Source organism: Brevundimonas sp. EU05-FHT14B11 (genome assembly GCF_058790835.1).
Genome location: NZ_JBYTCY010000001.1, coordinates 1,279,848 through 1,501,941 on the forward strand (window position 1 = coordinate 1,279,848; position 222,094 = coordinate 1,501,941).

The window sequence follows — 222,094 nt, forward strand, 5'->3', positions numbered from 1 at the left end:
CGCAAACACCGTCGCAGGACACCGCGACCCAGATCGACGACGTCATCGTCACCGCGACCAAGCGGGAAGAGCGGCTCATCGATGTGCCCGTGGCCGTCACCGCCATCGGCGCGCAGCAGCTTCAGAACTCCGGCGTCTCGGACATCCGCGAACTGACCGGCCTGGCGCCGAGCGTGCAGTTCCAGACCCCGGGCGGCGGCGCCGACTCGTCGATCCGCATCCGCGGCATCGGCACCACCTCCACCAACCCGGGCCTGGAGTCCTCGGTCGGCGTGGTGATCGACGGGGTGACCCGCGCCCGCACCGGCGTGGCCCTGTCCGAGCTCGGCGACCTGGAACGGATCGAGGTCCTCCGCGGACCGCAGGGCACCCTGTTCGGCCGCAACACCTCCTCGGGCCTGATCAACATCGTCACCCGGACGCCCAGCTTCACCGGCGTCGAGGGCCGCCTTGAAGGCACCTACGGCGACTTCTCCAACATGCGCGTGGCCGGGGCCGTCAATCTGCCCCTGTCGGACAACGCCGCCCTGCGGGTGGAGGCCAGTTCGGAAACCCGCGACGGCTTCTATCCGGACGCCAACAGCCAGGAGACCCTGGACAACCTGGATCGCCAGTTCATCCGCGCCAAGCTGCGCTACGAGCCGACCGACAGCCTGCGCTGGATGTTCAGCGCCGACTACACCAACCGCGAAGAGAACTGCTGCGTCGCGGTGCTGGCCATCGCCGGCCCGACCTACGGCCTGGTGAACAGCCTGTCCGCCGCGCGGGGCCAGATCGGCTACACCAGCACCAACCCCTTCGACCGGCAGGCGTCCAAGACCGCCGGGCGCGTGAACTCCGAGAACATCGTCGACTGGGGCCTGTCGGCCCAGGCCGACTGGGACCTCGGCTGGGCCAACCTGACCTCGGTCACGGCCTACCGCAGCTGGGAAGCCTCGCGCTCGCAGGACTTCGACCACTCGGGCGCCGACCTGGGCTTCTTCGCCCCGGACGGCCTGCACCAGAACTTCGACGTTTTCACCCAGGAACTGCGCCTGCAGGGCACGGCCGGCATGGTCGACTGGCTGGTCGGGGCCTATTATTCGGATGAGGATGTCCGCAACGACTCCGCCTACCGGATGGGCGCCGACTATCCGCTGATCTACGGCGGCGCGGCCACCTTCCAGGCCACGACCCTGGCCGCCTTCACGCCCGGCGACGGCGCGCGGGGCGTGGGCGAGCAGAACGGCCGGGACATCTCGGTCTTCACGCACAACATCTTCAACATCACCGACCAGCTCAGCGTCACCGCCGGCCTGCGCTACACCAACAACAAGAAGTCGATCGACTTCTGGGGCCAGAACTTCAACCCCGCCTGCGACAGCGCCGTGGCGACCGGCGATGCGCCGGGCATCACCCGCTTCTGCGCCCCCTTCTGGGACACGCGGATGAACCCGGCGGGCGACACGGACTCGCGCAGCGAGGACGCCGTCACCGGCACCTTCAACGTGGCCTATGAGTTCGCTCCGAACGTGAACGGCTATGTCTCCTATTCGCGGGGCTACAAGTCGGGCGGCTACAATTTCGACCGCGCCGGCTTCACCACTCCGGCGACGCCGAACGCGCGCGACCTGGCCTTCTCGGAAGAGACGGTGGACGCCTATGAGGTCGGCCTGAAGACCGAGTTCTTCGACCGCCGCCTGATCGCCAACATGGCGGTCTTCCACCAGACCTTCTCGGGCTTCCAGCTGATCGAGTACACGGGCGTCAACTTCGTCGTCCGCAGCCTGGAAGAGGCGGTGTCCAAGGGCGCCGAGATCGAGGTGACCTGGCGGCCGATGGACGGCCTGACGATCACCAACGGCCTGAGCTACACGGACGCCTACTATCCGGTCAGCCCCGGCAACTCGACCTATTCGGGCCGGGAGATGGAGCAGTCGCCGGACTGGGTGAACGTGACCTCGGTCACCTACGAGTTCCCGATCTCGGGCGACCTGACCGGCGTGGCCTACATGGACAACCGCTACAGCTCCGAGTTCTTCACCGGCGGCTTCGATCCGAACCGGGTGCAGGAAGCCTTCTCGGTGGCCAACGCCCGCTTCTCGCTGCGGCATGAGGGCGGCGACTGGGCGGTGGACCTGTGGGCCCGCAACGTCTTCGACAAGGATTATTATCGCCGCATCATTCCGGCCACGTTCCAGGCCGGTTCGTACTCGGCCTTCCTCGGCGATCCCCGCACCTACGGGATCACCCTGCGCCGGAACTTCTGAGACTTCCGAAGCGACTGCGTTTTCCTGAAAACTGGGCCCCGCCGATCTGTCGGCGGGGCCTCTTCTTGTTCAGAACCCCATCTGCTTGGCGGCGAGGTCGCGCAGGATCTCTTCCGAGCCGCCGCCGATGACGAAGATGCGGGCCTCGCGGTAGATGCGCTCGACGCGGTTGTCGCCGGTGTAGGCGCGGCCGCCGAGGACCTGCAGGCTCTCGCGGGCGCAGTGCTCCAAGGTGGTGGTGGCCTGGACCTTCAGCAGGGCCAGGTCGGCCACCGGCGCCTCGCCGCGCTGGAAGCGCCAGACCAGGATGTCGAGGAAGGCGTAGGCCGCCTTCAGACGCTGGATCATCTCCACGATCTTGTGGCGCATCGACTGGTGGTCGATCAGCCGCTTGCCGAAGGTCTGGCGCTCGCGGGCGAAGGCGATGGCTTCGGCGATGCAGGTGCGGGCCATCGCGAGGGTGGCCGAGATGCCGCTGAAGCGCTCGATGTTGAACTGGCTCGCCAGGCCGGCGAAGCCGCGGTTCTCGACGCCGATCAGGTTGCTGACCGGCACCTCGACGTTCTCGAACTGAAGCCAGCCGTTGTTGCGGTTGTACCACTGAAGGCCGGGGACCGGGCCGCGGGTCACGCCGGGCCGGTCGGTCTCGATCAGCAGCATGGACAGGCCGCCCATGCCGGGGCCGCCGGTGCGCACGGCGGTCAGCAGGAAGTCGGCCTTCATGGCGCCCGAGATCAGGGTCTTGCCGCCGTTGACGACGAAGACGTCGCCGCGGCGTTCGGCCGTGGTGGTGAAGCCCGAGACGTCGGAGCCGCCGCCGGGCTCGGTGACCGCGAAGGCGATCTTCTTCTGACCCGCCAGCACCGGCCGGGCGACGCGGTCCAGCATCTCGGGCGTTCCGCCGTTGATGATCGGCGGCAGGGCGATCCAGGGGGTGGCGAGGTCGGCGAAGACGACGCCGGAGCCGAGCCGGAAGAACTCCTCGGCGTAGATGATGCGGTGGTAGAGGTCGACGTCCTCGCCGGTGCCGCCCAGATCCTCGCGGAAGCCCATGCCGGAGATACCGGCCCTGGCCGCCTCGACATAGAGGCTGTCGGGGAAGTCGGAGGCGGCGTCCCAGTCCTTCAGGTGGGGCGCGATATGGCCGTCCACGAAGCCGCGCAGCTGGGCCCGCCAGGCGTCGTGCTCGGGCGTCAGGAAGGGGCTGGGCGGCCGCAGGCCGTCAAAGTCCAGCGCCGGAAACACGTGATCCGCCATAGTCCTGTTCTCCCTGTCCGCGCCATTCGCGGCGTCGCTTTCGAATTGATACTAAAAGCCCTCGCCAACGACGACAAGGATGGTATTCTAACGCAACCCACTATGTTCCGGGCGAGCGCCCGCAAGGAGTGATCGATGGGCTTTGAACCGTTCAAGGCGACGCTGCAGCCGAACGAGCATCCCTACATGACCGGCGCCTGGACGCCGCAGCATGAGGAGTTCACGGCCGAGGACATGCCGGTGATCGGGACCATCCCCACCGACATCGACGGCGTCTATGTGCGCAACACCGAGAACCCGGTGCATGACCCGATCGGCCGCTATCACCCGTTCGACGGCGACGGGATGATCCACACCATGGTGCTGCGGGACGGCAAGGCCGCCTATCGCAACCGCTTCGTGCGCACCAAGGGCTTCCTGGCCGAACAGGCGGCGGGACGGGCGCTGTGGGCCGGACTGGCCGAGCATCCGTCGCTGTCGGAATTGCCGGGCTGGGGCGCCCACGGGGGGCTGAAGGATTCGTCCTCGACCGACGTGATCATTCACGCCGGGGCGATCCTTTCGACCTTCTACCAGTGCGGCGAGGGTTATCGCCTTGATCCCTATACGATGGAGCAGCTGCCCAGCGCCGACTGGTGTCCGCCCGAGGGCATTTCGGCCCACCCCAAGGTGGACGAGAAGACCGGCGAGCTGCTGTTCTTCAACTACTCCAAGGCCGCGCCGCACATGCACTACGGCGTGGTCGGGCCGGACAACAAGCTGAAGCATTTCACGCCCGTGCCGCTGCCGGGCGCGCGCCTGCCGCACGACATGGCGTTCACGACCAACTATTCGATCCTCAACGACTTCCCGCTGTTCTGGGAAGAGGACCTGCTGCCCAAGGGCATCCACGCGGCGCGGTTCCACGCCGACATGAAGTCGCGCTTCGGCATCATTCCGCGCTTCGGCGGGGCCGAGGACGTGCGCTGGTTCGAGGCCGACGCGACCTATGTGCTGCACTTCCTGAACGCCTGGGAAGACGGCGACGAGATCGTCATGGACGGCTATTTCCAGGACAATCCGGTGCCGAAAACCAGCCCGGACGCCTGGCCGGGTCATGAGCGGATCATGACCTTCCTGGACCAGAACATGCTGCAGCCGAAACTGCACCGCTGGCGCTTCAACCTGAAGACCGGCGCGACGACCGAGCAGCGGCTGGACGACCGGGTGCTGGAGTTCGGCGTCATCAACAACCAGTTCGCCGGCGTGAAGTACAAATACGCCTACAGCGCCGTGTCCAAGCCCGGCTGGTTCCTGTTCACCGGCCTGGTGAAGCACGACATGGACACGGGCGAGAGCTGGACCGTCGATTTCGGCCCGGAGCGCTACGGCTCGGAGCCCGGCTTCGCCCCGCGCATCGGCGCGACGGAAGAGGACGACGGCTATCTGATCACCTATGTCACCGACATGATCGAGAACCGGTCGGAGTGCGTGATCTATGATGCGCGCAAGCCGGCCGAGGGGCCGGTGGCGCGGATCATGCTGCCCGGCCGGATGTCCAGCGGGACCCACGCGACCTGGTCGCAGGGCGAAACCATCCGCGCCTCTCAGGCGGCGGCGTAAGGGAGCGAAGCCATGACCTACATCCTGGGCGGCTGGCAGTCGGACTTCGCGCGCAACTACGCCCGCGAGGGGCTGGAGATCGGCGACGGCTTCGCGGAGGCCGTGCACGGGGCCCTGGCGGAGACGGGGCTGGATCCGGAAGACATCGAGGTCGGCCACGTCGGCAATTTCGTCGGCGATCTGTTCACCGGCCAGGGCATGCTGGGCGGCTTCTTCGCCATGGCGGACGAGCGGTTCACCGGCATGCCCGCGTCGCGCCATGAAGCGGCCTGCGCCTCGGGCAGCCTGGCCGTGCTGGCCGCCGCCGCCGACATCGAGTCGGGCCGCTACGGCACGGCGATGGTGCTGGGCATGGAGATGATGCGGAATGTGCCGGGCGTGACGGCGGCCGAGCACCTGGGCGCCGCCGCCTGGGCCGGGCACGAGTATCTGGACGCCACCTATCCGTGGCCGCGCGCCTTCTCGGACCTGACCGAGGAATACGATCGCCGCTACGGCATCGACGAACAGCATCTGCGCCGGATCGCGCAGGTCAATTTCGCCAACGCCAAGAACAACAAAAACGCCCAAACCAGAAAATACGAATTCACCGCCGCCAGCTTCTCGAACGACGACGAGGCCAATCCGGTGATCGAGGGGCGGGTGCGCAAGACCGACTGCGGTCAGGTGACGGACGGCGCCGCCGCCATCATCCTGGCCTCGCCGGAACGGGCCGCCGAATATGCGAAGGCGCGGGGCATTCCGCTGGAGAGCCTGCCGCGCATCAAGGGCTGGGGCCACCGCTGCGCGCCGATCGACTATGGCCGCAAGATCAGGGCCAGCGAGGGGCAGCCCTATGTCTTCCCGCAGGTGAAGCGGGCCATCGACGACGCCCGCGCCCGGGCCGGTCTGGACCTGTCGGGCATCGATGCGGTGGAGACCCACGACTGCTTCTCGATGACCGAGTACATGGCCATCGACCATCTGGGCCTGACCGCGCCGGGCGAGAGCTGGAAGGCGATCGAGGCGGGCGACATCGAGATGGGCGGCCGGCTGCCGATCAACCCGTCCGGCGGCCTGATCGGCTGCGGTCACCCGGTCGGGGCGACCGGGGTGCGAATGGCGCTGGACGCCTTCAAGCAGACGACCGGAACCGCGGGCGACATGCAGGTCGAGGGCGCGCGCAATGTGCAGACGCTGAACATCGGCGGCTCGACCACGACGACGGTGAGCCTGGTGATCGGGACCTGACGGCCGGACGGTCGTAAACACCGTCCGAAGCGTCCGAAGCGTCCGGATAGAGCTGTGCGTCGGGATGAGCATCGGCGCATCCTGGCACGCGCCTGCGTCAGGAACGGACGGATGGCTCGACTACGTCAGAATCGTCCTGGTCCGCCGGCAGACGGCGGCAAAGGACGCCTGATGCTGCTGCTCAGGCCCAGCAGTCCCGACGTTGGAGCCGCCCCGACGATCACGAGAGGAACGCCACCGAGGTCCATTACCGTCTCACCGATCTCGGCGCTTGGCGGATAAAGAACGGACGGTCCCACGATCCACGGAGAATGGGCCACATCCATCACCATGTCGCGCGTGGCCGTCCTCATCCGCACGGCATGGGGCTGGGCCGGCAGGAAACGGCATATCGCCGGGCCGAGATCGGGACGGGGCAACACCACGCTGAGCAGGTTCTCGCCGACGCTGGGAACGCACATCGACGTCTCGCGGATCGTTTCGGCAAAGCGAATTTCGACCTCTTCGATGGTGCAGTTCAAACCTCCCTCGCCGCGCAATGACGCGAAGCGCGCACGGAACGCCTCGGTCGAGAGGCGCGCCCCAATGCTGTGAAGCCGGAACTCCTGTCCCTTGGGCGGGCGGCGAGGCGAACGCCGCACCGTCGTGACGCCGTCCCGACGTTCGATCTCCATGACGATAGGCCGTGCGCCATGTCGCTGCCCCTGCCATCCGGCGAGGGTGAGGTATAGGCCGTGCTTATCGACCGCCGCGGAAGCCAACCCCTTGATCGCGTGTTCAAGACGGGCCGCGGCCTGGCCGATATCGCGAAGAACAGGCGCCGGGCCGAAGCTCTTCGCGGGCCGCTTCCCGTCGGGGCCGCGAGGTATGGGGCCGCCCCATAGAGTCCCGGCGATCCAGTCATCCATCGGCACATCACCGACATAGGCGACGCCGGAATAGCCGATCGACACCAGCGCATCCCTGGCGCGGTAGACGATGGTCTTGTTGGACATGGCGTCGTGGGGGGCAGGCCCCGCCGTAACGAGACGGTCGCTGACCTGGACTACATAGATCGGGCACATGGCTGTGAGGACAAGCGTCATGGCGTTCGCCCCTTCAGCGACGACAGCGTCTCACTCCAGATAGTGACCCCGATGACGCTCCGCCTCCCCAGCCAGGGGAATAGACGCCTGTTTTGATTTTGGCGGCGCAATCAGCGCCCGCGCGCGCGGCGCCGTCATAGGACGATCAGCGGGGAGAGCGGATCGACACCCCGACCGTGCCTTGCGCGATGACGAGGCCGTCGGGGGTGCTGATGGTCGCCTCGACCACGGCCTTGCGGGCGTCGTGGAAGGTCACCCGGCCGACCGTCTCCAGCCGGGCGCAGTCCATCGGGGCGGCGTTGAGGAAACGCATCGACAGGTCGGTGGTCAGCAGGGTCTGGCCGGGCTCGAGAATGGTCATGACGGCGCTGCCGCCCGCGACGTCCACCAGCGAGGCCAGGACCCCGCCGTGAACCAGACCCACGAAATTGGCGTGGCCGGGATCGAGGTCGCAGACGATGCGGACCAGCCGTTCTTCGAACTCGACCGGCCAGGCGCCGAGCCGCTGCGGATAGCCGCCCACCGTGTCCGCCTTGCGCGCCCAGCGGCGCAGCAGTTCGAGGCCGGAAACGGTCGGGTCGAGCTCGAAGTCGACAGGCGCGACGACTCTGGCCGGAGCGGAGGTCACGCCGCGGCCCCCTGTATCCGGCGGGCGCCCGTGCGGGTCTGGAAGCGGGCGATGGCGGCGTCGTATTCGCCGGACAGCTGGTCGACGATCTTGCTGACCGGCTCGACGGCGCGGACGGCCTCAAGCCCCTGGCCGGCGGCCCAGATATCGCGCCAGCGCTTGGTCGAGCCGCCCGAGGTGTAGTTGCGGTCCGGGGCGGCGCCGAGGTTGTCGGGATCCTGGCCGGCGGCCAGCAGGCTGGGGCGCAGCCACGAGGCCGGGGTGCCGGTGACCGAGGCGGAGACGACCAGATCGTCGGGACCCGCGTCCACGACCATCTGCTTGTACTCCGGCTGGGCCATGCTCTCTTCGGAGGCCAGGAAGCGCGTCCCCATGTAGACGAAGTCCGCGCCCGCCGCGACGGCGCCGGCCACGCCCGCCCCGTCGCCGATCCCGCCGCCGACGGCTATGTATCCGTCGAAGAAGTCACGCACCGCCGAGATGAAGGCGAAGGGCGACAGGTGGCCGGTGTGGCCGCCGGCGCCCGCGCTGACGCAGGCCAGGCCGTCGACGCCGGCTTCAGCGGCCTTCTTGGCCAGCTTCATCGAGACGACGTCGGCGAAGACCAGGCCGCCGTAGCTCTTGACCGTCTCCATGACCGGCTTGGGCGAACCCAGGGCGGTGATCACGACCGGCGGCTTGTATTCGGCGATCAGGCGCAGGTCTTCGGGCAGGCGCGCGTTGGTCGAGTGGGTGATCATGTTGGCGATCCACGGAGCGTCGCCCGGCTTCAGCGCATCGGTGATCGTGCCCATCCAGACATCCAGGTCCTCGACCGTGCGGCAGTTGGGGGTGGGGAAGGCCCCGCCCACGCCGGCCCTGCAGGCGGCGATGACCAGTTCCGGCCCGCTGATCAGGAACATGGGCGCCGCGAACACGGGCAGGCGCAGGGTGTCGAAGGGAGAGGTCATGCGGACAGGGTCTCGGTGGCGACGCGTTGGCGCAGATCCCGCTTGAGGATCTTGCCGACTGGATTGCGGGGGAGGGCCTCGATGGTCTCGAGGCGTTCGATCTGCTTGTAGACGGCGATCTGGCGGTCGCCGGTCAGGAAGGCGTTGATCTCGGCCAGGCTGGCTTGCTGGCCGGGACGGAAGACGACGAAGGCCGCGAGGCGCTCGCCCAGATTGGGATCCGGGGCGCCGACGACGGCGGCCTCGGCGACGGCGGGGTGGGCCATCAGGTGGTTCTCGATCTCCTCGGAGGAGATGTTCATGCCGCCGCGGATGATGATGTCCTTCAGCCGGCCGACGAATTTCAGGTGCTGCCTGCGGTCGCCGGCCAGCTCGAACAGGTCGCCGGTGCGGAACCAGCCGTCGGCGTCGAAGGCGCGGGCGTTGATCTCGGGCGCGCGCCAGTAGCCGGAGAAGATGGTGGCGCCCTTGACCCGCAGCTCGCCGGGCAGGCCGGCGTCGGTGATCTCCTGTTCGGTCTCGGGATCGACCAGGCGGGTGAAGATGCGGTCGTGCAGCTTGCAGGCCCATGTGAAGCCCTCGCCGAGGCGGGGGAACAGGCTGGCGCGGTCGGCGGCCTCGGGCAGGTCCTTCAGCGCCGAGGGGAAGGAGGCCCCCTCGTTGGAGCCGAAATAGTTGACGATCTGGACCCCGTATTTTTCGTGGAAGGTCCGCACCATCCACTCCGACAGGGGCGCCGAGCCCGAGCCGATGGACTTCAGCCGGTTGAAGTCGATGCCCTCCAGCAGGGCCTCGTTCTGGAGGAGCAGGTTCAGCACGGCCGGCGGGGCGACGGTGTAGTCGATCCTCTCGTCGCGCATCTGCTTGAGCAGGACCTGAAGGTCGAACGGATGGTGCTGGATCAGGGCTCCGCCCAGCAGCAGCCAGCCGATGAAGGCGGTGGAGATGCCGCCCATGTTGACCATCGGGAAGGGGTTCAGCAGGCGCGCGCCGGGGGCCAGGTCGGCGGCGTCGATCACGCCGTCGCCCATGATGATCCATTCGTTATGGCTGCGCGGCACGCCCTTGGGCTGGGCCTCGGTGCCGGAGGTCCAGCAGATGGTGACGATGTCATCGGCGGTGATGGCCGCAGCCTTCGCCGCCTTCTGCGCGGCCTTGTGCTGGTCGCGGGTGACGCCGTCCATCAGGGGCTCGAGGTCGAGGCCGCCCTCGGGGCAGGTCTGGCCCAGGACGAAGACGGTCTTCAGGGTCGGGCAGGTCGCCTTGAGGCCGACGATCATCTCGCCGTGCATCTGCTTGCCGATGCGGTCGTTGGTGATGGCGGCGACGGCGTCGGTCTGGCCGATGATGTAGCCCAGCTCGTGCTCGCGGTACTGGACCGGGGCGGGGCTGACGATGATCCCCAGCCGCAGGCAGGCCAGGTAGCTGATGGTCAGTTCGGTGATGTTGGGCAGCTGGACCACGACCACGTCGTCCTTGCGGATCCCGTGGGCGGTCAGGACGGCGCAGAGGCGATCGACCGCGTCGGCCGTCTGGCGCCAGGTCAGGCGCTCGGCGGTCCCGCCGACGAAGTCCGGGGCGTTGAACGGATCGACCAGGGCCTCCGTGTCCGGATGGGCCTTCACATGCTTCTGGAACAGGTCGTCCAGGGTGACGTCGCCCCACCAGCCGCGAGCCTTCATCTCGCGGATGCGGTGTTCGGGAATGACGATCATGGGCGGACCTCCACGGCGATGCTGGCGTCGGGATAGAGCAGGCTGCGGACCTCGCCGCGCACCACCTTGCCGACCGGGTTGCGGGGCAGGGCGGGCATGAGGTGCAGGCGTTTGGGCGTGCGGACGGGGCCGATGGCCTCGCGGACGAAGGCGCGGATGGCGGCGTCGTCGACGAAGCGGGCGTCGACGGCCACGGCGGCCTCCAGGCGCTCGCCCCAGACGTCGTCGGGCAGGCCGAAGGCGCAGGCCTCGCGCACGGCGGGATGGGCGTTCAGCGCGGCCTCGACCTCACCGGGATAGACGTTGTAGCCGCCGGTGATGATCAGCTCCTTGGAGCGGCCGATCAGGGTCAGGCGGCCGTCGGGGCCGATGCGGCCGATGTCGCCGGTCTTCAGCCAGCCGTCGTGCCGGGTCGCCGCGGTCAGCTCGGGCGCGTCCAGGTATTCGGTGCAGGCCAGGTCGCCGCCGACCACCACCTCGCCTTCGCCGCGTGACAGCACCTGGCCCTCGCGGGTCAGCAGGCCGACGGGGGTGCCGGGGAAGGGGCGGCCGACGGAGCCGCGCAGGTCGGGGTCGGCCATGTCGGCGGGGCTCTGGCCGGTGATGGCCATCGGCGCTTCGGTCTGGCCGTACAGGGCCGACAGCACCGGGCCGAAGCGGCAGACCGCCTGGGCGATGCGGCCCGGCGACATGGGGGCGGCGGAATAGGTCAGGTGGCGCAGGCGCGGGAAGTCTTCGGGCCGGAAGTCGGTTTCGCCCATCAGCAGGGCGATCAGGGTGGGCGGCATGAAGACGACGGTGGTCCGGCGCTTCAGCTCATCGAGGATGGCGGCGCGGTCCGGCGCGGCCAGCAGGACGTGGGACCCGCCCGCCGCCAGCACCGGCAGGATGTAGTGGGACGAGCCGTGGGTCAGGGGCGCGACGGCCAGGTTCACGTCGTCGGGGGTGAATTCGTAGAAGCCCTGCAGCGAACGGAGAGCCGCCGCGCCGCTGGCCTGGGACTGGACCACGCCCTTGGGCACGCCGGTCGAGCCGCCGGTGAACTTCAGGGCGAAGGGGGCGTCGGGCTCGTCGAGGATCGCGGGCGGGGCGGCGTCGGGCAGGCTGTCCAGCCAGGCCTCGAGCGGCAGGGGGCGGGCGGTGGAGCCCAGCGCGCCGACGGAGCCGACATCATGCAGGGTGAGAGCCAGGCTCGCGCGGCGCTGGAAGTCGCCGTTCAGGCCTGCGCCGTTGCGGGGATTGAGCGGGGTCCACACCGCATTGGCGCGCAGGATGGCGAGGTAGGCGACGACATGGCGCCAGGTGTTGGCGGCGCACAGGCCGACACGGTCGCCGGGCTGGATCCCGCGCGCGGTCAGGTCGGCGGCGGCGCGCTCGACCAGGGAGATCAGTTCGCCGTGGGTCAGGACCGTGTCGCCGTCGAACAGGGCGGAGCGACCGGCCTTGGCGGCGGCGTTTTCGTAGAGGGCGCGGATCGGATGGGTCATGCGGCCCGGCCTTCCAGGACGGTGACGACGGTGGCCGCCTCCTCGACGCCGAGGAAGCCGCCGCCGTTCTCGGCCACGGCGATGCGGGCGTCTCCGACCTGCCGGGGGCCGGCCTCGCCGCGCAGCTGGGTGGTCAGTTCGAACAACTGGGCGAGGCCCGTGGCGCCGACGGGATGGCCCTTGGCGACGAGACCGCCGGAGGGGTTCACGGGTGTTCTGCCGCCCAGCGCGAAGTCGCCGACGGCCGCGCGGGCGCCGACCGTGCCGGGCTCGGCAAGGCCGAGGTTCTCGATCTGCTGGAGCTCGGCGTAGCTGGTGGCGTCGTGGACTTCGGCCAGATCGATGTCCTGGGGGGCGACGCCCGCCTGTTCGTAGGCCGCCAGGGCGGCGCGGCGGCCGATGTGGTTGTCGAAGTCGCGGGCGTCGCGAGCCCCGGCGCCGGCCAGGACGCAGCCGCGGATGCGGACCGCGCGGGCCTCGCCGCCCAGCCGCTTGAGACCGCGCGCGGAGCAGACGATGGCGGCGGCGGCGCCGTCGCTGACCGGCGCGCACATGGCGCGGGTGAAGGGGAAGACGATGGGCTTGTCGGCCAGCACCTGCTCGGTCGTCATCGGCGTGCGGTACTGGGAGCGGGGATTGTGCTGCGCCGCCGTGTGGTTCTTGGCCGCCAGCTGGGCGAGGTCGAGCTGGGTCGAGCCGAAGCGGGCCATGTGGGCGCGGGCCTGGGCGGCGTAGAGGTCCATGAACAGGCTGCGGCCGTCCGTGGGGGCTTCGCCGCCCATGCGCTCGATATAGGCCAACACGCCCGCGCGATCGTGGATGTCCGTGCCGCCGGCGAAGGCGGCGGCGACCCGGTCCGGGCGGTCGGGGAAGACCATCTTTTCGACCCCGACGACGAGGGCGATGTCGCCCGCCCCGGCGCGGAGCCAGTGGACGGCCTGGAGCAGGGCGGTCGAGCCGGAGGCGCAGGCGTTCTCGACGTTGACGACGGGGATGCCGGTCAGACCGAGCGGACGCAGGGCGATCTGGCCGCGCACCGTGTTCTGACCCTCCAGCATGGGCTGGCGGGTGTTGGAGAACCAGGCGGCCTCAATGTCGGCGACGGTCGCGCCCGCGTCGGTCAGGGCCTCGGCGACGGCCTCGGCGGTCAGCGACTTGACGCTGTCGTCCGGCCGCTTGCCGAAGGCGGTCATGGAGACGCCGGCGAGGAAGACGTCGTCGCTCATGCGATCGGCCGCCGTCGCTGGACGATGCGGAAGCGCGAGGCGACGAAGGCCAGGTCGGCCAGGCAGGCGTTGCCCGCCGGGTTCAGGCCGGTGACGTGATAGTCGCTGTAGGCGGCGGCGAAATTGATCCACATCGCGCCGGTCAGATTGATCGACAGATTGGCCCCGGCGGCCTCGTAGGCGGGCGTGGCGCGGTCGATGAAGGCCTCGTCGATCGAATAGAGGTAGGAGCTGATCGAGCCCTTCGTCTTCGCCAGCCAAGTCGCCTCCATCACCGCTTCATCGGCGGGGCGGGAAACCAGGAACAGGACCGGGCCGAAGCGTTCCTCGGCGTAGATCTCGAGATCGCCCGCGCCTTCGACGGCGATGACCAGCGGGGTCAGGGTGCGGGCGTCGGGGAACTGAGGGTGGGCGTAAGCGCCGGCCTCGCGCAGGACGCGGGCGCCCGGCGTGGCGTCGGCGGCGCGGCGGGCCTCGGCGACCACGTCGAGGCTGACCTGGCCTTGGATGGCGCCCATGATTCCGGCGGCCTGGGCCGGGTCGGCGGCGATGGCGTCAATCTGATCCACGATGGCCGAAGACATGGCCTCGAACAGGTCGGGCGCGATGTAGATCACCTGCGGGCTGGTGCACATCTGGGCCGAGAACAGGCTGGAGGAGCGGGCGACGGCGCGGGCCACGGCGTCCAGGTCGGCGACGCTGTCGATGACCACGGTGTTGACGCCTGCCGTCTCGGTGAACAGCAGCTTGCCGGTCACCGTCCGCTCCAGATGGCCGCCGTATCGGGGGCTTCCGGTGAAGTCGATGATCTGGACGTCCGGGTGATCGATGAAGCGGCCCGCGACGGGCTCGGCCAGGGTGTCCACGGCCAGGGTCACCAGGTTCGGATCGAAGCCGAAGTCGGCCAGGACCTGACGGCAGGTCTCGACCACCAGGGCCATGGGCAGGACGGCGATGGGGTGCGGCTTGACGATGACCGGATTGCCCGTGGCCAGGCTGGCGAACATCGCCGGATAGGCGTTCCAGGTCGGGAAGGAGGCGCAGCAGATGACCAGGCCGACGCCGCGCGGGACCAGGGCGTAGGTCTTCCTCAGCGCCACCTGATCGGCGCCGAAGGGGCGGTGGTAGTCGGCGGTCGGCGTCACGTCGCGCATGGCCTTGGCGGCGTAGGCCAGGGCCTCGACGCCGCGGTCGAGCGCATTGGGACCCGAGCCGCTGAAGGCCTGGGTGTAGCTTTGACCCGCCACATGCATGACCGCGTGGGCCATCTCGAAATTGCGGTCGTAGAGCCGCTGCGCCATCTCCAGGCACAGGGCGAGGCGGAGCTCGAAATCGACCTCGCGCCACTGCGCCATGGCGGTGACGGCGGACGCCACCAGCGCGTCCGGGTCGCTGACCGGATAGCGGATGTCGAGGGGCTGCTGCGTATAGGGCGAGACCTCCTCGCCGACGGTGGCGCCGGTCGCGCCGGGCTGATCCAGGTCGAAGGTCGTTCCCAGCCGCGCCTCGAAGGCGGCCTTGCCGGCGGGCGGCTTGTCCTGGCCGTGGATCTTCGTCGAGGGCGAGTCGCTGAACGGGCTCCAGGCCTGACGCGTGCGCACGGCCTGGATGGCGGCGTCCAGCGTCGCGGCGTGGCGCGCGATCAGTTCGGCGTGACGATCAAGCGGGCCCCCGTCCATGGTCAGCCGATCCGTTCGACGATCATGGCCGCGCCGACGCCCTGGGCGCCCGCCGCGACGACCAGGCCGTAGCGGCCCTCGGCGACGTCCAGCGCATCGAGCAGGGACGACAGCAGGATGGCGCCGGTCGCGCCCATCGGGTGCCCCTTGGCGAGGTGGCCGCCGCCGACGTTGACCCGGTCGACGTCCACGTCCCGCTCGCGCAGGAATTTGACGATGGTGACGGCGAAGGCCTCCATGAACTCGATGCGGTCCATGTCGCCCAGCGTCAGTCCGGCCTTGGCGAGGGCCCGGTCCATGGCGGTGAAGCCGGCGGTCAGCGAGGCCTCGGGATCGCCCCCGGCCTCGGCGTAGGCGACGATCCGCGCGCGCGCGCCGTCGGCGGCGGCGCTGACCAGGGCCAGGCCGGCGCCGTCGCACATGGGCGGGGCGTGGGCGACGGTGTGGCGGTGGTCGATGGTCCGGCCGCCCAGGGCCTCGGCGTACTGCTCGCCCAGCGGGGCGAAGGCGGCGGGCATGGCCGCCAGGCTTTCGGCGGTGGTCGAGGCGCGGGCGGGCTCTTCCCTGTCGAGACCGTTCAGGGGAATGCGCGACTTGGTCAGGGCCGTGCCCTCGGCGGCGGCGGTGCGTTGCTGCGAGCGCAGGGCGGCGTCGTCCATCTCCTGACGCGACACGCCGATGTCCTCGGCCAGGCGGTCGGCGGCGACCACGACGGGGATGTAGCGGGTGCGCAGGGGGAAGCTGGCGTCCTCGTAGTAGTCGGCCTTGTCGCCCATGAAGGGGACGCGGCTCATCATCTCGACCCCGCCCGCCAGCGCGGTCTTCGCATCCCCGGCGGCGATCATGTTGGCGGCCTGGCCGATCGCGGTCAGGCCCGAGACGCAGTAGTTGTTCAGGCTGAAGGCGTAGGCGTCGTCGGGCAGGCCCGCGTGCATCTTGGTCACGAGGGCGACGTTGGCGCCCTGGGCCCCGACCTGGCCCACGGCGCCCAGGATCAGGGCGTCGGCCCTGTGCGCCGCGCCGCCGTTGCGGGCGTCGAGCGCATCGATCAGACCGGCGACCAGTTCATGCGGTTTGAGGGACGCGAGGCCGCCGTCGGGGCGGGCCTTGGCGCGGGGCGTGCGGACGGCGTCGACGATGTAAGCGGTCATACTGATCCTCAGGCGGCGACTTGTGCGCCGGGCGCCCAGGTGCCGTGGAAGCCGGCGGGGACGCGGGCGGGCAGGGGGATGCGGGCGATGGGGCCGGCCTCGAAATCCTTGGCCGCGATGACCTGGACCTCGGACTGGCCCGTGGCCTCGTCGGTGGTGAAGACGATGACGTAGCCGTCGTCCTCGTCGACCGCGCCGACGCGGGGGGCGAAGGCGGGCTCGGAGCCGCCGACGCCGGGCGCGAAGTCGTGCGTCTTCGCCGCGCCGGTGTTGAGGTCGTATTTGATCAGGCCCGAGAAGCGCTGCAGTTCCTGCTTCGCCATCGAGACATGGTAGGACCAGTTCGTCTTGCGGCCGGTGTAGTCGAGGTTGACCACCGGGAACTCGCCGATGCGGTCGTCCAGCCGGCGTTTCTTCACCTCGCCCGTGACCATGTTCATGCGCCACTCGACCGGCACGGCGTTCAGCGCCAGCACATTGACCATCGAGGCGTAGGGGCCATAGGCCGGGTTCGGCGGATAGCCGTTCGGCGTCATCATGCAGGCGGTCATGACGACCTCGTCGCCGTCCTCCCAGGCGTTGACGACGTGGTAGATGTAGCAGGTCTCGGTTTCGAACCAGCGGACCTGATCGCCCTTGCCGTTCTTGGGGACGACGCCGAAGCGGGCGGGCTGGTCGGCGACCTTGATCTGCCACATCGAGTTGCGCAGTCCGGCCTCGGTGAAGACGACCGGCAGGTCGTGCAGGATGATGTAGTTCTCGGTCAGGCCCATGTCGTGCGGCAGGCGCGGTCCGGGCAGGTCGACCTTCTGGAAATTGGTCAGGTTGTTCTGGGCGTCGACGACGCCGAAGGTCATCCACGGCTCGTAGAGCGAATAGTCGAAGAAGCAGAACTCGCCGGTCTTGGGATCGACCTTGCCGTGGGCCGAGACGTGGCGGGGCAGGGCGCCGCCGAAGGTCTCGTTGCCGATCGTCTCCAGGGTGTGGGCGTGGACCCGCACCGGCTTGCCCGAGATGTACCAGAGGGCCATCAGCGAGCCGTTGTGGAAGACCAGATCGGTGTTGGCCGTGTCCTTGTAGACGAGATCGCCGCGCTGCGACCCCGGACGGGTCCGCGCCGAGGGGGCCATGACCCCGCCGGCGTGGATGTCGAGGCCGGCCTTTTCGGCGCGGTAGTCGTCGGTTCCGAGATAGCGGTTGCGGTATTCGGCCTTGCCGTTCTCGAACCAGATGGCGTGGACCATGCCGTCGCCGTCGAACCAGTGATGCAGGCCCGCGGGGGCCTGGGCCGGGTTGGGACCATTGCGCACGAAGGCGCCGTACAGGTCTTTGGGAATCTCGCCGATGACGGGCAGGTCGAGCGCCGTCGTCTCGGTCGCCACAGGCTCGTAGAGGCCCTGCAGATAGGGGTTCAACTGGTTCAGCGGGGTGAGTTCACCGGTCTCGATCCGGCGCGCCGCGGTCGCGTCATCGGCCATGGTTCGGCTCCTTGGGTCTTGAAATGCAATCTGCTCTTGCCGGTCCGTTTGTGCAAGTCATGATAGGCGCACGGCGGTCGCCGGACGGGCTTTCAGGAAGGCCTCGAAGGCGGCGTTTCCGTCGGTCGGCAGGGTCCAGTCCTCGAGCGACATCAGCGGGCCCATGGCCGCGGTCAGGTCGTCAGGAGAGACTTCGCCCGGCGGATCGAACTGGACGCCGGGACCCTCGATCCGCGCGGCGCGGCGCACCTTGCCGGCGCCCGCCACCAGGGTCTCGCCGTTCAGCGGGCAGGCCTCGGTCATCAGCCAGCTGACCACCGGGGCGACATACTCGGGCGGCATGGCCTGGCCGACCTCGTCGGTGACATAGGCCTCGGTCATGCCGGTCAGCGCATAGGGCGCGACGGCGTTGGCGTGCACGCCCCTGGAGGCGCCTTCCAGGGCGATGACCCGCATCAGGCCGATCAGGGCCGCCTTGGACGAGGAATAGGCGGCCATGCCGTGCACCCCGTGCAGGCCGGCCGCGGAGGTGGTGATGACGATCCGCCCCGCGCCCTGGTCGCGCATGTGGCGGTAGATCGGCAGGGTGGCGCTGACCGTGCCGAAGAAGTTGATGTCGAAGACGGCCCGCAGCTCGGCCAGGGTCTGTTTGTGCAGGCTTCTGGCTTCGGGAGCGCCGGCGTTGTTCACCAGCCCGTCGATGCGGCCGAAGGCGGTGAGAGCGGCCTCCAGCAGGCGGTCGCCGGCGTCATCCTGTTCGACCCCGAGCGCGCAGGCGACGGCCTGGCCGCCGGCGGCCCGGATTCGCTCGACCACGGCCTCGGCCGAGGCCAGCTGGCCCGACGGGCGGGGCCGGGTGTTGACCACCACCTTCGCCCCGCGGGACGCCAGATCCAGCGCATAGGCCAGGCCCAGGCCGCGCCCGGCGCCCGTGACCACGATGACCCGGTCCTTCAACGACCGCTGTTCCATCCGCCCCTCCATGCTTGCGTAAAAAGACTTGCAAACTTGGTCCGTTGGCGCAAGTTACTATTCCTGTCGAGCTTTCGATCAACGAGAGCCGCTGCCCTGGGGAGGGAAACGCCAATGAAGTTCGTTCACGCCACAACCGCCTCCGTCGCCGCCCTGATGCTGGGCGCCGCGCTCGCCGCGCCCGCCGCCGCGCAGGAGGCGCCGCCGCAGGACGCCGCCACCCTCGACGAGGTGATCGTCACGGCGCAGCGCCGCGAGCAGAGCCTGCAGGACGTGCCGATCGCCATCACCGCCTTCAACGCCGAGACGCTGGAGCGCACGGCGGCGACAGGCATCCAGGACATCGCGGCCAAGGCGCCGGGCGTGACCCTGACCCAGTTCAACATCGGCGAGCCGCAGCTCTACATCCGCGGCGTCGGGTCCTCGAGCGACTCGGCGGCCAGCGATCCCTCGATCGGCGTCTCCATCGACGAGGTGTCGATCGGCCGGTCGGGCGCCAGCGCCCTGGCCTTCCTCGACATCGAGCGGGTCGAGGTCCTGCGCGGGCCGCAGGGGACGCTGTACGGCCGTAACGCCTCGGGCGGGGCGCTGAACATCTACACCCGCAAGCCGGTCTTCCAGAACACCGGCAGCCTGACGGCCCGGATCGGCAGCTTCGACGAGTACGGGCTCGAAGGGGTGGTGAACCGCCAGCTGGACGACGAGACCGCGATCCGCTTCGCCGCCCGCTACAACACCAACGACGGCTATGCCGAGAACGTCCCGACCGGCCAGGGGCTGGAGGGCGGAACGTCCTGGGGCGCGCGCGTGTCGGTGCTGAAGGAGGCGGGCGACTGGAGCCTCCTGCTGAGCGGCGACTATTCGAAGGACGACATGGACGGGCACGCTCGCATCCCGGTCACGACCTCGGCCACCGCGCCGGCCTTCGTCACCCTGATCAATACCCTGCGGACAGGTCTGGACCGGCGGCAGAGCTTCTCGTCGCCGGACAACTATCAGGACCGCACCAATTTCGGCGTGACGGCGCGGGTCGAGCATTCCGGCCAGGCGTTCGACTTCGTCTCCCTGACCTCGTTCCGGGACAACGACTACAGCTGGCGGGACAATCTGGGCGGCCTGCCGTTCCCGGCCTTCCCGCTGGAGGTGGACGACCGGGCCTCGGAGAAGGCGCGCCAGTTCAGCCAGGAGTTCCGGCTGGCGTCGAAGCCGGGATCGGACATCAACTGGGTCGCCGGCGCCTATGTGTTCCAGGAAGACATCCTGCGGAGCGAGCGCTTCATCGTGAACACGGCGCTGCCCATTGCGCCGCCGTCGTTCGGCGGCGACACCACCTTCATCCAGGACGCGACCAACCGCAGCTTCGCGGTCTTCGGCCAGGCCAACATCCCGTTCGCGGACATCTGGGAACTGACGCTGGGCGCCCGGTGGACGCATGACAAGCGCGAGATCCACCAGATCGCGATCGACAACGAGGGCGGCGCCAATCCGCCCCCGGGCATTCCGCTGGGGCCGGGCGGCGCGCCGTACAACGTGACCGGCGACGAGAGCTTCAGCGAGCCGAGCTGGAAGATCGCCCTGGCGGTCGAGCCGGTCGACAACGTGCGCCTCTACGCCAGCTATGACCGGGGCTACAAGGCGGGGGCCTTCCCGTCGACGGCCCAGTCCGGCGCCCAGGCGCTGACGCCGCTCGCGTCGGAACTGCTCGACAACTACGAGATCGGGGTGAAGTCGACCCTGATGGGCCGGCTGCGCTTCAACGCGGCGGCGTTCAAGCTCGAGTACACCGACCTGCAGGTCTATGAGCTGCTGGGACTGGCGCTGGTCACCTCCAACGCCCAGGCCGAGGTGGATGGGTTCGAGATCGAGACCGCCCTGGCGATCACCAACAACCTGACCATCGGCGGCTCGTACACCAGCCTGGATGCGAAGTTCACGTCGAACGCCGCATCGGGCGCGCTGGTCCTGCCCTACAACGGCAACACCCTGCCGCGGTCGCCGGACAGCCAGTACACCCTGTACATCGACAGCGAATGGGATGTGGCCGGCGGCGTGCTGGCGGCGCGGGCCGACTATCAGTGGACCGACGCCTTCTACTTCGATCCGTCGAACAACCCCGAAGTCCTGTCGCCGGAGCACGAGCTGGTCAGCGCCTTCCTGTCGTGGGAGTCGCCGTCGGGCCTGAAGATTTCGGCCTATGGCAAGAACCTGACGGACACCGAGTACCAGACCCACATCATCAAGAACGTGGGCGTGGGCTTCAGCGTCTTCGGGGCGCCGCGCTCGTTCGGCGTGGCCCTGAGCCAGAGCTTCTAGGGAAGAGGCTGGGCGGCGCCGGGGGTTCCCGGCGCCGCCTCGACTTCCCAGCGGATGTTGCGCGGGTCCAGCAGGCGGCCCGTCGCCAGGTCGCAGACGACCGGATGGATCGCCTCGCCGGTGCGGGTGTCGACCAGTTTCAGCGGCGGCCCGTCGGGGCAGAGCCAGCGCTCGCTCCAGCCGTGCATGGCCATGATCATCGGGAACAGGTCCAGCCCGGCCTGGGTCAGCCGGTACTCGAAGCGCGGCGGCGCCTTCTGGTAGAGCTTCTTCTCAAGCACCCCGTGCAGGACCATGCGGTTCAAGCGGTCGGCCAGGATGTTGGTGGCGACGCCCAGCGCCTCGTGGATTTCGTCGAACCGGCGCATGCGGAAGAAGGCGGCGGCCAGCACCGCCCAGCTCCAGTAATCGCCCATGATGTCGGTCGAGCGGTCGATGATCGCCCGGTCCGTCTCCATCGGCTGGGTCCGGCGCCGGCGCGACGTCGGGGGCGCGATCGGGACCAGCCCCTCGCCGACCTCGCCGCGGACGAAGTGCGGATCGACCGGCTGACCGCCTTCATGATTGAAGATGGCCGGTGTCACCGGCTCGCCGGTGTGGCGGTCGTAGAAGGCGAGGGCGTAGCGCTCCTGCAGGGGCGAGCGCGCCCACTTCCGCTCCCACTGGCCCTGCATGACGGCGGTGCCGAACATGTCGAGCCCCATTTCCGTCAGCCGGTACTCCAGGCGCGTCGGCGACTCCTTCGCCGGGCGCTGCTCGAACAGGCCGGCGGCGACGAGGCGGTTGAGCCGGTCGGTCAGGACGCTGCGCGGCATGCCGAGCCGGTCGCGCCACTGCGAGAACCGCCGCGCGCCGTAGAAGGCCTCGCGCAGGATCAGTTGCGTCCAGGCGTCGCCCGTCACCGCGAACGCGCGGGCGACGGGGTTCCCCATGATCAGATCGCGTGTGGAAATCTGGTCCACGAGCCCTCGTTTCAATCCTGCTTCGGACCCTGTCTAGCACTCCGGACACTGAATCGCAGGTCCGGTGACGCAAGGGCGTGATCAGGGCGATAAATCCTGTTTTGCAAGTCAGTCCGGAACGCTAGGATGAAGGCCGATCCGGAATACCGGACGTGTATGGGAGAGTGGCGTGCTGGATCTGGTCGAGGACTTCCATCGGGCGCCGTGCCGGCCCATCCGCTTCGGCGACGTGGGGCTGGAGATCGAGCGCCGGGACGACGGAACCCTGATCCTGTCGGCCCGCGCGCCGCTGGCGCCGTATGAGCGGAATCTGCTGCGCCGGTTCTGGTCGCACGGCGAGACGCAGGCGCAGAAGACCTGGATCGCCGAGCGGGACGGCGAGGGCTGGCGGCGGCTCTCCTACGGCCAGGCGCGAACCGACGTTTCGGCCGTGGCGACCTGGCTGAAGGCGCAGGGCGTTGCGCCTGGCCGCTCGATCCTGGTCCTGTCCGGCAACACCCTGGCCCATGCCTTGTGGATGTTCGGGGCCATGGCCGCAGGCGTGCCGATCTGTTCGGTCAGCACCAACTATTCCCTGCTGAGCGCCGACTTCGAGCGGCTGCGGCATGTGGTCGATCTGGTGAAGCCGGCGGTGATCTTCGCCGAGACCGCCGACTATGCGCGCGCCGCCGAGGCCATCGCGCCGGACGATGCGATCATCGTCACCGGCGCCCCCGACGCCTTCGCGGGCGAAGCGGTCGATATGGCCGAGGTGCTGTGGGCGCCGGACGTGGCGGGCGTCGGCCGCGCGGTCGAGGCGCTGGATCCGACGGCGCCCGCCCGCTACCTGCTGACCTCCGGCTCGACCGGGCGGCCCAAGGCGGTGATCCACACCCAGGCCATGATGACCGGCAATACGGCCAGCGGGGCGCAGGCCATGGGCGACGCCTTCGACTGGGGCGGGGTCATGCTGGACTGGCTGCCGTGGAGCCATATCGCCGGCTCGTCCCTGCTGACCAACATCACCTGGCTGGGCGGGACGCTGCACATCGACGACGGCCGTCCGACGCCAGCGCAGTTCGCGGCGACGCTGAGGAACCTGCGCGAGGTCCCGGTGCGCTTCTACGGCACCATGCCTTCGGGCTACGCCATGCTGGCCGATGCGCTGGAGGCGGACGAGGCGCTGCGCCGGACCTTCTTCAGCGAGCTCAGGGTCATGCTGTTCGGCGGGGCGGGGCTGCCCCAGCCCCTGCACGACCGGCTGCAGCGGCTGGCGGTCGCCACGACGGGGCAGCGGTTCATGTTCGTGTCCGGCTACGGCTCGACCGAGACCGGCTCTGCGATCAGCTACACCTGGTGGGAGAGCACCCGCGTCGGCATAGGCTTGCCGGTGCCCGGCGCGTCGCTGAAGCTGGTGCCGGCCGACGGCGCCTATGAGGTGCGGGTCAAGGCGCCCAGCGTGACGCCCGGCTATTTCGGCGACGACGACCGGACGCGCGAGGTCTTCGACGAGGACGGCTTCCTGCGCATGGACGACATGGCCGACTTCCACGACCGGGACGACCCCGAGCTGGGCCTGTTCTTCGCCGGGCGGCGGGTGGAGCAGTTCAAGCTGGCCAACGGCACCTTCGTGGCGGCGGGCCGGCTGCGCAGCGACCTGCTGGAGGCCCTGCCGGGTGTGTTCCGTGACGTGGTGATCTGCGGCGAGGGGCAGACGGCGTTGAAGGTCCTGGCCTGGGCCGATCCGGAAGGCGTGCGCCGGCTGGGAGATGCCGCCGCCGTGCGCGCCGCCGTGGCCGAGGGCCTGCGCCGCTACAACGCGACCCACACCGGCCAGAGCGAGCGGCTGGCCGGCCTGCTGTTCCTCGACACGCCGCCGGACGTGGAAGGCCACGAGGTCTCGGACAAGGGGTCGATCAATCGCAACATGGTCCTGCGCAACCGCGCCGGGGATGTGGCGCGGCTGTATGCCGACGATGCTGAGGTGATCGTTCCCTAACGCGCGCGTTGCGCCTGTTCCCACGCCAGCCGCGCCAGTTCGGGGAACTCGTCCGCGCGCTTGCGGGCCTTGGGCGAGACGGCGTTGCCGCGGATCACCCGGCCCCGGATGCCGTGGATGATGGCGGCGAAGCGGAACATGTTGAAGGCCACGAAGACATCAAGATCGGGCAGGGCGCTGCGCCCCGTCCGCCGGGCGTAGGCCTCGACGTAGTCCGCTTCTTCCGGGATTCCCAGGGCCTGGAGGTCGCGTCCGGCCAGACCGCCCAGATGCGGCGGCATGCGGTACATCATCAGGTGATAGGCGAAGTCGGCCAGCGGATGGCCGAGCGTCGACAGCTCCCAGTCGATCACCGCCGCCACCTCGGGCCGGTCGGGCCGCAGGATCAGGTTGTCGATGCGGAAGTCGCCGTGGATGACCGAGGTCTCGTCGGACAGGTCCCGTTCGGCCAGCCAGTCGATCAGGGCGTCCATGTTCGGGTCGCGCCCGGCGTCCACGTCCTCGCGGTACTGGCGGGTCCACAGCGCCGTCTGCCGCGCCACGAACCCGCCGCGCCGGCCGTAGTCGCCCAGGCCCAGGGCGTCGATGTCGAGGGCATGCAGGCCGGCCAGGGTGGCGTTCATGGCGTCGAACGTCGCGGCGCGTTCCTGCGGGGAGGCGATGTCCGTAGTGGGGTCCCAGACGATCCGGCCCTCGACATGGTCCATCAGATAGAAGGCCGTGCCCAGCACCTGCGGGTCCTCGCAGACGCCGAGGATGCGCGGCACGGGAAAGCCCGCCTGGCCCAGCGCGCCCATGACCCGGGCTTCCCGCAGCACGTCGTGGGCGCCCTTGAGCAGGGGGCCGGGCGGCTTGCGGCGCAGGACGAAGCTGCGGTCGCCCGCCTGGACGCGATAGGTGGGGTTGGACTGGCCGCCCGAGAACTGGCTGATCCGCAGGGGGCCGGGCGGCAGGTCCATTTGGGCCCGCATCCAGTCCGCCAGCGCGGCCGCGTCCAGTTCGAACCCGGCGCGCACGCCGCCGTCAGCACTTACAGGGCCGTCGCTCACAGGGACTGGCCGTCGTCGATGATGAAGACCCCGCCGGTGATCGGGGCGGCCTCGTCCGAGCCCAGCAGGATCAGGGTCGGATCCAGTCCGTCGCCCGGCATCAGCCGACGGCGCGGGAAGCCCCGGATCTGTTTCTCGCCGCCCGGGCTGGAGAACCAGTCCGAGTTCATTTCGGTCTCCAGATAGCCGGGGCAGACCGAGTTGACGTTGATCCCCTCGCGCGCCCATTCGCGGGCCAGCGACTTGCCCAGGGAGACGACGGCCGCCTTGGAGGCGCAATAGCCGCTGAGGCCGGGAAGCTGCTGTTGCGCGCCGATGGAGGCGATCAGCACGATGCGGCCGCGACCGGCCCCGGCCGCGCCGTTGGCCTTCATCGCCCGGGCCGCCTCGCGGGCGGTCAGGAAGGCGCCGCGCACATTGACGGCGAACATCTGGTCGAACTCGGCGACGGGGGCGTCCAGCGCCAGTCCCGGCAGCCCGATCCCGGCGTTGGCGTAGGCGGTGTGCAGCGGGCCGAGGGCGGCCTCCGCCGCCGCGACCCCGGCCACGACCGAGGCCTCGTCGGCGACGTCCATGGCCACGGCGAAGGCGTCCCCGCCTTCGGCCCGGATGGCGTCGACCACGGCGGCGAGGCGGTCGGTGCGGCGGGCGGCGACGGTGACCCTGGCTCCCTCGCGCGCGGCGACCCGGGCCAGGTGTTCGCCGATGCCGGACGAGGCGCCGGTGATCAGGACGTGGCGGTCGGAAAGGCGACCCGAGGGGTGGGCGTCAGCGGGCATGACGCAGCCTCGCCGAGCGATCCACCGTGGCGACGGAGGCGGGCGAGGTCCCCGACCCCAGGCCCTCCAGCCCGCCGGCCTCCAGTTCGTCAATGGCGGCGCGCAGGTCCCGAAGGCGCGCCTCGGCGGCGGCGATCTCCGACGACAGGAAGCGGGTGACGATCTGATCGCCCGAGGCTGCCGTCAGGGCGGCGTCGATGTCGGGCGTCGGCATGCCCAGGCGGCGCAGCCGGGCGATCAGCGCCGCCCGGCGCCGCTGCTCCGAATCGTAGCACCGCGCGCCGGAGGGGCGGCGTCCGGCGGTCAGAAGGCCGATGTCCTCATAGTGCCGCAGCGCCCGAAGAGTCGTTCCTGTCCGCGCCGCCAGTTCCCGAATGCTGATCGCCGGGCTCGCCGCCGCGGTTCTGGCGGGTCTCGGGGGCAGGGGCACGACCGTCATGGCTCTTTCTCCGTCACTTGCGTAACCGAACCTGCAATGATCAGTCCGGATTTGCAAGCCACATGGGCGCGCGTCTGTCACCCTCTGTGGAGGGTCGGGCGGCCGAAGGCGAACGCCTGCGGGCGGTCACTCCGCCTGGGCGGGCTTCAGCAGGAAGTGCGGCAGGAGGCCGGCGATGACGCGGCGGCTCGAGTCTTCGTCCTGATCGAGCATATCGCGCAGGGGCGGGCCGATCAGGGCTTCGCCGAAGGCGCTGAGCGCGATGAACAGGACGGCGCCCGAGATGCGGGCGTGGGCCTGTCCGTCGGGATCGCCGAGCTTCTCCTGGATGGCGTGCACCAGGCCGGTCACCGCGTCCCGAACGGGCTCCAGCTGGGAAAGGTCGCCCTTCAGAACGATCCAGGCCGCAAGCTTGCCCGCGCCGCCTTCCGCGAAGGCGTCGAACACGGCGTTGACCAGCTCCAGCGGCGCGCCCTCGTCGGTGCGCAGGCGCACGATGGCGGTGTCGAGCGCCTGGGCGAGGTCCGCGACCATCGAGCCCATCAGCGCCGACTGCAGGCCGGCGGCCGAGCCGAAATGGTGGATCAGGTTGGTGTGCGTCACCCCGATGTCGTCCGCCACGGCCTTGAGCGTGACCGCATCCGGCCCGCCCGAAAGCAGGCGCGCGCGCGCGCACATGATCGCCTCTAGGCGCGCTTCTTCAGGCGTGCGGCGGCGGCGGCGTGGAGATGGTATTGACATCTATGTAAGTTACATCCATGTAGATAAGCGGCTTGGTTAAGCCCAGCATGCGGAGAGAGCAAGTGACTGCCGAATCAATGGTTGGGGAAATGGCGTTCGATCGCAACGTGAGCCCCCCGACGCGGCTGAAGCCCCGCCGTGTCCAACCGGTCCGCGCCTGGCGCGCCCTGCGCCGGCTGATCGCGGACAAGGAAGACACCACCCAGGTCTTCGAGATCATGAACGCCCTGGCGGGCGGCTCGGTCCGCCGCGGCTACCAGCAGATGCTGGACCAGGCCGACGGCGGACGCCAGGCCTTCCTGATGACGGAGCTGGCCGACCGGTTGCAGGACAAGGACTGGCTGCGCGCCTTCCCGGAAGGCAGCGTTGGACGGGCCTATCTGGCGTTCATCGAGGAGCGCAATTTTTCCGCCTACGGACTGGCCGACGAGAGCCGCAAGGTGGCCGATACCGATATCGAGGCGGCCCACCCCCACGCCTGGTACGCGCGGCGTCTGCGCGACGTGCACGACATCTGGCATGTGCTGACCGGATACAGGACCGACGCCCTGGGCGAAGCCTGCGTGGTGGCGTTCTCGCTGCCGCAGACCCGCAGCCCCGGCTTCGGCGTGATCGCGGCGGGCGTGGCGGTGGAGTTCGTGAGGGCCAAGACCGGCTATCCCTGCGCCCGCGCCATTCTGCAGGCCTGGGTCCGCGGACGCCGGGCGGCCTGGTTGCCGGGCCTGGATTACGAGGCCCTGTTCGCCGAACCGCTGGAGAGCGCCCGCGCGCGGCTGAACCTGACGGCGCCGACCGTGTATGAGCGCGTGCCGGTCGAGGCCCGCAACGCCTACGGGAGGATGGGGTGATCCGGGCGGCCGTCGTCGGCGCCCTGATACTGGTTGGGGCGACATCGCCGGCGGTCTCGCAGGAGGCTTCGATCCTCGGGCGCTGGCGTACGCCCGCCGAGGGCGGGGTGGTCGAAATCCAGCGCTGCGGCGCGACCCTGTGCGGACGGCTGGTCGACGCCGCGCCGCTGCGGCGCGATCCGAACCAGAGGGACGTCCGCAATCGCGACGCCGCGCTTCGGGACCGGCCCCTGCGGGGACTGGCGGTGCTGCAGAACCTCACCGGCGGCCCGACCGAGTGGCGGGCCGGCCCGCTGTACGACCCGAACAGCGGGCAGAGCGCCGCGACCGGCACGGTGACCCTGGCTGGCGACTCCCTGGCCGTGCGGGGGTGTATCGCGCGCCTGCTGTGCCGCACCCAGACGTGGCGCAGGGTCCGGTGACGCTGGAGCTCCTGGAAACGACGACCGTCGCCGGGGACGCCGCCGCCGATGCCCTGTGGAGGGGCCGGTTCTGGACGGCGGCCTATCGGCCCGGCGTGCCCGCCTGCATCGAGGACGACCTGGCGCGCTGGTCGAGCGTCCATCAGCTGTTCGAGGCGGATTCGCGCCGTTTCGCCGACCGCGTCGGGTTCGTCAGCCTGGGGGCGGAGGTGACCTACAGCCGCGCCCTGGCGGACGCGAAGGCCTTCGCGGGCTGGCTGCAGTCGGTGGGCGTGGAGCCCGGCGACCGGGTCGCCCTGATGATGCCGAACTGCCTGCAGTATCCGGTGGCCCTGTTCGGGGTCCTGTTCGCCGGGGGCGTGGTGGTCAATGTGAACCCGCTCTACACGGCCCGGGAGCTGAGGCATCAGCTGGCCGACAGCGGGGCGGTGGTCCTGGTGGCCATGGACCTGTTCGCCGCGACGCTGGAAGAGGGGGTGCGCGACACCGCCGTCCGTCAGGTCCTGCTGACCGGCATGGGCGACATGATGCCGGCGCCCAGGCGCTGGGCGGTGAACGCCATGACGGCGCGCGCGCCGGGCCGGAAGACGACCGGCGTGCTGAAGGCCGAGCGCTGGGGACGGGCGATGGCGCAGGGACGGCGGACGGGGTTCCAGCCGGTCGAGCGCCGCCCGGACGACCTGGCCTTCCTGCAATATACCGGGGGCACGTCAGGCGTCGCCAAGGGCGCGATGCTGAGCCACCGCAACGTCCTGGCCAATGTGCTGCAGGGGCGGGCGTGGGTGATGAGCCAGATCCCGCCGGAGCAGGCGGTGGGCAACGTCACCATGCTGCCGCTCTACCATATCTTCTCCCTGACGGCGAACCTGCTGATGTTCGTCGGGGTCGGCGGCCGCAACATCCTGATCGCCAATCCGCGCGACGCCAAAGGGGTGGAATGGGTGCTGCGCAAGGAGCGGTTCACGGGCATGGCCGGGCTGAACACCCTGTTCGCCGGCCTGCTGAGCACGCCGGGCTTCCGCACCCGGGACTTCTCCGACCTGAAGCTGACCATCGCCGGCGGCATGGCGACCCAGCGCGTGATCGCCGAGGCGTGGCAGACGGCCACCGGGGCGCCGCTGATCGAGGGCTACGGCCTGACGGAATGCTCGCCGGTTGTGTGCATCGGCTATGTCGATCTGGACCAGCCCGAGAGCATGGGGTTCGACGGGACCGTCGGCCTGCCCGTGCCGTCGACCGAGGTGCGGATGCGCCGGGAAGACGGCGGCTGGTGCGGCCTGGAGGAGCCGGGCGAACTGTGCGTGCGCGGGCCGCAGGTCATGCGGGGCTACTGGAACCGACCGGAGGAGACGGCGAAGGTGCTGTCGCCGGACGGATGGCTGGGCACCGGCGACATCGGCGTGATGCAGGCCGACGGCCGGGTCCGCCTGGTCGACCGGATCAAGGACATGATCCTGGTGTCGGGCTTCAACGTCTATCCGAGCGAGATCGAGGACGTCGTGGCCGCCCACCCGATGGTCGAGGAGGTCGCCGCGATCGGCGTGCCGGACGCCGTCCAGGGCGAGCGGGTCAAGATCATCGTCGTGCCGCGCTCCGACGCCCTGACGCAGGAGGCCCTGATCGCCCACTGCCGGGAGCACCTGACCGGCTACAAGGTCCCCCGGCTGGTCGAGTTCCGCAGCGAGCCCCTGCCCAAATCGGCGGTCGGCAAGGTGCTGCGGCGCGACCTACGCGGCTGAGGCGGCCCGCCGCCGGGTGATCCACAGTCCGAACAGCGCCGCCACCGGGAACATCAGCACCCCGTAGACCGCAGCCGGCAGCGACATGTCCGGCCGCCCCAGCACCGCCTGGGCGACGACGATGGCGAGGGTGGCGTTGTGAATGCCGACCTCGAAGGCGCTGGCGACGGCCTGCGGCTGTTCGATCCGCAGCAGGCGGGGCACGACGTAGCCGACCGCCAGGCTGAGACCGCAGAAGGCGACCGAGATCCCGCCCAGCAGGGCGAAATTGGACGCCAGCAGGTCGAAACTGTTCACCGCCGCTCCGGCGATCACCAGGGCGAGGATCGCCACCGAGGCGATCCGCACGGGCTTGTCCATGGCCTTGGCGAAGGCCGGCTTCAGCGCCCGCACGGTCATGCCCAGCGCCACCGGCGCCAGGACGATCAGGAAGACCTCCAGCGTCTTCTTGAACTGCAGGCCGACGGACAGGTCGCCGGGCTGGAAGAAGGCGATGGCCAGGTTGGTGATGACCGGCAGGGTCACCACGGCGATGACGGAGTTGATCGCCGTGAGCGAGATGTTCAGCGCCACGTCGCCCCGGAACAGGTGGCTGTAGAGGTTCGCCGTCGTTCCGCCGGGCGAGGCCGCCAGCAGCATCATCCCCACCGCCAGGATCGGCGGCAGGCGGAACAGCAGCACCAGGGCGAAGCAGAGCGCGGGCAGCAGCAGCTGGCAGGCGAGGGCGACGCCGGCCGCCTTGGGCTGTCTGGCGACGCGGGCGAAGTCGCCGGGCGTGAGGTCCAGCCCCAGGCCGAACATGATCACCCCGAGGGCCAGGGGCAGTGCGACGGCGGCGAATTCCATTCAGGGATCCCTCAGACGATAGCGGCCATGGCCCGGCCCGCGGCCCGACCGGAGAAGATGCAGCCCCCCAGGAAGGAGCCCTCCAGAGCGTTGTAGCCATGCAGGCCGCCGCCGCCAAAGCCGGCCGCCTCGCCGGCGGCGTAGAGGCCTTCGAAGACAGCGCCGTCCGGGCGCAGGACCCGGCTGTCGAGGTCGGTCTGCAGGCCGCCCAGGCTCTTGCGCGTCAGGACATGCAGCCTGACCCCGATCAGGGGACCGGCGGCAGGGTCGAGGATCCTGTGCGGCTCAGCGACCCGCGCCAGACGGTCGCCGGGATAGCGGCGCGCGTTGTGGATGCCCTGGATCTGGACGTCCTTGGCGTAGGGGTTGGCCATCTGGGCGTCGCGGGCCTCGATCTGGCGGCGTACCAGGTCGGGGTCCAGCAGCGACGTCGGCGTCAGCGCATTCATGCGCGCGACCAGGGTCTCGAGATCGTCCGCGACCACGAAGTCGGCGCCCCGGGTCTTGAAGGCCTCGACCTCGGGCGACGCGCCCTTGCCCAGGCGGGTCTTCAGCACGCGCAGCCAGCTGCCCGAGGTGATGTCGCCGTTCTGTTCGGAGCCCGAGAGGGCGAACTCCTTCTCAATGATCTTCTGGGTGAGGATGAACCAGGAATGGTCGTGCCCGGTCAGGTCGGGCGTGGTGCGCAGATGGCGCAGCGTCGAGACGGTGTCGTAGCCTGGCAGGGCGGGGAAGGGCAGGCGCCGTCCCAGCGCATCCAGCCAGATCGACGACGGCCCGGGCAGGATCCGGATGGCGTGCCGGGGCCAGACCGGGTTCCAGTTCCGGACGCCCTCGACGTAGTGCCACATGCGGTCTCGGTTCACGAGGCGGGCGCCGGCCTGTTCGGCGATATCGAGCAGCCGCCCGTCGACATAGGCCGGCACGCCGGTGAGCATCTCGCCCGGCGGGGGCCCGAGCCGGTCGGGCCAGAAGCGCCGCACCTGATCATGGTCTCCGCCGATGCCGCCCGTGGCGATCAGCACGACAGGCGCGCGCAGGGCGAAGGCCTCGACCTCTGTCCGGTTTGACGGCGCGCCCCGCGGCGCATCGTCCGGCTCAAGCCGCGCGCCCGAGACCCCGGTGACGCGTCCCGCCTCCACGATCAGCGCATCGACGCGGCAGCGATGGTGGAAGGTCAGAAGGCCGCGCTTCGCCGCCTTGAGCGCGCGCCGGGCGAAGGGTTCGGACACGCCGGTGCCGGTGCCCCAGGCCACGTGGAACCGCGGGACGGAATTGCCGTGGCCGTCCGCCCGGCCGTCGCCCCGCTCGGCCCAGCCGACCATGGGGGTCAGCCGGATGCCATGGCGGCGCAGCCAGTCGCGCTTTTCGCCCGCCGCGAACTCGACATAGGCGCGGCCCCAGCGCGCGGCCCACTCGTCTTCGGCGAGAGGGCCGTCCAGCCGGTCCCATTGGGCGCTGCCCCGCCAGTCCGACCAGGCCAGGTCGACGCTGTCGCGGACGCCCAGCCGCCGCTGCTCGGGACTGTCGACCAGGAACAGGCCGCCGAAGGACCAGTAGGCCTGACCGCCCAGGTTGGCGGGGTTCTCCTGATCCACCACGGCCACGCGGCGGCCCGCCTGGACCAGTTCGTTGGCCGCGACCAGGCCGGCCAGGCCCGCGCCCACGATGATGGCGTCATAGTTCATCCGATCCTCCCCCGTCGGTAGACCATCGTCAAGATTTACATTGATGTAAATAGTATGCGGGAAGTTGCCGTAAGGTCAACGCACATCGCTGTCAGTAGGTATTGACATATGAGTTAGTAGTGCGAAGTTGCAGGCAACCGCTGATGGTCCCGTCCCATCACGCGGAAAAGACCAGACGGGAGGAAACGTACATTAGCGCGCTGTTGGGGAATGGCGCGTTTCGGGAGGGACACCATGGCTTCATCGGCCTGTATTCGCGCGCGTCTGGCTATCACCGCCTCGGCTACCGCCTTGTTCATGGCGGCGGGGCCGGCCCTGGCCCAGACCGCCGAACCGCAAGCCGATCCGGGAGCCGCCACCCTCGATGAGATCATCGTCACGGCCCAGAAGCGCGAGCAGGCGATCCAGGACGTGCCGATCGCGGTGTCGGCCTTTTCGGCCGAGGTTCTGGACGATCTGCGGATTGAAGGGGGTTCGGAACTGCTGCGCGCCGTCCCGAACGTCAGCTTCTCCAAGAACAACTTCAGCATGTACAATTTCTCGATCCGGGGGATCGGGACCAAGGCCATTTCGGCCGCTTCCGACCCGGCCGTGGCGGTCAGCTTCAACAACAGCCCCCTGATCCGGAACCGCCTGTTCGAGCAGGAATACCTGGACGTCAGCCGGGTCGAGGTGCTGCGCGGACCGCAAGGCACGCTGTATGGACGAAACGCCACGGCCGGCGTGGTCAATATGATCCCTAATCTGCCGGGGCCGAATTTCGACGCCATGGCCCGGTTCGAGCTGGGCAACTACGTCTCGACCCGCGGCCAGGCGATGATCAACATCCCCGTGTCGGACACCTTCTGGATCCGCGCCGCCGGGTCGTTCACCGAACGCGACGGCTTCGACCACAACACTTTCCTGGACACGGACGTGAACGGCCGCAGTCTGTGGGCGACCCGGGTGTCCGCAGCGTGGGAGCCCAACGAACGCTTCAACGCCAACCTGATCTGGGAGCATTTCGAGGAGGACGACAACCGCTCGCGCACGGGCAAGCAGCTGTGTACGCGCGACCCGGGCCCGACCCAGGTCGGGGCGCAGTCGGTCACCAACGTTTCGCTTCGGGGCCGGATGAGCCAGGGCTGCCAGGCGGGCTCCCTGTATGACGACGCCGCCTATGGCGTGCCGAACGGGGCCGGTCTGGCGCAGATGTTCCTGGCCAGCGCCTTCGGCGTCTCGAGCGGCTTCACGACCCCGGTGGCCGCCACGCGCAGGTCCTTCACCTTCGTCAATGCGAACCAGGACCCCTACGAGGGGCTTTCGCAGAGCCGGAACCTGAGGGAGATCTCGACGTCCTACGATCCGGTGTTCCGCGCCGAGAACGACGTGTTCCAGCTGAACATGGAGTTCAACCCGACCGACACAATCCAGATCGTGTCCCAGACCGCCTACACCAAGGACAATTACTACTCATCGCAGGACTACAACCGGTACGTCACGAATCCGATCTTCAATGACAGCTCGATGATCTACAATCGTCAGGGCGTCCTGATCCCGAACCCGGCGACGCCGGGCGGCATCTACACCGATCCGCAGCTCGGCCCGTCGAACCGGATGCTGTCGGTGGATCTCAGCCGGTCCGAGAACAACCAGTTCTATCAGGAGCTCCGGCTGCAGACGAATTTCGACTCGGGCGTCAACTTCAATATCGGCGCGAACTACCTGAAGTTCGAGACGAAGGACGACTACTTCGTCTTCAACAACCTGTTCAGCTTCCTAGCCGAGTATTTCTACAACGGCGCGCTGTCCAACCGCATTCCGGTCACCTGCGACGACAGCGTCACCAACTTCGAATGCATCTATGTGGATCCCAATCCCCTCGGGAACATCAACGGCGAGGGGCACAACTATTTCCGCAGCAAGAACGAGGTCGAGACCGAGTCCTGGGCGATCTTCGGCGAGTCCTACATCGATCTGAGGGACGATCTGAAGCTGACGCTGGGCCTGCGCTACACCAGCGACACGAAGACGACGACGCCCTATCCGAGCCAGCTTCTGCTGGGGACCTGGACCCAGCTGGGCTTCGGTCCGTCGTCGGGCGGCACGGTGCGGCGCGGCTTCGTCGCCGGGGATCCGATCGAACAGAGCTGGGACGCGGTCACCGGACGGGTGGTCCTGGACTGGCACGTCAACGAAGACGTCATGGTCTACGGGTCCTACGCCCGCGGCTACAAGGGCGGCGGCACCAACCCGCCCCGCGCCGACATCAACCCGGCGGTGATCCAGTACCAGCCCCTGGCCGAGGTCTTCGATCCGGAATACGTCGACGCGCTCGAGATCGGTGTGAAGGGCGATTATTTCGACGGGCGGGTGCGGCTCAACGCGACCGCATTCTACTATAAATACAAAGACTACCAGGTCTCGCAGATCGTCGACCGGATCTCCCTGAACGAGAATTTCGACGCCACCTCCATGGGGCTGGAGCTCGAAGGCATCTTCCAGGTCACCGAGAATTTCCGCATCGACGGCAACCTCGGCTTCCTGAAGACCCGGGTCGGGGACGGGGAGCAGTCCATCGACGTGATGAACCGGACGCAGGGCAATGCGGACTGGACCCTGCTGCGGCCGTGGATCCAGGTGCCGTCGAACTGCGTCGCGCCGACCCGGCACGTGGAAACCATCCTGAGGATGCAGCCCGATCCGAGCCAGGCGTGGAACGCCCTGGCCGCCCTGTGCGCGGGCTCGTCGCGGTTCGGCACCTTTACGCCGGCGATCCAGAGCAGCTTCCGCTTCTATGAGACCTACGGCTTCACCTACAATCCGCTGACGGACGCCCCGAACGGCGGGCGCGGCTTCTACGACGACCTGAGCGGCAATGAGCTGCCGAACGCGCCGCGCTGGACCGCCAACATCGGCGCCCAATACACCTGGTTCATGGGGGATTGGGAAACGACGCTGCGCGGCGACTACTACCGCCAGGCCGAGAGCTATTTCCGCGTCTACAACACCGAGTACGACCGGATCAAAGGTTGGGACAACCTGAACCTCTCGATCTCTGTCGAGAACGTCCAGAACTCTCTGGTCCTGAGCGCCTACGTCAAGAACGTGCTCGATAACGAGTCCATCGTGGATGCATTCACGAATAGTGATGACTCGATGCTGACGACGAACGTGTTCATCAACGACCCTCGCATCTTTGGATTCAACGTAACGAAAAGATTCTAGACCTCTGTTCAGAAATCGATGTCGCCTCGCAGGGTTTATTCTCTGCGAGGCGATGAATCGTGCAACGAATACTTTATAGCTAAGGTTGTAAAGATAGTTAAAATGCCGATTTCTGGTTGAATACTTTCATGGGTGTTGATAGCGTTCTGTATCCGCACTCAACGCGGAGACAAGGGAGGTTCTGATGATTATTCGTACCGCTTCAGCCGTTTCCTGTTTCGTGGCCGTCATGGCGGCCGCCTCGTTCGCTAACGCCCAGTCGTTCAGCCCCGCCGGCGCCTTCGAAATCGTGGACTCCGAGTTCATCGTCCAACAGACCCAGGAACTGACCTGCCATATCGATGGCTTCGCGGGTTCGGTGCCGAGCGGCGGCGCCAACGCGGTGATCGACGTCAGCCCGCCCAACACCCTGCTCGACGGCGACAGCCTGTGTGACAACGTCGGCCTGAACAACTCCAACTGGACGATCACCCCGACCGGCGGCACCAACGTCACCGTCACGGGCATCTCCGCAGTCTCGCTGCTGGGCACCTGCGCCGGCACCGTCACCGGCACCTATGTCGGCAACACCCTGACCATCCCCCGTCAGGGCATTGCGGGCACGGTCTTCGGCTTCCCGATGACCTGCTACATCGAGGGCTTCGCCACGACCGGAAACTCCGCGATCACGCTGTCGTAATCCGACAGTCCTATCGCTGATAGTTCGCCAGGCCTTCCACACGCGCCGCCTTGGGGTTGTGCGGGAGGTCTGGCGACGCTTTTTGGGATCATGTTGCGGCCTGGACGGTATTCCGGTCTTCTCGGAGGCGTTTCGCCCGGGACCGGCGGCGTCTTGGCCAAGGATGGATAGTATATGGCGCCCTGGCTTTCCGTCCTCCGCCCGCTCCATCATCGACGAATGCGCCCGCAGCCCGGCGCCGATCCGGCGCGACGCCGCTAGGTCGTCGGCATGGCCGTGCTGCCGCTGATCTGTGTTGTATCCAGCGTGCTGGGCGCGCCCCAGGCCGCCGCGCCCCAATCCGCCGCACCGCCTTCCGGCGCGACCGCGCCTGACGTGCTTCCCCGAGCCCCCGTCAGCGAAGAGCCGCGGGCCGCCGTCCAGGATCCCGGCGTCATCGACATCGAGGGCATGGTGGTCGTGGGCCCGCGCCGCGGCGCGGCGGCCCTGGCCCCCGAGATGGAGCTGGATGCGACCGAGATCGACAACCTGGGCGCCTACGACATCGGAGAGGCGCTGGGGCGGCTGAGCCAGTCCCTGGGCTTCGACGAAACGCCGGCGATCATCGTCAACGGCCGCCGGGTCGTGAACGCGCGCGACTTCCTGCGCTTTCCCACCGACGCCCTGGTGCGGGTCGAGGTTCTGCCGCAGCAGGCCGCGTCGCTGTACGGGGAGGCGCCGACCCGCCGGGTTCTGAACATCGTCCTGCAACCGCGATTCACCAGCCGCGACAGCTTCGTCAGGGCCTCGGCGCCGACGCAGGGGGGGAACTCGTCCCTGGGCCTGGACGTCCGCCAGTCCGAGATCGTGGAAAGCGACACCCGCCAGTTCGGCGTCCAGCTGACCCGGGACACCTCTCTTCGCGCCGACGAGCGCCCGGACTATCTGCGCGACCATCCCGAAAGCGCCGGCGTCACCCTTCGGCCGGCGACGGACGCGGTCAACGCCAATTTCTCGATGACGAAGGCGTTCGGCGACTGGTCCAGTTCCCTCAGCGGGGACGCCCGGGTCCAACGCGACCGCTTCACCTCCCGGGCCGGGACCGAGACCGTCGAGACCCGGCGAAGCGTCGACAGCCTGGGCCTGTCCGGCGGGGTGACCGGCGACGCCGCGGGATGGTCGGTTCAGGTCGGCCTGAGCGGGGCGATATCGGACGCCGAGCAGGAGGGGATCGCGAACTCCCGCTCGCGCAACCTGTCCATGGGCGCGGACGTGAAGGCCAACCGTCCCCTGATCGAGCTTCCGGCCGGCCCGGTCGTCACCACCCTGGCGGCGCGATACGGCCGATCCCGCGTGACCCGCGACGCGGCCGACGCCCGCTCGACCCAGTCCCTGGATCTGAGGGGCAATCTGGCGATCCCCCTGTTCAAGGCCGCGTCGCCGGAGGAAGACGGCGGCCTGTCCCTGGGAGACCTGTCGCTGACGCTCGGGGTCACGGCGGACGGCTTCTATGACGACGCCGGAAGGGGCGACGGGGTGAACGTCGGCCTGGCCTGGGCGCCCGTCCGCAAGCTGAGGTTCAACGGCCTGTGGTCCCGGTCCACCGACAATCCCTCGTCGTCCCAGAGGTTCGACCCGGTCTATTTCGGCCCGCCCCGGGTGGTGTTCGACTTCCAGACCGGCGAGTCCGTGGAGGTGCTGCCGATCCTGGGCGGCAATCCCGATCTGCGGGGCCAGACGCTGGAGCGGTTCTCCCTGTCCGCGTCGGCGGGTCCCTTCACCTCATGGGGCGTGCGCGGCCGTGTCGGGTTCCAGCGGAACCGTTCGACCGACGGCATCGGACCGGTTCCCGATCTCACCCCGGCGGTGGAGGCGGCCTTCCCGGAGCTCTTCATCCGGGAGCCGGGCGGTCGGCTGGTCAACATCGACCAGAGGCCGATCAACCTCGGCTCGACGCTGTCGGAAACCCTGACCTCGGGCCTGAACTTCAGTGTTCCCTTCGGAGGCGGGAGGCGGCGGTCGGGCGCGCCCTCCCTGCAGTTCGGGATCAACCACACCTGGCAGCTGGCCAGCACCGCCATCCTGCATCCGGGCCTGCCGGAGCTGGACCGCCTGGCCGGCGACGGCGGCGGGGCGCCGCGGCAGCAGGTCAACCTGCAGGTCGACGGCCGTCGGGGGAACTGGGGCCTGAACGCGAGCGCGCGCTGGCAGAGCGCGTCACGCATCCGGCGCGACATCGGGGTGGACGGGCCGAACGACATCGAGCGGTCCGCCTTCGCGGCGATCGATCTCAAGATCAGCTATCTTCTGGAGCGCGCCGCCCCGGCCGCCCAGGACGGCGCCAGGCCGCGGCGGGACGGCGGCGTGCGCATCGAGCTGCAGATCGACAATCTGTTCGACGCGCGGCCCGAGGCCACGCGCGGCGACGGCCGACCGGTTCCGGGATACGGCCGCGACGATCAGGACCCGCTGGGGCGCACGGTCCGCCTCAGTCTAAGCCGACGCTTCTGAGCCTCGTCGCCGTCGGCTTCGGTCGATCCGGCGCGCGCAGGGCCCGGGCGTAGGCCGAAGGGGTCGTGCCGGTCAGACGGCGAAACAGCCGGTACAGGTGCGACGGACTCAGCCCCACGGCCCGGGCCAGATCGCGCGAGGGCGGGGCGGCGCCTCTGATCTCGATCAGCCTACAGGCGGCCTGGATCAGGTCCCGGTGGTGGTCGCCCAGCGAGGGGGCTTCGGGACGGCAGCGCAGACAGGGGCGGAAGCCGGTCGCGCGGGCCTCGTCGAGGGTGTCGTGCAGCCGGATGTTCTCGGGCCGCGCATGCCGGGACGGACAGGTCGGGCGGCAATAGACGCCGGTGGTGACGACCGAATACCAGAACCGGCCCTCGGCGCGCGGGTCGCGCCGATAGAGTTGGTCAAGGCGGCTCCGGCGCGGCGCGTGCGCGCCGACGGTGTTTGAAGCGTGTTCCATGATGTGGGGGAGGATGGGCGCGCCAATCGGGGGCTATGCAGCGCGCCCATCCCTTCATTCAGAAGCGGCGAAGATCGCCGGTGGGGCCTTGGGGGGCTGGGGTGACCCGCGACCCGCCGGTTCTGAAGAAGTCTGTGATCCCACGGTCGGCGGTGACGAGCGCCGAGGCCGCGATGACGGTCTTGATCATGAAATACTCGCACTGAAGTCGCCGCCCTGTTCTAAGGACGCCGCGTCGCGCGGGACGCCTTACGGCGTCGGTCCGAATTTCTTCAGAAGGCGGCGTCGAAGGTCAGCCGGAGCGTCAGCGGCCGGACCGGGACGGCCTGCGGCTCGGACAGCTGATAGGGCGAACCGATGCCGTAGCGGATGCCGGTGGTGTCGAAGGGGTTGGACAGGCGCACGGTGACGGCCCGGCGTTCGTCGCCCAGCCGCGCCGTCAGCTCGGAGCGCAGGTAGCCGCCCTGGGGCACGTCCAGCATCGGGCCGACGCCGAGCCGCGAATGGCCGATGTAGCGGAAGTCGGCGCCCAGCCGCAGCGGCAGGGTCGCGATCCACCCCGCCTCCCAGTCGACGCTCATCTGGGCGCCCACCGGGGCGACGTTGGGGATGTCGGTCGTGCCGCCGCCGATGGTGCTGAAGCGGGTCCGGGTCAGGCTGCTTTCGTTGAGGAACACGCCGCCGGACACCTCGAAATTCGAGGCCGGTCGCCAGGCCGCCTTCAACGAGATGAAGTGGATCACCCCGTCGCCGACATTGTCGGTGACCAGGTCGCCGCCCTCGGTGACGATGTCGGCCTGCACGTCGCGCCAGTCCATCCAGCCCACGGACACCTCACCCGACAGGCCGTTCCAGTCGTCGCGGGTGCGCGCGCCCAGCTCCAGCAGCGTCACCCGGTCGCCCTGGTAGCGGGCGAAGGCCCCGCCTGCCTCGTTGACCCCGGCGGGGCGCACGGCCTGTTCGAACCGGCCGAAAACGGTGACGGCGGGCGACACGTCCCAGCGCGCCGACAGGCTGGGGGTCAGGCGGTAGGTGACGCCCCGGTGATCGCTTCCGACCCGCAGATTGACGACGACGTCGTGAATGTCGCTGTCGATGCGGACGGCGGACAGACGGGCGCCGAGGGCGACACGCCAGTAGGGCGTGGGCGCGAGCGCCGCCTCGCCGAAGGCCGCGACCTCCGCGAAACTGCGCTTCAGGTCCGCGCCGCCGGCCTTGGCGTCGGTCGGCGACAGCGTGAGCCGCCGGCGCTCGACCAGGGTTTCGCCCAGGGCGACGGTGCCGCCGCCGGTCAGGGTCCAGCCGTCGCTGGACGTGATCTCGACCCGCGCCTCGGAAGCGAGGGCCGTGATGGTCTGGCGTCGGTCGACCGCGCTGGGGAAGGGATCGCCCGGCTGGCTGGCGTCGAACCGTTCGATCAATTCCTGCCGCGACACGCTGGTGGCTGAGGTCAGGGTGGCGCCGCCCAGCCGGCGGCGGGCGGTCAGTCCGGCGATGGCGATGGTGCTTTCGTACGGTTCGAGCACCCGGCTGGAGCGACTGAAGCTGTTGTCGTCGACGGCGACGATCTGGGCGTCGTCGGCCGAGACGCGCTGGGCCAGGCCGACCAGGTCGATGGTCCAGGTCTCGTCGGTCCAGCGCAGGGCGACGCGGCCGCCGATGGTGTCGACCCCGTCCATCTGGCGGCCCCGGCCGGGGTTGTCGAGGAAGCCGCCGTCGTGGCGGACGTAGGCGACCAGCCGCGCGGCGGTCTGATCGCCGAGGGTCTGGTTGACCACCAGCGACGCCTCGCCGCTGTTCGACCCGCCCGAGGTCGCGCCCACGCCGGTGGTGAGGCGGGCCGAGGTTTCGTACAGGGCCGGGGATTCAGGCTGGATGCGCAGCACGCCGCCGATGGAGCCGGCCCCGAAGCGGGTGCCCTGCGGGCCTTCGAACACCTCGATCCGGCGAACGTCGATCAGGGCCAGGTCGGGGTCGGGGGAGCCGTAGCTCAGCCGCAGGTCGCCCAGATACTGGCCGACCGTCGCCTGCAGCGGTCCGTTCATGGCCGAATCCGACAGGCCCCGCACGAATAGCTTGTTGCGGCCGAGGCCCTGGCGCGTGGAGTCCACCGTCGCGGACAGATCGGCCACGGCCTCGCTGGCGGCCGCGCCCGCGACCCGGTCCAGCGCGCCCGGCGCCAGCAGGCTGCGTCCGGCGCCGTCGCGAAGCCCGACCGGCGGAACCGCGGTGACCACGACCTCGCTCAGCGTCGTCGGTCCGGCGGGCACGGGTTGGAGCGGGGGCGGGGAGGCGGGGCGCAGCGGCGCGCGTGGGGCGGTTTCGATCCGGTAGACGCCGTCGCCGATCCGTACGGCGCGGGCGCCCAGCGGACGCAGCAGGCGTTCAAGCGCCGCTTCCGTCGTCATCCGCCCGCGCAGCTCCGGCGTCCGCCGGGCGGACAGGTCCGCGGCGATGACCACGTCGATCCCGGCCTGGGAGGCCAGACGGTTGATGGCGGGGACGGCGGGGCCGGCCCGCACGTCGAACGTCTGTGGCGCGCCTGACTGAGCCGTCAGCAGCCCGACCGCCAGCCAAGCGGCGACCGTCACGGCGCCCGACGCGGCTCCAGCCGCCAGCCCTCGCCCGCCTCCGTGATGGTGACGCCGAGCAGCAGTTCCAGCCGCGACTTCTGGTCGGCGGTCGGGGCGGTGGTGGTCAGACTGCCGCTGAAGCGGCGGTCGGCCAGCCCCGGGGCGACGGTGACCGGCCGGTTCAGGGCGCGGCCCAGGTCCTGGGCCACCACGGTCATGCGCTCGTCGTTCCACGACAGACGACCCTCGCGCCAGCTGTCCACGTCTTCCGGCGCCACCGAGCCGCGCTCAAGACCCCGAAGGCTGGAGACCACGCTGTCGCCGGGATTGAGGACCGTCCGGGCGGATCCGGCGTCGACCTGGACGCTGCCTTCGGACACCGAGACGCGCGCGCCGTCCTGCAGTCGGGTCACGTCGAAGACGGTGCCGAGGTCGGTCAGGGTCGTGTCGCCGACCGCGACGAGGAAGGGGTGGGCGTCGTCGTGCTCGACCTCGAACAGGGCGCGTCCGGCCTCCAGCGACACCTGGCGCGGCTTGCGGCGATCCAGCGCCAGCCGGGTCGCGCCGTCCAGCACGACCTGGGAGCCGTCGGCCAGGGTGACGGTGCGCTGCTCGCCGGGCGCGGTCTCGATCAGCCACGGCTGCGGGCGGGCGCTCCAGCCGATCCACGCCACGCCGAGGGCCAGCACGCCGACCGCCGCCGCGATCACGGCCCGGCGGGGGAAGACGAAACCGCGGCCGGCCCGCATCGTCGGCAGGGTCCGCGCGGGAGCCGTCTTCAGCGCCTCGACCGCGTCGCCCTCGGCCTCGGCCAGCCGCCAATAGACCTCGGCGTGGCGCGCGTCAGCGGCCAGCCAGGCCTCCCAGGCGTCCCACTGATCGAAGTCGGGATCGTTGACCCGGACCAGCCAGTCCAGGGCGTCACGTTCGATAATTCTGGTCGTGGCGCTCATCCCCATGCCCCCGGGACGCCGCCGAAGCCGATTCGCCTCATGCCCCGTCCCCCTCAAGATCCAGAAGCGCTGCATAGACCTTGCGCAGATGCTTCTCGATGGTGCTCAGGCCCATGCCGAATTCCTCGGCCAGCCGGCGCTGGGTGACGCCGTCGATGCGGTGCCGGCGGAAAATGGCCGCGGCCGGATCGCCGACGGCGGCCAGGCGCGCCTCGACCGCCGCCAAGGCCTGGACCGCGATCAGGCGGCGTTCCGCGTCCGCCGGTTCGACGGCGTCCTCGGGCAGGTTGGCCGGGCTGGCCCAGGCCGCATCCCGCGCCGCCGTCCGCCGCGCGCCGCGGCGCCGGTCCAGCACGGCGGTGTAGACCATGCGCAGCAGATAGGCCTGGGGGTTGGCGACCGGCCCGTCGGCGTTGCCGATCTTGAGCCAGACATCCTGGACCACGTCCTCGGCGTCGCCGCCCGCGCCCATGGCCGACGCCCGCCGGATCAGCGCCGGGCGCATCTCGGTGAACACCGCTTCGAGGCCTGCGGCCGGGATGTCGGGCGACGCGTTCATGCGCGCGGGCCATAGCCTTTCAATAGGGACGAAATCTGGACAAAACCGCCGTTGCGCCAGTCGAGCCTTTCCTCGCTTCCGCGAGCGCCTATTTCAAGACGGAAGCCGCGCCGCGAGGGCGCGCGAAGAAAGGACCGATCATGGGCAGCGAGACGACCGAGCGCGCCGTTCTGGCGGGAGGCTGCTTCTGGGGCATGCAGGATTTGCTGCGACGCTACAAGGGCGTGATTTCGACCCGCGTCGGCTACAGCGGCGGCGACGTGCCCAACGCCACCTACCGCAATCATGGAACCCACGCCGAAGCGATCGAGATCGTCTTCGACCCGAAGGAGATCAGCTATCGGCAGCTGCTGGAGTTCTTCTTCCAGATCCACGATCCCACGACGCTGAACCGGCAGGGCAACGACCGGGGCCTCAGCTACCGCTCGGCCATCTATTACGCCGACGAGGATCAGAAGCGCATCGCCGAGGAGACCATCGCCGATGTGGAGGCGTCCGGACAGTGGCCGGGCAAGGTGGTCACCGAGGTCGAGCCGGTCGGGCCCTTCTGGGAGGCCGAACCTGAACATCAGGACTATCTGGAGCGCTATCCGGAAGGCTACACCTGCCACTTCGTGCGCCCGGACTGGACGCTGAAGCCGGCGGCCTGAGGCGCGGTCGGCGGATGCGGTCCCGATGGGGCCGCGTCCGTCCGACCGACTTCTGCAGGGAACGCCTTCCATGACCGACACGCTCGACCTTTCGCACTGGATCAACGGCGAGCGGACGAGCGGCGATCGGCCCGCCGAGAGCATCAATCCGTCGGACACCCGCGAGGTCGTGGCCCGCACACCCGACGGCTCGGCTTCGGACGTCGATGACGCGGTCGCGGCGGCCAAAGCGGCCTTTCCCAGTTGGGCGGACGCCTCGCCCGAGGTGCGCTCGGACATCCTGGACCGCGCCGGCAGCCTGTTGATGGAGCGCCGCGAAAGCGTCGGCCGACTGCTGTCGCGCGAGGAGGGCAAGACGCTGGCGGAAGGCGTCGGCGAAACCGCCCGCGCCGCCCGCATCCTGAAGTATTTCGCCGGCGAGGCCCTGCGCCTGCACGGCCAGAACCTGGCCTCGACCCGGCCGGGCGTGGAGATCCAGACCTATCGCCAGCCGGTCGGCGTCTACGGCCTGATCACGCCGTGGAACTTCCCCATCGCCATCCCCGCCTGGAAGGCCGCGCCCGCCCTGGCCTTCGGCAATACGGTGGTGCTGAAGCCCGCCGGTCCGACCCCGGCCACCGCCGAAGCGCTGGTCGCCATCCTGCACGAGGCGGGCCTGCCCAAGGGCGTCATGAACATGGTCATCGGCCGTGGCCGTGTGGGTCAGGCCATCGTGGATCACAAGGATGTCGTCGGGGTCTCCTTCACCGGCTCGCAGGGCGTCGGCGCGGGCGTGGCGGCCGGGACGGTCGCGCGCCAGGCCCGGGTGCAGCTGGAGATGGGCGGCAAGAACCCGCTGATCGTGCTGGACGACGCCGATCTGGAGCGGGCGGTGAACATCGCCCTGGACGGCTCCTTCTTCGCGACCGGCCAACGCTGCACCGCCTCCAGCCGCCTGATCGTGCAGGACGGAATTCACGACCGGTTCGTGGCCCTGCTGGCCGAGAAGGTCGCCGCCCTGCGGGTCGGCGACGCGCTGGACCCGAACACCCAGATGGGCCCGGCGGTCAGCGAGGCCCAGATGGAGACCGCCTACAGCTACGTCGAGGTCGCCCGCGGCGAGGGCGCCCGGATCGTCACCGGCGGCGACCGTCTGAAGCTGGACAAGCCGGGCTGGTACGTCCAGCCGACCCTGATCGCCGACACCCTGGCGGACATGCGGATCAATAATGAGGAGGTCTTCGGACCCGTCGCCTCGACCATCCGCGTGAAGAGCTACGAAGAGGCGCTGGAGATCGCCAACGGGGTCGAGTTCGGCCTGTCGGCGGGCATCGTCACCAGCTCGCTGAAGCACGCGCGCGACTTCCAGCGTCGGGCGAAGGCGGGAATGACCATGGTCAACCTGCCGACGGCGGGGGTCGACTATCACGTGCCGTTCGGCGGGACGAAGTCGTCCAGCTACGGCGCGCGCGAGCAGGGCTTCGCGGCGGCGGAGTTCTTCACCCAGACCAAGACCAGCTACAGCGCGGGCTGACCGGCGGACCGTCGGGGCTAGCCGAAGGCGGCGTCTCACGGTAGCGGTCCGCCGCTGTCGCAGAGCTGTCGCGCGGACAGGCTAGGCGGCGGCATCGCAGGAGACGCCCGAGTGAACCGAGTTCGAACCGCCCTCGCCGCCGTGAGCCTTCTGGCGCTGGGCGCCTGCAGCACCGTTCAGGGCTGGTGGCCGGCGGACGCCGCTGCGCCGTCGGAGCCCGCGACCGTCGCCGCGCCGGTCGCCGAATCGACCGCCCGGCCGACGCTGGTGGTGACCATCGTCATCGACCAGTTCAGCGCCAATCTGTTCAACCAGTACCGCGACGACTTCACCGGCGGCCTGGCCGTGCTGGCGCAGCAGGGCCGGGTCCACGCCAACGGCTTCCAGCAGCACGGCCTGACCGAGACCTGCCCCGGCCACTCGACCGTGCTGACGGGCATGAACCCGGCCCGCACCGGCATTCCGGCCAACGACTGGGTCGATCCGGCCACGGGGAAAGAGGTCTACTGCCTGGCCGCGCCGGCCAACCATCTGGCCCATGGCGACGACACCAGCGACAACGGTCCGGTCGGCCCCGGACAGCTGGAGGTCACGACCCTGGCCGACTGGCTGAAGACGGCCAGCCCGCAGAGCCGCGTCTATGCGGTGTCGGGCAAGGATCGCGGCGCCATCAACCTGAACGGCCACCTCGGCGACGGGGCCTTCTGGTATACCGACGGCTTCGGCTTCACGACCTATGTCGAGCCGGGCCAGACGCCCACGGCGCGGCTGGCGCCCGTGGCGGCGCTGAACGCCCGCATCGCCGAGCGGCTGCGCGTTACGCCCGCCGCCTGGACCTACACCCACGACGTCTGCCGCCGCCTGATCGGCGACTGGCGGATCAACGGCCGCACCTTCCATTCCGACCTGCCGCCCCAGAATTTCGCGCTCGACACCTCGCCCATGCTCGACGAGCTGACGCTGGAGGCCGCGACCGAACTGCTGGAGACGAAGCAGCTGGGCCGCCGCGGCGTGGTCGACATGCTGGGCGTCAGCCTGTCGGGGACCGACCGCATCGGCCACAGCTTCGGCACCCAAGGACCGGAGATGTGCGAGCAGATGTACCGCCTCGACGCGGCGCTGGGCCGTTTCCTGCAGCGCCTGCCGCAGGGCAGCATCGTCGTCCTGACCGCGGACCACGGCGGCTCGGACTTCGTCGAGCGGCTGGCCGTGCGCGGCTATCCGCACGCCCATCGCGCCGATCCGCAGCGGCTGGCGAACATCAACGGCGCGCTGAAGGCCCGCTTCGGCCTGGATTACGACCCCCTGTCCTCGGGCGGCAGCGGGCTGATGGTCGGCGACAAGGATCACAAGGGCCTGCCGGAGCCGCTGCGCACTCGCATCATCGAGGCGGCTCTGCCGCTGCTGCGGGCCAATGCGGACGTGGCCTTCGCCGAGAGCCGCGACGTGCTGCTGGCCGAGCCCCTGCCGCCGGCTACCCTGACGCCGGACCTGATGACCGTGCGCCAGCGGATGCGGCTGTCGACCGTGGCCGAGCGCTCGCCGGACCTGATCATCGCCCTGGCCGAGAACGTGGTCTCGGGCGGCCGGGTCGGCGGCACCATCGCCAATCACGGAACGCCCTGGGACTATGACCGCCGCGTGCCGATCATCTTCTGGTGGCCGGGCGCGCAGGGGCAGGAGCGCTTCCTGCCCATCCGCACCATCGACATCGCCCCGACCCTGGCGCCGATCGTCGGGGTGCAGACCCCGGCCGGCCTGGACGGCCGCTGCATCGATCTGCAGGCGCCCGGCGGCGCGACCTGTCCGCTCCGATAGAGCTCAGGTTCCCATGGCCGCAAGCGCCGCCATCAGCTGCGCGACGGAAGAGATCAAGCCCAGCACCGCGACCAGATTCGTCAGGTCCGCCAAGGCCGTCTGCAGTTTCGTGTTCGCGTCTTTCAGCGCCTTGAGCGTGTTCCTGACGAAGCCGTCGCCCTGGTCGAAGGCCTTGCTCAGGGCGAGATAATAAGCGTCGCGCGCGCCGTCCCGGTCGTCGAGCAATCGCATCCGCGCCTCGGCCGTCGGGGCCATCATGCTGAGATCGTCGAACCGCGCCCGGATGATGAACCAGGCGGATTCGATCTCCTTGAACTCCGGCGTGGCGCTTCTCATTCCTCTGCCTCCTCAGGTCCCAGAAGGGTGGCGATGGCCGTCAGTCTGTCGATCAGGGCGTCCATGTGGGCGATGGACATGCCGTCGCCCTTCTCGAACCGGTCGTGAAGGCCGATGAGGGCGTCCACCACGTCGATCTGGCTTTGATAGTCGTTCGCCGCGGCGTCGATCCGCTGGAGCTTCTCGGTGTCCAGGTAGGTCTGGATGGTCCGGCAGGTCCCCTCATCCGCGGCGTTGAACCGAAGATCGGGCGAGGCCGGCAGCACGGTCAGTTCGCCCGCCAGCCCGAGGTTGGCGACCAGGGTGTTGGCGTCGAGATAGCCGCGCCGCCACAGAGCCACCGTCAGGTCGTAGCGCTGACCGACCTGATTGCTCATGACCGAGACCGTCGGGCCCGCGCCGACGGCCAGGGCCTCGCGGTATCCCTTCAGCGCCGCGCTGATGTCCCGCGACGAGCTCAGCAGGCGCTCCGCCTGGTGGTCGCTGGCCCAGGCGCCGGCCAAGCCGCTGGCGATCGCGCCCGCGCCCTTGGAGATCGGTTGCAGGTTCCATTGCGCCCGCAAGGTGTTGGCGGCGCTCACCACGCCATCGACGCCGGCCTGGACCTGGCCGTAGGCGTCGTAGTCCGCCAGGCTGTTCCAGCTGGCGTAGGTCTGGACCAGCGACCTGGCCAGGTTCGTCCTCGCCCTGAGCGAGGCCGCGACGCGATCGACAGCGGGATCCGGGCTGGAGGCGGGGACGGCGGTGATCACCGGCGGGCCCGGCGGAATGTAGCAGGGCGGCGTCTGGCCGGGTGCGAGCCGTACGAACGGCGTCTGGGTCTGCAGGGCCCGAAGGAAGCGATCCTGTCGCAGGGACTCCTGGAACCCGCTTTCGACGCTGGTGGCCGAGGTCAGCAGGCCGGCGCTGGCCTCCACGCCCGCGACGCCCAGCTTCTGCGCCGCCGCGATCTTGGGTGAGACGCAGCCGCTGACGGCCAACGCGCCGATGGACAAGCCGACGATCAGGACCCTGGTTTTCATGAACGCCTCCCGTGCAGATAACATTGATATCCATTTTTGGTTGAAATCAAGCCCCGAGATTCACTCATAACTTCGTGTTTCGGGAACCGGAGCGGCCTTACCCGCTCCGCGTTTCATAGGCACAAGGGGCGCTTGATCCTCTCACAGGCCGGAACCACACGATGAACAGAGCCCGGCGCGCGCGCATTGTCGCCACCCTTGGACCGGCCAGCCGGGCGCCCGGTACGGTGAAGGCCCTCGCCCAGGCGGGGGTGGACGTGTTCCGCCTCAACTTCAGCCACGGCTCGCACGAGGACCACGCCGCCGCCCTGAAGGCCGTGCGCGGCGCCGAACTGGCGCTGAAGCGTCCGCTGGGCGTGCTGGCCGACCTGCAGGGGCCCAAGCTGCGCCTGGGCCGCTTCGCCGAGGTCGAGATCGACGTGAAGCCGGGCCACAAGATGCGCTTCGACCTGGACCCGACGCCCGGCGACGAGACGCGGGTTCAGATGCCCCACCCCGAAATCTTCAAGGCGCTGCGCACCGGCATGCTGCTGCTGCTGGACGACGGGCGGGTGCGGCTGCGCGTCGGCGAGCGCCATGACACCTGGGCCGACGTCACGGTCGAGAGCGGCTCCAAGCTGTCGGACCGCAAAGGCGTCGCGGTGCCCGAGGCGGTGATCCCGGTCTCGGCCCTGACCCCCAAGGATCGCGAGGACCTGGCCTTCGCCCTGCGCATCGGCGTGGACTGGGTCGCCCTCAGCTTCGTCCAGAAGGCCGAAGACATGGCCGAGCTGAAGCAACTGGTGAAGGGCCGGGCCGCCTGCCTGGCCAAGATCGAGAAGCCGCAGGCCCTGGCCCAGCTAGAGAGCATCCTGGACTACTGCGACGGCGTCATGGTCGCCCGCGGCGACCTGGGGGTCGAGCTGGAGCCGGAGGAGGTCCCGGTGGCGCAGAAGCAGATCATCCGAGCCGCCCGCCAGCGCGGCGTGCCGGTGATCGTGGCGACGCAGATGCTGGAATCGATGACCTCATCGCCGGCGCCGACCCGCGCCGAGGCGTCCGATGTCGCCAACGCCGTCTATGAGGGCGCGGACGCCATGATGCTGTCGGCCGAGACCGCCTCGGGCCAGTATCCGCTGGAAGCCGTGGGCATCATGAGCCGTATCATCGAGCGGGTGGAACAGGATCCCCTGTGGCCCAGCCTGATGGACGCCGAGCACGCGGGCATGGAGGAGCATGACGTCGACGCCCTGGTCGCCGCCGCCCGCAAGGCCGCGGACTCGCAGGCGACGGCCTGTATCGTGGTCTTCACGACCCTGGGCGGGACCGCGCGGCGCATGGCCCGCGAACGGCCGCTGCAGCCGATCCTGACCCTGACGCCCAATCCCGACACCGCGCGCCGTCTTGCGCTGGTCTGGGGACTGGAGACCCGGCTGGGCAAGGAGCCGACCTCGCTGGAGGACGTCACCGAGGACGCGGTGAACAGCGCGATGACCTACGGCCTGGCCGAGCCCGGCCAGCGCATCCTGATCCTGGCGGGCACGCCCTTCGGCGCGCCGGGGGCTGCGAATCTGCTGCGTCTGGCGCATGCTCCGACCAAGAAGGGCGGCAAGGGCCGCGCCTGATCCCTCGCGAAGGGGGCGTCTTGATCAAATACATCGGCTCCAAGCGCGCCTTGCTGGGCCAGGTGACAGCGACGGTCGCGACCCTGCTGCCGCAGGGCGGGACGGTCTGCGACCTGTTTTCCGGCTCGGCCCGGGTGGGGCACGCGCTGAAGGGACAGGGCTTCCGGGTCTGGTCCAACGATCACAACGCCTACGCCCACACCCTGGCCACCGCCTATGTGCAGGCCGACCGCGAGCGCTGGCTGGAGCGGGCCGAGGCCGTGCTGGCCGAGCTGCGCACGGTCACGCCGGCGCGCGGCTGGTTCACCAAGGCCTTCTGCGAGGACGCCCGCTTCTTCCATCCCGACAACGGCGCGGTGGTGGACGCCATGCGCGACCGGATCACCGCTCTGGCGCTTGAGCCGGAGTTGGAGGCCATCGCCCTGGTCGCCCTGATGGAGGCGGCGGACCGGGTGGATTCCACGGCGGGCCTGCAGATGGCCTATATGAAGACCTGGGCCCCGAGGGCGCTGAAGCCGCTGGAATTGCGCATGCCGGACATCCTGCCGGGTGTCGCGGGCGGAACCTGCCGAGCGACCCATGCGGATGCGGTGGTCCTCGCGCCGGAGATCGAGGCCGACCTCGTTTACCTGGATCCGCCCTACAACCAGCATTCCTATCTGGGGAACTATCACTGCTGGGAAAGCCTGGTGCTTTGGGACAAGCCCGAGACCTATGGCGTCGCCAACAAGCGGATCGACGTGAAGACCCGCAAGAGCGCCTTCAACAGCCGCCCCGGCATCGGCCCCGCGCTGGAGGCGGTGATCGGCGGCCTGAAGGCGCCGAACCTGGTCGTGTCCTTCAACGACGAGGGCTATCTGAGCCGCGAGCAGCTGGTGGCCATGCTGTCCACGCGCGGCGAGGTGCAGGTGATCGAGATCGCCCGGCCCCGCTACGTCGGCGCCCGCATCGGCATCCACAGCCCCAAGGGTGAGAAGGTCGGGACGGTCGGACGGTTGCGCAACGTCGAATACCTGTTCGTGGTCGGCGAGCGCCGGCTGGACCTCGCCGACGCCGCTTAAGGGAACGGTCGGAGTCCGGGGCCGTTGTGTCCGCCATGGAACCGTTGTCGATGACCCCTTCGCACCGGCTGCACGGCGCCCGCGCCTATGGCCGGGCCGCTGACGCCTTCGAGGCGGTGGCGTGGAAACCGCCCACCGCCGCCCGCTTCCGCACCGAGATCGCCAACGACGCGCCGGTCGTACCCGAGCCGACGGTCGGCGACATGGTTCGCGCCATCCCCGGCTGGGCCGTGATCGTCGGCGGCGGAGTCGTGGCGGCGCTGATGGGCGCCCTGCTGGGCGGGGCGCTGCAGATCTAGAGTTTAGCTTCCCAGCAGAGCCTTCACCGGACCCCAGCTGCGCCGGTGTTCGGGGCAGGGGCCGTGGGTCTGCAGCGCTTCAGAGTGGATCGGCGCGTTGTAGCCCTTGTGCCGGGCGAAGCCGTAGGCCGGATAAAGCGTATCAAGCTCGATCATCACCCGATCCCGCGCCGTCTTGGCCAGGATTGACGCGGCCGCGATGGACAGGCTGAGGCCGTCGCCGCCGACGACCGTCTGGATCGGGCAAGGCAGCTTGAAGCGGTAGTTGCCGTCGACCAGCGCCGCGACCGGCGGGATCGCCATGGCCTCGATGGCCCGGCACATGGCCAGGCCGGTGGCGCCGATGATGTTCAGCTCCTCGATCTCGCGCGCCGAGGCGAAGCCGACGCCCCAGGCCAGCGCCCGGGCCTTGATCTGGGGCTCCAGCGCCGCGCGGCGCTTTTCAGTCAGGACCTTGGAGTCGTCCATGCCCTCGGGGAGGTCGTCGGGGTTCAGGATCACCGCCGCCGCCGAGACGGGACCGGCCCAGGGTCCGCGCCCGGCCTCGTCCACGCCGCAAACCAGGCCGCCGCTGGATTGGGCCAGCAGGGTCTCGAGCGCCAGGGTCGGGAAGGTGCGGTCAGAACTCACGGGCGGGGCATCGCACGAACCTGGGCGTGACGGAAGCAGGTCGTCTGGTGATCGTTGACCATGCCCACGGCCTGCATGAAGGCATAGACGATCACCGGGCCGCAGAAGTTGAAGCCGCGCTTCTTCAGCGCCTTGGCCATGGCGACGGACGCTTCGGTCTGGGTCGGGGCGTCGCGGAAATCGGCCCACTCGTTCTGGATCGGCGCCCCGCCGACGAAGGACCAGAGCCAGGCGGAGAAGTCTTCGCCATTGTCGCGCATCTCCAGCCAGATCTGCGCGCCGCGGATGGCGGCGTTGATCTTGGCGCGCGAGCGGATGATGCGGGCGTCGCCCAGCAGGCGCTGGATGTCGTCCTCGCCGTAGCGGGCGACGATCTCGGGATCGAAGCCGTGGAAGGCGTCGCGCAGGCCTTCGCGCTTCCTCAGGATGGTGATCCACGCCAGCCCGGCCTGGAAGCCGTCCAGCACCAGCTTCTCCCACAGGGCGCGGGCGTCGTACTCGGGCACGCCCCATTCCTCGTCGTGATAGGCGATGTAGAGCGGGTCGGCGGTTCCGCACCAGCCGCAGCGGCCGTCGGCGTGTGAGTCGGTCATGGCGCGGAGGATGCCTCCGACGCCGCGTCAGTGAAAGGCGGCGGCCGTCAGGCCGCCTCGTCCTTGGCGGGCATGACCTCGCCGACGGTCATGCGGCTGCGGTCGTGGATCAGCTGGATGTCGCGGGGGCGCACGATCTCGTTGCAGTGGCCGCAGGCGATGCGGGGCGACAGGTCGTGGCCGCATTCCTTGTGGACCATGGTCAGGCCGGCGTTCTCCTCGCCGTAGACATGCTTGGCGCCCCAGGCGTGCAGGGTGACCAGCACGCCGTACAGGTCCTTGCCCTTGGCGGTCAGGACGTACTCGTTGCGCGGCGGGCGTTCGGAATAGAGGCGGGGCTCCAGCACGCCGTGCTGCACCAGGGTCTTGAGCCGCGCGGCCAGCACATTGCGGGCGACGCCGAGACGCTCCTGCCACTGTTCGAAGCGGCTGACGCCGTTGAAGGCGTCGCGGATGACCAGCATCGTCCACGGGTCGCCGATCACCTCGAGGGTGGCGGCGACGGTGCAGCTCTGGCGAGAGTAGTCGGCTGTGCGTCCCATGACGCAAAGGTGACGCCGCGTCAGGCGATTTGCAAGAGGGTTGCCAATCTGAACCCACTAGGTCAGTCTTGTTTGGCTACGGACACGTTCCGGCGCATGCCCGACGTATCCTTATCCCTCGACTTCCGGGCGGAAGATTCCAGTCTTCCGCCCGCTCTTTCCTGCCGATAGACCGATCGCATGACGCACCAGACCCTCGACGAAGCCCTGACCCTGACCGAGGATGGACAGGGCGGCCTGATCGCGCCGATGACCGGCTCCTTCTCCAATGCGCCGACGGCGTGGCCGGCCGAGAAGGGCTCGCCCTTCGGCGGGCTGATGGCGGCGCTGGCGGCCAAGGCGGCGCGCGAGACGCTGGGGATCACGGCGCCGCTGCGCACCGTGGCGACCCAGTTCCTGATCGGGGCCAGGTTCGAGCCGCTGACCATCACCAGCGAGCTGCTGCGCGGCGGCCGTTCGGCGGCTTACGCTTCGGTGCGGGCGGGGCAGGGCGACCGGCTGGCGATGAGCGGCCTGATCACCTTCGGCCAGCCCGGCGACGGGCCGGAGCTGCGCGCCGCCTCCATCACCCCGCCGCCGCTGCTGGAGCAGCCGCTGACGCCGATGGACCCGCAGTTCGGACCGCACTTCATTCGCCATGTGGAGCACCGCTTCGTCGGCGGCATCCAGCTGTTCGGCAAGAACGAGACCGACCGGATGGGGGTGTGGATGCGCACCGTCGACGGCAAGCCGCTGGACGAGGCCCGGCTGGCTTTCCTGCTGGACGCCACCTTCCCGGTCTATTGGACCATGCTGCCGCCGCCGCCCGCGGTCTCGGCCACCGCCGACCTGCGCTACGACTTCTTCGGCCCGGTGCCGGAGGACGCGGCGCCGGACGGCTGGACCTATTTCGAGTTCGTCTCGCGCGACAGTCACGGCGGCTGGACGGTCGAGGACGCGACGGCCTGGGCCCAGGACGGGCGGCCGCTGGCGGTCGGGCGTCAGCTTCGCAAGGTGCTGGCCTCGCGGGCGCCGAGAGCCTGAACGACGAAAGCCGGCCGCGCTTGCGCACGACCGGCCTCCGTCATCCCTTCACGCACACCACTTGCCGCAGGGTGTGCACGACTTCGATCAGCTCGGACTGGGCCGCGATCACGGCGTCGATGTCCTTGTAGGCCATCGGCGTTTCGTCGATCACGTCCGCGTCCTTGCGGCACTCGACGCCCTGGGTGGCGCGGACGTGGTCCTCGACCGTGAAGCGGCGCTTGGCCTCGGTCCGGCTCATGGCCCGACCGGCGCCGTGCGAGCAGGTGCAGAAGCTTTCCGCATTGCCCTTGCCGCGCACGATGAAGGACTTGGCCCCCATCGAGCCGGGGATGATGCCCAGTTCGTCCAGCTTGGCCGACACCGCGCCCTTCCGGGTCAGGAACACGTCCTTGCCGAAGTGGCGCTCCTTCGAGACGTAGTTGTGGTGGCAGTTCACCGCTTCCTGCGTCGTCTCCAGATCCGGCCAGAACGCGCGCAGCACGCCCAGCACCTGATCCATCATCACCTCGCGGTTGGCGCGGGCGTACTTCTGCGCCCACGACACCGCCCGGACGTAGTCGATGAAGCCCTCCGACCCTTCCGGGAAGTAGGCCAGGTCCTGATCCGGCAGGTTCAGGAACCAGCGACGCGCTTCATGCTTGGCCCGCTCGATGAAGTAGGTCCCGAAGCGGTTGCCCACGCCCCGAGAGCCGGAGTGCAGCATCACCCAGACGTCCCCCGCCTCGTCGAGGCAGAGCTCGATGAAGTGGTTGCCCGTGCCCAGCGTGCCCAGGTGGCCGAAGCCCCGGTGGTGCGCCGCCTTGGGGTGCTTCTCCACCACGGCGTCGTAGCCGGCCTTGAGGTCGGTCCAGCGGGTGACGGCCGAGGCCGGGGGCTCGCTCGCCCAGGCGCCCTTGTCGTTGCGCCCGCCGTTGTCGGTGCGGCCGTGCGGGACGGCCGCCTCGATGGCGGAGCGGATGCCCGACAGGTCGTCCGGCAGGTGTTCGGCGCGGATCGAGGTCCGCACCGCCATCATGCCGCAGCCGATGTCCACGCCCACGGCGGCCGGGATGATGGCCCCCACGGTCGGGATCACCGATCCCACCGTCGCGCCCATCCCCCAGTGCACGTCGGGCATCACCGCGACGTGTTTGTGAATGAACGGCAGCGACGCCACGTTCTTCAGCTGCTTGAGCGCGGCGTCCTCGATCGGCACGCCGCGGGTCCACGCCTTGATGGGCGCGCCCGGGCTGTCGATCACGTCATAGTCGCGCATGGGTCTCTCCTTTCCTTGTTGTCCTTCCGGACCGGCGGGAGAGCTCTTGCGGATACAAGAAACCCCTCCGGCCGGTTGGCGGGAGGGGTTGCTTGAAAACCGAAGCCGATCTGGCCCTGTCGTTCTCCTAGACACCCTCCGCGCACACGCCCTTGCCCTCGACCGTGTGGCGGTCGAGCTGCATGGGCAGCTGCGAGGTGGCGTAACAGGCGAACATGGGTCGTCTCGTTTTCGGGAGGGCGCTGATATCCGAAGCTTCGCCGGAAGGCCAGCCCGAAAAACTCAGTGCGGCAGGCCGCGCAGCTGGATCAGAGGGATGACGATGTCCTCCTCGTCCTCCAGATGGCGCAGCAGGGACGGGGCGACCGCGTCGATGGCGTCGCCCAGCCGCGCGGCCCGGTCGGCGGCGTCGGCGGCGTTGGACGAGACCGCCTGATGGAAGGCGAGGCCCGACTGGAACAGGGTTTCGAGCTGGCCGTGGATGACGTCGTGATCGCGGTCCAGCAGGTCGATGCCGTGGCCGATCTTCGGCTCGATCTCGCGCATCATCGGGAAATACTGGCCGCTTTCGATCCGGTGGTGGCCGTCCAGGTGCTGCAGGAAGGATTGCAGCGCCGGGATCAGCTGACGGTGCAGCACGCGAATGTCGCCGCCCGCACGCCACTGGCTGACCAGGCCGTCCATATGACCCTGATGGCCCCGGAAGGAGCCGTGCATCTGCAGCCAGAAGGCGGCGGTCTGGTCGAGGCCCGGTTCGGCCCAGCGGTCGCGGGGGTATTCCTCTCGCAGGTACAGCATCTCGACCGGCAGGCCGTGGCGGCGGGCCAGGGCGAGGGCGTCGTCCGAAGGGTCAGACAACGGCGGCGGTCGTCTTGATGAAGCCGCCGCCCAGCAGCCGGTCGGGATCGGCCGGATCGTACAGGGCGCAGGCCTGGCCGGGGGCGACGCCTTCCTCGCCCGCGGCGAACACCAGCGAGACGACGCCGTCGATCAGCGCCAGGCGGGCAGGCGAGGGCGGGCGGGTCGAGCGGACGCGGGCCAGCACCGGCGCGCCGGCCTCGGCCGCCGCCTCGATGGAGGCCTCGTCGCCCAGCCAGTTGGTCTCGTCCAGCGTCAGGGAGGCGGTCAGCAGGGCCTCGCGCGGGCCGACGATGACGTGGCGCTTGGCCGGATCCAGCTTGGTCACGAACAGGGGCTCGCCCACGGCGACGTTCAGGCCGCGGCGTTGACCGATGGTGTAGTCGGTGATGCCCGAGTGGTTCCCCAGCACGCGGCCGTCCATGTGCACGATCTCGCCGGCCTCGCGGCCCTGCGGACGCAGCTTGTCGATGAGGGTGCGGTAGTCGCCGTTGGGGACGAAGCAGATGTCCTGGCTGTCCGGCTTGGCGGCGATGCGCAGGCCCAGCTCCAGGGCGACGCCCCGGACCTGCGGCTTCTCCAGATCGGCCAGCGGGAAGCGCAGGAAGTCCAGCTGCTGCGCCGTGGTGGCGAACAGGAAGTAGGACTGGTCGCGCGAGTGGTCGATAGCCTTGCGCATCTGGGCGCGGCCGTCGGCGCCGACGGCGCGGCGGACATAGTGGCCGGTGGCCATGGCCTCGGCGCCTAGGTCGCGGGCGACGTCCAGCAGGTCGCGGAACTTGACCGTCTGATTGCAGCGGATGCACGGCACCGGCGTCTGGCCCGCCAGATAGGAGTCAGCGAACTGGTCGATCACGGCGTCGCGGAAACGGCTCTCGTAGTCGAGGACATAGTGGGGGATGCCCAGCGTCTCGGCGGCCAGCCGGGCGTCGTGGATGTCCTGACCCGCGCAGCAGGCGCCCTTCTTCTTCAGGGCCGCGCCGTGGTCGTAGAGCTGCAGCGTCACGCCGACGACGTCATAGCCCGCCTTGTGCAGGAGGCCCGCGACGACGGTGGAATCCACGCCGCCCGACATGGCCGCCACCACGCGCGATCCGACCGGCAGGCCGACCGCCAGGCGTGCGCTCTCGATCGCCGCGTCCATGTCCTGCGGCGAGGCCATGGGGGCGATGTTCGGAACGGGGCAGATGTCCTCGGCGAAACTCATGGGCGCCAGATAGTACATGAGGGGTGCAATTTCGAGGCCGGGGCCTGAAACGACAACGACCGCCCCGTTTCCGGGGCGGCCGCTGCAGGCGTTACGCGGGGAGACGTCTTATCCGCGATAGTGCTGGATGCGCGTGGTCCGCAGACCTTGCATGCCCCATTTGTCGATCGCCTTCTGCCAGGCGATGAACTCTTCCGCCGTGAGACGATAGCGGGCCAGCGCGTCCTCAAGGCTGATTAGACCCCCGCGTACGGCGGCGACGACCTCGGCCTTGCGACGGATCACCCAGCGATCCGTATTGGCCGGCGGCAGGTCACGCAGCGTAAGCGGCGTGCCGGTCGGTCCGACCACATATTGTTCGCCTCGATTATTAAGGCGTCGCTCTTGCAACATGGGCTTATGCCTCATTCACCACCACCATTGAGCGTGCAAGGTAGCGCGCGGCCGCTAAGGGCCGTTTAAGCGTCGTGGTGAAGGAAAGGATAAAATCCCTTCCGCCCACCCCCCCAATATTCAACGAAGTCTTCATTGAGACTAACCGTCAGTTACCTGCGTATCAGCGTTTGATGTTGATCAACTCGGCGAGCATCTCATCCGCGGTCGTGATGATCTTGGACGAGGCGGAGTAGGCGCGCTGGGTGGTGATCAGGCCGGTGAACTCGGCCGACAGATCGACGGTCGAGGATTCCAGCTGCTGGGACGCCAGGGTGCCCGCGCCGCCCGTGCCCGCGGCCTTCAGGTTGAAGGTGCCGGACTCCAGGCTGACGGAGTAGGCGTTACCGCTGACTTCCTTCAGGCTGTCGGGGCTCGGGAAGGTGGCGACCGCGACCTGGGCGATCCGGCGCATGACGCCGTTGTCGAAGATGGCGGTGACGAAGCCGCCTTCATCGATGGTGATCTCGCTCAGATTGCCGAAGGCCGTGCCGTTGGTGACGGTCGACTGCACCACCGAGGCGGTGTTCAGCTGGCTGAGGCCGCCGGCCGAGGTGTTCAGGTCCAGGGTCACCGTCTGGGCGGCGATGCCCAGGCCGTCGGCCCATTTGACCTTGCCGTTGTCCAGCGGGTCGTTCGGATCGATCGTGTTGTTCGGGTCAGATTCCAGGAAGCTGAGCGAGGCCTGGGTCGGGTCGTCGAACAGACCCTTGCCCGCCGGCCAGCCCTGCATCGTCTCGACGTCGAGGCGGCCCGAGGGGGTGAAGGCGATCAGGCCGGTCTTGATCTGACCGTTCGAGAAGGGGGCGCCGGTGACGACGTCGCCGGCCGGGACCGAGACGACTTCGGCGTACCATTGGTTCGGCTCGGCGCTCTTCAGGAAGCGGATTTCCAGATTGCGCTGGCCGCCCTTGGAGTCCGAAACCGGGATGTTCATCTTGAAGTCGGGCTTCACGCCGACGGGGTTGTCGTCGTCCGCGTTGTACATCGCCATCGAGTTGACGGACGGGTCGTACTTGGTCTTGGCGATGCCGTCGTTGGCCATGCCGATGTCGGCGAAGTTGATGGCGAAGGGCGTGCCGGCGACCGGAGGCGTGCCGCTGGTCGGGGTGATGGTCAGCGCCGTGGCGCTGGCGGTGGCCGAGCCGTTGGCGCCGGCCGTCGGCGTGAAGCCGGTCAGGACGCCCGCGGCGTTATAGGTCGCCGTGCCGGTGATGTTGGTGATGCCGGTCTTGATGGTCACATCATAGGTGCCGGCGCCGGTCCGCTTGTAGGAGACCGACATGTTGTGGCCGACCGGCGGCACCGCGGCGTCCTGGACGTTGGGGTAGGCGTTGGCGCCGGCGGCCGACGACACGTCCTGGGTCGAACGCAGGTTGGCGTTGATCTGGACGCGGGTGGTCGGCTCGGCCGTGCCGCCGACCGAACCGATGTTGATCGAGCGCAGGCGCGACAGGTCCGAAGGATCGGTGGCGATCTCGCCGTTCGAATCCACCGGCCAGCCTTGCAGGTACAGGCCGGCGCTGTTCTTCAGGTAGCCCATGTTGTCGACGCGGAAGGCGCCGGCGCGGGTGAACAGGCGGGTGTCGGTGGCGCCGACGCCCTCGGCCTGGGTGGTGGTGACGAAGAAGCCCTGGCCGTTGATGGACAGGTCGGTCGCCTCGGTCGTGCGTTGCAGCTGACCTTCTTGGCTGATGAACGAACGGGCGTTGGCCATCACGCCGCCGGCCGAATAGCTGCCGCCGGCGCGGGTCTGGCTGTTGACCAGGGTCTGGAACTCGGCGTTCGTCCGCTTGTAGCCGACGGTGTTGACGTTCGCGATGTTCTGGGAAATCGCGGCCAGGGCGGTGGAGTTGGCGGCGAGGCCGGACACGCCGGCCAGCATAGCGCTGTTCAGGCTCATGGATTACGCTCCTTGAAGGGAAGTTTTCGGGAAGGCGGCGGAGCGCGTCATGCGGCCACCTCCTCGTCAGGGACGGGCGGATTCTCCGCATCGTCGTTGTCAGCTTGTGCGCGGATCTCGTTCAGCGAGATCACGGTCGAAAGCGGAAGGATGGAGTCGCCGATCACCAGGTACGGCGCGCCGTCGTACATCTCGACGCCGGTGACGCGGCCGCGGATCAGGGTCTGGCTGTCGACCTTGCCGCCGTTGGCGTTGGTGGCGGTGACCTTCAGCGTGTAGACGCCGCCGTTTTCGGCGGTGTCGCCGCCGGTCATCTTGCCGTCCCAGGTGAAGTCGTGGACGCCGATGCCCTTCTCGGGCGCCTTGCCTTCCCAGACGACCTTGCCGTTCTTGTCGAGCACCTGCAGCTTCACGTCCGCGGCCGTGCCGCCCAGCTCGTAGGACCAGGTCGCCTTGCCGTCTTCCAGCGAAGTGGCGGACCAGGCGGCGGTGACCTGCTTGCCGATGTAGTTGGAGGCGTTGTCCAGGCCGCCCGCGGACTGGGCCTTCAGCAGGCTGGTCAGCAGGTCGTTGGTCAGCAGTTGCTGCTCCACCCCGGCCATCTGCGTCAGCTGGGCGGTGAACTCGTTGGAATCGACCGGCGACAGCGGGTCCTGATTGCGCAGCTGCGTGGTCAGCAGGGTCAGGAAGGTCTCGAAGTTCGAGGCCAGGCTCTTCGAGCCGGAGTTGATCCGGCCGGAGGCGTCGGGTGCGGAGACGGAGTCAACCATCGATTAGACCTTCATATCCACGCCCGCGGGCGTGAGAGACAGCGCCTGCCAGCGAGGGGGCTGGGCGACGGCGTCGGCTTCGGTGTTCAGGCGGGCGGCGGCGGCGAAGGCGCGGGATTGACCCCGGTCCTGGCCCTGGGAGGCATCCTGTCCGCGATCAAAGAAGCTGGAGCCGCTGTCGCGCTGGGTGAACTCAAAGGCGTCGTCCGCCAGGTGGAAGCCCTGCTGCTCCAGCTGACGGCGCAGGTCGTCGACCCGGCCCCTCAGGTCCGTGGCGGCGGCCGGGTTGTCGAAGGCCAGACGCGCGGCCAGACGGCCCTCGGCGTCGATGTCCAGCTTGATGTCGACCCGGCCCAGCTCATCGGGCGTCAGCGACATCTCGAAACGGGTCGAACGTCCGTCCAGTTTCCTCTGAATCTGGGCGGCGATCTGGGCGGTGGCTTCGATCGCCACGCGTGACAGGCTCGACCCCAGGGCCTCGCGGGCGGCATGGGCGGTCTGGGCCGACGGCGCGGCTTCGGGAGCGGTCGCATCGACCGGAACCTCGGCGGCGGCGTCGCCTTCGGCCTTCTCGATCGCGGGCGCTTCGATCGTCTTCGACGCGGCCGAGGCGGACGCCGGCGCGACGGCCGGGTTCGGCGTGGTCGCGGCGGAGGCCTGCGGCGTGGTCGTCACAGGCGTGGACGGAGCGGCGGTGTCCACGGCGGCGTTGGTTTCCACCGACCGCGAAGCTCGCTCGGTCTGCGGACGCGGGGACGGCGTCTCGACCGGGCGCGGCGTCTCGGCGCTCTTGGGCTCGGCGTCCGGAACCGGCGGCTGCGCGACGTCAGCCGCATCCGTGGCGCCGGACGGCTTCGCGGTTTCGGCGGGCGCCGCGACCTCATCCTGGGTCGAGGCTGAGGCGGAGGCCACAGGCTGCGTCAGCGGCTCCGGGGTCGCCTTGCCGGCTGCCGTCGGCGCGGGCTGCGAGACGTCCGGTGTCGGCGTGGCGGAGATCGTGCGGGACGGCGTCTCGCCCTGCGGGCGGGCGACCTCGACCATCGCGCTGTCGTCCAGCCGGGCCTGTTCCATGTCGCTGACCGGGCGACGGACCGGCGTCATGACCGACGGCGTCTGACCGGCCGTGACCGGCGGCGCCGGAGGCTGGGTCAGCGGTTGCGTCGTCGCCGTCTTGGTTTCCGGCTGGGCCGGAGCGGGCGGCAGGACCTCAGGCGCGTCGGATTGATCGGCCTTCACCGCGGGACGGACCTGCGGACCGGCCTCGGCCGCCTTGGTGGTCGGGGTCTTTTCGACAGGCAGGGGCGTGGTCGCCGGCGAAGCCTCGGCCTTCGGCGCCGGCGCGGCGGGAGCGAGCGGCGCGACGGGATCTGCGACAGGCTCGGCAACGGGCGGGGCCTCGACCGCGATCGGCTGAGCGGCGGCCTGAGCCGGGATCGGAGCCGGAGCCGGGATCGGGGCCGCCTCGGCGTCCGGAGACGCGTCAACCACGGGCGCCGGCATGGCCGGAGCGGGGAGCGGGGCCGCGATGACGGAAGCGTCCGTCGTGGGGGCGTCCGCCGCGGGCGCCTCGAGGGCCGGTTCGGCGGACACGGGTTCGACCGCCGGGAGGGCGTCTTCAGTGGCGACGGGGGCGGGCGCGGCGGGAGCCGTGTCGCCTTCAGCCGCCTCGATCGCGGGCTCGCCCGCGACGACCGACAAGGCCGCTGCATTGATCTGCAGCAGGGGTTGCGGGGCCGAGGGTATCGGAACACCCGACAAGCCCGCCAAGGACGAAGCCGCGGGATCGGGTTGTTCGGGCGTCGGCGTCGGCGTCGTCTCGGCCAGACCTTCATCCACGTCCCCGCCCAGCATCGACGCCAGCAGGCCCTCGAACGCCGACGCGTCGACGACCGCCGACCCTTGCGAGGTCGTCGGCGCGGCGGGCGCGATCATGGACAGCAGTGCGGATGCAGTCGACATGGGGTCCGGGGGCGGCGGTGGCCGAGGTGGATGGCGGGGCGCCTGCTGCGCCGAACATTCGAAACCTCAGGCGCAAATCGCGGGCCATCGTGAAATCGGCAATAAGTAGCTGATTTTATTGAACTGTGATCACGCCGCCCTGCGTCGACGGCGCCGTGAGAGCGGTCCAAACTTGCCGCGTGCCGACCAATCTTGCCCAGCGCCGCCGGCCGCTCCCGGAGTTGGATCGCGATGGCCCGCTGTTTGCGCCTCCCGAACGTCATGACACAGACGCGAAACGCGATGCTGCGTAAATTCAATGAGTTGGCCGGGGTGCGCGAATGCGCTGCCGGGCAAAAAGGGCGCGGCGGCTGGCAGACCTTGCCGGGCGCCCGTTCGATGGAGGTCCGCGCATGTCGGTGACCAGCATCCTGAACAACGCCAATTCGGGTCTGATCGCCGCCCAGACCCAGCTGCGGGTGGTCTCGGACAACGTTTCGAACGTCAACACGCCCGGCTATGTCCGCAAGATCGCCGACCAGGTCTCCCGGTCCAGCCAGGGCGTCGGCAGCGGCGTGGAAGTCACGCGCATCCGCCTGGCCACCGACCGCTTCCTGCAGGCGGCCAGCCTCAGCGCCGGCGCCGAGGCGGCGCGTCAGGGCGTGAAGTACGAACTGTACGACCGCATCCAGTCGATGTTCGGCGACCCGGGCGGGAAGAGCAGCTTCTTCGGCCAGGTGGACGGCGTCTTCGCCGCCTTCGCGTCCAGCGCCGAGGATCCGACCTCCTCGCCCCGCCGCCAGGACGCCCTGTTCAAGACCCAGGCGCTGTTCGATGAGGCCACGCGGATCGCCAAGCAGATCCAGGCGGTCCGGGAAGACGCGGACGGCCGCATCCAGAGCGCGGTCGAGAACGCCAACAACCTGCTCCAGCAGATCGAGGCGCTGAACGTCGAGATCACCCGGGCGAAGGTCGTCAACGGCGACGCCTCGGGCGCGGAGACCGCGCAGGCGGCCCTGATCGGCCAGCTGGCCGAGGTCATGGACGTTCGCGTCACGGCCCGCACCATCGGCGGCGTGTCGATCCGGACCGGCAGCGGCGCCATGCTGGCCGGGGAGGGCGCGGCGACCCTTTCCTACACGCGCGCGGGCACTGTGACCGGCGAGACCAATTTCAACGACATCTGGATCACCGAGCCGGGCGGAAGCAAACAGTCCCTGCTGGACAATGTGACCTCTGGCGAGATCAAGGGCCTGGTCGAACTGCGCGACGTCGAGGCGCCCGCCGCCGCCAGTCGGCTGGCCGAGCTGATCACCCATGTCGCCGACGAGCTGAACCGCGCCCACAACGCCAATACGGCCATGCCGCCGCCGAACCGGCTGGACGGCCGCAATGTGGGCCAGTCGCTCGAAAGCGCCATCGCCGGCTTCAACGGGCGGACGACCATCGCTGTCACCAACGCCGCCGGAGTGATCCAGCAGCGGGTCGACATCGTCTTCAGCGGCGCGACCATGACGGTGAACGGCGTCGCCGCCGATCCGACGACCTTCCTGGCGACCCTGAACACCCAGCTGGGCGGCGCCGCCTCAGCCCAGTTCATCGACGGCAAGCTGTCGATCGTGGCCGGCAACGCCGCCAACGGCGTCGCCATCGCCGATGATCCGACGACGCCGTCGAGCAAGGCCGGCCGGGGCTTCTCCCACTACTTCGGCCTGAACGACCTGATCTCGGCGGATCGTCCGGCCCTGTACGACACCGGCATGACCGCGGCCTCGCCGCACGGCTTCACCGCCGGCGAAACGATGACCTTCCGGTTCGCCAACGAGGCCGGCGCCCGGATCCGGGACATCCAGGTGGCGGTGCCGCCCGGCGGCACGGTCGGCGACCTGATCAATGCGCTCAACGATCCCGCGACGGGCGTGGGCGCCTACGGCAAGTTCTCGCTCGGCGCGGACGGCGCGATGAGCTTCACGCCCGTCGGCAATCCGCCGCTGAAGATGAGCGTGCTGAACGACAACACCAGCCAGGTTCCGTCCGGGATTACGGCGACCGAGATGTTCGGCATCGGCGCCGGCGTGCGCACCTCGCGCGCCGACAGCTTCTCCCTGCGGTCGGACATCCGGCAGGGGCCCGCCAAGCTGGCGCTGGGGCAGCTGAACCTGTCCGCGGCGGCCGGGACGCCGGCGCTCAGCGCGGGCGACGGCCGCGGCGCGCTGCTGCTGGCCGACGCCGGCGAGCGGACCGCCAACTTCCAGCCGGCGGGCGGCTCCTCGGGCGGCCAGGTCTCGGTCTCGCGCTACGCCTCGGAGCTGGCCGGCGATATCGGCGGCAAGGCCACGGCCGCCAAGAACCGCAAGGATTCTTCAGGGGCGCTCTACGCCGAGGCCGTCGGACGCCAGACGGCCCACGAGGGGGTCAATCTGGATGAGGAGCTGGTGCTGATGACGACCTACCAGCAGGCCTTCAACGCTTCGGCCCGCCTGATCCAGGCGGCCAAGGACATGTACGATACGCTTCTGGGGATGATCTGATGACCCGCGTCGCCACCTTCGGAAACTACCAGTCGGCCCTTCTGAACCTGATGACGGCCCAGACTCGGTCCGCCGAGGCCCAGGAGCGGGTTTCGACCCAGAAGAACGCCACCGACCTGACCGGCTTTGGCCGCCAGTCCGAGACCCTGACGGCGCTCAAGGGCGCCCAGAGCCGCATCCAGGGCTTCATGGACACGGCCGAGGCGGTGACGGCCCGCCTGACGACCCAGGATCTCGCCCTGACCCAGATCGGCGACGGCGTCGACGCCTTGCGCACGGCGATCGGCAACGCTCTGTCGTCGGACTCGTCGACCTCGCTGATGCTGGAGATGGAGGGCCAGTTCCAGACCATCCGCGGCGGGCTGAACATGCGCCACCAGGGCGGCTATCTGTTCGCCGGGACGCAGGTGAACACCCCGCCGGTGGACGTATCGAATCTGTCGGAATTGGCCGCGGCGCCCAGCGTGGCCTCGATCTTCCACAACGACAGCCTGAAGACCGCCAGCCGCGTCGCCGAGGGCACGACCCTGGAGACCGGCTTCCTGGCCAATGAGGTCGGGACCGACGCCATGAGCATCCTGCGCGACATCCAGAACTATCACACCAGCGCCGCCGGACCGCTGACGGGCAAGCTGACCGAGCCGCAGAAGACCTTCCTGACGACCCAGCTGGCGCGGCTTGAGCAGGCCAGCAAGGGCGTGATCGACAAGACCGCGACAACCGGTTCGCTGGCCAATCAGGTCGAGAACGTCGAGAAGAGCCACAAGGCCCAGCTGGACTCGCTGGACGAGCTGGTCTCGAACCGCACCGACGCCGACATGGCCAAGGCGGTGACCGACCTGCAGCTGTCGCAGATCGCCATCCAGGCCTCGGCCCAGGTGATCAGCCAGCTGCGGCAGGTCTCACTGCTCAACTATCTGAGCTGACGCGGAAAATTACGCAACGGCGACGCTGGACAGGTGTTCACTCTATGGAACATAGAGTGAACAAATGGCTCAACTTGATCTCCGTAAGAAGCTCTCCATCCTCGCCGACGCGGCCAAGTATGACGCCAGTTGCGCGTCCTCGGGCACGTCGAAGCGCGACTCCGTCGGCGGCAAGGGGATCGGCTCGACCGAGGGCATGGGCATCTGTCACGCCTACACGCCGGACGGGCGGTGCGTGTCCCTGCTCAAGATCCTGCTGACCAATTTCTGCATCTACGACTGCGCCTACTGCATCAACCGGGCGAGCTCGAACGTGCCCCGGGCGCGCTTCGATGTGCGGGAGGTCGTGGACCTGACGCTGAGCTTCTACCGGCGGAACTACATCGAGGGTCTGTTCCTGTCGTCCGGCATCATCCGGTCGGGCGACTATACGATGGAGCAACTGGTCCTGGTGGCGAAGACGCTGAGGGAGGAGCATGACTTCCGCGGCTACATCCACCTGAAGCTGATCCCCGAGGCGGACGAGCGGCTGATCGCCGAGGCGGCGCTGTACGCCGACCGGCTGTCGGCCAATATCGAACTGCCGCGCGACGAGGCCCTGCGGCGGCTGGCGCCCCAGAAGGACGTCGGCGTCATCAAGAAGGCGATGGGGCAGGTGCGGCTGGGCGTGGAAGCCGCCAAGCCAAGCCGGCGCGAGCGGGTCAAGGCGCCGAAGTTCGCGCCGGCGGGCCAGTCGACCCAGCTGATCGTTGGGGCCGACGGCGCGCCGGACACGGAGATCATCGACCGGTCGGCGTCGCTCTACGGCGGCTACGGCCTGCGCCGGGTCTACTATTCCGCCTTCAGCCCGATTCCGGACGCGTCTTCCAGCCTGCCGCTGTCGAAGCCGCCGTTAATGCGGGAACACCGGCTGTATCAGGCCGACTGGCTGATGCGGTTCTACGGCTTCTCGCCGCCTGAAATCGGAGAGGCGACGACGGACGGGATGCTGGACCTGGCCATCGATCCGAAACTGGCCTGGGCCCTGAACCGGCGTGAGCAGTTCCCGGTCGATGTGAACACCGCTCCCCGCGAGAGCCTGCTGCGCGTGCCGGGGCTGGGGGTGAAGTCGGTGGACCGAATGATCTCGGTACGGCGCTACCGGACCCTGCGGCTGGAAGACGTGGCGCGCCTCTGTCGAGGCATCGACAAGGTGCGGCCCTTTATCGTGACCCTGGACTGGACGCCGGGCGGGCTGACCGACGCCGCCGACCTGCGCGCCCGGATCGCGCCGGATCGGAAGCCCGTGCAGATGAGCCTGTTCTGATGCGCGTCGCGGCCCTGGCGGGCGAAACGGACTTTGACGGCTGGCGCAAGGCGGCGCGGGCCTTCCGCGCGGCGGGCGTGCGGCCCGAGGATGCGCGGTTCGAGGTGGCCGGGGCGGCGCAGGCTGATCTTTTTGCTCCCGCTTATCCCGGCTTTCTCAGGGATGAGCGGGAATTTGTGGTCCCTCGGGCCTTCGTCGATCTGGCCGGGAACGTCATCCTGCATCGGTCCGCCGACCGGTTCGATCTGCTGTACCGGCTGCTGTGGCGGCTGCAGCGCGAACCGGACCTGATGAAGGTCGTCAGCGACCGCGACGTCGCCGACGCCTTCGAGCGGGCCAAGAACGTCAGCCGCGCCAGCCACAAGATGAAGGCCTTCGTCCGCTTCCGGCTGGCCGAGGACGACCGGGGAGAGGCCTGGGTCGCCTGGTTCGAGCCGGCGCATCGGGTGGTGGAGAAGACCGCGCCCTTCTTCGCCCGGCGCTTCTCGTCCATGCGCTGGTCGATACTGACGCCCGACGGCTCGGCCTTCTGGGATACGCAGGCCATGACCTATGGTCCGCCCGCCACCCGGGACATGGCGCCGGCCGAGGACGAGGTCGAGGAGTTCTGGAAGACCTACTACGCCTCGACCTTCAATCCGGCGCGGCTGAAGACCAGGACCATGCAGGGGGAGATGCCCAAGCGGTACTGGGCCAATCTGCCGGAGGCGGCGCTGATCCCGGAACTGGTGGCCGCGGCGTCGGTTCGGACAGACGCCATGGTCGCCGCGCCCGCTCCCGAACCCAATGTCCGCCTGGCCAAGACGCTGTCGCGGATGAACCGGGACCATGCCTTCGAGGAGGGCTTCGTCCCGTCCGATCTCGAAGAGCTGGGTCATGCGGTGCAGGCCTGCCGCCGTTGTCCGCTGTGGCGGGATGCGACGCAGGGGGTCTGCGGGCAGGGGCCGAACCGGGCGAAGCTGATGATCGTGGGTGAACAGCCTGGGGATCAGGAGGACCTGGCCGGGCGGCCCTTCGTCGGCCCGGCGGGGCAGGTGCTGGACGCCGCGCTGGAGGAGGCGGGGATTGATCGCGACGACGTCTTCGTCACCAACGCCGTGAAGCATTTCAAGCACGAGCCCCGCGGCAAGCGGCGCATCCACAAGACGCCGGCGGTCAGCGAGGTGAGCGCCTGCCGGTGGTGGCTGGACGCCGAGCGGCGGCTGGTGAGGCCCAGGGTGATCCTGACGCTGGGCGGGACGGCGGCGCTGGGCGTGCTGGGCCGCAAGGTGGCCGTGACCACGGAGCGGGGGCGGCCCATGCCGCTGCACGACGCGACGGCTCTTCTGACGGTCCACCCTTCCTATCTGCTGCGGATTCCCGACCGTGAGGCGGCGGCGAAGGAGCGGGAGCGCTTCGTGGCCGACCTGAAAAAGGTCCGCGGCCTGCTCTGAGGCGTAAACGTTTGAAAGCGTGGCTGAACGAATACGGCCGCGTGGCGTTATGATGGGCGCCGCAGCTTTGCCGTAGAGCAGGCATAGGCAAGCGCCACAGGGCGATTTAGGTAGGGGCATGGCCGCAGCGGATTTCCAGATCGACGACGGCGGACCGGGTCTGACCCTGCGTCTGACCGGCGACTGGACGGCGACCGAGCTGGGCCGCATCTCGCGCCGGCTGGACGACGGGCTGAAGGGCCGCGAGATCACGTCGGTGGACCTGACGGATCTGGGCCGGTTCGACACCGCCGGGGCGCTGGCGATCATTCAGGCCGGGCATGCCCAACTGCCCGCATCGGCCTGGGCCGAGCGTCCGGAGGTCGGGCGCACCTACGCCATGGTCGAGAAGCTGGAGCGCGACAGCGCCGGGCCGCCGAAGCGGTCGCCGGGCTGGATCCGGACCTTCGCCAAGATCGGGCGCGGGATGCACGACATCCTGGCCGAGGCGACCCTTTCGATGGCCTTCCTCGGACGGCTGGTCACGGCCACGGGTTCGACGGCCAAGCACTGGGACAAGATCCGCTGGCCCGCCTGGTTCAGCCAGGGCGAGCGCGCCGGGCTGGACGCCATCCCGATCGTGGCGGTCACCAACTTCTTCATCGGCGCCGTCATCGCCTTCCTCGGTGCCAACCTGCTGACCCAGTTCGGGGCCGGGGTGTTCACGGTCCAGCTGGTCGCGGTGGCGACCCTGCGCGAACTGGCGGTGCTGATCACGGCCATCCTGCTGGCGGGCCGCTCCGCCTCCTCCTTCGCGGCCGAGATTGGCTCGATGCGGATGAACCAGGAGGTCGACGCCATGCAGGTGATGGGGGTGAACCCCTTCCAGGCGCTGGTCATTCCGCGTCTGGCCTCGATGATCGTGATGCTGCCCATCCTGACCTTCGTCGGCATGCTCGCGGGCCTCCTGGGCGGCCTGCTGGTGACGTGGAGCCAGCTCAGCTACGGCCCGGCCTTCTTCGTCCAGCGCATCAGCGAGGATCCGATGATGGGCACCCATCTGATGGTCGGCATGGTCAAGGCGCCGGTCTTCGCCATCGTCATCGCGGCCATCGGCTGCCGGCAGGGCATGGCCGTGGCGGGCGATGTCGAAAGCCTCGGCCGCCGGGTCACCGCGGCGGTGGTGCAGGCGATCTTCGCCATCATCTCGCTGGACGCCGTCTTCGCCCTGATCTTCCTGGAGCTGAACCTGTGACGGCTTCCCAGACCGGCGCGCCGGAAAAGCTCATCGAGGTGCGCGGACTGCTGAGCCAGTTCGGCGACCGCACGATCCACGAGAACCTCGACCTCGACGTGGAGCGGGGCGAGGTCCTGGGCGTGGTCGGCGGCTCGGGCACCGGCAAGACGGTGCTGCTGAACACCATCATCGGCCTGAAGGAGCCCGAGGGCGGCACGGTCAGCATCCTGGGCCACGACCGCGCGACGCTGACCAAGGCGCAGGAGGCCGACGTTGAGCGGCGCACCGGCATCCTGTTTCAGCAGGGGGCCCTGTTCTCGTCGCTCAGCGTGCTGGACAACGTGGCCTCGCCCCTGGTCGAGCACACCCACCTGTCGCGCGAGGTGATCCGCGAACTGGCCGAGATGAAGATCGCCATGGTCGGGCTGGGGCCGGAATCGCACCATCTGAAGCCTGCCGAGCTGTCAGGCGGCATGCGCAAGCGGGTCGGCCTGGCCCGCGCGCTGGCGCTGGACCCGGAGCTGCTGTTCCTAGACGAGCCGACGGCCGGGCTGGACCCCATCGGCGCCGCCGCCTTCGACGACCTGATCCGACAGCTGTCGAACGATCTGGGGCTGACGGTGTTCATGATCACCCACGACCTCGACAGCCTCTACGCCATCACCGACAAGGTTGCGGTGCTCGCCGACAAACATGTGGTCGCCAAGGCCACGGTCCAGGAGTTGGAGAAATCCGACCATCCCTGGATCAGGGAATACTTCCTGGGGCCGCGCGGTCGCGCTGCCGACAGGGCCGCTTGAGGAGAGCGGGAATATGGAAAGAGACGCTCACTACGCCGCCGTCGGCATCGCCACCATCGCCCTTCTGGCGGCGCTGGCCGTGTTCACGATCTGGCTGGCCCGCCTGCAGTTCAACAGCGACTATGATCTCTATGACATCGTCTTCTACGGCCCCGTGCGTGGGCTGTCGGAGGGCGGCGAGGTGCATTTCAACGGCATCCGCGTCGGCGAGGTCACCGACCTGAAGCTGGACCCGAACAAGGGCGACCAGGTCATCGCCCGCATCCGGGTGGACGCCACCACCCCGGTGCGCGTGACCAGCCGCGCCCAGCTGGAGCCACAGGGCATCACCGGGCTGAACTATATCCAGATCACGGCGGGCGACCCCAACAGCGCCAAGCTGAAGGAACAGTACGCGGCCAATTCGGTGCCGGTGATCCAGAGCCAGCCGTCGCCGATCGCCGAGCTGCTGAGCGGCTCGGGCACGGTGCTGGCCCAGACGGTGGACGCACTGAACCGGATCAACCGCGTGCTGTCCGACGACAATGTGCGCAGCTTCTCGACCAGCCTGAAGAACATCGAGTCCCTGACCACCGAACTGGAAGCCCGCAAGGGCATGCTGGAGCAGCTGGAGCAGGCGCTGACCCGCGCCAACGCCGCCGTCGGCGAGTACGAACAGCTGGCCATCAGCACCCGCCGGGTCGTCGAGGGCGATGGGGCGAAGGCCGTGGCCAACGTCAACGCCGCCGCCGAGGAGGCCCGCGAGGCCGTGGCTTCGATCAACCGTTCCGCGACCAGCCTGGAACGGCCGCTGGGCGACTTCGCCACCACCGGCCTGCCGCAACTGCAGCAGTCGATCCAGCAGCTCGACGAGGCGACCCGCTCGCTTCAGGCCCTGATCGACGACGTGCGGGCCAGCCCGCGCGAGTTCATCTCGCGTCCGCAATCCCGTGAACTGGAGGTTCAGCCGTGATCCGTCTCCTGAAAGGCGCCGCCGCCCTGGCCGCCGTCGCCACGCTGGGCGGCTGCTCCCTGCTGTCGACGCCGGAACCGGCCCAGCTGTACCGCTTCGGCAATCTGCCCTCGGGCGTGAACGAGCAGGAAAGCCCGGCCTCGGCCGTGCAGGTGGCCATGCGCCGGCCCGAGTTCGCCCAGGCGGTGCGCGAGGACCGCATCCTCGGCGTCACCGGCACCGAGGCGGCCTACATCAAGGGCGCGCGCTGGGTCAGCTCAGCCGACATCCTGTTCAGCGACTCGCTGGAGAGCGCCTTCGCGGCGCAGGCCACGCGGGTGCGGCTGGTCGGGCCGCGTGAACTGACCCGCGCCTCGCAGGCGCTGGACATCGACGTGCGCACCTTCGAGGCCCGCTATCACACGCCCGGCGCCGCGCCTGTGGTGACCATCATCGCGCGGGTGCGCCTGCTGAACACCCAGGAGCGGACCGTGGCGGCGGAGCGTGTCTTCACCATCGAGCAGCCGGCCGGAGAGAACCGCATCGGCGCCATCGTCGCCGCGTTCGATACGGCGGCGCGGGACTTCAACACCCAGGTCGTCGAGTGGACGGACCAGAACGCGCGGGCGGCGGCCTAACGCCCGAGAAGCCGGCGGGCGAGCATCTCCGACGAGCAGGCGACCTCACCCGCCAGCCACATCCGCAGCATGGCCAGCGCGCCGGCGGCCGCCCCCATGGCGACCAGCGCCCGGGGCGGCGCATCCGCGTCGTCGCCCGGCAGGCGGGCCTCGATCATGGCGGCCAGCTTGCGCTGCAGCTTGATCGCCAGCGGCGGCTCGAACAGCATCCGGCCCGCCGCGCGCTGTTCCCAGACATGGTCCAGCATAAAGCGGACGGAGCCCAGGTTGCCACGGCCTGTCGCTGCGTCGGCTAGCGGATTGAACAGGGGTTCGATGACCGCGACGAGGACCTCGTCCTTGTTGCGGAAATGCTCATAGAAGGTCGAGCGGCCGACGCCGGCCGCCTCGATGACGTCGGCGGTGCGGATCGCGCCGTAGCGGCGGCTGAACAGCAGGCCGACGAAGGCGTCGGAGATCGCCTTGCGGGTCCGCTGGATGCGGCGGTCGAGATCGCGGGGCGACGGCTGATCCATGACCGGACGATAGCCACGGACGGACCCCGGGTCACGGCGGCGATGGCGGACAATCCGGCCTGATCGTCCGGAAGCGGACATCGGGGCGGGTTCGTCTCTCGCCTTCCCGGATCGCCTTGCCCAGACCTGAGGCGTCGAACGGGAGGGCGGAATGGATATGAAACGCGAGGCGCGGCAGGCGGGGACGCTGATGCTGGCGGGGACGGGGGCGTCGGTGATGCTGATGCTGCACCACCCGACATCGCTGCGAGGTCCCGATGACGGCCTGCTGCTGGGGGACTGGAGCAACGCCGGGGTGCATGGGGGGATGATCGTCTGCCTGATGCTGATCGGCCTGGGCGGATCGACCGTGCCGCGCTGGTTGGGCGAGACGCATCTGTCGACGCGGGCGGGGCGGATGGCGTTCACGGGCGGGATCTCGGCCCTGATCGCCGCGGCCCTGGTCAACGGCTTCGCGGCGGAGCGGCTGGCGGGGCAGGCGGCGTCGGGCATCCAGTTTCCGGTGCTGGCCGCGCTGAACCAGACGTTGGCGGTGTTCGGCATGCTGATGGTCGCGGCGGCGATGGCGCTGTGGGCCGTCAGGATGCTGCGGCTGGACCTGATCGCGAAGGTCGCCGGAGGCGTCGGACTGGCGGCGGCGGGGCTGGCGGCCGGCTGGCTGGTCCATGGCGGCGGGGCCTTCGGCCTGCTTCCGGCGACTGTCGCGGCGGGGGTGTTTGCGGCATGGTCGGCGCTGACCGCCGCCTGCCTGCTGCGCGGTCCTTCGGAGCCGAACGCATGACCGACGAGCACCATGTGGCGGCCATCGTGCCGTGCCGCGACCTGGAGGCCAGCACGGCCTTCTACCGGCGGCTCGGGCTGGAGGTCGTCAGCGACTACGGCGACTACCGGCTGCTGTCGGACGGCAGGGGCTGGCGCCTGCACCTGAACGAGACGCCGGGGTGGCCGGCGCGGGTCGAGGACAACGCCCTGGGGCTGTATCTGTACGTCGAGGACGTGGACGCGGTGGCCGAGCGGGTGCGCGAGCTGATCCTGAACGACGACCAGCCCCGGCTGAAGCCGTGGGGGACCTATGAGTTCGCGGTCAGCGACCCGAGCGGGACCCTGGTCCGGATCGGACGCGTGGCGGACTAGAGCCCCTGCCTTAGTCCCGCCAACCGGACTTCCACCTCGGCGCGACGGGCGCGGGCGGCGGTGATGCCGGAGAGGGCGCGGTCGATGCGGGCCAGCAGGTCGTCGCGGGGCCGCAGCAGGCTGTCGCGGTCGGGGCGGACCTTCTTCGGGCGGCGGCCGGACAGGCCCAGGGCCTCCTTCCAGTCATCGCGCCAGGCGGCGGCGCCCTCGGCGCAGGGCTTCAGAAGGTCGGCGAAGCGGGCGTCGGCGTTCTGGGCGTTGCGGAGCAGGGGCAGGGCGGCGACGGCGGCGCCCCGGCAGGCGTCCAGCGCGGCCTTGCGTTCGGCCAGCGGATGGGCGGCGTCGCCCTCCACCGGCGCCTGGCCGGTCAGGCGGCGGGCGGCGGCGGCGAGGTGGACGTCCAGGTCCACGACCGCGTCCCGCACGTCGGCCCAGACGCCGTCCAGGGCGCTGGAGCGACGGCCGACGCCCTCGATCCAGCCGGTCAGGTCGCGGGCCACGTCGTCGACGGAGGCGGCGGTGCGGGCGTAGGCGGCGCGGAAGCGCTTCAGGCGGCCGCCCCGGCTATCGAACAGGCCGGCCAGTCCGCGGCGCGGCTCCAGCGCCTCGGGCCGCAGGTCCGCCAGCACCGAGCGGGCGTGGGTCAGCCGGGCGTGGGCCTCGGTCAGGTCGCCGGTGCGGGCGGCGGCCAGGGCGCGCTCGATCTTCTCGACGGCTCCGGCGCGGACCGGCTCGGCGAAGGCGTGGGCCTGTGCGTCGTCGAAGGCGTCGTGGATCGCATCCACCCGCGCGGCGTCCGGCGCGGGCGCATTGCCCAGCCAGCGATAGGCCCCGTCCGCCATAAGCTTACTCCCACCCCAAGCGGTTCTGTGTCCGCCTGGGTGAAAGGTTAACTACGACTTCAGGCCCGCGGCAACGGTGTAGCCGGCCTCGGTCTTCGACGCGACTTCCTCGAGGGTGACGCCGTCGGCCAGTTCGATCAGTTCGAGGCCCTTGCCCTCCGGCTTGACGTCGAAGACGCACAGGTCGGTGATGATGCGGCTGACCACGCCCGTGCCCGTGAGCGGCAGGGTGCAGGCCTTCAGGACCTTGGACTGGCCGTGCTTGTTGGCGTGATCCATGACCACGACCACCCGCTTGACGCCCGCGACCAGGTCCATGGCGCCGCCCATGCCCTTCACCAGCTTGCCCGGGATCATCCAGTTGGCGATGTCGCCGTTCTCGGCCACTTCCATGGCGCCGAGGATGGACAGGTTGATGTGGCCGCCGCGGATCATGGCGAAGCTGTCCGAGGAGCTGAAATAGCTGCTCTCGGGGATCTCGGTGATGGTCTGCTTGCCGGCGTTGATGAGGTCGGCGTCGACCTCGTCATCATAGGGGAAGGGACCCATGCCGAGCATGCCGTTCTCGGACTGCAGGGTCACTTCCATGCCGTCCGGAATGTAGTTGGCGACCAGGGTCGGGATGCCGATGCCCAGGTTGACGTAGAAGCCGTCCTGGAGCTCAAGCGCGGCGCGTTCGGCGAGTTGTTCGCGGGTGCGGGCCATGATTATGCAGTCTCCCGCTGACGAATGGTGCGCTGTTCGATGCGCTTCTCGGACACGGTCTGGACGATGCGGTCGACGTAGATGCCCGGGGTGTGGATGTGGTCCGGGTCGATCGAGCCGACGGGGACGATTTCCTCGACCTCGACGACCGTGACCTTGCCCGCCGTGGCCATCATCGGGTTGAAGTTGCGGGCCGTCTTGCGGAAGACGAGGTTGCCGCGCTCGTCCGCCTTCCACGCCTTGACGATGGCCAGGTCGGCGACGAGGCCGGTTTCCATGACGTAGTCACGGCCGTCGAAATTGCGGACCTCCTTGCCTTCGGCGACCAGGGTGCCGACGCCGGTGGCGGTGAAGAAGGCCGGGATGCCCGCGCCGCCCGCGCGGATGCGCTCGGCCAGGGTGCCCTGCGGGTTGAACTCCAGCTGGAGCTCGCCGGCGAGGTACTGGCGCTCGAACTCCTTGTTCTCGCCGACGTAGGACGAGATCATCTTGGCGATCTGCTTGGTCTCGAGCAGCTGGCCCAGGCCGAAGCCGTCGACGCCGGCGTTGTTGGAGATGACGGTGATCCCCTTCACGCCGCTGTCGCGCAGGCCGGCGATCAGCTTCTCGGGAATACCGCACAGGCCGAAGCCGCCGGACATGACGGTCATGCCGTCGAACGTCAGGCCCTCAAGCGCGGCGTTGGCGTCGGGGAAGATCTTCCGCATCGCTTCCTCATGTTTTCACTGTCTGATGAATATCGACAGCCTTTGATCGTCCCTAACGCGGGGGGAGGAGCGGAGCAAGGGCGCCGAACCGCGCGGCGCGAGACGCGAGCCCGTGGGACCCGGAGCTCGCTGCGCGCCCCGGGATGACGATAGCCATGAGAATGCCGGGCCAGACGCCGCTTCATCGTCGCCTTCGGCCCTCGCGGAGGGTCCGGCGGCGGTCGGAATCGCGCGCGGAGGTCGGCGCGGCCGGTGCGAGAACTTTTTCCGCCGGTTCAGAAAAAGTCGAGTGCGAAGAGTGCGGACAGTCCGGGCGCACGCTGTCGTCCAAGACCCAGTTCCGGACCGTCCCGGCCCTGATGCGCGCGGCGAATCTGAGCGCCCGCAAGGCGCGCTTCACGGCCCGGCCCCAACGGACGGCGTCCCGAACACGGCCGCCGCGGACGGCGGTGGAGACCCGGGCCGCGGCGACGCGATGGATCGTGCGCAGGTCCCGGGGGCCGTCGTCGGGGAGGAGATCGTGGATCATGGCCCGCAGGATGACACGGCCATGCGTCAAGGATGGACGTACCCTCCGCACCCGCATCCAAACTTCGCCGACCGGCGTATCCCGTGCATGAACATCGCCAACGCCGCCATTCGTCACCTGCAGGACGCGCCGTTTCCGGACTTCGTGACGCGGCCGGCCATCGACAGCCTGGTCAGCGAGGCGCGCCGGCGACTGGATCGGGAGGGACCGCATGACGAGGCGGCGTTCGCGCGCGACATGGCCGCCCGCGCCATCGCCGAGCACGCGGACGCGGCCAACGATCAGCACTATGAGCTGCCGCCGGAGTTCTTTCAGATATGTCTGGGCAAGCGGCTGAAATACTCGTGCTGCCTGTATCCGGACGCAACGACCACGCTGGATCAGGCCGAGGAACTGGCGCTGTCGCAAACCTGCGCGCACGCCGGGCTGGAGGACGGGCAGGCGGTGCTGGAGCTGGGCTGCGGCTGGGGCTCGCTGAGCCTGTGGATGGCCGAGCGCTATCCGAACAGCCGGATCACGGCGGTGTCGAACAGTCACGGCCAGCGCGGCCACATCGAGGCGCAGGCTAAGGCGCGCGGGCTGACCAATCTGACGGTCATCACCTGCGACATGAACGACTTCCAGACCGACGGCCTGGTCGACCGGATCGTGTCGGTGGAGATGTTCGAGCACATGGCCAACTGGCGGGCGCTGCTGACGCGGGCGAGGGGGTGGCTGAAGCCGGACGGGCGGATGTTCGTGCACATCTTCACCCATCGCGACGCGCCTTACCGGTTCGACCACACCGACAGCGGCGACTTCATCGCCCAGCATTTCTTCACCGGCGGGGTTATGCCCAGCCGGGGCCTGATGCGGCAGTTCCCGGACCTGTTCGAGGTCGAGCAGGAGTGGACCTGGAACGGGGCGAACTACCAGCGCACCGCCGACGACTGGCTGAAGAACATGGACGCTCAGCCCGAGCGGGTGATGGCGCTGATGCGCGAGACCTATGGCGCGGACGCCGCGCTGTGGAAGCGGCGTTGGCGGCGGTTCTACATGGCCACGGCGGGCCTGTTCGGAAACGACGGCGGCGAGACCTGGGCGGTCAGCCATTACCGCCTGAAGCCGGCCTGATTGGAGAGATGCGATGCTGAAATATGTGTTCGCCTATCTGGGCGCGGGGCTGACGTTCGCGGCGATCGACGCGGTCTGGCTGACGACGATGACGGACCGGCTTTACAAGCCCGTTCTGGGGCCGATCCTGGCCGACAAGCCGGACATGAAGGCGGCGGTGGCCTTCTATCTGATCTCCATCGGCGCGACGGTGTTCCTGGCCATCGCCCCGGCGCTGAAGGAGGGGAACTGGACGCGGGCCCTGATCAACGGCGCCGTGCTGGGCTTCGTCTGCTACGCCACCTACGACCTGACCAATCAGGCGACGCTGGCCAACTGGTCGATGAAGCTGACCCTGATCGACCTGGCCTGGGGGACGGTGCTGACGGCGACCTGCGCCACGGTCGGCTATTTCGTGGCGCGGTGGGCGGAGGGGCGCTGGGGCTGAGTTCGGGGCGCCGGTTAACCTTTTTCTTCGCGCCACGCGGGCGCGTGGTGGCGGGCCGCCGCCGATAGGGTAAAAGGCTGGCGAAACGGAGTTCCGGGGGACGACGCGTTGAAGGTCGGCATCAATGCACTGACGGCGGTGTTCGTGGTCGGCGTGGTCGCCGGCCTGGCGCTGACGCCTGACGGCCGCGAATGGATGCGCCGTCCGACCCTGCTGCTGGGCGGACAGGCGTCGGCCTCGGCGCCGCCGTCGGCCGAGGCCGAGACCGCCTCCGTCGTCGCGCCGCCCGCACCCGCGCCCGCCGCCGTGGCGTTGACGCCGCTGAGCGCCCGCCTGGCCCAGGGGGCGCTGCGGATCGGGGTGTTCGGCGACTCCATGGCCGACGGCCTGTACGCGGGCCTGTACCGGGACCTGCAGCACACGCCGAATGTCTCGGTGACCAAATTCTCGCAGGTCTCGACCGGGCTGAGCCGCTACGACTTCGTGGACATCCAGGCCAAGACGCGCGGCCAGCTGGACGCCCAGCCGATCGACGCGGCCGTGATCCTGTTCGGCACCAACGACGCCCAGGGCATCGAACTGGACGGCCAGATCCACGCCTTCGGCACGGACGGATGGAAGGCGGCGTACGCCAAGCGGGTCGACGACCTGGTGGCCCTGCTGCGCAGCCGCGATGTGGCGGTCTACTGGGTCGGCCTGCCGCGCATGAAGCGCGAGAGCTTCGACGGACGGATGGCCCTGATCAACGGCGTCGTGTCCGAGCGGATGCGGGCGCTGGGCGTGCCCTATATCGAGACGACGGCCCTGACCTCGAACACAAACGGCGGCTATGAGGCCTATCTGCCGAACGCCGCGGGCAAGCGCACCCTGATGCGGGCCAACGACGGCATCCACATGTCGATGGCCGGATACCTGCGGATGAGCGCGCCGGTGGCCGAGCGGCTGAAGCGCGACGCGGGTCTGACCGCGCCCTCGCCCGCGGCCTGACCGTGAGAGCGGCGCTCGGCGCGCTGATCGCAATCCTTCTGACCGCCGCGCCCGCCGCGGCCCAGACCGCCTATGTGGCGACGCCGTCGCTGGAGCCCGGCGCGGGCGTCTGTCCGGGCGGGCTGTGCCAGGCCGAGGCGCTGGTCCCGGTGTTCGAGGCACTGAGGGCGCCCGAGATCGGCGACGACGGCGCGCCGGTCCATATCCTCCAGATCGGCGACAGCCACACCGCGGGCGACCGCATCACCGGCAAGCTGCGTGCGGACCTGCAGGCGCGGTTCGGCGCCGGGGGGCGGGGTGTTCTGCCGCCCGGCCTGCCCTATGCCGGCTATGGGCCCTATCAGGTTCAGGTGGCGGCCGAGGGCTGGACCACCGAGGTCGCGCCGCTGGCCGCTTCGGGCGCGACCGCCTTCGGTCCGTTCGGCGCGTCGGGCATGCGGGGCCGGGTGGCGGCGGGCGATGTTCTGGAGCTGCGCTTTGATCCGGCGGCCGAGCCCGCCTGGCTGGAGGTCTGCGGCTGGCCGCGAGGGCCGGGCGCGGGTCTGATGGTCGAACTGGACGCCGAGGCCCGGACGGTGGACCTCAATACGGCCGGGGACGGGGGCGCGGCCTGCGTGTCCCTGCCGCAGTTCGAGCGCGCCGTGAGCACGGTCCGGCTGCGGGGGATCGGGGCCGGGGTGACGCTGAGCAGCGTGCTGACGGCGCGGGACGGCTCGGACCTGAAGGTCAGCGAGGCGTGGACGGCGCGGGTGCGGCCGGGGGTGGTGGTCTCCAACCTGGGCGTCATCGGATCGACGCTGGCCGACTTCGCATCGCGGGACGAGGCGATGGTCGCCGCGGAACTGGCCGCATGGGCGCCGAAGCTGATCGTCCTGGCCTATGGAACCAACGAGGGTTTCGACGACGCCCTGGATGGCACGGCCTACGAGGCCCTGCTGCGCGGCCAGATCGCGCGGATGCGGCGGCTGGCGCCGGGGGCGTCGCTGATGCTGCTGGGGGCGCCGGATGCGCAGCGGAGCGGGGCGACGAACGGGTGCAGCGCCGACGGGACGCGGGCGCCGCCGCCCCAGCTGGCGGTGGTCCGGGACGTGCAACGCCGGGTCGCCGCCGATCTGGGCGTCGCGTTCTGGGACTGGCACGGACGAATGGGGGGAGACTGTTCGGCCGATCGTCTGGCGCTGAGGGCCGAGCCCTTGATGCGCGGCGACCGGGTCCATTTCACGAGCGCGGGGGCCGACTGGATCGGCGGCGTCCTGTCCGGCGACCTGATGGGCGCCTATGACCGCTGGAAGGCGGAACAGGGGAGCGCGCGGTAGTGCTGTTCCCCACGCTGGCCTTCGGCGTCTTCTTCCTGTTCGTCTATTTCACCACCTGGTCGCTGGATCGCGAGAACGGGCGGCGCAAGCTGTTCCTGCTGCTGGCCAGCTGGTTCTTCTACGCCCAGTGGGACTGGCGCTTCGTCGGCCTGCTGATCCTGTCGGCCGTGCTGAACTGGGGCGTGGCGGCGCTGATCGCGCGCCGGATGGAGCGGGACGGGCCGGAGGCGCGGCGGGCCTGGCTGGTGGGCCTAGGCGTCGCGGTCAATCTGATCATCCTGGGCTTCTTCAAATACTACGGCTTCTTCGTCGAACAGGCCGGCGACCTCTTGGCCCGGTTCGGCTGGGAGCGGGACCTGCCGCTGCTGCAGATCGTGCTGCCGGTGGGGATTTCCTTCTTCACCTTCCAGGGCATCAGCTACGTCGTGGACGTGCATCGCGGGAAGACGCCGCCGGCGAAATCGCTGCTCGACGTCATGCTGCTGATGAGCTTCTTCCCGCATCTGGTGGCGGGGCCCATCGTGCGGGCGTCGGACCTGCTGCCCCAGTTCGAACGGGCGCCGCGGCTGACGCGGGAGATGGCGACCCACGGCCTGCTGCTGATCTGCTGGGGCCTGTTCAAGAAGACGGTGATCGCGTCCGAGCTGTCGGTGAACCTGGTCGATCCGGTGTTCTTCGACCCGTCGGCGCATTCGGCCATCGACATCGCGGCGGCGGTCTACGGCTATGCGGTGCAGATCTACTGCGACTTCTCGGCCTATTCGGACATGGCGATCGGGATCGCGGCCCTGCTGGGCTATTCCTTCCCGCGCAATTTCGACCAGCCGTACCGGGCCAACTCGATGCAGAGCTTCTGGCGGCGGTGGCACATCAGCCTGTCCAGCTGGCTGCGCGACTATCTGTATGTGCCGCTGGGGGGCGGCCGGAAGGGACTGGCCTCGTCCTGCATCAACGTCTTCATCACCATGGTGCTGGGCGGGCTGTGGCACGGGGCGGCGTGGACCTTCCTGGCGTGGGGGGCGCTGCATGGCGGGGTGCAGATGGTCGAGCGGCTGGGCCGGGCGGTGCTCGGCGACCGCAAGGTGATGCCGACGGTGCTGGGCGTGCTGATCACCTTCCACATCGTCTGCCTGGGCTGGATCCTGTTCCGGGCCGAGACCTTCGAGCTGGCCATGGCCATGCTGGCGGGGCTGGGCCGGGTCGGGCCGGTGACGATGCTGACGCCGCTGCTGCTGACGCTGATCGTGGGCGGACTGGCCATGCACTGGCTGCCGCCGCGCGCCATCGAGGGCGTGGCCGAGCGGCTGAAGACGGCGCCGTCGATCACCCTGGGCCTGCTGATCGGGATCGCCATCCTGCTGGTCGAGGCGGTGCGGCCCGAGGGCGTGGCGCCCTTCATCTATTTCCAGTTCTGAGGCGTTGAAGCGACAATGACCGACGACAGGGACAAGACGGGAGAGGGCGGGGTTCCGCTGGAGCCCTTCCCGACACACCGGCCGGAATCGCCCTTCCCGCCGCTGTACGAGAGCCTGCCCGCGCAGACCCCGGCCGATCCGCCCAGCGACTGGATCCAGAGCGCCGACGCCCACGACCTGCCGACCCGCGAGAACCGGCTGGCGGCGCTGGGCCGGTTCGCGTTTCCGCCCGCCCCGCCGCTGGACGACGAGGGCGTGGCCGCGCGCGACATGCGCTGGACCAGCCGGACGCTGGTGATCGCGACGGCCTTCCTGCTGGTCTTCAACGCCGTCTCGCCGCTGAACTGGTCGCACCAGCAGGCGCCGGGCTGGGTGTCCGAGACTGTGGAGAAGGTGTCCGAGGCCTGGGTCGGGCAACTGGCCCTGCTGGGCGTGGACATGCCGCGCCAGGGGCTGCGCGACGCCTGGTTCACGGCCAAGGACGCGCGCTTCGTGGGGCAGGACCCGGTGCCGCCTCGATCCGATACACTGTAACAGTAGCTTGACCGAAGCCTCGCCGCGCCCCTAGCGTGCGGCCGCCCGCATGTGGCGGGGGCTTAGGGGCTATCTCATGCGTCATCGTCTGCTTGGCCGGGCCCTGCCCGCCTTCGTGCTTCTGGCCGCCCTCGCGGGACCGGTGGCGGCGCAAGAACCGCTAGCCTACCAGCAGCCGCCGTCGCCGATCGCGGAGATTCTCGACACCAAGCCGACGCCGAGCTCGAGCCTGTCGCCCGACCGGACGACGCTGGCGCTGTACGACCGCTCGAACCTGCCGCCGATCGCCGAACTGGCCGAGCCGATGCTGCGGCTGGGCGGCTACCGCATCAATCCGCGCAACAACGGCCAGGCCAACAGCCGCACGACCTGGCTGACGGGCCTGAGCTTCCAGCCGGTCGCGGGCGGCGCGGCGCGGACGGTGCAGCTGCCCGCCGGCGCCCGCTTCGTGTCGCCGTCGTGGGCGCCGGACGGCAAGTCGGTGGCCCTGCTGATGGACGCGCCGACGGGCCTGGAGCTGTGGGTCGTGGACGTGGCCTCGGGCCGGTCGCGCAAGCTGACCGAGCCGCGGGTCAACGCCGCCGCGGGCGCCGCCTTCGACTGGACGCCGGACAGCGCCGGCCTGGTGGTGCGGCTGACGCCCGAGGGCCGCGGCGCGGCGCCGGACGTGACCCGTCCGCCCGCCGGCCCCATCGTGGCCGAGAGCATGGGCCGGGTGGCCCCGGCGCGGACCTATCAGGACCTGCTGACCGACGCGGGCGACGAGGCCCTGTTCGATCACTACTTCACGTCGCAGCTGACCTATGTGCCCCTGAACGGACGGGGGACGCGCGCCCTGGGCGAGCCGGCGGTCTATCTGGGCGCCAGCACCTCGCCGGACGGACGCTATGTGCTGACCACGACGGTCAAGCGGCCCTACAGCTATGTGGTGCCGGCCAATCTGTTCCCGTCGCAGACCCGGGTCATCGACCTGCAGGGCCGCACGGTGCATCAGGTCTCGGACCTGCCGCTGCGCGACAACATCCCGACCCCTTTCGACGCCGTGGCTCCGGGTCCGCGCTCGGTGCAGTGGCGCGCCGACGCGCCGTCGACCCTGGTGTGGGTCGAGGCCCAGGACGGGGGCGATCCCCGCACCGCCGCCGAGATCCGCGACCGGGTCTTCATGCTGGCCGCGCCGTTCAGCGCCCAGCCGACGACCCTGATCGACCTGAAGGAGCGCTACGGCGGCGTCACCTGGGGCGATGCGGACACGGCGCTGGTCAACAGCCGCTGGTTCAACACCCGGCACGAGACCCGCTATGTCGTCGATCCCTCGCGTCCGGGGACCGGCCGGGTGCTGCTGGAGCGGAACTATCAGGCGCGTTACGACGATCCGGGTTCGCCCCTGACCGAGCCCAACGCCCAGGGCTTCAACGTGGCCCGCTTCACCGCCGACGGTCGCCTGCTGATGACCGGCGCGGGCGCGACGCGGGAAGGGGAGTATCCCTTCCTGGCGGCGATGGACCTGAACACGGGCCGGTCCGAGCGGCTGTGGACCTCGGCCAGCGGCGAGTTCGAGAGCGTCGTGGGCGTGCTGGATGACGGCGCGCGGCGGCTGGTGACGCGGCGCGAGACCCGCAACGATCCGCCGAACCTGTATGTCCGCAACCTGGACGGCGCCGCGCCGGACGCCCTGACGACCTTCCCCGACCCGGCTCCGCAACTGGCGGGCGTGTCGCGCCAGACCATCACCTACGCCCGCGCGGACGGGGTGCAACTGTCCGGCACGCTGTATCTGCCCGCGGGCTATGACAAGGATCGCGACGGCCCGCTGCCGCTGGTGATGTGGGCCTATCCGGCCGAGTTCACCGACGCCGCCGTGGCCGGTCAGGTGGTGGACACCGCCAACCGCTTCGTGCGCCCGGGCGGGTCCAGCCACCTGTTCCTGCTGACCCAGGGCTATGCGGTGCTGGACGATCCGTCCTTCCCGATCATCGGCAAGGACGGGGCCGAGCCGAACGACACCTATATCGCCCAACTGACCGCCGACGCGCAGGCGGCGGTGGACGCGGTGGTGGCGCTGGGCGTGGCGGACCGGGACCGGATCGCCGTCGGCGGGCACAGCTACGGCGCCTTCATGACCGCAAACCTGTTGGCCCACACCGACCTGTTCCGGACCGGCATCGCGCGCTCGGGCGCCTATAACCGGACCTTGACGCCGTTCGGCTTCCAGTCCGAGCAGCGGACCTATTGGGAGGCGCCGGAGACCTACAACGCGATGTCGCCCTTCGCCTATGCCGACAAGGTCAATGAGCCGATCCTGCTGATCCACGGCGAGGCGGACGACAACTCGGGCACCTTCCCGGTCCAGTCGGAGCGGTACTACGCCGCGCTGAAGGGCAATGGGGCGCAGGTGCGGTACGTCGTCCTGCCGCTGGAGGCCCACGGCTACCGGGCGCGGGAGTCGGTCGGCCATACGCTGTGGGAGATGACCCGCTGGCTGGACCAGTATGTGAAGAACGCGGGGCCGCGAGCGGCGGGCGGCCAGTAGCTCCGTTCTCCCTCCCCTCCTGGGGAGGGTGGACCGCGTAGCGGTACGGGTGGGGAGCGGCGCGCTCGGATACGAACCCCACCCTGTCGGCGCTGCGCGCCGACATCCCTCCCCATGAAGGGGAGGGAGAAGGTCTGCGATCAGTCCTGCCGGGCGAGAGCCACCGCGTCCGGACCGGCGGGATAGCTGAGGCGATCCGAACCGTCGGTGGCGGCCTGCCAGACGGCGCTCGCCACGTCCGCCGGGACGGTCACGATGGCCGGCCGGAAGCCCGCGAAGACCGTCTCGGCGAACGGGGCGTAGGCCGGCGGGATCAGGCCGTTCATTCGGTCGCCCGAGTTGTCGGTGAAGCGCGTCGAGGGGCCGTAGCCCGGTTCGACCAGCTTCACGCGCACGCCGAAGCCCTCAAGTTCATGGGCGAGGGAGGCGGTGAAGCCCTGGACCGCGGTCTTGCTGGCCGTATAGCCCGCCACCAGCGGCATGGGGGCCAGGGTCACGCTGGACGTCACATTGACGATCACCCCAGAACCGCGCTCACGCATGTCGGGCAGGAAGGCCTGGGTCACGGCCATGGTTCCGAAGGTGTTGGTCTCGAACACCTCGCGGACGGTCGCCATCGGCGTGGCCTCGAAGGCGCCGAGCAGGCCGATGCCCGCATTGTTGACCAGCACGTCGATCGGTCCGGCGGCCTGGACCAGGGCGGCGATGCTGTCGGGGCGGGTCACGTCGAGCGGCAGCAGGCGCAGGCGGTCCGAGGCGGGGAAGAGATCCGGGCGCGGGGTGCGCATGGTGGCGATGACGGTCCAGCCCCGGTCGAGGAAGTGGAGCGCGGTTTCGAGGCCGTAGCCGCTGGAGCAGCCGGTGATGAGCACGGTCTTCATGGGGGTGATCCTTGTGTTTGACCTCATCAGGCTAGCGGGCCGTATCAGGACGTTATACGATCTGTAGTCCGGATTTTATTTGTAATCGTCCAGAATGAGCGACCCCCTCTCTGAAATCATCGGCCTGCTGAGGCCCCGGACGGTGTTCGCCAAGGGCATCAGCGGGGCCGGGCGGTGGGCGGTTCGCTACGCCGAGTTCGGCCATCCGAGTTTCTGCACCGTGCTGGAGGGCCGGTGCCGGCTGGAGGTCGCGGGGCAGGAGCCGGTCGTGCTGGAGGCGGGGGACTTCATCCTGCTGCCCGCGACACCCGGCTTCGTGCTGTCGGGGTTTGAGCCGGCGACGCCCCGGCTGATGGATCCGGACGAGGCCGCGCCGGGCGGGGAGTTGCGGCATGGGACGCCGGACGGACCGGCCGACGTGCGGCTGCTGGGCGGCTATTTCGCGTTCGACGCGCCCGACGCCGCCCTGCTGGTGTCGCTGCTGCCGGCGCTGATCCATGTGCGGGGGCCGGGGCGGCTGTCGGCCCTGGTCGAGCTGGTCGCCGACGAGGCCCGCGCCGACCGGCCCGGGCGGGAGCTGATCCTGGCCCGACTGGTGGAGGTGCTGCTGGTCGAGTCGCTGCGGTCGGCGCCGGGGGAGGGGACGCCGCCGGGCCTGCTGCGCGGACTGGCGGACGCCCGTCTGGCGGCGGCGATGCGCGGGATGCACGGCGAACCGTCGCGGGCCTGGACCGTGGAGCAGCTGGCGCGGACGGCGGCGCTGTCGCGATCCGCCTTCTTCGACCGGTTCACCCGCGCCGTGGGCATGGCCCCGATGGAGTATCTGCTGGCGTGGCGGATGGCGCTGGCCAAGACCCTGCTGCGCGCCCGAGACCTGGCCTTGGACGAGGTGGCGCAGCGCGTCGGCTACGGCTCGGCCAGCACCTTCAGCACCGCCTTCAGCCGCTACGTCGGCCAGCCGCCCGGACGCTATGCGCGGGCGGCGGGCTGACGGATCAGGCCTCGACCAGCGGACCCAGGCCCGTCGCCGTCTTCGCCACGGTGAAGGTCTTCAGCGTCCGTTCGCGATAGGGCTTGGCCACGATGGTGGAGACGGTGCGCAACTCGGCCTTGGCCGCCTGCGGCGTCAGGGTCAGCAGGACGTAGCCCTTGGCCGTCTGGTCGCAGAGGACGACCTCGGGGTTGGCGGCGTTCAGGGCGGCGCCGAGGGGCACGCCGGGGACGTGGTCGCCGGGGGAGGGGCTGGAGATGGAGCTGGTCCCGAACTCGACCGCGCGGCGCGTGCCGCCGGCGTCCTTCAGGTCGTTGACCCAGAAGGCGTGGCTGTCGCCGGCCAGGACGATGGGCTCGACCCCGGCCTCGGCGAAGGCCGCGTAGAGGCGCTCGCGGCCGGCGGGATAGCCGTCCCAGCTGTCGAGGTTGAAGGGCACGCCAAGGCTGAACAGCTGCTGGGCCTGCTGCACCTGGGCCCGGATCTCGGGCTTGAGGCTGGCCATCAGGGCCATGATCTCCAGGCGCGAGGCCAGTTTGGAGATGTCCGGCCCCTGCACGCGGGCCATGACGACCTGGTTGCCCAGCACCTGCCACGGCCGGCCGGCGGCCCTGGAGGCCTGCAGGGTGGTCTTGATCCAGTCCCGCTGGCGATCGCCCAGCAGGTCGCGGGCCGGGTCGTTGCGCCTGGCCTCGAAGGCGGCGAGGTCGGGGCCGGCGGCGGTCATCGGCATGTCGGCGGCGTAGGTCAGCTGCGCGTTGCGCGCCGTCAGGCGGGTCTCGACCATCAGCAGGCTGGCCAGGTCGCCGAAGTCGAAGCTGCGGTAGATGGCCTCTTCGGTCAGGCCGCCTTCCGGTTCACGGATCGGCATCCACTCGAAATAGGCCTTCAGCGCCGCGGCCTTGCGGGCGCCGAAGTCGCCTTCGGTGGCGGGCGTGTGGTTCTCGGCGCCCATGGTCCAGGTGTCATTGGCGACCTCGTGGTCGTCCCAGACGCAGATGAAGGCGGCGCGGGCGTGGGCTGCCTGCAGGTCGGGGTCGGTCTTGTACTGGGCGTGCCGCTGGCGGTAGTCGGCCAGGCTGACGATCTCGTGGGCGGGAACCGGGGCGCGGTTCAGGGCCGCGCCGTGGTCCATGCCGTAGTCGCCGGGCTCGGCCCCGTATTCGTAGATGTAGTCGCCGAGGTGGACGACCGCGTCGAGGCGTTCCAGCTTCGAGATGGCGTCGTAGGCGTTGAACAGGCCGCCCGGGTAGAGCTGGCACGAGACGACGGCCAGAACGGTCTCGGGATTGGCGCCGACGGGCAGGGTGCGGACCCGGCCCTGCGGCGAGCGCGTCTCGCCCGAGGTGAAGGCGTAGCGGTACTCGACGCCGGGCTGCAGGCCCGTGACGGGGATCTTCACCGTGAAGTCGCGCTCCGGCCCGGTCTCGACCGTGCCGCCCGCGACGGCGGCGGAGGCGTCGCCGTCGCGCCAGACCGACCAGTCCACGCGGATGTTGCGCGCCGACGGATCGGACGGGGTCACCCGCGTCCAGATGACGGCGCCGTCGGCGCGGGGATCGCCGGAAGCGACCCCGTGCTGGAAGGCGACCGCCTGGGCGGAACGGGCGGCGGCGGGCAGGCCCGCGCCCGCCGCGCCGGCGCCGATGAGACCGAGAAGGCCGCGACGGTGAAGGGTCATGCGCCGGGCCTCAGTACTTGACGCCGAAGACGACGCCGACGGTGCGGGGCTCGCCGGCGATGAAGGTCGGCATGCCCAGCGCGTCGCCGGTGTTGCCGGCGTCCTTGATGAACTTCTCGTCCAGCAGGTTGTCGGCGAAGGCCTCGACCGACCAGGCGCCGCCGTCCGGCGCGTAGCGCAGGCGCAGGTTCAGCAGGCCGTAGCTGTCCTGGACCTCGTCCACGATCAGGTCGGGGACCAGGTTGCGGGCCTGCAGGTCGGTGCGGTCGTTGTCGTCGTCGAAGAAGACTTCGGACTGCCAGCTGTAGGTCGGCTGGATCCGGAGGGAGCCGCCGGCGACCGGCAGGGTCCAGTTCACGCCGATCGAGGCGCGGTGGTCCGGCGACAGGCGCAGGCGGTTGCCGTCGTAGATGCCCGCCTTGAAGCGCGAGTGGTTGTAGCTGTAGGTCCCGAACACCTCGACCTGATCGCCGACGGCCCACAGCGCCTGGCCTTCGAAGCCGTAGGCCTCGGCCTTGCCGGCGTTGGTGACGACGAACTGGACGCCGTCCTGGACCGTCGTCTGGAAGTTCTCGTAGTTGTAGAGATAGACGGCGCCGTCGAGGCGCAGGGTGCGGTCCATCAGGGCGGCCTTGGCGCCGATCTCGAAGCTGTCGACGCTTTCGGCGTCGACTTCCTTGAAGGTCACCGCGCCGCCGGGGGCCGACGGACCGGCCTGGGCCAGCACCTTGGGACGGCGGCCGCGGGCGTAGTTGGCGTAGAGGTTGGCGTCATCCGACAGGGCGTAGCGCGCCGTCAGGCGCCAGGTGACGCCGTCGTCTTCCAGATCGCCGTAGGTGAAGTCGCCGTTGTTGGCGGTCGGCTGGGCGGTCAGGCCGAACAGGGGCAGGACGCCGGCCGGCAGGTTGACCGCGCCCGGGGTCGCCAGGCCGCCGAGCAGCGCCGGGATCTGGGCCGGCGGAACGGCGCCGGTCTGGATCGCCAGCAGGCCGCCGAGGATCGAGCGGCTCTGGACGCTGGAGGCGTAGCCGGTGGTCTTCTCATCGCGGGTGAAGCGGATGCCGGCGGCCACCTCGAAGCGGTCGGTGATGGCGTAGGTCGCGTCCGCGAACACGTCGAACGACGTCAGCTCCGAGGCGTTGATCGGCGTCTCGATATGGGCGGCCTTCAGGTTGGCGGCGATCGCCGGGGCCAGGGCGCCGGCGCCCAGCGGGGTCAGCAGCTGGGTGATCACGCCTTGCGCGACCGTCGGATAGGCCGCGGCCGGCAGGGTGTTCTGGCCGACGGCGGCGGGATTGCCGTCCAGCACGCCCGACAGCTGGGCCAGGGCCATGCGCTCGTCGAACTGGGTCGGGGTGCGCTGATAGCCGTCCTCGGAGAAGTAGCCGGCGCCGACGAAGCCGGAGAAGCGGCCGCCGTTGTCGTAGTTGAGGCGGAACTCCTGGCTGGTCTGCTCGCCATGGGCCTCTTCGGCGGCGGTCAGGATCGGCAGCGATACGCCGTCGGCGTCGAAGGTCTCGTACGAGTTGAACTCGCGGTAGGCGGTGGTCGAGGTCAGGGTCAGGCTGTCCGACAGATCCCAGGACACGATGCCCGTCACGCCCCAGACGTCGCGGTCGAGGCCCAGTTGCTTGCCGCCGTCGAACAGGGCCGAGGGCGTCAGGGCCGCGCCCGTCCAGGGCTCGCGCGTGCCGAGGACGGCGCCGGTGGCCGGATCCTGCGGCGTGAAGGCCAGCGACTTGAACGCGGTGCCGGCCGAGTCGTCGGTCTGATAGTTGGCGATCACGTCGATGCGCAGGCCTTCGGCGGGGCGGAAGGCGCCCGACAGGCGCAGGGCCTGGGTGTCGAAGCTGTTGTAGTTTTCGCCGCCGAGCAGGTTCTGGATGTAGCCGTCGCGGGTCTTGCGGCGGACGGCGAAGCGGATGGCGGCGGTGTCGCCGATGGGCGCGTTCACCACCAGGTCGCCGATGGCGTAGGAATAGTCGCCCAGGCCGATGCGGCCCGAAGCGGCCCACTCGCCGATCACGGCCTTGTTCTGGATGACGTTGACCGCGCCGATCAGGGCGCCGCGGCCGTAGAGGGTCGACTGCGGGCCCTTGGCCACCTCGACACGCTCGATGTCGAACAGCTCGACATAGGAGCCGCGCGACTTGGAGATGGAGACGCCGTCCTGGAAGACCGAGACGCGCGGTTCAGCGGTGGCGGCGCCCGAGTCCGAGGTGATGCCGCGCATCACGAAGCCCGGGTTGTTGGGCGACTGGTTCTGCACCAGGAAGCCGGGGGTGAAGGCCGACAACTCCTCGAAGTCCTGCACGCCGAGGCTCTCGAGGCGCTCGCCGGAGTAGGCGGTCAGGGCGAAGGGCACCTCGACGGCGCTCTGCTGACGCAGCTGGGCGGTGACGACGACCTCGTCCAGCTGGGCGGCGGCGGCCTCCTGGGCCGAAGCGGTTCCGGCCAGGGCCCAGACGACGCCCAGGGCGCTGGCGCCGAGCAGGATGGACGGACGTTGAACGCGATGAATCATGACGGGGCCCCCGAGGTGAGGAGCCCGACCTAGCGGGGCTGTATGCCGTCGAAGCGACGGTGCGACGACCGGGAGGTGAAGCTGGCGCGTCGTCCGCGTGACCTTCGCTCCGTGGACGGCGGACCCGCGCGCGCCAGGCCGCTTCGGAAGAGCCCGCCACGGCTGAACCTTTGCCGCAGCGCAACATTACTGTTGCGCCAGCGTCGCTTGTCGGGTCACGCTGCAAATTCATTGCGGTGGGAGCGGCATGGCCTTCGACGAGATGTCCGGTGACGGTGGAGACGTCCGCGAAAGCTATCGCGGGCTGGCGCGCTGGCTGGCGGACGCGCCGGAGGGCCTGCTGCAGGCGCGCTCGCGCCAGGCGGAACTGTTCTTCCGGCGGATGGGGGTCACCTTCGCGGTCTATGGCGACGCCGAGTCCAGCGAACGGCTGATCCCCTTCGACGTGGTGCCGCGGATCATCGGCGCGACCGAATGGGCCGGGCTGGAGAAGGGGCTGATCCAGCGGGTGTCGGCGATCAACGCCTTCCTAGCCGACATCTATGGCGCGCAGGAGTGCATCAAGGCGGGGATCGTCCCGGCCGAGCTGGTCCTGACCAATCCGCAGTACGCGCCCGAGATGCAGGGCCGCCGCCCGCCGCGCGACATCTGGGTGCAGATCGCCGGCGTCGACCTGGTGCGCACGGGCGAGGACGGCTTCTACGTGCTGGAAGACAACTGTCGCACGCCGTCGGGGGTCTCCTACATGCTGGAGAACCGCGAGATGATGATGCGGCTGTTCCCCGACCTGTTCGCCGACTATCCGGTGCGGCCGGTCGAGACCTATGCCGACATGCTGCTGGCGTCCCTGCGGGCCTGCGCGCCCGAGGCGGCGGGGGCGGACCCGACCATCGTGGTGCTGACGCCCGGACCGTTCAACTCGGCCTATTACGAGCACAGCTTCCTGGCCGACAAGCTGGGGGTGGAGCTGGTCGAGGGCCGCGACCTGTTCGTCGACGACGGCCGGGTCTTCATGCGCACGACCGAGGGCCGCAAGCAGGTCGACGTCGTCTATCGCCGCATCGACGACGCCTTCCTGGATCCGCTGACCTTCCGCCCGGACTCGGCGCTGGGCGTGCCCGGGCTGATGACCGCCTATGAGGCGGGGACGGTGACCCTGGCCAATGCGGTCGGCACCGGCGTGGCCGACGACAAGGCCGTCTACACCTACATGCCGGAGATCATCCGCTTCTTCACCGGCGAGGAGCCGATCCTGAAGAATGTGCCGACCTGGCGGTGCCGCGAGCCTGAGGCGCTGAAGCACGTGCTGGCCAACCTGGGCGACCTGGTGGTCAAGGAGGTCGGGGGATCCGGCGGCTACGGCATGCTGGTCGGACCGGCCGCGTCGAAGACGGAGATCGAGGCCTTCCGCAAGAAGCTGATCAACGATCCCGACGACTTCATCGCCCAGCCGACGCTGGCCCTGTCGACCGCGCCGACGCTGGACAAGGGCGAGCTGCACGGGCGGCACGTCGACCTGCGGCCGTTCGTGCTGTCCAGCCCCGAGGGGGTGAAGGTGGCCCCCGGCGGCCTGACGCGGGTGGCGCTGAAGCCCGGCTCGCTGGTGGTGAACTCCAGCCAGGGCGGCGGGACCAAGGACACCTGGGTGCTGGACGTCTGATGCTTTCGAGAACCGCAGACAGCCTGTACTGGACCGGCCGCTATATCGAGCGGGCGGACTTTCTCGCCCGCATCCTGGAGGCCACCATCCGGCTGGCCGCCATTCCGACCCGGGGCGACGGAGACGCCGAGACGGTGTGGGCCAGCGCGCTGGCCTCGGCGGGGGCGCCCAAGGCGCTGGGCCGGTCGCCGACGGAGAAGTCGGTGCGCGAATACCTGGCCTTCGCGCCGGACAACGCCTCGTCGATCACCGCCTGCATCACCCGGGCGCGGACCAATGCGCGCTCGGTGCGCACCGCCCTGACGGTCGAGCTGTGGGAGGCGATCAACGGCGCCTGGAATGGGCTGGCCGAGCAGGGGCAGCCGACCCGCCGCGACGACTTCGGCCACTTCCTGGAATGGGTGAAGACGGTCACCCTGTCGGTCGAGGGCGCGGCCTCGCGGACCATGCTGCGCAACGACGGCTACTATTTCCTGCGCCTGGGCGCGGCGATCGAGCGGGCCGACAACACCGCCCGCCTGCTGGACGTGAAATACCACCTGCTGCTGCCCGAGGGCGAACGGGTGGGCGGGCAGCTGGATTACTTCCAGTGGACGACCCTGCTGCGCGAGGTGTCGGCGCTGACAGCCTATCGCTGGGTCTACCGGGACTCGGTCAAGCCGTGGCTGGTGGCGGACCTGCTGGTGCTGAACCGGCAGATGCCGCGTTCGCTGGCCAGCTGCCAGACCTCGATCGTGCGCTATCTCGAACGGCTGGCCAGCGACTACGGCCGGCGCGGTCCGGCCCAGCGGCTGGCGGCGGAGCGGATGCGGGCCTTCGAGACCTCGAAGATCGAGACCATCTTCCAGGCGGGCCTGCACGAATACATCCAGAGCTTCCTCGCCGAGAACGGTCGGCTGGGGCAGGCCATCACCGAACAGTACCTGAGCTGATGCGCATCCGGATCGACCACGCCACGACCTACGCCTACGACCGGGCGGCCCGGTTCATCATCCAGACCCTGCGCCTGACGCCGCGCTCCAGCGAGGCGCAGACGGTGCGCGACTGGCAGGTGGAGACGGACGTGGACGCCCGCCTGCGCCGCTCCGAGGACGCCTTCGGCAACATCGTCCACGCCCTCTATACCGAGCAGCCGACCAAGAGCCTGACGATCCGGGTGACCGGCGAGGTGGTGACCAGCGACACGGCGGGCGTGATCCCGCCGGACCAGGAGCGGCTGTCGCCGCTGGTCTTCCTGCGCGATACGGACCTGACGAAACGGGACAAGCTGATCTCGGTCTTCGCGTCCGAGTTCCAGGCCCATCCGCCGCTGGACCGGATGCACCGGCTGATGGCCGCCATCAATGGATCGGTGGCGTTCGAGGTCGGAGTGACCACGCCGACGAACACCGCCAGCGAGGTCCTGGCCCTGGGGCGGGGGGTCTGCCAGGACCACGCCCATGTCTTCATCGCCTGCGCCCGCCAGATGGGCGTGCCCGCCCGCTATGTCTCGGGCCATCTGGCGCGGCGCGACCGGGCCGATCAGGAGGCCGCCCACGCCTGGGCCGAGGCCTGGATCGAGGGTCTGGGCTGGGTCGGCTTCGATCCGGCCAACGGCGTCTGCCCGACCGAGCGCTACGTCCGCATCGCCACCGGCCTGGACTATCTGGGCGCCGCCCCGGTGCGCGGGGCCAGCTACGGCGGGAGCGGAGAGACGCTTGCGGTCCGCCTGACCGTACGTGATGCGGACATGCAACAGGGCCAACAGCAGGCGTAGCCGTGGGGTCGTACGTCGCGGGAATCTGTTACGGTCGGGCGAATTCTGACGTTCGCGGGATACGACACGTCCAATGACCTACTGCGTGGGCCTGCTGGTTGATGAGGGGCTGGCGATGATCGCCGACACCCGCACCAATGCGGGCGTCGACAACATCTCGTCCTATCGCAAGCTGCATGTCGTCGATCATCCAGGCGAGCGCGTTTTGGCCGTGGCCACGGCGGGCAATCTGTCGGTGACCCAGACGGCGCTGGCCATGGTTCGCGAGGGCGTCCACCTGAACGTCGGCGAAGAGCCCGAGACGCTGGAGAACGCCCCGTCGCTGTTCCGCTGCGCGCAACTGCTGGGCCACGCGCTGCGCAACGTGCGCCAGTCGATCGCCCCGGCGCTGGAGGCGGACAGCCTGAACACCTCGGCCTCGATGCTGCTGGGCGGCCAGATCGCCGGCGGGCCGATGCAGCTGTATCTGATCTACAGCCAGGGCAATTTCATCGAGTGCGGGCCCGACACCCCCTTCATGCAGATCGGCGAGGCCAAATACGGCAAGCCCATCCTGGTCAGCGGCCTGCGCGGGAGCACGCCGCTGGCCGAGGCGGTGAAGCTGGGGCTGATCTCGTTCTCGACCACGATGCGCAGCAATGTCGGCGTCGGCGCGCCCTTCGACATGCTGACCCTGCGCCGCGGCATGATCAGCGGCGACGAGCGCCGGATCGAGGCGGACGATCCCTATTTCGAGGATCTGCATGACCGCTGGACCCGGGCCCAGGCCCAGGCCCGCGCGGCCATGCCGGAACCGCCGTGGATGATGGCCGCGAATCCCTAGCGGCCGCCGGGTTCGACCATCCAGCCGACGATGCGGCGAACGACCGGCAGGATGGCCAGCAGGACCGGGAAGGCCACGACCCAGGACAGGCCCCACGAGGGCAGCCACGTCGCCGGGAAGGCCGGCGACAGGCCGAGGCCGCGCAGCGTCGTGATGGCCGAGACCACGCCGCTCATGATGACCGACAGGACCAGGGGCTGGACGACAGCGTTGTAGCGCGCCGGCAGGCGGCGGAAGACGATGATGGAAGGGTGCATTGAGCGTCTCTGTTGGAAAGGGTCGTCGGCCATGTCGCATCCGCCGGAGATCCGGCTGCCCCGGCCGCGACCGGGAGGGATGCGTTGTCTGACGTGAGACGCTTACGGCCGCCCGGAGGCGACGGGGCGGTGTCTAGAGTATGTGCGAACGAATCGCAAGTGGCGGCGGCAGAGTCCGGCGCGGCCTGCTTGCGTTAACGGTCTGAAGCCGCCTAGCCTGTCGCCATGCCCGCCTTCGAAACGCCCTCGACTCCCGCCGATTTCGTCTTCTTCGAGCCCCTGCGCGTGCGCTGGGCAGAGGTGGACATGCAGGGGGTGGTCTTCAATCCGAACTACCTCGTCTACGCCGACGTCGCGATGGCCGAGTATTTCCGGGCGATCGGCCTGCCGGGGCATGAGGGGACGACGGGCCTGGGGATCGACATGTTCGCGGCCGGGGCGAAGCTGGACTTCCGGGCGTCGGCCCGTTGCGACGAGATGCTGAGGCTGGGCGCGCGGATCGAGCGGTTCGGACGCAGCTCGTTCCAGCCGCGGGTGGGGATCTTCCGGGACGACGAACTGCTGGCCGATGTCGGCCTGACCTATGTGTGCGTCGCGCTGGACGGGTCGCGTAAAGCCGTGCCCGTCCCGGAGGCTTTCATCGAGGCGGTGCGGGGCCTGGAGGGGCGGATCCTCCGCAGCTGAGCGGTTGCGACGCCTGCCGCCCGCGATAGGGTGGGGCATGATCCAGTCTCTGAACCGCCGTTACGCCCTGACCCTGATGGGCGGCTCCGCCCTGGCCGGCCTGAGCGGCCTGCCCGCGAACGCGCAATCCGGATGGCGGTCCGAGGACTGGGCCGCCCTGGGCGCCGATGTGAAGGCCGAGTTCAAATGGGCCTGGGACCACTATGTCGACAAGGCGTGGGGCCGGGACGAGATCAATCCGGTTTCCGGCACGGCGCGGTCCTTCTTCATCGAGGGCCATGACCTGGGCCTCTCGCTGGTCGAGGCGCTGGACACCCTGTGGATCATGGAACTGGACGAGGAGTTCCAGGCCGGCGTCGACTGGGTGAAGGCGAACCTGAACTTCGACATCGACGACTATTCGCAGGTGTTCGAGACCAACATCCGTCTGGTCGGCGGGCTGATCTCGGCGCACCTGGCGTGCGGCGATCCGGTGCTGCTGGACAAGGCGAAGGACCTGGCCGACCGGCTGATGAAGGCCTTCGACGCCTCGCCGCACGGCCTGCCGTACCGCTATGTGAACCTGAAGACCGGCGCGGTGCGCGACCCCGAGACCAACCTGGCCGAGATCGGCACCTATGCGACCGAGTTCGGGGTGCTGGGCCAGCTGACCGGCGACAGCCGCTACTATGCGGCGGCCAAGCGGGCGATGAAGCACGCGCTGGACATGCGCTCCGACAAGGGGCTGATGGCCGCCAACATCCACGCCGAGACGGGGCTGTTCATCAGCCGCAACGCCTCGATCGACGTCTATGCGGACAGCTTCTACGAATATCTGTGGGACAGCTGGGAGCTGTTCGGCGACGCGGACATGAAGCGCTGGGCCGAGGAGTGCATAGGGGCCATGGTCGCGCACCAGGGCAAGCGGTTCGACGGCCGCCTGTGGTTCCCGATGGTGGACTATGAGACCGCCGAGACGACCGCGTACTCGCAGACGGTGCTGGGCGCCTATCTGGCCGGGCTGCTGGGGCAGGTGGGTCAGAAGGCGGCGGGGGACGACTTCCTGGCCACCTACACCGAGATGCAGGAGCAGTACGTCATCATCCCGGAATCGACGGATGTCCGCACCCGCACGCCGCGCGGCAAGGGCACCGGCCTGCGGCCCGAGTTCGCCGACGCCTGCCTGAACCTGTGGCTGGGTGACCGGGACGACCGCTACCGCGCGCTGACGGCCATCCACTACCGCAACATGAAGGCCACCTCGAAGGCGGCCTATGGCTACACCTCGCTGAAGGACATCACGACGCGGCCGATGGAGCAGGGCGACAACTGCCCCGGCTACTGGTGGTCCGAGCAGATGAAGTACTACTTCATCCTGTTCGCCGAGCCGAAGCGGGTGGACCTGAACCGGCTGCAGCTGAGCACCGAGGCGAACGTGCTGCGCGGGTTCGTGAAGGCCTAGGCCTGCGCCTTGTCGTTCGCCGCCTCGTCCGCATGCGGCAGCGGCAGGGTGACCCGGAACAGGCTGCCCTTGCCGGGCTCGCTCTCGACCTGAAGGCGACCGCCCATGACGGTGGTCAGGCCGTGGCTGATGGCCAGGCCGAGGCCGGCGCCGTCGGTGGAGCGGGTGGAGGACTCGTCGGCCTGGCTGAAGGCGGTGAACAGGTCGGCGACGACCTCGGGCGCCATGCCCGGGCCGGTGTCTTCGATCTCGAAGATCAGGGCGTTGTGGGTTTCGCGGGCGCGGACGGTGACGGTTCCATCGGTGGTGAAGCGGACCGCGTTGTCGATGAGCGGTTCGACCAGGCGGGCGATCTGGCCCTCGTCGCCGAGCCGGGACGTCGGAGCCTTGGCCTCGATCCTGAACTTCAGCCCCTTAGCGGTCGCGCCGCCGCGGTAGTCCGTGGCCATCTGGCGCAGCAGCTGGTCGGGACTGAAGGGGCGGGGGTGCAGGGCCACCGCCTCGTTCTGCAGCCGCATGGCGACCAGCAGGTTCTCGATCAGCCGCAGCTGGGCCTTGCCCGCCTCCTTGAGCACGGCCATGCGGTCGCGCTGCTGCGGTGTCAGCAGGTCGTCCTCGATCACCTGCGCCATGCCCAGGACGCCGTTCAGCGGGGTGCGCAGCTCGTGGCTGATGTTGGACAGGAAGCGGGACTTGGCGGCGCTGCCGGCCTCGGCCTTCTCCAGAGCCTGAGCGAGGGCCTGTTCGCTCTCGCTGAGGCGACGCACGTCGTCGGCCACGCGGCGGAACAGCAGGGCGGCGGCCAGCAGGGTGGCGACCAGCAGGATCAGCATCAGGGGGCCGGCCTCGCGCAGGATGCGGGCGCCCGGCGCCTCGTGCGTCCAGACGATCCAGCCCAGGGTCCGGCCCTCGATGTCGCGGATCGCCACGGCGGTCTGGTGGCCGCGCAGGGCCGGGGCGCCGGCGCCGGGGCGATAGGCGGCCTGCTTGAGGCCGAGTTCGGTTCCCAGCGGCTCCACCACCGTCTCGAAGGGCTTGAAGGAGACGATGATGGGATCCGCGGCGGGGACCGGGCCCCCGTCGGTATGGCGCACGACGGTCGAGGCCGCGGCGAGCCAGGTCCGGCCCTCGACGCCGATCACGGCGCTGCGCAGGCGGACGGCCTTCATGTCCACGGCGGACCGGTCCCGGACAGCCGCGCGGTTCCGGACGTCAGTGACGAGGGGCGCGGCGGCGTGGGCGAAGGGCTGGGCCGGGTCGGCGCCCGCCGCCTTGCCCGCGAGGCTGACGCGGATCAGGCGGCCCTTGTCGTCATAGGCCGCAGTCGCGGCGTGGCCGCTCTGGACCGCGAAGAAGGCCCCGAGGTGATGGTCGATCCAGTCCGCGTCATGGGCGACCAGACGCAGGACCGCCTCGTCCCAGATGGTGCCGGCGGTCAGGTCGGCGGTGACGCCCTTCAGCGCGCCGGCCACCCTCAGCTCGACCAGGTGCTGTTCCTTCTCGCGCTGGTGGGCGTCGATGGCCGAACCGACCACGGCCAGCACCGCCAGCATCCCCAGACTGGCCAGGGCCACAAGGAGGATCGCGACCCGAAAGGTCGTCCATGTCCGGCTACGCAACACGCACACTCCACACCTGGCCGCCTGTACGCGCGGCCATCGACGGCGGCGTTATGAACGGCGAGGGTGAACGCGGGGTTAGCCCTGTGTGACGGATCAGCGTCCGGGGGCGCTCATCGAATACGGCCGCTCCGCCTCCGTCGTTCCCCATGTCAGGTTCGGCTCGGTCCCCATGACGAAATGGAGCTCGCCTCCGGCCTGGATCTCGTCGTGGCCGATCCAGGTGCGGTCCAGCGGGCGGCCGTTCAGGCTGACCGACTGGACATAGAGGTTCTCGTCCGAGAGGCCCTCGGTCGAGATGACGAAGCGGCGACCGTTGGGCAGGTTGAGGGCGGCGCGCGACACGAAGGGACGGCCGATGACGTACTGGCCCGAGGCCGGGGTGACCGGATAGAAGCCCAGCGCCGTGAACATCAGCCAGGCCGACATCTGGCCCACGTCGTCATTGCCCGCCAGGCCGTCGGGCCGCGAGTGGTACTGGCTGTCCATGATCTGCTTGAGCCGCGCCTGCGTCCGCCAGGGAGCGCCGGCGAAGACATAGGCGTAGGCCGAGTGGTGGCTGGGCTCGTTGCCGTGGATGTACTGGCCGATCAGGCCGGCGATGTCCTCGGCGTGGGAGTAGTCCAGCCCGGTGTTGTCGTGGTCGAACATGGCGTCCAGCCGGGTGATCGCCGCCTGATCGCCGCCCAGGGCGGTGACCAGTCCGGCCATGTCCTGCGGCACGAACCACGAATACTGCCAGGCGTTGCCCTCGGTGTAGTCCGAGCCGTAGTTGATGGCGGTCGGGTCGAAGGGCGTGCGGAAGCTGCCGTCGGCCAGACGGGCGCGGACGAAGCCCGTCTCGGTGTCGAAGGTGTTGCGCCAGAAGCCGGCGCGGCGGTCGAACGTCCGCTGGACATCCGTGCGGCCGAGGCGCTCGGCCATGCGGGCGATGGTCCAGTCGTCATAGGCGTATTCGACGGTCTTGGACGCCGCCTCGGGCTCGCGGTCGATGGGCACCCAGCCCAGGTCCATGTAGTCGCCCAGCCCGCCGTAGGGCCGGTAGCTGGCGCTGGCCACCATGGCGTTCAGCGCCGCCTCGCCGTCGACGCCCTCGACGCCCTTCAGGTAGGCGTCGGCGATGACCGGGACGGCGTGGTAGCCGATCATGGTCCAGGTCTCCTGACCCGCGAACGACCAGACCGGCAGGATGCCGTAGGGGCTGACCTTCTGCGCCGCGATCAGGGAGTTGATCATGGCCGCGTTGCGGGTGTCGGGCTGGACCAGGGTCAGCAGCGGATGCTGGGCGCGGAAGGTGTCCCACAGGCTGAAGGTCGAGTGGACGGTGAAGTCGGACTGGTGGACGGCGTTGTCCGGTCCGCGCCAGCGGCCGTCGGCGTCGCCGTGCACCGACGGCGCGATCAGCGAGTGGTAGAGGGCGGTGTAGAGGCCGGCGCGCATCTCGGGCGCGGCCTCGATGTCGACGGCGCCCAGCGCCTCTTCCCAGGCGGTGCGGGTGCGGGCGCGCACGCCGTTGAAGTCGAAGTCGCCGCCCTCGCTGTCGAGGTTGCGGATGGCGCCGTCTTCATCGACCGAGGAGACCGCGACCTTGACCAGCAGCGGTCCGGCGATGGAGCCGAAGTCGAAGGCGGCCTCCAGCGCGCGGCCCTGGACCTGGGCGCGGTCGTCCATGGCGCGGCCCGGCTGGCGGAAGCCGTTGTAGGGGATGTTCTCCTCGCGGTTCTGCAGCTGGTAGCCGACCATGGGGCGCGAGAAGCGCATGGCGAAATAGAGTTGGCGGCCGGGGGCCCAGCCGCGCGTCTCGCGGAAGCCGGTGACCGTGCCGTCCGGGCGCACCCGGATGCGCGACCAGAGCACCTTGCCCGGGTAGTCGTAGATGGACGGGCGGAAGTCGAGCAGGATGCGGGCCGGCTGGGCGCGCGGGAAGCTGTAGCGGTGCAGGCCGACGCGGACGCCGGCGGTCAGCTCGGCGCGGACGCCGGAATCGGTCAGGCTGACGGCGTAGTAGCCGGGGTCGGCGACTTCGGAGGCCTTGTTGTAGCGCGAGCGGTAGCCCGAACCGGGCTGGGCCGGATCGCCCGCGTCCCAGCGCACCTCGCCCGAGATCGGGGTGAGCAGCACGTCGCCGAGATCCGAGTGGCCGGTGCCCGAGAAATGGGTGTGCGAGAAGCCGAGGATGGTCGGGTCGTCGTAGCGGTAGCCCGCGGCCCAGTCATAGGACTGGCGGAAGGGCCGGAAGTCGGTGTCCGGGCTCAGCTGCACCATGCCGAACGGTGCGACGGCGCCGGGGAAGGTATGGCCCTTGCCCGCCGTTCCGATGAAGGGATCGACCGCCTCATAGGCCGTCGGCGGCGCGGTCGGCGCCTCCTGCGCGGTGGCGCAGCCGGACAGGGCCAGGGTCGCGAACACCGCCGCCAGGATGGTGTGATGACCGATCCGTCTCATGCCGAAGCCCTCCGCCCAGTGATCCCCCGAACCTAGGCAGGTTGGCCGGGCGAGGGAAGGCGGATGCGGGCGTGCTCGAGAGGACTGGCGTGATGATCGCGCCGGTTGTTTACTGCCAAATTCTCGCTCGCTGAACGCTGGACACCGAACATGGCCTTCGTCACCGCCTTCGCCGCCGCGCTGGCCCTGGGCCTGCCGCCGCAGGACGCGGTCCAGGATCCTCCGGCCACGACCCTGGACGAGGTCGTCGTCGAGAGCCGGACCCTGAGGGAGACGGTCGACAGCTTCGTCGAAGGCGTCATCGCCGCGCCGATCGGTCGGGCGCCGGCCCGGTGGCACAGGAAGGTCTGCGTCGGGGTCGCCAATCTTCGGCGCGACGCGGCGCAGGTCATCGTCGACCGGGTGTCGGCGGTCGCGCTCGAGGCGGGGCTGGAGGTCGGGGAGCCCGGCTGCAAGGCCAATATCCTGGTCGTGGCCAGCGACGACGGCGACGCCATGGCGCGCGCCCTCGTGGAGGCGGCCCCGCTGGCCTTCCGCCCCGGATACGCCGGCGCCTCGCGAAGCGGGTTCCAACTGCAACGCTTTCAGGAGGGGGGCGCGCCGGTGCGCTGGTGGCACGTCAGCATCCCGGTGACGGATGACGGACAGATCGCCGTGCGAATGCCGGGGGACCCCGGGGCGCCGGTCATTCCGCAGGAGAACAGCCGGTTGCGGACCACCCTGCGCAATAATCTGCGCAGCGCCTTCATCGTGATCGATCTGCCGCGCGCGTCCGGCCTCAACTTCCAGCAATTGGGCGACTACATCGGCATGGTGGCGATGGCCCAGATTGATCCGGAGGCGGAGACGGCGGCCTTCGACACCGTGCTGAACCTGTTCGAACCGGGCCGTCAGGTCGAGGGCCTGACCGGATGGGACGCCTCCTATCTGAAGTCGCTCTATGACGCCGAGCTGAACCGCAAGCTGCTGAACCAGCAGACGGGCGAGGTGGGCCAGCTGATGTTGCGGGACCAGCAGGCCGCGACCCGGCCGGAGTGACGGCGGCTCAGCCGGTCATATAGGGCGCCCACATGAAGGCGATCGCGCCGAAAACGCCGATCGCCGTATAGGCCGTGGCGGCGACCAGCAGCAGGGCGGCGGCTGTCTTCATGACCGGATTGGCGGTCCGGGAGGCGGCGAAATAGATCTCCAGCAGGGCCAGCGGGATCAGATAGCTGCCGAAGGTCAGCACGACGTCGGCGGGGCCGGACATGTTGTCGGTCATGCCGACCGGTCCCTTGTTGACCACGACCCAGCCCATCAGCCCGACCCGCAGGAACCAGACCCCGCTGACCACCATGAAGGTGCGCATGGCCCAGCGGCGGTGCGTCTCGAAGCGCCGTTTGACGGCGTGACGCCAGGCCAGCCCTCCGAAGACGAGGATCAGCAGGCCGTTGATCAGGATGGCGACGGCGGAGATGGTCGACAGATAGGTGCCGCGCACGACCGCCAGCCAGACGCCGCTCAGGGCCATGAAGCCGCCGATCACCAGGAAGCACCGCCCGGTCCAGCGGTGCAGGGCCGGGAGGCGGCTGCGGATCTGCGGGACCAGCTGCATCAGGCCGGCGAGCGTCACGACGGAGGCCAGCAGGACGTGGGCGGCGAAGACCAGATTGCCGGTGTGGTCGCCCTCGACATAGCCGTCGATCAGGGGCTTGTCGTTCCAGCCCGCGAAATTCCCGGTCGCGGTGCGAACGCCGTAGAAGACCAGGATGAAGCCGATGAAGGCGATCTGGCCGACGGCGGCGACCAGGAACCAGAGGACGCCGGACCAGCGCAGCAGTTTCGCGGCCGCGTTCCGGACCGGCGTGGATGAAGGGGTGTTCGACATAGGCTCTCCCGATGACGCCTCGCATGAGGTCGTCGGCAGGCTCGCGGCGTGGGCGGACGGCGTCTCGCCGATTTGGAATTCGACCAGAACCTGTTCGCGCGGGACCGGCCCCGCTGGACGGGACCGTCGCTTCAGGTCATCAATCCGGCGAGTTTCGGAAGGGCCGGGATGTCCACGCTGACAGTGCAGAGCGCGCCGGGGGGCAGGTTGCTGTCGTCGTGGCGGTCGCTGGACCGGCTTCACGTCCACGCCGTGATCACGGCCCTGTCCTTCGTCAGCTATGTGCTGGGCCGGCTGCTCGACGGCGGCGCCGGGACGGTCTTGGCCGTCGGCGGCGTGGGGGCCTGCGGATGGGCCTGGCTGCTGACGCGCGCCCTGTTCGACGCCGAGCCGCACGATGCCCGCTGGCCGCGGGTGGTGGCCGTGATCATCCAGCTTTCCGGCGCGGCGGCCATCCTCCTGCCGGACGGGAGCGCGGCCGCCGGGATCGCCGAGAACAGCTATGTGCTGTGCGGGTCCGCCGCCCTGCTGCTGACCTTCGTCGAGCCGTTCAGCCGCCGCCGGCCGGGACTTCCGACGTCCGAGACGCGGTTCCGGATCGTCTTTCTGGTGGTCTACACCCTGCTGGTCGCCGTCTCGATCCTGGGGTTGCGCAGCGCGGGGGGCGGTCAGGCGGAGGCCGACCGGATCGAGCTGATCAAGGCCGCCTGCGCCTTCGCCGGACTGTGGGCGTGCGGAGCCGCGGTCTGGTTCCGGCTGACCCATCCGCTGGAGCGGGACAGCCACGGGCGAACCGCCCGGCGGGCCGCGACGACCGAGGACCTGCGGCTGGCCGAGCGCCTGCAACGCCTGCTTCGCGAGGAAGAGCTGCACACCGAGCCGGACCTCCGGATCGCCGACGTCGCGGCGCGGCTAGGAGAGCCGGAATACCGGGTGTCCCAGTGCATCGCCGGCCTGGGCTTTCCCAACTTCAACCGGCTGATCAACCATCACCGCATCCGGCGAGCGAAGGCCCTGCTCGCCGACCCCGCCTATCGGGGATCGATCCTCGAAATCGCCTTCGACTGCGGGTTCGGCTCGCTGGGCCCCTTCAATCGCGCCTTCCGGGACGAGGTCGGGATGACGCCCCGCGCCTTCCGCAAGTCGAACGAAGAGGCCGCGGGCGCGTAGGCCTGAGGGCTGTCAGCAGGCGAACGAAACCCCGCCGGCCGAGGGCCGACGGGGTTCAGCGGCTTCCGGGGAAGACCAGATCAGTCGTCGCGGCCCGCGCCGCCGCCGGCGTTGGCGCCGACCGAGGCCGAGGCCCCGTTGCGGTTCGCCGAAGCCGATCCGTTCACGCCGGCGGCGCCGTCGGCGCGGCGACGAGCGGGGCGGGCCGAACCGTCGGCCGAACCGGACGCCGATCCGTTCACGGAGCCGTCGCGGGCGGACGCGGCGCCGCCCAGCATGCCGGAGCCTTGTCCCTGCGCCGATCCGGCGGCGCCGGACGCCGCGCCCTGGGTCGTGCTCTGGGCCGAGCCATAGGCGCCGGCCGCGGTAGACCCCACGGTTCCGATGGCGCCGGACGCCGTATCACGGGTGCGTTCGGCGGCGGCCGCAGCGCGGGCGCGGGTCCGCTCTGCGGCGGCGTCGGCGCGGGCCCTGGCCCGTTCGGCGCGGCGTTCCGTCCGCGACAGGGTGTCGGTAGCGCGGTCTCGGACCATACCGCTGTCGAGGGAGCCGCCCAGGCCGCCCGTCAGCGACCCCTGGCCGCCCAGCGAGCCGCCCAGGCCTCCAACCTGGCCGCCCAGGCCGCCGGTCAGACCGCCGGAACCGCCCAGGACCTGGGCCTGCGATGCGCCGGCCAGGGCCAGGCCGAACGCGACGGTCGCCATCATCAGGGTCTTCTTCATGATCGTATCTCCTGCAGATCGCGGGCGTGATCGCCCTCGCAGGGTCCAACGACGGGGCCGGCCGGTTTCATCCCGGGCGTTTCAAAAAACTTCTAGCGGCTGAGCTGTCCGCGCGCGCCGACCGCGCCGGGCGCGACCCGCAGATCCGCGCCGACCAGGCCATGGCCATAGACGGGATCGCGGCCCGGAGCGCCCATGTCGGTCGCCGACCGCGCCAAAGCCTCGAGCGCCGCGGACCCTCCGCCCCGGCGCGCCAGCAGTCCCGCCACCAGGGGCGCGGCGAACGACGATCCGCGCACCCTGGTCCAGCCGCCCGCCGGACCGGCGGCGGCCATGTCGGCGCCGGGCGCGACGAAATCGACCTGCGGACCCCGGCCGGTCTCGGGCAGGATCCGGTTCCGGCCGCTGACGGCCCCGACCCCGACCACGCCATCATAGGCCGCCGGATAGAGGGCGGCGGCGGCCGGTCCGTCGTTTCCGGCGGCGGCGACGATCGTCACGCCTCGCGCCTGGGCGCGCGCGACCGCGCGTTCGACCAGTGCGTTGCGCGGGCCGACGAGGCTGACGTTCACGACCTGCGCGCGCTGCTCGACCATCCAGGCGAGCGCCTGGGCGAGCCCCGTGGAGGACCCGCCCGCCGCCTGACCGCCATAGATGTCCGCCACCAGCAGGTCGGCGCCGGGATCGGCCCCGGAGAAGGCGCCGCTGCGCCCGACCATCAGGGACGCCACCGCCGTGCCGTGCGCGCCCAGCCGGGGCGGGCCGGCGAAGCCGCGCTGGCTGATCCGCGATCCGGCGAGGGCCGGATGGGTCGCCTCCACCCCCGTGTCGATCAGGCCCAGCCTGGCCCCGCCCGCCTGGGGGCCGGGTGGCGCGGGGGCGTTCGATCGGGGGGCAGCCGTCTCGCTCCCGGCGGGCGAATAGATGTGGTTGAAGCTGACGTCCGCGTCGGGAGCCAGCGCCCGCAGCCGGGCCACGGCGCGGGCCAGCGGCCATCGCGCGGGCGGCGCCAGCACGACGACCGACAGATCCAGCGCCTCCAGACGGTCCTCCCGGATCACGGTGAAACCGGCGCGCACCGCCTCGGCCCGGGCCGCATCGGACAGGTCGACGGCGACGATCTGCGCCGCCACCACCGGCCAGCCCTGGGGATCGGTCTGAAGGGCGCCGTCCGAACGCCGCACCAGATCGGCCAGCCGCGACGGCGCCTGCAGCGCCCGGTCGATCGCCTGTCGCCCCAGGGCGTCCACGTCCGCGACCCCCGGCAGCCGGTCGCCGAGCGGCGAGGGGAGGCCCGGCAGCTGGGGCGCCTGCAGCGGCCCGAGCTGGGCGGCGGCGGGCGTGCCGACCGCCACGATCAGCAGCGCCGTCCATCCTGCGAGGATCGTTCTCAGCGACACCGACAACCACTCCGTTCTTGCATCCGACGGTGATCCGCCTTGTGTATGGCATGGATGAAACGTCTGGGTCCGGTCGTTTCATCCCGTATGGACGAGGAATGCATTTGGACGACTTTCAGACGGGGCTGGTTGAGCTTCTTCCGCGCCTGCGCCGATTTGCGCGGGTGTTGCGGCCCCGTGATGCGGACGCGCAGGATCTCGTCCAGCAGACCGTCGAGCGCGCGCTGGCGGCGCGGTCGAAATTCCGGGTCGGGACCCGACTCGACAGCTGGACCTTCACCCTCATGAGACGGATCGCCATCGATGAGGGCCGCTCGAACCTGCGGTGGGGCCGCGTGGTCACGCCGGAGGACGACGCCACCGCGCGCGTCCCTGACGCCGCCCTGGCGGACGAAAGCCTGCGCGTCGACGCCCTGGCGGTCCGCGACGCGATCCACGCCCTGCCCGACGACCAGAAACACGCCGTGGCCCTGGTCCTCGTCGAGGGCCTGTCCTACGCCGAGGCGGCCGAGGTCCTTGGCGTGCCCGCCGGCACCCTGACCAGCCGCCTAGTGCGCGGGCGGCAGGCCCTGATCCAGACCCTGTCCGCGCAAGGAGTGACGGGATGACCCGCTATGACGACGAAATCCTGATGCGGCGCATCGACGGGGAGCTGAGCGTTGAGGCGGGCGAGCGGATCGACGCCGAGGCCCTGAACGACCCCGAACTGGCGGCGCGGCTAGCCCGCATGCGCGCCCTGAGGGCGGCGGCGCGGGAGGCCTTCGCCGTCCAGCCGGATCCTCGCGATCAGGCGCTGGCGCGGCTGATCGCGGGCTCTGAGCCTGTAGCCGCGCCCTGGACGCGGTTCACCCGCGCCATCGGCGAGGCCTTCGCGCCACGGCGGGCGGCGCTGTGGGGCGGCCTGGCCGCGGCGACCTTCATCGGCGGCCTGATGATCGGCCCGCTGCTGGACGGCCGGAACGACGGCTTCGTGCTCGCGCCCGGCGGAGAAATCGCCGACGCGGGCCTGGTCCGGGTGCTGGATCGCCGGCTGGCGTCGGAAGGCGCCGACGGCGAGGGGCGCGCCGTCGTCCTGACCTTCCGCGACGGGGACGGCCGCTGGTGCCGCACCTTCCGGGCCGGCGACGCCGGCGTGGCGGGCCTGGCCTGCCGCGAGAACGACGCCTGGTCGATCCGTGCGCTGGCGCCCTCAGCGGCCGGGTCGGGCGAGATCAGGACCGCCGGAACCGACACGCCCGCCGCGGTCCTCGCCGCGGTCGACGCCAGCCTGGCCGGAGACGTCCTGGACGCCGGGGCCGAGGCCGAGGCCCGCGACGCCGGCTGGCGCTGAGCTGCTTTCACTGACTGGTGAAAGTTGGCCATTGAGTGAAAACGCCTTGATATTTTCACCAAAAAATATACTTTCACTGTATGTTGAAAGAGGTTGATCTTGTGAAAATGGAGGAGGACGGCATCGGCGCTGTCAGCCTCCTCCTCCAGCAGATTCCGGATCTCCATGTCCGTGACATCGAGCGGGAGCACCTGTCGCGGGGTCGCGGGATCGATTTCGTGGTGCGCTTCGAGAAGGACGCTCAGCCCTATCGTCTGCTCTGCGAGGTCAAGAGCTCCGGCACGCCGAAATCGGCCAACCAGGCGATTCATCAGCTGATCAGCTACCAGAGCCGTCATGGGCGCAGGCAAGATCGGTTCGAGGCGCTGGTCTTCGTCGCCCCCTACGTTTCGCCACAGGTTCGGGAGATGTGCAGGGACTATGACGTCAACTACGTCGATCTGCTCGGCAACTGCCGGCTGGTCCTTCCCGGCCTCTACGTCGATCGCCAGGTGGCGACGACGCCGCAAGTCGAGACCCGGGATCTGAAATCCCTCTTCAAGCCGAAATCCGCGCGGGTGCTGCGCTATCTGTTGAAACGAGATCAGACGGCGCGCCGTCTGAGCGAGATCGCCGAGGCGACCCAGGTCAGCATCGGTCAGGTCCACAAGCTGAAGACCGCCCTGGTGGAGCGTGACTGGATCGAAGAGACGCCGGACGGATTCGTGGTTCGCAATCCCGATCTTCTTGTGGACGCCTGGCTTTCCGCCAACGAGCCCCCGCAGGGACGTCGGCAAGGCTTCTACACCGTACTCCATGACGGCGCGCTCGAACGGGCGGTGGAGCTTGCCGTCGAGAGGGCGGGCCCGGCGGCGGCGCTGTGCGGGCGTTCAGCGGCGAACTGGTGGGCGCCCTGGCTGCGGGCCTCGAATGTGGAGCTCTACGCCGACCCTGTCGCCTTGCCGATCCTGGTTGACGCGCTGGACCTCCAGCCCGCCGCCAAGGGGGGCAACGTCTGGATCACCGTGCTTGACGAGAGCGGCCCGCTTCTGGACGCCGAAGAGGTTCGCCTGGGCGTTCGCGCGACCAGTCCGCTTCAGACCTACCTCGACCTTTCCAGGGGCGGGGAGCGAGATCGCGAGGCCGCCGACCATCTGCGCAGGGAGATCCTGCCGTGGTGAACGGCGTCACGGCCGCCAAGCCGGCGCCCCACCCCTATGGCTCGCGCACGACCGAGGCGGTGAAACGGGTCCTGGTGGAACTGGGTCAGGTGCTCGGCGATTATCGCGGCAAGTTCGTGGTCGTCGGCGGCAACGTACCCTGGCTCCAGATCCCCGACCCCGTGACGGCGCACATCGGCTCCATCGACATCGACCTGGCGCTTGACGCCGAAGCGCTGGCCGGCGGCCAGTACAAGGGGCTGATCGATACGCTGTTGGCCGCCGGCTATCAGCAACCGGCCGACGGCGAGGTGTATCAGCTGGCGCGGGACGTCCCCTCACAGGACGGCGGCCCGCCGGTCAGGATTCTGATCGACTTCCTGATGCCCGAACACGCGGTCGTCAAAAAGAACCGGCCGCAGCTGGTTCCGGACTTCGCGGTCATTCCCGCCAGCGGCGGCGATCTCGCGTTGAAGTTCGCCGACAAGATTCTGCTCGAGGCGGAGATGCCGAGAGGAGGGCTGAATCAAGTCGAGCTCGCCGTGGCGTCCATCCCGGCTCTGCTTGCGATGAAGGGCTATGCCCTGGTCGGGCGGGACAAGGACAAGGACGCCTACGACATCTATTATTGCATCCGGCACTACCCCGGCGGCATCGATGCACTCGCCACCGCTTGCCGACCGCTGATGTCGAGCGAGACAGCGTTGAAGGGCTTCGCGGGCATCGCGGCGAAGTTTCAGAGCCGGGAGTACACCGGACCCTACGCTGTCCGACGGTTCGCGGCGGAGGAGGGGATTCTCGACGACCGCGACGAGGACGAATGGCAGACGGACGCCTTCGGGCAGGTCGCGGCTTTCCTGAAGGCGATCGGGTTGCGCTAGCCCTCGCGTCGGGCGTGGACCGAGACCGTCACCGTGATCGCCTTGGACACCCAGTCGCCGGCGGCGTCCGAGGCCAGGCCCAGGTCGAAGGCCGTGCGGTCCAGCGTCAGGGTCCCTTCGACGACGGCCCGACCGGCCGTTTCCCGGAAGGTGAACGGCAGGATCGTCGGCACGGCCCGGTCCTTGATGCGCAGCGTCCCCTGCGCCTCGTAGCGGTCGCCGCCCAAGGCCCGGAAGGCGGTCGCCTCGAACCGCGCCGTGGGGAAGCCGGCCGGGTCGAACCATTCGGCGTCCTGCAGCGATCCTTCCTGCGTCGCGTCGCCCGTGCGCGCCGAGCCGGTGCGCACCGTGACCACCGCGCGGGATCCGGCCAGGTCAGCGGGATCGAACCAGATCCGGCCGTCCCAATCCTCGAAGCGTCCGTTGAAGGCCGCTCCGGCATGGGTCCCGCCGAATTGAATGGAGGAGGCCGCCCGGTCGAGAGACCAGGCCTGGGCGGTCCCCGGGACGATCGCCGCATCGGGCGCCGCCGCCCTGGCCGTCGCCGTCTCGGCGGGAGCCGCGGCCGTCATCGGCGCCGGCCGGGCGGTGGTCCAGCCGACGACGCCGATCGCCGCCGCCAGCGCCAGGCCGGCGATCATCGGCGCGCCGACGCCGCCGCGCCGCCTGGGCGGCGTGACAGGCGCCCGCGCCTCTTCGAGCGAAGGACTCTCCGCCGCGTCGGATTCGACCAGGATCGCCGCCTCATCCGGCCCGACCGGCGCGGCCTGGGCGGCGCGGTCCCGCCAGCGGGGCAGCATGTCGCGCAGGACGTGATCGCGGTCGACGAAATGATGCTTCAGCGCCGCGCCCGCGTGCAGGGCGACGAGAACGACGGCGCCCCAGGCCATCAGGCTGTGCGCCCCCATGGCCTGGAAGGCCAGCGTCCGGCGTGCGCCCTCCGCCAGCGCCTCGACGCCGGGCAGGTGCGCCACGGGCAGCAGGCCGAACCAGGACGTCGCCACGTTGAGCGCCCGGTCCAGGCCCACGGCCCATCCCGTCGAGACGTAGAGCCAGCCGGTCAGCGGCAGGGCCAGCAGCAGGCCGTAGAAAGCGAACTGGGTCGCCCGCGCCAGGAAGGCTTCCCAGCCCTTCATCCCCTCGGGCAGCGGCGGCGTCCGGTGGGTCAGCCGCCAGACGATACGGACCACGGTCAGCGCCAGGATCGTGAAGCCGATCGACTTGTGCAGCTGGAAGACGCGATAGGCCGTCGCCTGGCTGTCCGGATGGGCGATCGCCTCGCTCATCCACCATCCCATGGGGATCATGGCCAGGATGGCGAGCGCGGTCAGCCAGTGCAGCGCGATGGCGACGGTCGTGTAGCGGGCGGTCATGGCGAAGGGTCCCCAGGCGCGAACGACGGCGCGGGTGATGGGCGATGGAGGTGATGGAAGAAGGGGCGGGTCCCGTCGGAACCCGCCCCGGCTGTCGTCCGCGGCCTACTGCGCCGGAGCGGCGGCGGGCGCTTCCTGGAGGAACTCTCCGTTGAAGCGGATCGTGGCTTCGTCGCCCAGCGGTCCGGTCGCCATGCCGAAGTCCGAACGCTTGAACACGCCCTCGGCGGCGAAGCCGATCGCCGGACGGCCGGCCATCGGATGGCGCGCCAGGTCGCCGACGAAGGTGACCTTCAGCGTCACCGGCCTGGTCTGGCCTAGGAAGGACAGGTCGCCGGTCACATTCGCCGTGCGCGGCCCGGTGGGCTCGACCTTGGTCGAGCTGAAGCGGATGTCCTTGTGGACGTCGGCGTTCAGGAAGGCGGCGTTGCGCGCGATGTCCTCGCTCCAGCTGCGGAAGCCCGTCTGGGCGTGGGTGGCGCGATAATCGCCCGCGTAGTAGGCGTCGACCGAGGTCGGATCGATGGTCGCCGTCACGCTGGAGTTGGCCAGGTTGGCCGGATCCAGGGTCAGCCGGGCGTCCAGGGTGTTGAACCGGGCCGTATAGTTCGACAGGCCCATGTGGGTGATCGACCATTCCAGCGAGGCGTGGGTCGGGTCCAGGGCGTAGACTCCGGCGGGGACCTTCAGCTCGACCGGCGCCGTGGCGGCGGCGTCGACGGCGTCCGCGGCGGGGGCGGCGGCCTGGCCGCAGGCCGCCAGCAGGGCGAAGGCCGAAATGGCCAGCAGGTGTTGGATCTTCATGGGGGAGGAGACCTCGGAAAGCGGCTCGGCCGGGACCGGCTCTGAAACAGGGAATCGTCACGACGGATCGCAACAGAAACAGTATATGTTTCAGTTTCCGTATTTCAACCACTCCGAGGCGCATCGTCGTGCGGCGCGCGATCGGCGGGCGGAGGGGACGGCGCAGCTCAGTCGAGCGCGCAGCGCTGAACGCCGTTCCAGACGGTCAATCCGGTGGTCGGCCTGCCCTGTGGACTTATAAATGATTGATTTTAAAAGGGACGATGGTGGGTGATGTAGGGTTCGAACCTACGACCCGCTGATTAAGAGTCAGCTGCTCTACCAACTGAGCTAATCACCCGAACTCATCGTCTGCGCACTGACGGGCGGCCGGGACCGGCGTCAGCGAGGGGCGGGACATAGCGGCGGCGTCCCCGGATGGCAAGCGGCTTTTGGGTGTCCGTTTCGGTTTGTCGCAGGCGGGGCCGGACCATTCTGCTTCCAGCCGGAACAGTCTGAATCCGGAAAATGGCCCCGGATCACGCCGGAGCCATGCCGGGGCCGGGTTGGATGGTGTCCAAGGCGACCGATTTTGCTCTAGGGTCGTCGCGGAATCAGCCGCCGGGGAGCGGCGAGGGGAGACGCGACCATGGCCTTCTGGAATCGCCGCCGTTCGATCGACACGATGCTGGCGCCGCACGACGGCCCGGCGCTGAAGAAGACGCTGGGCTGGCCGCACCTGATGGCGCTGGGCGTCGGGGCCATCGTCGGCACCGGCATCCTTACCCTGATCGGCGTGGGCGCGGGCCTGGCCGGTCCGGCGGTGATGGTCAGCTTCGCCCTGGCGGGGCTGGTCTGCGCCTGCGCGGCGCTGGCCTATGCCGAGCTGTCGACCATGATGCCCGCGGCGGGCAGCGCCTACACCTATTCCTACGCCGTCCTGGGCGAGGCCGTCGCCTGGATCGTGGGCTGGAGCCTGATCCTGGAATATTCGCTGGTGGTGTCGGCCGTGGCGGTCGGCTGGGCCGGCTACGCCACGCCCTTCCTGCACGGCCTGGGCATCGACCTGCCGACGGCGCTGACGGCCGGGCCGCACGCGGGCGGGATCATCAACCTGCCGGCGGTGTTCATCATCGCCGTGGTCACCGGCCTGCTGCTGCTGGGCACGCGCGAGAGCGCCACGGTCAACGTCATCCTGGTGCTGGTGAAGATCGCCGCCCTGGCGGTGTTCGTGGCCATCGCCCTGCCGAAGTTCGACGCGGCCCACTTCACTCCCTTCATGCCCAACGGCTTCGGCGCGCCGCAGATTCCGTTCTGGGAGCAGATCACCGGCCAGCCCGCGGTCGCCCAGACCGGGGTGATGGCGGCGGCGGCGATCATCTTCTTCGCCTTCTACGGCTTCGACGCCATCTCGACGGCGGCCGAGGAGACCAAACGGCCCGAGCGCGACCTGTCGATCGGCATCGTCGGCTCGATGCTGGTGTGCACGGCCCTGTACCTGCTGGTCGCGGCGGCCGCGATCGGGGCGCGACCGGTGTCGGAGTTCGCCTCCAGCACCGAGCCGCTGTCGCTGATCCTGCGTGAACTGGGTTCGAACTGGGCGGCGCAGCTGGTGGCCGGGGCCGCGGTGATCGCCCTGCCGACGGTGCTGCTGGCCTTCCTGTTCGGCCAGAGCCGGATCTTCCTGGGCATGGCCCGCGACGGCCTGCTGCCGCGCAGCCTGGCCAAGGTGTCGAGCCGGGGCGTGCCGGCGGTGGTCACCGTCTTCACCGCCATCGTGGTGGCCATCCTGGCCGGTCTGCTGCCGCTGGACGAGCTGGCCTCGCTGGCCAACGCCGGGACGCTGTGCGCCTTCGCCGCCGTGGGCGTCAGCCTGATCGTGCTGCGCCTGCGCGAGCCGGGCCGCAAGCGGGTGTTCAAGGCCCCGCTCTGGTGGCTGGTCGGGGCGATCACGGTGATCGGCTGCCTGCTGTTCTTCTTCAGCCTGAAGCCCTTCACCCAGACGGCCTTCTTCATCTGGAACGGCGTGGGCCTGGTCATCTACCTTGTGTGGTCGTCGCGGAACTCGCGGCTGGCCAAGGGCGAGGAGACGGCGGCCTGATGGCGCGCCGGGACCTGTCCGGGGCGGTCGACTTCGACGTGCTGGAGCGGATGACCGGCGGCGAGGATTCCATCACCGACGAGGTGCTGGGCCTGTTCGGCCAGCAGGCGACGATGTGGTCGCCGATGCTGGATGTACGGGAAGAGGGCTGGCGCGACGCCGTGCACACGATCCGCGGCGCGGCGGCGGGCATCGGCGCGGACGCTCTGGCGCAGGCCTGTCAGGCGGCGGAGGCGGCGGACAGGGCGTCCGCGCCGCCGCTGCTGGACCGGGTGCGGGATCAGCTGGAGATCGCCCTGGGCGACGTGGCGGCCTATCGGCATGAGCTGATGCTGAGAAGTTTGAGGGGCTGAAAGACCCCCTCCACCCCTTCGCGGTTCCCCTCCCCCAGAAGGGGGAGGAAAAGCCTAGCCGCGCGTCTTGTCCCAGACGCTGAATTCGTGGGCGATGCAGCGGTCGACGAGGGTGCGCCAGACGGGCTCGGCGATGTCCGGCGACAGTCCGGCGGCGCCCGCCGCGGCCAAGACCTTGGCGACCACGTCCTCGATGCGGGCGTCGTCATGGACGACGTCGCGGCTCGGCTTGATGCGGGCGGCGGCGTTCATGTAGCGCTGGCGCTCGGCCAGAAGGGTGACGAGGGCGCGGTCCAGGGCGTCGACGCCGTGGCGGACCTCGGCCATCGACAGGCAGGCCTCGGGGGCGACGCGGGCGTCGATGCCCAGAACCTCGGGCGCGACCACGGTCCGGGTGTCTTTCAGGTCAACCGACAAAGGCGCGCTCCAGAACATAGTCGCCGGGCTCGGCGTTCGAGCCCTCCTTGAGGCCGTAGGTTTCCAGCAGTTCGCCGGTCTCCTTGATCATGGCCATCGAGCCGCACAGCATGACGCGGTCCGTATTGGGAGAGAAGCCGATGGGCAGGCCCAGGTCGGCGAAGACGTCGCCGGACTTGATGCGGTCGGTGATCCGTCCCGGGGTCTCGAACCGCTCGCGGGTGACGGTGGGGTAGTAGGTCAGCTGGGCCTTGGCCTCGTCGCCGACCAGCGGATCCTCGTGGATGCCGTGGGTGAAGAAGTCGCGGTAGGCGAGGTCGGCGACGTTGCGCACCGTGTGGCAGACGATGACCTGGCCGAAGCGGCTGTAGGTGTCCGGATCGCGGGCGACCGAGAGCCAGGGGGCCAGGCCCGTGCCGGTGCCGATCAGCCAGAGGCGCTCGCCGCCGGTCAGGGCGTCCAGCACCAGGGTGCCGGTCGGCTTCTTGCCCATCAGGACGGTGTCGCCGACCTGGATCTTCTGCAGGCGCGAGGTCAGGGGGCCGTCGGGGACCTTGATGGAGAAGAACTCCAGCTCCTCGTCCCAGTGCGGGCTGGCGATGGAATAGGCGCGCAGCACCGGCTTGCCGCCGTCTTCGCCGGGCAGGCCGATCATCACGAACTCGCCCGAGCGGAAACGGAAGTCCTCGGGACGGGCGATGCGGAAGCTGAACAGCTGGTCGGTCCAATGATGGACGGACAGGACCTCGAGTTCGTGGAAGGGCGAGGCCTTGGCGGGGGGAGGGGCGACGGCGTCGGTCATTGCGGCGCTTCTTAGGGGGTGCGGGCGGCAGGGGGAAGGGATCGGGTGTCGCGGCGACGGCATTTGGCAGGACGGCCGTTGGAAGGCGTGGGGGGTGACGGCGGAGGATTCCGCCTCTAGCGTCCCGGCAACTCAAAAAACCTTCGTGCGGCGTTCATGCGAAACATCCTGCTGGCCTCCACCCTGTTCGTGGCGACGTTGTCGCCGTTTACCGCCGCGATGGCGCAACAAACTGCGGCCCCCGCGACCGCCGACAGCGCGATCCTGACGCCGGAGCGGGTGTTCGCGAACCCGTCGCTGTCCGGCCCCGTGGCCAAGGGCGTCAGCCTGTCGCCGGACGGGGAACTGGTGGCCTTCCTGCGCTCGCGTCCCGACGACGTGGAGGTGCAGGACCTGTGGGCCGCGCCGACGGGCCCGGGCGAGCCGTTCAAGTTGATCGACGCGCGGGCGCTGGTTCCCGACGCGGGCGAACTGTCCGAGGCCGAGAAGGCGCGCCGCGAGCGCATGCGGATCAGCGCGCGCGGCGTGGTCGAGTATTCGTGGGACGAGCAGGGCCGCTACATCCTGGCGCCGCTGGAGGGCGACATCTTCCTGGCCGCGCGGGAAGGGGGGCAGGTACGCCGCCTGACCGAGACCGAGGCCGACGAGATCGACGCCAAGGTCTCGCCCAAGGGCAATTTCGTCTCGTTCGTGCGGGACCAGGACCTGGTGGTCTACGACCTGGCCACGAACACCGAGACGGCGGTCACCAGCGACGGCGACGGGCTGAAGACCTGGGCCACGGCGGAGTTCATCGCCCAGGAGGAGCTGGACCGCGACACCGGCTACTGGTGGAGCCCGGACGAGCGGTTCATCGCCCTGCAGCACACCGACGAGTCGACCGTCGACATCATCCCGCGCCTGGACATCACCGGCGGCGGCGCGTCGACGGTGGAGCAGCGCTATCCGCGCGCGGGCCGTCCGAACGCGGTGGTCGAGCTGTACGTCCACGACCGCCAGAGCGGTCAGCGGATCAAGGTCGATCTGGGCGCCGACAATGACATCTACCTGGCGCGGGTGAACTGGTCGGCGGACGGCCGGACCCTGTATGTGCAGCGACTGTCGCGGAACCAGAAGACCCTGGACCTGCTGAGCGTCGATCCGGCCACGGGCGCCTCGCGTGTGATCGTGAGCCAGCGGTCGGACGCCTGGGTCCCGCTGAACCACGACTTTAAGGCGCTGGATAACGGCGACTTCCTGTGGTCGTCGGAAGAGACCGGTTGGAAGCACCTGTATCTGTACAACCGCGACGGCCGCCGCCTGCGCGCGATCACCCAGGGCCAGTATCCGATCAAGAGCCTGGCAGGGGTCGACCAGCGCACCGGCGACGTCTTCTTCACCGCCTCGATGCGCGACGGGCGTGAGCAGCCGATCGAGCAGCAACTGTTCCGGGCTTCGCTGCGCCGGACCATGACGCCGGTGGCGGTGACCTCCGCCGGCGGCTGGTGGAGCGCGTCGATGAACAAGACGGGCACCGCCTTCGTCGGCAACTACACCGACCTGAACACGCCGATGCAGTCGGCCCTGTACCGGGCCGACGGCACGCGCATCCGCTGGATCGAGGAGAACCGTCTGCAGCCGGGTCACCCGGCCTATCCGTTCGCCTCGCGCCGGGGTGAAGTGACCTTCGGCACGCTGGAAAGCCATGGCGAGACCCTGGTCTGGCAGATGACCACGCCGCCGGGCTTCGACCGGACGAAGACCTATCCGGTGGTCATGCAGGTGTACGGCGGACCGTCGGGCGGCGGGGTCAAGCGTGGCTGGCAGTCGGCCACTAATCAACTGTTGACTGAGGCTGGATACATCGTCTTCCGCCTCGACAACCGCGGAGAGGGCGACCGCTCGGCGGCGTTCAAACAGGCGCTTTATCTGCGCATGGGTCAGCCTGAGATCCAGGATCAGGTTCTGGCAGCTGACTATCTGAGATCGTTGCCTTTTGTGGACGACGACCGCATCGCCATGATGGGCTGGTCCTACGGCGGCTTCATGACCCTGATGGCGGCGACCGAGCCGAAGATGGGACTGGCCGGCGCGCTGGCCGGGGCTCCGCCGACCGAGTGGGGCCTGTACGACACCGCCTATACCGAGCGCTACATGTCGACGCCGCAGGACAACGTCGAAGGCTACGCCGCCTCGGACGTCATTCCGCGCCTGCCGAACCTGACGGGCCGGCTGCTGCTGATGCACGGCATGGCCGACGACAACGTCATCCTGGAAAACTCGACGCGGGTGATCAACGCCCTGCAGCAGAACAGCCAGCCGTTCGAGCTGATGCTGTATCCGGGGCAGCGTCACGGGGTGCGCGGCAACGAGCGCCAGCTGCAGCAGTGGCGGACCTATCTGGACTTCCTGGACCGGACGATCGGGACGCGGTCGCATACGCAATAGCCAGAACTCCGCTCATCCCGGCGAAAGCCGGAACCCAGTTCTTTCGTTGAGACGCCGTTGGGGGAATGGATCGATGACTACGCGAAGCGACGGGCGGTCCTCGCCCAAAGCACTGGGTCCCGGCTTTCGCCGGGATGAGCGGATGTTGACGGGGGTGGGGGCCGCCGCGGCGCTGCTGATGCTGACGGCGGGCGGGGCGGAGGCGCAGACAGCCCCCGAAGTCCATGTGACGCGCGAGCCGGTGATCAGCATCCCCCTGCGTCCGCCGCTGACGGCGGAGAACGTCATGGCCCAGTACCAGGCCTACGACCGGCGCGCGGGAAGCATGATCCGCTGGAGCGCGCCCGAGGTTCTGGCGCCGATGCTGCCAGGCGCCGTCATGGTGGCCACGCCCGACGCGCCGCTGACCGAAATCAGCGGTCGCAGACTGGTCCTGAAGGACAATATCGAGACGGCGGACATGCCGACGACGGCGGGCTCGCTGGCTCTGGCGGACAATGCGCCGGGGCGGGACGCGCCGATCGTCACCCGGCTGCGGGCCGCGCGGGTTATTCTGCTGGGCAAGGCCAACCTGTCCGAGTGGGCCAACATCCGCTCGAACAATTCGATCAGCGGCTGGAGCGCGATAGGCGGTCAGACCCGCAATCCCTATGACCTGGAGCGGACCCCGTGCGGGTCGTCTTCCGGAAGCGCGGTGGCCGTCGCCACCGGTCTGGCCGAATTGGCGATCGGGACCGAGACGGACGGGTCGATCACCTGCCCGGCCTCGGTGAACGGGGTGGTGGGCTTCAAGCCGACGGTGGGGCTGGTGTCGCGGACCCACATCGTGCCGATCAGCCATTCGCAAGACACCGCCGGGCCGATCACGACGACGGTCGAGGACGCTGCGCGGGTGCTGACGGTGATCGCGGGCAGCGACCCACTGGACCCGGCGACGGCCGAGGCGGATGCGCGCAAGACGGACTACGCCCGGGCGCTGGATGCGCGGTCGCTGAGCGGCGCGCGGATCGGGGTGATGCGCTTCCTGCTGCCCTCCTATTCGGAGCAGACGCGGGCCGAATTCGAGCGGTCCCTGCAGGTGATGCGCGACGCTGGGGCGGTGATCGTCGACATCACCGAGCCGCCCGCCGACTGGCGCAATATCGGGACCTGGGAGCTGCAGGTGCTGATGAGCGAGCTGAAGATCGACCTGAACGCCTATCTGGCCTCGACCGACCCGACGCAGGTGCGCACGCGGACCCTGGCGGACCTGATCGCCTTCAACACGGCGGAGCCGCGCGAGACGGTGCTGTTCGGGCAGGAGCTGTTCCTGCGCGCCGAGGCGACGACCGGGCTGGAGGATCCGGTCTATGTCAACGCGCGGGCCAGCTCGCTGCGCGCGGCGGGACCCGAGGGGATCGACAAGATGATGGCGGACAACGCCGTGGTCGCCCTGATCGCGCCGACGACCTCTCGCGCCTGGACCAACGACCGCGAGGACGAGGACAATATGCAGGGCTCGGCCAGCCGGCTGGCGGCGGTGGCGGGCTATCCGCACCTGACCGTGCCGATGGGCTTCGACCGGGGCATGCCGGTCGGGATCAGCTTCATGGCCGGGAAGTGGGAGGACGCGAAGGTCCTGTCGCTGGGCTATGCGTTCGAGCAGCTGACCCATGCCCGGCGGGCGCCACAGGCGCCGAGGGACTGAGGTCCGGCGATGGCGCGTGGGAAGTGATTAGTGGTTAGTGATTAGTGGGTGGCCGCCGCGCCACCCGTGCGAGGAAGGCCGCCAGACGTGAAGCTGCGATCCACTAATCACTAACCACTAATCACTTCCCTGCACCCTGTCGGATCGGCTCGCCACCCACGCAACCTTCACCATTTCCCGGGGTTGAGCAGCCATGGAAAAGCTGTTCGTCAAGTTCGCCACCCTGACGGCGAAGGTCGCCGGCAAGCCGTGGACCTTCATCGCCTGCTGCGGGATCGTGCTGGTATGGGCGGCGACAGGGCCGATCTTCAAATTCAACGAGACTTGGCAGCTGGTGATCAACACCGGCACGACCATCATCACCTTCCTGATGGTGTTCCTGATCCAGAACACCCAGAACCGCGACGGGGCCGCGATGCAGGCCAAGCTGGACGAGCTGGTGTTCGCCGTGAAGCAGGCCGACTCGCGCTTCATCGGCATCGAGCACCTGACCGAGCGGGAGCTGGACGCCATCCTGATGGAGGTCGAGGCGCGCGGCATCGCGGTGCATCAGGGCAAGCCCGCCGCGCCGATCAAGGGGCGGCGCGGGCGGCGGATCGACGATGTCGAAGCCGCCCAGCCGGACAAGGCTACGCCGCCGAAAGAGCGCAAGACGCCGACGCGGCGCAAGGCGTCGTGAGCGACCTGATCGCCAATGCTGTCGGCACGGCGGCGGCGCTGTGCTCGATCACCAGCTTCGCGCCCCAGATGATCAAGATCTGGAAGGAGCGGGACGCCTCGGCGGTGTCGCTGAAGACCTATTCCCTGACGGTGACGTGTTTCGTGCTTTGGACCATCTACGGCGTCATGACCTCGGCCTGGCCGGTGGCGGTGGCGAACGCCTGCGCGCTGGTGATGGCGGCGGGCGTGCTGGGGATGAAGTGGCGCTTCAGCCGGGGCGCTGGGTCCTGAGGACCAGCTCCATGACCAGATCAGCGGCCTGATCGGGCGAGCAGGCGGTGGTGTCGATCCGCAGGTCCGGGGCCTGGGGCGGCTCATACGGACTGTCGACGCCGGTGAAATTGGCCAGCTGGCCCGCCCGCGCCCGGGCGTAGAGGCCCTTCACGTCGCGCGCCTCGGCGACCGTCAGCGGGACGTCGATGTGGATCTCCAGGAACTCGCCGGGTTCCATGAGGGCGCGGGCCATTTCGCGCTCGGCCCGGAAGGGCGAGATGAAGGCGACCAGGACGATCAGGCCGGCGTCGGTCATCAGCCGGGCCACCTCGGCTACGCGGCGGATGTTCTCGACCCGGTCGGCGTCGGTGAAACCGAGGTCGCGGTTCAGGCCGCCGCGCACATTGTCGCCGTCCAGCAGGGCGGAGTGGAAGCCCCGTTCCAGCATGCGCTGCTCGACCCGGTCGGCGATGGTCGACTTGCCCGCGCCGGACAGGCCGGTGAACCAGAGGACGAGCGGCGTCTGGCCCTTGCGCGCGGCGCGGTCGGCGCGGCTGACGGACAGGGGTTGGGGCCGGATGCTGGTCGCCCGGCGCAGGGCGAAGCGGATCATGCCCGCCCCCGCCGTGGCCGAAGTCATGCGATCAATCAGGATGAAGCCGCCCAGCTCCCGGCTGTCGGCGTAAGGCTCGAACGGCACGGCCGCATCGAGCGACAGGGTGACGAGGCCGATCTCGTTGAGAGCGAGGGTGCGGGCGGCCAGGGCCTCGCCGCTGTCGGGATCGACACGATGCCGGATATCCATGACCCGGGCCGGAACGGTCGCGGTTCCGATCTTCAGGTCATGGGTGCGGCCGGGCAGCAGGGGCTGATCCGACATCCAGACCAGATGGGCCTCGAACTGGTCGGCGACGGCGGGCGGGGCGTCGGGCGAGACCAGCCAGTCGCCGCGCGACACCTCGATGGGACGATCCAGCGTCAGGCTGACCGACTGGCCCGCGCGGGCGGTCGCGGCGTCGGGGCCGTCGATGGAGGCCACGGCGGCTTCTGCGCCGGACGGCAGGACGCGCAGGGGATCGCCGGGCCGGATCGCGCCGCCCGCGACCCGGCCCGCGAAGGCGCGGGCCTCGCCGTCGCGCAGGACGATCTGGACCGGCAGGCGGAAGGGGCCGTCGGTCGGGCCCGGCGCGGGGGTCTGGGCCAGCCATTGCGACACGGTGGGGCCGTCATGCCACGCCATGGCGGGGATCCGGCGGGTGACGCCCGCGCCGGTCAGGGCGCTGATGGGGATGGGGGTCACGTCGTCCAGGCCCAAGTCCGCGGCGAAGGCGCGGTAGTCGGCGGCGACGGCCTCGAAGACCTCCTGCGACCAGCCGGCGAGGTCCATCTTGTTGACCGTCAGCAGCAGGCGGCGGACGCCCATGAGGGCGAGGATGCGGGTGTGGCGCCGGGTCTGGGTCAGGACGCCCTTGCGCACATCGATCAGCACCACGGCCGCGTCGGCGGTGGAGGCGGCGGTGGCCATGTTGCGGGTGTACTGATCATGCCCCGGCGCATCGGCGAGAATGAAGCGGCGCTCTCCCAGATCGAAGGCGCGCCAGGCCACGTCGATGGTGACGCCCTGCTCGCGCTCGGCGGCGAGGCCGTCGACCAGAAGCGACAGGTCCGGATCGGGGCCCAGGGCGGCCAGATGGTCGACGGAGACCGCCCCCGCGTCGTGCAGCAGGCGGCCGATCAGGGTCGACTTGCCGTCATCCACCGAACCGCAGGCGATCACGCGCACGGGGGACATCGGGACGGGGGACATCGGAACGGGGACCATCAGAAATAGCCCTCGCGCTTCTTGCGCTCCATGGAGGCGGCGGGGTCGTGGTCGATCGCGCGGCCATGGCGTTCGGAGGCGGTGGCGGCGGCGATCTCGGCGACCACGTCCTGAAGGGTGTCGGCCCGGCTCTCGACGGCGCTGGTCAGGGGCCAGCAGCCGAGGGTGCGGAAGCGGACGCGGCGCACGACCGGCGCCTCGCCGGGCAGGAGGCGGAGGCGCGCATCCTCGGCCAGAAGCAGGACGCCGTCGCGGTCGATCACCAGGCGATCGGCGGCGAGATAGAGGTCGGGCACGGCGACGCCTTCGCGCAGGACGTAGCGCCACACGTCGAGCTCGGTCCAATTGGAGAGGGGGAAGACGCGCAGCGTCTGCCCCTGGCTTAGGCGCGTGTTGTAGAGGCTCCAGAGCTCGGGCCGCTGGTCGCGCGGGTCCCAGCCGTGGGCGGCGGTGCGGACGGAGACGATGCGCTCCTTGGCGCGGCTCTTCTCCTCGTCGCGGCGGGCGCCGCCGAAGGCCGCGTCAAACCGGCCCGCGTCGAGCGCCTGTTTCAACCCCTGGGTCTTCCAGAGGTCGGTGTGGACCGCGCCGCCGTGGCTGAAGGGATTGATCCCGGCGGCCTGCGCCTCCGGATTGCGGTGAACGATCAGGGGCAGGCCGGCGGCCGCCGCGGCGGCGTCGCGGAAGGCGTACAGGGCCTCGAACTTCCACATCGTATCGACGTGGAGCAGGGGAAATGGCGGCGGCGCGGGATGAAAGGCCTTGCGGGCCAGATGCAGCATGACCGCGGAGTCCTTGCCGCCCGAGAACAGCATGACCGGACGCTCGGTCCCCGCGACGGTCTCGCGCAGGATGTGGATGGCCTCGGCCTCCAGCCAGTCCAGAATGTCGTCCCGCCCCATGGCCTACCAGTGACGGTTGAATCGCGCGGCGCCAAGCCCGCACCGGCCTGTCGGGGCATGGCGGAATGAGGCGCGACGCGGCAGGGTGCCGCCATGGACACGGGATTCGGATCGCCGCTGATCGCGGGCATCGAACTGGGCGGCACCAAATGCGTCTGCGTGCTGGCGTCGGGACCCGACGACATCCGCGACGAAGTCCGCCTGCCGACGACCACGCCGGAGGAGACGCTGGGCGCCATTCGCGCGGTGCTGGAGCGCTGGGCGGCCGGGCCGGGCTTCGCCGCCATCGGCATCGCCAGCTTCGGGCCGGTGGAGTTGGACCCGCGCGCGCCGAAATACGGGCACATCACCGAGACGACCAAGCTGGCCTGGCGCTGGGCCGACCTGAACATGCTGCACCGGGGCTTCGGCCTGCCGGTCGGACTGGATACGGACGTGAACGGCGCGGCGCTGGCCGAGGGGCGGTGGGGCGCGGCGCGGGGGCTGGACAGCCACGCCTATGCGACCGTGGGCACCGGGATCGGCGTGGGTCTGGTGATCAACGGGCGGACCGTGCGCGGGCTGGGCCATCCGGAGGTCGGGCATCTGAAGGTCGGGCGACTGCCGGGGGACGCCTGGCCGGGGGTCTGCGCCTACCACGGCGACTGCGTCGAGGGGCTGGCGTCCGGACCGGCGGTGGAGGCGCGCGCGGGGCGGCCGGGCGGAGAGCTGACGCCGGACGATCCGGCCTGGGACATGGTCGTGCACGCGCTGGGCGGGATGCTGCACAACGTGGTGCTGACGGCCTGTCCGCAGCGAATCCTGATCGGCGGCGGGGTGGCCGACGGTCAGCCGTGGCTGTTCGATCGCCTGCGCGCCTCGCTGGTCGAGAGCTTGGCGGGCTATGGCGTGGCGGGCGCCATCGCCGCCGACATCGACGCCTTCGTTCAGCCGCCGGGCCTGGGCGCGATGGCCGGGCCGATGGGGGCGGTCGCGGTGGGGCTGGACGCGCTCCGCTAGCGCCTCCGGTGCTCGGACGGCTGGATGCCGTGACGGGCCATCTTGTCGTACAGGGTCTTGCGCGGGATCTTCAGGCTGTCGGTGACCCGGCGCATGTCGCCGCTGTGGGCGGTCAGGGCCTCGCGGATCAGTTCGGCCTCGTAGTCCTGCACCTGTCTCGACAGGCTACGGTCGGTCTCCAGCCGTTCGGTCGGGGCGGCGATGCCGACGGCGACCTCGCTGGCGTAGTTGGACAGTTCGCGCAGATTGCCCGGCCAGTCGTGCTCCAGCAGGCGACGGCGGATGGCGTGGTCGATCGGCGGGATGTCCCGGCCCAGACGTCGCGCCGCGCGGTCCAGGAAACGGGCGAACAGCAGGGGCACGTCCTCGCGCCGCTCGCGCAGGGGCGGGATGCGCACGCGCACCACGTTGAGCCGATAGAACAGGTCTTCGCGCAGGTCGCCGCGGGCCACGGCCTCGGCCGGATCGGCCTTGGTGGCGGCGACGATGCGCAGGTCCAGCGCATGGGCCTCGCCCGCACCCAGGGGCATGACCTCGCGCTCCTCCAGCACCCGGAGCAGCAGGAGTTGGGCGGCGCGGGGGGCCAGGTCGATCTCGTCCAGGAAGAGACTGCCCTGGTGCGACTGCTCGATCTGGCCCTCGCGGCGGCGCAGTGCGCCGGGGAAGGCGCCGGCGGCGTGGCCGACCAGCTGGCTCTCCAGCCCGTCCTCGCGCAGGGTGGCGCAGGAGACGGCGACAAAGGGCTTCACCCGGCGGCGGCCAGCGTTGTGGATGGCGCGGGCGACGGCCTCCTTGCCCGCCCCCGTCTCGCCCTCGATCAGGACATCGACCTCGGCGTCGGCGAGGCGCTGGATGGCGGCGCGCAGGGCGGTGACGGCCCGGCTCTCGCCGCTGAGCGGAATGGACCATTCGTCGTCCATGGCCAGGGTGGCGAGGCGGCGGTTGTCCAGCACCAGGGCCCGCTTCTCCAGCGCCCGGTTCAGGGTCTCCAGCAGGCGTTCGGGGGCGAAGGGCTTGGCCAGGAAGTCGTAGGCGCCGCGCTTCATCACATCGACGGCTTCGGCGATGTCGCCGTGGCCGGTCATGACGACGACGGGAAGATCGGGGTCGAGCACCGCGAGGCGGTCGACCAGCTGGCGCCCGTCGAGGCCGGGCATGCGCAGGTCGGTGACCACCACGCCGTCGAAACGGGCGTCCAGCGCCTTCAGCGCGGCGTCGCCGGACGCGAACTCGGAGATCGCCAGGCCGGACAGGCCCAGCCGCTCGGCCAGGGCGGCGCGGAAGGCGTCGTCATCCTCGACCAGGGCGACGCGGTTGCAGGGCTGGAAACTCATGCGGCCTTCGCCAGTACGATCTTGAAGACAGCGCCTTCGGGGGTGGGTTCGTGGATCAGTTCGCCACCGAAGCCGGCGACGATGTCGCGGCTGATGACGAGACCCAGGCCCATCCCGTCGCGCTTGTCAGTGGTGAAGGGGGTGAACAGTCGGTCCAGCACCTCGGGCGAGACGCCGGGGCCGTTGTCGGAGATGCGCACGGTGACCTTGCCCGCCCGGACGGTGACCGAGATGTCGATGACCGGGGAGGGAACGCCCTCCAGAGCTTCGATGGCGTTCTGCAGCAGGTTGAGGACGACCTGTTCGAGGCGGTTGCGCTCGGCCCGCACCTCGAGGCCGGCGGGGACGCGGCCGCGCTGGAGCGTCACTCCGCGTTCGCGCAGCCGGGCGCCGACCAGCAGCAGGGCGCCGTCGATGGCCGCCTCGACGCTGACCGGCACGGCGCCGGAGCGGGTCTTGCGCGAGAAGGCGCGCAGTTCGTCGGTGATGGCGCCGACGCGCTGGGTCAGCTCGCCGATGCGGGTCAGGGCGCGGTTGGCGCCGTTCGTGTCCTGCCGCTCCAGATAGACGGACGCCGTGTCGGCGTGGGTGCGGATGGCGGCGATGGGCTGGTTGATCTCATGCGCCACACCCGCCGCGATCTGGCCCAGGGCGCCCAGCTTGTTGGCCTGGATCAGTTCGTCCTGCAGGTCCTGGCGGCCCTTTTCGAGACGGCGGCGTTCCTCGATCTCGAGGTTCAACTGGTCATTGGCGGCGCGCAGCTCAGCGGTGCGGGCGTCGACCTGACGCTCCAGGTCGATGCGGGCGGCGACGTCCTCGGCGGCCTTGGCGATGGCGCGCTGGCGGCGGCGCAGCAGGATGCCGGTCAGACCCGCCAGAAGGGCGACGCTGAGCAGGGCGACGACCCGCGCGACCATGATCGACCGGCTGATGGCGGCGCCGGCCGGCGACAGTAGATGCAACCGCCAGCCGAGGTCCGGGATCGGGGCGGAGGCGCGGGCGTAGAGATCGGGCGGCACGTTGCGGGACAGGCGGATCAGGCCGGGGGCGAGCGCTTCGAAGGGCAGGGCCGACAGGTCGGCGCGCCCCGCGGTCTGGTCGACGGCCAGACGCCGGCGGCGGTCGGGCCGCAGGGCGCCGGTGGTGTGGAACCGCCAGTCGGAGACAGTGGTGATCAGCACCACGCCGTCGCCGTCGGTGACATAGGTCGGCTCGCCCGAGGCGCGCCACTCGGTCTCCAGGGCGTCGAACTCGACCTTGGCGACGATGACGCCGAGGGGGCGTCCGTCGGCGCCCGCGATACGGCGCGAGAGGTAGAGGCCGGGACGGCCGCTGACCGTGCCCAGGGCGAAGAAGCTGGCCTGACCGTCGCGCATGGCCTCGTAGAAATAGGGCCGGAAGCGGTAGTCGGAGCCGACGAAGCTGATCGGCTGGTTCCAGTTGCTGGCGGCCAGGGCCAGGCCGCGGGCGTCCAGCACATAGATGACGGCGGCGCGGGTCTCGCGCGTCAGCCCCTCGAACTTGCGGTTCAGCCGATCGACGGCCTCGGTGTCCGGGCGGGCCAGCAGGGCCTGCAGGTCGGGATCCTGGGCCAGGACCATCGGCAGGGAGCGATGCCGCTCCAGTTCGCTGCGCAGGACGGCGGCGTGCAGGGCCGTGGCGGTGGCCGCCTGACGCAGGGCCTCGGCCCGGGCCTCGCGCCGCGCAACCTCGCCCGCGACCATGGCGGCGACGACCGCGATGACCAGCCAGAAGACGGCGAAGACCCGCCACTGGCCCTGTGCGGAATCGAGAAAACGGGGCATGGAAGGACTAATGCGGGATTTCGCACATATGTCGAGACGGCGTGTGCGGGAATCCGCTCAAATCGCGTTTTTTGCAAGCGCGAAACGGCCAGTAAGCGTAGGAAAGTCAACGCGGTAGACGATTCTGGCCTTTCGCTTGCGAGGCCGGACCGGGGCTCACGATAATGACCCCACGTCACCGCATCAGACGGTGAATCGAACCGGGACCGGCAAGCGGTCTCTTCGGGAGGGTCTTTTGATCCAGATTACATCCACGCCGGAGGCAGGCGCCGCGCGCAAGCCCTGGTACCGTAGCCTGTACGTGCTCGTCCTCGCGGCCATCGTCGCCGGGGGGCTCATCGGCCATTTCTGGCCGGAGCTGGGTAAAGACCTGAAGCCGCTGGGCGACGCCTTCATCAAGCTGGTGAAGATGATCATCGCCCCGGTGATCTTCCTGACGATCTCGACCGGCATCGCCGGGATGAGCGACCTGAAACGCGTCGGCCGGGTGGCCGGCAAGGCGTTCGCCTACTTCTTTGTCTTCTCGACCCTGGCCCTGATCATCGGCCTGGTGATCGCCAATGTGGTCCAGCCGGGCCGCGGGCTGAACATCGATCCGTCGACGCTGAACAGCGGGGCCGTGGCGCAGTACGCCGCCGCCGCGCACGAGACGACCATCGTCGGCTTCCTGACCGGGATCATCCCGACGACGCTGATCAGCGCCTTCGTCGAGGGCAACATCCTGCAGACCCTGTTCGTGTCGATCCTGTTCGGCATCTCGCTGGCCATCGTCGGCGCGCCGGCCCAGCCGGTGGTGCGGGCGCTGGAGTCGCTGAGCCAGGTGATCTTCCGCCTGGTCGCCATCCTGATGAAGGCCGCGCCGATCGGGGCCTTCGGGGCCTTCGCCTTCACCATCGGGGCCTATGGGCTGGCGTCGATCGCCAATCTGATCGCCCTGATCGCCACCTTCTACCTGACCTCGCTGGTCTTCGTGCTGGGCGTGCTCGGCCTCGTCTGCCGCGCCAACGGCTTCTCGATCTTCAAGCTGATCGGCTATCTGAAGGAAGAGCTGCTGCTGGTGCTCGGCACCTCGTCGTCCGAAGCCGCGCTGCCCAGCCTGATGCAGAAGCTGGAAGCCGCCGGCGCGCCGAAGTCGGTGGTCGGGCTGGTCGTGCCGACGGGCTATTCGTTCAATCTGGACGGCACCAACATCTACATGACGCTGGCGGCGCTGTTCATCGCCCAAGCCATGAACATCCAGCTGAGCCTGGAGCAGCAGGTGCTGCTGCTGCTGGTCGCCATGCTGAGCTCAAAGGGCGCGGCCGGGATCACCGGCGCCGGCTTCATCACCCTGGCCGCGACGCTGGCCGTGGTGCCGAGCGTGCCGGTGGCCGGCATGGCGCTGATCCTCGGCATCGACCGCTTCATGAGCGAGTGCCGGGCGCTGACCAACTTCGTGGGCAATGCGGTGGCGACCCTGGTCGTCGCCCGCTGGGAGGGCGAGCTGGACCGCGACGCGCTCCACGCCGCGCTGAAATCACAACCGAAGGCGCTCGCCGCGCCGCCGGATCCGGCCGCAGGGCCGGGGGACAAGGAAGCTCTTACAGCCGACTGAGAAACGGCTGGGGGTTAACTGGGAGGAACGGGAATGAAGTCGATGCATAGAGGCGCGCTGCTGGGCGGCGCGGCGGTTGTGGCCCTGCTCAGCGCAGGCGTCGCGGCCGCTCAGGAGGCTCCGGTCCAGACCGCACCCCAGGGGGCGCAGTCGCCGCAGGAGAGCGCCGCCGATCTGGGCGAAGTGGTCGTGGTCGGCTCGCAGATCCGCGGCGCCTCGACGACCAACGCCTTGCCGGTAGTGGTGGTCGACCGCGAGCAGATGGACGCCGTCGGGGCGGTGTCAGGCGACGATCTGATGCGTTCGATCCCGCAGATGGGCGACGTGCTGTTCGACAGCGCCAACAACCCGCAGACCTCCAACTCGGCGCGCGGCGACGTGAACTCGGTCAACCTGCGCTCGCTGGGCGTGGGCAACACCCTGGTGCTGGTGAACGGCCGCCGGATGGTGCAGCACCCGACCAGCCAGGGCACCTCGGACACCGGCACGGTGCCGGTGCTGAGCTACAACTCCAACGCCATTCCGGTGGCGGGCCTGGAGCGTGTCGAGGTGCTGCTGGACGGCGCCGCGGCCATCTACGGCGCGGACGCGGTGGCGGGCGTGGTCAACACCGTGCTGCAGGACGACTTCGACGGCCTGACGCTGCAGACCCGTTACGGGGGCGCCGAGGGCACGGGCCTGCGCGAGTTCGAGTTCAACGTCTTCGCGGGCAAGAATTTCGACCGCGGCAACCTTTCGCTGTTCCTCAACTACGCCGACCGCACCCAGCTGATGGCGGACGAGCAGGACTTCACGTCCAGCGACGACATGCGCGGCTTCTTCTCGGGCTTCGACGGCTATCAGACCTCGACCGTGCCGGACGGCCGCTCGTCGCATACGACCTGGGCCGCGCTGAGCATCGCCCCCGTGACGACGGCGACGCGTCCGCGCTCGAACGGCGTTGTCCTGACGACCGCCGCCGGGGCCTTCCACTATCAGCCGGAGAGCTTCGGCTGCGTCGGCGTGGACCTGGGCGCGACCTGCCTGGTCAGCGGGGCGGCGGCCTATAACGGCGTGAACCGCGAGATGCGCTTCGACACCCGCAAGGGCACCACGGTCCGTCCGTCGGTCGAGCGCGCCAACATCTACCTGACCGGCCACTATGACCTGACGGACAACATCACGGCCTTCGGCGAGCTGTCGTTCTATGCCGCCGAGAGCAAGGCGATCCAGCCGCCGGTTGTGAACCTGAACGGCCTGTGGATTCCGGCCACCAACTACTGGAACCCGTTCGGCCCGACGACGATCAACGGTCAGCCGAACCCGAACCGCCTGCCCAACCTGACCCACGTCCCCGCCGGCGGCCTGGCCGTGCGCCTGGGCAACTACCGCTTCGCCGACGCCGGGTTCCAGGAGGTGACGGTCAAGAACTACCAGACGCGCATCCTGGGCGGTCTGCGCGGCGAATGGCGCGGCTTCGACTGGGAAGGCGCGGTGCTGTACTCCGAGGCCGAAGCCGAGGACATCTCGCCCAACATCAACATGACCAAGCTGCAGCAGCAGCTCGCCCTGTCCACGCCCGACGCCTACAACCCGTTCAACGGCGGCTGCGTGGATACGCCCAGCTACAACGACTGTACGCCCTCGTCGCAGGCGGCGATCGACGCCATCGTCTTCGACATGCGCCGCCTGTCGCGCACGACCCTGGCGCTGGCCGACTTCAAGATGTCGCGCAACGACCTGTTCCAGCTGCCCGGCGGTCCGGTCGGCGTGGCGGCGGGCGTCGAGCTTCGTCGCGAGACCCAGAGCGACGACCGCGACGAGAACCTGGACGGCACCAACACCTTCGTCGACATGGTGACCGGCGAGACCAATCTGTCGAACGTGTCGGCGGTCAGCCCCAACCCGGACACCAAGGGCGACCGCACCGTGTCGGGCGCCTTCGTCGAGTTCGCCATCCCGGTGGTCTCGCCCGAGATGAACATCCCGCTGGTGCAGAGCGTCGACGTGCAGCTGGCGGGTCGGGTCGAGCACTATTCGGACTTCGGTTCGGTCGCCAAACCGAAGATCGCCGTCGCCTGGGACGTGGTCGACGGCCTGCGCCTCCGCGGTTCGTACTCGGAAGGCTTCCGCGCCCCGAACCTGGAGCAGGTGAACGCCACCCAGTACGCCCGTCTGGCCAGCGCCCCGGACTTCATCCGCTGCGAGGCGGACATCCGCAAGGGCACGATCGCCAACATGACCCAGTGCACCCGCACCGCCAGCGTTTCGCTGCAGATCGCGGGCAATCCGGACCTGCAGCCGGAAGAGAGCACCAACTGGTCCTACGGCCTGGTGTTCCAGCCGACCTTCCTTCCGGAAGTGCTGGGCGACTTCACCTTCACGGTCGACCGCTGGAAGATCGAGCAGGAGCAGATCGTCGGCCTGCTGGGCGCCCAGACGGCCCTGGCGCTGGAGTATCTGAACCGGGTGCAGGGCCAGACCAATCCGAACGTGGTGCGCTCGGCGCCGAACCAGGACGACATCGACCTGTTCGCCGGCACCGGCCTGGCCGCGGTCGGCACGGCCCAGACCATCAGCGACCGGTTCATCAACCTGCTGCCGCAGACGGTGGAAGGCATAGACTTCGGCTTCTCGTGGGCCAAGCGCCGCACCGAGTGGGGCACTTTCATCTTCCGCGCCAACGCCCAGCAACTGCTGACCTTCTCGCGGGCGCCGGGTCCGATCGTGGACTCGCTGTACGCGGCCCGCGCGGCCGGGACCATCAACGCCCTGACCCCGCTGCCGGACTCCAGCCAGCTGATCGCCCAGAACGGCCGTCCGGAATGGAAGATCAACGCCAGCTTCACCTGGCGGCACGGCCCGTGGCGGGTCGGGGCCTCGACCCAGTATGTGAGCGAGGTCTTCCAGACGAGCCTGCTGAGCGCGACGGGCACGCCGTGGAAGGTGTCGGACCAGACGGTCTTCAACCTGTACGGCCAGTACACGTTCGAGGACCAGTTCGGCGCCGCCGCCGGGACGGAGTTTCGCGTCGGCGTGCGGGACCTGACCGACGAGGGGCCGTCGCTGGCCGACGGCGGCTATCTGGGCTCGGTCCAGCGCCCCTACGGCCGTTACCTGTACGTCGACATTTCCAAGACGTTCTGAGACTGAACTGAACCGGCGCGGATCCAACGGTCCGCGCCGGACCTGCATGCGCGGAGCCCTCATGAAGCGACTGGCCGGACTGATCGGAGCCCTGATGCTGGCGGTCCCGTCGGCGGCGTGCGCCCAGACTGTCGCCCTGCAAGCCCGGTCACCCCTGACGGCCGGCGAGCAGACGCCGATCGCCTGCCCGGCGTCGGTGGGGCGCGAGGTCCGGTGCCTGTCTGGCCGGGACGTCAACGGCGCCTGGTACATCATCGCCATGCCGACGGCGTGGAACCACGAGCTGATCGTCCACGCCCACGGCGGTCCGCGCACCGGCGATCCTGAAGCCCCGGACTCCCTGGAGGACCTGGACCGGTTTTCGGTGATGGTGAAGCAGGGCTATGCCTGGATCGGATCGACCTACCGCCGGGGCGGCTACGGCGTGCGCATGGCCGCCGAGGACGCGGACAACAGCCGCAAGATATTCTGGGACCAGTTCGGACGCCCCGCGCGCACCATCCTGCATGGCCAGTCATGGGGCGGCAACGTCGCGGCCAAGGCGGCGGAGCTGTACGGCAAGGACGAGACCGGCCGGCTGAACTACGACGGCGTGCTGCTGACCAACGGCGTGCTGATGGGCGGCACGCGGGCCTATCAGTTCCGGGCCGACCTGCGGGCGGTCTACCAGTTCTATTGCGGCAACCACCCCTCGCGGCAGGACGGCGCCTATCCGGTGTGGCAGGGGCTGCCGGCCAACGCCACGATGACCCGGGCCGAGCTGCGCCGCCGGATCGTGGAGTGCACCGGGGTGGGCCTGTCCCAGCGCGACCGCCGCGCTGACCAGACGCGCCGCCTGCGCGATATTCTGGCGGTCACCGGCGTCGAGGAAGACGAACTCGTCGCCCACATGAACTGGGCCACCTTCCTGTTCCAGGATCTGGTGCAGAAGCGGCTGGGCGGGCTGAATCCGTTCGACAACAGCCGCACGGTCTACAGCGGCTCTTCCGACGACGCCGCCCTGAACGCGGGCGTCGAGCGGTTCACGGCGGATCCGCGAGCGGTGGCGCAATTGGCTTATGACGCCGACCTGTCCGGCCTGATCGTCGCCCCGACCGTGAGCATCCACGCCCGCCACGACCCGACCGTCACCTGGCAGGCCGAAGCGATGTACGCCGAGACGGTCGCGCGGGCGGGCCGGTCGGACCTGCTGGCGCAGGCGCTGACCGACGAAGACCAGCACAGCAAGCTGGAGGACGGCGGCTATCTGACCGCCCTGACCGCGCTCGAAGGCTGGATCGACACCGGCGTGAAGCCCGATCCCGCGGGCTTCCAGCAACGTTGTTTGACGCTGGCGGCCGCCTCGTCCTGCCGATTTGTCGCAATCCCCTGAGTAAGGTTAACTGTTCTATCTAGAAGCGAAACGCCTTGTGCACATTTGCGTGCTAGGTGTTTCTACGGGGTGGATAACCAGGGGTTAAGGTTATGGGGCGTTCCGCAAGGGCGAACCGGTTGGCGCGTGTCGCGCTGCTGGTGGATCAGCTGGCCGGCAATCTTGACCCGGAACGCATTCCGGCTCGGTCCCGACAGGCTTCGATCGCCGAGCTGGACAGCCTGTGCGAACTGCTGGCCGGCCATCCTGACGATATCGACGGCCTGCTGCGCGCCTCGCTGCAGCGCCTCTGCGCGCGCATGGCGCTGGCGAGCGAGACCCGGCGTCCCCGCGTCGGCGACACGATCCGGAACCGCCGCCTGGCCCGCAACCTGCGCCGCATCGCCGCCCTCGTCGCCGCCGGCGCCGCCTTCTGGCCCATGGCCGCGGCCGCCGCGACGGACGCGCCGCCGGTCAGCGCCCCGGTCATCGTCAGCCCGCTGTCGATCGCGGTCGGCGACACCATCGTGCATCCGGTCACCGGCCTGAACGTCACCGTCACCGCCGTGGTCCCCAACGGGGTGATCGTGACCGGCGACCAGTTCATCCTGACCACCATCACCGTCGGCGCGCACCTTCCGAGTCCCGCCAACCCCGCGGTGACCTCGGCCATTGCGTCCCAGACCACGGTCTCGGGCCGGGTCGTCTCGGTGACGCTGGCCAACGGCGAGGTCGTCAACACGGTCACGACGCTGAGCACCAATCCCGGCGGCGGGCCCGCCGGCCCGCTGCCGGTCCCCACAGGGGCGGGCGACAACAACGCCTACACCGACGTGCGTCAGGCTGCGGGCGGGAGCGGCGGACGGGACGGCGCCCTGTTCGTTTCGGCCAACTCGGGCGGCGCCGGCTCGCGCGGCGCCGACATCACGGTCGATGTGACGGCCGCGCATGGCAATATCAGCACCGCGTCCAACGGTCGTCCCGGCATCATCGTGGCCAGCGTGGGCGGCAACGGCGGCTCGGGCGGCGACGGCTACCTGGGCGCCAGCGGCGCCTCGGGCGGGCGGGGCGGCGAGGGCGGCAACGTCAACCTGACCTCGCACGTCGGAACCATCTCGACCTCGGGCAACGGCTCGCACGGCGTCATGGCCCAGAGCCGGGCGGGCGTCGGCGGCGCCGGCGGTTCGGGCTACGGCTTCTCCACCGGCGGGTCGGGCGGCAGCGGCAGCGCGGGCGGCAGCGCGACCGTCACCAATTACAGCAACATCACCACCAGCGGCGTCGCCTCGCACGGCGTCTACGCCCAGTCGCTGGGCGGCGGCGCGGGCAGCGGCGGCGGCAGCTACGGCCTGTTCGGCAGCGGCGGCTCGGGCAACACCGGCGGCCACGGCGGCGCGGCGGAAGCGATCAACTACGGCCGCATCACCACCACGGGCGACGGCTCTTCCGGCGTGACGGCCCGGAGCATCGGCGGCATCGGCGGCGACGCCGGCAACGCCGGGGGTCTGGTGACCTTCAGCTCGGACGGGGCGGCGGGCGGCAACGGCGGCACGGCGATCGTGCGCGCCCAGACGGGGTCCGAGGTCTATACTTCGGGCCGGGCCGCCTACGGCCTGTTCGCCCAGTCGATCGGCGGCGGCGGCGGCGAAGGCGGCTTCAGCGTCGGCCTGGGCACGATCGGATCGGGCGGCGGCACGGGCGGCAACGGGCAGATCGCCCAAGTCTTCGCCCAGAACGGCACCTTCATCACCACCACCGGCGAGGCTTCGCACGGCATCTTCGCCCAGTCGATCGGCGGCGGCGGCGGCAACGGCGGCGTCAGCGGCGCCCTGGTCGTGGCCGTCGGCTCGCGCGGCGCCAGCGGCGGCACGGGCGGCAACGTCACCGTGGACAGCGGCGCGGTCATCTCCGTCGGCAGCAGCACGGATACGACGGGGCTGGTCGGGCGCGACGCGCGCGGCATCTTCGCCCAGTCGATCGGCGGCGGCGGCGGCAATGCGCTGGGAACCGGGGCCGTGGTCGCCCTGGGCGGCTCGGGCGGCGGCGCCGGCGGCGCCGGAACGGTCACCGTGACCACCACGAGCGCGAGTGAAATCACCACCTGGGGCCGCGGCGGCGACGGCATCTTCGCCCAGTCGGTGGGCGGCGGCGGCGGCACCGGATCCACCAGCGGCGGCGTGGCCGCGCTGGGCGGCTCGGGGGGCGTCGGCGGCAACGGCAACGTCGTGACCGTCAACAACGACGGCCGGATCACCACTCACGGCGGCTTCGCGCGTGGCGTCTTCGCCCAGTCGGTGGGCGGCGGCGGCGGCGCGGGCGGCGACGGCGGCGGTCTGGTCACCCTGGGCGGCAGCGGCACCTCGGCCAGCACCGGCGCGGCGGTGACCGTCACCAACAACGGCGCTGTCGAAACCTTCGGCGCCCGGTCGCACGCCCTGCAGGTCCAGTCGGTGGGCGGCGGCGGCGGCGACGGCGGATCGGCGGGCGGGGTGTTCCTGACCATCGGCGGCAGCGCCGGGGCCGGGGCCCTGTCCGGCCTGGTGACCGTCAACAATTCCAATAACCTGACCACCCACGGCGACGACGCGCACGGCGTCTTCGCCCAATCGGTGGGCGGCGGCGGCGGCAACGGCGGCATCTCCAACTCGGTCAGCGCCTTCGCCGGCGTGGCCATCGGCGGCACGGGCGGCACGGGCGCCCTCGGCGGCGATGTCGATGTCAACTTCTTCAACCGCACCGTCACCGTCGGCGGCGTCACCCAGTCGGTGTCGCCGGTCATCTACACCACGGGCGACCGGTCCCGCGGCGTCTTCGCCCAGTCGGTGGGCGGCGGCGGCGGTTCGGGCGGCTTCGCGACCCAGACCTCGTTCGGCTATGCGATCGGCGCCAGCGCGGCGGTCGGCGGCAACGGCGGCACGGGCGGTCACGGCGGCCATGTGATGGTCGACGGCGACGTCACCATCATCACCGACGGCGACTACGCCGAAGGTCTGTTCGCCCAGTCGGTGGGCGGCGGCGGCGGTTCGGGCGGCTTCGCCCTGTCGATGGCCTTCTCGGGCGGCGAGACGATTTCGGGCGCCTTCGCCCTGGCCCTGGGCGGCTCAGGCGCCGCGGGCGGTCTGGGCGGCGAGGTCGACGTCAACTCGGGCGGCGCGATCCAGACGGACGGTCAGTTCTCGACCGGGCTTGTGGCGCAGTCGGTCGGCGGCGGCGGCGGTACGGGCGGCTGGACCGTGGCCGTGAGCGGCTCCGGCGCGGGCGGGGTCTCGGGCTCGGTCTCGGTCGGCGTCGGGGGTTCGGGCGGTGTCGGCGGAAACGGCGGCGTCGTCGACGCGACCTTCGACGGGACGATTCTGACGCGCGGCGACGACGCGGGCGGCGCGCTGATCCAGTCGGTCGGCGGCGGCGGCGGCGGCGGCGGCTTCAACGTTTCGGCGGCGGTCACGGCCGCGGGCACGGCGTCCTTCGGCGCTTCCGCGGGCGTCGGCGGTTCGGGCGGTTCGGGCGGCATCGGCGGCGCGGTGACCGGCCATATCCGCGATGGCGTCGAAACCTTCGGCGACCGGTCGGTCGGCGTGACCGTCCAGTCGGTCGGCGGCGGCGGCGGTTCGGGCGGCTTCAATGTCGCGGGCTCCATCGGCGCGGCGGGCACCTTCGGCGGCGGCCTGTCCATCGGTCTGGGCGGCTCGGGCGGCGGCGGCGGCAACGCCGGGACCGTGACCGGCAGCGCGGACACCATCTGGACCCATGGCGACCAGTCCGGCGGCCTGCTGGTCCAGTCGGTCGGCGGCGGCGGCGGCTCGGGCGGCTTCAACGTCAGCGGCTCCATCGGCGGCGGCGGCACCTTCGGGGGCGCGGGCGCCTTCGGCCTGGGCGGCGCGGGCGGCAGCGGCGGCGACGGCATGGCCGTGATCGGCGACGCCTTCGGCCAGGTCTATACGCAGGGCGACCAGTCGGCCGGCGTGGTCATCCAGTCGCTGGGCGGCGGCGGCGGTTCGGGCGGTTTCAATGTCGCCGGCACGATCGGCGGCGGCGGCAGCTACGCGGGCGCGGTCTCGGTCGGCCTGGGGGGCGCGGGCGGCGGCGGCGGTCACGCCGGCACGGTGGACGCCACGGCGGTAGGCATTCGCACCGAGGGCGACCAGTCGGGCGGCTTCCTGGCCCAGTCGGTCGGCGGCGGCGGCGGCGCGGGCGGCTTCAACGTCTCGGGCAATATCGTCGGTTCGGGCGGCGGCGGGATCGGCCTGTCGGTCGGCCTGGGCGGCGCGGGCGGCACGGGCGGCAACGCGGTCCGGGTGACCGCGACGGTCAATGGCGACGTCACCACCCTGGGCGCGCAATCCGACGCCATCGTGGCCCAGAGCCTGGGCGGCGGCGGCGGCGCGGGCGCCTTCAACATCTCGGGCGGCATCTCGGCCAACGCCCAGATTTCGGGCGCGATCAACGTCGGCGTCGGCGGTTCGGGCGGCGGCGGCGGCAACGCCGGCCACACGACCCTGAACGTGACAGGGACGACCCAGACCGCCGGACGCGACAGCGACGGCATCCTGGCGCAGTCGGTCGGCGGTGGCGGCGGCTCGGGCGGCTTCAACGTCTCGGCGGGCATCGCGGTGGCGGCGAACGGCGCCGGCACCGTCGGCGTGGGCGTCGGCGGGCAGGGCGGCATCGGCGGCGACGGCGGGGCCGTGACCCTGAACGTCAACGTCGGCGTGGCCGATCCGAACGACGACCTGAGCGCGGTCCTGACCCTCGGCGACTTCTCGCGCGGCGTCACCGCCCAGAGCCTGGGCGGCGGCGGCGGCAACGGCGGCTTCAACATCACCGGCGGCATCGGCGTGGCCAAGGACGGGGCCGGCAACATCGGCGTCGGCGTGGGCGGCGGCGGCGGCCTGGGCGGCGACGGCGAGGTGGTCACGGCCACCATCAACGGCGATATCGAGACACACGGTCACGACGCCTCGGCCCTGCTGGTCCAGTCGGTCGGCGGCGGCGGCGGGTCTGGCGGCTTCAACATCACCGGCGGCATCGCGGGCTCCAAGACGATAGCCGGCAACATTCTGGTCGGCGTGGGCGGCTTCGGCGGCGGCGGCGGCTTCGCGCGTGACGTCACCACCACCTTCACAGGCGATATCCTGACGCTGGGCGACCGCTCGTTCGGCACCAGCATCCAGAGCATCGGCGGCGGCGGCGGAGCCGGCGGCTTCAACGTCACCGGCGGCGTCAGCCTGTCGATCGACAGCGGCGGGGGCGCGGGCGTGCTGGGCGTGGGCGTCGGCGGCTTCGGCGGATCCGGCGGTCATGCAGGCAATGTGACCGCGACACTGACCGGCGACATCATCACCGGCGGGGACGAGGCCCACGGGGCCCTGATCCAGTCGGTCGGCGGCGGCGGCGGCGCGGGCGGCTTCAACGTCACGGGCGGTTTCAGCGCCAGCCAGGGCGTCAACGGCGTGATCGGCGTCGGCCTGGGCGGCTTCGGCGGCGGCGGCGGCTACGCCGGAATCGTGACCGCGGCCCTGACGGGCGACGTCAACACCTTGGGACGCGGCTCCTACGGCGCCCTGATCCAGTCGGTCGGCGGCGGCGGCGGCTCGGGCGGCATGAACATCACCGGCCAGGTGGCCATCAGCGCCGGCAACAGCGCGGCGGTCGCCGCGGGCTTCGGCCTGGGCGGCTTCGGCGGCGTGGGCGGCTACAGCGACGTGGTCACCGCCTCTGTCATCGGCGACTACCAGACCGAGGGCGACGAGGCTGACGGCGTGACCGTCCAGTCACTGGGCGGCGGCGGCGGCGCGGGCGGACTGAACGTCAACGGTTCGATCGCCCTGGGCCTCGGCACGGCGGGCACCGTGGGCATCGGCATCGGCGGCTTCGGCGGCGGCGGCGGCAATTCCGAATCCGTCACCCTGGTCCGGACCGGCGACACCTTCACCAGCGGCGCCAACTCGGACGGCGTGATCGTCCAGAGCGTCGGCGGCGGCGGCGGTTCGGGCGGCCTGAACGTCACCGGCGGCATCGCCGGGACGACGCGGGGCACGGCAGGCGGCTTCGGCTTCGGCCTGGGCGGCTTCGGCGGCGGCGGCGGCACGGCGCAGGGCGCCTCCGCCACCATCACCGGCAATGTCATCGCCAACGGCGTGGGCACGGACATCGTCCATGCCCCGATCGACCTGTCGGGCATCTTCCCGGGTCTGAACTTCACGATTCCGGGCTATCGCGAACGGTCGAACGGCTCGCACGGCGTGCTGGTCCAGTCGGTCGGCGGCGGCGGCGGCCAGGGCGGCCTGAACGTCACCGGCCAGATCAGCCTGACGGTCCCCGGCGCCGGCGGCGGCGCCAGCCGCACGGCGGCGCTCGGCATCGGCGGCTTCGGCGGCGGGGGCGGCGACGCGGGCGAGGTCGAGCTGACCATCCGGGCGCCGGGCGCGAACCGGGTGCAGGTCGTCTCGGTCGGCGACGACCGGATCGCTGTGGGCGCCCAGTCCATCGGCGGCGGCGGCGGCGCGGGCGGCATCAACGTCTCCGGCGGCATCTCGATGGACGGCCAGCTGGTCGCCGGTATCGGCGGCTTCGGCGGCGGCGGCGGCTTCGGCATGGGCGTGACGGCGGACATCGACGCCGACGTCTTCGCCAGCGGCGTGAACTCGCGCGGCCTGCTGATCCAGTCGGTCGGCGGCGGCGGCGGCGCGGGCGGGATCAACATCTCGGGCGGCTTCACCTCTGACCCCTCGACGACCGAGCCTTCGCTGGTCTTCGGCCTGGGCGGTTTCGGCGGCGCGGGCAACATCAGCGGCGACGTCACCGTGGTCCAGAACGGCCAGGTCATGGTCGAGGGCACGAATTCGACCGGAATCCTGGTGCAGAGCGTCGCCGGCGGCGGCGGCGCGGGCGCCCTGAACGTGGCGGCCAACATCTCGCTGGCGGGCGGCGAAAGCCGGACCAACGGGTTCGCCTTCGCGGCAGGCATGGGCGGCAACGGCGGCGCGGGCGCCGACGCGGGCGACGTGGACCTGACCTCGAACGGCGACGTGCTGGTCAATGCGCGGCTGCAGACGGATCCCCTGACCGGGCTGAACCGGTTCGTGGCGGTTGATTACGCGAGCGGCTCGATGGGCGTGGTGGCCCAGTCGATCGGCGGCGGCGGCGGCGTGGGCGGCATCAACGCGGTGGGCGCCATCGCGCCGAACGGCCAGCCGGTGGCTGTCGGCATCGGCGGCTCGGGCGGCGCCGGCGGTCACGGCGGCGACGTCACCGTGGTTCGCGGCTACCAGGGCGGCCTGGGCGGCGTGGCGGATCCTCATCTGATCCGCACCTTCGGCGACGGCTCGACCGGCCTGCTGGCCCAGTCGGTCGGCGGCGGCGGCGGCGCGGCCCAGATCAACATGGCCCTGGCCCTGACCAACCGCACGCCCAGCCAGAACGCGGCCATGGCTGCCACGGTCGCTATCGGCGGCAACGGCGGCGACGCGGGCGACGGCGGCATTGTCGAGGTCACCCATGCGGGCAACATCTTCACCACCGGCTCCGGCGCGGACGGCCTGCACGCCCAGTCGCTGGGCGGCGGCGGCGGCAGCTCGTTCCTGAACCTCAGCCTCGGCCTGATGCGCAACGCCAACTCGGTCAGCTTCGCCCTGGGCGGACGCGGCGGCGCGGCGGGCATCGGCCAGTCCGTCACCGTCGATCACACGGGCAATATCGGCACCGAGGGCTACAACTCCTCCGGCATCCGGGCCCAGTCCATCGGCGGCGGCGGCGGCAACGCCTCGTTCGACCTGGCGATGGGTCCGCTGTCGCGCAACAACATGAACCTGGTGATCGGCCGCCTGGGCGGCACCGGCGGCGACGGCGGCCACGTCACCGTCACCGCGGACGGCGCCATCGAGACCAACGGCAGGCTGTCGTCGGGCATCCTGGCCCAGTCGATCGGCGGCGGCGGCGGCTCCAGCGGTTCGTTCACGATCGGCGCGGCGCACACCAGCGGCACGGGCCAGCAAGCCGAAGGCTACAGCGCCGGCCTGTCGGTCGGCCTGGAAGGCGGCTCCGGCGCGACCGGCAATGCGGTGGATGTGTTCAACCACGCCCAGATCGTCACGCGTCAGGACGACTCGCGCGGCATCCTGGCCCAGTCGGTCGGCGGCGGCGGCGGTGTCGGCGGCACGGGGGCGAACGCCATCGTGCGCGCCGCGGGCGCGGCCGCCGTCGGCATCGGCGGCACGGGCGGCACGGGCGGTCAGGCCGGCGTCGTCACGGTCACCAACGACGACCGCATCGCCACCTATGGCGCGAACTCCGACGGCATCCTGGCGCAGTCGATCGGCGGCGGCGGCGGCGTGGGCGGTCACGCCCGCACCCTGGCCTTCCAGGTCGGGGGCTCGCCCGGCGCGGCCACCAGCAACACCGTGTCGGTCAATGTCGGCGGCAGCGGCGGCACGGGCGGCTTCGGCGACCTGGTCGACGTCACCAACACCGGCGTCATCACCACCGAGGGCGTGAACGCCAACGGCATCCGCGCCCAGTCCATCGGCGGCGGCGGCGGCATCGGCGGCGCGGCGATCACCGCCCGCCTGCAGGGCTCGCGCAACAGCAACGACCTGACGGTCTCCGTCGGCGGGTCCGGCGGCGCGGGCGGCTACGGCGGCGTCGTCAAGGTGCTGAACGAGGGTGCGATCTGGACCACCGGCCGCGACGCGGCGGGGATCAGCGCCAACAGCATCGGCGGCGGCGGCGGCGACGGCGGGCTGGTGCTCGACGTGGTGGCCGGCTTCACCACCACGGAGCAGGTCACGCACCGTCTGGCTGTCCTGATCGGCGGCACGGGCGGCTCCGGCGGCACGGGCGGCGACGTCACCGTCATCAACCGTCCGACGGCGGCGGCCGGCACGGGCCTGATCATCACCGAAGGCGACGGCGCCTACGGCATCTTCGCCCAGTCGCTGGGCGGCGGCGGCGGCAACGGTTCGTCCATCCTGTCGCTGACCGGGATGCGTTCGGGCGCCGACAGTGGGACCTTCACCTTCAGCTATGGCGGCACGGGTGGGTCGGGCAACTCCGCCGGCACGGTCATCGTGGACAACGCCGGGGTCATCGACACGGCCGGCGACGGCGCCCACGGCATCTTCGCCCAGTCGCTGGGCGGCGGGGGCGGCAACGGCGGCATGGCCATCGCCGGCAACCTGATCATCGGCGCCTCGGGCAACGCCCCTCTGATCACCATCGGCGGCTTCGGCGGATCCGGCGGCGACGGCGGCGCGGTCGAGGTGACCAACAGCGGTTCGATCACCACCCGCGGCGCGGGCGCGCACGGCATCCAGGCCCAGTCGATCGGCGGCGGCGGCGGCAACGCCAACCTCGGCTTCTCGCTGACGGCCGAGCCGGGCAGCATGGTGATCGGCAACGCCCTCTCGGCCCTGATCGGCGGCGTCTTCGGCGGCGGCGCGGGCGGGATCGGCGGTTCGGTCACCGTCAACCACAGCGGCGATATCACCGTGCTGGGCGCCGGCTCCATGGCCATCAACGCCGAGAGCATCAACGGCGGCGGCGGCACCCTGGCGCTCGACTTCTCGGGCGTCACCGGCCTGCCGGGCGTGCCCTTCGTCGGTTCCGGGACGCCTCCGCCCCCGGCGGACCCCCTGGTGGCGGCCCGCGCGGGCGCCGACCGGGCCAGCGGCATGAACGCCGGTTCGGTCACCGTGAACACCAGCGGCGCCTTCGGCGTCGGCGGCGATCACGGCGTGGGCGCCTTCATGCAGTCGGTCGGCGGCGGCGGCGGCACGGTCAATCTGTCGGCCACCCTGGCCGCGCTGAACGATCCGACCGTGATCCTGCCGGCGGCCCCCCTGGCGTTCCAGATCGACCTGGGCGGCATCGACGGCGTCGACAACAGGGGCGGCGACATCCTGGGAGGCCACTCGGGCAGCCTGACCACCGTGGGCGAGGGCGCCCCCGGCGCCCTGTTCCAGAGCATCGGCGGCGGCGGCGGGCGCGGCATCATGGATCTGACCGCTCCGGCGGGGACCCTGCTGGGCGACGTTTCCGTCACCCTCGGCGCGGTCAACAGCCAGACCTCGGACGGCGGCGCCATCAACCGCACCCAGGTCGGCCGGATCGGCACCTCGGGCGACCTGTCGGCGGGGGCCATCCTGCAGTCGATCGGCGGCGGCGGCGGCTTCGCCACCGTCGTCGTCAGCGGCGCGGGCTCGGCCAACGGCGCCCCGGCGCTTCCGGCCGCTCCGGCGCCGGAAGTGATGCCGGCCCTGTCGACCAAGAACAGCGGCCCGGTCCCGGCGACCCAGCCCGGCGTCTCGTCCAAGGTCAGCCCCGTCGTCGTGGCGGGCGGGCCGCAGGTCCAACCGAGCCTGACGGACAAGGACGACGTCCTGACCCCGATGGTCCAGCCGGTGATCCTCGATCCGCTGGCCGCGCCGGGCGATACGGTCGTCACCGTCAGCCTGGGCGCTTCGGGCGGCCTCGGAAACGACGGCGGCGTGATCAACTCGAACTTCAGCGGCGGGGGCATCAGCCTGGGCGATCATTCGCCCCTGCTGGTCGTGCAGTCGATCGGAGCGGGCGGCGGCGTCACCCTGATGAGCGGCGTCAACGCGCCGATCGTCAATCTGGGCGGAACCCTGGGCGCGACCGGCAACGGCGGCTCCATCGACCTGATCCACAGCGGGGACCTGCAGACCACCGGCGCCGGCTCGCACGGCATGCTGCTGCAGTCCATCGGCGGCGGCGGCGGGGCGGTGTTCGGCTCCTTCGACAACGCCACGGTGAACCTGAACGCCGCCAACAGCGGCAACGGCGGCGTCATCGGCCTGAACCACACCGGCAATATCGTGGTCATGGGCGATGGAGCCTATGGCGTCATCGCCCAGAGCCTGGGCGGCGGCGGCGGCTGGATCGACGGCGTCTTCGCCGGCACGGCCGGCGGCGCGGGCGCGGGCGGCGCGATCAACCTCGACGTCTCGGGCGTGGTCTTCGCTCCGGGCGAGGATTCGATCAGCGTCTTCGCCCAGAGCCTGGGCGGCACGGGGGCGGGGAACATCACCGTCCTGTCGGACAACATGCTCCGGGGCGGCGCGGGCGCCGGCGTCGGCGTCCGCCTGTCGGGCGGCGCGTCCAACCTGATCCGCACCTCGGGCTCGGTCTCGGCCGTCTCGGGCCTAGCGATCGACACGGGCGCGGGCGATGATCGGGTCGAGAACACCGGCGCGATCTTCGGCAACATCGACCTGGGGTCGGGGACCAACGCGGTGCTGAACGGCGCGGGCGGCACCTTCCTGGCCTTCAACACCATCGACCTGCAGGACGGTCCGGGCAGCAGCGGCGTGTTCACCAACGCCGGCGACTTCGTGATGGGGCTCAGCGCCTCGCGGACCCCGATCGATCTGGCCGGCGGGGCGACGTTCGGCGATCTGGACGCCGAGGGCGATCCGTCGACCAACCTCTATTACGGCGCGCGGGTCATCAACACGGTCGCGCTGGACGGCGACTACGTGCAGACGGGAACCGGCCATCTGGTCTTCGACGTGGCCTACGGCCCCTATGCCTCGGACCGGGTCAACGCGACCGGCGACGCCACCGTCGACGGTACGGGCGAGGTGGTCCTGACCTGGCTGGAGAACTCCAACCGCGTCACCCTGTTCGCCACCGGCGGCGTGGGCGTCGATCACGGTCTGGAGATCGAGGACACGCTGGCGATGGACTACCGGATCGAGGCGGACGCCGACGGCGTGCACCTCGCGTTCAACACCCATTTCGGCCAGGACTTCCTGAACCGGAACGGGCGGGCCCTCGGCTACCACATGGACTCGGCCATCGCCGCCGGCGGGTCGTCGGGCATCGGCCAACTGATGGCCCTGATCGGCAATCTCCAGGCCGGCGACGAGGATGCTTACCGCTACATCTTCAACGAGTTGAACCCGGAACCTCTGCTGGCTCCGACGGTGACGCAGTTCAGCGCTTCGCGTGATTTCGCCGACCAGATCTTCAACTGCGGTTCGGACATCGCCCCGGCGAGCGACCGGTGCGTCTGGGCGCAGATCGAAACGAGCGAGTTCGAACGCGAGGGCGACAGCGAGTTCTTCGGCATCACCGCCGACGCCGCCGCCCGCTTCCGCACCGGCTTCGAACAGCCGATCGGGCAGGGCTGGGTGGTGGGCGGAGCCCTGGGCTACGACGACCTGGGCCACAATTTCGTGGACAACGGCCGGGCCGTATTCGAGGGCGACGGCTTCCACGGCGGCCTCGGCCTGCGCCAGACCGCGCCGGACGGCGGCCAGATGGGCGTGTCCATCAGCGCCGGCTGGCAGGCCGTCGAGACGACGCGCCTGAGCAACGTCTTCCAGCCGCTGAAGGGCGAGTCGAACAACGACACCGGCTATCTGCGGATGGACGCCGAGGTGGCGCACATCTTCGGCGCCGGCGCCTTCTATGCCCGCCCGGCCCTGCGGGGATCGGTGACGGCCCTGTACCGCGACGGCTTCGTCGAGGACGGCATGGCCGGCCTGGGCGTCGAGGGCTTCGCGGACACCGAGGTGATCGGCGCCCTGAACCCCGAGGTCGCCTTCGGCTTCCGTTCGGACTACGGGCAGTCGTCCAGCGCCTCGGCCGTCCTCACCGTGGGCCGGGTCTTCCATTCGGAAGACGAACTCGTGGCTCCGATGCGTCTGCTGGGCTCCAATCCGGATGCGGCGCCGGCCTTCATCACCACGCCGATCGACGAGCAGGCGTGGCGGGTCGGGGCCGACGTCCGGTTCGGAAACGACGACGGCCTGTCGCTGCGCCTGAACTACGTCGGCGAGTTCGGCGACAAGATCGAAAGCCACACCGCGGGCGTGAATGTGCGCCTGAAGTTCTAAAGCGTCGCCGGCGCGCCTGTCCGTCATTGACGGGCGCGCCGGAGTTGCCGACGAAGGGATCATGTCCCTGTCCTACGTCAGCACCCGCGGCCGCTCGCCCCTGACCGATTTCGCCGGCACGGTGATCAACGGCATCGCGCCCGACGGCGGCCTGTTCGCGCCGTCGCGCTGGCCGAGCCTGGATCTGGCGGAGCTGACGGCCGGCGGGGCGGACTATGCGACGATCGCGACCCGCCTGCTGACCCCCTTTGTCGGCGAGGCCCTGCCCGAGGGGGCGCTGGCCGCCGCCGCGCGACGAGTGCAGGACCGCTTCCTGCATCCGGATGTGGTCCCGCTGGTCGAGCTGGAGCCCGGCCTGCATGTGCTGGAGCTGTTCCACGGGCCGACGGCGGCGTTCAAGGACCTGGCCATGCAACTGGTGGCCGGAATGGCCGAGAGCCTGCTGGCGGCGTCGGGCGAGCGGCTGCTGCTCCTGACCGCGACCAGCGGCGACACGGGCGCGGCGGCGGTCAACGCCTTCGCCGGCGCGGACCGGATCGATCTGGTGGTCCTGCATCCGCTGGGCCGGGTGTCGCCGATGCAGCGGCTGCAGATGACGACGACCGGGGCATCCAATGTGCTGAACCTGGCGGTGCGCGGCGATTTCGACGACTGCCAGCGGCTGGTGAAGGCCCTGCTGGGCGTGCAGGCGTTGAAGGCCGGCCGGCGCGTCAGCTCGGTCAACTCGATCAACTGGGCCAGGCTGTCAGGACAGGCACCCTACTACGCCGCGGCCGCGTCGCGGCTGGCGCAGCCGGCGACCTATGTCGTGCCGACGGGGAATTTCGGCGACGCCTTCGCCGGCTGGGTGGCGCGTCAGTGCGGCCTGCCGATCGGCGCCCTGGTGGCGGCGACAAACCGCAACGATGCCCTGGTGCGGGCGCTGAACGATGGGGTCTATGAGCGGACCCGGGCCGAGCCGACCGCCAGCGTCAGCATGGACGTGCAGGCGCCGTCCAATTTCGAGCGGCTGCTGTTCGAGGCCACGGGCCGCGACGCCGACCTGACGCGCGGCCTGTTCGAGGACTTCGCCAAGCAGGGGCGGGTGACCCTGCCGGACGACGTGCTGGCGGCGCTTCGACGCGAGGTGTCGGCCGTTTCGGTCAGTGAAGACGAAACGGTGGCGCAGATGCGCCGGACCTGGGCGGAGAACCGGCGGGTGATCTGCCCGCACACCGCCGTGGCCCTGCACGCGGCGCGGCGCGTCGAACGGACGGGACCGGTGGTCGCCCTGTCGACGGCGCATCCCGCCAAATTCCCGGACAGCGTCGAGGCGGCGCTGGGCTTCGCGCCGGAACGGCCGCCGCAGCTTCAGGGTCTGGAAGGCCGGACCGAGCGGTTCGAGACAGTGGATGCGACGCTGGACGCGGTGCTGGCCGCGATCGGGTAAGACTTCTCCCTCCCCCGAAGTGGGGAGGGATGTCGGCGCGTCAGCGACGACAGGGTGGGGTTTGTATCCGTGCGGCCGTTCCCCACCCGTCTGTCGCTGCGCGACAGCCACCCTCCCCATGAGGGGAGGGAGAAAACAACGTCACGCCGCCAGCGCCTGCTCCGTCCACCAGTCCAGCCGTCGCAGGAAGGGCGTCGGATCCTTGGGCGTCACCAGCCGAGTCGGGTCGTGGAAAAGCCGGTCATGCAGCCGGGTCAGGGTGAACCGCACGGCCGCCACGGCGCCGAGGGCGGGCAAGGCGGCGTCTTCCGCCAGGGTCAGGGGACGCACGGACTCGTAGCCGGCGCGGAAGGCCTGAAGCGCCGCGGGGAGGGGCAGACCGTCGGCGTCGAAGCCCCAGGCCGAGAGGGCGATGGCCAGGTCGTAGGCATAGGCGCCGGTGCAGCCGAAATAGAAGTCGATCAGGCCGCTGGGCGCGTCGCGTTCGAACAGCAGATTGTCCGGGAAATAGTCGGCATGGATAGGACCGCGCGGCAGGCCCGCGGCCGGGTCGGAACCCGCGACCACCCAGGGGGCCATCCGGTCCAGCAGGGCGCGGTCGGCGGCTCCCGCGCGGGTCAGGCTGCGCTCGAACAGGGCCCGGCGTGCGGCCGGACCGACCGGATCGATACGCTCGAGCGGAAAGTCCGCGCCGGCCAGATGCAGGCGGGCCAGAAGCGCCCCGGCCTGTCTCTGATCCGCCGGCGACGGATTGCGCTTCCACGCCCCGGGCAGCCATTCGAGGAGGGCGGCGGGGCGACCGTTCAGCTCGCCCACCGTTTCTCCGGCACTGTCGATCAGGGCGCGGGCGGCGGGCAGACCCTTGTCAGCGGCGTGGGCGGTCAGGCCCAGGCAGAAGGGCAGGGAGGCCGCGTCCGTGCGGTTCTCGAACAAGGTCAGGACGAAACGGCCCTGGTCCGTGTCGAGCCGGTAGTTGGTGTTCTCCACCCCTTCGGCGATGGGCGTGAGCGCGACGAGGCTCAGCCCGTAGCGACTAATGAAGGGCTCGGCGTCGGCCTCCTCGACGGGGGTGAAGACGGCCATGGTCAGGCGGGCTCGACAAGGCGCGCGGCGGCCAGGTCGGACAGGTCGGCCAACAGGCTTTCGGCCGTGGCCCAGCGTCCGGCGCCGCGCCCCCGGCGGCGCACCGCGGATCCGTCGTGCGAGACCACCTTCAAGGCGTTGCCCTCTCCCTTCAGCTCCGCGAACAGCGGATCGAGCGGACCCGAAACCAGCTGCACGCTGGCGACCAGCTTGCCGTCTTTCAGCTCGCAGCGACAGAGCTGACGCGCGCCGGCGGGCGGAAGGGCGGCGGGATCCAGCACGTCGCGGGCGATGTCGGCTTCCTCGGGCATGAGGCCGAAAGCCTCGAAGGCCAGCAGGCGGACCTTGGCCAGGGCGTCGAGGCCTTCCAGGTCGGACGACGGATCCTCCTCAGCGAAGCCGGCGGCGCGGGCTTCGGACAAGGCCTGATCGAAGGACGCGCCCTCGCCGAGACGGGCCAGCATGAAGTTGACGGTGCCGTTCAGCACGGCCTCGAAGGCGGCGACGGGGGCGTCGACGCGGGCCGCGCGCACGGCCTCGACCATGGGCACGCCGCCGCCGACGGAGGCCGACCAGAGCAGCGTCGCGCCATTGGCCTCGGCCAGGGCCAGCAGCCCGGCGGGATCGACGCTGACGGCCTGTTTGTTGGCCGTAGCCACATCGACGCCGCGCGACAGGGCGGCGCGGATCACCGCATGACCGGCGGCGGCTTCGGACAGGGCCTCCAGCACGATGTCCGGATTGCGCGCCAGCAGGGCGTCGGGACTTGAGACCAGCAGGGGGGCGAGGCGGGCGTCCGTGGCGCCGGGCACGTCGCGCGGTTTGGACGGATCGCGGACCAGCACGCCGACCACGTCCAGGCGCGGATCGACCAGCAGGCGGGCCAGGGCGCCGCCGCCGACCACGCCGCAGCCGGCGACGGCCACGCGCAGGCGGCGATGCGGCGGGGCGACGCGAGGCGGGGCGCCGACCGCGCCGACGACCGTGCGGTGGCCGTCCAGATAGTTGCGTACCTCGACCTTCAGGCGGCGCGCCTCGGCGAGGTCCAGCGCATCGGGCTGGACCAGGCCGCCGCCCAGCGCCTTGGCCTCGGCCCAGCTGGCCTGATCGTAGCGGCGGGCGTCGGCATGGACGTTGGGATCGCGGTCGTAGAGCCCGTCCACGTCCTTCACCAGCTGGACGCTGTCGAGCTCCAGCTCGGCGGCGAGGAAGAGGGCGGTCAGGTCCGACCCGCCGCGGCCCAGAAGGACCACATCGCCGGCGGGCGACAGGGCGCCGAACCCGGGGACGACCACGACTTCATGCTTCAGCAGGGCGCGGTCGAGGGCGGCGCGGTCCAGCGACACCGGGCGGGCATGCTCGCACGGCCCCTCGGCGACCAGGCCGAGCTCGCGGACAGACAGGGTGACGGCGCTGAGGCCGACCCGGTCGCAGGCCAGGGCGACGAGGGCGGCGGACCGCTCCTCGCCCTGCACGACATAGGCGGGGAGGATGCTGTTGTCGTGGGCCAGGCCGAGGGCGCGGGCTTCCGACAGAAGGACGTCCGTCTGTCCGGCGAGGGCCGAGACGACCGCCACCACCCGGCGGCCGCGGCGGACCTCGGCGTAGATGTCGGAGGCGACCTTGGGCGCGTCGGCGGGATCGACCAGCACGGAGCTGCCGAACTTCATGACGACGACCTCGGGGCCGGCCAGGGCGGACGGGGCGACGGGCGGGCGGTCGAGGAGGGCGAGTTGGGCGGACATGGGAGGGGTCTTTCGAGGAGATGGGGGAGAAAAGAAAAACCCCGCCCGGAGCGATCCGGGCGGGGTTGGGTTTTGCGTTCCTGAGCTTCGGTGCGCGCTAACCTGTCCCCGCCGGAGGCGTGGTGGTGGTCATACCGGTCATGCCAATGACGCGCACGGTCGCGCCGCCGCACGAGGCGGTCGAGGCGATGGCGGTGCGGGCGTCGAGGCGGTTCACGGCGGACCTGCTCAGTTCAAGTTCGGGAGAAGGCTGACGGACAAGGGCGGGGTCCGTCAAGTGAAAGGTGAAAAATTGCGCCTTCGCCCCGGATTTGCGGCGGCGAAGGCACGGTTTCTTCCTCAGGCCCAATGCATCTGGACGCGATGGGCGGCGGCCCAGTGGATCGCCCGGATGCCGTCGATCACCGCATTGGCGGCGTCGCGGGTGCCCAGGGTCCCGCCCAGGTCGGCGGTGACCGCGCCGGCCGACAGCACGGCGGCGCAGGCGGCCTCGATGGAGCCGGCCTCGTCCTCCAGCCCCAGGCTGTGACGCAGCAGCAGGGCGGCCGACAGGATGGTCCCGACCGGGTTGGCCTTGTCCTGACCGGCGATATCGGGCGCCGAGCCATGGATGGGCTCGAATAGGCCCGGGCCGCCCGAGCCCAGCGAGGCCGACGGCAGCAGGCCGATGGACCCGCCCAGCACCGAGATTTCGTCCGACAGGATGTCGCCGAACATGTTCTCGGTCAGGATGACGTCGTACTCGCGCGGCTTGCGGATCAGGTGCATGGCCATGGAGTCGACCAGGGCGTGCTCCAGCTCGATGCGCGGGAATTCCTCGGCATGGATGCGGGTCACGACCTCGCGCCACAGGCGGCTGGTCTCCATGACGTTGGCCTTGTCGACCGAGGTCACCTTGCCGCGCCGCTGCTGGGCGGTCTGGAAGGCGGCGCGGGCGACGCGCTCGACCTCGCCGACGGTGTATTCGCACAGGTCGGTGGCCCGGTCGGCGGTGCGGGTCTTCTCTCCGAAATAGATGCCGCCGGTCAGCTCGCGGAATACGATCAGGTCGACGCCTTCGACGATCTCCTTCTTCAGCGGCGAACGGTGGGCCAGCACCGGCGAGACCTGCAGAGGACGCAGGTTGGCGTACAGGCCCATGGCCTTGCGCAGGCCCAGCAGGCCTTCTTCCGGACGGCGCTTGCCGCCGTCCCACTGCGGTCCGCCCACGGCGCCGAGCAGCACCGCATCGGCGGCCAGGCAGGCGTCGACGGTTTCCTGGGGCAGGGGATCGCCGACGGCGTCGATGCCGGCCCCGCCGATCAGGTGTTCATGGAAGCGGAACTCATGGCCATAGAAGTCGCCGATGACCGTCAGCACGGCCTTCGCCGCATGGGTCACTTCGGGGCCGACGCCGTCGCCGGGCAGGACGACGATGTCATAGGTCTTGGGGGAGGGCATCAGACGGCTTCTTTCTGGCGTTCAAAGGCTTCGATGGCGGGCATGCGGGCTTGCAGCCAGCCGAGGGTGTCGACCCCGTCGAGCAGGCACTGGCGGGCGAAACTCTCGACGGCGAATGCGACAGGCTGTGCATTGCCGCGCTGGATCGTCGAGGTTTCCAGGTCGATGGTGATCGGCTGGTCGGGATGGGCGGCGAGGTCGTCCCAGGTGGCCTGATCGACGACGATGGGCAGGAAGCCGTTCTTCAGGGCGTTGGACGTGAAGATGTCGGCGATCTCCGTCGAGACCACGGCCCGAAAGCCGTAGTCCATCAGGGCCCATGGGGCGTGTTCGCGTGAGGAGCCGCAGGCGAAATTCTTGCCCGCCAGCAGGATGCGGCGCTCGGTCGGGTCGATGCGGTTCAGCACCGCCTCGGGCTTGGGCGACCCGTCGGCCTCGTAGCGCCAGTCGTAGAAGGCCCAGGCCCCCAGGCCTTCGCGGCTGGTGGTGCTCAGGAAACGACCCGGGATGATCTGGTCGGTGTCGATATTCGACTGCGACAGGACCACGGCTTTCGACGTCAGGGTCTTGAAGGGCTCAGGCATTTTGGACTCCTGCCGCCTCGCGCGCGGCGCTCGGCTGCTTGAGGAGGGCGGTCTCCGTCAGAAACACGCGCGGGTCGGTCAGCACGCCCATGATGGCGGTCGCCGCGGCGGTCGCGGGGCTGGCCAGGATGGTGCGCGAGCCGGGCCCCTGACGGCCCTCGAAATTGCGGTTGGAGGTCGAGACCGCCAGCTGACCCGGCGCGACCATGTCGCCGTTCATGGCCAGGCACATGGAGCATCCCGGGATGCGCCATTCGGCCCCGGCGTCGGTGAAGACGGTGTGCAGCCCTTCCGCCTCGGCGTCGCGGCGCACGGCCTCGGAGCCGGGGACCACCAGCATGCGCAGGCCCGGCTTCACCTTGCGGCCGCGCAGCACCTCGGCGGCGGCGCGCAGGTCGGGCAGGCGGCCGTTGGTGCAACTGCCGATGAAGACCACATCGACCGGATGGGCCGTCGTCGCCTCGCCGGCGGTGAAGCCCATATAGGCCAGCGCCTTCTCGCCGGAGGCGTCGCGCGGGGCGGGGACGGGTTCGCCGATGGCGGAGCCCGCGTCCGGCGTCGTGCCCCAGGTGGCCATGGGCCGGATGGCGGCGCCGTCGATGTGGACCTCGGCGTCGAAAGCCGCGCCCTCGTCGGAGGCCAGCGCCAGCCAGTCGGCGACGGCGCGGTCCCAGGCGGGGCCGGAGGGTGCGTGCTGACGGCCCTTCAGCCAGTCGACGGTGGTCTGGTCGGGGGCGATCATGCCGGCGCGGGCGCCCGCCTCGATCGACATGTTGCAGACGGTCATCCGTCCTTCCATGTCCAGAGACCGGATGGCCTCGCCGGCGTATTCGACCACGAAGCCGGTGCCGCCGCCGAAGCCCAGGCGGGCGATGATCGCCAGCGCCACGTCCTTGCCGGAGACGCCCGGTTGCAGTCGGCCATCGACGGTGACGCGCATGGTTCGGGCCTTGCGCTGCAGCAGGCACTGGGTGGCCAGCACATGGCCGACCTCGGAGGTGCCGATGCCGAAGGCCAGGGCCCCGAAGGCGCCGTGGGTGGCGGTGTGGCTGTCGCCGCAGACGACGGTCATGCCCGGCTGGGTCAGCCCCAGCTCAGGCCCCATGACGTGCACCACGCCACGGTCCGCCGAGTCCCAGCCCGCCAGCGAGACGCCGTGGCGCTCGCAATTGGCCTCCAGCGTCTCGACCTGGGTCTTGGACGCCGGGGTGTAATAGGGCCGCTCTCCGCTTGCATCCGCGGGCAGGGTGGGGGTGGAGTGGTCCAGGGTGGCGAAGGTGCGGTCCGGGCGACGGACCTTCAGGCCCCGGCTCTCGATCTCGGAGAAGGCCTGGGGGCTGGTGACCTCATGGACCAGATGCAGGTCGATGTAGAGCACCGCCGGGGCGTCAGGCGTTTCCGCCTGGACGACGTGGCGGTTCCACACCTTCTCGAACAGGGTCTCAGGCATATTCGGGCTCCGCGCGGGCGGGGCTGGGAGAGGGGGCCGCGATGGGTTCCAGCCAGCCGTGGCGGTCCGGGGTCGCGCCGGTGAACAGGCCGCGGAAGGCGGCGTTGACGGCCTTGGTCACCGGACCCGGGCCGGCGGCGCGGGTGGGGATGCCGTCGACCGAGCGCACCGGGGTGATCTCGGCGGCGGTGCCGGTCATGAAGATCTCGTCGGCGACGTACAGGGCCTCGCGCGGCAGGATCTGCTCGCGGGTCTCATAGCCCAGGCCGCGCGCCAGCTTCAGCACGCTGTCGCGGGTGATGCCCATCAGGATGGAGGCGGCGGCCGGCGGCGTGATGATCTCGCCGTCCTTGACGATGAACAGGTTCTCGCCGGCGCCTTCGGACAGGCGGCCGTCGGTGCCCAGGGCGATGCCTTCGCCGAAGCCGCCGACCCGGGCCTCGCGCCCGATCAGATAGGAGGACAGGTAATTGCCGCCCGCCTTGGCGCCCGAAGGCACGGTGTTGGGGGCGATGCGCGACCACGAGGCGACGCACGCGTCCACGCCCTTCTCCAGCGCCTCCTCGCCCAGATAGGCCCCCCAGGGGAAGGCGGCGACGGCGACGTCGACGTTCATGTTCTCGGGAGAGGGCGTCACCCCCATGCCGCACGCGCCCAGGAAGGCGATAGGTCGGATGTAGGCGGACTTCAGCCCGGTCGAACGCACGGTTGCGCGGCAGGCCTCGACCAGCTCGTCCTCGGTGAACGGCAGCTGGAAATGATACATGCGGGCGCTGTCGAACAGGCGGCGCACGTGGTCGGTCAGACGGAAGCCACAGGGGCCGTTCGGGGTGTCATAGACGCGGATGCCCTCGAACACCGAGGTGCCGTAGTGGAGCGCATGGCTCATCACGTGAACCTTGGCGTCCGCCCAGGGCGTCAGTTCGCCGTTGACCCAGATATGTTCAGCCAGCGGCCGCATAGGCGTACTCCTGTCGGGGGGCGGCGTCCGGGCGCGAGGCCTCGATGATCGCCAGCAATTCGTGGTCGTTGATCTCGCCGATCTCGTCGGCGCGAGCCTTGAAGCCGGCGAAGGCGGCGGCCAGGTGGGCGCCGGCGACGGGCTGGCCCAGGGCCTCCGCGCGCTTGGCCACGGCATGGCGGCCCGAGTGCTTGCCCAGCACGAACCATGTGCCTTCGAAACCGACGTCCTGGGGGCGCATGATCTCGTAGGTCGAGGGGTCGGCCATCATGCCGTGCTGGTGGATGCCCGCCTCGTGGGCGAAGGCGTTTAGCCCGACGATGGCCTTGTTGCGGACCACCGGTGTGTGGGTGATCTCGCTCAGCAGCCGGCTGGCGCGGACCAGGTGGGTGGCGTCCACGCCGGTGTGCAGGCCATAGCGGTCCGACCGGGTGCGGATGGCCATGACCATCTCCTCGATCGAGGCGTTGCCCGCCCGCTCGCCGATGCCGTTGATGGCGCCCTCGACCTGACGCGCGCCGGCTTCCACCGCCGCTAGCGAGTTGGCGACGGCCATGCCCAGGTCGTCGTGGCAGTGGGCCGAGAAGACCACGTTCGGATGACGGACGCGGACCGTGGCGATCAGGCGGCGATAGATCTCGGCGATCTCGCCGGGGGTGGAATAGCCGACGGTGTCGGGGATGTTCAGGGTGGTGGCTCCCGCCGCGGCGGCGGCCTCGCATACCTCGGCCAGGAACTCCGGCTCGGTGCGGATGGCGTCCTCGGGGCTGAACTCCACGTCCTCGAAGCGAGTGCGGGCGTAGGCGACCGAGCGCTCGGCGGCGGCCAGCACCTCGGCCTTCGACATCTTCAGCTTGGCCGAGCGATGGATCGGGCTGGTGCCCAGGAAGATGTGGAGACGGCGCTCCTCCGTCCCGCGCAGGGCGCGGTAGGCCGCGTCGATGTCGGCCTCGCTCGAACGGGCCAGCGAGCAGAAGACGGGGCCTTCCACCTCGCCGACCACCCGGCGCACGCCTTCCTCGTCGCCGGGCGAGGCGGCGGCGAAGCCGGCTTCGATCACGTCGACATTCATCGCGGCCAGCACATGGGCCATGCGGACCTTGTCGTCCGGGTTCATCGAGAAGCCGGGCGCCTGTTCCCCGTCGCGCAGGGTGGTGTCGAAGACGACGACCTTGTTCGGATCGGCGGCGACGGCGGTTTGAACCTTGGTCATGCCGCTACCTCGGGATGGAAGGCGGCGGCTTGACCCGCGTGTTGGCCCGACGGACGGCCGTCGATGCGGGTGACGCCGAACAGCTTGTCGATCTGGCGGCCCAGGGTGCGGGTACAGCGGGCGGCGTCGCGGCCGCGCACGGCCAGTTCGACATGACGGCCGTGGCCTTCGTCGCTCAGGGTCATGCCGTCGATGTGGAAACCGCGGCGCTCAACCAGGCCGATCAGGCGCTGGAGCGAACCGTCGGCGCGGTCAATGTTCAGGTGCAGGGTTTCGGTGCTCATGGTCAGGCGCCTTCCATCATTTCGGCGTTGTTCTTTCCGGGCGGGACCAGCGGCCACACGTTCTCCCGGGGGTCGATGATCACGTGCGCGAGGCAGGGGCCGTCGGCGGCCAGCAGGCGGGCGATCCCGGCCTGAACCTCCTCGCGTCGACTAATTCGGAAGGCCTCGACGCCAAAGGCCTCGGCGACCTTCACGAAGTCCGGATTGTCGGACAGGTCGATCTCCGAGTAGTTGCCGTCGAAGAACAGCTCCTGCCACTGACGGACCAGGCCCAGCGAGCTGTTGTCCAGCAGCAGGACCTTCACCGCGACGCCGTAGCGACGCAGGGTGGCCAGCTCCTGCACGTTCATCATGAAGCCGCCGTCGCCGGCGACGACCACGACCGTGGCGTCCGGATCCGACAGCTTGGCGCCGATGCCCGCGGGCAGGCCGAAGCCCATGGCGCCCAGGCCGCCCGAGGTGATGTGGGCTTCCGGCTTGGCGAACCGGCAGTGCTGGGCGGCCCACATCTGGTGCTGGCCGACATCGCAGGCGGCGACGAAATCATCGCCCGCCGCTTCGGAAATCGCCTTCAGCAGGGCGGGGGCGTAGACGCCTTCGCCGGGCGCGTCGTCGTAGCGGAAGGCGGTGCGGCGGACCCGTGTGTCGCAGCGGATCATCCACGGATCGATGGCCAGCGGCGTGCCCGACAGGTGCGCGGTCAGGGCCTCGATGCCCGGCGCGATCTCGCCCGTGACGGCGACATGGGTCTCGCGCAGCTTGCCGATCTCTGAGGCGTCGATGTCGAAATGGACGACGCGGGCGTGCGGCGCGAACTCGGCCAGCTTGCCGGTGGCGCGGTCGTCGAACCGGGCGCCGAAGACGATCAGCAGATCGGCCTCCTGAACCGCCTCGTTCGCCGCGCGCGTACCGTGCATGCCCAGCATCCCCTGGAAGCCGGGGGCGTCGGTCGGGATCGTGCCCAGGGCGTTCAGGGTTGAGATCGACGGGATGCCGGTCTGGTCGGCGAAGGTGCGCAGCTGTTCCGTCGCCCGCCCGATCTTCACCCCGCCGCCGACGTAGATCAGCGGGCGCTCGGCGGCGCGGATCATCTCGGCGGCGCGGGCGACGGCGTCGTGGTCGATGGGGGTGACCGCGTTGGGAATGTGGAAGCCGAAGTCCTCGCTGGTCTGGCCGACCTGGACGTCCTTGGGCAGGTCGATCAGGACCGGTCCGGGACGGCCCGAGGCGGCGATGTGGAAGGCCTCCTCGACGGCGGCCGGAACATCGGCCGGGTCACGGACCAGGATGGAGTGCTTCACGATCGGCAGGGTGACGCCCAGGATGTCGATCTCCTGGAAGGCGTCGGTGCCCATGACGCCTTGGGCGACGTTGCCGGTGATGCAGACGATGGGGATGGAATCCATCATCGCATTGGCGATGCCGGTGATCAGGTTGGTGGCGCCGGGGCCGGAGGTGGCCATGCAGACGCCGACCTTGCCGCTGCGCCGGGCGTAGGCGTCGGCGGCGAAGGCGGCGGCCTGCTCGTGGCGGACCAGGATGTGGCGCAGTTTCGATCCGGCCAGGGCGTCATAGACGGGCATGATCGCGCCGCCCGGATAGCCGAACACGACCTCCACCCCCAGCCGCTCCAGGGTGGAGACCAGCAGGCGGGCGCCGCTTTTCGGGGCGGCGGCGGGTTCGGGGATGCGGGCGGCGGAGGCGGTCATGTTCTGATCTGGGCTCAGGCGGCTTCAGACTTGGGGGCGTGCAGCCAGGCCATGCGTTCGCGCAGCTTGGCGCCGGTCTGCTCGATCGGCTGCTCGCCGTCAGCCTTGACCCAGGCGTCGTAGCGGGGCTTGCCCGCCTCGTTCTCGGCGATCCATTCGCTGGCGAACTGACCCGACTGGATCTCGTCCAGGATGGTCTTCATGCGGGCGCGGGTCTCGTCGGTGATGACGCGGGGGCCGGACTTGACCGAGCCCCATTTGGCCGTCTCCGAGATGAACGCGTTCATCTTGGTGATGCCGCCCTCGTAGAACAGGTCCACGATCAGCTTCAGCTCGTGCATGCACTCGAAGTAGGCGATCTCGGGCTGGTAGCCGGCCTCGACCAGGGTGTTGAACCCGGACATGACCAGCTCCTTGGCGCCGCCGCACAGGACGGCCTGCTCGCCGAACAGGTCGGTCTCGGTCTCTTCGCGGAAGGTGGTTTCCAGCAGGCCGCCGGTCGCGCCGCCGTTGCCCTTGGCGTAGCCCATGGCGCGGTCGCGGGCCTTGCCCGTGGCGTCCTGTTCGATGGCGAACAGGGAGGGGACGCCGCGGCCGCGCTGGTATTCGCGGCGGACCAGATCGCCGGGGCCCTTGGGCGCGACCAGGATGACGTCCATGTCGGCGCGCGGGGTGATGCGGCCGTAGATGATCGAGAAGCCGTGGGCGAACAGGATGGCCGCGCCCTGTTTGGCGTTGGGCTCGATGATGTCGCGATAGACCTCGGCCTGGATCATGTCCGGGGTCAGGATGGCGATGATGTCCGCGTCCTTGACCGCCTCGGCGGGCTCTGCGGTGGGGACGCCGTCAGCCGTGGCGTTGCGCCAGCCCTTGCCGCCCTCGCGGACCCCGGCGACCACGTCGAAGCCCGAGTCCCTCAGGTTCTGGGCGTGGGCCCGGCCCTGCGAGCCGTAGCCGATGATGGCGATGCGCTGGCCGGCGATGGCGCCGGGGCGAATGTCGTCGTTGGTGTAGATCGTGATGGCCATGGTTCAGGCGTCCTCTCGGGCGGATCGGGCTTCGGTTTCAGCGGGGCGCTGGACCGGCGGCGGGTTGGGAATGGTCACGGCGCCCTGGGCGGCGGAGGCCACCGAGGCGCGGTATTTGGCGAAGACCCCGTGCGCCGGGCGGGTCGGATTGGGGGCGAAGCCCGCCCGGCGCTTCACCAGATCGGCGTCCACGTCGATCCGGCGGTTGGTGACGTCGATGGCGATGCGGTCGCCGTCGCGGATGAGAGCAATCGGACCGCCGACGGCGGCTTCGGGCGAGACGTGGCCGGCGACGAAGCCGTAGCTGGCGCCCGAGAAGCGGCCGTCGGTGATCAGGGCGACGTTGTGGACGCCGCGGCCCTTCAGGGCGGCGGTGACCTGCAGCATCTCGCGCATCCCGGGGCCCCCCTTGGGGCCCTCGTAGCGGATGACGATGACATCGCCCTCGCCCACGGAGCCGTCCTGGACGGCGTGAAAGGCGTCTTCCTCGCTGTCGAAGACGCAGGCCGGACCCTCGAAGCGATCGACCTTGTGGCCGGTCAGCTTGATGACCGCGCCGTCGGGAGCGACATCGCCGTAGATGACGGCGTAGCTGCCGCGATCCATGATCGGGGCGGCGAAGTCGGCGACGACCTGCTGGCCGGGCGTTTCCTCGGCCTCGGCGGCTTCGGCGAACAGGCTGCGGCCGCTGACCGTGGGGGCGTTGACGATCTTGCCCGCCGCCGCCATCCGCTGGGTGACCAGACGGGTGCCGCCCGCCGCGAACAGGTGCGAGGCCAGGAAACGGCCGCCGGGCTTCAGGTCGCAGATGACCGGGGCGTCGACGCAGGCCTGGTGGCAGTCCTCGACGCCGAACTCGACCCCCGCCTCGGCGGCGATGGCGGTCAGGTGCATCACCGCATTGGTCGACCCGCCCGAGGCTGAGACGGCCACGGCGGCGTTCCGCAAGGAGGCGCGGGTGATGTATTTGCGGGCGCTGTCGCCGGCGAAGACGCGTTCGACGATCAGGCGGCCACAGCGCTCGCCCTCGGCGGCCTTGGCCGGATCGACGGCGGGGACGTCGTTGGCGCCCATCGGCGACAGGCCCATGACCGACAGGGCCATGGCCATGGTGTTGGCGGTGAACTGGCCGCCGCAGGCGCCGGCGCCGGGGCAGACCGCCGTCTCGACCGCCTTCAGGCCGGCGTCGTCCAGGGCTCCGGCGGCGTGGGCGCCGATGGCCTCGAAGATCTCCTGAACCGAGACCTCCTTCGTGCCGATGGTCCCCGGCATGATCGTGCCGCCGTAGTAGACCAGGCCCGGGATATCCATGCGGGCCAGGGCCATGGCGGCGGCCGGGATGGTCTTGTCGCAGCCGACGATGCAGACGACGCCGTCCAGCTGGTGGCCCTCGACGGCCAGTTCGATGCTGTCGGCGACGACCTCGCGGCTGATCAGCGAGGCCTTCATCCCGGGCGTGCCCATCGAGATGCCGTCGGTGACCACGATGGTGTTGAAGTCGACCGGATAGCCGCCCGCGGCGATGATGCCGGCGCGCACGTCCGCGGCCAGGCGGTCCAGGTGCATGTTGCACGGCGTGACCGACGACCAGGTGTTGACCACCGCGATCATCGGCTTGTCGAAGTCGGCGTCCTGCATGCCTGCGGCGCGCAGATAGCTGCGGGCCGCGGCGCGGTTCGGACCGGCCGTGACGGCGCGGCTTCTCGCGTTGGGCGGCCGGTCGTTCGAGGTGAAATCTTGCGTCATAGGCGAGGTCGTTCCGGAGGGTGTCCGGACCGCGCACAACAAAAAACCCGCTTCCTTTCGGGAGCGGGTGGCTGCGGGCGATCCTGATGTTGCGTTAGGTCAGGTCACGTGCGTCCACACCGCTCCGGAGAGCAGCACAAGAATTACCGTGAGAATAAGGGTGTTCAGGGCGAGTTCGACCGACGGCGCGCGCACGGCCGCGATCGCCATGGCGGCGGTCTTGCGGTCAGCGGTGTAAGCGCGGTTGGCCACGGGGGCTCCTGAAGAAGAGCCTTAGGAAACCATGCTCTGCTGCGCCGCACAAGTCGGCTAAGCAAAATTCTTGCGCGGATGGCCGGTGGAGGCCGTTCGCGGGCAGTAATTTGCCGTGCGAAATTCGGGGCCTGGCTACAGGGTCCAGCGGAAGGAAAACGACATGGCGGGACCGGCCCGACCCAGCTGCAGCAGGCGATCGGGCGAGCCCTCCCAGGCCTGATCGACGGTGTCCGTCAGGTTCGAGGCGGTCAGCACGATCTGGGCGTGGTCCGTCAGATCGAAGGTGGCCTGGGCGTCCAGGTAGCCGGCCGGAGCGACCACGAAACTGGACACGCCGCCGCCCTGCATGTCGGCCTCCGACCGGAAGGCCGAGCGCCAGGACCAGGAGAGATTGACCGCCAGCCGGTCGCGCTCGAAGAACGGATTGATCGAATACGACAGCTCCGAAACGCCCAGCAGATCCGTTCCCGAATCCTCGATCCGGCTGTCGGTCCAGGTCGCGCTGGCCCAGAAGCCGAAGCCCGTGGCGAAGCGTCGGTGCAGGCCGATTTCGACGCCGTCCACGCGGGCGCGGCCGACATTGCGGGGCCGGGACATCATGACCGTCGCCTGCACCGGCGGTCCGGCGCGGGTCTCGAACGTCAGGAGTTCCGGCGCCGCCAGCGTCTGGACGTAGTCGTCGATCGACTTGTGGAAAAGGGCGACGCTCAACGCGCCGCGGGGCCGGGTCAGTTCGTAAGAAACATCAAGGTTTGTCGCGACATAGGGCGTCAGGTGCGGATTGCCGCCGACCCCCGTGAAGATGATCCCCGGGGACGGCGTGTCGATCTCGGCCTGCCCCCGTTCATAGATGGCCGCCACCAGCACGCTCGCCGGGACGGTCGCTGATCTCAGGTCCGCCAACGATGGGCGGGTGATCGACCGGGACGCCGCGAACCGCAGCAGGCTGTCATCATCCAGATCGAGGGTCAGATTGGCGCTGGGCAGCCAGATCCGGTGCGAGCCGGCATAGGCCACCGACCGGACCTCCATGGCGCCGCCGGCCATGCCCAGGATCGAACCCTCGACCTCGGTGCGCGTCTCCACCACCCGAAGGCCGAAATTGCCCGAGATCGGCCAGCGCAGGCCGACCGTATCCACGTCCAGCCGGACATAGGCGGCCGCGACCCGCTCGCCGACGGTGTAGGAATTCTGCAGGTCGGCGCCGCTCGGCGTCAGGTCGCCGGGCTGGAAGACGACGCCGTCCCGTTCGCCGGGCAGGACGAAGCTCTCCCGGAACCAGCGGAAGTCCGCCGCGGCCCACGGCGCCGAGCGTTCATCGATCAGGCCTTCGAACACATCGCGCGGGGTGATGATCCCATAGGTCTGGAAAGGCAGGTCGACGCCGGGCCGGAGCACGGCCTGCCGGTCGCGTCGCTGGTAGTCGCGGTTGCGGTCGGTGAACTGGCCTCCGACACGCAGGACCGACAGGTGCAGGACGCCCAGGGTTCGGTCGAGCGGGCGGCGGGCGTCGATCATGGCCGTCAGATCATCGTCCCGGGACTCCACGGCCCGGACCGCCAGGCGGGGCGGCAGCAGCAGACCCGGATCGGTCAGGTCCAGGCCGGTGGTCAGGTGGGCGGCCCTGCGCCTGTCGACGGCGTCGCCCAGATCGAAGGCGTAGGCCACGCCGGTCGGCGACTGGGCCGACATCCGCTCAAGCGGCGTATCCAGCACCGACCGCGCTACCGAGGCGCTGATGCGCGGCTCCAGCCGCCATTCGCCGATCCGTATCCGCGCGCCGGACGAGACGGCGAGGTTCAGGTGCGACTGGTCCGAGACCTCGGTGTTGTTGTCGATACGGCCGTTCTCAACCGTCGCGGCCGTGACGACGCCGTTTCGAACGGTGACGGCCGAGCCCGGCAGGGCCAGCCGCTCGCCGAGCATATAGACAAGCCGGTCCTCCCGGATCGCATTGTCGAAGGTCGAAACCAGGCCGTCGAAATCGAGCAGAAGATCAGGCGTCGCGCGCCAGTCCAGGCCGAGAAAGGCGCTGCGTCGACGCCGGTCCTCCCGTTCGATGGTGGTGCGGACATCGCTGGGCGTCGTGACCGTGGCTCCGCCGATCGACAGGTCGTAGTACCGCTGGATCTGGAACCGGTCGTAGCGCACGGACCGCTGCTCCTCGGCCAGTCCGCCGACGAGGCCGAGGTCGCCGTCCGGCGACACGATCCGGCCGGCGATGGACACCTCCGGACCCGTGCGGTCCGTGTGCGCTTCCATCTCGCCTCCCATGCGCAGGGTCAGGAAGGGCGCGCCGTCCAGCCCGCCGATGGTTTCGATGTCGATGTTCGAGCCGATGCCGCCGTCGATCATGTCCGGCGTGGCCGACTTCGACAGCGTCGCGCCGGCCAGGAGGTCCGGAGACAGGGCCCGGAAGCGGAACTGGCGTCCGCTCTGGGTCGAGTTGCGGATGTTCTCGTTGAAGGCCACCGGAGCGCCGTTCAGGGTCACCGACTGGAACAGCGGGCCGAGGCCGCGCACGCTGACGAACTGGCCCTCGCCGACCTCGCGTTCCACGGCTACGCCGGGCGCGCGCTGCAGGGCTTCGGCCAGATTGGCGGCGGGCAGATCGCCGATCCGCCCCGCCGTGACGACGTCGGAGATGACGTCCGCCTCGCGCTTGCGGCGCAGGGCTTCGTCGATCTGCCCTGACAGCCGGCCCACGACGACGACGGCGTCCAGCTCGACCGGTTCGTCTTCTGGGGGTGGAAGAGACGGGCGCTGTGGCGAGGCGGCGGGCGGACGGGGATCGGCCCAGACGCGCACGCCGTGGGCGCCGATGAAGCGGTGGCGCAGGTCCGTGCCGCGAAGCATCTGCTCCAGGGCGGTGCGCCACGACATGCGGCCGCGCACGGCCCGGGTGCGGACGGTGGCTCCCGGGCGCTGGACGAAGGCCAGTTCGCAATCGGCGACGGCGCAGAGCTGGATCAGGGCCGAGGAGGCGTCCTGGGCGGGGATGTCGAAGGTCTGCGATCCCGCCGTCTGGGCATGGACCGGCGTCGCCGCCAGAAGCGCCAGCGCCGCCGCCAGACCTGGCGCGCGCCACGCGTTGCGCGCCGGCAGCGATCGAGCGGTCGGAGCCAAGCGCGGGACCCTGTCAGGTGGCGGTGGAAGGAACCGCGAGTCCTTACAGCCCAGGCATGACAGGTCTGCGATGGAGCCTATTCGGCCCGGACAAGGGCGCGGCCGTCCGCCGTCCGTTCGACCGTCACCGGCAACAGGGCGTCGATCCGGTCGACCAGCGACTGATCGCCGTCGAGCGGCAGGATGGCGGTGACGCGCAGGGCGCCCAGCCGGGGATCGACGATGGTCAACGGCCGGTCGGAATAGCGGGACGCCGCGGCGATGACCTCCGACAGGGGGGCGTCGCGGAAGATCAAACGGCGCTTGCGCCAGGCGGTCGCGACGTCGAGGTCGTCGCGGACGCGCCGGACGACCGGCCGCCCGGGCTGGAAGACGGCCTGATCGCCGGGCGCCATCGCCACCCCGTCCGTCAGCGCCCGTCCGTCGGCGGCGTCGCGCGTGCTGATCACGACCCGGCCTTCCAGCAGGGCGACTTCGGCGGCTTCGTTTTTCAGGGTGGTGGTGAAACGGGTGCCGGTGACGATCACCTTGCGGTCCATAAGCCCGACCTGGAACGGATGGGCGGCGTCATGCGCCACCTCGAAATAGGCCGCGCCGCGCTCCAGCGTCACGCGGCGCACCTTGTCGTCGAGGGACACGCGGATCGCCGAGCCGGCGTCCAGCGTCACGTGCGAGCCATCATCCAGCACGACGTCCGAAATCCGGCCGGGGGCGCTTTCGTACAACCGCCCCGCCGGCGCGGACAGGGAGGGCCACATCAGAACGCCGCCGACCGCGGCGGCGGCGACCAGGCCGCCGGACAGCAGGAGCCGCCGCGACAGGGCGGGGTCTCGGCGCCGCCACCGGATCTTGGCCAGATCGGCCTCGAAGACGCCGCGCAACGGCTCCAGGGCCGCACTCCGCGCCTTGGCGCTTTCATAGCGGTCCAGATTGTCCGGATCGGCCTCCAGCCAGGCCGTGAACCGGTCCTGCTCACGCGCGCTGACGCCCGGCCGGCCCATGCGGGCCAGCCAGTCCTCGGCCGTTGCCGGCCGGCGGGCGAACAGTGCGGTCAGGCGGTCGATCATGGACGGGCGAAACTCTCGTGGGGCCGGCCGCGCCCAGCGTGCGCGACATGTGCTTCACAACTCACAACGACGGGGAAGCCAAACACCTCAGTCCTCCGCCGATATCTTCAGCTGACGGAGCGCTTCGGCGATGTATTTCTCGACCATGCTGACCGAGACGCCCAGCCTGGCGGCGATCTGGCGATAGGTCTGGGTCTCGAAGCGATGCATCAGGAAGGCCTCGCGCGTGCGCTGGGGCAGGGCGCGGATCACGGCGGCCGCGGCGGCCAGATTCTGTCGGCCGATCAGCCGGTCGTCGGCGGGGCGGTCGTCGCTGGCGATGGCGCGCGGACCGGCGTCCAGGGTCGCGACGTCCTCGGCGACCAACCGGCGGGATTCCCGCGCGGCGGCCTTCCACCGGTCGTTCTGGATATTGCGGGCGATGACGAACAGCAGTGGGCGGGCGTCGGGAGACGACAGGTCATGGCCAGCGCGGTGGAAGCGGACGAACGCTTCCTGAACCGCGTCCTCGGCGTCGCCGAGCGGTTGCCCCTTGCGTTGCAGATAGCTGACGACATCCCGGCGCAGGCCCGCGACGGCTCCGGCCTGCCGCGCGGCTTCGCCCGCCGGACGCGCGAAGACGCCCCCTCCCTCGGAGGGGGCGTCCACCTGGGCTGTCGTCCCGGGGATCAGGATACAGCCCGTGCGCGAGTGCAGGCTTCGTGCAAGGTCAGAAGTCCATGCGCATGCCGAAGGTGACGCGGCGTCCCGACATTTCGTCCATCACCGGGAAGGACGGGTCCATGGTGTAGCCCGTGGTCCGCTCGTCCGTGAGGTTGATGGCCTCGAGGTTCAGCTGGACGTTGTCGGTCAGATTGTAGCTGAAGGACACGTCGGTCTGGCCGTAGCCGTCGCGGGTGATCGGATACATTTCGTAGCCGATGCCTTCGACGTAGGCGTCCTTGTAGTTGTACGAGACGCGGCCCTGGAAGCGGTCGTTCTCGTAGAACAGGGTGACGTTGTAGGTGTTGTCGGCCAGGCCGATGGGCGGGGTCGGGATGCCCAGGGTGGAAGAGCCGGTCAGCGAGCTGTCCAGCATGGTGTAGTTGGCGTTGATGCCGAAGCCGTCCAGCGGCGCGTAGAACATGCCGAACGGAACAACGGCCACCAGCTCCACACCGCTGACATCATACGAACCCGGCTCGTTGATCGGGCTGTAGACGTCGAAGTCGAAGATGCCGTTGACCGTGCCGTTGGCGTTATAGACGGTGACGTCCTGCACGGTGCCCGTCAGGGCCTGACGGACGACGCCCTCGATGGTCTTCGAGAAGTAGGACACGGCCAGCAGACCGCCTTCCGGCAGATATTTCTCCAGACCCACTTCCCACTGCTTGGCGTAGGTCGGCTTCAGGTTCGGGTTGCCGTCCGTGAAGCGGAACGAGCCCCAGTTGGCGGTGCGTTTGTAGGCCAGGTCCGTCAGCGCCGGGCGGATCAGGGTCTCCGACGCCGCGCCGCGGAACACGATGCTGTCGGTCAGCTCGGCGGTGAAGTTCAGGCTGGGCAGCAGCTTGTCATAGGCGCCGTCGCTGGACACCGGCGTCGGCGTATAGGTGGTGCCGCCGGTCGGCGTCTGGATCTGGTGATAGCCGGACGAGGTGATCGAGGTGTCGACGTAGCGCACGCCGGCGTTCACGCTGACCGGGACCGGCCCGAGGTCGAAGTCCAGGTTGGCCATGGCGTACGCCCCGAGGACCTGTTCGGAGACTTCGTAGTAGTCGCCGACGTTGAACGGGGTCGAGAAGCCGGCGTAGCGGAAGGTGCGACGGGCGTAGTCGTTCGACACCTGGCTCCAGGCCAGATCCCGGATGGTGTAGGCGCCGCCGGGCGCCAGGTCGTCGCTGCGCGTCAGGGTGCTGTCTGACAGGCGGCGGGTGTTGAGCCAGGCGGTGCTGCCCGCCGTCGGACCCTGGATGTTCAGGGCGCCGTACTGGCGTTCCTTGTTCCTGTCGGTGTAGCGCAGGCCGACCTGGACGCTGGTCAGGGCCGGGAAGACGTCCAGCGCGAAATGCTGGGTGAAGTCCACCTGGGCGGCGTATTTGTCGTCGGTGATGTGCTCGAGCGTGGTCTCGTAGGCCTCGAACAGATAGCGGTCGAACGAGCTGTACATGTCGAAGCCGCCGGAGGTGGCGCTCGGGATGGTCTCGCCGCCGTTGGCGGTCCAGCGGGTCCGCGACGGGGCGTAGGCCACGTGCTTCAGGTTGGACGAATCCAGCGTCTTCTCGGCGCCCGAATAGCCGACCATGGCGTTCAGCTCCCAGCTGTCGCCGCTCCAGTCCAGCGTGCCGGCGAACTGGGAATAATCGGTCTCGTTGATCCGCTCCTTGCTCAGCATCTCGTGCTGGGTGGCGGTGTAGGAGACGTCGCGCAGGACGATGATGCCCTGGTCGGCCAGGGTGGTGGCGTCGTAAGAGTGGATGGTTTCCAGCGTGCTGCGGCTGGAGGCCGAGTAGGCGGCGGCGTCGTACTCGTCCTCGGTCGTCTCATAGCCGCCCAGCATGGCGTCGAACGTCAGGCTGAGGGTGGACGAAGGCCGGTACTGCAGCGACAGGGTGCCGCCCCACTGGTCCTGCTCGTTCATGTAGATGCGGTCGCCGACCTTGTCCTGGAAGATGATCCGGTTGGTGATGGCGGTGTTGTTGCGGTCAGCGGCCGGGATGATGATACCGGCGTCGCGGGCGAGCACGGCCAGGGCCTGCGTGCCTCGCGCGCCGGTGGAGCTGGCGAGGAAGCGCGACATCGGGCGGAAGTTGATGCCCGAGTTGGAGTCGGTGCGGTTGGAACGCTGGGCGGTCGAGAACGAGATCAGGGCGCCGAATTTGCCCCAGGTGTCGCTGGCCAGGAACGAGACCTTCGGGTCGATCTCGTCCGAGATCGAGTTGTGCGAGCCCTCGACGGAGGCCACCAGCTGGCGCTCGCGATAATCGAACGGGCGAGCTGTCGAGATGTCGACCGTGCCGGCGATGCCGCCTTCCTCGTCCGAGGCGCGGGGCGATTTCTGGACGACGACCTGCTGGATGACCTCCGAGGCGAAGATGTCCAGCTCGACCTCGCGGCCGCCGCTGCCCGAGGCCGTGGCCAGGTCGTTGATGCTGACGAAGGTGAACTCGGCGGGCAGGCCGCGGACGCTGACCCGGCCGCCCAGACCGCGGTTGCGTTCGATGGTCACGCCGGGGATGCGCTGCAGCGCCTCGGCCAGGTTCTGGTCCGGGAAGTTGGCGACGTCGGTGGCGACGATGGCGTCCGAGAAGCCGACGTTCTCGCGTTTGATGTCGATCGCCTGCTCCAGGCTGCGCTGATAGCTGCCGCCGGTGACGACGACTTCGTCCAGCTGGGTCGACTCGTCTTGCGGCGTGGCGGCCGGGGCCGTCTGGGCCGCCGCGGCGCCGGCGCTCATCAGGCTGATGGCGGCGCAGCCGCCCATCAGGAAGGCCATGCGGCCGATGCGGGCCTGGCCGCGATTCTGGTTCGATCCGGTCACTTCGAAATCTCCGCTGGGTCGATGTTGACGTCGGCGGCCGCCGGCGGATCGTTCCGTCCGGCCTGCGCCCCCGTGGCCCTCAACGACCTCGCGGCGAGGTCCCTCAGCGTGTGACAGCAGGTTTCATTCAAAGTTCACGGCGGTGTCGTGTTCGCCGTCCGAGCCGACCTTCGCCAGCGCCGCCTGCACCTCCGCGCGGGCCGCCTCCATGTCGCGGCGGAAGGTCTCCGAGCGCTGTTCGGCGCCGTAGATCACAGCCCCGGACAGGATGCCCGCCTCGGCGGCGCTGTAGCTGTGCGAGCCGCAGATGTAGCGGCTCTCGGCGAACTCGCGGCCCCGGGCGTAGAGGATGTCGGCCCGCTGCGGGGCCAGTTCCGCCAGGATCATGGCCACATGCATGCCGTGGGCGGAGTGGCCGGACGGATAGTCGGGATTGCCCGCCAGATGATCGGTCTTCGCCTCGCAGATCGGCTGGTCCGTGCCGATGTAGGGCCGCTGCGTGGCCCAGTGGGTCTTGGCGTCGCCGACCACGGAGCGGTCGTCGCCCGACCGCTGGAGCAGGGCCGTCAGCACCGGCGTTTCGGCTTCGCTCAGTTCGATCCCCAGGGCGCCGGCGAAGTGGTGGTACATCGTCCCGCGCACGTCGTCCGCCGCCAGCGCCCAGCGCGGCGTGCCCTCAAGGGGGCGGGTCTCGCGGAAGACGCCCGCGTTGGCGATGTCGCGCGCCGAGCCGGGGGCGGGGGGCGGGGCCAGCACCGTGGTCAGATCCGGGCGATCCTCGCGCACCAGATAGCCGCGCTGGGGCGCGCCCGCCGTCAGTTCGATCGCCAGGCCGTCGCAGCGCCCGGGGGTCCGCACCGGATTGCAGACCGCCGCCGCCCCGCCGGGCAGGCGGACCTCGTAGGTCGGGAAGCGCGGGTCGGCCCACAGATAGTCGGTCGAGACATACTGGGCCCCGCTGGACAGGGCGGCGCTGCGCCGGGCGACGCTCGCCGCGCGCGCCTCGACCGTGTCGGCGTCGGCGCGGGTGCGCACGACGAAGCCCGCCTCTACCGCCGCCCGGATGCGCGCCTGCTGGGCGACCGGGTCGTTCAGGGTCAGATAGGCGGCGGCGGGGGAGGCCTCGTCCGTGTTGATGAACATGGCGCGGCCCTCCAGCGAGCGCCGCTCGCCCCGATAGCTCGCGACCTTCCGGGGACCTTCGTCGAGGGCGAAGAAGACCTTGCCGCGCGCCTGACCCAGCGTCGGCCAGCCGCCCGCCAGGACACCCTCGCGCAGGGTGCGATGGCGGCCCTGGACCTGATCCGGGGTGATCAGGCTTTCGGGGGCGAAGACCGAACGGATCTCGGCGTCCAGCGCGTCCCAGGCGGCGGAGTCGAAGTCCAGCAGGGCGACGCCGCCGGGCAGGGAGGGCGCGCCGGTCTTGGCGTTCAGCATGATCAGGATGGGGGCGTGATCAGGGTGGGCGCGCGACCAGTCGCGGATCTCGCCCAGGCAGGCGACGAAGGTCAGGCAGGAACTGCGGAAATCCACATCCGGCATATGCAGGGTCTTGAAGCCCGGCCGGGCCATGGCTTCGGCGAAGGCCGGGCTGACCGCCGTCCCGCCGCCCAGGGCCGTGCGCGGATGGGCGTAGCGCCCGCCCTCGGGATCGTTGAGCACGTCGATCTCGATCTGGCGCGCGCCGCCGTCCAGCTGTTCGGCCAGCGAACGGTGGGCGTAGTCCAGCCCGCGCGCCGCCGGATTCGTGGCGGTCATGACGGCCATCTCATCGCCCGGAACGGCCAGCTTGTAGCTGTTGTGCGTCCCGACTGCAGACAGGTCGTTGAGGCGCAGGGTCCGATCCATCCAGGGCCGGGCGCAGGCGTCGCCGCCCGCGGCGCCGACGTCATCCGCCGTGGGAATGCAGGTCGGTTCGGGCGCGGTCTGCAGCGAGCCCGCCAGCAGGATGGTCAGCAGGGTGAACATGGCGCGCTCCTTCGATTCCGACGGCGGCCCTCCTAGCCGCGGTCCGTGAAGGATCGATGTCGTGTCGCCCGATGAACGTCAGGCGCGCCGGATCAGGGTGTCGTAGACATGGGTGACGGTGTCGAACCCGACCCTCTGGTCCTGGCCGCCGAACGGCGCCGGATCGAACCACGGGGCCGTCAGGCCCGCCTGGACGGGATCCTCGACCTTGTCGGTGTTCCAGCCGAGCAGGAGCCGGCCGCCGGGCCGCAGGATCGCGGCCATCGCCGCCACCGCCCGGCCTTGCTGTTCGGCCGCATCGACCCCGTAGCCGAAGACGCCGTTGCAGATGATCGCGTCGAAGGTGATGTCGGGGAAGATCGTGTCGATCTCGCACACATCGCCGGTCCGGTGGCGGCCGCTACGGCCCCAGCGGGCCGCTTTGGGATCGATATCGGTCGTCCAGACCTCGGCCCCGCCGGTCTCCAGCGCCGCGTAGTCGGTCGCGGTGTAGGCGCGGCACCCGACCCACAGGATCCGGCCGCCGGCCGCGGCGAAGGCGGGAATATAGGCCTCGGCCATGAGCCGGCGGTCGGGCAGGTCCCGAATGTCGCCGGCGCGCGCGGCGCGCATGCGCGCCGCGGTCTCCTTGCCGAAGAGAAGGGTTGTCAGAAAGGTGCGTCCGCCCATGGCAGGCCTCGGTCAATCACGGGGGATCCGGAAGATTGGCCGATCATGCGCAGGCGTGACGGATGATGGCCAGAGCGGACGCGACCTTCATCAGCGATACGTTGGCGCAGGTCGTCGAGCTGTTGTGCCCGCACCACGGGATTGTGGATCGCCACGACATGCGTCTGGCCCGCCGAGGCCATTCTCCGGCGCAGCTTGTCGTCGGTGACCAGGCGGGTGATGGCGTCCGCGAGCCCCGGCGCTTCCGGCGGGTCGACGTACAGGGCGTGAACCCCGCTCGCCTCCCTCAGGCCGCCGCGTCCGGAGGACACCAGCGCCGCGCCGGCGGCGTGGGCTTCCAGCGCCGTCAGGCCCAGCGCCTCGGCGACCCGTGACGGGGTCACGGCGATGGCGGCGCGACGCGACACCTCGATGACCTTCGCCATAGATGCGGACTTGTGGAGTTCGACCCGGTCGCCGAACCGCTCGAGGGCGCGAACGTGCGGTTCGGCCCAGGCCTGGTTCCGCTCCCATTCGCCGAGCATCAGGGCGCCGCGCCATGTCGGGTTCCCGTCCAGAACAGTCGCCAGCGCCTCGCAGAAGGCGTCGAGCCCCTTCTCGGGCAGGGCGCGACCCGAAAACAGGATCAGCGGCTCACGCGCCGCGACATCGCCGCGCCAGGCTTCGATGTCGATCGGATTGCAGACCGCCGAAATCGCTCCCTTGAAACGGGGATAGTCGCTCCGGAACTCGGCGCAGGCCGCCTCGCTGACGAACACGAGGTGGTTGAAGGCCTGCAGCCGGCGGCGGTAGCGGAACCGCTCGATCGGATTGCTCGGCGGCTTGATGCGCGTGTGGCGATACAGGACGTGCATCGGACCGGGCAGGAGGCGGGCCAGCTCCGCGGCCGGCCCGAGCTGCTGGTGGTACTCGACGATGTCGGGCGCCAGGTCCCGCAATACGCCGGCGACGACCTTGCGGCGTTCCGCCTTGCTCAGCCCGCCGGGAATGGTCATCAGGCCGGGCATCGCCGGATCGGCGGCCCCTGCGTCGCAGATGATCCGGATATCGTCCTCGAACCGGCTGCGCAGGTTCAGCGTCAGGGCGACCGTCTCCATGGAGTTGGTATGGCCCCGCTCCATCAGGCAGCCACGGGGCATGACAACGGCGATGCGCATCTCAGGCCGCCTTGGCGCGCTGCGAGCGCGGACCGTTCAGTCGGAACAGTCGGCGCAGCTTGTACTGGGCGCGGATATAGCGCTCGAGCGGGGAACGATTGACGCTCTTGACGTCGATGAAGGTCATGCCGCCGGTTCCTGAAAGGGTGTGAAGGCCGTCGCTGAAGCCGTCGAGAAATCCATCCGGCTCGAACCGGCGGACCTCGGTCGCCTCGAACCGGTCCGGTCCGAGGCTGTCGATCCGCAGAAGCCGGATCCGGGAGCCGTAGGCGCCGGAGCAGTCCTGGACCGGCAGGTGAAGGACGCCCTCGCGCTCGAACGCTGAGCCGCCGGGACGGGAGTCCGCCGCGCCGGTCCGCACCGGATTGCCGGCATGGGCCGTCCAGGGGCCTTCCAGCCGGTCGGCCCAGGCGACATGCAGTTCCCGCATGGCGCGGTCATCCGGTCCGGGCAGGGCGTAGAACATCCACCAGCGCGCACCGGACCGAACGACGGTGGCGTCGATCGCGGGGACATCGAGAAGGGTCTGAACGGGTTCCCACCGGTCGGGAAAACGGACGCAGCGATAGAGGGTCAGGACGCCGCTCTTGTACCCCTCGGGCAGCATGTAGAGCTCGCCGCCGTCCTCGATCAGGCTGGGGTAGGAGAGGTGGAACGGTTCGGCCAGCGCCACGCCCTGATCGATCAGGACATCGTTCCGGTCGTACTGGAAATAGTGGATCTCGCCGCGGCGAACCCGATAGTCGAACGCCTCGACGAACACGGTGACGACCCCGTCGCGCTCGATGCCGAAGGGGTCGGCCACGAACTGGAAGGAACGGTCGCCCGCGGGCAGCCAGACGACTTTCGCCGGGTCCAGTCCGCCGGGTTCGAGCGCGTGGGAAAGGGGGCTTCGGATATAACCCGAGCGCCAGAGGTCAAACATCTGAGCGTTCCGGAGCTTCGCGGGTCAAAGGGGCCGCACGGTTGCGTCGGACGGCGGACGTTTCGGAGCCTCGAAGGGCTGTCCGGGACGGATCGTCTTGCGCGCCGGGGTCTGCATCGCGTCGTCACTCTCAGGGGGGTCGTCCGGACCCGGCCAGCAAGCCGGGTCCGGACGACAGGAGGGCATGTCAAAAGGGGCTCACATGCCCTCGATGGGTAAGACGGCGCCCTGGGCGGCTTGCCTCAAAAGAAACTGCGCGGCATGAAACGGCGTTGTCTGGAGAAGGCGGCGTCCATCCGACGGCGTCGGGTGTTCTGAACCGACGAGAGGGCCGCACTCTTTTGACCGCGCCGACCGCGCATCCTTTGACCGACGTCTATTTCGAGCAGCGGGACGCGCTTGCGCGGTTCCTGCGCGCGCGCCTGGGCGGCGCGCCCGATGTCGAGGATCTGCTGCAGGACCTCTATCTCAAGGTGTCCGCGGTCAGTCCCGAGGTCGAGATCCGGGATGCACGCGCCTTCCTGTACCGGCTGGCCTCCAACCTGCTGCTGGACCGGCGGCGTTCGGCGCTGAGGGGGGCGGCCCGTGACGGGGCCTGGCGTCTGACCTCTCACGTCGTCGGCGCGTTCGAGGACATCGACGACGCCCCGTCCGCCGAGGCCGTGGTGGCGAGCCGCGAACGGCTGGCGGCGCTGATCGCGGCGCTGGAGACGCTGCCCCGCAAGACGGCCACGATCTTTCGGATGCACAAATTCGACGGTCTCAGCTACGCTGAGGTGGCGACCCGCCTCGGGATCTCCCGCAGTTCAGTCGAGAAGCATATGATGGACGCGCTGAAGATCCTGGCCGCGAGGGCGCCACGGTGACCGGCGCATTTTTCGCGTTTGGCGTGATTTTCCTCGGAGGTGGCGCCGTGGCAGCGACGTCTACCCTCAGAGAGCCGCTCGCCGTGGCTGAAGGTCGACAGTCGTACAGATGAATATCCACACCGATATCGAGGAGACGGCCCGGGGCTGGTTCGTGCGCCTGAACGGTCCGGACGCGTCAGAGGCGGAATGGCTCGCCTTCCAGGACTGGATCGAGGCGGAGCCCGCCCATCGCGACGCCTACGACCGTGTGGAAGCCCTCTGGATCGCGCTGGACGAGGTTCCCCGCTCGGCCCTGCCGGCGAACGACGACCTTCCGCGTCCGCGCCGGTCGCGGCCGGGCTGGCTCTACCCGGCGGTCGGCATGGCCGCGGCTTTGGCTCTGGCCGTCGGTGTGTGGCCGCTGTTCGACGCCCCCACCGAGATCTACCGGACGGAATCGGCGCCGCGCACGGTCGAGCTGTCGGACGGCTCGGTCATTCACATGAACCGCCACTCCGATCTGAGCGTGCGCATGGAGCGGGGACGACGCGAAGTCGTCCTTTCCGACGGCGAGGCGGCGTTCGATGTCGCACACAACGCCTCGCGCCCCTTCGTGATCACCGCCAGCGACCACAGCGTTCAGGTCCTCGGGACGGCGTTCAACGTGGTCAACCACGACGGACGTTTCTCCGTGAGCGTCGAACGTGGCGTGGTCGCGGTGACGCCGGCCAGCGGCAAGGAGGCCATGCGGCTGACGGCGGGTCAGCGGGTTGATCAGCTCGGTCGCCAGCCGGCCGTCCTCAGCCGCGTCGATCCCGCCAGCGCTTCGACCTGGCGCAGTGGAGTTCTGGTCTATCGCAACGCCTCTCTCGCGGAGGTCGGAGACGACCTGTCGCGCTACCTCGACAAACCGGTTAACCTATCGGTTTCAGCGCAGAATCTTCGGTTTACCGGAGTTCTGCGGGTGGCGGATGAGGCGGTCATGCTGGAACAGCTCAAGGAGCTGGCTCCGGTCGAGGTCGTCCGATCCGCCGACGGGGTGGATTTGACTGGGCGTGACTCGCGCTGATCCTTCTGCAGGCGGCAGTACGGGACGATTTGGCTTCGTCGGCCTCGGCCTTATCCTGACTATAGCCGCACTCGGCGTGGCCCGGCCCGCCGAGGCGACGCCTGACCGGCGGTTGAACCTTCACATCCCCTCACAGCGGGTCGAGAACGCCCTTCTGGAGCTGGCGCTTCAGGCCCGCGTTTCCCTGGGCGGCGATCTGTCGGCCTGCCGCGGCGTCGCTCCCGCCCTGAACGGAACCATGGGGCTGGACGCCGCCCTGACCCGGGTGCTCGCCGGCTCGGGCTGCACATGGTCGGCCAGCGGCAGCGGGGCGATCATCATCCGCCGCGCCGGGCGGACCCGCTCCGTGGTCGCCGCGCCGCCGCGGCTCCCCCGGCTTCCTCCGCTCACGCCGGCGCCGCTGCTGGAGACCGCCTCGGAACTCAGCGACGTCATCGTCACCGCCGAGCGCCGGCCGGAATCGCCCCAGCACGCCGCCACTCCGGTCACGGCGGTGTCCGGCGAGCAGATCAATTTCGCCGGAGCGGCCAACGCCCACGATCTGAGCAATCTGATCGCGGGAATGACGGTCACCAACCTGGGCTCGGGCCGCAACAAGATCCTGCTGCGAGGCATGTCCGACGGCGCCTTCACGGGGCTGACCCAATCGACGGTGGGGCTGTACCTCAACCTTGTTCCCATCACCTACAGCGCCCCGGATCCGGACCTCAAGCTGATCGACCTTGACCGGGTCGAGGTGCTGCGCGGGCCGCAGGGCGCGCTGTACGGCACGGGTCCGATCGGCGGCGTGGTCCGCATCGTCACCCGGTCGCCGGATCCGCTGGCCTATGCCGTGGATGTGTCCGGGACCCGATCCGTCACGGCCGGCGGCGGCGCCAACACCGAGTATTCCGCCGTCGTGAACGTGCCGTTGCCGGGCGAGCGGGGCGCCATTCGCGGGCTGGCGTACGAAGAGTCCTTCGACGGCTATATCGACGATGTCAGCCTGAGCCTGCGTCGGGTCAACGCCTCATCGCGGCGGGGTGGACGGCTGGCGGCCAGCGTGCGCCTCGCTCCCGACTGGAGCACGACCGCGGGAATCGTCCATCAGTCGATCGACACCGAGGACACCCACTACGTCTACCGCACCCTGGGCGGGCTGAAGCGCGCCAACCTGGTGCGGGAACCCCATACGAACGATTTCAACCAGGCCTACGTCAGTGTCGAAGGCCGGGGCGACTGGGGGCGTGTCGATGGATCAATCGCCTATCTCGATCACCGCTTCCTCAGCCGCTACGACGCCTCGACCGCGCTTTTGCTGTTCGGCTCCCTGGCGCGGACAGGCGCTCTGGACGAGGCGAAGTCCATCAATCTGGTGGTGGGGGAGCTGACGTTCCGGTCGCCGCCGTCCGACACAATCGAATGGCTGGCGGGCGCCTTCTTCTCGTCAGGCGAGACGCGGTCCGAGACCCTGCTTGCGGCCCTGCGACCCACGCCCGCTGACGTCTATAATGAAGTGCGCAATGATGAGCTCCGCGAGGCGGCGGCGTTCGGCGAAGTCTCATACGCCCTGACCCCGACCGTGACCCTGACGGCGGGGGGGCGGCTCTACGGCTTCGACTACGACACGCATTCCGATGTGACCCAGAGGTTCGGGCAACGACAGTTCGAGGGCAGCCGCAGCACCTGGGGCTTTTCGCCCAAGCTGGGACTCGACTACCGCCCTGACGATCAGCTGAGCCTCTACGCCCTGGTCAGTCAGGGCCACAGGACGGGCGGGTTCAACACGGGGGGGCCGCTCTGGCAGAACTTCAACGGCGGCCCGGGCAATCCCATGCGGGAATACTCCGGCGACACGCTGTGGAACTACGAGATCGGGGGCAAGGCTCTGCTCTGGGATGGGCAGGTTCAGGCGCGCGTCGCCGTCTTCGCGGCCGACTGGCAGAACATCCAGAGCGACCAGTTCCTCCCCAGCGGCCTGGCCTATGCCGTCAATGTGGGCGACGGCGCCAACCGGGGCATCGAGATCGAGGCCAACTGGCGGCCGAACGACGAGATCGAGATCCGCGCCAACGCCCTGCTCGCCGATCCGCGGATCACCCGGCCCAACGCGAACTTCAACTCGCGGGGGGATGCGGGCCTGCCCGGCGTTCCCTCGGCGTCGGCCAACATCAACGTCTCGTGGCGGCGTCCCGTCGGGGGAGGGCTGACCGCCTTCGTGGACGCCAGCCTGGCCTATGTCGGCCCCTCGCGGCTGACGTTCGACGCCGAGCGCCGCTACCGGATGGGAAACTATCTGAACGGCCGCATGTCGACCGGTCTGGAAGCGGACAACTGGGCGATCATGGCGTTCGTCGACAACCCCTTCAACACCACGGCCAACACCTTCTCGTTCGGCGACCCGTTCCGCCTGCCCGAGGCCCTGGCCACCACGCCGCTGCGTCCGCGAACGGTGGGCGTCACCCTCAGATTTTCGAAGTAGTCCCGCGTAGCGGGCTGGCGGCCCCGCCGTCGAGGCGTTCAGCTGACGGACTTCGACTTCCGCGAGGGCGAGGGCGAGGGCGAGGTCGCGCGGTCGAGCCGCAGGGCCTGGCCTGCGCCCTGGCCGAACCGGATCAGCGGGTGCGCCGCTCGCCGGTCGGGGCGTTCAACCCGGTTGGCGGATCGAATTCCGCTCCTGAGCGATCGGCCTTGGCCAAATGGCCTTAAGCTTATCGATTTCACTGCAGAAGGCCGGTGGCGGAGAGGGTGGGATTCGAACCCACGGTACCCGTAAAGGCACGCCGCATTTCGAGTGCGGTACATTCGACCACTCTGCCACCTCTCCGCGGGGCCGAAACGCTTTGGTCGAGCGAGCGGCTTCTCTAATCGGGGAGCCCCTGCGCCGCAAGCAGGGAAATGACGAAAATCGTCAGCGTAGGGCCGGAAGGGGAAGGCCCAGGGCTTCGCCGGTCGACGGGTCGCCGTCGGCGACGCGGAAAAGCTCGGCCGGGCGGCCGCCGGTGGCCGCCGACAGACGGCCCGTGGCCTCGACCAGGCCGGTGCGCTCGACGCCCCGGCGGAAGTTCTGCTTGTGCAGGGACAGGCCCGCCACGGCCTCGGCGGCGGCCTGCAGGCCGGACAGGGTGAAGGTTTCGGGCATGAGGTCGAACAGCACTGGGCGGTACTTCAGCTTGCTGCGCAGGCGGCCCAGCCCGGTGGCCAGGATCCGGCGGTGGTCCGAGACCATGGGGCGGCCCGGCGCGGCGGCGGGCGGAGCCTTGTCGAGGTCGCGCGCCGCCTCGTCGACCAGCCCGGCCTCGTAGAGCAGCTCATAGCGTTCCAGCACCCGGCCCTCGTTCCAGCGCTGGCCGGGGGCGGCGGCGAACAGGGCGTCGATCCGGGCGGCGCGGCGGCTGTCGCCGGCGGCCCAGTCGCGCAGGCCCTCGATCAGGGCGGCCTGGCACGAGGCGGCGCCGTCACGGCGGTCCTCCCAGGGGAAGAAGTCCAGGACGGGGGTCCAGCGGGCCTCGGCCGCCGGGGCGTCGGCGGCGTCGGCGGTCAGGGCCAGATAGCCGACCGAGACCTCGCGGTGGTGCTCCGGTCCGGGGGTGGCGCGGGGACTGGCCCGGCCCAGGTCGCCGAAGGTGTAGAGCTGTTCGACGAAGCCGAGCCGGAACCCGGTCTGCGCCGTCACGAAGGCGCGCAGGGCCAGTTCGAAGGTGCGGTCGCGGGTCGGGTCGAAGGGGCCGAAGGGCAGGGCCGCCGATCCGTCGTCGCCGGTCGTGGTCAGGACGCAGGCCTTGCCGTCCCTGAGCGCGATGACCACGGCCGACAGGCCGATGCGGACCCCCTGTTCGGCCATGGCTATTCGGTATGCCAGGCGTCGGGGGCGGAGATCAGGCCCACCGCCTCGGCCAGCACCCGGTAGCGCTCCAGATAGCGCTGCTGGGCCACCGGGGCGGGCAGGGGCTCGATGAGCAGGTCATAGCCGGCCGGCGGCGCGCCGAAGATGGTCAGGGACTCGGCCTTGTTGAAGCCCGCCAGCTGGGTCGCCTCGAAGTAGGCGCAGGCGCGGTCGGCCTTCTTGATCAGGGTCTTGATGGCCACCGGGTTCTTGGGCGGCAGGCCGAAGCGGACGTGAATGGCGCTTTCCAGCCGGGCCTCGAAGGCCTTGTAGTTCACGCCCAGCGCCGCCTTGAACGGCGAGATCATGTCGCCGATCACATACTCGGAGGCGTCGTGCAGCAGGGCGGCGAGGCGCCATTTCGGCTCCAGGCCCGGCTTGATGTGGGCCGCGATCTCTTCGACGACGCAGGAGTGCTGGGCGACCGAGAAGGCGTGCTCGCCGATGGTCTGGCCGTTCCAGCGGGCCACCCGGGCCAGGCCGTGGGCGATGTCCTCGATCTCGATGTCGAACGGCGACGGGTCCAGCAGGTCGAGGCGGCGGCCCGACAGCATGCGCTGCCATGCGCGGGGCGCTTTTGACGAAGGTCGAGGTGCGGAAGCCAAGGCGTGATCCAGTTCGATTGGCTGGACGTGGTGGCCCATAGAGCCCGCGTGATCAAGGCCGGAGCGGAATCGGCGCCCCGGATTCCGTGCACGGTCCGAGGCGGAGCCTGAGCGGCGGGGCTATTCCCCGGCGTTGAGCGCCACCAGGTCTTTGGCGTCCTCGAACACCCGGCCGCGGTTGCGGTCGCGCGAGCGGACCGTGGCCACCACCAGCGGGCCGCCGACGGGGCCGCGCGCCTCGTAGCCGACCAGACGCCAGCCCCCGGCGGAGGGCCGGTTGTCGGTCAGGATCCAGCTGGCGCGGGTGGCGTCGCCCGCGGCCATGGCGCGGACCTCGGCGCTGTCGTTCTGGGCGCGGACGCTGACGCTGTCGCCGTTTTCGCCGCCCTCGATATCGACCGTGCCCGAGTTGTCGTTGGCGTCGATGTGGAGGCCGCCGATGCGGACGCTGGCCTGATCGCCCTTGGTCTCGATATGCATGCCCGGCAGGCGGATGTCGGCGTCATCGCCGTCAGCCTCCACGGTCACGCCGGCGGCGGCGGCCTCGGCGCGAGCCTCGGCGCGGGCCGCTTCGGCCTGGGCTCGGACGGCGTTGGCCTCGCTCCGGGCCGCGACGGCCTCGGCGCGGGCGGCGGCGTCGGCGCCGGCCCGCAGACCCGCGACGGCCTGGGGCATGTCGGAGGACAGGCGTTCCTCGAAGGTCTTGAGGACCTGGGGCGGGGTGCGGTCGCCGAGCGGGACCAGCTGGAGCGTCACCTCGGCCCCCTTGGGCCCGACGTAGGTGCAGACGGTTCCTTCATTGGACGCCGAGCCCTTGCGGGTCAGCGAACCCATGGTCTGCGGGCATTGCAGGGTCTCGACGACCTTCAGCACGCCCTTGGCGTCGCTGTCGTCCGTCGTGGTCGAGGAGATGCGCACCGAGTTGTCGCCGTCGCAGGCGGCGGTCAGCGCGGCGAGGGCGCAGACGGTGGGCAGAAGGAAGGGGCGGAGCGGCATGATCCTGATCCTCAAGTCACTGACATCCTGCGCGTCGCGGGGGCTGAATCCAGTGAAATCGCGGTAACCGGCGTGACGAAACCTGTCCGCACGTGTGGCGGATCGCCCGCAAGGGCGTGATGCGGCCTCGCATCCCTAGAGCTGATCATTGTGTCCCCCCGGACCCATCGCCAATCAGACTGCCTCTATTTGCGCGCCGCGTCACCCTTGCTGTCAGGCGCCGGGACGGCCGCCCTCGCGGCGGTTCAGGAAGGCGAGGCGCTCGAACAGGTGGACGTCCTGCTCGTTCTTCAGCAGGGCGCCGTGCAGCGGCGGGATCAGCTTGTTGGGCGTCTTCTCGCGCAGGGTCTCGGCGTCGATGTCCTCGACCAGCAGCAGCTTGAGCCAGTCCAGCAGTTCGGAGGTCGAGGGCTTCTTCTTCAGGCCCGGCGTGTCGCGGATCTCGTAGAAGGTCTTGAGCGCTTCGGACACCAGCCGGCCCTTGATGCCGGGGAAGTGGACCTCGACGATGTCCTTCATCGTCTCGGCGTCGGGGAAGCGGATGTAGTGGAAGAAGCAGCGGCGCAGGAAGGCGTCCGGCAGCTCCTTCTCGTTGTTCGAGGTGATGACCACGACCGGGCGGATCTCGGCGCGGATCGTCTCGTCGATTTCCTGGACGTAGAACTCCATGCGGTCGAGTTCCTGGAGCAGGTCGTTGGGGAACTCGATATCGGCCTTGTCGATCTCGTCGATCAGCAGGACGGGGCGGACGGGAGAGGTGAAGGCCTCCCACAGCTTGCCCTTCTTCAGATAGTTGCGGACCTCGTGGACGCGTTCGTCGCCCAGCTGGCTGTCCCGCAGGCGGCTGACGGCGTCGTACTCGTACAGGCCGTTGTGGGCCTTGGTCGTGGACTTGATGTGCCAGGTGATGAGGGGGGCGTTCAGGGCCCGCGCCATCTCATAGGCCAGCACGGTCTTGCCGGTGCCCGGCTCGCCCTTGATCAGCAGGGGACGCTCCAGGGCGACGGCGGCGTTGACCGCGATCTTGAGGTCGTCGGTCGCGATATAGTTCGACGTGCCTTCAAACCGGGACATGGCGGCTCCTGCGTAGCGTTTGAAAACGCTTAGACCATTATCGGTTCGGATTGAAACAATCCGAACTCAGATAATGGTCCAGCATCAATACCTTGAGCGAAATCTGAGTTCAGATGCGGTCGCATCTGAACCGATTTCGCTCTAGCGAAGGCCGGGCGGGTAAACAACGATCATGTTTGGGTTGCGGCCTGGGCGGCGCGTTTCCAAAGTCGGCTCAAACATAAAGTACGATATCCGCGGCGAGGCGCCGGGGGCGTAGTTTAACCCGGTCCGGCGGTGGTGCGGGTTCAGGACGCTGCCGACGGGACGTTGTCGAGCGTGATCAAGGGACTAGATCGCGAAAGAGACGCTAGCCGCCCCTGCGGATCAGCTCATCGGCCAGGTCGGCGGTCAGATAGCCGTCGGCGAGGCGGTTGTTGGCGATCTGCCAGCGGCGCAGGGCGGCGCGGGTGTTGGCGCCGATGACGCCGTCGACGCCCTGGGTGTCGAAGCCCAGCGCCGTCAGGGCCCGCTGGGCGCCGATCCGCTGGTCGCGGGACAGGGGGGCGTCGGTCGGCCAGGCCTTGACCAGCCCCGGCTTGCCCTGAATGCCGTCGGCGGTCAGGCCGATGGCCAGGGCGTAGCTGACCGAGTTGTTGTAGCGGCGGATGACGTAGTGGTTCGGCAGGGCCAGGAAGGCTGGGCCGCGCGCGCCCTGCGGCAATAGGATGGCCGCCTCTTCCAGCGCCTCCGCGTCATTGGGCTGGCCGCCGCCGGCCAGGGTGACGCCCTTGGCCGCCCACTGCCGCCAGCTGTGGCGCGGACCCTCGGCCTCGGCGTAGTCGAAGCCGGCGGGCAGGGTGACTTCGTAGCCCCAGGTCTGGCCGCGCTTCCAGCCGCCCTGGGCCAGCAGGTTGGCGGCCGAGGCCAGGGCGTCGGCGTCGTCGCCCCAGATGTCGACGATCCCGTCCTGATCCTGATCGACGCCGAGGCTGAGGTAGTTGTCCGGCATGAACTGGGTCTGGCCCATGGCGCCGGCCCAGCTGCCCTTGAGGCCCGCGCGGGCGCGCCTGCCGTCGACGACGATGTCGAGCGCGTTCTTCAACTGGCCCTCGGCCCAGTCGCGGCGGCGGCCGTCGTAGGCCAGGGTCGCGAGCGAGCGGATGACGTCGTAGTCGCCCTGGACCTGGCCGAAGGCGGATTCCTGGGCCCAGATGCCGACGAGGATTTCGGACGGGACGCCGAAGCGCTGGACCACGGCCCACGGCACCCGGTCGGCGCGCTGGCGCGCCTGGGCGATGCGGGTGGCGGTGACCGCGTTCTGGACATAGGCGCCGGCGGGCCGGCTGAACTCGGGCTGGTTGCGGTCCAGCCGGATGACGGAGGGATCGGGCGTCAGGCCGGCCAGTTCACGCTCGTACTGGGCGCGGCGCACGCCGCCGTGGCGGGCCAGGAAGCCCTGCTTCCAGCCGTCGAAACCGGCCTGATCGACGACGGGCGCCGGCGCGGGCGTCGAGGGCTGCGCGGGGGCGGGGGCGGGCCGTTCCGGCGCGGGGGCGGGCGTCGGCAGGACCGTCGGCGGCTCCGGCAGCATGGGAGCGCAGGCGGCGACGGTTCCGAGCAGGAGAAGGCGAAGGCTGATACGCATGATGGTGAGTCTAGTGTCCCCGGGGGCGGCGGCCTCATAACAAGTGCGCGAGTCGCCATCCCGGCATAAAGCGCCTGGATGGCGAAAGCGTTGCCGTGTGGTTCGCCTGTCGGCGTCATTAACCCTCTTTCTTTTTGGAATGGTGAACGTGTCGGGCGTAGGGAGAACGTCGTCCTCTGATACGGCCTGGTGGCGGAGGGGCTACGCGGCGGAGGTGCAACTCCGCAGACCCTCCGTTCAACTCGGAGGCCAGGCCTCCAGAGATCGCGGAGCGATCTCTGGGTTTTTAGTGGCGCTAGCGCTCGCGAGGCGGTCGCTCGCTGCTTGAGCGCGGGGCGCTGACCCTTCGGAAGTCTGGGTTCGACCCATGGCGGACCTCACCGGCTTGGGGCAGAGTTCGTCAATGGCTCTGAATGACTATCAAGGCGAGTATGTTACCGGCGGCACCTTTCTCTACGATGGGCTGGTCCCCAAGCGCGTGACCATCATCGCGAAAGACCACGACGCTAGTTATGCGCTTGGCAAAGCCGAGGACTGGTTGGAACCGGGCGAGACAGCGATGCCAGTAGGCCCGGATGGCGTGCTCTACTACCAGCTCGGCGAACTCACCCCGCACCAGACGCTGGCCCAAGTGAAAGCATGGATCGATGGGAAGGCTTACGGACCAATCGAGTAGGACGAACCCGGGAGAAAAACGGGCGATATATCGGCCATGACCGGTCCATGGGGGAGGCGGACGTAAGAGCGATGTCCGCTTTCCACCCGTTGCGGACATAGGGGCGCGCACCTAGGTCGTGGGTATGTCCTTGCTCGACAGGTTGGCGCTTCAGATCCCGATCATCCAGGCCCCGATGGCCGGAGTGTCGACGCCGCAGATGGCGGCCGCCGTTTCGGATGCGGGCGGGCTTGGGTCCATCAGCGTGGGCGCGACGAACGCCGCCGGCGCGGCGGAGATGATCCAGGCGCTTCAGCGGCTCACCGACGCCGCCTTCAACGTCAATGTGTTCGTCCACGACTCCCCGCGTCGCGACGCGGACCTGGAGGCGGCGTGGTTGAAGGCCCTGACGCCCCTTTTCAGGGGTTTTGACGCCGAGCCGCCGTCCTCGCTCACGACGATCTATCAGAGCTTCGCCGCCGACGATGACATGCTGGCGGTGCTGATCGACCGGGCGCCTGCCGTCGTCAGCTTCCACTTCGGCCTGCCTGACGAGGGAAAGGTCAGGGCCCTCAAGGCGGCGGGCTGCTGTCTGATCGCGACCGCGACCAGCCTGGACGAGGCGTCCAGGGCGGAGAAGGCGGGGATGGACGCGGTCGTCGCCCAGGGGTTCGAGGCCGGCGGACACCGGGGCGTCTTCGATCCCGACGGCGACGACGCCCAGTTGGGCACGATGGCGCTGAGCCGGTTGCTTGTGAGCCAGGGGCGACTTCCGGTGATCGCCGCCGGCGGCATCATGGATGGGCAGGGTGTCCGGGCCGCCTTGAGCCTCGGCGCGGTCGCGGCCCAGCTTGGAACCGCGTTCATCGCCTGCCCGGAGAGCGCGGCGGACCCCGCCTATCGCGCCGCGCTGCAGAGCGACGCGGCGCATCATACGGTGATGACGAGGGCCGTCTCCGGAAGGCCCGCGCGCTGCCTGCGCAATCGCTTCACGGCCTGGGGCCAAGGGGTGGGGGTCCAGGTTCCGGACTATCCCGTGGCCTATGACGCCGGGAAGGCGCTGAACGCCGCCGCCAAGGCGCAGGCGGAAGGCGGCTACGGCGCCCAATGGGCGGGCCAGGGCGCGCCCCTGGCGCGCAGCCTGCCGGCCGCCGAACTGATGCGGACCCTTGCGCGCGAGCTGGCCGCATAGGGGACGCCGGAACCGCGTCTCTCCCGGTTGACCTTCCGGCGAGTCCTCTCTATACGCACCGCTCCGCCGCAGGTCCGCCCGCGGCTTTTCTGTTTTGATTTGCCTAGGACGACGACCATGAAGGTCCGTAGCTCGCTCAAGTCGCTGAAGACCCGCCACCGCGACTGCAAGGTCGTGCGCCGCAAGGGCAAGGTCTATGTGATCAACAAGACCGACCCGCGCTTCAAAGCCAAGCAAGGCTAAGCAGCCTTCTTGCGCTAATGCGCGCGACGCGGTCGCGCGCTGCTTGAGCGCCGGGTATGAACAGGGCTGCGGACATTGTCCGCAGCCTTTTTCGCGTCCGGTGTTGAGCCATCGGCTTGGGCGTGGTTAGCGTCCGATCCAACATCGTCCACGCCGCCTTCGGGCAGGGCGCGGACCAGTTCCCTTCTTCCGGAGTTCCCCCATGGCCGATGACGCCGCCTTCGATTCGTCGCCCGACGTCCTGACCGCCACGGCCCAGGGCCGCCTGCGCTCCATCATCGAGCGCCTGGAACGCCTCGAAGAGGACAAGCAGGCCGTCATGACCGACATGAAGGAGGTCTTCGCCGAGGCCAAGGGCGAGGGCTACGACGTCAAGGTGCTGCGCAAGGTCATCCGCATCCGCAAGCAGGACAAGGCCAAGCGCCAGGAAGAGGAAGCGATCCTCGACCTGTATCTGTCGGCCCTGGGCGAAATCTGAGCCTGAAGCGGACAGGGTTCGGCGGCGGCAAGGGCGGTTCGAAGAAACCGCCCGCCAGCCCGTTCGAGGCTGAACGCAAGGCCGCCCAGCGCGCGGCCCTCAACGCATTGAAGCGCGCCCGCCGCTCGGCAGAGAAGGCGGGCGTTTCGCTGTCCGAATGGGAGGGCGAGTTCCTGGATTCGGTCTCGGAGCGGGTGAAGACCCACGGTCGCGCCTTCGGCGATCCCGAGCTGGGCGCGCCGGGGCAGGCCCTGTCGTCGATGCAGGGCCGCAAGCTGAAGGAAATCACCGCCAAGGCCAACGGCGAGGAGCCGAAGCGGCGATGGGGGCGGAAGGCTCCGCCCCCCAAGGCCGACGACTAGAACAGGATCTTGCGCAGCGTCAGGCTGACCACGCGGCCCTGCGGGTCGAGATAGTCGGGCTGGTAGTTGGTCGGCACCTCGCCGGACGCCACGGAGGCCTCCGGGCGGGTGTCGAACAGGTTCTGGATGCCGAACTGGATGCGCGTCCCCTTCAGGATCGGATATTTGGCGACCCAGCTGGTGCGCTGGTTCAGATCCATGAAGAGGTTCAGGTTGACCGTGGTCTGATCGGCGAAATTCAGGTCCGGACCCGTGCCGCCGTCGACGCGGGTGCCCTCGCGCCAGTTGGCGAACATGAAGCCGCCGAAGCCGTTGCGGAACACGCCGGTGACCAGCTGCAGCTCGTTGCGCGGGCTGCCGCCGCGGGAAGAGGTGGCGCCGCCGTCCAGCAGGTCGATGACCGGCAGGCCGTCGGCGATGGTGATCTCATCCTGCAGGCGGATGGTGTGGTACAGCGAGATGTTGAAGCGGCCCTGGCCGGGCTGCATCGGCGGGCCGCCGCGACCGCCGCCGCCCATGCGGATCTGCTGACCGCCCCCGCCACCGCCGCCGCCGGGACCCTCGACACGAATCTGCATGCCGCCGCCGCCGCCGCCGCGGGGCGGACGCATGCCGCCGGGCATGCCGGGCAGGGGCGTCTGGCCGGCCGCGGCCGGGTTCGGCGTCCCGAAGGCGCGCGAATAGTTGATGCCGGTGCGGATGTCCTGACGCTCGTACCTGGAGAAGTTCAGCGGGCGGGAATCGATCGCGAGCAGGGCGCCGACGGTCTCTCCAGGCCCGGGCAGAGCGCGGGTGAAGCGGCCCGGGAGGGCGGCCTCGAGGTCCGGGGTGATGGTGGGGAAGGCGGCCAGATAGTCGTCGGTCCGGCTCACGGTCCAGGTCGTCTGGAATGACAGGTCCTGGCTGGTCATCGGCCGCCAGGTGCCGCCGATGCGGATGACCTTGCGGTTGTCGGCGTTCAGGTTCGGGTTGCCGCCGGTGGTCTGGGTGACCAGCACGGTCCGGTTGGTGGCGAAGTCGAAGACCGGGACGTTGGGCGTGGAGACGGCCGGGTCGTTCAGCTGGCTGATGCTGGGCGCGCCCTGCTCGTCGGCATAGCTGACGAGGAAGCTCAGCGGCGCGATCGGCGACCAGTTCAGGCCGATGTTGTAGCTGGGCAGGCCGCCGAAGTCGGACAGCTCCTCATATCCGACGGTGGCGTTGACCGAGAGGTCGCCGAGGAAGGGCAGAACGTCCTGGCGGCGGCTGGCGATGGGGAGGTTGAAGGTGCCCTGGCCGTTGACGCGGTCGCGCGACTGCGAGCGGTCGGTGGTCACCAGCAGGCCGGCGTTGTCCGCCCGGGTGCTGGTGGAGTCCAGCGAGCGGGTGTCGGCGCCGAATTTGAAGGTCGAGGAGACGCCGCCGGCGGGCAGGTCGAAGATGTCGCCGTTCAGCACGACCTCGGCGCTGAGCAGCTGCGAGACCGAGTTGGCGGTGTCGTTGGGGCGACGGGTGAAGTCGGCCGGGTTCAGCGCGGCGAACGGATTGGCCGCGGCGTCGTTGGCGTTCAGGCGGGTCTGGAACGGCGTGATGTCATAGCCCCGGCCGGTGGTGGTGTCGGTCTCGGTGCGCTCATAGTTGCCGGTCAGGGTCCAGCGCCAGTCCTCGCCGAGGAAGCCGTCGACGACCACGCCCAGCTTGGCGTTCAGCGAATCCGTCTCGCGGCGCAGGGAGGCGGCGTCGTCGATGTAGCGGAAGACCTGAACGGGGCCCGCGAACGGCGAGTAGGTGTTGGTGTCCGAGAGGCTCAGGTTGACGCCCGGCAGGCCGTTGAAGCTGCGGCTGGAGTTGTCCTCGATGCTGCCGCTGATAGTGGCCTGGGTGGTGCTGTTGAGGTCGCGCTTCATCGTGCCGCGAACGGTGGTGCGCTCGCTTTCCGACAGCAGGGTGCGATAGGCGCCCAGGTCGCCGGTGCGCGGACCGCCGCCGGCGGCGGCGATGAAGTCCGCGAGGGTCGGGGTGGTGGTCGAACCCGGAACCCGGGTGATCGCGCCCAGCGCGGGATCGATCACGGTGCAGGTGGCCGGATTGGCCGTCAGACAGCCGGGGGAATAGCCGGGGCTGGTGACGTTGCCGATCAGGTCATAGGGCGTGGAGCCCGCCTGGCGGGTGATGTCCCGCTCGGATTCGAACAGGGGGGTGGAGCGCTCGTGCTCGGCGTCCATCGACCAGCGGTTCGAGCCGCTGATGCGCAGGACGTTGCCCTCGATCTCGGCCGTGGTGCGGCCGCCCTGGGTCGGGCCTCGGGCGGTCAGCTCGCCGGTGATGGAGTTGAAATTGGCCTTGAGGACGAAGTTCACCACCCGCTGCTCGGCGCGGTAGCCGAACTGCAGGGCGACCTGCTCGGGCAGGATGTCGGTGCGCTCGATGGCCTCGGTCGGGATGCCCTGGATTTCCTGGAAGCCCGAGATGCGGCGGCCGTTGACCAGGAAGACCGGCTGCAGGTCGGTGCGGCCGCTGGAGCTGCGGGTCAGCGGCTCCAGATAGGTCATCAGCTCGGCGATGTTCGAGGCGCCGTAGGCCTGGATCTGCTCGGCCGAAAGGGTGACGTCGGCGGGGATGTCGGTGTCGACGCTGCCGCGCGGGCGGGCGCCGACGACCGAGACGGTGCCCAGGTCATAGGCGTCGTCGTCCTCGGCCGGCGTGGCCGGGGCGGCGGTGGTCGGGGCCGGCGGCTGCTGCGGCGGCGTCTGCGGCGGGGTCGGCGCGGTCTGAATCACGCCGGCGAGGAGGCCGGACAGCGCGGTGGTCACAAGCAGCATTCGTGGGGCCTCGGGGGGAGAAGAAACTGAGCAGCAAACGTGCGGCGCCTGTGTTTCCGTCGCATTTCAGCGATGAAACCGAGAGTTGCCCGTCAGTCCGCACCTCGTCTTCAAGGGCGTTGCATGCCGACGCCAATGAACTTTAGTTCAGACTTGGGACTTCCCCGGGGCGTTGCCGATTTGCTGCATGCCGGCGTGGAGCGAAATCTGAGCCGAGCCGGACTGCGCCCAGCTCGACCGATTTCGCTTTAGCCCGCGTCCTTGAGCGCGCCTTCGAGGCCCTGTTCCCGCACCTTGCGGTAGAGGGTCGAGCGGCCGATGCCGAGGCGGCGCGCGATCTCGGACATATGGCCGGCGTAGACCTCGATGGCGTGCTGGATGAGGTCGCGCTCGATCTCCTCCAGGGTCCGCAGGTGTCCGCGATCGTCGAGGATGCGGATCGGCGTGTCCGGCAGGGGCGGCAGGTCGATGTCGGAGGGGTAGGGCTGAGCGGCCGCGGGCGCCCCCTCCGTCTCATGGCTGTCGCCATGAGCCACCTCCCCCATGGGGGGGGAGGAGATTCCAGAGATGGCCGGGAAGTCGTGCGGCTGGAGGAAGGGGGCGTCGGCCAGGATGATGGCGCGATAGACCGCGTTCTCAAGCTGGCGGACGTTGCCGGGCCAGTCGAAGGCGGTCAGCAGGGCCAGGGTCTCGCCCGACAGGCCGGCGACGCGCTTGCCTTCCTCGATGTTGAAGCGGGCGATGAAGTGGTCGACCAGGGCCGGGATGTCCTCGCGCCGTTCGCGCAGGGCCGGGGCCTCGATGGGGAAGACGTTCAGGCGATAGAAGAGGTCCTCGCGGAAGCGGCCGTCGCGCACCTGTTCGGCCAGGTCGCGGTTGGTGGCCGAGATGATGCGGACATCGACCTTGACCGAGCGCTTGGAGCCGACGGGGTCGATCTCGCCTTCCTGGAGCGCGCGCAGCAGCTTGACCTGCATGTCCAGCGGCAGTTCGCCGATCTCGTCCAGGAACAGGGTGCCGCCCGAGGCCTCGGCGAACTTGCCCAGGTGTTTGTCGGTGGCGCCGGTGAAGCTGCCCTTCTCGTGGCCGAAGAGGATCGATTCCACGAGATTGACGGGCAGGGCGCCGCAGTTGACGGCCACGAAGGGCTTGCCCGACCGGTCCGAGGCGCCGTGCAGGGCGCGGGCGATGACTTCCTTGCCGACGCCGCTTTCGCCGGTGATCAGGACCGGAATGCCGGACCTGGCGGCGCGGGCGCCCAACGACTTGACCATGCGCATGGGCGCGCTCTGGCCCACCAGGTCGTCGAAGGAGGTGCGGCCGCTGTGGTGCTTCTTCAGGCGGCCGACCTCGGCCGTCAGTTGGGTCAGCTGCAGGGCGTTGCGGACCCCGACCAGAAGGCGTTCGGCGGAGACCGGCTTGACGAAGAAGTCCTGGGCCCCGGCCTGCATGGCCTTGACGACCGCATCGACGCCGCCGTTGGCCGTCAGGACGATGACGGGGGTGCCGACGCCGGCGGTGCGGATCTCGGCCAGGGCCTCCATGCCGCTCATGCCCGGCATGACCATGTCCAGCAGGACCACGTCCGCCCCGCCGCCCTTGGTCAGGCGGTCAATGGCCTCTCCGCCGCTCTCGGCATGGACGACGACGTAGCCTTCGCGTTCTAGCACGGCCTGCGCGATGCGGCGCTGGGTCGGATCGTCGTCAACGACAAGTACGGTCTTCGCCATGCGGGCGGCCCCTGTTCCATCACGTCCGGCCGGCTCTCAATGGTGGAGCTGGCTCATTCCGGGACGTTTTAGGCCTCACAAGGTGAAGATCGGGTGGTCGGGCAGGGTGAGCGGGGGGTTAACGGGGCTAGTCGATGACCGCCGAGGCCGCCTCACACTGCCGGTTCTTTATCAAGCCGCCGGACCGGTTCCCGGCAATTTCCAGATCGGGCCACTCCGGGGCCGTGGGGCGGACCTGACCCTTGCGCATGGCCTCGCGGGGATCGATCCGTTCGCGCGCGCCGTTCCGGGCGCACCAGTCCGGCGACCAGAGGCCGGCGCCGGTCCATTTGCCGTCCCGATGGGTCCAGAGCTGGATCGCGTCGCCGTCGGCAACCAAGATTTCCGGACTGCCGTCGCCGTTCAAATCGACCGGGCTGGCCACGCAGGCGCCGGCGGCGCCGCACATCCGGACGCGGTCGTTGTCGGGGGAGAGCGCTTTCGCGAAGCTGTCGGGCAGGCGGGCGCCCAGGGGAACCACTTCATAGATCGGGATGAAGTCGGGCGCGCCCACGTCGGGGACCTCCCTGCGATGGTCGATGGCTTTCATATTGCGGGCGCTGCGGGCGACCAGCGGATCGGAGGACCGCGTCAGCCGCTCCAGCGCCGCCTCGCCGGCCTTGCCGCTTTCGAAGCGCAGGAAGCGGTAGTCGAACTGGTCCGGCTTGACCGCGCCGCGCTCCAGCCGGGCGACCTGATCGGCGACCGAGAGGCGGGCCGGGTCGGCGATGGGGCTGAACAGGGCCAGGATGACGGCGACCTCGAGCCCGGCGGTGATGACGTTGGTGCGCTCCAGCGGCTGCATCCAGTCGGCGCCCTTGCGCCAGAAGGGCTGAAGAGCGGCGAAGCCGTAGCCGGCGGCATAGGCCGTGCCGATGACGGCGCAGGCGAAGGCGATGATCCGGTCCGGCGTCAGGCCGTGCTGGCCGATGCGCAGGGCCAGCCCCCAGAAGGCCAGGATGACCAGCGGCGTCAGCAGCACCGAGGCGACCCTCACCGCCCAGCGCAGGATGACCGGCGGCAGGTTGTCCGCCCGGCCGTCCTGATAGGCGGTGTTGATCAGGATGATCAGGGCGGCGGCGGCGGCGAGCACCAGGGCGGTGGCGCTGCCGGTGTTCCACAGGCCGTCCAGGCCGGTGAAGGGCAGGGCGGCCAGGAAGCCCGCGGCCAGCACGGTCATGAGCAGCAGCAGCCAGGACAGCAGCATCAGCGCCACGCTGCGCACGCCCCGGATCAGTCCGTCGCGCACGTCGGTCAGGTGCACGGCCACGGCGAACATCAGGGTGGTGATCGGGATGGCGAACCATTCCTGCCGGATCAGGTCCTCGAGGAACTTCAGCCCGATGACGTTGAACAGGGCCGCGCCGAGGTGGAGCAGGATCCAGAAGGCGCCGGTGAAGCCGATGGACAGGGCCAGCTGGACGCCGGCCTTCCAGGCGGTGTCGAAATAGGTCGGGAAGGCCGCGATCCAGCGCCGCTCCATGTCCGCGCCGAGGACCAGGTGGTGGCCGATGAACAGGGCGGCGGCCGCGAACAGCGGCATGGGCATGTTCAGGAAGGGGGGATATTCCCGCGGGCCGTAGCCCGGCGAGGTCGCCTGGGACGCCACATTGTGCCAGCCCAGCAACGCCAGGAAGGCGACGGCGCCGAGCCCCCAGAGCAGCAGGGTCGCCGGGCGCATGCGGCCCACGCCGGCCAGCATCAGGACCGGGACCATGACCAGGATCAGCGCCAGCGGTCCGAACAGCTCCGGAACGCTGGCGGGCCAGCTGTAGGGCGGATTGTCCGCGGTCTGGTAGAGCCACCACAGGGCCGCGCCCTGGATCAGGCCGATCGCCAATCGGGCTCCGATCAGCAGCGGCGATCCTGTGCGGCCCAGGCTGTTGCGGCCCGTGGCTTCGATGGCGTCGGTCATGCGGGGCTCCCCACCCTTGATCGGCGGCGATCCTGCCCCGGATCGCGGTCCGCGTCTTGAGGATTTCCCGTGCAGACGCCCTGTGCAGTCGCTGACGGCTTGAGTTTGCGGCGATTGCGTGTATAGAGCGCGCCTTCTCCGTCGCTGCCTTCGGGACGCGGCGGTCCTGTCCGAGAACTTCGGGGCGTGGGGGTCACCCATGCCGTAACTGTCAGAGAGCCCTCTGGCGCCGTGGGGAGATGGGGATGCAGACGACCGCCGTCACCCGGTTTTTTCGGGCGTACGGGGTTCGAGCTTCCTTCGGACAATACGACCGGCCTGAACGCTTCGCAGCGATGCGAAGCGCTTTGGCCATACGCTCCCGGGAATAAGCCCGGAGGCGAGTACCAAGACTGGAGACCGCAATGGACCGCGCACAAAAAGCCGAGTCGATCGAAACGCTGAAGGGCGTTTTCGCCGACGCGGGCGCCGTGGTCGTGACCCACAACCTGGGTCTGACCGTTGCGGATATGGAAGATCTGCGTGGCCGTCTTCGTAAAGAAGGCGGCGCGTTCAAGGTGGTCAAGAACCGCCTGGCGCTGAAGGCGCTCGAAGCCGCTGAAGGCAGCGACTACCACGGCCTGTTCAAGGGTCCCGTGGGCATCGCCTATGCCGACGACGCGGTGACGGCCGCCAAGGTCACCGCCGAATTCGCCAAGGGCAACGACAAGTTCGTCGTCCTGGGCGGCTTCATGGGTGACAAGGTTCTGGACGCGAAGGGCGTGGAGGTTCTCTCCAAACTGCCGTCGCTGGATCAGATCCGCGCGTCGTTCCTCGGCCTGCTCAGCACGCCCGCGACCCGCATCGCCGGCGTCGTGCAAGCCCCGGCCGGCCAACTGGCTCGCGTTTTCAACGCCTACGCCACGAAGGACGCCGCGTAAGCGGAACCGCCTCTTTCATCTCTGCAAAAACTCTCTGAACCCAATTCCTCCGAAGGAAACTGACTATGACCGACCTGACCAAGATCGTCGAAGACCTGTCCAAGCTGACCGTCCTCGAGGCCGCTGAACTGTCCAAGCTGCTGGAAGAAAAGTGGGGCGTCAGCGCCGCTGCTCCGGTCGCCGTGGCCGCTGTCGGCGGCGGCGCCGCCGCTCCGGCCGAAGCTGCTGAAGAGCAAACCGAGTTCACCGTTGTCCTGATCGACGGCGGCGACAAGAAGATCAACGTCATCAAGGAAGTCCGTGGCGTGCGTTCGGACCTGGGTCTGAAGGAAGCCAAGGACCTGGTCGAAGGCGCTCCGCAGAACGTCGTCGAGAACGTCTCGAAGCAAGCCGCCGACGAAGTCGCCAAGAAGCTCACGGAAGCCGGCGCCAAGGTCCAGATCAAGTAAGACGGACCTTCTCCCTCCCCCGAAGTGGGGAGGGGCGATCGCGCAGCGATCGGGGTGGGGATGTTTCGACGTTCCCCACCCTGTCGTCGCTACGCTCCGACTGTCCCTCCCCATAAAGGGGAGGGAGAAGACGGGCCGGGGAGAAATCCCCGGCCCGTTTTCTTTTGAGGTTATTTCTTCGGCGCGGGCATGTCCCGGCCGTTCTGGTGCAGGACCAGGCCGGAGACCGCGCCCGCCGCGTCGCGGGTGAAGGTGATGCGGGCGTCGACGACGCGCACGAAGAAGGCGTCCGGGGCCTCGGCGAACAGTTCGAACGGCGGCTGGCCGGTCGCCACGCCCATCAGCTTGCCGTCCACGGCCGACACGGTGATGGCGAAGGTCGGGGCCAGTTCGTAGACGCCGACATAGGCTTGCAGCGCTTCCGCTCCGAGGGTGACGGCCTGGCGTTCACCGGGCAGGGAGACGCTTCCGCCCCGCGCCAGCGTCATCAGGTCGGCGCCCAGCTTGTCCGACTCGGGCCCGTTCAGATTGCCCAGCACGATGACGGTCATGCCGCCGGCGGTGTCATGACCCATCCAGGTGTTGAAGCCCTCGATGCCGCCGTTGTGGCGAACGATCGAGCCTTCGCCGGCGCGCTCGACCTCCAGACCCATGGCGTAGTCGTTCCGCACGGGCGTGATCAGCTGCGCGAGCGATGCCGGGTTGAGGATCCGTCCCCCGAACAGGCCCTGTTCCCACTTCAGGAGGTCGCGCGTGGTGGAGTACAGGCCGCCGGCGCCCTGCGGGACGCTCATGTCGACATAGTCGGCGTTGACGACGCCCTGGGCGGACGGAGTGTAGCCCGAGGCCCGGCGGGGCAGGATGGCGGCGTGGCTGTCATAGCCGCTGTCGGTCATGCCGAGGGGCTGGAACAGGGCTTCCGACACGAAGGCGGCGTAGGGCTTGCCGCTGACCCGTTCGATGACGGCGGTCAGCAGGACATAGCCGGAGTTGGAGTAGGCCCAGCCCTGGCCCGGCTGGAAGTCGAGCGGGCGGTCGCGGAAGCGGGCGATCAGCTCCGGCAGCGTCGTCGCCACGGTCTTGGTGGCCGCGAAGTCGTCGAAGGCGGTGAAGTTGGGAATGCCGGAGGTGTGCGTCAGCAGATGCCGGACGGTGACCTGGTCCCATGCCGCCGGAGCGTCCGGCAGCCAGGTCTTCAGGGGCGCGTCCAGATCCAGTTGTCCGCGCTGGCTGAGCAGGACGGCGGCGACGGCGGTGAACTGCTTGCTGACCGAGGCGAGGCGGAATTTGGTGTCGCCGTCGTTGGGGATGGCCCATTCCCGGTTGGCCATGCCGTAGCCCCGGTCCAGCAGGACCTCGTCGCCGCGGGCGACCAGGACCGAACCCGCGAAAGCATCGCGCGCCGCGGCTTCGCTGAGGATCTGCTCCATGCGGCCGACATCCTGGGCCAGGACCGGACCGGCGCTAAGCGCGAGCGCGGTCAGCGTCGTGAGCAGCAGGCGGGTGCGAAGACCCGGGCGGGAAAGACTACGATTGAACACTGGAACCCCTTTCAAGCGTGACAGTCACGCCGGCGAGAGAAGAGGCGGCCGGCCCGTCTCATGGATGCGGGCCGCCCCATTATGTTTCCGTAATCCGGTCTCCCGCGATCAGCGCCTGCGCGGGGCGAAGATGTCGGCCAGCCGGTCGCGGGTCCCCGGGATGCGGACCAGACGCGGATAGCGCAGGCCGCCGTGGTAGTCGAAGTCGAGGGTGCGGAACTCGTCGCCGCGTTTGACCACCAGCCGGATCGGTTCGGCGCTGGTCTTGGCGGCGGTGACGGCGGCGCGCAGGGCCGCGGGCGAGGCCGTGCGGTCGCCGACGGCCACCAGGTCCCAGCCCGCGCCGAGCCCCTCGGCGAAGGCGAGCGAGCCCCAGCGCACGCCGGTGATGCGGTTGCCGGCACCCAGGTTGAAGCCGAGCGAATACTGGAAGTCGCTCGCCCAGCCGCCGAGCATGCGCTTCTCGACCGGCGTCAGGTCGTCGACCCAGGTCAGGCGCCAGCCCGCGCGCTCCAGCCCGTCCAGCGGCGCCTTGGCGTCCGGCCCGACGGCGTCCAGGCGGGTGCGCAGGAAGGTCGCCCAGTCGTGCGGGTGCACCGCATTCAGGGTCGTGACCACATCCTCGAACGTATACGGCCGCGCTTCCCAGACGCCGTCCTCGACCCCGAAGAAGGCCTTGGCGAAGTAGTCCAGCGACTTGCGCTCGCCGGTCTCGGCCCGGATCAGGGTGTCGGCGTCCAGCCAGATCAGCAGGGCCTCGCGGTAGTAATCGCCGGTGCCGCGCATCCACGACGACCACGGATTGGTCGTGCGATAGCCCAGCAGATTGTGGTTGGTGGTGTCCTGCAGCGCGCGCCACTGGCGACCCGGCTGCTGGTCGTAGAAGCCCGCGACCTCGGCCAGGTTGATGACGGCCTCCTCGACCGTGCCGAGGCCCGAGCGCGGGGTCAGGACGTCGCCCCAGTATTCGGTCTGGCCCTCGTAGACCCACATCAGGCTGTTCTGGGTCGGGACGTTGAGGTTGGGCACGTACTCGTCGGCGGGACGGCGGAATTTGCCGTTCCAGCTGTGGGTGTACTCGTGCGGCAGCAGGCCGCGCGCGCCGTAGGCGGGATTGGCGCTGGAGAAGTAGTTGGGCGCGCCCGTGTTCTCGGACGAGCGGTGATGCTCCAGCCCGATGCCGCCCAGCTTGTCGGTCATCGCGAACAGGAATTCGTAGTGGTCGAAATGCCGGGCGCCGAACAGATGGTCGGCCTGGTCGACCAGGGCCTCGTACCTGGCCGTCCACTCGGGGGTGATGTTCACCGAGGCGGCGGTGTCGCCGACCAGGTTCAGGTGCACCGGCGACCGGCCGCCCGGATCGATGTCGATGCGGCGATAGTGCTTGCCCGCGAACATCGGGCTGTCGGCCAGATGCTCCAGCGAGATGGGGGCGAAGGTCGCCACGTCGCCCTCGCGCCGCGTGGTCGTCAGGGCCACGCCGTAATCCCAGCCCGCCGGCAGCACGACCGAGGGGGCGAAGGTGATCCGGCTCTGGGCGTAGCCCGCCGGATAGAGCAGGGCCTTCTCCCACTGCAGGTTGACGATCTCGGGCGTCATGACCACGCGCCAGACGGCGTTGTCCGGCTGGGTCAGCCACTCGAACGCGACCTCGATGGTCGAGACCCCCGCCGGGATGTCCAGGTGGAAGGCGTGCGGATCGACGGTGTCGCGCACCCACTCGATCCGCCGTCCATTGCCGGTGACGGTGACGCCGGAGATCAGCTGGATCGGGCCGGTGTCGGCGTGGTTGCCGGGGATGTATTTCGGATACTGCAGCACCAGATGCCCGGCCGCGACCGGGATGGTCTGGCGGGTGCGGATGATCTTGTGGTCCAGGTCCGTCAGGTCGACGCGGATGCCGATGACGCCCGGATAGTCGCGGTCCTGCGGCGCCGGAATCGGCGGCAGGGCGTGCGGCAGGCTGGTGGGCGCGGGCAGGGGCGTCTGCGCCTGCGAGGCGGGGCTCTGGGCCAGGGCGGGCAGGGCCGTCGAGGCGAGCAGAAGGGCGAGGGCGGCGGGCTTCAGCATGCGGTCGGTCCTCGGAATTAGCGGCGGCGCGGGGCGAGAATGTCGCCCAGCCGGTCGGGCGCGCCCTCGATCCGCTCCAGATGCGGGTAGCGCAGGCCGCCGTGGTAGTCGAAATCGATGGTGCGGAAGCGTTCGTCCTTCTTCAGCATCATCTGGATGGGCGTGCTGTCGGCCTTCGAGGCGGTGATGGCCGCGGCGATGGCGGCGGCGCTGGCGGCGCGGCCGTTGACGGCCACGACCTCCCAGCCCGAGGTCAGCCCGGCCTCGAAGGCGGGCGAGCCCCAGCGGACGCCGGTGACGCGGTTCGACGTGTTCAGCGACAGACCCAGCGAGTACTGGAAGTCGACCCGGCCCAGCTCGGTGTTCAGGGCCTTGGAATAGTCATTGGGCGTCTCGCGCCAGACCAGCCGGTAGCCGCCGCGCTCGATCCCGGCCAATGGCCCGTGGGCGTTCGGGCCGACGGCGTCCAGACGATCCCGCAGGAAGGTGGCCCAGTCGTCGGCCTGCACCCCGTTCAGGGTCGAGGTCACGTCGGTGAAGGTATAGGGCGCCGGATCCCAGTTGCCGTCCTGCACGCCGAAGAAGGCGCGGGCGAAGTCGTCCAGCGACTTGCGGCCCTCGGTCCGCTCGCGGATCAGGGTGTCGGCGTCCAGCCAGATCATCGCGCCTTCGCGGTAGTAGTCCTCACTGCGCTGGCGGCTGGGCCAGGGCTGGGGCCGGCGCTGGGCGATGATCGGATCGTTGGTGGTGTCCTGCATGGCGCGCCACTCGCGCCCCGGATTGCCGTCGGCGTAGGTGGCGGCGGTGTTGGCGAAGACGTCCAGCGCCTGCTGCTTGGTCATGAGGCCCGCCCGCGCGGTCAGGATCAGGCCCCAGTACTGGGTCTGGCCCTCATAGACCCACAGCAGGGAGTTCTGCAGCGGCTCGTTCAGGTTGGGCGTCAGCTGGTCGGCGGGACGCCGCCATTTGCCGTTCCAGCTGTGGGTGTATTCGTGCCCCAGCAGGTCGCGGTCGGCGAGCGTGCCGGTCGGGTCGGTGAAGTATTTGGTGTCGACGCTGTTCTCGGATGAGCGCTGGTGCTCCAGCCCGATCCCGCCCAGCCGGTCGGTGACGGCCAGCAGGAAGTCATAGTGATTATAGTGCCGCGCGCCGAACAGGCGGTCGGCCTGGCGCACCAGCTCGCGGTGCTGGGCGATGTGGGCGTCGTTGCCGGCCAGCTGTTCGGCGGTGTCGGCGACCACGTTCAGACGCACGGGCGAGCGGCCGTTCGGGTCCAGGTCGATCTGGCGGTAGTAGCGGCCGGCGAACAGCGGGCTGTCGGCGAAATGATCCAGGGTGATCGGGGCGAAGACGGCGACGCCGTTCTGGAACGAGCGGGTGTCCAGCGCCGTGCCGTACCGCCAGCCCGCGGGCAGGCGCAGGGTCGGCTGGAAGCGGATCTGGCGGGAATAGTATCCCGCCGGATAGAGCAGGGCCTTCTCCCACTGGATGTTCAGCATGTCGTCGGTGATGACGATCCGGCCCTGATTGCCCTCGATCGGCGTCAGCCATTTGAAGGCGACCTCGACCGCCGACGCGCCGGCCGGGACCTGGACCTGGAAGGCATTGGTGTTGACCGTGTTGCGGACCCAGCGCAGCGGCTGGCCGTTCGCGGTGATGCTGAGGTCGGCGATGTCGTCGACCGGGCCGGCCGGGCTGTGGTTGCCGGGGATCCACTGTGGATAGAGCAGGATCAGCGGACCGGGGCCGGTCACCGGCACGGTCTGTTTGATGGAGACGATGCGGCGGTCGATGTCGGTGGCGTCCACCTCGATGCCGATCACGCCCGGATAGGCGACGTCGCGCGGGGCGGGGATCGGGGCCAGGGCGACGGGCAGGGCCGGCGTGCCGACCTGGGCCAGGGCGGGCGCGGAGCCCAGCAGCAGGGCCGCGGCGCAGGCGGAGGCGAGCAGGCGGACGGACGGACGCATCATCACAGGGCACTCGTGAGCGGGCTGGGAGGCGCAGATCACTGCGCGCCGGGATGGCGGTCAACCCGATGAGCCGACCGCCGCATTAAATCGCCGTCATGTTCCGAATCCGTCGCTTCAGATGGAATGGACTTGTCCGGCCAAGGCGGCGTGATAGCCAGGTGCTGAAAGCCACGAGGCGGAGAGACATCCCATGCGCCTGCACCGCATCCTGACCTGCGTCGCGGCCTGCCTGGCGGCGACCGGCCTGGCGACCGCCGGCGCCGCACAGGAGAGGGCGCCGTCGTCCGAAGCGCGAGGGCCCGTTATCGAGACCGTCGATGTGGACCGGTTCTACGCCCTGTATGACGCCGCGGAGGGGCGGCCCACGGCGGAGCAGCTGCAGGCCTATCTGGACGAAGGCTCGGAAGGGCTGAGGAACCTGGCGCGGGCGCGCAACGTGACGGGCGTCCGGATCGCCGACGCCATCGCTGCGCGGCCCGGGATGTATGTCGAGGCGCGGGACTGCGCCCGCATGCTGCCGCGGGTCCGGGCGCGGGTGACCGCGGCGCTGGAGCGGTTCGCCGACCTTTACCCCGAGGCGCGCTTCCCGCCGGCGACCTTCGCGATCGGGCGCGGCAAGCCGATCGCGATCGGCAGTCCGGTGACCGGCATCCAGGTGGGACTGGAAGCGCTATGCGCCAGCGACTTCATCAATCCCGACATGGAGGACCGTTTCGTGCGGGTGCTGGTGCACGAGTATGTGCACAGCCAGCAGGCGGCCGCGCTGACCGAGAAGGAGGGGCTGACGGTGCTGGAGGTCTCCCTGGTGGAGGGGATCGCCGAGTTCGTCACCGAACTGGTCTCGGGCGATGGGGCCTACGCCTATCTGGACGCCCTGGTCGCCGGGCGCGAGGCCGAGATCGAGGCCGCCTTCGCCCCCGACATCGACAAGACCGATCTGTCGGCCTGGGTCTACAATTCCACGCCGGAGAGGCCCGGCGACCTCGGCTATTGGGTCGGCTACCGGATCGCCGGGGCGTATCACCGCAACGCCGCCGACAAACGGCAGGCGGTCGCCGACATGCTGCGGATGACGGACGCGAAAGCCTTCCTGGCCGCCAGCGGGTGGCGTCAGGGGGCGGCGCCGGACTAGGCCGCCGGCTTCACTTCCAGCAGCTCGACCGTGAACAGCAGGGTCGAGTTGGGCGGCAGCTCGCCGCCGCCGACCCAGCGCTCGCCGTAGCCGAGCGAGGCGGGGATGACGAATTCGAACTTCTCGCCCTCGCGCATCAGGGCGACGCCCTCGGTCCAGCCCTTGATGACCCGGCCCAGCGGGAACTCCGTGGGTTCGTTGCGCTCATAGCTGCTGTCGAACTGGCGGCCGTCCACGAAGGTCCCGCGGTAGTGGACCTTGACCGTATCGGCGGCGACCGGCCGGCGGCCCTCCGGGTGGGCGGGGCCGACGCGGCGGTACTGCAGGCCGCTTTCGGTGGTGGTCCAGCCCTTACGCGCGCCGTTGATGCGCAGGTATTCGAGGTTGCCGGCGGTCCAGCCCTCGGCGGTGCCGGTCCCCAGCGCCACGGGGGCGGGGGCCTGGGGCGCGGAGGCGCAGGCGGCGAGGGACAGGGCCCCGATCAGGGTGGCGGCGGAGACGGTCAGGATACGGGTCATACGGCGACGCTAGCAGGGAGTTGGCGGTGACGGGAAGAGACCCCATATCGCCCGGCTGCGGCAGGGGTTGCGGGAAGGGCAAGGCGAATTCCGCCGAGGCGCCAAGATTTTCCACAGCGACCTTTATTTCGCCGTCAAAGCGAGTATATCACCCGGTTCCGCAATCTCTCTCAAAAGAGTCCCGCGCGAAAGCGCCGAGGCCCGGTTTGTCGCCCTCCGACCGGTGCGAAGGCGCGCTCCTCCCCATAGGAGCCATACAATTCAGGTGTCCTGGGACCGCGAGGCCCGAGGGTGGACGCCGAAACCGATTGTCACGGGTCGCCGTCCGGCGAGCCGTGGCTGCTGCATTTAAAGCGGCCTGCCCGGGCCGCATTGGGAAGACAGAATGGCCAAGTCCAAAGCGGAACTCACCGTCAGCGGTCAGTTCCTCACCGCCACCTCGTTCACCGGCAAGAAGCGCATCCGTCACTCCTTCGGTCGTATTCCGGAAGCCGTGCAGATGCCGAACCTGATCGAGGTTCAGCGCGCGTCGTACGAGCAGTTCCTTCAGCGCGAGGGCCGTCCGGGCCTGCGCACCGATGAAGGCATCGAGGCGGTCTTCAAGTCGGTCTTCCCGATCAAGGACTTCAACGAACGCGCCATCCTGGAATACGTCTCGTACGAGTTCGAAGAGCCCAAGTACGACGTCGAGGAGTGCATCCAGCGCGACATGACGTACGCCGCGCCGCTGAAGGTGAAGCTGCGCCTGATCGTGTTCGAGATGGACGAAGAGACCGGCGCGCGCTCGGTCAAGGACATCAAGGAGCAGGACGTCTACATGGGCGACATCCCGCTCATGACGGACAAGGGCACCTTCATCGTCAACGGGACCGAGCGGGTGATCGTGTCCCAGATGCACCGTTCGCCGGGCGTCTTCTTCGACCACGACAAGGGCAAGACGCACAGCTCGGGCAAGCTGCTGTTCGCCGCCCGCGTGATCCCGTACCGCGGCTCGTGGCTGGACTTCGAGTTCGACGCCAAGGACATCGTCTACGTCCGCATCGACCGTCGCCGGAAGCTGCCGGCCTCGACCTTCCTGATGGCCCTGGGCATGGACGGCGAGGAGATCCTCAAGACCTTCTACGACACCGTGCCCTACGAGAAGCGCGGCGAAGGCTGGGTCACGCCCTACAAGGCCGAGCGCTGGCGCGGCGTGAAGCCGGAGTTCGACCTAGTCGACGCCGACACCGGTGAAGTCATCGCCGCCGCCGGCACCAAGATCAGCGCCCGTCAGGCCAAGAAGCTGGGCGAGACCACGACCTCGCTGTCGCTGGCCGCCGACGCCCTGCTGACCCGCTACCTGGCCGCCGACGCCGTGAACTACGAAACCGGCGAGATCTACGCCGAGGCCGGCGACGAGCTGGACCAGGCCACGATCGAGCTGCTGGAAAGCTACGGCTTCACCACCATCGACGTGCTGGACATCGACCACGTCACGGTCGGCGCCTACATGCGCAACACCCTGCGCATCGACAAGAACACCGGCCGCGAGGACGCGCTGTTCGACGTCTACCGCGTGATGCGTCCGGGCGAGCCGCCGACCCCGGAAGCCGCCGAAGCCATGTTCCAGTCGCTGTTCTTCGACAGCGAACGCTACGACCTGTCGGCCGTCGGCCGGGTCAAGATGAACATGCGTCTGGAAAGCCCGGAGGTCTCGGACGAGATCCGCGTGCTGCGCAAGGAAGACGTGCTGAAGGTCCTGCAGATCCTGGTCGGCCTGAAGGACGGCCAGGGCGAGATCGACGACATCGACAACCTGGGCAACCGCCGCGTCCGCTCGGTGGGCGAGCTGCTGGAGAACCAGTACCGCGTCGGCCTGCTGCGCATGGAACGCGCCATCAAGGAGCGCATGAGCTCGGTCGATATCGACACGGTCATGCCGCACGACCTGATCAACGCCAAGCCGGCCGCCGCCGCGGTTCGCGAGTTCTTCGGCTCGTCGCAGCTGTCGCAGTTCATGGACCAGACGAACCCGCTGTCCGAGATCACCCACAAGCGTCGCCTTTCGGCGCTTGGCCCGGGCGGTCTGACGCGTGAGCGCGCGGGCTTCGAAGTCCGCGACGTGCACCCGACCCACTACGGCCGGATCTGCCCGATCGAAACGCCGGAAGGCCCGAACATCGGCCTGATCAACTCGCTGGCCACCCACGCCCGCGTGAACAAGTACGGCTTCATCGAGAGCCCGTACCGCCGCGTGAAGGACGGCCAGGCCCAGGACGAGGTGGTCTACATCTCGGCCATGGAAGAGGCGAAATACACGATCGCCCAGGCCAACATCGAGCTGAAGGACGGCCAGATCGTCGAGGACCTGGTCCCCGGCCGGATCAACGGCGAATCCCAGCTGCTGATCAAGGCCGACGTGGACATGATGGACGTGTCGCCGAAGCAGGTCGTTTCGGTCGCCGCCGCCCTGATCCCGTTCCTGGAAAACGATGACGCCAACCGCGCCCTGATGGGCGCGAACATGCAGCGTCAGGCCGTGCCGCTGGTGCAGTCGGACGCGCCGCTGGTCGGCACCGGCATGGAAGCGGTCGTGGCCGTGGACTCCGGCGCCGTCGTGGTCGCCCGTCGTGACGGCGTCGTCGAGCAGATCGACGGCACGCGTATCGTCGTGCGCGCCACCGGCGACCTGGAAGCCGGTCGCTCGGGCGTCGACATCTACCGCCTGTCCAAGTTCCAGCGTTCGAACCAGTCGACCTGCATCAACCAGCGCCCGATCGTGCGCGTGGGCGATGAAGTGAAGACCGGCGACGTGATCGCCGACGGCCCGTCGACGGACCTGGGCGAACTGGCCCTGGGCCGGAACGCCCTCGTCGCCTTCATGCCGTGGAACGGCTACAACTTCGAGGACTCGATCCTGATCTCGGAGCGCATCGTGCGCGACGACATCTTCACGTCGATCCACATCGACGAGTTCGAAGTGATGGCCCGCGACACCAAGCTGGGTCCGGAAGAAATCACCCGCGACATCCCGAACGTCGGCGAGGAAGCCCTGCGCAACCTCGACGAAGCGGGCATCGTGGCGATCGGCGCCGAAGTCCAGCCGGGCGACATCCTGGTCGGCAAGGTGACGCCGAAGGGCGAGAGCCCGATGACCCCGGAAGAGAAGCTGCTGCGCGCCATCTTCGGCGAGAAGGCTTCGGACGTCCGCGACACCTCGCTGCGCCTGCCGCCCGGCGTCGCCGGCACCATCGTCGACGTGCGCGTCTTCAACCGCCACGGCGTCGACAAGGACGAGCGCGCCATGGCGATCGAACGCGCCGAGATCGAACGTCTGGGCAAGGACCGCGACGACGAGCTCAAGATCCTCGAGCGCAACGTCTACGGCCGCCTGCAGCCCCTGCTGCTGGGCAAGACCGCCGTCTCGGGTCCGAAGGGCCTGGGCCGCGGCGAGATCACCGAAGACAAGCTCGGCGAGCTGTCCAAGGGCCTGTGGTGGCAGATCGCTCTCGACGACGAGAAGACGATGGGCGAGCTGGAGGCCATGAAGAAGCAGTTCGAGGACGCCCGTAAGGCGCTCGACCGCCGCTTCGAGGACAAGGTCGAGAAGCTGCAGCGCGGCGACGAACTGCCCCCGGGCGTGATGAAGATGGTCAAGGTCTTCGTGGCCGTGAAGCGCAAGCTTCAGCCCGGCGACAAGATGGCCGGCCGTCACGGCAACAAGGGCGTCATCTCCAAGATCCTGCCGATCGAGGACATGCCGCACCTGGAAGACGGCACCTCGGTGGACGTCGTTCTGAACCCGCTGGGCGTGCCCTCGCGCATGAACATCGGCCAGATCTTCGAAACCCACCTGGGCTGGGCCGCCGCCGGTCTCGGCAAGCAGATCCAGGGCCTTCTGGAAGCCTGGCAACAGGGCGGCCAGAAGCAGGCGCTGATCGATCACCTGAGCAGCATCTACGGACCCGACACTCCCCTGCCGCAAGGCGAGGACGATCTGGTCGAGCTGGCCCGCAACCTGTCCAAGGGCGTTCCGTTCGCGACCCCGGTCTTCGACGGCGCGCACATCTCGGACATCGAGGACCTGCTGGAGAAGGCGGGCCTGGACCGCACCGGCCAGTCGATCGTCTACGACGGTCAGACCGGCGAGCAGTTCAAGCGTCCGGTCACGGTCGGCTACATCTACATGCTGAAGCTGCACCACCTGGTCGACGACAAGATCCACGCCCGCTCCATCGGCCCGTACTCGCTCGTCACCCAGCAACCGCTGGGCGGCAAGGCGCAGTTCGGCGGCCAGCGCTTCGGCGAAATGGAGGTGTGGGCGCTGGAAGCCTACGGCGCCGCCTACACCCTGCAGGAAATGCTGACGGTGAAGTCCGACGACGTGGCCGGCCGTACCAAGGTCTACGAGGCGATCGTCCGCGGCGACGACAGCTTCGAGGCGGGCATCCCCGAGTCGTTCAACGTGCTCGTGAAGGAAATGCGCTCGCTGGGCCTGAACGTGGAGCTGGAGAACTCATAAGCGAAGCCAACGGTCTCCTCCCCCTTCTGGGGGAGGTGGCCCGGAGGGCCGGAGGGGGAACCTCCGCACGGTCGAAAGACCCCCTCCGTCGGCTTCGCCGCCACCTCCCCCATGAAGGGGGAGGAGAGCTCTCCAACCTTTGAGATTTATGGCGGGTCACCCCGCAGAAGGAATAAAGATGAACCAGGAAGTCCTGAACATCTTCAACCCGGTCCCGGTCACCCCGACCTTCGACCAGATCCGGATCGCCCTGGCCTCGCCGGAGAAGATCCGCTCTTGGTCGTTCGGCGAGATCAAGAAGCCGGAGACCATCAACTACCGCACGTTCAAGCCCGAGCGTGACGGCCTGTTCTGCGCCCGTATCTTTGGCCCGACCAAGGACTACGAATGCCTGTGCGGCAAGTACAAGCGCATGAAGTACAAGGGCATCATCTGCGAGAAGTGCGGCGTCGAGGTCACCCTGGCCCGCGTCCGCCGCGAGCGCATGGGCCACATCGAACTGGCCTCGCCGGTCGCCCACATCTGGTTCCTGAAGTCGCTGCCGTCGCGCATCTCGCTGATGCTGGACATGGCGCTGAAGGACGTGGAACGCGTCCTGTACTTCGAGAACTACATCGTCACCGAGCCGGGCCTGACCCCGCTGAAGCAGAACCAACTGCTGACGGAAGACGAGTTCTACCGCTACCAGGAAGAGTTCGGCGATGACGGCTTCACCGCCGAGATCGGCGCCGAGGCCGTCCGCAACCTGCTGATGGGCATCGACCTGCACGCGGAAGCCGAGAAGCACCGCGGCGAACTGGCCGACAGCCCCTCGGAAATGAAGGCCAAGAAGGCCTCCAAGCGCCTGAAGCTGATCGAGGCCTTCCTCGAGAGCGGCAACAAGCCCGAGTGGATGATCCTGACGGTCGTGCCGGTCATCCCGCCGGAACTGCGCCCGCTGGTGCCGCTGGACGGCGGCCGCTTCGCGACCTCCGACCTGAACGACCTGTATCGCCGGGTCATCAACCGGAACAACCGCCTGAAGCGCCTGATCGAGCTGCGCGCGCCGGACATCATCATCCGCAACGAAAAGCGGATGCTGCAGGAATCGGTCGACGCCCTGTTCGACAACGGCCGTCGCGGCCGGGTTATCACGGGCGCCAACAAGCGTCCGCTGAAGTCGCTGGCCGACATGCTGAAGGGCAAGCAGGGCCGCTTCCGCCAGAACCTTCTGGGCAAGCGCGTCGACTACTCGGGCCGTTCGGTCATCACCGTGGGTCCCGAGCTGAAGCTGCACGAGTGCGGCCTGCCCAAGAAGATGGCGCTGGAGCTGTTCAAGCCGTTCATCTACGCGCGCCTGGACGCCAAGGGCCTGTCGGGCACCGTCAAGCAGTCCAAGCGCATGGTCGAGCGCGAGCAGCCTCAGGTCTGGGATATCCTCGATGAGGTCATCCGCGAGCACCCGGTCCTGCTGAACCGCGCGCCGACGCTTCACCGTCTGGGCATCCAGGCGTTTGAGCCGAAGCTGATCGAGGGCAAGGCCATCCGCCTGCACCCGCTGGTCTGTACCGCGTTCAACGCCGACTTCGACGGCGACCAGATGGCCGTGCACGTCCCGCTGAGCCTCGAGGCCCAGCTGGAAGCGCGCGTCCTGATGATGTCGACGAACAACATCCTGTCGCCCGCCAACGGCAAGCCGATCATCGTGCCGTCGCAGGACATCGTCCTGGGCCTGTACTACCTGTCGCTGGTCAAGGAAGGCGAGAAGGGCGAAGGCAAGCTGTTCGCCAACATGGGCGAGATCGACGCCGCGCTCGACGCCGCCGTCGTGACCCTGCACACCAAGATCAAGGCGCGCTGGACCGAGATGAACTCGGAAGGCGTCGTCGTGACCAAGGTGATCGACACCACGCCGGGCCGGATGAAGCTGGGCGCGCTGCTGCCGCACAACGCCAACATCGGCTACCGCCTGCTTGAGAAGAACCTGACCAAGAAGGAAATCGGCAACCTGATCGATCAGGTCTACCGTCACTGTGGTCAGAAGGCGACGGTCATCTTCGCCGACCAGATGATGCAGCTGGGCTTCCGCGAAGCGGCCAAGGCCGGCATTTCGTTCGGCAAGGACGACATCGTCATTCCGGCCGCCAAGGCCGGTCTGGTCGCCGACACCCGCACCCAGGTCGAGGAGTACGAGCAACAGTACGCCGACGGCCTGATCACCAAGGGTGAGAAGTACAACAAGGTCGTCGACGCCTGGGCCAAGGCCACGGACAAGATCGCCGACGCGATGATGGGCGAGATCGCCCAGCCCCGCGTCCTGATCAAGGGTCAGAACCCCGACATCAACTCGGTGTTCATGATGGCCAACTCCGGCGCCCGTGGTTCGCAGGCCCAGATGAAGCAGCTGGGCGGCATGCGCGGCCTGATGGCCAAGCCCTCGGGCGAGATCATCGAGACGCCGATCATCTCGAACTTCAAGGAAGGCCTGACCGTCCTTGAGTACTTCAACTCCACCCACGGCGCCCGTAAGGGTCTGGCCGACACCGCGCTGAAGACCGCCAACTCCGGCTATCTGACGCGTCGTCTGGTCGACGTGGCGCAGGACTCGATCGTCACCGAGGACGATTGCGGCTCGACGCGGGGCATCACCCTGCGCGCCGTGGTCGAAGGCGGCGACGTGCTGGTCTCGCTGGGTCAACGCGTGCTGGGCCGTTACGCGGCCGAGGACATCAAGGAGCCGGGCGGCGACACCGTCCTGTTCCCGGCGGACACCTATCTGCAGGAAGAAGAAGTCGAGGTCATCGACAAGGCCGGCGTGCAGTCGATCAAGGTCCGTTCGGCCCTGACCTGCGAAGCCGAAGCCGGCATCTGCGCCTTCTGCTACGGCCGTGACCTGGCGCGCGGCACCAACGTCAACATCGGCGAAGCGGTGGGCGTCATCGCCGCCCAGTCGATCGGCGAGCCCGGCACCCAGCTGACGATGCGGACCTTCCACATCGGCGGTACGGCCCAGGTGGCGGAAACCTCGTTCTACGAGGCGACCAACCCCGGCGCCGCCCGGATCAACGGCCCGACCGTCAAGGCCGCGCACGGCGATCTGGTGGCCATGAGCCGCAACGTCACGATTACCATCGTGGTCGACGGCAAGGACCGTGAGACCCACAAGGTCCCGTACGGCGCCCGCATCCGCGTCAAGGAAGGCGGCGATGTCGCCAAGAGCCAGCGTCTGGCGGAGTGGGATCCCTACACCACCCCGATCCTGACGGAAGTCGCCGGTACGGTGCGCTTCGAGGACCTGGTCGAAGGCCTCTCCGTCAAGGAAGAGACCGACGAAGCGACGGGCATCGCCCAGCGCGTCGTCAGCGACTGGCGCGCCTCGCCCCGCGGTTCGGACCTGCGTCCGGCCATGGGCGTGACCAACGGCGACGCCTACGCCAAGCTGGCCTCGGGCTCCGACGCCCGTTACCTGCTGCCGGTGGGCGCGGTTCTGTCCGTGAACAACGGCGACGAGGTCAAGCCGGGCGAGATCATCGCCCGCGTCCCGACCGAAGGCGCCAAGACCCGCGACATCACCGGCGGTCTGCCGCGCGTCGCCGAACTGTTCGAAGCCCGCCGTCCGAAGGACTGCGCCGTCATCGCCGAGATGGATGGCCGCGTTGAGTTCGGTCGCGACTACAAGAACAAGCGCCGCATCAAGATCACCCCGGAGCCGGATGCCGACGGCAACCAGGGCGAGGCGGTCGAGTTCCTGATCCCGAAGGGCAAGCACATCTCCGTCCACGACGGCGATCTGATCCAGAAGGGCGACTACATCATCGACGGCAACCCGGATCCGCACGATCTGCTGCGCATCCAGGGCGTCGAGGCGCTGGCCGAGTATCTGGTGAACGAAGTGCAGGAGGTCTACCGACTGCAGGGCGTGCCGATCAACGACAAGCACATCGAGGTCATCGTCCGTCAGATGCTGCAGAAGGTGGAAGTGCTGGATTCGGGTGAAACCACCCTGATCCGCGGCGACACCGTCGAAGTGGCCGAAGCCGTTCTGGAGAACCAGAAGGTCGAGAAGCGCGGCGGCCGTCTGGCCACCACGCAGCCGGTCCTGCTGGGCATCACCAAGGCGTCGCTGCAGACCCGCAGCTTCATCTCGGCGGCGTCGTTCCAGGAGACCACCCGCGTCCTCACCGACGCCTCGGTCAACGGCAAGCGCGACACCCTGGAAGGCCTGAAGGAAAACGTCATCGTCGGCCGCCTGATCCCGGCCGGTACGGGCGCCTACCTGCGCAGCCTGCAGAAGATCGCCAACGAGCGTGACGCTGAACTGACCCAGGCCCGCGAGGACTCGGTCGAGCCGCTGCCGGCCGACCTGGCCCTGGAACTGGAGCAGTCGGAAGGCTGATCCGGGTCACGGACCTGAAAGACTGAAACGGGGGCGGTTCCGGCGACGGAGCCGCCCCTTTTAATTTGGGCTACCGTCGCTATTGCGCGCGGACCCGCGCCGAGAACATAAGCCTCGGATGAGCCGCGAGACCGTGCAGCCGCGAGGATACGCCCGACCGTTGTCCCTGCGCTGGGTGGCGGCGGGGGCCTGTCTGATCGTGGCCGCCTATACGGCGGTGTTCCTGGTCGTCGGCCACGGCGGCGTCCCCCAAGCGCTGGCGGGCGGGATCGCCAACGCCGTTCCCGTGGTCCTGCTGGGCTTGGCGGCGCGCGGACTGATCGTCCGCCATGTGCTGGGGCGGTCGCCCGTCTGGACCGCCGTGGGGCATGCCGTCCTGGCCACGGCGTTCGTCCTGCTGGCCTACTGGTCGCTGCTGGTGCTGCTGGGCCTGATCAACGGGGTGTCGGCGACCGAGTTCGACGTGCGGCCCTTTGATCCCCGGGCGATGGCCTGGCAGTCGCTGCAGAACCTGACGACCTATGGCCTGATCGCCGCGCTGACCCATCTGGACGCGCGGCCGGCCGCGGCGCCCGCCGTCCCGATCGAGGCGGGGCAGGCGGAGACTGAGCCGAACAGCCTGTCGCGATACTTCATCCGCAGCGGCGACGACCTGCGGCCGATCGAGGTGGCGGGCATCGTCAGCATCGCCGGCGCCGACGACTACGCGGAGGTGAAGACCATCGGCGGCCGCCATCTGGTGCGGATGACCCTGGCGGAGTTCGAGGCGGCCCTGGACGCCGACCGTTTCGCCCGGGTCCATCGATCACACATCGTCAATCTGGATCGCATCGCCCGGGCCGAGCCCGCGGGCAACGGACGCCTGCTGCTGCACATGGAGGACGGGGATCTGATCCAGACCAGCCGCGCGGGTTCCAAGCGGGTGCGCGACCGCGTTCTCTAGCCTCGCCCAGTCGTCGGTTCACCGACGCCGCATGTCGAACGGCCGCATTCCGGCCCGACCGTCCACGGTGACGCTATCTCCGGCGGTGAGCTGGAGGTGTTCCCCATGATCCGTCTTGTATCGCTGTGTCTGGCGCTGGTGTGGTGTGTTTGGTCCGTGGAGGTGCGGGCCCAGGCTCCGACATCCGACGCGCGCTTCAGCGCAGCGGCCGCGCAACTGCTCGACCGGTCGGCGGACGCCGCGCCGACGGGCCGGCGATTGCGGCTGCTGCTGGCCGCCGGACGATACGCCGAGGCCGAGGCGGCGGCGGTGACGCTGGCCGACCAGCTTCGTGCGCAGCAGCCCGGGCGCGCCGCGGCCCTGACGCCGCTGCGCATCTACGCCCGGGCCCGCGCGCACGAAGCGGCGGGAATCGGAAAGGACGCGGCCCTGGCCCGAGCATTCGCGGAGCTGTACGCCGCGCTGCCGGACCGGGAGATGGCGGCGGTGCTGCCGTACTACGGCGCGAACCTTGAGCAGATGCGCGAGCGGGCGACGCAGGCCGCGGCGGCCTGCGCGGGCGTCGCCCTGACGGAGTGCGACACCGGCGCCGACGCAGTGTCGGCCTGGGCGACGCTGGAGGTCTGGAGTTATCTGATCCCGGCGTCCGAACCGCTGATCCGCGCCGACGCCGAACGCCGCTTCGTCGTCGACGACACTTTGCTGGTTCCGACCGCCCACGGGGTTGAGATCGCGGTCCTGCTGGTGCGGCCCCGGACGGCGGCCGCCGAGCGGCTGACGACCCTGATGAGCTTCACGATCTACAACCGCGACGACTGGAGCTTCGCGGACGCCGTCCAGATGGCGTCCAGGGGCTATGCGGGCGCGGTGGCCTATTCGCGGGGAAAGGGGCGCAGCACCGGCGATCCGGTTCCCTACCTGCATGACGGCGCCGACGCGGCCGCCGTGATCGACTGGCTGGCCGCGAGGGACTGGAGCGACGGCCGCGTCGGCATGTTCAGCGGCAGCTACAACGCCTTCACCCAGTGGGCGGCCCTGAAGCACCGGCCCAGGGCGTTGCGCGCCATCGCCACCAACGCCTCCAACGCCCCGGGGATCGACTTCCCCATGCAGGGCGGCGTCTTCCAGAACTTCACCTATCCGTGGCCCCTGTATGCGGCGAGCGGATCGGCGCTGGACGAGACCACCTATGGCGACCGCGACCGCTGGGCGCGGCTGAACCGGAACTGGTTCCTGAGCGGGCGGCCCTATCGCGACCTGCCGAGGATCGACGGCCGGTCCAATCCGATCTTCGCCTCGTGGCTGGACCATCCGGACTACGACGCCTTCTGGCAGGCGATGATCCCGCAGGGGCGCGAGTTCGCCGACATCGACATCCCGGTCTACGTCCAGACCGGCTATTTCGACGGCGGCATGGTCGGGGCGCTGCACTATTTCCGGGAGCATCTGCGCCACCGACCCGACGCCGACCACCGCCTGATTGTCGGCCCCTATCACCACACCGCCCAGCAGTCGGGGGTCCTGGCGTCGATCAACGGTTACGATCTGGACCGCAGCGCCCTCATCGACCTGACGGAGATCCGGATGCAGTGGTTCGACCATGTGTTCCGCGGCGCGCCCTTGCCAGAGGCGTTGAGCGACCGGGTGAATTTCCAGGTCATGGGCGCCGATGTCTGGCGACACGTTCCGACGCTGGAGGCGATGGCCCCGGATCGCCTGCGGCTGTTCCTGGGGGAAGCGGCCGAGGCGGGCGGCGGGCACGCCCTGTCCCCGACGGCGCCGACCGCTGGTGCGGCCAACGACCTGACGGTGGACCTGGCCGACCGCAGCGGCCTGGACGTCGAGGTTCCGCCCGGCCGGCTGGATACCTCGGCGGCGCTGCGGTTCGAGACCGAGCCGTTTCCGAACGGGCTGGAGATCGCCGGGTCGTTCCTCGGACGGCTGGAGGTGGTCACCAACAAGCGGGACGTAGACCTGGAGGTGGTCCTGTTCGAACACCGCGCGGACGGCGGCTATTTCAGGCTGAGCTCGTGGATGAGCCGCGCCAGCTACGCGTACGACCGGCGGTCGCGACGGCTGCTGACCCCGGGCGAGCCCCGCACGCTGGCGTTTGAAAGCGAGACGGTGACCGGACGCCGACTGGCGCCCGGCAGTCGGATCGTCGCCCTGGTCGGGGTTCCGTTCCGGCCGGACGTCCAGATCAATTATGGGACGGGCCGCGACGTCAGCGACGAATCGATCGCTGACGCGGGGGACCCGCTGACGGTCCGGTTCCTGCCGGGCGGCTATCTGGAGCTGGGAACCCGGCCTGGACCGTGAGGGGACGATCCTAGTCCCGGGGGGCGGAGGAGCCGGGGGTCAGCGACCCGCCGCCCGGACGGGGGCCGTCGCGGCGGGTGCGGATGTTCTGGGTCGAATCCGGCTGGAACGAGGGATCCAGATGCGCGCCCGCCACGCCCATGCCGAAGTTGGAACCGGGGCCATCCTGCACGCCCACCACGCCGGTCCCACCGGCCAGGGGGCGGCGCCGCGCTTCATACTGGGCCAGGGCCTGCGCGCCCTCGCGGGCGAACTGGGCGTCCCGCTCGGGATTGCCGGCGCCCTCGATCGGAGGCGCGGCGGCGGCCCGTTCGGCGAAGCGGTCCTCGCACACGGCGCGCTCCTCGCGGCTCAGCAACTGGGGACTGGCGCAGCCCGGCCCCCGCGTGCGCAGGCCGCGCCCGACCCGGTCGCCCAGGGTGTCGGGCCGCACCTGCCAGGCCCCGGCCCCCGCCGGCGGCGCGGGCGCGCCGGGAACGGGAGAGGCGAGCCGGGGCGCGGGCGTCGAGGGCCGGTTCTCGTCCTCGTCCCTATTGCGCTGGAACGGCAGGCGGAAACCGAGGACCGAGCGCTGGGCGCCCGCCGGAGTGACTGGGTCGACCGGTTGGGCCGACGGCGGTTCGGGCGTCGGACGCGGCCGCGGCCGCTCGTTCTCCAGCAGGGGGCGGGGCTCGATCTCGACGTAGAGGATGGTCGGCTGGACCGGAAGCTCACGGGTGTGCTCGTCCAGCACCGTCACGGCCAGCCCGCCCAGGACCAGGACGTGAGCGGCCACGGAGGCGCCGACCAGCACCGGCTTGCGCCAGCGGTTCCTGTCATCAGACTTCACCCGCGTCGGCGCCGCCATTCGTCCTCCCGATCCAGCGTTCAGGGGAGGGGGCGAGCGTGGCCTTATTGGGGCGCTGGGCGGCCGCTTCACTCTTCTCGTCGCTGGTTGGGCAGGAAGCCGTGGATGCTGGAGAACAGGCCGACGCTCACCTCGACCCCGCAGTCCGCGACCGGGCCGCTCTTTTCGCATTCGGCGCGCTGCGAGGCCCGGGTTTCACGCCGTTCCGCATAGCCGGCGAGTTCACGCGCGCCCTGGCGGGCGAAGCGGGCGTCGCGCTCGGGGGAGCCCGTGCCCGAAACGGGAGCGGCCTCGGCGCTCTGGTCGCCGAAGCGGTCCTCGCACAGGGCGCGGTCCTCGCGGCTCAGCAACTGAGGGCTGGCGCAGCCCACGCCGCGGGTGCGCAGGCCGCGCCCGACCCGGTCGGCCATGGTCTCGGGCCGGACCTGCCAGGCCCCGGCGCCGGATGGAGGCGCAGGCGCGCCGGGAACGGGCGAGGGAAGGCTGGGGTCGGGCGTCGAGGAAGGAGTCTCATCCTCCTTCCGGTCGCGCCGGAAGGGCAGGCGGAAGCCGAGGACCGAGCGCCGGGCGTCCGTCGGGGCTGCAGCTTCGACCGGTTGAGCTCTCGTCGGTCGGGGCGCCGGCCGCGGCCGCTCATTCTCCAGCAGGGGACGCGGCTCGATCTCGATGTAGAGAACGGTCGGCTGGGGCGGCATCACGCGGGCGGGCTCGTCCAGCACCGTCACGGCCAGCCCCCCGAGGACGAGAATGTGAGCCGCCACGGAGGCCGCGACCAGTCCCGCCCGCGTCCTCGCCGCCTGTCGCGCTGGTCCCGCCAACCGCCACCCCCGATGTCCACGCACAGGGGAGGGGGCCAGCGTGGCCGTATTGCGGCTTGATCCGGGCCATTCCGCGAGCGGACAAGGCGTGAGAGAACGGGGGATGTTCGCTCTCGCGCTTCTCACCGTTCTCGCCGCGCCGCAGGATCCGGGGACCTTGCCCGAAACCACCCTACCTGATGTGGTCGCCGAGGCGCCGCTTCGTGGGGGACGGGTCGTGCTCAGCTGCGTCGTTCAATCGAACGGCGCCCTGAACGACTGCCAGGTCGTTTCCGAGACGCCGCGGGGCGCCGGCCTCGGCGCGAGGGTGCTGGAGGGCGCCCGGCGGGCCCGAACGAATCCGGGCGGACGCGGTGGCGACAGTGGGGGGCGCGTGACCTTCACTGTTCACATCACGCCTCCGTCGGCCGCGCCCACGGACCGTTAGCGCAGCCAGCCCTTCTTCTTGATGTAGATCAGCGGCAGCAGGGCCGCGAGCAGGGTCAGGACGATGGTGAAGCTGAAGCCGTGCTTCCACGCCAGCTCCGGCATGACGGCGAAATTCATGCCGTAGAAGGTCGCCACCAGGGTGGGCGGCAGGAAGACCGCCGTGATGATGGTGAACACCTTGACGATCTCGTTCTGCTTGACGCTGAGCGAGGTCATCACCGAGTTCTGCAGGTAGCGGACCTTGTCGTGCTCGAAACCGGCGTGCTCCTTCACGCTGGCGATGTCCGAGATCAGGGTCTCGACATACTGGCGCAGGTCCCGGGCCTCGCCGCCGATCTCGAGGCGGAGATAGCGGGCCGCGCGCTCCAGCAGGAGCTGGCTCTCCTGGATGCGCGAGATCAGCTCTTCCTTGTCGTTCAGGTCGGCCATCGCATCGTGGATGTCGCTGGAGTCGATGCTCTGGCCGGTCTCGTCGACCCCTTCCGCGATCATGCGGATCCGGTCGTTGACGCCCTCGAGCGCCCCGCTGGCGAGGCCGAGCACATGGTCCGTGTTGGCGTTCAAGGCCAGCAGCAGGACGTACATCACCGCCGCCCGGCCCGCGCCCAGGTCGGGCCGCCGCGCCAGCATGGCGGGCGCGCGGTCGAAGGCCGGGAAGCCGTCGGCGGGCTCCAGGGTGATCAGGACGTCGTCGCCCAGGGCGAAGATCACGGTCTGCTGGCGCACCTCGGAACCGTCCCGCACCAGGCTGGCGACGGGCAGGTACAGGAACCGGGCGTCCTCCTCGAAGACATCGTCGGCGGCGGGGAAGCGGCAGCCGTGCACGGCGGCGGCGTGGGCCAGGGCTGCGCCGTCGCCGCGACGCAGGCGCAGCCAGGCCGTCGGCGAGACCTTCGAGGCATGGGTGGTGAGCAGGTCGGTCATTGCGCGCCCTCCTGCCGGACGGGGGCGTCCGCGTGGCTGGGGGAGGTGGACGACGTGACCGTCGGATAGGTCTCGTCGTCTCCGCCCAGGGCGAAGTGGACGATCAGCATGGCGCCCGAGAGCACCAGGTACAGAACCACCACGGCGGTGATGACTTCGCGCTCCAGGCCGGAGGCGGCGTGGGGTTTGCGGGGCGTGGCGGGGGTGGTTTGGCGGCGGATGTTCATCGCTCGTCTCCTTGCGGCCGGCGCGGACGCCGGCGGGACGAGCGGAGGCCGAAGCCCCTAGCCGAGACTCCGGATCACGCCCGTCCGACCGAGGTCGGCGGCGACCTTCGATGTCTTGCGCGAGGAGGCGGCGGTGATGACCGCGCCCCCGATGCGACTAGGATAGGGGTCCATGGTTCGGGTTCGTTCTGCGCCTCGGAAATGAGGCGTGGCGGACCTAGGCTTGGGGGCAGGGGGTGTCAACCCCGGCCCGCGGGGCGCTGCGCCCTTGACCTGACGGGCCTCCGCGCGTAGAAGCCGCCCACTTTCGCGAGGGATGTCCCCGGACCTCCATCCTGATCGTGACAATCGAATGCGACGGGCTGTGCCCGCCGGAACGCCCAAAGCGCGCGTTCCGGTTTTTGCGTTTGACCCCGGTGTTGCGCGTGTTGCGCACCATCGACAACACCCGGGCGGCCCCTCGTCGAGAGACGGTCGTCCAAAAGAAGGTTCACCGAGGCGCTCCGGCCGAAAGGCACACGCTTCCATCGATCGAAGAGAACGAGTTTCGAATGCCGACTATCAACCAGCTGATCCGCAAGCCGCGCGCCCCCAAGCCGGTCCGTAACAAGGTCCCGGCCCTGAAGGGTTGCCCGCAACGCCGCGGCGTCTGCACCCGCGTCTACACCACGACCCCGAAGAAGCCGAACTCGGCGCTTCGTAAGGTCGCCAAGGTCCGTCTGACCACCGGCATCGAAGCCGTGTGCTACATCCCGGGCGAAGGCCACAACCTGCAGGAGCACTCGGTTGTGCTGATCCGCGGCGGCCGCGTGAAGGACCTTCCCGGCGTTCGCTACCACATCCTGCGCGGCGTGCTCGACACGCAAGGCGTCAAGGACCGCAAGCAGCGCCGTTCGCACTACGGCGCCAAGCGTCCGAAGTAAGCGATCGCTTCATTCCATTCGCCGGCCGGGACCTTCGGGGTTCGGGCCGGCCGTCCGATACCGATTTAGAAGGCCAAGCCCATGTCCCGTCGTCACCGCGCACAGAAGCGCGAAGTTCTGCCGGATCCCAAGTTCAAGGATCTGACCGTCACCAAGTTCATGAACTACGTCATGTACGAAGGTAAGAAGGCCGTCGCCGAGAACATCGTGTACGGCGCCTTCGACATCCTGGCCGACAAGAAGAAGGACCAGGAGCCCGTCGCGACCTTCCACACCGCGCTGGAAAACGTCGCTCCGGCCGTCGAAGTCCGCTCGCGTCGCGTCGGCGGCGCCACCTACCAGGTGCCGGTCGAAGTCCGTCCGGACCGCCGCAAGGCCCTGGCCATCCGCTGGCTGGTCAACGCCGCGCGCAAGCGTGGTGAGAACACCATGACGGAAAAGCTGGCCGCCGAGCTGCTGGACGCTTCGAACAACCGCGGCACCGCCGTGAAGAAGCGCGAAGACACCCACAAGATGGCCGAAGCCAACCGCGCCTTCAGCCACTACCGCTGGTAAGCCTTTCGGGACGCCGCCGGTCTTCAAGATAAGGCCGGTGGTTCCTATCTACCGACTATCCGGCGCGGGCGGTTTGAGCTAAATCGCCCGCGCTCGCTTATCCGAACATTCCCGAGGCGCCCGAAGCGGCGCCGCATTGACCGCAAGGCACGCTCCCATGCCCCGCACGCATAAAATCGAAGACTACCGCAACTTCGGCATCATGGCGCACATCGACGCCGGCAAGACGACGACGACCGAGCGGATCCTGTATTACACCGGCAAGTCCCACAAGATCGGCGAAGTCCACGACGGCGCCGCCACCATGGACTGGATGGACCAGGAGCAGGAACGCGGCATCACGATCACGTCGGCCGCGACGACCGCTTACTGGAAAGAAAAGCGCCTCAACATCATTGACACCCCCGGGCACGTGGACTTCACCATTGAAGTCGAGCGCTCGCTGCGCGTCCTCGACGGCGCCGTGACGGTGCTGGACGGCAACGCCGGCGTCGAGCCGCAGACCGAAACCGTCTGGCGTCAGGCCGACAAGTACTCGGTGCCGCGCATCGTCTTCGTCAACAAGATGGACAAGATCGGCGCCGACTTCGACGCCTCGGTCCAGTCGATCCGCGACCGTCTGGGCGCCAAGGCCGTGCCGATCCAATTCCCGATCGGCGCCGAAAGCTCGCTGTCGGGCCTGGTCGACGTCGTCGAAATGCGTTCGGTGGTCTGGGACAACGACGCCCTGGGCGCCAACTTCACCGTCGGCGAGATCCCGGCTGACCTGATGGACAAGGCCGTGGCCGCCCGTCAGTACCTGATCGACAACGCCGTCGAACTCGACGACGAGGCGATGGAAGCCTACCTCGACGGACAGGAGCCCTCGGTCGAGACGCTGAAGAAGTGCATCCGCAAGGCTGTGCTGACCGGCGCCTTCTACCCGATCCTGTGCGGCTCGGCGTTCAAGAACAAGGGCGTGCAGACGCTGCTGGACGCCGTCGTCGACTACCTGCCGTCGCCGCTGGACATCCCGCCGACCCCGGGCATCGACTTCCGCACCGAAGAGCCGGTCGTGCGTCACGCCTCGGACGATGAACCCCTGTCGGTTCTGGCGTTCAAGATCATGGACGACCCCTTCGTCGGCTCGCTGACCTTCTGCCGCCTGTACTCGGGCAAGATGGAAACCGGCATGTCGCTGCTGAACTCCAGCCGTGACCGCAAGGAACGCGTCGGCCGCATGCTGCAGATGCACTCGAACAACCGCGAGGACATCAAGGAAGCCTACGCCGGCGACATCGTCGCCCTGGCTGGCCTGAAGGACACCCGCACCGGGGACACCCTGTGCGACCCGATCAAGTCGCCCGTCATCCTCGAGAAGATGGAATTCCCGGCGCCGGTCATCGAGATCTCGGTCGAGCCCAAGACCAAGGCCGACCAGGAGAAGCTGGGCATCGCCCTGGCCAAGCTGGCCTCGGAAGATCCCTCGTTCACCGTCTCGACGGACCACGAGTCGGGCCAGACCATCCTGAAGGGGATGGGCGAGCTTCACCTGGACATCAAGATCGACATCCTGCGCCGCACTTACAAGGTCGACGCGACGATCGGCGCCCCGCAGGTCGCCTACCGTGAATCGCTGGGCCGCAAGGTCGACATCGACTACACGCACAAGAAGCAGACCGGCGGTACGGGCCAGTTCGCCCGCGTCATGATCACCTTCGAGCCGGGCGAGCCGGGTTCGGGCTTCGTGTTCGAATCCGCCATCGTCGGCGGCGCGGTGCCCAAGGAATACATCCCGGGCGTCGAGAAGGGGCTGGAGTCCATCAAGGACGGCGGCCTGCTGGCCGGCTTCCCGCTGATCGACTTCAAGGCGACCCTGACGGACGGCAAGTTCCACGACGTCGACTCCTCGGTCCTGGCGTTCGAAATCGCGGCCCGCGCCGCGTTCCGCGAACTGAAGGAAAAGGGCGCGCCGAAGCTGCTCGAGCCGATCATGGCTGTGGAAGTCGTGACCCCCGAGGACTACCTCGGTTCGGTCATCGGCGACCTGAACGGCCGTCGCGGCATGATCCAGGGTCAGGACATGCGCGGCAACGCCACCGTCGTGAACGCCTTCGTGCCGCTGGCCAACATGTTCGGCTATGTGAACACGCTTCGCGGCATGTCGCAGGGCCGCGCGGCCTTCACCATGCAGTACGACCACTATGAGCCGGTGCCGCAACACGTCGCCGACGAAGTCATCAAGAAGTACAGCGCCTAAACCCCAACCCATCCCGGCGGATCCGCAAGGGTCCGCCGGACCCCTGAAAACTAGGACAAAGCCCCCTGTTCAGGGGACGGAGAGAAGAGAATGGCCAAGGAAAAGTTCGAACGCACCAAGCCGCACTGCAACATCGGCACGATCGGTCACGTTGACCACGGCAAGAC

The 222,094-nt window shown here is 69.6% G+C and carries 172 protein-coding genes and 2 tRNA genes (1 of these 174 running past the window's edge); 80 read left to right on the forward strand and 94 right to left on the reverse strand.

All coding sequences use genetic code 11. The features are described from left to right. Positions 1-2,249: the 3' portion of a TonB-dependent receptor gene (locus AC3WRV_RS06445; RefSeq protein WP_492312573.1), read on the forward strand. The gene continues 85 nt to the left of window position 1, outside the view; 2,249 of the gene's 2,334 nt are visible here — the last part of the coding sequence; its start codon lies off the left edge, out of view; its stop codon occupies positions 2,247-2,249. Positions 2,250-2,318: 69 nt separating this feature from the next. On the opposite strand, the gene AC3WRV_RS06450 is transcribed toward AC3WRV_RS06445, so the two are convergent. Continuing rightward, entirely contained in the window at positions 2,319-3,506 is a 1,188-nt protein-coding gene (locus AC3WRV_RS06450) for an acyl-CoA dehydrogenase family protein (RefSeq protein WP_492312574.1), read from the reverse strand. 135 nt (positions 3,507-3,641) lie between these two features. Here AC3WRV_RS06450 and AC3WRV_RS06455 point away from each other — a divergent pair, with 135 nt between their 5' ends. Continuing rightward, on the forward strand, positions 3,642-5,108 hold the full coding sequence (locus AC3WRV_RS06455; RefSeq protein WP_492312575.1) for a carotenoid oxygenase family protein: 1,467 nt from the start codon (positions 3,642-3,644) through the stop codon (positions 5,106-5,108). A 12-nt stretch (positions 5,109-5,120) separates the two neighbouring features. After that, positions 5,121-6,338 carry an acetyl-CoA acetyltransferase gene (locus AC3WRV_RS06460; protein WP_492312576.1) on the forward strand — a complete coding sequence of 406 codons (1,218 nt, stop codon included), beginning with the start codon at positions 5,121-5,123 and terminating at the stop codon, positions 6,336-6,338. Positions 6,339-6,463: 125 nt separating this feature from the next. Here the strand turns inward: AC3WRV_RS06460 and AC3WRV_RS06465 are convergent, their stop codons facing one another. The 10 genes from AC3WRV_RS06465 to AC3WRV_RS06510 all read right to left on the reverse strand — a co-directional run bounded on the left by AC3WRV_RS06465 (position 6,464) and on the right by AC3WRV_RS06510 (position 18,709). Further along, the gene (locus AC3WRV_RS06465; protein WP_492312577.1) at positions 6,464-7,423 is read right to left on the reverse strand and encodes a hypothetical protein; all 960 of its coding nucleotides are present in this window, start codon (positions 7,421-7,423) and stop codon (positions 6,464-6,466) included. A gap of 145 nt (positions 7,424-7,568) precedes the next feature. Beyond that, positions 7,569-8,051: a PaaI family thioesterase gene (locus AC3WRV_RS06470; RefSeq protein WP_492312578.1), complete on the reverse strand. Its 483-nt coding sequence runs from the start codon at positions 8,049-8,051 to the stop codon at positions 7,569-7,571. Further along, the gene (locus tag AC3WRV_RS06475) at positions 8,048-9,001 is read right to left on the reverse strand and encodes an NAD(P)H-dependent flavin oxidoreductase (RefSeq protein WP_492312579.1); all 954 of its coding nucleotides are present in this window, start codon (positions 8,999-9,001) and stop codon (positions 8,048-8,050) included. Before AC3WRV_RS06475 ends, AC3WRV_RS06470 begins: the two co-directional genes overlap by 4 nt. Further along, positions 8,998-10,716: a class I adenylate-forming enzyme family protein gene (locus AC3WRV_RS06480; RefSeq protein WP_492312580.1), complete on the reverse strand. Its 1,719-nt coding sequence runs from the start codon at positions 10,714-10,716 to the stop codon at positions 8,998-9,000. The genes AC3WRV_RS06475 and AC3WRV_RS06480 overlap by 4 nt, the downstream gene beginning before the upstream one ends. Next, a complete protein-coding gene (locus tag AC3WRV_RS06485; RefSeq protein WP_492312581.1) occupies positions 10,713-12,203 on the reverse strand; it encodes a class I adenylate-forming enzyme family protein in 1,491 nt (496 codons plus the stop codon). Before AC3WRV_RS06485 ends, AC3WRV_RS06480 begins: the two co-directional genes overlap by 4 nt. After that, positions 12,200-13,429 (reverse strand): thiolase family protein, encoded by a 1,230-nt coding sequence (locus tag AC3WRV_RS06490; protein WP_492312582.1) that lies wholly within the window; start codon positions 13,427-13,429, stop codon positions 12,200-12,202. The genes AC3WRV_RS06485 and AC3WRV_RS06490 overlap by 4 nt, the downstream gene beginning before the upstream one ends. Then, entirely contained in the window at positions 13,426-15,108 is a 1,683-nt protein-coding gene (locus AC3WRV_RS06495; RefSeq protein ID WP_492312583.1) for an aldehyde dehydrogenase family protein, read from the reverse strand. The genes AC3WRV_RS06490 and AC3WRV_RS06495 overlap by 4 nt, the downstream gene beginning before the upstream one ends. Positions 15,109-15,110: 2 nt before the next feature. Continuing rightward, positions 15,111-16,259 carry an acetyl-CoA C-acyltransferase gene (locus tag AC3WRV_RS06500; RefSeq protein WP_291833409.1) on the reverse strand — a complete coding sequence of 383 codons (1,149 nt, stop codon included), beginning with the start codon at positions 16,257-16,259 and terminating at the stop codon, positions 15,111-15,113. An 8-nt stretch (positions 16,260-16,267) separates the two neighbouring features. Continuing rightward, complete coding sequence (locus AC3WRV_RS06505; protein WP_492312584.1) at positions 16,268-17,737, reverse strand: carotenoid oxygenase family protein; 1,470 nt, start codon at positions 17,735-17,737, stop codon at positions 16,268-16,270. Between the two features lie 57 nt (positions 17,738-17,794). Then, entirely contained in the window at positions 17,795-18,709 is a 915-nt protein-coding gene (locus AC3WRV_RS06510) for an SDR family NAD(P)-dependent oxidoreductase (RefSeq protein ID WP_492312585.1), read from the reverse strand. A 114-nt stretch (positions 18,710-18,823) separates the two neighbouring features. Here AC3WRV_RS06510 and AC3WRV_RS06515 point away from each other — a divergent pair, with 114 nt between their 5' ends. Then, positions 18,824-21,022, forward strand: a complete 2,199-nt coding sequence (locus tag AC3WRV_RS06515) for a TonB-dependent receptor (RefSeq protein ID WP_492312586.1) — start codon at positions 18,824-18,826, stop codon at positions 21,020-21,022. Here AC3WRV_RS06515 and AC3WRV_RS06520 read toward each other — a convergent pair. Then, on the reverse strand, positions 21,019-21,954 hold the full coding sequence (locus tag AC3WRV_RS06520) for a winged helix-turn-helix transcriptional regulator (protein WP_492312587.1): 936 nt from the start codon (positions 21,952-21,954) through the stop codon (positions 21,019-21,021). The two genes, AC3WRV_RS06515 and AC3WRV_RS06520, sit on opposite strands and share 4 nt — an antisense overlap. 199 nt (positions 21,955-22,153) lie before the next feature. Between AC3WRV_RS06520 and AC3WRV_RS06525 the strand changes: the two genes are divergently transcribed. After that, a complete protein-coding gene (locus tag AC3WRV_RS06525) occupies positions 22,154-23,962 on the forward strand; it encodes an AMP-binding protein (RefSeq protein WP_492312588.1) in 1,809 nt (602 codons plus the stop codon). Here the strand turns inward: AC3WRV_RS06525 and AC3WRV_RS06530 are convergent. The 4 genes from AC3WRV_RS06530 to AC3WRV_RS06545 form a co-directional block, all read right to left on the reverse strand. Next, positions 23,959-25,011, reverse strand: coding sequence for a phosphotransferase family protein (locus AC3WRV_RS06530; protein ID WP_492312589.1), 1,053 nt, complete (start codon positions 25,009-25,011; stop codon positions 23,959-23,961). The genes AC3WRV_RS06525 and AC3WRV_RS06530 overlap by 4 nt on opposite strands. After that, positions 25,008-25,790 (reverse strand): SDR family NAD(P)-dependent oxidoreductase, encoded by a 783-nt coding sequence (locus AC3WRV_RS06535; RefSeq protein ID WP_492312590.1) that lies wholly within the window; start codon positions 25,788-25,790, stop codon positions 25,008-25,010. The genes AC3WRV_RS06530 and AC3WRV_RS06535 overlap by 4 nt, the downstream gene beginning before the upstream one ends. Beyond that, positions 25,780-26,229 (reverse strand): MerR family transcriptional regulator, encoded by a 450-nt coding sequence (locus AC3WRV_RS06540; protein WP_492312591.1) that lies wholly within the window; start codon positions 26,227-26,229, stop codon positions 25,780-25,782. Before AC3WRV_RS06540 ends, AC3WRV_RS06535 begins: the two co-directional genes overlap by 11 nt. A 126-nt stretch (positions 26,230-26,355) precedes the next feature. Next, positions 26,356-26,970, reverse strand: coding sequence for a TetR/AcrR family transcriptional regulator (locus tag AC3WRV_RS06545; protein WP_291833437.1), 615 nt, complete (start codon positions 26,968-26,970; stop codon positions 26,356-26,358). Positions 26,971-27,077: 107 nt separating this feature from the next. Here AC3WRV_RS06545 and AC3WRV_RS06550 point away from each other — a divergent pair, with 107 nt between their 5' ends. From AC3WRV_RS06550 to AC3WRV_RS06560, 3 genes are read left to right on the forward strand one after another with little or no spacing between them, the layout of a single operon-like run. Continuing rightward, on the forward strand, positions 27,078-27,818 hold the full coding sequence (locus AC3WRV_RS06550; protein WP_492312592.1) for a Coq4 family protein: 741 nt from the start codon (positions 27,078-27,080) through the stop codon (positions 27,816-27,818). Continuing rightward, positions 27,815-28,240 carry a DUF2147 domain-containing protein gene (locus AC3WRV_RS06555; RefSeq protein ID WP_492312593.1) on the forward strand — a complete coding sequence of 142 codons (426 nt, stop codon included), beginning with the start codon at positions 27,815-27,817 and terminating at the stop codon, positions 28,238-28,240. Before AC3WRV_RS06550 ends, AC3WRV_RS06555 begins: the two co-directional genes overlap by 4 nt. Beyond that, positions 28,237-29,979 carry an AMP-binding protein gene (locus AC3WRV_RS06560; protein WP_492312594.1) on the forward strand — a complete coding sequence of 581 codons (1,743 nt, stop codon included), beginning with the start codon at positions 28,237-28,239 and terminating at the stop codon, positions 29,977-29,979. Before AC3WRV_RS06555 ends, AC3WRV_RS06560 begins: the two co-directional genes overlap by 4 nt. Here AC3WRV_RS06560 and AC3WRV_RS06565 read toward each other — a convergent pair. Both AC3WRV_RS06565 and AC3WRV_RS06570 read right to left on the reverse strand, forming a co-directional pair. Then, positions 29,968-30,825: a bile acid:sodium symporter family protein gene (locus AC3WRV_RS06565; protein ID WP_492312595.1), complete on the reverse strand. Its 858-nt coding sequence runs from the start codon at positions 30,823-30,825 to the stop codon at positions 29,968-29,970. The genes AC3WRV_RS06560 and AC3WRV_RS06565 overlap by 12 nt on opposite strands. An 11-nt stretch (positions 30,826-30,836) precedes the next feature. Beyond that, positions 30,837-32,513, reverse strand: coding sequence for an FAD-binding dehydrogenase (locus AC3WRV_RS06570; RefSeq protein ID WP_492312596.1), 1,677 nt, complete (start codon positions 32,511-32,513; stop codon positions 30,837-30,839). 234 nt (positions 32,514-32,747) lie between these two features. On the opposite strand from AC3WRV_RS06570, the gene AC3WRV_RS06575 reads away from it, so the two are divergent. From AC3WRV_RS06575 to AC3WRV_RS06585, 3 genes are all read left to right on the forward strand, one after another. Further along, positions 32,748-35,720: a TonB-dependent receptor gene (locus AC3WRV_RS06575; RefSeq protein ID WP_492312597.1), complete on the forward strand. Its 2,973-nt coding sequence runs from the start codon at positions 32,748-32,750 to the stop codon at positions 35,718-35,720. A 184-nt stretch (positions 35,721-35,904) separates the two neighbouring features. Beyond that, a complete protein-coding gene (locus AC3WRV_RS06580; RefSeq protein WP_291836838.1) occupies positions 35,905-36,399 on the forward strand; it encodes a PraA/PraB family alkane oxidation protein activator in 495 nt (164 codons plus the stop codon). Between the two features lie 270 nt (positions 36,400-36,669). Beyond that, the gene (locus tag AC3WRV_RS06585; protein WP_492312598.1) at positions 36,670-38,889 is read left to right on the forward strand and encodes a TonB-dependent receptor; all 2,220 of its coding nucleotides are present in this window, start codon (positions 36,670-36,672) and stop codon (positions 38,887-38,889) included. Here AC3WRV_RS06585 and AC3WRV_RS06590 read toward each other — a convergent pair. From AC3WRV_RS06590 to AC3WRV_RS06610, 5 genes are all read right to left on the reverse strand, one after another. Beyond that, complete coding sequence (locus AC3WRV_RS06590; protein WP_492312599.1) at positions 38,867-39,349, reverse strand: Ada metal-binding domain-containing protein; 483 nt, start codon at positions 39,347-39,349, stop codon at positions 38,867-38,869. The genes AC3WRV_RS06585 and AC3WRV_RS06590 overlap by 23 nt on opposite strands. Positions 39,350-39,407: 58 nt before the next feature. Next, on the reverse strand, positions 39,408-39,539 hold the full coding sequence (locus AC3WRV_RS06595; RefSeq protein WP_291836832.1) for a hypothetical protein: 132 nt from the start codon (positions 39,537-39,539) through the stop codon (positions 39,408-39,410). Positions 39,540-39,621: 82 nt separating this feature from the next. After that, the gene (locus AC3WRV_RS06600; protein ID WP_492312600.1) at positions 39,622-41,940 is read right to left on the reverse strand and encodes a TonB-dependent receptor; all 2,319 of its coding nucleotides are present in this window, start codon (positions 41,938-41,940) and stop codon (positions 39,622-39,624) included. Continuing rightward, a complete protein-coding gene (locus AC3WRV_RS06605) occupies positions 41,937-42,875 on the reverse strand; it encodes a FecR family protein (RefSeq protein WP_492312601.1) in 939 nt (312 codons plus the stop codon). The genes AC3WRV_RS06600 and AC3WRV_RS06605 overlap by 4 nt, the downstream gene beginning before the upstream one ends. Before the next feature lie 37 nt (positions 42,876-42,912). Beyond that, entirely contained in the window at positions 42,913-43,434 is a 522-nt protein-coding gene (locus tag AC3WRV_RS06610; protein WP_492312602.1) for an RNA polymerase sigma factor, read from the reverse strand. A 140-nt stretch (positions 43,435-43,574) separates the two neighbouring features. On the opposite strand from AC3WRV_RS06610, the gene msrA reads away from it, so the two are divergent. The 3 genes from msrA to AC3WRV_RS06625 all read left to right on the forward strand — a co-directional run bounded on the left by msrA (position 43,575) and on the right by AC3WRV_RS06625 (position 47,415). Then, positions 43,575-44,084 carry a peptide-methionine (S)-S-oxide reductase MsrA gene (gene msrA / locus AC3WRV_RS06615; RefSeq protein ID WP_291836763.1) on the forward strand — a complete coding sequence of 170 codons (510 nt, stop codon included), beginning with the start codon at positions 43,575-43,577 and terminating at the stop codon, positions 44,082-44,084. 70 nt (positions 44,085-44,154) lie between these two features. After that, positions 44,155-45,597 (forward strand): aldehyde dehydrogenase family protein, encoded by a 1,443-nt coding sequence (locus tag AC3WRV_RS06620; RefSeq protein ID WP_492312603.1) that lies wholly within the window; start codon positions 44,155-44,157, stop codon positions 45,595-45,597. A 111-nt stretch (positions 45,598-45,708) separates the two neighbouring features. Then, positions 45,709-47,415 (forward strand): alkaline phosphatase family protein, encoded by a 1,707-nt coding sequence (locus AC3WRV_RS06625; protein ID WP_492312604.1) that lies wholly within the window; start codon positions 45,709-45,711, stop codon positions 47,413-47,415. A gap of 3 nt (positions 47,416-47,418) precedes the next feature. Here AC3WRV_RS06625 and AC3WRV_RS06630 read toward each other — a convergent pair whose 3' ends face one another. Beyond that, positions 47,419-47,751 carry a hypothetical protein gene (locus AC3WRV_RS06630; RefSeq protein ID WP_492312605.1) on the reverse strand — a complete coding sequence of 111 codons (333 nt, stop codon included), beginning with the start codon at positions 47,749-47,751 and terminating at the stop codon, positions 47,419-47,421. Then, positions 47,748-48,773, reverse strand: coding sequence for a hypothetical protein (locus AC3WRV_RS06635; protein ID WP_492312606.1), 1,026 nt, complete (start codon positions 48,771-48,773; stop codon positions 47,748-47,750). The genes AC3WRV_RS06630 and AC3WRV_RS06635 overlap by 4 nt, the downstream gene beginning before the upstream one ends. A gap of 161 nt (positions 48,774-48,934) precedes the next feature. On the opposite strand from AC3WRV_RS06635, the gene pyk reads away from it, so the two are divergent. From pyk to AC3WRV_RS06650, 3 genes are read left to right on the forward strand one after another with little or no spacing between them, the layout of a single operon-like run. Continuing rightward, positions 48,935-50,377 (forward strand): pyruvate kinase, encoded by a 1,443-nt coding sequence (gene pyk / locus AC3WRV_RS06640; protein ID WP_492312607.1) that lies wholly within the window; start codon positions 48,935-48,937, stop codon positions 50,375-50,377. Positions 50,378-50,397: 20 nt separating this feature from the next. Continuing rightward, complete coding sequence (locus AC3WRV_RS06645) at positions 50,398-51,438, forward strand: DNA adenine methylase (RefSeq protein ID WP_492312608.1); 1,041 nt, start codon at positions 50,398-50,400, stop codon at positions 51,436-51,438. 50 nt (positions 51,439-51,488) lie between these two features. Next, the gene (locus AC3WRV_RS06650) at positions 51,489-51,737 is read left to right on the forward strand and encodes a hypothetical protein (RefSeq protein WP_291836747.1); all 249 of its coding nucleotides are present in this window, start codon (positions 51,489-51,491) and stop codon (positions 51,735-51,737) included. Between the two features lie 3 nt (positions 51,738-51,740). Here the strand turns inward: AC3WRV_RS06650 and rnhB are convergent, their stop codons facing one another. The 3 genes from rnhB to AC3WRV_RS06665 are packed head-to-tail and all read right to left on the reverse strand — an operon-like array spanning position 51,741 to position 53,502. Beyond that, positions 51,741-52,367 (reverse strand): ribonuclease HII, encoded by a 627-nt coding sequence (gene rnhB, locus AC3WRV_RS06655; protein ID WP_492312609.1) that lies wholly within the window; start codon positions 52,365-52,367, stop codon positions 51,741-51,743. Beyond that, positions 52,364-52,960, reverse strand: a complete 597-nt coding sequence (locus AC3WRV_RS06660) for a DNA-3-methyladenine glycosylase I (protein ID WP_291836745.1) — start codon at positions 52,958-52,960, stop codon at positions 52,364-52,366. The genes rnhB and AC3WRV_RS06660 overlap by 4 nt, the downstream gene beginning before the upstream one ends. 47 nt (positions 52,961-53,007) lie before the next feature. After that, positions 53,008-53,502 carry a winged helix-turn-helix transcriptional regulator gene (locus tag AC3WRV_RS06665; protein ID WP_291836744.1) on the reverse strand — a complete coding sequence of 165 codons (495 nt, stop codon included), beginning with the start codon at positions 53,500-53,502 and terminating at the stop codon, positions 53,008-53,010. 180 nt (positions 53,503-53,682) lie between these two features. Here AC3WRV_RS06665 and AC3WRV_RS06670 point away from each other — a divergent pair, with 180 nt between their 5' ends. Continuing rightward, complete coding sequence (locus AC3WRV_RS06670) at positions 53,683-54,525, forward strand: acyl-CoA thioesterase (protein ID WP_291836743.1); 843 nt, start codon at positions 53,683-53,685, stop codon at positions 54,523-54,525. 40 nt (positions 54,526-54,565) lie between these two features. On the opposite strand, the gene AC3WRV_RS06675 is transcribed toward AC3WRV_RS06670, so the two are convergent. The 7 genes from AC3WRV_RS06675 to AC3WRV_RS06705 all read right to left on the reverse strand — a co-directional run bounded on the left by AC3WRV_RS06675 (position 54,566) and on the right by AC3WRV_RS06705 (position 62,912). Beyond that, positions 54,566-55,783, reverse strand: coding sequence for an RtcB family protein (locus AC3WRV_RS06675; RefSeq protein WP_492312610.1), 1,218 nt, complete (start codon positions 55,781-55,783; stop codon positions 54,566-54,568). Positions 55,784-56,065: 282 nt separating this feature from the next. Continuing rightward, positions 56,066-56,641: a hemerythrin domain-containing protein gene (locus tag AC3WRV_RS06680; protein ID WP_492312611.1), complete on the reverse strand. Its 576-nt coding sequence runs from the start codon at positions 56,639-56,641 to the stop codon at positions 56,066-56,068. Continuing rightward, positions 56,634-57,848 (reverse strand): tRNA 2-thiouridine(34) synthase MnmA, encoded by a 1,215-nt coding sequence (gene mnmA / locus AC3WRV_RS06685; RefSeq protein ID WP_492312612.1) that lies wholly within the window; start codon positions 57,846-57,848, stop codon positions 56,634-56,636. The genes AC3WRV_RS06680 and mnmA overlap by 8 nt, the downstream gene beginning before the upstream one ends. Before the next feature lie 108 nt (positions 57,849-57,956). Beyond that, positions 57,957-58,241, reverse strand: a complete 285-nt coding sequence (sciP, locus tag AC3WRV_RS06690) for a CtrA inhibitor SciP (protein WP_291840167.1) — start codon at positions 58,239-58,241, stop codon at positions 57,957-57,959. Positions 58,242-58,404: 163 nt separating this feature from the next. Then, positions 58,405-60,183 carry a flagellar hook protein FlgE gene (gene flgE / locus AC3WRV_RS06695; protein ID WP_492312613.1) on the reverse strand — a complete coding sequence of 593 codons (1,779 nt, stop codon included), beginning with the start codon at positions 60,181-60,183 and terminating at the stop codon, positions 58,405-58,407. Between the two features lie 47 nt (positions 60,184-60,230). After that, positions 60,231-60,953, reverse strand: a complete 723-nt coding sequence (locus AC3WRV_RS06700) for a flagellar hook assembly protein FlgD (protein WP_291838966.1) — start codon at positions 60,951-60,953, stop codon at positions 60,231-60,233. Positions 60,954-60,956: 3 nt separating this feature from the next. Continuing rightward, complete coding sequence (locus tag AC3WRV_RS06705) at positions 60,957-62,912, reverse strand: flagellar hook-length control protein FliK (RefSeq protein ID WP_492312614.1); 1,956 nt, start codon at positions 62,910-62,912, stop codon at positions 60,957-60,959. 392 nt (positions 62,913-63,304) lie between these two features. On the opposite strand from AC3WRV_RS06705, the gene flgK reads away from it, so the two are divergent. The 8 genes from flgK (at position 63,305) to AC3WRV_RS06745 (ending at position 72,672) form a co-directional block, all read left to right on the forward strand. Next, the gene (gene flgK / locus AC3WRV_RS06710) at positions 63,305-65,422 is read left to right on the forward strand and encodes a flagellar hook-associated protein FlgK (protein ID WP_492312615.1); all 2,118 of its coding nucleotides are present in this window, start codon (positions 63,305-63,307) and stop codon (positions 65,420-65,422) included. Next, positions 65,422-66,348, forward strand: coding sequence for a flagellin (locus AC3WRV_RS06715; protein ID WP_291838958.1), 927 nt, complete (start codon positions 65,422-65,424; stop codon positions 66,346-66,348). Before flgK ends, AC3WRV_RS06715 begins: the two co-directional genes overlap by 1 nt. A gap of 64 nt (positions 66,349-66,412) precedes the next feature. Beyond that, a complete protein-coding gene (locus tag AC3WRV_RS06720) occupies positions 66,413-67,654 on the forward strand; it encodes a putative DNA modification/repair radical SAM protein (RefSeq protein WP_492312616.1) in 1,242 nt (413 codons plus the stop codon). Beyond that, complete coding sequence (locus AC3WRV_RS06725; RefSeq protein ID WP_492312617.1) at positions 67,654-69,087, forward strand: UdgX family uracil-DNA binding protein; 1,434 nt, start codon at positions 67,654-67,656, stop codon at positions 69,085-69,087. The genes AC3WRV_RS06720 and AC3WRV_RS06725 overlap by 1 nt, the downstream gene beginning before the upstream one ends. Positions 69,088-69,205: 118 nt before the next feature. Further along, on the forward strand, positions 69,206-70,321 hold the full coding sequence (locus AC3WRV_RS06730; RefSeq protein WP_291838416.1) for an ABC transporter permease: 1,116 nt from the start codon (positions 69,206-69,208) through the stop codon (positions 70,319-70,321). After that, positions 70,318-71,103, forward strand: a complete 786-nt coding sequence (locus AC3WRV_RS06735) for an ABC transporter ATP-binding protein (protein ID WP_291838419.1) — start codon at positions 70,318-70,320, stop codon at positions 71,101-71,103. The genes AC3WRV_RS06730 and AC3WRV_RS06735 overlap by 4 nt, the downstream gene beginning before the upstream one ends. Before the next feature lie 13 nt (positions 71,104-71,116). After that, a complete protein-coding gene (locus AC3WRV_RS06740) occupies positions 71,117-72,055 on the forward strand; it encodes an MlaD family protein (RefSeq protein WP_291838421.1) in 939 nt (312 codons plus the stop codon). After that, entirely contained in the window at positions 72,052-72,672 is a 621-nt protein-coding gene (locus tag AC3WRV_RS06745) for an ABC-type transport auxiliary lipoprotein family protein (protein WP_492312618.1), read from the forward strand. Before AC3WRV_RS06740 ends, AC3WRV_RS06745 begins: the two co-directional genes overlap by 4 nt. On the opposite strand, the gene AC3WRV_RS06750 is transcribed toward AC3WRV_RS06745, so the two are convergent. Beyond that, on the reverse strand, positions 72,669-73,187 hold the full coding sequence (locus tag AC3WRV_RS06750; RefSeq protein ID WP_492312619.1) for a TetR/AcrR family transcriptional regulator: 519 nt from the start codon (positions 73,185-73,187) through the stop codon (positions 72,669-72,671). The two genes, AC3WRV_RS06745 and AC3WRV_RS06750, sit on opposite strands and share 4 nt — an antisense overlap. Before the next feature lie 151 nt (positions 73,188-73,338). On the opposite strand from AC3WRV_RS06750, the gene AC3WRV_RS06755 reads away from it, so the two are divergent. Together AC3WRV_RS06755 and AC3WRV_RS06760 are read left to right on the forward strand one after the other, a co-directional pair. Continuing rightward, on the forward strand, positions 73,339-73,968 hold the full coding sequence (locus tag AC3WRV_RS06755) for a hypothetical protein (RefSeq protein ID WP_492312620.1): 630 nt from the start codon (positions 73,339-73,341) through the stop codon (positions 73,966-73,968). Next, positions 73,965-74,321: a VOC family protein gene (locus AC3WRV_RS06760; protein ID WP_291838432.1), complete on the forward strand. Its 357-nt coding sequence runs from the start codon at positions 73,965-73,967 to the stop codon at positions 74,319-74,321. The genes AC3WRV_RS06755 and AC3WRV_RS06760 overlap by 4 nt, the downstream gene beginning before the upstream one ends. On the opposite strand, the gene AC3WRV_RS06765 is transcribed toward AC3WRV_RS06760, so the two are convergent. The 3 genes from AC3WRV_RS06765 to AC3WRV_RS06775 are packed head-to-tail and all read right to left on the reverse strand — an operon-like array spanning position 74,318 to position 76,575. Beyond that, on the reverse strand, positions 74,318-75,163 hold the full coding sequence (locus AC3WRV_RS06765) for a hypothetical protein (protein WP_492312621.1): 846 nt from the start codon (positions 75,161-75,163) through the stop codon (positions 74,318-74,320). The genes AC3WRV_RS06760 and AC3WRV_RS06765 overlap by 4 nt on opposite strands. Before the next feature lie 51 nt (positions 75,164-75,214). After that, complete coding sequence (locus AC3WRV_RS06770; RefSeq protein ID WP_492312622.1) at positions 75,215-75,868, reverse strand: 3-oxoacid CoA-transferase subunit B; 654 nt, start codon at positions 75,866-75,868, stop codon at positions 75,215-75,217. 2 nt (positions 75,869-75,870) lie between these two features. Next, positions 75,871-76,575, reverse strand: a complete 705-nt coding sequence (locus AC3WRV_RS06775; protein ID WP_492312623.1) for a CoA transferase subunit A — start codon at positions 76,573-76,575, stop codon at positions 75,871-75,873. Positions 76,576-77,191: 616 nt separating this feature from the next. Between AC3WRV_RS06775 and AC3WRV_RS06780 the strand changes: the two genes are divergently transcribed. From AC3WRV_RS06780 to AC3WRV_RS06810, 7 genes are all read left to right on the forward strand, one after another. Continuing rightward, the gene (locus AC3WRV_RS06780; RefSeq protein WP_492312624.1) at positions 77,192-78,217 is read left to right on the forward strand and encodes an SAM-dependent methyltransferase; all 1,026 of its coding nucleotides are present in this window, start codon (positions 77,192-77,194) and stop codon (positions 78,215-78,217) included. 13 nt (positions 78,218-78,230) lie between these two features. After that, positions 78,231-78,644 (forward strand): DUF2177 family protein, encoded by a 414-nt coding sequence (locus AC3WRV_RS06785; RefSeq protein ID WP_492312625.1) that lies wholly within the window; start codon positions 78,231-78,233, stop codon positions 78,642-78,644. A 108-nt stretch (positions 78,645-78,752) separates the two neighbouring features. Then, entirely contained in the window at positions 78,753-79,631 is an 879-nt protein-coding gene (locus tag AC3WRV_RS06790; protein WP_492312626.1) for an SGNH/GDSL hydrolase family protein, read from the forward strand. Positions 79,632-79,633: 2 nt separating this feature from the next. Next, positions 79,634-80,947, forward strand: coding sequence for a GDSL-type esterase/lipase family protein (locus AC3WRV_RS06795; RefSeq protein ID WP_492312627.1), 1,314 nt, complete (start codon positions 79,634-79,636; stop codon positions 80,945-80,947). After that, positions 80,947-82,362 (forward strand): MBOAT family O-acyltransferase, encoded by a 1,416-nt coding sequence (locus AC3WRV_RS06800; RefSeq protein ID WP_492312628.1) that lies wholly within the window; start codon positions 80,947-80,949, stop codon positions 82,360-82,362. The genes AC3WRV_RS06795 and AC3WRV_RS06800 overlap by 1 nt, the downstream gene beginning before the upstream one ends. A gap of 15 nt (positions 82,363-82,377) precedes the next feature. Continuing rightward, a complete protein-coding gene (locus AC3WRV_RS06805) occupies positions 82,378-82,896 on the forward strand; it encodes a hypothetical protein (RefSeq protein ID WP_492312629.1) in 519 nt (172 codons plus the stop codon). A 76-nt stretch (positions 82,897-82,972) separates the two neighbouring features. After that, the gene (locus AC3WRV_RS06810; RefSeq protein ID WP_492312630.1) at positions 82,973-85,426 is read left to right on the forward strand and encodes an alpha/beta hydrolase family protein; all 2,454 of its coding nucleotides are present in this window, start codon (positions 82,973-82,975) and stop codon (positions 85,424-85,426) included. 140 nt (positions 85,427-85,566) lie between these two features. On the opposite strand, the gene AC3WRV_RS06815 is transcribed toward AC3WRV_RS06810, so the two are convergent. After that, positions 85,567-86,307, reverse strand: coding sequence for an SDR family oxidoreductase (locus AC3WRV_RS06815; RefSeq protein WP_492312631.1), 741 nt, complete (start codon positions 86,305-86,307; stop codon positions 85,567-85,569). Between the two features lie 94 nt (positions 86,308-86,401). Here AC3WRV_RS06815 and AC3WRV_RS06820 point away from each other — a divergent pair, with 94 nt between their 5' ends. Further along, positions 86,402-87,298: an AraC family transcriptional regulator gene (locus tag AC3WRV_RS06820; protein ID WP_492312632.1), complete on the forward strand. Its 897-nt coding sequence runs from the start codon at positions 86,402-86,404 to the stop codon at positions 87,296-87,298. Between the two features lie 4 nt (positions 87,299-87,302). Here AC3WRV_RS06820 and AC3WRV_RS06825 read toward each other — a convergent pair whose 3' ends face one another. Further along, complete coding sequence (locus tag AC3WRV_RS06825) at positions 87,303-88,979, reverse strand: alkaline phosphatase D family protein (protein ID WP_492312633.1); 1,677 nt, start codon at positions 88,977-88,979, stop codon at positions 87,303-87,305. A 10-nt stretch (positions 88,980-88,989) separates the two neighbouring features. Beyond that, positions 88,990-91,503 carry a TonB-dependent receptor gene (locus tag AC3WRV_RS06830; protein WP_492312634.1) on the reverse strand — a complete coding sequence of 838 codons (2,514 nt, stop codon included), beginning with the start codon at positions 91,501-91,503 and terminating at the stop codon, positions 88,990-88,992. Between the two features lie 247 nt (positions 91,504-91,750). Between AC3WRV_RS06830 and AC3WRV_RS06835 the strand changes: the two genes are divergently transcribed. From AC3WRV_RS06835 to AC3WRV_RS06850, 4 genes are all read left to right on the forward strand, one after another. After that, complete coding sequence (locus tag AC3WRV_RS06835) at positions 91,751-93,163, forward strand: circularly permuted type 2 ATP-grasp protein (protein WP_492312635.1); 1,413 nt, start codon at positions 91,751-91,753, stop codon at positions 93,161-93,163. Continuing rightward, positions 93,163-94,095 (forward strand): alpha-E domain-containing protein, encoded by a 933-nt coding sequence (locus AC3WRV_RS06840; protein ID WP_291833381.1) that lies wholly within the window; start codon positions 93,163-93,165, stop codon positions 94,093-94,095. The genes AC3WRV_RS06835 and AC3WRV_RS06840 overlap by 1 nt, the downstream gene beginning before the upstream one ends. Next, a complete protein-coding gene (locus AC3WRV_RS06845) occupies positions 94,095-94,919 on the forward strand; it encodes a transglutaminase family protein (protein WP_291833378.1) in 825 nt (274 codons plus the stop codon). Before AC3WRV_RS06840 ends, AC3WRV_RS06845 begins: the two co-directional genes overlap by 1 nt. A gap of 73 nt (positions 94,920-94,992) precedes the next feature. Next, complete coding sequence (locus AC3WRV_RS06850) at positions 94,993-95,742, forward strand: proteasome-type protease (RefSeq protein ID WP_492312636.1); 750 nt, start codon at positions 94,993-94,995, stop codon at positions 95,740-95,742. Here the strand turns inward: AC3WRV_RS06850 and AC3WRV_RS06855 are convergent. Further along, positions 95,739-95,999: a DUF2798 domain-containing protein gene (locus AC3WRV_RS06855; RefSeq protein ID WP_291833372.1), complete on the reverse strand. Its 261-nt coding sequence runs from the start codon at positions 95,997-95,999 to the stop codon at positions 95,739-95,741. The two genes, AC3WRV_RS06850 and AC3WRV_RS06855, sit on opposite strands and share 4 nt — an antisense overlap. Before the next feature lie 225 nt (positions 96,000-96,224). Here AC3WRV_RS06855 and AC3WRV_RS06860 point away from each other — a divergent pair, with 225 nt between their 5' ends. Together AC3WRV_RS06860 and AC3WRV_RS06865 are read left to right on the forward strand one after the other, a co-directional pair. Beyond that, positions 96,225-96,683, forward strand: coding sequence for an acyl-CoA thioesterase (locus tag AC3WRV_RS06860; protein ID WP_492312637.1), 459 nt, complete (start codon positions 96,225-96,227; stop codon positions 96,681-96,683). Positions 96,684-96,720: 37 nt separating this feature from the next. Further along, positions 96,721-98,124 (forward strand): glycoside hydrolase family 47 protein, encoded by a 1,404-nt coding sequence (locus tag AC3WRV_RS06865; protein ID WP_492312638.1) that lies wholly within the window; start codon positions 96,721-96,723, stop codon positions 98,122-98,124. On the opposite strand, the gene AC3WRV_RS06870 is transcribed toward AC3WRV_RS06865, so the two are convergent. Continuing rightward, the gene (locus AC3WRV_RS06870; RefSeq protein ID WP_492312639.1) at positions 98,121-99,743 is read right to left on the reverse strand and encodes a sensor histidine kinase; all 1,623 of its coding nucleotides are present in this window, start codon (positions 99,741-99,743) and stop codon (positions 98,121-98,123) included. The two genes, AC3WRV_RS06865 and AC3WRV_RS06870, sit on opposite strands and share 4 nt — an antisense overlap. A gap of 96 nt (positions 99,744-99,839) precedes the next feature. Continuing rightward, positions 99,840-102,188: a GH92 family glycosyl hydrolase gene (locus AC3WRV_RS06875; protein ID WP_492312640.1), complete on the reverse strand. Its 2,349-nt coding sequence runs from the start codon at positions 102,186-102,188 to the stop codon at positions 99,840-99,842. A 150-nt stretch (positions 102,189-102,338) separates the two neighbouring features. Here AC3WRV_RS06875 and AC3WRV_RS06880 point away from each other — a divergent pair, with 150 nt between their 5' ends. Continuing rightward, positions 102,339-103,226, forward strand: a complete 888-nt coding sequence (locus AC3WRV_RS06880; RefSeq protein WP_492312641.1) for a hypothetical protein — start codon at positions 102,339-102,341, stop codon at positions 103,224-103,226. Positions 103,227-103,233: 7 nt separating this feature from the next. Here AC3WRV_RS06880 and AC3WRV_RS06885 read toward each other — a convergent pair whose 3' ends face one another. After that, complete coding sequence (locus AC3WRV_RS06885) at positions 103,234-104,058, reverse strand: DUF2306 domain-containing protein (RefSeq protein WP_492312642.1); 825 nt, start codon at positions 104,056-104,058, stop codon at positions 103,234-103,236. Positions 104,059-104,226: 168 nt separating this feature from the next. Between AC3WRV_RS06885 and AC3WRV_RS06890 the strand changes: the two genes are divergently transcribed. Further along, positions 104,227-105,228 carry a helix-turn-helix domain-containing protein gene (locus tag AC3WRV_RS06890; RefSeq protein WP_492312643.1) on the forward strand — a complete coding sequence of 334 codons (1,002 nt, stop codon included), beginning with the start codon at positions 104,227-104,229 and terminating at the stop codon, positions 105,226-105,228. Positions 105,229-105,308: 80 nt separating this feature from the next. Here AC3WRV_RS06890 and AC3WRV_RS06895 read toward each other — a convergent pair whose 3' ends face one another. Both AC3WRV_RS06895 and AC3WRV_RS06900 read right to left on the reverse strand, forming a co-directional pair. Further along, positions 105,309-105,950, reverse strand: a complete 642-nt coding sequence (locus AC3WRV_RS06895) for a hypothetical protein (RefSeq protein ID WP_492312644.1) — start codon at positions 105,948-105,950, stop codon at positions 105,309-105,311. Positions 105,951-106,042: 92 nt separating this feature from the next. Next, positions 106,043-107,350, reverse strand: a complete 1,308-nt coding sequence (locus tag AC3WRV_RS06900) for a S8 family serine peptidase (RefSeq protein ID WP_492312645.1) — start codon at positions 107,348-107,350, stop codon at positions 106,043-106,045. Positions 107,351-107,448: 98 nt separating this feature from the next. Between AC3WRV_RS06900 and AC3WRV_RS06905 the strand changes: the two genes are divergently transcribed. From AC3WRV_RS06905 to AC3WRV_RS06920, 4 genes are all read left to right on the forward strand, one after another. Further along, on the forward strand, positions 107,449-107,958 hold the full coding sequence (locus AC3WRV_RS06905) for an RNA polymerase sigma factor (protein ID WP_492312646.1): 510 nt from the start codon (positions 107,449-107,451) through the stop codon (positions 107,956-107,958). Continuing rightward, positions 107,955-108,680, forward strand: coding sequence for a hypothetical protein (locus AC3WRV_RS06910; protein WP_492312647.1), 726 nt, complete (start codon positions 107,955-107,957; stop codon positions 108,678-108,680). Before AC3WRV_RS06905 ends, AC3WRV_RS06910 begins: the two co-directional genes overlap by 4 nt. A gap of 80 nt (positions 108,681-108,760) precedes the next feature. Next, positions 108,761-109,840, forward strand: coding sequence for a helix-turn-helix domain-containing protein (locus tag AC3WRV_RS06915; protein WP_492312648.1), 1,080 nt, complete (start codon positions 108,761-108,763; stop codon positions 109,838-109,840). Continuing rightward, positions 109,834-110,700 (forward strand): nucleotidyl transferase AbiEii/AbiGii toxin family protein, encoded by an 867-nt coding sequence (locus tag AC3WRV_RS06920; RefSeq protein ID WP_291840692.1) that lies wholly within the window; start codon positions 109,834-109,836, stop codon positions 110,698-110,700. Before AC3WRV_RS06915 ends, AC3WRV_RS06920 begins: the two co-directional genes overlap by 7 nt. On the opposite strand, the gene AC3WRV_RS06925 is transcribed toward AC3WRV_RS06920, so the two are convergent. From AC3WRV_RS06925 to AC3WRV_RS06935, 3 genes are all read right to left on the reverse strand, one after another. Beyond that, on the reverse strand, positions 110,697-112,073 hold the full coding sequence (locus AC3WRV_RS06925; RefSeq protein ID WP_492312649.1) for a cytochrome b/b6 domain-containing protein: 1,377 nt from the start codon (positions 112,071-112,073) through the stop codon (positions 110,697-110,699). The two genes, AC3WRV_RS06920 and AC3WRV_RS06925, sit on opposite strands and share 4 nt — an antisense overlap. A gap of 105 nt (positions 112,074-112,178) precedes the next feature. Further along, positions 112,179-112,877 carry a YceI family protein gene (locus AC3WRV_RS06930; protein ID WP_492312650.1) on the reverse strand — a complete coding sequence of 233 codons (699 nt, stop codon included), beginning with the start codon at positions 112,875-112,877 and terminating at the stop codon, positions 112,179-112,181. Positions 112,878-113,141: 264 nt separating this feature from the next. Next, positions 113,142-113,217: transfer RNA gene (locus tag AC3WRV_RS06935), tRNA-Lys, on the reverse strand. A gap of 288 nt (positions 113,218-113,505) precedes the next feature. Here AC3WRV_RS06935 and AC3WRV_RS06940 point away from each other — a divergent pair. Beyond that, the gene (locus AC3WRV_RS06940; RefSeq protein WP_492312651.1) at positions 113,506-114,957 is read left to right on the forward strand and encodes an amino acid permease; all 1,452 of its coding nucleotides are present in this window, start codon (positions 113,506-113,508) and stop codon (positions 114,955-114,957) included. Further along, positions 114,957-115,310: an Hpt domain-containing protein gene (locus AC3WRV_RS06945; RefSeq protein WP_492312652.1), complete on the forward strand. Its 354-nt coding sequence runs from the start codon at positions 114,957-114,959 to the stop codon at positions 115,308-115,310. The genes AC3WRV_RS06940 and AC3WRV_RS06945 overlap by 1 nt, the downstream gene beginning before the upstream one ends. Positions 115,311-115,364: 54 nt before the next feature. Here the strand turns inward: AC3WRV_RS06945 and AC3WRV_RS06950 are convergent, their stop codons facing one another. Beyond that, positions 115,365-115,637: a chorismate mutase gene (locus tag AC3WRV_RS06950; RefSeq protein WP_291833983.1), complete on the reverse strand. Its 273-nt coding sequence runs from the start codon at positions 115,635-115,637 to the stop codon at positions 115,365-115,367. A gap of 79 nt (positions 115,638-115,716) precedes the next feature. Further along, on the reverse strand, positions 115,717-116,529 hold the full coding sequence (locus AC3WRV_RS06955; RefSeq protein ID WP_291833973.1) for a ferredoxin--NADP reductase: 813 nt from the start codon (positions 116,527-116,529) through the stop codon (positions 115,717-115,719). Positions 116,530-116,685: 156 nt separating this feature from the next. Here AC3WRV_RS06955 and AC3WRV_RS06960 point away from each other — a divergent pair, with 156 nt between their 5' ends. From AC3WRV_RS06960 to AC3WRV_RS06975, 4 genes are all read left to right on the forward strand, one after another. Further along, positions 116,686-118,956 (forward strand): S9 family peptidase, encoded by a 2,271-nt coding sequence (locus AC3WRV_RS06960; RefSeq protein WP_492312653.1) that lies wholly within the window; start codon positions 116,686-116,688, stop codon positions 118,954-118,956. A gap of 142 nt (positions 118,957-119,098) precedes the next feature. Then, positions 119,099-120,643 carry an amidase gene (locus AC3WRV_RS06965; protein WP_492312654.1) on the forward strand — a complete coding sequence of 515 codons (1,545 nt, stop codon included), beginning with the start codon at positions 119,099-119,101 and terminating at the stop codon, positions 120,641-120,643. Between the two features lie 193 nt (positions 120,644-120,836). Next, on the forward strand, positions 120,837-121,322 hold the full coding sequence (locus AC3WRV_RS06970) for a low affinity iron permease family protein (RefSeq protein WP_291833964.1): 486 nt from the start codon (positions 120,837-120,839) through the stop codon (positions 121,320-121,322). Beyond that, positions 121,319-121,594: a SemiSWEET family sugar transporter gene (locus AC3WRV_RS06975; RefSeq protein WP_291833962.1), complete on the forward strand. Its 276-nt coding sequence runs from the start codon at positions 121,319-121,321 to the stop codon at positions 121,592-121,594. The genes AC3WRV_RS06970 and AC3WRV_RS06975 overlap by 4 nt, the downstream gene beginning before the upstream one ends. On the opposite strand, the gene cysC is transcribed toward AC3WRV_RS06975, so the two are convergent. Then, positions 121,572-123,368: an adenylyl-sulfate kinase gene (cysC, locus tag AC3WRV_RS06980; protein WP_492312726.1), complete on the reverse strand. Its 1,797-nt coding sequence runs from the start codon at positions 123,366-123,368 to the stop codon at positions 121,572-121,574. The two genes, AC3WRV_RS06975 and cysC, sit on opposite strands and share 23 nt — an antisense overlap. Positions 123,369-123,397: 29 nt before the next feature. Beyond that, entirely contained in the window at positions 123,398-124,300 is a 903-nt protein-coding gene (gene cysD / locus AC3WRV_RS06985; protein ID WP_492312655.1) for a sulfate adenylyltransferase subunit CysD, read from the reverse strand. A 93-nt stretch (positions 124,301-124,393) separates the two neighbouring features. Between cysD and AC3WRV_RS06990 the strand changes: the two genes are divergently transcribed. Then, the gene (locus AC3WRV_RS06990) at positions 124,394-125,299 is read left to right on the forward strand and encodes an ROK family protein (RefSeq protein WP_492312656.1); all 906 of its coding nucleotides are present in this window, start codon (positions 124,394-124,396) and stop codon (positions 125,297-125,299) included. Here the strand turns inward: AC3WRV_RS06990 and AC3WRV_RS06995 are convergent. Both AC3WRV_RS06995 and AC3WRV_RS07000 read right to left on the reverse strand, forming a co-directional pair. Beyond that, positions 125,296-126,633: a sigma-54-dependent transcriptional regulator gene (locus AC3WRV_RS06995; RefSeq protein WP_291833951.1), complete on the reverse strand. Its 1,338-nt coding sequence runs from the start codon at positions 126,631-126,633 to the stop codon at positions 125,296-125,298. The two genes, AC3WRV_RS06990 and AC3WRV_RS06995, sit on opposite strands and share 4 nt — an antisense overlap. Next, a complete protein-coding gene (locus AC3WRV_RS07000; protein WP_492312657.1) occupies positions 126,630-128,438 on the reverse strand; it encodes a sensor histidine kinase in 1,809 nt (602 codons plus the stop codon). Before AC3WRV_RS07000 ends, AC3WRV_RS06995 begins: the two co-directional genes overlap by 4 nt. 244 nt (positions 128,439-128,682) lie before the next feature. Between AC3WRV_RS07000 and AC3WRV_RS07005 the strand changes: the two genes are divergently transcribed. The 5 genes from AC3WRV_RS07005 to thrC all read left to right on the forward strand — a co-directional run bounded on the left by AC3WRV_RS07005 (position 128,683) and on the right by thrC (position 148,798). Continuing rightward, positions 128,683-130,032 (forward strand): dicarboxylate/amino acid:cation symporter, encoded by a 1,350-nt coding sequence (locus AC3WRV_RS07005; RefSeq protein WP_492312727.1) that lies wholly within the window; start codon positions 128,683-128,685, stop codon positions 130,030-130,032. Between the two features lie 33 nt (positions 130,033-130,065). After that, positions 130,066-133,158, forward strand: a complete 3,093-nt coding sequence (locus AC3WRV_RS07010; RefSeq protein ID WP_492312658.1) for a TonB-dependent receptor plug domain-containing protein — start codon at positions 130,066-130,068, stop codon at positions 133,156-133,158. Positions 133,159-133,219: 61 nt separating this feature from the next. After that, a complete protein-coding gene (locus tag AC3WRV_RS07015) occupies positions 133,220-134,530 on the forward strand; it encodes a hypothetical protein (protein ID WP_492312659.1) in 1,311 nt (436 codons plus the stop codon). Positions 134,531-134,649: 119 nt separating this feature from the next. Then, the gene (locus tag AC3WRV_RS07020) at positions 134,650-147,369 is read left to right on the forward strand and encodes a hypothetical protein (RefSeq protein ID WP_492312660.1); all 12,720 of its coding nucleotides are present in this window, start codon (positions 134,650-134,652) and stop codon (positions 147,367-147,369) included. Between the two features lie 61 nt (positions 147,370-147,430). Beyond that, on the forward strand, positions 147,431-148,798 hold the full coding sequence (gene thrC, locus AC3WRV_RS07025; RefSeq protein WP_492312661.1) for a threonine synthase: 1,368 nt from the start codon (positions 147,431-147,433) through the stop codon (positions 148,796-148,798). A gap of 141 nt (positions 148,799-148,939) precedes the next feature. Here the strand turns inward: thrC and AC3WRV_RS07030 are convergent, their stop codons facing one another. From AC3WRV_RS07030 to AC3WRV_RS07125, 20 genes are all read right to left on the reverse strand, one after another. Beyond that, positions 148,940-149,881, reverse strand: a complete 942-nt coding sequence (locus AC3WRV_RS07030; RefSeq protein ID WP_492312662.1) for a homoserine kinase — start codon at positions 149,879-149,881, stop codon at positions 148,940-148,942. A gap of 2 nt (positions 149,882-149,883) precedes the next feature. Next, positions 149,884-151,626, reverse strand: a complete 1,743-nt coding sequence (locus tag AC3WRV_RS07035; protein WP_492312663.1) for an amino acid kinase family protein — start codon at positions 151,624-151,626, stop codon at positions 149,884-149,886. A gap of 339 nt (positions 151,627-151,965) precedes the next feature. After that, the gene (gene leuB, locus AC3WRV_RS07040) at positions 151,966-153,066 is read right to left on the reverse strand and encodes a 3-isopropylmalate dehydrogenase (RefSeq protein WP_291837214.1); all 1,101 of its coding nucleotides are present in this window, start codon (positions 153,064-153,066) and stop codon (positions 151,966-151,968) included. Continuing rightward, entirely contained in the window at positions 153,066-153,650 is a 585-nt protein-coding gene (gene leuD / locus AC3WRV_RS07045; protein ID WP_492312664.1) for a 3-isopropylmalate dehydratase small subunit, read from the reverse strand. Before leuD ends, leuB begins: the two co-directional genes overlap by 1 nt. Next, positions 153,643-155,100 carry a 3-isopropylmalate dehydratase large subunit gene (gene leuC, locus AC3WRV_RS07050; RefSeq protein ID WP_492312665.1) on the reverse strand — a complete coding sequence of 486 codons (1,458 nt, stop codon included), beginning with the start codon at positions 155,098-155,100 and terminating at the stop codon, positions 153,643-153,645. Before leuC ends, leuD begins: the two co-directional genes overlap by 8 nt. Next, positions 155,093-156,061: a branched-chain amino acid transaminase gene (locus AC3WRV_RS07055; protein ID WP_492312666.1), complete on the reverse strand. Its 969-nt coding sequence runs from the start codon at positions 156,059-156,061 to the stop codon at positions 155,093-155,095. The genes leuC and AC3WRV_RS07055 overlap by 8 nt, the downstream gene beginning before the upstream one ends. Beyond that, positions 156,045-157,274: a 2-isopropylmalate synthase gene (locus tag AC3WRV_RS07060; protein ID WP_492312667.1), complete on the reverse strand. Its 1,230-nt coding sequence runs from the start codon at positions 157,272-157,274 to the stop codon at positions 156,045-156,047. Before AC3WRV_RS07060 ends, AC3WRV_RS07055 begins: the two co-directional genes overlap by 17 nt. Next, complete coding sequence (locus tag AC3WRV_RS07065) at positions 157,271-157,558, reverse strand: ACT domain-containing protein (protein ID WP_291837255.1); 288 nt, start codon at positions 157,556-157,558, stop codon at positions 157,271-157,273. The genes AC3WRV_RS07060 and AC3WRV_RS07065 overlap by 4 nt, the downstream gene beginning before the upstream one ends. Positions 157,559-157,560: 2 nt before the next feature. Then, complete coding sequence (ilvG, locus tag AC3WRV_RS07070; protein ID WP_492312668.1) at positions 157,561-159,267, reverse strand: acetolactate synthase 2 catalytic subunit; 1,707 nt, start codon at positions 159,265-159,267, stop codon at positions 157,561-157,563. A gap of 14 nt (positions 159,268-159,281) precedes the next feature. Next, positions 159,282-160,289, reverse strand: a complete 1,008-nt coding sequence (gene ilvC / locus AC3WRV_RS07075) for a ketol-acid reductoisomerase (RefSeq protein ID WP_492312728.1) — start codon at positions 160,287-160,289, stop codon at positions 159,282-159,284. 9 nt (positions 160,290-160,298) lie between these two features. Beyond that, on the reverse strand, positions 160,299-162,041 hold the full coding sequence (gene ilvD, locus AC3WRV_RS07080) for a dihydroxy-acid dehydratase (RefSeq protein ID WP_492312669.1): 1,743 nt from the start codon (positions 162,039-162,041) through the stop codon (positions 160,299-160,301). Positions 162,042-162,140: 99 nt separating this feature from the next. Further along, positions 162,141-162,293 carry a hypothetical protein gene (locus AC3WRV_RS07085; RefSeq protein WP_291833224.1) on the reverse strand — a complete coding sequence of 51 codons (153 nt, stop codon included), beginning with the start codon at positions 162,291-162,293 and terminating at the stop codon, positions 162,141-162,143. A gap of 135 nt (positions 162,294-162,428) precedes the next feature. Beyond that, a complete protein-coding gene (locus tag AC3WRV_RS07090) occupies positions 162,429-165,422 on the reverse strand; it encodes a TonB-dependent receptor (protein ID WP_492312670.1) in 2,994 nt (997 codons plus the stop codon). A gap of 77 nt (positions 165,423-165,499) precedes the next feature. Further along, complete coding sequence (locus AC3WRV_RS07095; RefSeq protein WP_492312671.1) at positions 165,500-166,489, reverse strand: FecR family protein; 990 nt, start codon at positions 166,487-166,489, stop codon at positions 165,500-165,502. 87 nt (positions 166,490-166,576) lie between these two features. Then, positions 166,577-167,137, reverse strand: coding sequence for an RNA polymerase sigma factor (locus AC3WRV_RS07100; RefSeq protein ID WP_492312672.1), 561 nt, complete (start codon positions 167,135-167,137; stop codon positions 166,577-166,579). Positions 167,138-167,198: 61 nt separating this feature from the next. Then, complete coding sequence (locus AC3WRV_RS07105) at positions 167,199-170,006, reverse strand: TonB-dependent receptor (RefSeq protein WP_492312673.1); 2,808 nt, start codon at positions 170,004-170,006, stop codon at positions 167,199-167,201. 123 nt (positions 170,007-170,129) lie between these two features. After that, positions 170,130-171,974 (reverse strand): Ca2+-dependent phosphoinositide-specific phospholipase C, encoded by a 1,845-nt coding sequence (locus AC3WRV_RS07110; protein ID WP_492312674.1) that lies wholly within the window; start codon positions 171,972-171,974, stop codon positions 170,130-170,132. 78 nt (positions 171,975-172,052) lie between these two features. Beyond that, on the reverse strand, positions 172,053-172,586 hold the full coding sequence (locus tag AC3WRV_RS07115) for a class I SAM-dependent methyltransferase (RefSeq protein WP_492312675.1): 534 nt from the start codon (positions 172,584-172,586) through the stop codon (positions 172,053-172,055). Positions 172,587-172,621: 35 nt separating this feature from the next. After that, on the reverse strand, positions 172,622-173,800 hold the full coding sequence (locus AC3WRV_RS07120; protein ID WP_492312676.1) for a glycosyltransferase family 4 protein: 1,179 nt from the start codon (positions 173,798-173,800) through the stop codon (positions 172,622-172,624). A 1-nt stretch (position 173,801) separates the two neighbouring features. Then, positions 173,802-174,725 (reverse strand): glucosamine inositolphosphorylceramide transferase family protein, encoded by a 924-nt coding sequence (locus AC3WRV_RS07125; RefSeq protein WP_492312677.1) that lies wholly within the window; start codon positions 174,723-174,725, stop codon positions 173,802-173,804. A 365-nt stretch (positions 174,726-175,090) separates the two neighbouring features. Here AC3WRV_RS07125 and AC3WRV_RS07130 point away from each other — a divergent pair, with 365 nt between their 5' ends. The 3 genes from AC3WRV_RS07130 to AC3WRV_RS07140 all read left to right on the forward strand — a co-directional run bounded on the left by AC3WRV_RS07130 (position 175,091) and on the right by AC3WRV_RS07140 (position 179,103). Continuing rightward, complete coding sequence (locus AC3WRV_RS07130; protein ID WP_492312678.1) at positions 175,091-175,591, forward strand: RNA polymerase sigma factor; 501 nt, start codon at positions 175,091-175,093, stop codon at positions 175,589-175,591. A 109-nt stretch (positions 175,592-175,700) separates the two neighbouring features. Then, complete coding sequence (locus AC3WRV_RS07135) at positions 175,701-176,642, forward strand: FecR family protein (RefSeq protein ID WP_291833256.1); 942 nt, start codon at positions 175,701-175,703, stop codon at positions 176,640-176,642. 112 nt (positions 176,643-176,754) lie between these two features. Continuing rightward, the gene (locus tag AC3WRV_RS07140; RefSeq protein WP_492312679.1) at positions 176,755-179,103 is read left to right on the forward strand and encodes a TonB-dependent receptor; all 2,349 of its coding nucleotides are present in this window, start codon (positions 176,755-176,757) and stop codon (positions 179,101-179,103) included. A gap of 255 nt (positions 179,104-179,358) precedes the next feature. On the opposite strand, the gene AC3WRV_RS07145 is transcribed toward AC3WRV_RS07140, so the two are convergent. The 6 genes from AC3WRV_RS07145 to AC3WRV_RS07170 all read right to left on the reverse strand — a co-directional run bounded on the left by AC3WRV_RS07145 (position 179,359) and on the right by AC3WRV_RS07170 (position 184,809). Continuing rightward, positions 179,359-179,448 (reverse strand) — tRNA-Ser (locus AC3WRV_RS07145). A gap of 84 nt (positions 179,449-179,532) precedes the next feature. Next, positions 179,533-180,465, reverse strand: coding sequence for an NUDIX hydrolase (locus AC3WRV_RS07150; RefSeq protein WP_291833261.1), 933 nt, complete (start codon positions 180,463-180,465; stop codon positions 179,533-179,535). A gap of 2 nt (positions 180,466-180,467) precedes the next feature. Continuing rightward, complete coding sequence (locus tag AC3WRV_RS07155; protein ID WP_291833264.1) at positions 180,468-181,061, reverse strand: YfbR-like 5'-deoxynucleotidase; 594 nt, start codon at positions 181,059-181,061, stop codon at positions 180,468-180,470. 171 nt (positions 181,062-181,232) lie between these two features. Continuing rightward, on the reverse strand, positions 181,233-182,108 hold the full coding sequence (locus tag AC3WRV_RS07160; RefSeq protein ID WP_492312680.1) for a methyltransferase type 11: 876 nt from the start codon (positions 182,106-182,108) through the stop codon (positions 181,233-181,235). A 213-nt stretch (positions 182,109-182,321) separates the two neighbouring features. Next, positions 182,322-183,182 (reverse strand): AAA family ATPase, encoded by an 861-nt coding sequence (locus AC3WRV_RS07165; RefSeq protein ID WP_492312681.1) that lies wholly within the window; start codon positions 183,180-183,182, stop codon positions 182,322-182,324. Between the two features lie 349 nt (positions 183,183-183,531). Further along, entirely contained in the window at positions 183,532-184,809 is a 1,278-nt protein-coding gene (locus AC3WRV_RS07170) for a lytic murein transglycosylase (protein WP_492312682.1), read from the reverse strand. A gap of 367 nt (positions 184,810-185,176) precedes the next feature. Between AC3WRV_RS07170 and AC3WRV_RS07175 the strand changes: the two genes are divergently transcribed. From AC3WRV_RS07175 to AC3WRV_RS07195, 5 genes are all read left to right on the forward strand, one after another. Then, positions 185,177-185,485, forward strand: coding sequence for a hypothetical protein (locus AC3WRV_RS07175; RefSeq protein WP_492312683.1), 309 nt, complete (start codon positions 185,177-185,179; stop codon positions 185,483-185,485). 124 nt (positions 185,486-185,609) lie between these two features. Further along, a complete protein-coding gene (locus tag AC3WRV_RS07180) occupies positions 185,610-186,656 on the forward strand; it encodes an NAD(P)H-dependent flavin oxidoreductase (protein WP_492312684.1) in 1,047 nt (348 codons plus the stop codon). A 117-nt stretch (positions 186,657-186,773) separates the two neighbouring features. Then, positions 186,774-186,899: a type B 50S ribosomal protein L36 gene (gene ykgO, locus AC3WRV_RS07185; RefSeq protein WP_045655953.1), complete on the forward strand. Its 126-nt coding sequence runs from the start codon at positions 186,774-186,776 to the stop codon at positions 186,897-186,899. 202 nt (positions 186,900-187,101) lie between these two features. Beyond that, on the forward strand, positions 187,102-187,377 hold the full coding sequence (gapR, locus tag AC3WRV_RS07190) for a nucleoid-associated protein GapR (RefSeq protein ID WP_291839000.1): 276 nt from the start codon (positions 187,102-187,104) through the stop codon (positions 187,375-187,377). 2 nt (positions 187,378-187,379) lie between these two features. Then, positions 187,380-187,739 (forward strand): hypothetical protein, encoded by a 360-nt coding sequence (locus AC3WRV_RS07195; protein ID WP_492312729.1) that lies wholly within the window; start codon positions 187,380-187,382, stop codon positions 187,737-187,739. On the opposite strand, the gene AC3WRV_RS07200 is transcribed toward AC3WRV_RS07195, so the two are convergent. From AC3WRV_RS07200 to AC3WRV_RS07210, 3 genes are all read right to left on the reverse strand, one after another. Then, entirely contained in the window at positions 187,736-190,540 is a 2,805-nt protein-coding gene (locus AC3WRV_RS07200) for a TonB-dependent receptor (protein WP_492312685.1), read from the reverse strand. The two genes, AC3WRV_RS07195 and AC3WRV_RS07200, sit on opposite strands and share 4 nt — an antisense overlap. A gap of 248 nt (positions 190,541-190,788) precedes the next feature. Then, positions 190,789-192,270 (reverse strand): sigma-54-dependent transcriptional regulator, encoded by a 1,482-nt coding sequence (locus AC3WRV_RS07205; RefSeq protein WP_492312686.1) that lies wholly within the window; start codon positions 192,268-192,270, stop codon positions 190,789-190,791. Between the two features lie 127 nt (positions 192,271-192,397). Continuing rightward, positions 192,398-194,224, reverse strand: a complete 1,827-nt coding sequence (locus AC3WRV_RS07210; RefSeq protein ID WP_492312687.1) for an FG-GAP repeat domain-containing protein — start codon at positions 194,222-194,224, stop codon at positions 192,398-192,400. A 404-nt stretch (positions 194,225-194,628) separates the two neighbouring features. On the opposite strand from AC3WRV_RS07210, the gene rplJ reads away from it, so the two are divergent. Together rplJ and rplL are read left to right on the forward strand one after the other, a co-directional pair. Next, positions 194,629-195,144 (forward strand): 50S ribosomal protein L10, encoded by a 516-nt coding sequence (rplJ, locus tag AC3WRV_RS07215; RefSeq protein ID WP_291835067.1) that lies wholly within the window; start codon positions 194,629-194,631, stop codon positions 195,142-195,144. Positions 195,145-195,209: 65 nt separating this feature from the next. Then, complete coding sequence (rplL, locus tag AC3WRV_RS07220) at positions 195,210-195,593, forward strand: 50S ribosomal protein L7/L12 (protein WP_291835063.1); 384 nt, start codon at positions 195,210-195,212, stop codon at positions 195,591-195,593. Between the two features lie 170 nt (positions 195,594-195,763). On the opposite strand, the gene AC3WRV_RS07225 is transcribed toward rplL, so the two are convergent. From AC3WRV_RS07225 to AC3WRV_RS07235, 3 genes are all read right to left on the reverse strand, one after another. Further along, a complete protein-coding gene (locus AC3WRV_RS07225; RefSeq protein ID WP_492312688.1) occupies positions 195,764-197,134 on the reverse strand; it encodes a serine hydrolase in 1,371 nt (456 codons plus the stop codon). Positions 197,135-197,242: 108 nt separating this feature from the next. Next, a complete protein-coding gene (locus AC3WRV_RS07230) occupies positions 197,243-199,204 on the reverse strand; it encodes a M61 family metallopeptidase (RefSeq protein ID WP_492312689.1) in 1,962 nt (653 codons plus the stop codon). A gap of 17 nt (positions 199,205-199,221) precedes the next feature. Then, entirely contained in the window at positions 199,222-201,174 is a 1,953-nt protein-coding gene (locus AC3WRV_RS07235) for a M61 family metallopeptidase (RefSeq protein ID WP_492312730.1), read from the reverse strand. 193 nt (positions 201,175-201,367) lie between these two features. On the opposite strand from AC3WRV_RS07235, the gene AC3WRV_RS07240 reads away from it, so the two are divergent. Beyond that, positions 201,368-202,309: a DUF2268 domain-containing putative Zn-dependent protease gene (locus AC3WRV_RS07240; protein WP_492312690.1), complete on the forward strand. Its 942-nt coding sequence runs from the start codon at positions 201,368-201,370 to the stop codon at positions 202,307-202,309. Here AC3WRV_RS07240 and AC3WRV_RS07245 read toward each other — a convergent pair. Continuing rightward, positions 202,306-202,827, reverse strand: a complete 522-nt coding sequence (locus AC3WRV_RS07245) for an FKBP-type peptidyl-prolyl cis-trans isomerase (RefSeq protein WP_492312691.1) — start codon at positions 202,825-202,827, stop codon at positions 202,306-202,308. The two genes, AC3WRV_RS07240 and AC3WRV_RS07245, sit on opposite strands and share 4 nt — an antisense overlap. 385 nt (positions 202,828-203,212) lie before the next feature. On the opposite strand from AC3WRV_RS07245, the gene rpoB reads away from it, so the two are divergent. The 4 genes from rpoB to AC3WRV_RS07265 all read left to right on the forward strand — a co-directional run bounded on the left by rpoB (position 203,213) and on the right by AC3WRV_RS07265 (position 214,965). Further along, positions 203,213-207,328 carry a DNA-directed RNA polymerase subunit beta gene (rpoB, locus tag AC3WRV_RS07250; protein WP_492312692.1) on the forward strand — a complete coding sequence of 1,372 codons (4,116 nt, stop codon included), beginning with the start codon at positions 203,213-203,215 and terminating at the stop codon, positions 207,326-207,328. Between the two features lie 178 nt (positions 207,329-207,506). Beyond that, positions 207,507-211,703, forward strand: a complete 4,197-nt coding sequence (rpoC, locus tag AC3WRV_RS07255) for a DNA-directed RNA polymerase subunit beta' (RefSeq protein ID WP_492312693.1) — start codon at positions 207,507-207,509, stop codon at positions 211,701-211,703. Between the two features lie 118 nt (positions 211,704-211,821). Further along, on the forward strand, positions 211,822-212,646 hold the full coding sequence (locus AC3WRV_RS07260; protein WP_492312694.1) for a LytR/AlgR family response regulator transcription factor: 825 nt from the start codon (positions 211,822-211,824) through the stop codon (positions 212,644-212,646). 105 nt (positions 212,647-212,751) lie between these two features. Next, positions 212,752-214,965, forward strand: coding sequence for a CocE/NonD family hydrolase (locus AC3WRV_RS07265; RefSeq protein WP_492312695.1), 2,214 nt, complete (start codon positions 212,752-212,754; stop codon positions 214,963-214,965). Positions 214,966-214,975: 10 nt separating this feature from the next. On the opposite strand, the gene AC3WRV_RS07270 is transcribed toward AC3WRV_RS07265, so the two are convergent. Then, on the reverse strand, positions 214,976-215,812 hold the full coding sequence (locus tag AC3WRV_RS07270; protein WP_492312696.1) for a hypothetical protein: 837 nt from the start codon (positions 215,810-215,812) through the stop codon (positions 214,976-214,978). Between the two features lie 68 nt (positions 215,813-215,880). Beyond that, positions 215,881-216,573 (reverse strand): hypothetical protein, encoded by a 693-nt coding sequence (locus tag AC3WRV_RS07275; protein ID WP_492312697.1) that lies wholly within the window; start codon positions 216,571-216,573, stop codon positions 215,881-215,883. A gap of 160 nt (positions 216,574-216,733) precedes the next feature. Between AC3WRV_RS07275 and AC3WRV_RS07280 the strand changes: the two genes are divergently transcribed. Then, a complete protein-coding gene (locus AC3WRV_RS07280; protein ID WP_492312698.1) occupies positions 216,734-217,057 on the forward strand; it encodes a TonB family protein in 324 nt (107 codons plus the stop codon). Here the strand turns inward: AC3WRV_RS07280 and AC3WRV_RS07285 are convergent. Together AC3WRV_RS07285 and AC3WRV_RS07290 are read right to left on the reverse strand one after the other, a co-directional pair. After that, complete coding sequence (locus AC3WRV_RS07285; protein ID WP_492312699.1) at positions 217,054-217,983, reverse strand: CorA family divalent cation transporter; 930 nt, start codon at positions 217,981-217,983, stop codon at positions 217,054-217,056. The two genes, AC3WRV_RS07280 and AC3WRV_RS07285, sit on opposite strands and share 4 nt — an antisense overlap. Continuing rightward, positions 217,980-218,210, reverse strand: a complete 231-nt coding sequence (locus AC3WRV_RS07290; protein ID WP_492312700.1) for a hypothetical protein — start codon at positions 218,208-218,210, stop codon at positions 217,980-217,982. Before AC3WRV_RS07290 ends, AC3WRV_RS07285 begins: the two co-directional genes overlap by 4 nt. Positions 218,211-218,761: 551 nt before the next feature. On the opposite strand from AC3WRV_RS07290, the gene rpsL reads away from it, so the two are divergent. The 4 genes from rpsL to AC3WRV_RS07310 all read left to right on the forward strand — a co-directional run. Further along, complete coding sequence (gene rpsL / locus AC3WRV_RS07295; protein ID WP_056453566.1) at positions 218,762-219,133, forward strand: 30S ribosomal protein S12; 372 nt, start codon at positions 218,762-218,764, stop codon at positions 219,131-219,133. Between the two features lie 81 nt (positions 219,134-219,214). Next, complete coding sequence (gene rpsG / locus AC3WRV_RS07300; RefSeq protein ID WP_168044696.1) at positions 219,215-219,688, forward strand: 30S ribosomal protein S7; 474 nt, start codon at positions 219,215-219,217, stop codon at positions 219,686-219,688. Positions 219,689-219,845: 157 nt separating this feature from the next. Next, positions 219,846-221,927: an elongation factor G gene (gene fusA, locus AC3WRV_RS07305; protein ID WP_492312701.1), complete on the forward strand. Its 2,082-nt coding sequence runs from the start codon at positions 219,846-219,848 to the stop codon at positions 221,925-221,927. Positions 221,928-222,017: 90 nt separating this feature from the next. Then, positions 222,018-222,094, forward strand: a 77-nt coding sequence (locus AC3WRV_RS07310; RefSeq protein ID WP_007443273.1) for a hypothetical protein, incomplete at its 3' end; no start/stop codon positions are given.

What these genes read in the sequence shown, in the direction of transcription:
- AC3WRV_RS06450 (WP_492312574.1), bottom strand. Translation starts at nt 3,506, where the DNA reads ATGGCGGATCACGTGTTTCCGGCGCTGGACTTTGACGGCCTGCGGCCG.
- AC3WRV_RS06455 (WP_492312575.1), top strand. Translation starts at nt 3,642, where the DNA reads ATGGGCTTTGAACCGTTCAAGGCGACGCTGCAGCCGAACGAGCATCCC.
- AC3WRV_RS06460 (WP_492312576.1), top strand. Translation starts at nt 5,121, where the DNA reads ATGACCTACATCCTGGGCGGCTGGCAGTCGGACTTCGCGCGCAACTAC.
- AC3WRV_RS06465 (WP_492312577.1), bottom strand. Translation starts at nt 7,423, where the DNA reads ATGACGCTTGTCCTCACAGCCATGTGCCCGATCTATGTAGTCCAGGTC.
- AC3WRV_RS06475 (WP_492312579.1), bottom strand. Translation starts at nt 9,001, where the DNA reads ATGACCTCTCCCTTCGACACCCTGCGCCTGCCCGTGTTCGCGGCGCCC.
- AC3WRV_RS06480 (WP_492312580.1), bottom strand. Translation starts at nt 10,716, where the DNA reads ATGATCGTCATTCCCGAACACCGCATCCGCGAGATGAAGGCTCGCGGC.
- AC3WRV_RS06485 (WP_492312581.1), bottom strand. Translation starts at nt 12,203, where the DNA reads ATGACCCATCCGATCCGCGCCCTCTACGAAAACGCCGCCGCCAAGGCC.
- AC3WRV_RS06490 (WP_492312582.1), bottom strand. Translation starts at nt 13,429, where the DNA reads ATGAGCGACGACGTCTTCCTCGCCGGCGTCTCCATGACCGCCTTCGGC.
- AC3WRV_RS06495 (WP_492312583.1), bottom strand. Translation starts at nt 15,108, where the DNA reads ATGGACGGGGGCCCGCTTGATCGTCACGCCGAACTGATCGCGCGCCAC.
- AC3WRV_RS06500 (WP_291833409.1), bottom strand. Translation starts at nt 16,259, where the DNA reads ATGACCGCTTACATCGTCGACGCCGTCCGCACGCCCCGCGCCAAGGCC.
- AC3WRV_RS06505 (WP_492312584.1), bottom strand. Translation starts at nt 17,737, where the DNA reads ATGGCCGATGACGCGACCGCGGCGCGCCGGATCGAGACCGGTGAACTC.
- AC3WRV_RS06510 (WP_492312585.1), bottom strand. Translation starts at nt 18,709, where the DNA reads ATGGAACAGCGGTCGTTGAAGGACCGGGTCATCGTGGTCACGGGCGCC.
- AC3WRV_RS06515 (WP_492312586.1), top strand. Translation starts at nt 18,824, where the DNA reads ATGAAGTTCGTTCACGCCACAACCGCCTCCGTCGCCGCCCTGATGCTG.
- AC3WRV_RS06520 (WP_492312587.1), bottom strand. Translation starts at nt 21,954, where the DNA reads ATGGGGAACCCCGTCGCCCGCGCGTTCGCGGTGACGGGCGACGCCTGG.
- AC3WRV_RS06535 (WP_492312590.1), bottom strand. Translation starts at nt 25,790, where the DNA reads ATGCCCGCTGACGCCCACCCCTCGGGTCGCCTTTCCGACCGCCACGTC.
- AC3WRV_RS06540 (WP_492312591.1), bottom strand. Translation starts at nt 26,229, where the DNA reads ATGACGGTCGTGCCCCTGCCCCCGAGACCCGCCAGAACCGCGGCGGCG.
- AC3WRV_RS06545 (WP_291833437.1), bottom strand. Translation starts at nt 26,970, where the DNA reads ATGTCAATACCATCTCCACGCCGCCGCCGCCGCACGCCTGAAGAAGCG.
- AC3WRV_RS06565 (WP_492312595.1), bottom strand. Translation starts at nt 30,825, where the DNA reads ATGGAATTCGCCGCCGTCGCACTGCCCCTGGCCCTCGGGGTGATCATG.
- AC3WRV_RS06570 (WP_492312596.1), bottom strand. Translation starts at nt 32,513, where the DNA reads ATGAACTATGACGCCATCATCGTGGGCGCGGGCCTGGCCGGCCTGGTC.
- AC3WRV_RS06575 (WP_492312597.1), top strand. Translation starts at nt 32,748, where the DNA reads ATGGCTTCATCGGCCTGTATTCGCGCGCGTCTGGCTATCACCGCCTCG.
- AC3WRV_RS06580 (WP_291836838.1), top strand. Translation starts at nt 35,905, where the DNA reads ATGATTATTCGTACCGCTTCAGCCGTTTCCTGTTTCGTGGCCGTCATG.
- AC3WRV_RS06585 (WP_492312598.1), top strand. Translation starts at nt 36,670, where the DNA reads ATGGCCGTGCTGCCGCTGATCTGTGTTGTATCCAGCGTGCTGGGCGCG.
- AC3WRV_RS06590 (WP_492312599.1), bottom strand. Translation starts at nt 39,349, where the DNA reads ATGGAACACGCTTCAAACACCGTCGGCGCGCACGCGCCGCGCCGGAGC.
- AC3WRV_RS06595 (WP_291836832.1), bottom strand. Translation starts at nt 39,539, where the DNA reads ATGATCAAGACCGTCATCGCGGCCTCGGCGCTCGTCACCGCCGACCGT.
- AC3WRV_RS06605 (WP_492312601.1), bottom strand. Translation starts at nt 42,875, where the DNA reads ATGAGCGCCACGACCAGAATTATCGAACGTGACGCCCTGGACTGGCTG.
- AC3WRV_RS06610 (WP_492312602.1), bottom strand. Translation starts at nt 43,434, where the DNA reads ATGAACGCGTCGCCCGACATCCCGGCCGCAGGCCTCGAAGCGGTGTTC.
- msrA (WP_291836763.1), top strand. Translation starts at nt 43,575, where the DNA reads ATGGGCAGCGAGACGACCGAGCGCGCCGTTCTGGCGGGAGGCTGCTTC.
- AC3WRV_RS06620 (WP_492312603.1), top strand. Translation starts at nt 44,155, where the DNA reads ATGACCGACACGCTCGACCTTTCGCACTGGATCAACGGCGAGCGGACG.
- AC3WRV_RS06630 (WP_492312605.1), bottom strand. Translation starts at nt 47,751, where the DNA reads ATGAGAAGCGCCACGCCGGAGTTCAAGGAGATCGAATCCGCCTGGTTC.
- AC3WRV_RS06635 (WP_492312606.1), bottom strand. Translation starts at nt 48,773, where the DNA reads ATGAAAACCAGGGTCCTGATCGTCGGCTTGTCCATCGGCGCGTTGGCC.
- pyk (WP_492312607.1), top strand. Translation starts at nt 48,935, where the DNA reads ATGAACAGAGCCCGGCGCGCGCGCATTGTCGCCACCCTTGGACCGGCC.
- AC3WRV_RS06650 (WP_291836747.1), top strand. Translation starts at nt 51,489, where the DNA reads ATGACCCCTTCGCACCGGCTGCACGGCGCCCGCGCCTATGGCCGGGCC.
- AC3WRV_RS06660 (WP_291836745.1), bottom strand. Translation starts at nt 52,960, where the DNA reads ATGACCGACTCACACGCCGACGGCCGCTGCGGCTGGTGCGGAACCGCC.
- AC3WRV_RS06665 (WP_291836744.1), bottom strand. Translation starts at nt 53,502, where the DNA reads ATGGGACGCACAGCCGACTACTCTCGCCAGAGCTGCACCGTCGCCGCC.
- AC3WRV_RS06670 (WP_291836743.1), top strand. Translation starts at nt 53,683, where the DNA reads ATGACGCACCAGACCCTCGACGAAGCCCTGACCCTGACCGAGGATGGA.
- AC3WRV_RS06675 (WP_492312610.1), bottom strand. Translation starts at nt 55,783, where the DNA reads ATGCGCGACTATGACGTGATCGACAGCCCGGGCGCGCCCATCAAGGCG.
- mnmA (WP_492312612.1), bottom strand. Translation starts at nt 57,848, where the DNA reads ATGAGTTTCGCCGAGGACATCTGCCCCGTTCCGAACATCGCCCCCATG.
- sciP (WP_291840167.1), bottom strand. Translation starts at nt 58,241, where the DNA reads ATGTTGCAAGAGCGACGCCTTAATAATCGAGGCGAACAATATGTGGTC.
- flgE (WP_492312613.1), bottom strand. Translation starts at nt 60,183, where the DNA reads ATGAGCCTGAACAGCGCTATGCTGGCCGGCGTGTCCGGCCTCGCCGCC.
- AC3WRV_RS06700 (WP_291838966.1), bottom strand. Translation starts at nt 60,953, where the DNA reads ATGGTTGACTCCGTCTCCGCACCCGACGCCTCCGGCCGGATCAACTCC.
- AC3WRV_RS06705 (WP_492312614.1), bottom strand. Translation starts at nt 62,912, where the DNA reads ATGTCGACTGCATCCGCACTGCTGTCCATGATCGCGCCCGCCGCGCCG.
- flgK (WP_492312615.1), top strand. Translation starts at nt 63,305, where the DNA reads ATGTCGGTGACCAGCATCCTGAACAACGCCAATTCGGGTCTGATCGCC.
- AC3WRV_RS06715 (WP_291838958.1), top strand. Translation starts at nt 65,422, where the DNA reads ATGACCCGCGTCGCCACCTTCGGAAACTACCAGTCGGCCCTTCTGAAC.
- AC3WRV_RS06720 (WP_492312616.1), top strand. Translation starts at nt 66,413, where the DNA reads ATGGCTCAACTTGATCTCCGTAAGAAGCTCTCCATCCTCGCCGACGCG.
- AC3WRV_RS06725 (WP_492312617.1), top strand. Translation starts at nt 67,654, where the DNA reads ATGCGCGTCGCGGCCCTGGCGGGCGAAACGGACTTTGACGGCTGGCGC.
- AC3WRV_RS06730 (WP_291838416.1), top strand. Translation starts at nt 69,206, where the DNA reads ATGGCCGCAGCGGATTTCCAGATCGACGACGGCGGACCGGGTCTGACC.
- AC3WRV_RS06740 (WP_291838421.1), top strand. Translation starts at nt 71,117, where the DNA reads ATGGAAAGAGACGCTCACTACGCCGCCGTCGGCATCGCCACCATCGCC.
- AC3WRV_RS06750 (WP_492312619.1), bottom strand. Translation starts at nt 73,187, where the DNA reads ATGGATCAGCCGTCGCCCCGCGATCTCGACCGCCGCATCCAGCGGACC.
- AC3WRV_RS06755 (WP_492312620.1), top strand. Translation starts at nt 73,339, where the DNA reads ATGGATATGAAACGCGAGGCGCGGCAGGCGGGGACGCTGATGCTGGCG.
- AC3WRV_RS06760 (WP_291838432.1), top strand. Translation starts at nt 73,965, where the DNA reads ATGACCGACGAGCACCATGTGGCGGCCATCGTGCCGTGCCGCGACCTG.
- AC3WRV_RS06765 (WP_492312621.1), bottom strand. Translation starts at nt 75,163, where the DNA reads ATGGCGGACGGGGCCTATCGCTGGCTGGGCAATGCGCCCGCGCCGGAC.
- AC3WRV_RS06770 (WP_492312622.1), bottom strand. Translation starts at nt 75,868, where the DNA reads ATGGCCCGCACCCGCGAACAACTCGCCGAACGCGCCGCGCTTGAGCTC.
- AC3WRV_RS06775 (WP_492312623.1), bottom strand. Translation starts at nt 76,575, where the DNA reads ATGCGGAAGATCTTCCCCGACGCCAACGCCGCGCTTGAGGGCCTGACG.
- AC3WRV_RS06780 (WP_492312624.1), top strand. Translation starts at nt 77,192, where the DNA reads ATGAACATCGCCAACGCCGCCATTCGTCACCTGCAGGACGCGCCGTTT.
- AC3WRV_RS06785 (WP_492312625.1), top strand. Translation starts at nt 78,231, where the DNA reads ATGCTGAAATATGTGTTCGCCTATCTGGGCGCGGGGCTGACGTTCGCG.
- AC3WRV_RS06805 (WP_492312629.1), top strand. Translation starts at nt 82,378, where the DNA reads ATGACCGACGACAGGGACAAGACGGGAGAGGGCGGGGTTCCGCTGGAG.
- AC3WRV_RS06810 (WP_492312630.1), top strand. Translation starts at nt 82,973, where the DNA reads ATGCGTCATCGTCTGCTTGGCCGGGCCCTGCCCGCCTTCGTGCTTCTG.
- AC3WRV_RS06815 (WP_492312631.1), bottom strand. Translation starts at nt 86,307, where the DNA reads ATGAAGACCGTGCTCATCACCGGCTGCTCCAGCGGCTACGGCCTCGAA.
- AC3WRV_RS06820 (WP_492312632.1), top strand. Translation starts at nt 86,402, where the DNA reads ATGAGCGACCCCCTCTCTGAAATCATCGGCCTGCTGAGGCCCCGGACG.
- AC3WRV_RS06825 (WP_492312633.1), bottom strand. Translation starts at nt 88,979, where the DNA reads ATGACCCTTCACCGTCGCGGCCTTCTCGGTCTCATCGGCGCCGGCGCG.
- AC3WRV_RS06830 (WP_492312634.1), bottom strand. Translation starts at nt 91,503, where the DNA reads ATGATTCATCGCGTTCAACGTCCGTCCATCCTGCTCGGCGCCAGCGCC.
- AC3WRV_RS06835 (WP_492312635.1), top strand. Translation starts at nt 91,751, where the DNA reads ATGGCCTTCGACGAGATGTCCGGTGACGGTGGAGACGTCCGCGAAAGC.
- AC3WRV_RS06840 (WP_291833381.1), top strand. Translation starts at nt 93,163, where the DNA reads ATGCTTTCGAGAACCGCAGACAGCCTGTACTGGACCGGCCGCTATATC.
- AC3WRV_RS06845 (WP_291833378.1), top strand. Translation starts at nt 94,095, where the DNA reads ATGCGCATCCGGATCGACCACGCCACGACCTACGCCTACGACCGGGCG.
- AC3WRV_RS06850 (WP_492312636.1), top strand. Translation starts at nt 94,993, where the DNA reads ATGACCTACTGCGTGGGCCTGCTGGTTGATGAGGGGCTGGCGATGATC.
- AC3WRV_RS06855 (WP_291833372.1), bottom strand. Translation starts at nt 95,999, where the DNA reads ATGCACCCTTCCATCATCGTCTTCCGCCGCCTGCCGGCGCGCTACAAC.
- AC3WRV_RS06860 (WP_492312637.1), top strand. Translation starts at nt 96,225, where the DNA reads ATGCCCGCCTTCGAAACGCCCTCGACTCCCGCCGATTTCGTCTTCTTC.
- AC3WRV_RS06865 (WP_492312638.1), top strand. Translation starts at nt 96,721, where the DNA reads ATGATCCAGTCTCTGAACCGCCGTTACGCCCTGACCCTGATGGGCGGC.
- AC3WRV_RS06875 (WP_492312640.1), bottom strand. Translation starts at nt 102,188, where the DNA reads ATGAGACGGATCGGTCATCACACCATCCTGGCGGCGGTGTTCGCGACC.
- AC3WRV_RS06880 (WP_492312641.1), top strand. Translation starts at nt 102,339, where the DNA reads ATGGCCTTCGTCACCGCCTTCGCCGCCGCGCTGGCCCTGGGCCTGCCG.
- AC3WRV_RS06885 (WP_492312642.1), bottom strand. Translation starts at nt 104,058, where the DNA reads ATGTCGAACACCCCTTCATCCACGCCGGTCCGGAACGCGGCCGCGAAA.
- AC3WRV_RS06890 (WP_492312643.1), top strand. Translation starts at nt 104,227, where the DNA reads ATGTCCACGCTGACAGTGCAGAGCGCGCCGGGGGGCAGGTTGCTGTCG.
- AC3WRV_RS06895 (WP_492312644.1), bottom strand. Translation starts at nt 105,950, where the DNA reads ATGAAGAAGACCCTGATGATGGCGACCGTCGCGTTCGGCCTGGCCCTG.
- AC3WRV_RS06905 (WP_492312646.1), top strand. Translation starts at nt 107,449, where the DNA reads ATGCATTTGGACGACTTTCAGACGGGGCTGGTTGAGCTTCTTCCGCGC.
- AC3WRV_RS06910 (WP_492312647.1), top strand. Translation starts at nt 107,955, where the DNA reads ATGACCCGCTATGACGACGAAATCCTGATGCGGCGCATCGACGGGGAG.
- AC3WRV_RS06915 (WP_492312648.1), top strand. Translation starts at nt 108,761, where the DNA reads ATGTTGAAAGAGGTTGATCTTGTGAAAATGGAGGAGGACGGCATCGGC.
- AC3WRV_RS06925 (WP_492312649.1), bottom strand. Translation starts at nt 112,073, where the DNA reads ATGACCGCCCGCTACACGACCGTCGCCATCGCGCTGCACTGGCTGACC.
- AC3WRV_RS06930 (WP_492312650.1), bottom strand. Translation starts at nt 112,877, where the DNA reads ATGAAGATCCAACACCTGCTGGCCATTTCGGCCTTCGCCCTGCTGGCG.
- AC3WRV_RS06940 (WP_492312651.1), top strand. Translation starts at nt 113,506, where the DNA reads ATGGCCTTCTGGAATCGCCGCCGTTCGATCGACACGATGCTGGCGCCG.
- AC3WRV_RS06945 (WP_492312652.1), top strand. Translation starts at nt 114,957, where the DNA reads ATGGCGCGCCGGGACCTGTCCGGGGCGGTCGACTTCGACGTGCTGGAG.
- AC3WRV_RS06950 (WP_291833983.1), bottom strand. Translation starts at nt 115,637, where the DNA reads ATGGCCGAGGTCCGCCACGGCGTCGACGCCCTGGACCGCGCCCTCGTC.
- AC3WRV_RS06955 (WP_291833973.1), bottom strand. Translation starts at nt 116,529, where the DNA reads ATGACCGACGCCGTCGCCCCTCCCCCCGCCAAGGCCTCGCCCTTCCAC.
- AC3WRV_RS06960 (WP_492312653.1), top strand. Translation starts at nt 116,686, where the DNA reads ATGCGAAACATCCTGCTGGCCTCCACCCTGTTCGTGGCGACGTTGTCG.
- AC3WRV_RS06965 (WP_492312654.1), top strand. Translation starts at nt 119,099, where the DNA reads ATGTTGACGGGGGTGGGGGCCGCCGCGGCGCTGCTGATGCTGACGGCG.
- AC3WRV_RS06970 (WP_291833964.1), top strand. Translation starts at nt 120,837, where the DNA reads ATGGAAAAGCTGTTCGTCAAGTTCGCCACCCTGACGGCGAAGGTCGCC.
- cysC (WP_492312726.1), bottom strand. Translation starts at nt 123,368, where the DNA reads ATGTCCCCCGTGCGCGTGATCGCCTGCGGTTCGGTGGATGACGGCAAG.
- cysD (WP_492312655.1), bottom strand. Translation starts at nt 124,300, where the DNA reads ATGGGGCGGGACGACATTCTGGACTGGCTGGAGGCCGAGGCCATCCAC.
- AC3WRV_RS06990 (WP_492312656.1), top strand. Translation starts at nt 124,394, where the DNA reads ATGGACACGGGATTCGGATCGCCGCTGATCGCGGGCATCGAACTGGGC.
- AC3WRV_RS06995 (WP_291833951.1), bottom strand. Translation starts at nt 126,633, where the DNA reads ATGAGTTTCCAGCCCTGCAACCGCGTCGCCCTGGTCGAGGATGACGAC.
- AC3WRV_RS07000 (WP_492312657.1), bottom strand. Translation starts at nt 128,438, where the DNA reads ATGCCCCGTTTTCTCGATTCCGCACAGGGCCAGTGGCGGGTCTTCGCC.
- AC3WRV_RS07010 (WP_492312658.1), top strand. Translation starts at nt 130,066, where the DNA reads ATGAAGTCGATGCATAGAGGCGCGCTGCTGGGCGGCGCGGCGGTTGTG.
- AC3WRV_RS07015 (WP_492312659.1), top strand. Translation starts at nt 133,220, where the DNA reads ATGAAGCGACTGGCCGGACTGATCGGAGCCCTGATGCTGGCGGTCCCG.
- thrC (WP_492312661.1), top strand. Translation starts at nt 147,431, where the DNA reads ATGTCCCTGTCCTACGTCAGCACCCGCGGCCGCTCGCCCCTGACCGAT.
- AC3WRV_RS07030 (WP_492312662.1), bottom strand. Translation starts at nt 149,881, where the DNA reads ATGGCCGTCTTCACCCCCGTCGAGGAGGCCGACGCCGAGCCCTTCATT.
- AC3WRV_RS07035 (WP_492312663.1), bottom strand. Translation starts at nt 151,626, where the DNA reads ATGTCCGCCCAACTCGCCCTCCTCGACCGCCCGCCCGTCGCCCCGTCC.
- leuB (WP_291837214.1), bottom strand. Translation starts at nt 153,066, where the DNA reads ATGCCCTCCCCCAAGACCTATGACATCGTCGTCCTGCCCGGCGACGGC.
- leuD (WP_492312664.1), bottom strand. Translation starts at nt 153,650, where the DNA reads ATGCCTGAGCCCTTCAAGACCCTGACGTCGAAAGCCGTGGTCCTGTCG.
- leuC (WP_492312665.1), bottom strand. Translation starts at nt 155,100, where the DNA reads ATGCCTGAGACCCTGTTCGAGAAGGTGTGGAACCGCCACGTCGTCCAG.
- AC3WRV_RS07055 (WP_492312666.1), bottom strand. Translation starts at nt 156,061, where the DNA reads ATGCGGCCGCTGGCTGAACATATCTGGGTCAACGGCGAACTGACGCCC.
- AC3WRV_RS07060 (WP_492312667.1), bottom strand. Translation starts at nt 157,274, where the DNA reads ATGACCAAGGTTCAAACCGCCGTCGCCGCCGATCCGAACAAGGTCGTC.
- AC3WRV_RS07065 (WP_291837255.1), bottom strand. Translation starts at nt 157,558, where the DNA reads ATGAGCACCGAAACCCTGCACCTGAACATTGACCGCGCCGACGGTTCG.
- ilvG (WP_492312668.1), bottom strand. Translation starts at nt 159,267, where the DNA reads ATGACCGCCTCCGCCGCCCGCATCCCCGAACCCGCCGCCGCCCCGAAA.
- ilvD (WP_492312669.1), bottom strand. Translation starts at nt 162,041, where the DNA reads ATGACGCAAGATTTCACCTCGAACGACCGGCCGCCCAACGCGAGAAGC.
- AC3WRV_RS07095 (WP_492312671.1), bottom strand. Translation starts at nt 166,489, where the DNA reads ATGATCGACCGCCTGACCGCACTGTTCGCCCGCCGGCCGGCAACGGCC.
- AC3WRV_RS07110 (WP_492312674.1), bottom strand. Translation starts at nt 171,974, where the DNA reads ATGTTCACCCTGCTGACCATCCTGCTGGCGGGCTCGCTGCAGACCGCG.
- AC3WRV_RS07115 (WP_492312675.1), bottom strand. Translation starts at nt 172,586, where the DNA reads ATGCGCGCCGCGCGCGCCGGCGACATTCGGGACCTGCCCGACCGCCGG.
- AC3WRV_RS07120 (WP_492312676.1), bottom strand. Translation starts at nt 173,800, where the DNA reads ATGCGCATCGCCGTTGTCATGCCCCGTGGCTGCCTGATGGAGCGGGGC.
- AC3WRV_RS07125 (WP_492312677.1), bottom strand. Translation starts at nt 174,725, where the DNA reads ATGTTTGACCTCTGGCGCTCGGGTTATATCCGAAGCCCCCTTTCCCAC.
- AC3WRV_RS07135 (WP_291833256.1), top strand. Translation starts at nt 175,701, where the DNA reads ATGAATATCCACACCGATATCGAGGAGACGGCCCGGGGCTGGTTCGTG.
- AC3WRV_RS07150 (WP_291833261.1), bottom strand. Translation starts at nt 180,465, where the DNA reads ATGGCCGAACAGGGGGTCCGCATCGGCCTGTCGGCCGTGGTCATCGCG.
- AC3WRV_RS07155 (WP_291833264.1), bottom strand. Translation starts at nt 181,061, where the DNA reads ATGCTGTCGGGCCGCCGCCTCGACCTGCTGGACCCGTCGCCGTTCGAC.
- AC3WRV_RS07160 (WP_492312680.1), bottom strand. Translation starts at nt 182,108, where the DNA reads ATGCCGCTCCGCCCCTTCCTTCTGCCCACCGTCTGCGCCCTCGCCGCG.
- AC3WRV_RS07165 (WP_492312681.1), bottom strand. Translation starts at nt 183,182, where the DNA reads ATGTCCCGGTTTGAAGGCACGTCGAACTATATCGCGACCGACGACCTC.
- AC3WRV_RS07170 (WP_492312682.1), bottom strand. Translation starts at nt 184,809, where the DNA reads ATGCGTATCAGCCTTCGCCTTCTCCTGCTCGGAACCGTCGCCGCCTGC.
- AC3WRV_RS07175 (WP_492312683.1), top strand. Translation starts at nt 185,177, where the DNA reads ATGGCGGACCTCACCGGCTTGGGGCAGAGTTCGTCAATGGCTCTGAAT.
- AC3WRV_RS07180 (WP_492312684.1), top strand. Translation starts at nt 185,610, where the DNA reads ATGTCCTTGCTCGACAGGTTGGCGCTTCAGATCCCGATCATCCAGGCC.
- ykgO (WP_045655953.1), top strand. Translation starts at nt 186,774, where the DNA reads ATGAAGGTCCGTAGCTCGCTCAAGTCGCTGAAGACCCGCCACCGCGAC.
- gapR (WP_291839000.1), top strand. Translation starts at nt 187,102, where the DNA reads ATGGCCGATGACGCCGCCTTCGATTCGTCGCCCGACGTCCTGACCGCC.
- AC3WRV_RS07200 (WP_492312685.1), bottom strand. Translation starts at nt 190,540, where the DNA reads ATGCTGCTTGTGACCACCGCGCTGTCCGGCCTCCTCGCCGGCGTGATT.
- AC3WRV_RS07205 (WP_492312686.1), bottom strand. Translation starts at nt 192,270, where the DNA reads ATGGCGAAGACCGTACTTGTCGTTGACGACGATCCGACCCAGCGCCGC.
- AC3WRV_RS07210 (WP_492312687.1), bottom strand. Translation starts at nt 194,224, where the DNA reads ATGACCGACGCCATCGAAGCCACGGGCCGCAACAGCCTGGGCCGCACA.
- rplJ (WP_291835067.1), top strand. Translation starts at nt 194,629, where the DNA reads ATGGACCGCGCACAAAAAGCCGAGTCGATCGAAACGCTGAAGGGCGTT.
- rplL (WP_291835063.1), top strand. Translation starts at nt 195,210, where the DNA reads ATGACCGACCTGACCAAGATCGTCGAAGACCTGTCCAAGCTGACCGTC.
- AC3WRV_RS07230 (WP_492312689.1), bottom strand. Translation starts at nt 199,204, where the DNA reads ATGCTGAAGCCCGCCGCCCTCGCCCTTCTGCTCGCCTCGACGGCCCTG.
- AC3WRV_RS07235 (WP_492312730.1), bottom strand. Translation starts at nt 201,174, where the DNA reads ATGCGTCCGTCCGTCCGCCTGCTCGCCTCCGCCTGCGCCGCGGCCCTG.
- AC3WRV_RS07240 (WP_492312690.1), top strand. Translation starts at nt 201,368, where the DNA reads ATGCGCCTGCACCGCATCCTGACCTGCGTCGCGGCCTGCCTGGCGGCG.
- AC3WRV_RS07245 (WP_492312691.1), bottom strand. Translation starts at nt 202,827, where the DNA reads ATGACCCGTATCCTGACCGTCTCCGCCGCCACCCTGATCGGGGCCCTG.
- rpoB (WP_492312692.1), top strand. Translation starts at nt 203,213, where the DNA reads ATGGCCAAGTCCAAAGCGGAACTCACCGTCAGCGGTCAGTTCCTCACC.
- rpoC (WP_492312693.1), top strand. Translation starts at nt 207,507, where the DNA reads ATGAACCAGGAAGTCCTGAACATCTTCAACCCGGTCCCGGTCACCCCG.
- AC3WRV_RS07260 (WP_492312694.1), top strand. Translation starts at nt 211,822, where the DNA reads ATGAGCCGCGAGACCGTGCAGCCGCGAGGATACGCCCGACCGTTGTCC.
- AC3WRV_RS07265 (WP_492312695.1), top strand. Translation starts at nt 212,752, where the DNA reads ATGATCCGTCTTGTATCGCTGTGTCTGGCGCTGGTGTGGTGTGTTTGG.
- AC3WRV_RS07270 (WP_492312696.1), bottom strand. Translation starts at nt 215,812, where the DNA reads ATGGCGGCGCCGACGCGGGTGAAGTCTGATGACAGGAACCGCTGGCGC.
- AC3WRV_RS07280 (WP_492312698.1), top strand. Translation starts at nt 216,734, where the DNA reads ATGTTCGCTCTCGCGCTTCTCACCGTTCTCGCCGCGCCGCAGGATCCG.
- AC3WRV_RS07285 (WP_492312699.1), bottom strand. Translation starts at nt 217,983, where the DNA reads ATGACCGACCTGCTCACCACCCATGCCTCGAAGGTCTCGCCGACGGCC.
- AC3WRV_RS07290 (WP_492312700.1), bottom strand. Translation starts at nt 218,210, where the DNA reads ATGAACATCCGCCGCCAAACCACCCCCGCCACGCCCCGCAAACCCCAC.
- rpsL (WP_056453566.1), top strand. Translation starts at nt 218,762, where the DNA reads ATGCCGACTATCAACCAGCTGATCCGCAAGCCGCGCGCCCCCAAGCCG.
- rpsG (WP_168044696.1), top strand. Translation starts at nt 219,215, where the DNA reads ATGTCCCGTCGTCACCGCGCACAGAAGCGCGAAGTTCTGCCGGATCCC.
- fusA (WP_492312701.1), top strand. Translation starts at nt 219,846, where the DNA reads ATGCCCCGCACGCATAAAATCGAAGACTACCGCAACTTCGGCATCATG.